Origin of the sequence: Curtobacterium sp. Leaf154 (genome assembly GCF_001424595.1) — a bacterium.
GTDB classification, from domain to species: Bacteria; Actinomycetota; Actinomycetes; order Actinomycetales; family Microbacteriaceae; genus Curtobacterium; species Curtobacterium poinsettiae.
This window is the reverse complement of sequence record NZ_LMOS01000001.1, coordinates 172059-402744: the sequence shown is the minus strand read 5'-3', so window position 1 is coordinate 402744 and position 230686 is coordinate 172059. Positions and strand designations below refer to the sequence as shown.

Below are 230686 nucleotides of genomic sequence, written 5' to 3'. Positions count from 1 at the left end.
AGGCGGCGACGGCATCGCGGACCGAGGCCTGCGAGGCGTAGTCCGGGTCCGGCCGGTACGAGTCGAACGACGCGTCCGTGAACTGCGGCGGGGGCACGAGCGCCGCGGCCATCTGCTGCGGGGTCACCCGTGGATCACGGTCGACGAGGTGAGCGGGCAATCGGGGGACCCTTCCGGGAAGCATGTCGTTGGGTGTCACGTTGCGTCAGGGGCACGGTACGTCCGCGTACCGTTGCCCACAGGCACCGACGCCCGATCCTAGTCCGGCGCAAGCACCACGCTCCCCCGCACCCCCTGGAGGTACCCCCGATGACCGCACCGGTCGACCCGTCCGAGCAGTTCGCCGCCTACGCGCACCCGGAGCGCCTCGTCTCCACCGAGTGGCTGCAGGAGCAACTGGACGCCGGTGCCGGCGCGCCCGACCTGGTGGTCGTCGAGTCCGACGAGGACGTCCTGCTCTACGAGACCGGACACATCCCGGGCGCTGTGAAGGTCGACTGGCACACCGACCTCAACGACCCGGTGCAGCGCGACTACATCGACGGCGCCGCGTTCGCCGAGCTCCTCGGCGGCAAGGGCATCGGCCGCGACACCACCGTCGTGATCTACGGCGACAAGAACAACTGGTGGGCCGCGTACGCCCTCTGGGTGTTCACCCTGTTCGGCCACCAGGACGTGCGCCTGCTCGACGGCGGCCGCGCCAAGTGGATCGCCGAGGACCGTGCACTGACCACCGAGGAGACCCCCGTGACGCCCGTCGACTACCCCGTCGTCGAGCGCCACGACGAGCCCGTCCGTGCCTTCAAGGACGACGTCCTCGCGCACCTCGGCAAGCCGCTCATCGACGTCCGGAGCGCCCCGGAGTACAGCGGGGAGCGCACGACCGCGCCCGACTACCCGGAAGAGGGCGCGCTGCGCGGCGGGCACGTCCCCACCGCGGTGAACATCCCCTGGGCCACGGCGGCGGCGCCCGACGGCACCTTCCGGTCGCGCGCTGAACTCGACGCGATCTACCGCGAGGGCGCCGGCATCGGTGACGGCGACCAGGTCATCGCGTACTGCCGCATCGGTGAGCGTTCGAGCCACACCTGGTTCGTCCTGCAGCACCTGCTCGGCTACGCCGACGTCCGCAACTACGACGGTTCGTGGACCGAGTGGGGCAGCGCCGTCCGCGTCCCCATCGTGCAGGGATCCGAGCCGGGTACTGTTCCGAACCGATGAACGCCAGCACCGACGCCACACTCCCCGCCACCCTCGCCGAGATCCGCGACGACTTCCTCGCCCTGGGCCAGAAGGACCGCCTGCAGCTCCTGCTCGAGTTCTCGAACGAGCTGCCGGCGCTGCCCGAGCGCCTGCAGGGGCACGAGGACGAACTCGAACGCGTCGAGGAGTGCCAGTCCCCCGTCTTCATCACCGTGACGGTGGGCGAGGACGGCGACGACCCGGACGTCGTCCGGATGCACGCCACCGCCCCGCGCGAGGCGCCGACCACCCGCGGCTTCGCCTCGATCCTGGCGCAGGGCCTGTCCGGCCTGACCGTCGAGCAGGTGCTCGCCGTCCCGACGGACTACCCGTTGACCATCGGCCTGTCCGAGGCGGTCAGCCCGCTGCGGATCCGCGGCATGGTGGGCATGCTCGGTCGCGTCCAGCGGCAGGTGCAGGCTGCGGTCGCGTAGACGCGACGCACTGACGGACGGGAGGCCCGTGGCGACACCGCCACGGGCCTCCCGTCCGTCGGTTCAGCCGGTTCTCTGGCATTTCAGTCGCGGGGCGTGACAGGATGAGCCCGTCAGCATCTGGGGGGAATTGACGATGGCGAAGATTCACGGGAACGATCCGACCGGCTACTCGTACAGCGCGGCGGACACGCTCAAATCGGCTTCGACGGCGCTCGCGTCGTCGATCGGCGGCCAGTCCGGGTCGCGGTCGTCGTCGGTGACGACCGCGAGTGCAGAGTTCCGGGGGTACTTCTCCGAGGTCTTCGCGGACAACGCCGACATCGGTGCGCGCAGCGCGACGAAGCTCGTCGAGTCGTTGCAGAGCCTGTCGGGGTTCGTGCAGGAGCTCCGCGACGCCGCGAAGGACGAGGACGACCGGCGGAAGCAGGCGAAGGCGTGGGACGCCCGCAAGCGTGAACGCGAGGAGAACCTCCTCGTCGCTGCCGGGCACGAGGTCTCGACGTGGTTCGGCGGGGGCGACGACCCGAAGCCGCCGGAGCCCGAGCCGGAGCCGCGACTGCAGGCGGAGGAGGTCAGCGTCAAGGGCCGCGAGATCCCCGCGGGTGGTGGGACCAGCGGTGGGACGTCGTCGGCCGTCCCCGAAGACCTCCGCTCCTTCGAGGCGAACACCCGGACGCTCGACTCGGACCTGTCGAGCGCCGTCTCCACGTTCCGCAACGCCCTGAGCGACTACGAGGCCGAGTGCAACCCCTGCTGGGGCACCCTGAACGCCCAGTCGCTGCTGACCGCGGTGAACGACTGGCTCACCGCGAACGGGCAGGACGCCGACTGGGCGGGCACCGTCGCCGCGCAGTTCGAAGCCGCCGGTGGTGGTGCCGGGCCCGCGACGCTGTCGGACGCGGCGATCGCGGCCGCCCTGTCCGCGGCGGGGATCGACGCCGGACGTGACGACTTCACCATCGGACCGTTCTCGGCGATGGGGACGCCTCCGACCAACGGGTTCGCCGACGATCCCGTGAACACCGCCACGGGCAACTTCCTCGAGCCCGAGACCGACCTGTCCTTCGCGGGGCAGGCCGCGTCGCTCCGGCTCACCCGGATGTACAACTCGCTCGACGGCCGTGCCGGGGTGTTCGGGCTCGGGTGGTCCTCGATCCTCGACACCCGGCTGGAGATCACCGACGACGCCGCGTCGGTCGTGCTCGACGACGGCCGGCAGGTCGACTTCCTGCGGCAGGGCGACGGCTGGGACCGCGCGGTCGGCGAGGACCTGTGGCTCCGGGCCGAGGGGGACGCCCTCGTCGTCCAGGACAACGCCGGCGGTCACTGGGCGTTCACGCCGTCCGGACTGTGGTTGCGCAGCGGCCGTGGAGCCGGCACCACCGTGACCGTTCGGCGTGACGAGCAGGACCGCATCACCCGCCTGTCGCACGTGTTCGGACGGTTCATCGACGTCGAGTACGCGGGCGACCGCGTGGCGTCGACGAGCGCCTCCGACGGACGCCGCGTGGAGTACCACTACGACGATGCTCGCCGACTCGTCCGTGCGACGGACGCCGTCGGCAGCCGTCGGTACCGCTGGAACGACGACGGGCTGATCGACCGCGTGACCGCTGCCACGGGTGTGGTCGAGTGCGAGAACACCTACGACGCCCGTGGCCGTGTCGTCGAGCAGCGCACGCCGTTCGGACGGCGCGTGCGGTTCGCGTACCTGCCGGGCCGCGTCACCTCGGTCTCCGACGTCGACGGCGACCACACCAACACGTGGATCGCCGACCGCAAGGGCCGGGTCGTCGGGATCATCGACACCGACGGGCGGCGTCAGTCGATGTCGTACGACCCGCACGGCAACCTCGTCTCGGTGACCGAGCGCGACGGGCAGGTGACCGTCCACGGGTACGACGAGCGGGGACGGCGCGTCCGGACCGTGACACCGGAGGGCGCCGACCTGACCTTCGGGTACGACGAGCAGGACCGCATGACCACGGTGGTCACCGCGAACGGCGGGGTCGTCGAGTACGAGTACGCGGGCGACGACCGGAACCCCTCCGTCGTCATCGACCCTGTCGGCGGTCGCACGCTGCTCGAGTGGCGGGACGGCCTGCTCGTGGGGACGACCGATCCGATGGGCGTCGTCGTCTCCTTTCACCACGATGCGTCCGGTGAGCTCACCGGGGTCGAGAACGCCGTCGGCGACACCGCGCAGTTGGTCCGCGACCCCGGAGGCCGGATCATCGAGGCCGTCACACCGCTCGGCAACCGGACCCGGTACCGCTACGACGCCGCCGGCCTGCTCACCGCGCGTGAGGACCCGGACGGCGGGCTGTGGCGGTTCGAGCACGGCGACGGCGGTCGGGTCACGGCGACGATCGATCCGACCGGTGCGCGCACCGAGGTCGCCTACGGCCAGCACGGCGAGATCGTGTCCACCACGGATCCCCTCGGTCGCGTCGTGACGAAGGACTTCGACGCCTTCGGCAACGTCTCGTCGATGACCCTGCCCGACGGTGCCGAGTGGGCGTTCGTGCACGACGCGCTCTCCCGACTCGAAGCCGTGGTCGACCCGGCCGGTGGCACCTGGACACGCGAGCACGACGTGGTCGGAGCCCTCGGCGCGACGGTCGACCCCACCGGTGTCCGCACCGAGGTGGGGCGCTCGCGCGCGGACGGCGTCTCCACGGTCCGGGACGCCTTCGATGCCGTGTCCGTCACGACCGACGAGTTCGGGCGCCCGACCCGGCTCGAGCACACAGACGCCTCCGCCGAACTCACGACGTACGACGCCTGCGGCCGACCGGTCGAACTCGTCGACGCGGACGGTGGACTCACCCGGATCGAGCGTGACCTGGCCGGACGAGTCGTCGGTGTGACCACTCCGGCTGGCCGAACCACCCGGTACGAGTACGACGCGTGCGGTCGCCCGGTCAACGCGATCGACCCGGCCGGCGCACGCACCACGCTGACCTACGACGCCGATTCGCGGGTCGTCGCGCGCACCCTGCCGACCGGCGAGGTCGCCCGGACCGAGTACGACCGCCAGGGTCGGGTCGTCCACGCCGACGTCCCCGGAGTCGGCACCGTGCGGTACCGGTACGACCGGGTCGGTCGCGTGGTCTCGGCGCGGGACACCCGCTTCGGCCAGCGGAGCTTCCGGTACGACGCCGCCGGACAGCTCGTCGCCGCGGTGAACGGGCTCGGCGGCACCACCCGCTACGAGTACGACCAGCGTGGACGACTCGTCCGCACCGTCGATCCGCTGGGTGGCGTGACCGTCCGGACGTACACGCAGCTCGACAAGGTGGCCTCGTCCACGGATCAGCTCGGGCGCACGACGATCGCGACCTACGACACCGCCGGACGACAGCTCACCCAGACCGACCCGGACGGCGCTGTGCTGCGGTGGGAGTACGACGCAGCTGGTCGGGAATCCGCGCAGTACGCCGGTGACCGGTTGATCGGCCGCATCGACCGCGATTCCCGCACCCGCACGGTGACGATCACCGACGAGACCCGTCCGGACTCCCCCACCGCCCACGTCCTCGAGTTCAGCCGACTCGGGCAGCTCGTCCGCCGCTCAACCGGCGCGCGCGAAACGCGGTGGACCCACGATGCCGACGGGCTCAGCACCTCGGTGCAGTCTCCCGACGGGTCCACGACCCGGTACGAGCACGACGCGGCAGGGCGGGTCGTCCGGGTCGAGCACTCGGTCTTCGGCGAGGCCCGGTACGAGCACGACGCGGCAGGGCGACTCCTGCAGGCCCGCGCCGGCGATCAGCTGCAGACCTGGGAGTACGTGAACGGACACGTGGTCCGGCACGCGCGCATCGACGCGGAGGGCACGCAGGTCAGCACGGTCGCACGCGACGCCGATGGGCGGATCACCCGGGTCGACGGCGCCGGGAAGAGCGTCTCCTACGAGCACGACGATGCCGCACAGCTCGTGGCCGCCGTCCACGAGGGTGGTCGCACGGACTGGGTCTACGACGCGGCGGGGCGTCTGGTCGAGGAACGGACGGACTCCGCGGCCCGACGGTTCACGTACGACGCCGCCGGACAGCTGAGCAGGGTCGACGCTCCGGACGGATTGCCCGAAGTGGAGTACGCCTACGACGGCGCTGGTCGTCGGGTGCAGGCGCTCCGAGCCGACGGCGTGACGACCAGGTACGGCTGGACCCCGCAGGGTCACCTCACCGGAGTGGCGGAGTCCACCGCGGCAGGCAGCACCACAACCGACCTGCAGGTCGACGCCCTCGGTGAACTCGCCGATGTCGACGGCGTCCCGATCGACTGGGACACCGCCGCGTTCGCGCCGACGCTCCTGGCCGTCGGTGACGAGCCGGTGCTCCGCGCTCCCGGCGGCCTGATCGGGGTGGACGACCGCTGGATCACCAGCGGTCGACGCACGACCAGAGCAGCCGACGAAGCCGACCCGTGGCAGACGCTCGTCGACCTCGGCGGCTCCGGTCTGCCGGGCGGGGTCGCCCTCGGCGCCGACGGTTCGCTGCAGGTCGCCGGCCTGGAGTGGATGGGTGCTCGCGCCTACGACTCGTCGTCGCGCGGCTTCCTGTCCGTCGACCCGATCAGCGCGCCCGCCGGAGCAGCCTGGGCCGGCAACCCGTACTCGTTCGCCGGCAACGATCCGCTGCACGCCATCGACCCGCTCGGTCTCGCGCCCGTCACCGACGCGGAGCTGGAGGCCTACGCGGCAGCCGAACAGGGTCCGCTCGCCCGGGCCGCTGCAGCCACCGGTGACTGGTTCGCGGACAACTGGGAGTACGTCGCCGGCGGTGCCATGGTCGTCGCGGGCGGGGTGCTCGTCGCCACCGGCGTCGGCGGTCCGGTCGGCATGATGCTGATCAGCGCCGGTGCCGACACCATCATCCAGAAGGCCACCACCGGCGAGGTCAACTGGGGCCAGGTCGCCGTCAGCGGGGCCTTCGGTGCCGTCGGCGGTGGCGCCGGAGCCCTGATCGGCAAGCAGCTGGTCAAGAACGCAGCAGAAGGTGCGGCGGAGAACGTCGCGAACTACGCGGTGGGTGGCCAGCCGGTGACCCCCGGCGGCCTGCTCCGGAACGCTGCCGAGGGTGCGGCGACGTCGGCGGCCACCGGCGGCACGATGTCGAAGGTCCACCTGCCGACGTCCGTGGCGAAGCTCGGCGACGAGACGCCGGTACCACCGGGCATCATCTACCGGCGCACGGACATCACCGACGGCCTGAAGCCCTACATCGGACAGACCAAGAGTGAAGACCACTTCCTCCTGCGCCAGGCCGCTCACGCACGAGAACACCCGGATGCGGCGTTCAGATTTGAGAGGATCGACAGGGGGCACCCAGGAGTCGACCTGGACCGTCGAGAAGAGTTCCACATTCGCAACGAAGGCGGACCCACGAACAAGGGCAACCCGGATGGCGGCCTGTCCAACAAGCGCCACCAGATGAGCGACAAGCGTTACGACGCGGCAGGAGGAAGCCCGTATTGAGTACGAAACAGCAGGTCTACAGGGTCTCGATCGGCGACATCTTCACAGTGCCCCTCGGCGACGGCAGGGCTGCCCTCGGACAAGTGATCGGCAAGTACAAGAGTTCGTTCTACGTCGTCGTCTTCGATCTGGTCGTTCCTGAAGATGCAGTTCAGAGCCTCGACCTCAGCGAGGTGGCCGCAACTCCGCCACTCCTGGCCCGGATGACGTTCGACGCCCGATTCCGACCGGGGATGTGGCAGATAGTGGGCCACCGCGCTCCGGATCAGGCACGTTTCCTGCCCGCCTACAGCTTCGGATCAGACGACTACGACGGAGTCCGGGTGACGAACTTCGACGGAACGAGAATGCGCCGGGCAACGGGACAGGAGGCTACCCAGGTCCCGCGGCTCACGATCGATTCCCCGATCGTCCTCGAGAAGGCGGTTCGTGCTCACTTCGGTCTGGAACCGTGGCTCCCGGCCTACGACGAAGTTCGATATCGTCCAACTCCTACGTCGTCCGAATTGTTCGGCGACTAGCAGTCCGTGAACGACGATCCTGAATCAACCAGGGAGATCATGATCTGGATGAGGAAGAGGAACGTCGACAGTCTTGAACTTCCGGGGTTCACAGATGCGACGCGGGATGAACTCCGCCGGCCCTCTGTCGTCGGCTCCGCGCAGATTTCGGACGAGTGAACGATCGTGACCCGTGACACGGCAGACTCCACCGGGGGCGCGATGACCCTCGAGCGCGCGGGCACGCTCGACCTCATAGGCGTCGACTTCCGGCTTGAGCTGGGGTTCGGCAACGGCTACCGCGTCCAGCTCGAATCCGAGTGCACCGTCACCGACCGGTCCGGAAGCACCGCGGTCGTCGATCCCGACCGCAAGGACTCACTGCTCCCGGTTCTGCGGCTGTTCGGTGCCGAGCTCGTTCGGAGTTCGACCGAGAACGGCGTACTGACGCTGATCTTCGACGGCGGGGACACCCTCGTCGCCGGTCCCGATGCCGAGTTCGAGTCCTGGCAGGTCTCCGGGCCGAAGAGTCGCCCGGCCCGCACCGAGCCGCCGACCGGAAGCACGAGCACGGGCACCGGCACGGAAGGAGATCGAGGATGGGCGGCGTTCCGCGCCAGCCCTTCGCGCTGGACATCGCCGGCGACACCGTCGACCTCATCAGCATCGGACCAGACGTGACGATCCGCTTCTCGAGCGGTGCTTCGCTCCGGTTCGAGACCGACTTCGCGCTGACCGGCTCTGACGGGGAACACGCGTTCCTCGATCCCGGCGACAAACCGTCCCTGCTCGACCTCCTTGCCCTGCACAACAAGGTCGTCTCGGACGGTGCAGTCACGGGCGCGCGGATCGCCATCCGGTTCGCCTCGGGTGAGTTGCTCGAGGGCTGGTCGAACCGCCGAGGTCCGTCTTGGCACTACAGCGAACCGGGGCGCGCACGAGTGGACATCGACGTTCTGCCCGACGGCGAGGTCCGGTACCGACACAGCCCGTCGTCCGCGGAGATCAGACGGTGACGGACGTGCCCCCGGCCATCTCGATCCACCATCTCCGAGCGGTCACCAACGGAACGACTGTGGACCTGCCAGATCGTGTCGTCGAGGTCCTCGCCGCAGTGGGATCGGACGCGCAAGTGCTCGTCTCCGACGTGTCCGCACGCTCGTTCGCAGCGGTCATCCGGCGGTCCTACTCGAAGCAGGAGCCGAACCTCGTACCGTTCATCGACCCACTCGAAGCTCTCGCGGACGAGCTCGTCCTGATCTGTCAGATCGAGCACGGCGATGAACTCGTGACGGTCGTGTTGCGCGCGACGGACCGAACGCTCGTGGCAGCCACGACGATCGACCGCTCCGTCGGACTCGTCCACATCACCGTCCAGGAACTGCGCACGCGCCTGCGCGCATCAGACGCCCCGGGGGCGGAACTGGCGCTCACGGTGGCATCGCAGTGTCCGGCCGAACAACGGGTCCGCGTCTTCGAACAGGGCGCCCTTTCGACGGCACGGACCTTCCTGACGAAGTACACAATGGCGGCCAAGAGTGGCTCCGACGTCCGCGGGCTCGACGAGTTCGCCAGTGCGCTCGTGCCGCTCGGCGACGAGCAGCCGGGGTTGTGCACCGTGCAGGCTGACACCGCGGTCGCGATCATCGCGTTCACGCCAGGCAGGACCGACGTCCTCGCTGCCATGAGCGTGGGTGGCTTCTCGCCACAGGTCGAGACGACAGAGGAGACCGGATGACCACGACATTGCCGAACGACCTCGAGATGGTCACGTACACGATCCCCGCTGATCACATCGTGCTGCCCGATCTGGTCCAGTTCTCCTCAGAGCTCGATTCACCCGGGCTCGTCTGGGTCCTCACGACGCTGTACGCCATCACGTCCCCTGCTCAACCAGGTCCACCTGCCGACAGCGGTGAACAAGCTCGGCGACGAGCTCCCGACGGCCTTCGAAGCTCAGAAGATCTGCCGTGTCTCCGGCGGAGATGCTCAGGCGACCGGTGCCTCATGGACACCTTCCCACCCTGGTTCTGTTGCCAACCACCGCGACGTCGCAGGGCTACCGTCAGGGAAGACTGAGCCCGGTCACAGCGTGAACTCGGGGCAGTTCCTGCTCGAAGCAACGTTGCGCGACTCCCTCCCCAACGGCAACGGCATCGATCCGGAGAACTGACATGCAAGAAGTCTTCTTTCTCTCGTCCATGGACAGCAAGCGGTTCTCGTCCGTCTTCCGGTGCGAAGTGGAACGACCGATCGAGCTCCCGAACGGTCACCATGCGCTGATGGTCACCTGCGATCCCCCGCTGAACGGTCAGGAGCTCGGCCACCCGCTGGGCGTCGGGGAGCTGTTGCTCTGGGGTCGCTTCGAAGACGAAGACCTCTGGACCTTCCCCGCCTTCCCGCACTTCGTGCAGATCTGTCTCCCTGACGTCGATCTGCCTGTCCATGCCATGCCTCCGAGCATCGCATGGGGCGAGATCTACAAGACCGAGGCAGACGCGCACGCCCACGAGATGAGCGCTCGCCCGCGCTCCTCGACGAAGTGATCGATCTGGTCGGCAAGCTCCGGCAGACTCGCGAACCGCCCGACGAGGCAGCAGGAAGCGCCTCGAACGGAACGAATGCCGGACCACCCGCTTCGTGAGCCGGAATGGTCGGGTGTCGGACGGTGACCCGACCATTCCTGCTCACGAAGCGACCGAACGGGCGCAACGACGGACGGGAGGCGCGGTGCCAGCTGGCACCGCGCCTCCCGTCCGTCGTTCGGTCGTCTCTACCGCGCGCTGGCCGCGCCGCGCCGCTGGACCACCTCGGTGAGCCACGCGAGGATCCGGGCGTCGAACCAGTCGGCGTCGTGGTTCCACAGCTTCGTGTGCCGGGCCGTGGTCTGGATCTCGAGCCGGACCAGGTCGGGCCGCGCGCGGGCCAGGTCGTGCGAGGCCGAGGACGGCACGAAGCCGTCGTCGTCGCTGTGCAGCAGCAGGATCGGCACCGTGAGTTCGTCCGCACGGGTGACCATGTCGAGCTCGCGCAGGTCGACGGGCCGCTGCAGCCCGGCCAACCGGTACAGCACGGGCGTGCGGAGCAGGCGCTGTGCGACCTTGCGGACCGGCCGCGGCAGGCGCAGGAGCTGGCTCTGCGACTTCAGGACGGCGTGCCAGTCGACCACGGGTGACTCGAGCACGACCCCGTCGACCAGCCCGGCGAACCGCGAGCGGAGCAGGGTCTGCAACACGACGGCGCCACCCATCGACCAGCCCATCAGCACGACGCTCTGGGCGTCCTGCGCGGTGAGCCAGCGGAGCACGGAGTCGACGTCCTCCCACTCGGTGCTGCCGAGGCCGTAGCGACCGTCGACACTGGGCGGGGCGACGCCGTCGTTCCGCCACGAGGCGAGGACGACCGAGTAGCCGGCGGCGCGGAAGACCGGGACGGCGCGGATGGTCTCGGCGCGGGTGACACCACGGCCGTGCACCAGCACGGCCCACGGGGCGTCCGGATCGTCGGCGCGGACGACCCATGCCGGGGCAGGGCCGTTCGGGGTGGGGATGTCGACGTCCTCGACGGGCACGTCGAGTTCGCCGGGTGTCAGGTAGAACCAGCCGCCCCAGCGACCGCGACGGGCGGCGGTCGGGTCGCCGGCGTCGATGGCGATGATGCGGCGGGTGACGGTGGTGTCGGTCGTGCCGAGCACTTCGCCGACGCGCATGTGTCCGGTGCCGCCGCCGAACCAGAGCGAGTAGCGGCCCTGCAGTTCCGTGTCCGCGGTGCGCTCGATCGTGACGGTCTTCCGGACCGGGTCGACGGCGTGGATCGGCACGCGCTCGTTGCGCTTGCGGTCAGGCGTGACGACGGCGCGGGCGACGGCGGCGACGAAGCCACCGATGACGGCCGTCCCCACCGCTGCTGCTGCCAGACCGGCGCCGAGTGCGATGAACCCGGCCGATCGAGCGGTCTCCTGGACGACGTCCTCGGCGGGTCGCGCGGATCGGGACATGGCCCGGAGCCTAGTCTGCATGTGTGTCCGAAACCCGAGAGCCCGACGCCTTCGCGCGGCTCCGCGCGTTCGTGTCCGGCGGCAGCGGCCGTGCCGAGACCACCGTCACCGAGATCCCCTCGCCGACCCGGATCGCACCGTTCTCGATCGCCCTGGCGGCGGACGTGTCCGGCACCGCGCACGGCGTCGAGTCGGACCTGGGCACCGGGCGCTTCATCGCCCTGTACGACCCGGAAGAACCCGAGGGCTGGGGTGGCGCGTTCCGCGTCGTCTCGTTCGCCCAGGCGCCGCTCGAACCGGAGATCGGCGTCGACGAGTTCGTCGCGGACGTGACGTGGAGCTGGCTCGTCGACGCGCTCGAGTCGCACGGTGCGACGTACGACCACGCCTCGGGCACGGCCACCAAGATCATCTCGCGCGGGTACGGCGACCTCGCCGCACAGGGCGACGGCGCCCAGCTGGAACTCCGCGCGTCGTGGACACCACGCGGCGACGACCTCACCGCACACGTCCGGGCCTGGCAGGACATCGTCGCCATGCTCGCCGGTCTGCCTCCCGCATCGGACGGCGTGACCCTGCTGGCCCCGAGGAGGCTCGCCAAGTGACCGATCCCGCTCCCCAGGACGCCGCCAGCCCCGCTGCCGGCTCGGCTGCTCCGGCTGCCGCTGCCGGTTCGACTGCTCCGGCCGCCGCTGCCGGCTCGGCTGCTCCGGCCGCCGCTGCCGGCCCCGCCTTCGAGGCGTCGCACGACGCCGTCAAGGTCATCGACACGCACGACGAGTACCTCGACGCGGTCGCCGCCATCGCCGCCGGGCACGGCCCGGTCGCGGTCGACGCCGAACGCGCCAGCGGCTACCGCTACTCGCAGCGCGCGTACCTGATCCAGGTGTTCCGCCGTGGTGCCGGTGCGTTCCTGTTCGACCCGATCCCGATCGGCGACTTCTCCGCCCTGCAGGACGCCATCGTCGACGAGGAGTGGCTGTTCCACGCCGCCTCGCAGGACCTGCCGTGCCTGCAGGAGGTCGGCCTCGTCCCGACCCGCATCTTCGACACCGAACTCGGCGCCCGCATCGCCGGCTTCCCCCGTGTCGGCCTCGGTGCCGTCGTCGAGCAGTTGCTCGGCATCACCCTGGCGAAGGCGCACTCGGCCGCCGACTGGTCCACCCGTCCCCTGCCCCAGTCGTGGCTCGTCTACGCATCGCTCGACGTCGAGCTGTTGCCCGACCTGCGCGACGCCCTCGCCGAGAAGCTCGACGAGGCCGGCAAGTCCCGCATCGCGGCCGAGGAGTTCGACGCGGTGCTGCACCGTGCACCGAAGCCGGCCCGCGCCGAGCCGTGGCGTCGGTTGTCGGGCATGCACGCGCTCCGTGGTGCCCGCGCCCTGGCGATCGCCCGGTCGCTGTGGCTCGCCCGTGACGAGTACGCCCGACAGGCGGACATCGCCCCGGGCCGCACCATCCCCGACGCCGCGATCGTCGCCGCTGCGGCCGCCGCACCCGAGTCGCGCGCCGAGCTGGGGGCGCTGAAGGCCTTCACGGGCCGCGCCAGCCGTTCCGAGCTCGACCGCTGGTGGGCCGCCGTCGACGAGGGCCGCACCACCGAGGACCTCCCCCGCCTGCGTGGTGCCGGCGAGGCGACGCTCCCGCCGCCGCGCGCCTGGGCCGACCGCAACCCCGCGGCCGACCGCCGGTACAAGGCCGCGCGCGCCGCGGTGACGAAGCGTGCCGAGGAGCTCGACATCCCGCTCGAGAACCTGCTCACGCCGGAGACGCTCCGGCTCGTGTCGTGGGCACCGCCGTCGCCGGTGTCGACCGAACTGGTCGGAGCCGCCCTCGCCGAGCACGACGCGCGCCCGTGGCAGGTCGAGGAACTCTCGTCGATCATCGCGTCGGCCTTTGTCGTTGCTGCACAGCGGCCCGCCGCGACGGACGACGACGAGTCGTAGGAACTGCCCAACCGGCATGCGGCCGCCCAGGGTGGGGGCATAGCGTCGGCAGGGTCGCCGGGCGAGGCCCGGCCAGGCCGGAGCGACCTGCGTTCCGGCCCGATCGAAGAGGATCTGGGAGGCCCGGATTGCCAAAGGCATCAGACGTCGTGTTCGTGGACGGCGTTCGCACACCGTTCGGACGAGCCGGCGAGAAGGGGGTGTTCTGGAAGACGCGGTCCGACGACCTCGCGGTGCACGCGATGCGCGGACTGCTCGACCGGAACGACTCCCTCGACACCGCAGCGGTGGACGACGTCGCCGTCGCCGCGACCACGCAGCAGGGTGACCAGGGCCTGACGCTCGGGCGCACGGTCGGCATGCTCGCAGGCCTGCCGAAGTCGGTGCCCGGCTACGCGATCGACCGCATGTGCGCTGGCGCCATGACGAGTGTCACGACGCTCGCGGGTGCCATCGCCTTCGGTGCCGCCGACGTCGCGATCGCCGGTGGGGTCGAGCACATGGGCCGCCACCCGATGGGCTTCAACGCCGACCCCAACCCGCGTTTCGTCGCGGAGCGCATGGTGTCGAGCGACGCCCTCGTCATGGGCGCCACCGCCGAGCGCCTGCACGACCGCTTCCCCGCGATCACGAAGGACCGCACGGACGCCTACGCCGTGCAGTCCCAGCAGCGCTACGCCGCCGCCTGGGCGAACGGCAAGCTGCAGCCCGACGTCATCCCGGTCGAGGTCAACAAGGGCGACGGCTGGGACGTCATCAGCACCGACGAGCCGCCCCGGCCGGGTACCACCCTGGAGGCGCTGGCCGCCTTGAAGACGCCGTTCCGGCCCCACGGACGGGTCACCGCCGGCAACGCAGCCGGACTCAACGACGGCGCGACCATGAGCCTGCTCGCGTCAGAGGACGGTGCGAAGCAGCACGGCCTGTCGACGAAGATGCGCATGGTGTCGTTCGCCTTCGCCGGCGTCGAGCCCGAGGTCATGGGCGTCGGCCCGGTCCCCGCCACCGACAAGGCACTGTCGAAGGCCGGGCTGTCGATCGACGACATCGGCCTGTTCGAGATCAACGAGGCGTTCGCCGTCCAGGTGCTCGCCTTCCTCGACAACTACGGCATCGCCCAGGACTCCCCGAACGTGAACGCGTGGGGCGGCGCCATCGCCGTCGGCCACCCGCTCGCGTCGAGCGGTGTCCGACTCATGAACCAGCTCGCGGCGCAGTTCGCCGAGCGACCGGACGTCAAGTACGGCATCACCACTATGTGCATCGGGCTCGGCCAGGGCGGCACCGTCATCTGGGAGAACCCGAACCACAGCAAGTCGGCCGAGCGTTCCGCTCGGAAGGGGGCGTGACCATGACCATCGTCGACAACGACCGACTGGCCGAACTCAGCGAGGACGAGGTCGTCACCCACTCGTTCGTGAAGCACGTGACCATGCCATCGGGCGGCACGCTGGCACTCATCACGCTCGACAACGGCAAGGACTACAAGCGGCCGAACACCCTCGGACCCCGCACGCTCCGTGAACTGTCCGGGGTGCTCGACACCCTGCGGACCGAGGCCGCCGCCGGCACGATCCAGGGCGTCGCGATCACCGGCAAGGAGTACTGCTTCGCGGCTGGGGCCGACCTGTCCCAGGCCGCAGCGGTCCCGTCGCGCGAGGCCGCGCACGACCTCGCCGCCCTCGGGCACGCCACACTCCGCAAGTTCGCCGACCTCGGAGTGCCGTCGTTCGCGTTCGTGAACACCCTGGCGCTCGGGGGCGGGCTCGAGATCGCCCTGCACTGCACGTACCGGGCCTTCTCGTCCGCCGCGCAGGGCATCGGCCTGCCCGAGGTGTTCCTCGGCATCATCCCCGGCTGGGGTGGCGCGACACTGCTCCCCCGCCTGATCGGCCCGGAGCGCGCGCTCCGCGTCATCGTCGAGAACCCGCTCAAGAACAACCGCCTGATGGACGGTCCGGCCGCGGTCGAGATCGGCATCGGCGACGTCCTGGTGCCGTCCGTCACGTTCCTGCCCTCGTCCGTTGCCTGGGCCGATCGTGTCATCACCGGCGCGACCAAGGTGGTGCGGAAGAACGAGCCGGGCATGCTCGAGAAGGCGGCATGGGGCACCGTCGTCAAGGTCGCGCGTGGCCAGGTGGCGTCGAAGATCGGCACCGTGCCGAAGTCGCCGTTCCGAGCACTCGACCTGGTGGCCGCCGCCAAGTCGGGTTCGCTCGACGAACGGTTCGCCGACGAAGACGACGCCCTCGCCGACCTGCTGTCCGGCGACCAGTTCGCCGCGTCGATGTACGCCTTCGACCTCGTGCAGAAGCGCGCGAAGAAGCCCGTCGGCGCTCCGGAAGGTGTCGAACCGAAGAAGATCACCAAGGTCGGTGTCCTCGGCGCCGGGCTGATGGCCTCCCAGTTCGCACTGCTCTTCGCCCGCCGTCTCGGGGTCCCCGTGGTCATCACCGACGTCGACCAGTCCCGTGTGGACGCCGGTGTCGAGCGGATCCGCGGCGAGGTCACGAAGCTGCTCGACAAGGGCCGGATCTCCCCCGACGACGCCAACCGCATCACCGCACTCGTCAGCGGGTCGGTGTCGTACGACGCCTTCGCCGACGCCGACTGGGTGATCGAGGCCGTCTTCGAGGAGATGACCGTCAAACAAGAGGTCTTCCGGAAGATCGAGCAGGTCATCGCCCCGGACGCCATCCTCGCCACGAACACGTCATCGCTCTCCGTCGACGAGATGGCGTCGGTCCTGACGAACCCGGAGCGGCTCGTCGGCTTCCACTTCTTCAACCCGGTCGCGGTCATGCCGCTGCTCGAGGTGGTGCGCGCGGCGAAGACCTCGGACGAGGCCCTCGTCACCGCCCTCGCCGTCGCGAAGACCCTGAAGAAGACCGCGGTCATCACCGCGGACCAGCCCGGCTTCGTCGTCAACCGGGTGCTCGCCCGGGTGCTCGGCGAGGCGATGCGCGGCGTCGAGGAAGGCACCTCGTTCGACACCGTCGCCCAGGGTGCCGCACCGCTCGGCCTGCCGATGTCGCCGTTCGAGCTGCTCGAGCTCGTCGGGCTGCCGGTCGGTGCGCACGTGCTCGACTCGCACCACGCCGCCTGGCCGGAGCGCTTCTACCCCGGCGACGGCCTGAAGAAGATCGCCGAGCACGGGACGATCCTGACCCGCGACAAGAAGGGCAACGCGACCGGGTACGACCCCGCCGCCGTGAAGCTCGTCGCACCGTCCAAGAAGGACGCGAAGCCCGTCGACGCCGCCGAGATGCAGCGCCGGTTCGAGGACGCCCTGGCCGACGAGCTGCACCGCATGCTCGAGGACAAGGTCGTCGAGCACGTCGAGGAGATCGACCTCGGGCTCATCCTCGGCGCCGGCTACCCGTTCCAGGCCGGTGGGATCAGCCCGTACCTGGACCGCTCCGGTGCCTCCGAGCGTGTCTTCGGCGGTACGTTCCACGAGCCCCGGATCGTCGGCCCCGCTTCCCGCTAGGCCCAGTACGCAAAACACCGGTGTTCGCGCACCGAACACCCGCAAACCGCGGAGTGCAGCGCGAACACCGGTGTTTTGCTGACCGGACCCGGACCCGGACCCTGACCGGACCCGGGCCGAGCGGTCAGCGGTCGGACGCGGCGGACTCGCGAGAGCGCGCGGGCTTCGCCTGCGGCAGCTTCGTCCCGACGACCTGGTCGATGACGTCGCGGGCGATGGCCTGCGCCGTCAGCCCCGCGTCGGCGAGGATCTGGGACCGCGTCGCGTGGTCGATGAACGCGTCGGGCAGCCCGAGCTCGTTCACCCCGGTGTCGACCCCGGCGGCGCGCAGGTCCTGCCGCAGCCGAGTCCCGACGCCGCCGACGCGCACGCCGTCCTCGATCGTGATGACGAGCCGGTGTGAGCGCGACAGTTCGATGAGCGAACCCGGGATCGGGACCACCCAGCGCGGGTCCACGACGGTGACGCCGATGCCCTGCGCCTCGAGCAGCGCCGCGGCCTCGAGTGCCACCGGCACCATGGACCCGACGGCGACGAAGAGGACGTCCTCGACGTCGTCCGCGGCGGCGTGCAGCACGTCCACACCGTCGGGGAGACGACGGACCGCGGGGATGTCCGGCCCGACCTGCCCCTTCGACCACCGCAGCACGGTGGGGGCATCGTCGACGGCGATCGCCTCGCGGAACTCCTCACGCAGTGTCGCGGCGTCGCGTGGTGCGGCGATCCGGATCCCCGGCACGACCTGCAGCAGTGCGAGGTCCCACATGCCGTGGTGCGACGGGCCGTCCGGACCGGTGATGCCGGCACGGTCGAGCACGAACGTCACGCCGGCCCTGTGCAGGGCGACGTCCATCAGCACCTGGTCGAACGCCCGGTTCAGGAACGTCGCGTAGAGCGCCACGACCGGGTGGAGTCCCCCGTACGCCAGGCCCGCGGCGGTCGTCACGGCGTGCTGCTCGGCGATGCCGACGTCGTACACGCGGTCGGGGTGCTGCTCCTGGAACAGGTGCAGCCCGGTCGGCCGGAGCATCGCCGCCGTGATCGCGACGATCCGAGGGTCCGAGGCGCCGGCCTCGGCCAGGGAGGACGCGAACACCGAGGTCCACGAGGGGCCCGACGCGGCGTCGAGCGACTCGCCCGTCTCCGGGTCGATGTGGCCGACGGCGTGGAACTGGTCGGCCTGGTCGCGCAGGGCGGGCTCGAAGCCGTGGCCCTTCTCCGTGATGACGTGCACGATCACGGGAGCGCCGTACTCCTTGGCCTGCCGGAGCGCAGCCTCCATCGCCTGCTGGTCGTGCCCGTTCACCGGGCCGATGTACTTGATGTCGAGGTTCGAGTACAGCGCCTCGTTGTTCGTCAGTCGCGACAGGAAGCCGTGCAGGCCCCCGCGCATGCCGCGGTACACCGCACGACCCGGAGCACCGAACCGCGCCGCCACGGCCTGCGTGCTCTCGTACAGGGCCCGGTACTCGCGGCGAGTGCGCACGGAGCTCAGGAACCGCGCCATGCCACCGATGGTCGGGGCGTACGACCGGCCGTTGTCGTTGACGACGATGACCAGGCGCCGGTCGTTGTCGTCGGAGATGTTGTTGAGCGCCTCCCACGTCATCCCACCGGTGAGCGCGCCGTCCCCCACCACCGCGACGACGGTGCGGTCGGTCTGGCCGGTCTGCCCGAACGCGCGGGAGATGCCGTCCGCCCACGACAACGACGACGACGCGTGCGAGGACTCGACGATGTCGTGCTCGGACTCGCTGCGCTGCGGGTAGCCGGCGATGCCACCGCGTTCGCGCAGCTTGGAGAAGTCCTGCCGCCCGGTGACGAGCTTGTGCACGTACGACTGGTGCCCGGTGTCGAAGACGAAGGGGTCGTTCGGCGAGTCGAACACGCGGTGCATCGCGAGCGTCAGCTCGACGACACCCAGGTTCGGCCCGAGGTGCCCACCGGTCTTCGCGACCTCGGCGACCAGGAAGCGTCGGATCTCGGCGGCGAGGTCGGTCATCTGCGCGTCGGAGAGACGCTTCAGGTCGCGCGGCGACGTGATGCTGGCGAGCAGGCTCACGGGCGCTCCTTTCGTGGGGCTGTCGGCCCACTCTATTCTCGGGACCCGACAACGGACGGGAGGCCCGTGGCGGTGTCGCCACGGGCCTCCCGTCCGTCCTGTGGTCGCGTCAGCGACCCGTGCGCACGTCGCTCCTGTCGTTCAACGGACTCAGACGAGCGAGCGGAGCACGTACTGCAGGATGCCGCCGTTGCGGTAGTAGTCGGCCTCGCCGGGGGTGTCGATGCGGACGACCGCGTCGAACTCGATCGGCTGCTTGCCGGCCGGCGAGTGCTCGCTCGGCGTCGCGGTGACGTGCACCGTCTTCGGGGTGCGGCCCTCGTTCAGCTCGGTCAGCCCGGAGATCGACACGAACTCGGTGCCGTCGAGGCCGAGGGACTCGACCGTCTCGCCCGCCGGGAACTGCAGCGGGACGACGCCCATGCCGATGAGGTTCGAGCGGTGGATCCGCTCGAAGCTCTCGGTGATGACCGCACGGACACCGAGCAGGTTCGTGCCCTTCGCCGCCCAGTCACGGGACGAGCCGGAGCCGTACTCCTTGCCACCGAAGATGACGAGCGGGATGCCCTGCGCCTGGTAGTGCTCCGAGGCGTCGTAGATGAACGACTGCTCGCCGTCCGGCGTCGTGAAGTCACGGGTGTACCCGCCCTCGACGCCGTCCAGCAGCTGGTTGCGCAGACGGATGTTCGCGAAGGTGCCGCGGATCATGACCTCGTGGTTGCCGCGACGCGAGCCGTAGGAGTTGAAGTCCTTGCGGTCGACGCCGTGCTCGGCGAGGTACTGACCGGCGGGGCTGTCGGCCTTGATCGAACCGGCCGGCGAGATGTGGTCGGTCGTGACCGAGTCGCCGAGCTTCGCGAGCACCCGCGCACCGGAGATGTCCGACACCGCGTCGGGCTGCATCGTCATGCCCTCGAAGTACGGGGGCTTCCGGACGTAGGTCGACTCCTGGTCCCACTCGAAGGTGTCGCCCGTCGGGGTCGGCAGGTTCTTCCAGCGGTCGTCACCCTCGAACACGGAGCCGTACTCGTGGGTGAACATCTCGGTGTCGATCGAGGTGTCGATGACCTGCTGCACCTCGGCCGCGTCGGGCCAGATGTCGGTCAGGTAGACGTCGTTGCCGTCCTGGTCGGTACCCAGGGCGTCCTTGTCGAAGTCGAAGTGCATCGACCCGGCGAGGGCGTACGCGATGACCAGCGGCGGGGACGCCAGGTAGTTCATCTTCACGTCGGGGTTGATGCGGCCCTCGAAGTTGCGGTTGCCCGAGAGCACCGCGGTGACGGCGAGGTCGTTGTCCTGCACTGCCTGCGAGATCTCCTCGGGCAGGGGGCCGGAGTTGCCGATGCAGGTCGTGCAGCCGTAGCCGACCGTGTAGAAGCCGAGCTGCTCGAGGTAGGTGGTGAGACCGGCCTTCTCGTAGTAGTCGGTGACGACCTTCGACCCCGGCGCGAGGGTGGTCTTCACCCAGGGCTTCGCGGTGAGGCCCTTCTGCGCGGCGTTCCGGGCGAGGATGCCGGCGGCCATCATGACCGACGGGTTCGACGTGTTCGTGCACGACGTGATCGCGGCGATCGCCACGGCACCGTGGTCGATCGTGAACGGGTCGCCGTCGGCGATGGCGACCGAGGTCGGCTTCGAGACGGTGCCGGGCGCGCTCGAAGCGTGCACGGGGACCTCGGACCCGGGGGCGTCCTGCAGGTCGTCCACGGCGTGCTCGTCACCGGGGGCCGCGGCCACCGGGTCGGACGCCGGGAACGTGTCGGCGACGGCCTTGTCCTCTTCGCTGTGGTCGATGCTCGCGTAGTTGGCGAGGTCGACCTCGAACTGGTCCTTGGCCTTCGACAGCTCGATGCGGTCCTGCGGACGCTTCGGGCCCGAGATGGAGGGCACGACCGTGGACAGGTCGAGCTCCATGTACTCGGAGTAGTTGGGCTCGACCGAGGCGTCGTGCCACAGGCCCTGGGCCTTGGAGTACGCCTCGACCAGGGCGATCTGCGCCTCGTCGCGACCGGTCAGGCGCAGGTAGTCGAGCGTGACGTCGTCGACCGGGAAGATCGCCGCGGTGGAACCGAACTCGGGCGACATGTTGCCGATGGTGGCGCGGTTGGCGAGCGGGACGGCGCTGACGCCCTCGCCGTAGAACTCGACGAACTTGCCGACGACGCCGTGCTTGCGGAGCTCCTGCGTGATGGTGAGCACCACGTCGGTCGCGGTCACGCCGGCGGGGATCTCGCCGGAGAGCTTGAAGCCGACGACCTTCGGGATGAGCATCGACACGGGCTGGCCGAGCATCGCGGCCTCGGCCTCGATGCCGCCGACGCCCCAGCCGAGCACGCCGAGGCCGTTCACCATCGTGGTGTGCGAGTCGGTGCCGACCAGGGTGTCCGGGTACGCGTAGGTCTCACCGTCGAAGTCACGGGTGTAGGTGACCTTCGCCAGGTACTCGATGTTCACCTGGTGCACGATGCCGGTGCCGGGCGGGACGACCTTGAAGTCCTCGAACGCGGTCTGGCCCCAGCGGAGGAACTGGTAGCGCTCACCGTTCCGCTCGTACTCCAGGTCGGTGTTGCGCTGCAGGGCGTCCGTGCTGCCGAACAGGTCGGCGATGACGGAGTGGTCGATGACCATCTCGGCCGGCGACAGCGGGTTGATCTTGTTCGGGTCGCCGCCGATGTCCGCCATGGCCTCGCGCATGGTGGCGAGGTCGACGATGCACGGCACACCCGTGAAGTCCTGCATGACGACGCGCGCCGGCGAGAACTGGATCTCGGTGTCGGGTTCCGCGTCGGGCCGCCAGGAGCCGAGCGCCCGGATCTGCCCCTCGGTGACGTTCTTGCCGTCCTCGGTGCGGAGGAGGTTCTCGAGCAGCACCTTCAGGCTGTAGGGCAACTTCTCGTGCCCGGGAACCGAGTCGATCCGGTGGATCGCGTAGTCGACACCCCCAACCGACAGTGTGTCCTTCGAGCCGAAGCTATTGACTGCAGCCACCGTGCCGCCTCCCTACTGATCGGTTTGCCCTCATCCTCGCGGGCCGTGGACCGTCCCACCAGCAAGGCAAACCTAATCCCGCGGACACGTGCGCGCCCGGCAGGAACTATCTTGATGTCGAGAGAACTCTACACCGCGGCGACGTCGTCGCGCCGGACGAACACGGTGCGGACCAGCAGCCACGTCACCCAGAGCACCGCCGCGTACAGCGGCACGCCGAGGATGAGCTTCAGCCCGGCGAGCAGTTCGACCTGCGCTGTCAGGTAGAGCGGGACCTCCACCGCGAGCCGGACGGCGAACAGGCCGACCCAGATCCAGGTGGCGACCGTCAGGACCCGCCGCTTGACCGGGTCGGCACGCCAGTCGACGTGCGAGCCGTCCTCGTTCGCGGGCAGCAGGAAGCCGACGACGAGCCCGATGAGCGGCCAGCGGATCGCCAGCGTGATCAGCAGCCCGACGAGCCAGACCGCGTTGATGATGATGCCGGGGATGAAGTTGCTCTCCGCGCGGCCGGTGATGAGCGCGAGGCCGGCCGAGACCGCGACGCCGAGGATGCCCGCGAACGACATCGTCACCGACTGCCGCTGCACCAGCCGGAGCACCACGAACACCAGGCCGACGACCACGGGGATCACGACGCTGGGCACGAGCTCCTTCGTGATCGCGTAGACGACCAGGAACGCGAACCCGGGCAGCACCGACTCGGCGAGCCCACGAACCCCGCCGACCGCGCCCAGCAGGGCCCGACCGGACGGTGCCTCGCCGGGCGCGACGCGGGCGATGCCGGCGTTCTGCACCGCGTCACGGAACTGCGCGGAGAACGACGGCGCCACCGACGACTCAGCTGCCGGTGCAGCGGGGTCGGGGCCAGCCGTCTCGGGTCGTGGGGTGTCGTCGTGGTCCGGCACCGTGCCTCCAGGCGGGGTTGCTCGTCAGGCCGTCAGATCGCGGTCTGCGTCGACTTGGGCATGTGCAGCGGGATGAGGTCGCGCGGCGGCATCGGCGTCGTGCCGCGCACGACGACGACGCTGCGGAACAGCTCCTCGATCTCGCTGGCGTCGTCGGGCTGCTCGGCGGCCTTGCCGGCGATCACGCCGCGCAGGAACCAGCGCGGGCCGTCGACGCCGACGAAGCGGGCCGGACGGGAACCGGCGGTGCCGCCGTCACCATCCACGGCGACCGGCACGGACGCCCGGAGCTCGGGGCCGAACGGGCCGTCGACCTCGGTCACGACACCGCCCTGGCGCTCGATCTGCTCGGCGATCTGGGCGCGGATCTCGTGCCACAGGCCGGTGGACCGGGGCGCGGCGAACGGCTGGACCTGCAGCGTGGAGTCGTCGTAGTCGAGCCCGACCGCGACGACGCGCTGCGAGCCCTCCTCGACCTCGAGGCGCAGGTGCAGGCCCTCACGCGGGAGCACCTTCACCCCGCCCAGGTCGACGTAGGGGCGGACCAGGTTCGCCTCGGTCTCGTCGTGGGGGCCGTTCTCGGCCCGGTCGTCCGGAGCGGACTTGTCCGTCGGGGCGACCGCGTCGACCTCGTCGTGGTCCGCGTCTGCATCGGTCGCGATGTCGACCTCGGGGGACGTGTCCGCGACCTCGATGTCGTCGGCGACGGCGTCCGCCACCTCGACCTCGTCCTGCTTGCGTCGGCCGAACTTCATGCGCGCGTCCCTTCCTGAGCGTCTGCGGCGGCACCGTGCACGGCGCCGCTCCGGTCACCGTAGCCCGACGAGCCGAACCCGCCCTGTCCGCGGACGCTGTCCGGCAGCTCGTCGACCCGGGTGTAGGTCACCTGCGGCACCGGCATCACGATCAACTGGGCGATGCGGTCGCCCACGTGGACCTCGTACGGTTCCGTCTGGTCCGTGTTGAGCAGCGCGACCTTGATCTCGCCGCGGTAGCCGGAGTCGACGGTGCCGGGGCTGTTCACGATCGTGATGCCGTGCTTCGCCGCCAGGCCGCTGCGCGGGACCACGAACGCGGCGTACCCCTCGGGCAGCGCGATCCGCAGTCCGGTGGCGGCCAGGTGTCGCTCGCCCGGCTGCAGCACGAAGGCCTCGGTGGAGACGAGATCGGCACCCGCGTCGCCGGGGTGGGCGTGGCCGGGAGCGTGCTCCCCGGTCCAGAGGACGTCGACTGGTTCGGTCACGTGACGAGGGTAGTGCAGCCGTGACCGTTCCGTGACCTCGTCCGCTCGTGATCGAATGGACCCGTGACCCTGTACCGCGAACGACTCTGGGCCCCGCCCGCCCTGTACCTGGCGACGGCGCTCGTGATCCCCGCCACCCTGCTCGTCTTCCTCCCCATCAGCGTCCTGGCCGGCGTCCTCGTGGCGATCGGGATGGAGCTCGGGGTCCTCGTGCTCCTGTGGGTACTCGCACCCACCATCGAGGTCACCGACACCGAGTTCCGCGCGGGCAGGGCACACCTCCCCCGGACGCTCGTGGGCACGACCGAGGCGTTCGAGGGCACGGCGGCCACCGAGCAGCGCGGCCCGGCACTCGACGCCCGCGCCTGGACCCTCTTCCGCGGCTACGTGCGGGGGGTCGTCAAGGTCGAGGTACGCGACGACGCCGACCCGACGCCCTACTGGCTGGTCAGCGTCCGCCACCCGGGCAAGGTCGTCGAGGCGCTGCGGTCCTGACGGACTCCGGGCAACGGCCCTGGAGGCGCGGCTCGGCCCCGCCTCGCAGCCCACGACGAAGGCCCCGCATCCCATCGGGACGCGGGGCCTTCGCTGATCGTTGCGTCGAGGACGACGCGGCTGTGCTCGCTAGAGCGACGCGCACTCCGCGCAGACCGGTCCGAGCTTCGACTCGTGGTCGAGCTGGGAACGGTGCTTCACGAGGAAGCACTCGACGCAGGTGAACTCATCGACCTGCGGGGGCAGCACCACGACGTCGAGGTCGACGTCGCTGAGGTCCTGCCCGGCGAGTTCGAAGCTGCCGGGGTTGTCGGAATCATCGTCGACGACCCCCGACATCTTGTCGGGAACGCGCTCCTTGAGGGCCTCGATCGACTCTGAGTCAGAGTTGTCGTCGGTCTTCCGGGGGGCGTCGTAATCGGTGGCCATGCCCATCCATTCTCGTATCGAGAGGTCGTCGCCGGGTGATCGGCGGCGACAGTTTGCACCACGCCCCGCCGATGCGCAAACCGAGTGCTGCGGCGGGTCGTGCTGGCTGTGCAACCGGTGACCCGAACCGGACATTCCCGACACCCGTTGCCGGGCTCCGGCGCGCTCTCGGATCGGCCTGCGGATGTGCGCGGCACGCCCGTGCGCCTCCCCGGAAACCGTCCGTCCTCCCTGCATACTCACGGGGTACGACAGCAGGACCGTACGCGACGCTGGGAAGGCGGAACCATGCAAGACGTGAGAGTCATCGGAGTCGAGTCCGGCGCACTCCTCCTGGCGACCGACGGCGGCACCGAGTTCCGGTTGCCCGTCTCGTCGTCGCTGGCGGGTCAGGTGCGCCAGGCGAACCCCGACGCCGGTCCGCAGAAGCGGGTCTCCCCCAAGGACGTCCAGGCACGGATCCGCGGTGGCGCCGACGCCGCCGACGTGGCTGCCGCGCTCGACGTCGACGTCGAGTACGTCCGTCGCTTCGAGGGTCCGGTCCTGGCGGAGCGGGCCTTCATCCTCGACGCCTCGCACCGCGTCCCGGTCACCCCGGTCGACGACGAGGCCCCCGACACCTTCGGTCCCGCGATCACCGCGAAGCTCGAGGCCGGCGAGGCCACCGCGATCACCTGGGGCTCCTGGAAGCACCCGGAGAGCGGCTGGCAGGTCCGAGTCCGCTACACCGCGGGCGAGGTCGAGCACGACGCCCAGTGGCGTTTCGACCCGAAGACCTCGACCCTCGCGCCCGACAACGGTGACGCCCACCGGCTGTCGCACACCGACGACGAGGGCATCGCCCCGCGCCTGCGTGCGGTCGAGTTCGAGCAGCAGGACGACGACGGCACCCGCTTCGACTCCGGAGCCTTCCGCGTCGACGAGCCGGAGCAGCCGGCCGCCGAGCCCGAACCGTCCCAGCACGCACCGCTCCGTGCGCCACTGCCCCGCATCGGCCAGGCCACCGTGGAAGAACGTGCTCCCGGCAACGAGACCGCCGACCTGCTCGAGGCGCTGCGCCGTCGCCGTGGTGAGCGTGAGGCCGCGTCCTTCGGCGAACAGCGTGACGAGCCCGCCCGCGGGACCTCGATCAGCGTCGTCGACATCCCGCTGCAGGGATTCGAGGACGGCGGCGCGAACGACACCGCACCGCAGTCGACCGACGGCCGTCCGGCCTCGGCGCCGGAGCCCGAGAGCCGTGGCGAACGCAAGAAGCGCAGCCGCCGCTCGATGCCGAGCTGGGACGAGATCGTCTTCGGCACCCGCCCGGACGACGACCCCGCCTGATCCGGACCACCGCGCGGCCGCGCTGACGTCCCTAGTGGGCGAACGCGCCGGCGAGCCGGAGCGGGACGATCGTCTCCTCGTCGGTCATCGCGCCGTGCTGGCCGATCATGCGCTTCGGTGTCTCGTCCTCGCGCAGGGCTCGGTCGTCGTTGAACGCCCACGAGCCACGTGCCACGACGAGTACGTCACCGATGCGCGGCACCACCTCGTCGGACACCTGCCCGAACCACCCGGCCTCGATCGCCTCGGCACGGCTGGCGACGGACGCCTTCTTGCCGTAGCGCGCGCGGAACGCACCGACGAGGGCGCGGACGTCGGTGCCCGGTGCGACCGTGAGCTGTCGGCAGCGCGGGTCTCCTGCGACACCGACGACGTCGGTGAGCAGCAGCGGGTCGATTGCGATGTTCGCGTGGTCCGGCACGTCGAGCACACCGTGGTCCGCCGTCACCAGGACGCCCACGTCGTCGGCGCTGCGGGCTTCGAGCCGGGCGAGTTCCCCGTCGAGCAACTCGAGCGCGGCCGTCCACCGGTCGGACTGCCAGCCGGACTTGTGGCCGATCGAGTCGAGCTCCGGCACGTACAGGTAGACGAGCGACCGACCGGAGTCGGTCTCGGCCAGGGCGGCGTCGACCCGCTGGGCGATCGAGTCCGCCGAGACGTACCGCGCACCGCCGAGCACGTTCGCGGTCATCCCGGACGATCGGTACCGGTCCGGCCCGACGACGACCGGGTCGAGTCCGAGCTCAGCCGCCCGGGTGAACAGCGTCTGCGTCAGGAACCAGTCGGCGGGCACCTCGGTGTCCCAGCCTCCGAGCAGGTTCATCACGGCACCGGTGTCCGGGTTCCAGCCGCTGTAGCCGATCACCCCGTGGGTGCCGGGCGAACGGCCCGTCGTGAGCGTGCTCAGTGCGGCCGCGGTCGTGGTCGGGAACCCGCTCCGCAGCTTCTTCGCGGTGCCGGTGCCCTTCGCGCCGGTCAGCCAGCGGGCGTGCCCGGCGCGCGCGGACAGCGCGGCGGACCCGAGGCCGTCGACCAGCACGACGATCGCCGAGCGGGCGGGGCGGAGGGTGATCCGGGCCTCCAGGCCGTTGCCACGCAACCACGCATCGTCCGCAGCACCGAGCGCGACGAGGCAACTCGGGAAGACGTCGGCGAGGTTCGCGACGCCGTCGGGGGCCGTCGGTACGCTTGTTCCCATTCCACGAGTCTTCCAGACGACTCTGGTCTTCCAGAAAGGTGCCATGGCACGCACGGATGTAGTCGGCCTGCCCGACGGTGAGCGCATCGAGGACGTCGACGTCTCCGAGGAGATGCAGGGTTCCTTCCTCGAGTACGCGTACTCCGTCATCTACTCGCGGGCACTGCCCGACGCCCGCGACGGCCTGAAGCCGGTGCAGCGCCGGATCCTGTACCAGATGGCCGAGATGGGGCTGCGCCCCGACCGCGGACACGTCAAGAGCGCCCGCGTCACCGGCGAGGTGATGGGCAAGCTGCACCCGCACGGCGACGGCGCGATCTACGACGCCCTGGTCCGGATGGCCCAGCCGTTCACGATGCGCGTGCCGCTCGTCGACGGCCACGGCAACTTCGGCTCACTCGACGACGGTCCCGCTGCAGCCCGCTACACCGAGGCACGGCTCGCCGAACCGTCGATGGCGATGACCGAGGGCCTGGGCGAGGACGTCGTCGACTTCGTCCCGAACTACGACAACCAGATCATGCAGCCCGGCGTGCTGCCGGCGGCGTTCCCGAACCTGCTCGTCAACGGTGCCTCCGGCATCGCGGTGGGCATGGCGACGAACATGGCACCGCACAACCTGGGCGAGGTCGTCGAGGCCGCGAAGCACCTGCTCATGAACCCGCAGGCCACCCTCGAAGAGCTCATGGAGTTCGTGCCCGGGCCTGACCTGCCGTCCGGCGGCACCATCGTCGGGCTCTCCGGGGTCCGCGACGCCTACGCCACCGGCCGCGGTTCGTTCCGCACCCGAGCCAAGGTGAGCGTCGAGAACCTCACCCCGCGCAAGGTCGGCCTCGTCGTCACCGAGCTGCCCTACCTGGTCGGCCCCGAGCGCGTCATCGAGAAGATCAAGGACGGCGTCCAGTCCAAGAAGCTCGTCGGCATCTCGGACGTCAACGACCTGACCGACCGCAACCACGGGCTCCGGCTCGTCATCGGCATCAAGAGCGGCTTCAACCCCACCGCCGTGCTCGAGCAGCTCTACAAGCACACCCCGCTCGAGGACGGCTTCGGCATCAACAACGTCGCCCTGGTCGGCGGGTCACCCCGCACCCTCGGGCTGCGCGAGCTCCTCGACGTCTACGTGCAGCACCGGCTCGACGTCGTCACACGCCGGTCGCAGTACCGCCTGGCACGTCGCAAGGAACGGCTGCACCTGGTCGAGGGTCTGCTCATCGCGATCCTCGACATCGACGAGGTCATCCAGGTCATCCGCACGTCCGACGACTCCGAGGCGGCGCGCAACCGCCTGCGCGACGTCTTCGACCTGTCCGAGGTGCAGGCCGAGTACATCCTCGAGCTGCGCCTGCGTCGCCTGACGAAGTTCTCGCGGATGGAGCTCGAGGCCGAGCGTGACCAGCTGCTCGCCGACATCGCCGCCCTCGAAGAACTGCTGGCGTCCGACGAACGGCTCCGCGCGCAGGTCGCCCTCGAGCTGACCGAGGTCTCCGACAAGTTCGCGACCCCGCGCCGCACCCTGCTCACCGAGGCGGACGCCCCGGTCAAGGGCGGTCGGAAAGCCGCGGTCGACCCGGAGTCCCTGCAGATCGCCGACTCCCCCTGCCGCGTGCTGCTCTCGACCACCGGGCGGCTCATCCGCGTCGACATCCCGACGTCGGAACTCGGCATCGTCCGCGTGCCGAAGCGCTCGAAGCACGACGCCGTCCGCTCCGCCGTGGTGAGCACAGTCCGCGGGCAGCTCGGCGCCCTGACCTCCACCGGGCGGGTCCTGCGGCTCTCCCCCGTCGACGTCCCCGCCGTGCCGCCCGCAGCGGTCCGGCTCGACGCCGGCGTCCGGGTCACCGACTTCCTGGCGCTCACCAAGGGCGAGACGGTCGTCGCGCTCGTCGACCTCGGTGGGGCATCGTCGGACTCGCTGGCGATCGGTACCGCGCACGGCGTCGTGAAGCGCGTCGTCCCAGGCGCCTGGCCGGACAAGCCCGAGTTCGTCGCCATCGGCCTGAAGCCCGGAGACGCGGTGGTCGGTGCCGCCCAGGCCCCGGAGTCCGACGACCTGGTGTTCATCAGCTCGAACGCGCAGCTGCTGCGGTTCCCGGCGTCCGTCGTCCGGGCGCAGGGGCTGCCCGCCGGTGGAGTGGCCGGCATGGCCCTGGCCGACGGCGCCGCCGTGATCTGGTTCGGGTCCGTCGCACGCTCCGACGACGCCGTGGTCGCCACGGTGTCCACGACCTCGACCGCGCTGCCCGGTACCGACGCCGGCCGCGCCAAGGTGTCCGCGCTGTCGGAGTTCCCGGCGAAGGGCCGCGCGACCCAGGGTGTCCGGGCGCACGCGTTCCTGAAGGGCGAGGACGGGCTCACCGTCGGCTGGGCGGGCATCGCGCCGCCGCACGCCGTCGGCACCGACGGCGCCGCCCGCACCCTGCCCGACTGGCTGTCGAAGCGTGACGGGTCGGGTGCACCGCTCGAGGCCGTCATCGGCTCGATCGGCGGCAGCGCCGCGACGCTCGACGGCACCGCCGGCGAGGCGTAGGCGGGCGCCGGCCGGCCGGCCGTCCGCTGCGCGCGCTCGCTCGCTCGCGAGAGCGACAGTGTCCCGCGAACGGTTCGCGGGACACTGTCGCTTCGGCGGCACGGACCGCGCACGGAGGCGGCACGGTGTCGCTCTGGCGGCACCGAGACTCGGCCTGCGCGACATCGTTCGCCGTCCGGCACCCGAGTCCGGTCGCCCACCGCGAGACTCGCTGGCCGGGAGGCGCGGGCCAGTCGCGTCCGGACCGCTCGCGCCGCCGACGCGGAAGCGACAGAAGTCCGCGAACAGTTCGCGGGACACTGTCGCTTCGGCAGCACGGACCGCGCACGGTGGCGGCACGGTGTCGCTCTGGCGGCACCGAGACTCAGGCTGCCGCCGCGCCGCTACGCGTCGATGCGGTCGCGGTCGAGGCCCTCGCCGGCCAGGATGAACTCCTTGCGCGGCGCCACGTCGTTGCCCATCAGGAGCTCGAACACCTTCGCAGCGCCCTCGGCGTGGGTCACGTTCACCCGGCGCAGGGTTCGGTGCGCACGGTCCATCGTGGTCTCCGCCAGCTGGTCCGCGTCCATCTCACCGAGGCCCTTGTACCGCTGGATCGGCTCCTGGTACTTCTTGCCCGTCTTCTCGAGCTTCTTCAACACCGTCTGCAGCTCCTGTTCGGAGTACGTGTACAGCGTGTCGTTCGGCTTGCCGCGGTTCACCACGACGACCCGGTGCAGCGGCGGCACGGCGGCGAAGACCCGGCCCTGCTCGATCATCGGCCGCATGTACCGGAAGAACAGCGTCAGCAGCAGTGTGCGGATGTGGGCGCCGTCGACGTCGGCGTCGGACATGATGATGATCTTGCCGTAGCGGGCCTGGTCGATGTCGAACGTCCGACCCGAACCGGCACCGATGACCTGGATGATCGACGCGCACTCGACGTTCGAGAGCATGTCCGACACGGACGCCTTCTGCACGTTGAGGATCTTGCCGCGGATCGGCAGCAGCGCCTGGTACTCGCTGTTGCGCGCGAGCTTCGCGGTGCCCAGGGCCGAGTCGCCCTCGACGATGAAGAGCTCGGTGCCCTCGGTCTCCTGCGAGCGGCAGTCCGCGAGCTTCGTCGGCAGCGAGGAGTTCTCGAGCGCGTTCTTGCGCCGCTGGGTCTCCTTGTGCGCCCGCGCCGAGATGCGGGTCTTCATCTCCGACACGACCTTCTCGAGCAGGGCGGCCGACTGCGCCTTCTCGGTGCGCTGCGTCGAGGTCAGGATCTCGGTGATGCGCTTCGACACCACCTGGTCGACGATCTTGCGGACCGCCGGGGTGCCGAGGATCTCCTTCGTCTGCCCCTCGAACTGCGGCTCGGGCAACCGCACGGTCAGCACGGCGGTCATGCCGGCGAGGACGTCGTCCTTGTCGAGCTTGTCCTGCCCGACCTTGAGCTTGCGGGCGTTCGCCTCGACCTGGGCGCGGACGGCCTTCACGACACCGGACTCGAACCCAGCCTGGTGGGTGCCGCCCTTCGGCGTCGCGATGATGTTGACGAAGCTGCGGAACACGGTCTCGTAGCCACTGCCCCAGCGGAGTGCCAGGTCGACCTCGCACTCGCGCTCGACCGAGGTGGAGACCATGTGGCCCTTGTCGTCGAGCATCGGCACGGTCTCGGTGAAGGTCCCGGTGCCCTGCACACGCCAGACGTCGGTCAGGGGGCTGTCGACGGCGAGGTGCTCGACGAACTCGCCGATCCCGCCCTCGTACCGGAACCGCTCGACCACCGGGCCGGCAGCCACGGTGGTGCCCGTCGCCTCGGCACGGGCGGCAGCGGCGTCGATCGACGCAGCGCGCTCGTCGGTGATGGTGATGCCGAGCCCGGGCACGAGGAACGCCGTCTGGCGTGCACGGGTGACCAGGTCGTCGGTGCTGAACCGGGCGTCGGCGGTGAAGATCTGGCGGTCCGCCCAGTACCGGATCCGGGAACCGGTGACGCCCTTCTTGACCTTGCCCACCACACGCAGTTCACTGCCCGACGTGAAGGGCGCGAACGGGGCGTCCGGGCCGATGCCCTTGCGGTCGTCGAAGATGCCGGGCTCGCCGCGGTGGAACGATATGGCGTAGGTCTTGCCGCCACGGTCGACCTCGACGTCGAGGCGCTCCGACAGCGCGTTCACGACCGAGGCCCCGACGCCGTGCAGCCCGCCCGAGGCCGCGTACGACCCGGAGCCGAACTTGCCACCGGCGTGCAGCTTGGTGAACACGACCTCGACCCCGGTCAGGCCGGTCTTCGGTTCGACGTCGACGGGGATGCCGCGGGCGGTGTCGCGGACCTCGACCGAGCCGTCGGCGTGCAGCACGACGCCGATCTCATCACCGTGTCCCGCCAGGGCTTCGTCCACCGAGTTGTCGATGATCTCCCACAGGCAGTGCATGAGGCCGCGGGAGTCCGTCGACCCGATGTACATGCCCGGCCGCTTCCGGACCGCCTCGAGCCCTTCGAGGACGGAGAGATGGCGTGCGGAGTAGTCGGAGCTCACCGTCGGAGTTTACCGAGCGGCACCGACAGCACCGTGTGGACACTCGCACTGGGGCCATCCGATCCGCGCTGAGCGAAACAGGCCGCGACAATGCGTCGCTCCCAGGCATCACGTGTTGAAATGGTGCAACCACCCGGCACCACCTGCGATCCGTGAGGAGCACAGCAATGACCCAGACCGTGCAGGACCCCTCCATCGACGAAGTCAGCAACCACCAGCTGACCGCCGCCGACCGTTGCGACAGCTGCGGGGCGCAGGCCTACATCCGAGCCACCATGTCGAGCGGCGAGCTCTACTTCTGCGCCCACCACGGCGCCGAGTTCAAGGACAAGCTCGCGGCGACCGCCATCGAGTGGCACGACGAGAGCAGCCGACTCTACGAGTCGAAGTAGTCGCAACCGACACGCAGACAGGAGGCGCGGTGCCAGCTGGCACCGCGCCTCCTGTCCGTCTGCAGCCCGGCTCAGAACGCGCGGACACGACGAAGGCCGGGTCCCGTCGGGACCCGGCCTTCTGCTTCGTGCGTCAGGCGATGCGCTTGAACGCCTTGTCGACGTAGCGGTCGACCGTGGCGCGCGCTTCCCGTGCGTAGCGGTCGATGGTCGCCGTCTGCTCCGCGTCGGGCGCGTACTCGCGGCCCAGCCGTGCGGCGGCTGCGGCGAGGACACCGTCGGTCAGCTGCGGGTTGAGCGGCAGGACCGGACCCTGGGTGTGCGTGCCGAAGGAGTTCCCGGCGATCGCGCCCTCGACCGGGGAGCCGGCCTGGTTGCCGCCGCCGGAGACGACGTCGGCGAAGGGGGTGACCCCGGCTGCGAGCTCGATGCGGGTGGCGTGGTCCTCGAAGCCGGCGAGACGCTTCGGTGCTCCGGGGAGCAGCGGGTACCGGGTCTCGAGGACGAAGTAGTTCACGCGGCGATCGGCGCCGCGGACTGCTCGCGCGTCGAACACGCCGAAGCCCGCGACCGGCGCGCCCTCGGTCGGTACGACCTCGTTCGTCGCGAGGTCGAACCCACCGCCGACGGCGAGCACCGGCACACCATCGGTCGCGAACGCGCGGAGCGCCCCGCCGATGCGTGTGACGTCGTCGCCCAGGGAACGCATGGCGCTGAGCGGACCGTTGCCGATCACGACGACGTCCGCCGTGGTCGGCAGGTCGTCACCGGGCGCGTACTCGAGGACCTGGGTCTCGATGTCCGCGGCGGCCGCACGTCGGACCAGCGCCGCGACGTTGCCGCGGTCGCCCGAGACACCCATCTGCCGGGGGTAGACGTGCAGGATGGTCAGCCGGTCGGCCGTCATGCGGTCTTCTCCATGTCCGGGTGGCCGAGGGCCTTGCGGGCGATCATCATGATCTCGTAGTTGACGATGAAGTTCTTCGTCCCGCGGGTCGTCGAACCGAGCTGCTCCATGTGCTTGATGGCAGCCTCGACGTCGGGCTCGACCCGGCCGATGCGGACACCGGCATGCTCGAGCGCGATCGCGATTTGCCACGCCTTGTCGCCCGAGACGACGTCCACGTGGTCGAGCTTCGAGAAGTCGATGTCGTAGATCCAGGAGATGTCCGGCGTGCCCTCGTCGATCGCCATGAGGACCTGCTCGGGCTGGTCCGGCAGGGCGTCGAGGTTGAGCTGCAGGCTCGCGGCGTTCTTGAACATCGTGAACTCGGCGGACTCGCCCGCGATGGGGAGCCGCTCGCCACGGCCGTAGGCCGGCTTCATCGTGCCGAAGGCCTTCGTCACGGCGTCGGCGCGGAACTGCGCACCGAGGGCCGCACTCGCCGTCGCGGTGGCCGCGGCGGCGTCGACCGCGTAGTGCAGGCCGCGGGCGGGCAGACGGAGCGGGATCTCGGCACCGTCGAAGCGGATCGTCGCGCCGTCGCCCGTGTGGGCCACGACCTCGGCGTCGGCGGTGTGCTGGGCACGGTCACCGGCGTCGAACGAGTCGGCGTTCTGCAGGCCGTTCGGCGCTGCGGCGATGACCTCGTCGCTCGCACCGAACCGCAGGACGCGCTGCCCCGGGGTGCCGCTGTAGCCGTCGAGGAACTGGTCGTCGTGGTTCGTGATGACGTTCGCCGTCGACAGTGCGGCGGTGTCGAGCATCATCGTCGCCACACGCTCGGTCTCGAAGAACCGGTACAGCTGGTCGACCTGCACGTTGAGCATCGTCACCGTCGAGGGCGACAGGATGCCGGCGAGCTCCACCGCGAAGGCCTCGTCGACCTCGAGGATGCCGATGTCCGCCTTGAGACGGCCGGTCAGCGAGACCTCGGACAGCAGGGCCGACGCGATGCCCTGCGGCAGGTTCGCGCCCGACGGGTTCGTGAAGACACGGAGCCCGTGGGCCCGGACGATGTCGGAGATCATGTGCGTCGTCGTCGACTTGCCGTTCGAACCGAGCACGAAGACGACGCCGTTCGGGAACTGCTTCGTCACGTGCTGCAGGAAGTCCGGCACGAGCTTCAGGACGATGAACCCCGGGTAGGCGGATCCACCGCCCCGCGCACGGGCGAGGGCACGGAGGATCCGCCCGATCAGGATCGGGATGAAGAAGCGCATGCCGGCTTACTCGAGGTAGTCGCGCAGCGACTGCGACCGCGACGGGTGGCGGAGCTTCGCCATCGTCTTGGACTCGATCTGACGGATGCGCTCGCGCGTCACGCCGAACGTGTCACCGATCTGGTCGAGGGTCTTCGGCTGGCCGTCGCCCAGGCCGAAGCGCATGCGGATGACGCCCGCCTCGCGCTCGGACAGGGAGTCGAGCAGGCTCTCGAGCTGCTTCTGCAGCATCGTGAAGCCCACCGCGTCGGCCGGCACGACCGCCTCGGTGTCCTCGATGAGGTCACCGAACTCGGAGTCGCCGTCCTCACCCAGGGGCGTGTGCAGCGAGATCGGCTCGCGACCGTACTTCTGCACCTCGACGACCTTCTCCGGGGTCATGTCGAGCTCGCGTGCGAGCTCTTCCGGAGTGGGTTCGCGACCGAGGTCCTGCAGCATCTGGCGCTGCACGCGGGCGAGCTTGTTGATGACCTCGACCATGTGCACCGGGATGCGGATGGTGCGGGCCTGGTCGGCCATGGCGCGGGTGATGGCCTGACGGATCCACCAGGTCGCGTAGGTCGAGAACTTGAAGCCCTTGGTGTAGTCGAACTTCTCGACCGCACGGATCAGGCCCAGGTTGCCTTCCTGGATGAGGTCCAGGAACTGCATGCCGCGACCGGTGTAGCGCTTGGCCAGCGAGACGACCAGACGGAGGTTCGCGCCGAGCAGGTGCGACTTCGCACGCTGACCGTCACGGGCGACCCAGCGCAGCTCACGCTCGGCGGGCTTCGACAGCCCCGTCGAGTGCTGCAGCTTGTCCTCGGCGAACAGGCCGGCCTCGATGCGCATCGCGAGCTCGACCTCCTGCTCGGCGTTGAGCAGGGCGACCTTGCCGATCTGCTTGAGGTAGTCCTTCACCGGGTCGGCGGTGGCACCCGTGATGGTCGTGGAGTAGACCGGTGCCTCGTCGTCGTCGGTCTGCGAGATGACGAGCGCACCGGCGGCGACCGCGGCAGCGGCGTCCGGCTTGGCCGTCTTGTCGTCGGTGTCGTCGGCCTCGTCGGTCGGCTCCTCGACCGGCTCGTCCGAGGCGATGGCCTCGTCGACGGCGTCGGTCTTCTTCGCCTTGGGTGCTGCCTTCTTGGCAGGCGCCTTCTTGGCAGGGGCCTTCGTGGCGGGGGCCTTCGTGGCGGGGGCCTTCGTGGCGCGCTTCTTCGGCGCTGCGGTGCCCTCGGTGGCGGTGGCGTCCTCTGCCACAGCGCCCTCGGGCTCGGTGTCCTTCGTGGGATCGATCGTCGTGCTCCGGGCAGCCATGCGATCACCTCTCTCGTCGTGCCACGTTCGTGGGGTCGTGGCTTCCCTCGCCGCCCAGGTCCCGCGCCGCAGTCCCCCGCGTCGTACGAGTCCTACCGTTCCGGGCAGCACTAGGACCCATGTCAAGTCCCCCGAGTTCACCGGCGCACCGAAGTGCTCCGACAGACAGGGGTCCCGAACGGGTCCGTGATCATTATTGCACGTGCCGCCTCCGCAGGCGTGCAACGAGTGCAACCCAGAGTGGTCCGACGCGTATTCCCTCTTCCGAGTGCAGCACCCGACGGGTCCGGCGGCGGGCGTGCAGGAGCATCCCGACGCCGAACCCGACCACGACGTACTGCACCGTGAGGGCGATCCGGAAGTTCTCCCAGGCGAACACCGTGGTGCCCGATGCCCGCGCCGCCACGTCGAGGACGACGCCGATCAGGTACATCATCACGAACGCCGCGAGGAACCCGCCGACGTTCACCACACCGTTCGCCGAGCCGAGCGAGCCGACCGGGTTGAAGGTCCGGGCGAAGTCGAAGCCGATGAGCGAACCGGGTCCGCCGATGCCCATCGCGACGACGAGCAGCACGAGCAGCCAGGTCGGCGGGTGCCCGGGCCAGAGCAGGATCGCCGTCCAGAGCACCGCGAGCAGCACGACCACGCCGAGCACCAGGTTCGACCGGCGCATCGGGAACCGTGCGCAGAGCACGCCGAGCACCGGACCGGCGACGAACCCGACCACCACGATGATCGTGAGGAAGCCCGCCGCCTCGCCCGGGGAGTACCCGAGTCCCCGGAGCATCGGGACGCCCCACAGCAGCGAGAACACCGTGCCCGAGGACTGCGTGACGTAGTGCGACCAGAACCCGAGCTGTGTGCCGGGGCGCCGGAGCGCGTGCCCGAAGGTGCTGAACGCGGCACCCCACGAGTGCGGCAGCGGGATCGTGTCGGTCCGCACCGGCACCGGACCGTTCCGGACGAACACGGCGGCGAGCACCAGACCGACCGCGCTGGCCGCGGCAGCGACGCCGAACGCCGGGGTCCACCCCACCGAGTGCAGGAGCACGGCGAACGGGAACGCCGACAGGACCTGGCCGATCTGCCCGAGGTTGCCCGTCCACTGGGAGATCTGCGGCAGGATCCGACCGCTGAACCACATCGGCACCAGGCGGATCACCGAGATGAAGGTCATCGCGTCGCCGGCCCCGACGAGCACCCGCCCCGCGATGGCCGGCCCGATCGAGGGCGACACCGCGACGATCGCCTGTCCGACGACCAGCAGTGCGGCACCGAGGAGCACCAGCCGACGCGGTCCGACGCGGTCGAGCGCGATCCCCACCGGGATCTGCAGCCCCGCGTAGACGGCGATCTGCACCACGGCGAGCGTCGACAGGACGGCCGCCGAGACGGCGAACCGGTCCTGCGCGTCGACGCCGGACACTCCGAGCGAGGACCGTTGCACGACGGCGAGGACGTACGCGAGGACCGCGACGCCCCAGATCAGGAAGGCACGACGGGAGTTCACCGGACCAGGCTACCGACGCGTTCCCACGTCGATACGCGACAGCCGTCGCGAACGCGGGTCACGTCGTGCAGGTGACGACGGAACGGCCTGGAGGCGCGGTGCGGGCCCGCACCGAGCCTCCAGGCCGTCCTGTCGGAGCGTCCTGATCCGACGCGACGGTCAGTCGGTCGCGTCGCCCTGGGTGCGCCGGTCGGCCAGGAAGCGCTCGAGCTCGGCGGCGATCGCGTCGGCGGTCGGCACCTCGCCGTCGACGCCGGTGAGCGGCGACGCGACGGGGTTGCCCTCCATGTAGGTGTCATGCCGTTCCTCGAGCACGGAGACCAGGCGCTGCAGCTCGGCGTTGCCGGCCACCTGTTCCTCGACGCGCGTCAGGAACTCGCGACCCGACTCGCGCAGGGCGTCCGTCGGGAAGATCAGTCCGGTCGCGGCGGCGATGCCGGAGAGCGCTGCGACGGCGGCGTCCGGGAACTCAGTGTCTGACAGGTAGTGCGGCACGAGCAGCACGAGCCCCGTCACCTGCGCACCCGTCTCGGCGAGGCGGTGCTCGACCAGGTGCAGGACGTTCGCCGGTGCCTGGGTCTCGGGCTTCCAGACGCTCATCTGCTCGACGAGGTCGGCCCGGGTGCCCGAGACGGTGAGGCTGATCGGACGGGTGTGCGGGACCGGCATCGGGATCGACTGCACCCAGGTGGTGTCGGCGACCTGCAGGTCGGCGGCGAGCCCGGTGACGGCGCGGACGAAGCGGTTCCACTGGAAGTCCGGCTCGTAGCCCGACAGGAACAGGAACGGCTGGCCGATCTCGTCGCGCACCAGGTGCAGTGCAAGACGGGGCGGTTCGACGGCGCTGATGTGGTCGTGCTCGAAGGTGATGACCGGACGACGGGCACGCCAGTCGAGCAGCACGTCGGGGTCGAACTCGGCGACGAGCTCGGTGTCGAGGTCCTCGAGGATCGAGTTCGTCACCTGTGCGACGGCGGAACCGGCATCGGCGAACCCGGTCAGCCCGGCGACCAGGTGCAACCCCGCCGGGACGGTCGGGGCGTCCGCGTCGAACGTGTAGAGCTCCTCAGGGTGGTTCACCGTCCCCATGCTAGGCGGGGCCCCCGACGTCCCCCGTGCGCGACGACGACGCCGACAGCGAACAGGCCGTCGGTAGGGTTGGGGCATGGTCCGACCGACGCTCTCCACCACCAGTTCACCCCCCGAGACCACCACCGCCGACGTCCTCGTCGTCGGGGTCCGTCCGGGATCCTCCGGCGACGCGGACAGCGCCGCTTCCCTCGCGCCCAGCGCCCTGGGAGCGGTCGACGCCCTCGCCGACCTCGACCTCGCCGCGATCGGGGTCACCGGCGCGAAGGACCAGCTCGTCCGACTCCCCGCCTCCGGTGTCGGGGCGAAGTCGGTCGCGCTGATCGGCCTCGGCTCCGCCACGGGCGCCGCCGCGATCCGTGCAGCCGCAGGCAGCGCGGTCCGACAGCTCCCCCGCGTCGACTCGATCACGCTGGCACTGCCCACCGACTCCGCCGAGCTCGTCGACGCCGCCCTCGAGGGCGCGGCGCTCGGCGCGTACGCCTTCACGCGCCACAAGGGCACCGGCACCAAGGCCCCGGCCCGTGGCGACCAGCGCATCGAGGTCGTCGCCCCCGCCGACGTCGCCGCCGACGCCGCGGTGCGCCCGGCGATCGTCGCCGACGCCGCGTCGCTCGTGCGCGACCTGGTGAACACCGCCGCCGGTGACCTCGGGCCGCAGGACGTCGCCGACGTCGCGACCGGGTTCGCCTCGGACCTGCCGCTCACGGTCGAGGTCCTCGACGAGCAGGCGCTCGAGGAGCAGGGCTTCGGCGGCATCCTCGGCGTCGGCCGCGGTTCCGCCCGGCCTCCGCGTCTGGTCGTCGTCCGGTACGCACCGGAGTCCGCGACGAAGCACCTCGCCCTGGTCGGCAAGGGCATCACCTTCGACTCGGGCGGCCTCTCGCTCAAGCCCGCGGCATCGATGCTCGGGATGAAGACCGACATGACCGGTGCCGCCACGGTGCTCGCCGCGACCGTCGCCGCCGCCCGCCTGGGCCTCGACGTACGGGTGACCGCATGGCTCGCCCTCGCCGAGAACATGCCCTCCGGCACCGCGACCCGCCCGGGCGACGTCCTGACGCTCAAGAACGGCACCACGGTCGAGGTCACCAACACCGACGCCGAGGGGCGCCTGGTGCTCGGCGACGGGATGGCCGCCGCATCGCTCGAGCAGCCCGACGCGCTCGTCGACGTCGCCACGCTGACCGGTGCCCAGGTCGTCGCGCTCGGCGACCGCACGACCGGCCTGATGGGCAGCGACGACCTCGTCGCGAAGGTCCGCGCCGTCGCCGAGGGCGTCGCCGAGCCGATCTGGCCGATGCCGCTGCCCGAGGAGCTCGAGGCCCGGCTGTCCAGCGACGTCGCCGACATCGTCAACGCCACGGTCGGCAACCCCGCCGGCGGCATGCTGCTCGCGGGCAAGTTCCTCGAGCGCTTCGCGGGCGAGGGTGTCCCCTGGGCGCACCTCGACATCGCGGGTCCGTCGGAGAACAAGGGCGGCGGGTACGCCTGGTTGGGCAAGGGTGCGACGGGCGTGATGGTCAGGACGCTCATCGCCCTCGCAGAAGACCTCCAGTCCGAGTAGTAGGTTTGGTACCGGTGGGAACGGCGCACTGACGCGCCTCCCACCGGTACTGCACGGGACGGGACCGGAACCACGCGGTCCGACCGTCGGACGCCGCCCTCCGCGGTGTCCACGTAGGGCCCGATCGGCCCGACACGCACGAGGGAGTTGCACCAGGTGACGGAACAGACTTACGACGTCGTTGTCCTCGGTGGCGGGAGTGGTGGGTACGCCGCTGCGCTCCGGGCCGCCGAACTCGGCATGAGCGTCGCGCTCATCGAGGGCGACAAGCTCGGAGGGACGTGCCTGCACCGCGGCTGCATCCCGACGAAGGCACTGCTGCACGCGGCCGAGGTCGCCGACGCGACGCGCGACGCCGAGAAGTACGGCGTGGTCGCGGAGTTCGCCGGTGTCGACGTGCCCAAGGTCATCGACTACCAGCAGGGCATCATCAACTCCAAGTACAAGGGCCTGCAGGGTCTGATCAAGGCCCGCGGCATCACCGTGGTCGAGGGCTGGGGCCGTCTGACCTCGCAGAACACCGTGCAGGTCGGCGACCAGACCGTCACCGGCAATAACATCGTGCTCGCGACCGGCTCCTACTCGAAGTCCCTGCCGGGGCTCGAGATCGGCGGCCGCGTGATCACCTCCGAGACCGCGCTCCGCATGGACTACGTCCCGAACAAGGTCGTCATCCTCGGCGGCGGCGTCATCGGCGTCGAGTTCGCCAGCGTCTGGAAGTCCTTCGGTGCCGAGGTCACCATCGTCGAGGGCCTGCCGCACCTGGTCCCCGCCGAGGATGAGTCGATGTCGAAGCAGCTCGAGCGTGCGTTCCGCAAGCGCGGCATCGAGTTCTCGCTCGGTGTCCGGTTCCAGGGCGTCGAGCAGCACGAGAACGGCGTCGTCGTCACGCTGGAGGACGGCAAGACCTTCGACGGTGACGTCCTGCTCGTCGCCGTCGGCCGTGGCCCGGTCACGCAGAACGTCGGCTACGACGAGGTCGGCGTGACGATGGACCGCGGGTTCGTCACCACGAACGAGCGTCTCGCCACGAACATCCCCAACGTCTACGCCGTCGGCGACATCGTCCCCGGCCTGCAGCTCGCGCACCGCGGCTTCCAGCAGGGCATCTTCGTCGCCGAGGAGATCGCCGGCCTCAACCCGGTGGTCATCGAGGACAAGAACATCCCGAAGATCACCTACTCCGACCCCGAGGTCGCGTCGGTCGGACTCTCGCAGGCCAAGGCCGAGGAGCAGTACGGCGCCGACAAGGTCGACTCGTACGAGTACAACCTGGCCGGCAACGGCAAGAGCCACATCATCGGGACCTCCGGCTCCGTCAAGGTCGTGCGCGTCGTGGACGGCCCCGTCGTCGGTGTCAGCATGATCGGCGCCCGCGTCGGTGAGCTCATCGGTGAAGCCCAGCTCGCCGTCAACTGGGAGGCCTACCCCGAGGACATCGCTCCCCTGGTGCACGGCCACCCGACCCAGAACGAAGCCCTCGGCGAGGCGTTCCTGCACCTCGCGGGCAAGCCGCTGCACGCGCTGTGACCGGCACCGGCAAGCGCACTGTGACAATGACATCTACAACCACTGCAATCCCCCGCGAAGAGGAGTCCACCCGATGAGCGAATCCGTCAACCTCCCGGCGCTCGGCGAGAGCGTCACCGAGGGCACGGTGACCCGATGGCTGAAGAACGTCGGTGACCGGGTCGAGGTCGACGAGCCGCTGCTCGAGGTCTCGACCGACAAGGTCGACACCGAGATCCCGTCGCCGATCGCCGGCGTCGTCGAGGAGATCCTCGTGCCAGAGGACGAGACCGTCGAGGTCGGCACCGCCCTGGTGAAGATCGGTGACGGCTCCGGTTCGTCCGACGGCGGTTCGGACTCGTCCGACTCCGACGACGCCAACGCCGCCGCTGCCGAAGCCGAGGAGCCCGAGGCCGCTCCGAGCACCGAGCAGGAGGCCGAGACCCCCGCGCCGGAGCCCACCGAGCCCGAGCCCGAGCCCGCCCCCGCCGGTCAGACGCAGCCCGCTGCCCCGCAGGCACCGTCTGCGCCGCCCGCCGCAGCGCCGGTCCCGGCCGCCGCACCCGTCCCGCCGCCCGCGGCCGCTCCGCCGGCAGCCGTTCCGGCCCAGGCCGCTCCGGCAGCAGCTCCGGCGTCCGCGCCGAGCACCACGGCCGCCGCCGCGGTCCCGAACCCCACGCAGGACGGCGCAGCCTCCGGCTACGTCACCCCGCTGGTGCGCAAGCTCGCCAACGAGCAGGGCGTCGACCTGTCCACGGTCACCGGTTCCGGTGTCGGGGGGCGCATCCGCAAGGAGGACGTCCTCGCCGCCGCCGAGAAGGCCCCGGCCGCCCCGGCTGCAGCAGCAACCGCTGCCGCGTCCGGCCCGTTCGTCGCCGAGGTGTCGCCGTTGCGCGGCACCCGCGAGAAGATGACGCGGCTGCGCAAGGTCGTCGCCGAGCGTGCCGTGCAGTCGATGACCTCGACCGCACAGCTCACGAGCGTCGTCGAGGTCGACGTCACGAAGGTGGCGCAGTTCCGCGACGCCCACAAGGCGGAGTTCCTCGAGAAGACCGGCTCGAAGCTCTCCTTCATGCCGTTCTTCGCCCTCGCGGCGTCCGAGGCACTGAAGGCCCACCCGAAGATCAACTCCACGGTCGAGGGCGACGAGATCGTCTACCCGGAGACCGAGAACGTCTCCATCGCGGTGGACACCGAGCGCGGCCTGCTGACCCCGGTCATCAAGGACGCGGCCTCGCTGGACCTGGCGCAGTTCTCGAAGTCCATCGCGGACCTCGCCGAGCGCACCCGGAACAACCAGCTCAAGCCCGACGAGCTCGCCGGCGGCACGTTCACGCTGACCAACACCGGTTCGCGCGGCGCGCTGTTCGACACCCCCGTGGTGTTCCTGCCGCAGTCGGCGATCCTGGGGACCGGCATCGTCACGAAGCGTCCGGCGGTCGTGAAGGTCGACGGCCAGGAGGCCATCGCCATCCGCTCGTTCGTCTACCTGGCGCTGTCGTACGACCACCGGATCATCGACGGTGCGGATGCCTCGCGGTACCTCGTCGCGGTGAAGAACCGTCTCGAAGAGGGCAACTTCGCCCCGAACCTCGGGTACTGATCCCAGCAGCACGGCCGACGGCCCCGGTTCCCCTCGTGGGAGCCGGGGCCGTTCCCGTTCCGGGTGGGTTCGGCGTCACCAGTCGCGTCACCCACCCCCGAGCAGGGTCAGGGCGGCGACCACCGACCCGACGGCGACCACGAGTCCCACGAGCACGCGGCGGAGCGGGAGTCGTCGATCGGTTCCGAGCGGGACGCCGTGTTCGACCACGTCGCGGAGGCGCTCGAGCAGCCCGTCCTGCCGAGTCGCCGTCGGCGACTCGGCGAAGACGAGGTCGCTCGGCACCGGCGTCCACCGGAACGGGCGGGGTGCTGCACTTGCGCGGACCAGCTCGGGAGCCGACCGCGCGGTTCGGTCGTCGCCGTCGAGGGCGTCCTGCAGCGCGTCGAGCACCGGTCGCTGTGCGGGATCGGCCGGGTCGACGCGGTCCCAGACCGTCCGGGCTGCGAGGACGAGGGTCCGGGTGGCGTCCGTCGAGTGCGCGGTGCGCGTCGGGGTCGCGTTCGTCGGGCTCGTCGCGTTCGTCGGGTTCGTCGCGTTCGTCGGGCTCGTCGGGTTCGTCGCGTTCGTCGGGCTCGACGCGTTCGACGCGTTCGTCGGGCGGTCGCAGAGCACGACGGCGCCCGAGTCGTCGACCAGGACGTCGTCGATGCCGGCGGAACCGAGCAGGACGGCGCCGTCGTGCACGGCGACGAGGAGTTCCAGGAGCGGCACCGACAGCGTGACCGCGACGCCGGTGGTCGGCGTGCCGAGCCGATCGAGCGCCGCCACGAGCGGCGTGCCGGTCGGCCGCTCGAGGTCGACCCCGAGACACCCCGTCCGGGTCCTGCCGACTGCGGCCACCGGGACGAGGTGCCGCTCGGCGGCAGCGGAGCGGTCGGCGACCCAGGTGAGCACGTCGGTGTCGTCACCGGTCGCGATCCAGCGATCCGGGCGGTGGTCGGTCCTCGTCTCCATGGTGACCAGCGTGGCGGGGTGTGGTGGGCCTCCAGGCTGTGCGGCACCACCTGTGGACAAGACGTGTTCGCACACAGCCGGACATGCGGCGGTCTCCCCCGGCGCACGGAGGCCGTATCCTGTTCCCATGGCACGCAGCTCTTCCACAGACAAGAAGGCGAAGGAGCCGGGGCGTCTCAAGCAGATGTTCCAGGTCTTCCAGATGACCCGCAAGGCCGACCCGTCGTCGGTCTGGTGGTTCGCCCTCGCCTTCGTCGTTCCGGTCGTCCTCGGTGTCCTGCTGGCACTGCTCCTGCCGGGGCAGAACTGGCTCGCGGTCGTCCTGTGGATCGTCGCCGGTGTGCTGCTCGGTGTGCTGCTCTTCCTGATCGTGCTCACCCGCCTCGCTGAACGTGCCGCCTACTCGCAGATCGAAGGCCAGCCCGGTGCCGTCGGCGCCGTGCTGTCGAACTCGCTCCGTCGGCAGTGGCGCTCGAGCGAGATGCCGGTCGCGGTGCACGGTCGCTCCCAGTCCGCGGTCTACCGCGCGGTCGGTCGCCCGGGTGTCGTGCTGATCACCGAGGGCCAGCGCGGCAACCTCAGCCGTCAGCTCGACGAGGAGCGCCGCAAGGTCCAGCGCATCGTGCCGAACGTCGCCGTGCACGTGCTGCACGTCGGTGATGGCTCCGGCGAGAGCCTGACGCTGCACAAGCTGCCCCGTGCCATGAACAAGCTCAAGAAGTCGCTCAACCGCAACGAGGTCCTGGCGGTCGCGAACCGTCTCGACTCGCTGACGCAGAGCCCCGCGGCCTCGATCCCGAAGGGCATGGACCCGATGCGTGCCCGTGCCGGACGGCCGCGCTGACCCAGCCGCAACACACGAAGACGCCCCCGACCGATCCTGGTCGGGGGCGTCTTCGTGTGGACGTGGGGTGACGGCGGGTGCGGGCTGCGGCGTTCGCACGGATCCGCACGGGTCCGCACGGGTCCGCACGGTGCGACCTTCGCTGAACCGTGCGAGGTTGCCAGCTCGGTGCGGGTCTCCGGCGGCGCACGGAGCAGGGAAGCTCACGTCAGATGAGCAACCTCGCACGGTGCGAGGTCCGGCGGTGGAGGCCCGGCGCGCAACCTCGCACCGTGCGAAGGCCGGCGTACAAACTCGCACCGTGCGAGGGCCTGCGGTGGAGGCCCGGCGCAATCTCGCACCGTGCGCGGTTGCCTACTCGGTGCGAGGGGACGGGAGGCGCACGGAGTACGCAGCCTCGCACCGGACGATCAACCTCGCACCGTGCAGACAGCCACGGCCCGCGCGCCACACGGCCGCGGCAACCCGCGGCACCCGCGATCAGCGTCGGACGAGCACCGTCCCGGCGATGCGGTCGTGCGCTCCGCGGCTGTCACGGTCGATGATGAGCGCCGGCACCACCAGGCAGAGCAGCACGGTCCGGACGACGGGCCGCCACACCCCGACGTAGCCCCCACGCATCGGGACGACCCGCAGGCCGACGCAGATGTGCCCGAACGACCCGGACAGCAGGCAGATGAACAGGATCTGCAGGACGGCGAAGATCGCGAGCTGGATCCAGGTGTGTGCGATGTCGCCGGACCCGTTCACCGGTGACCACACGCCGGTGACGTAGGCGACGAGGTCAGCCAGGGCGCCGTCGATCAGGAGCGCCACGACGCGGCGGCCGATGCGCCCGACGCTGCGGGGCCCCTCCTCCGGCAGCCCGAGGTCCTTGCCCGGCCACCCGTCCGGGTGCTCGGAGGGCGCGGACGGACTGGAGGTGCTGCGGGCCATGGTCCCCAGCGTAGGCGACCACCTGGGCGTAACACGCCCGAAACAAAACAGTCATGTCCGGGAAACCCCGTGTCAATAGCCTCGTCGCAGGGTGCCTTGACCGGTGCCTCCGACATCACCCAACCCATTGGAGATCGGCCCCATGTTCAGCGATTCCTCCGAGGTCCTGGCCTTCATCAAGGACACCGACGTCAAGTTCCTCGACATCCGCTTCACGGACCTGCCCGGTGTGCAGCAGCACTTCAACATCCCGGCATCCACCGTCGACGAGGACTTCTTCTCGGTCGGCCAGCTGTTCGACGGCTCCTCCATCCGCGGCTTCGCGTCGATCCACGAGTCCGACATGCAGCTGATCCCCGATGTCACCACGGCGTACGTCGACCAGTTCCGCGCCGAGCGTACGCTCATCATGATCTTCGACATCTACAACCCGCGGAACGGCGAGATCTACGGCCGCGACCCGCGCCAGGTGGCGAAGAAGGCCGAGAAGTACCTCGCGTCGACCGGCATCGCGGACACCGCGTTCTTCGCCCCCGAGGCCGAGTTCTACATCTTCGACGACGTCCGCTACTCGGTCACGCAGAACGAGTCGTTCTACGCGGTCGACTCCGAAGAGGGCGCCTGGAACACCGGTCGTGACGAAGAGGGCGGCAACCTCGCCAACAAGACCCCCTACAAGGGCGGCTACTTCCCCGTGTCGCCGGTCGACAAGACCGCCGACCTGCGCGACGACATCACCCTCAAGCTGATCGACGCGGGCTTCGAGCTCGAGCGTTCGCACCACGAGGTGGGCACCGGCGGTCAGCAGGAGATCAACTACAAGTTCGACACGATGGTCCACGCCGCGGACGACATCCTGAAGTTCAAGTACATCGTCAAGAACACGGCCGACCAGTGGGGCAAGGTCGCCACCTTCATGCCGAAGCCGCTCTTCGGTGACAACGGTTCGGGCATGCACACCCACCAGTCGCTCTGGTCGGACGGCAAGCCGCTCTTCTACGACGAGAACGGCTACGGCGGTCTGTCGGACCTCGCCCGCTGGTACATCGGCGGCATCCTGAAGCACGCCCCGGCGCTGCTCGCCTTCACGAACCCGTCGATCAACTCGTACCACCGTCTGGTCAAGGGCTTCGAGGCCCCGGTCAACCTGGTCTACTCGGCCGGCAACCGCTCGGCAGCGATCCGCATCCCGATCACGGGCACGAACCCGAAGGCCAAGCGCATCGAGTTCCGTGCGCCCGACGCCTCCGGCAACCCGTACCTCGCCTTCGCCGCGCAGCTGATGGCGGGCCTCGACGGCATCCAGAACCGCATCGAGCCGCACGAGCCGGTCGACAAGGACCTGTACGAGCTCCCGCCGGAAGAGGCAAAGGGCATCCCCCAGGTCCCCGGGTCCCTCGACGAAGCGCTCGACGCGCTCGAGGCCGACCACGAGTTCCTCACGAAGGGCAACGTCTTCACCGAGGACCTCATCCAGACCTGGATCGACTACAAGCGTGAGAACGAGATCCTCCCGCTGGCCCAGCGCCCGCACCCGTTCGAGTACGAGCTGTACTTCGGCGTCTGAGTCCCGCTGACACAGGAAGGGCCCCGCACCATCAGGTGCGGGGCCCTTCCTCTGTGCCGCGACAGCGACGGTGTGCCGCGAACCATCCGCAGGAATGTGTCGCTTCGGCGCGGGGTGCGGACGCGACCGCCTGGAGGCCCGGTGCCGGTCCGGCGGGCGGGCACCGGGCCTCCAGGCTGGTCGCGACGCACGTTCCTTCCCATCCCAGCTGGACTGGGAAGCGGAATCGGGCGTCCCTGGTCAGAACTTCCGACCATGGACGCCCGGACAGACCAGGCGCCCCCGGGCGCACGGGAACGGGGCCCGAGCCGCCCGGCACGGACCCCGTCTCGCGAACGGTGACTAGCGGCTCGTGGCCAACGCGTCGTTCGTCCCCGCTGCGACGCTCACGGGTGCACCCGTGACCGGCGTGGGACGTCCCAGGGAACGGACGGTCCACCCCGCTTTGACCCAGTCGGCGACCGGGAGGCAGTTGCGCGCGTCGATGACGACGCGGCGGCCGACGAGATCACCGAGGGCGACCGGGTCGGCGGTGATGATGTCGTCCCACTCGGTGAGCACGAGGACGACGTCGGCGCCCTCGATCGCGTCCGTCATCGACTCGGCGTAGCTCAGCGTCGGGAACGAGCGCTTCGCGGGCTCCATCGCCTCGGGGTCCCAGAGCGTCACCTGGGCGCCGCGGAGGTGCAGCGCAGCGGCGACGTTGAGCGCCGGGGAGTCACGGACGTCGTCGGTCAGGGGCTTGAACGCGGCGCCGATGACGGCCACGCGACGGTTCAGCACCGATCCCCCGGCCGAGTCGATCGCCATGTCGATGACCCGCTGGCGCTGCCCCATGTTGATCTCGTCGACCTGCTGCATGAGCCCGACGACCTGTCCGGCGCCGATCTCGTTGGCGCGGTACATGAGGGCCCGGATGTCCTTCGGCAGGCAGCCACCGCCGAAGCCGAGACCGGCGTTCAGGAACTTCCGGCCGATGCGGGCGTCGTGGCCCAGGGCGTCGGCGAGCGTGGAGACGTCGGCGCCCGTGATGGCGCACATCTCGGAGATCGCGTTGATGAACGAGATCTTCGTGGCGAGGAACGCGTTCGCGCTGACCTTGACGAGCTCCGCGGTGGCGAGGTCGGTGGTGATGACCGGGGTGCCCTCGTTGATGGGTGCGGCGTAGACCTCGCGGATCACGGCGTCGGCAGCCTCGGACGCGCCGCCCCAGACCAGGCGGTCCGGGTGCAGCGTGTCCTCGACGGCCTTGCCCTCGCGCAGGAACTCGGGGTTCCAGATGAGTTCCGCCTCGATGCCGGCGGGGGTGAACTCGCGGACGATGCCGCGGAGCCGCGATGCCGTGCCGACCGGGACCGTCGACTTGCCGACGATGAGCCCGGGGTGGGTGAGGTTCTCGGCGACACCGCGGGTGGCGCTCTCGACGTAGGCCAGGTTCGCGGCGTGCGATCCGGCCTTCTGCGGGGTGCCGACGCAGACGAAGTGGACGTCCGCGGCGGCGACGGCCGAGGCGATGTCGGCGGTGAAGCGGAGCTTGCCACTGGCGACGTGCTTCGTGATGAGCTCGGGGAGCCCGGGCTCGAAGAACGGGACCTCGCCGGCGGACAGCGCGGCGAGCTTCGACGGGTCGATGTCGACACCGATCGTCTCGAAGCCCATCTCGGCCATGGCGGCTGCGTGGGTGGCACCGAGGTAGCCGGTGCCGATGACGCTGATGACGGGTGCGGGACGGGTGTCGGCCGATGCGGTCGACTTCTTGGACTCGCTCATTGCGTGACCTCCTGCAGGTCGTAGTCGATGTCGTTGCGCTTGATGCCCTCGGCGAAGGCCTTGAGGGAATCGGCGCGGGAGTTGAGACGCCAGTCGTTCGTGGTGCGCTTGCCGTCGATGATCGTGGTCGCCGTCTCGCTGAAGTACGCGAAGCCGACGATGTCCTTGTTGGCAGGGTCTGCCAGCGCGTCGAAGAGCGAGTCGATCCACTGCGTCTTCTGCGGGTTCGCGACGCTGGTGCCGGTCTCGGTCGCCCCGATCTCGTTGAGCATGATGCCCTTGCCCGGCGCGATCTGGCGGAGCTGCGCGAGCGTCGCTCCGAACGTGTTCGCGAAGGACGGCTGCTCGTCGGCGTCGCGGTAGTAGCCGCTCATGCCGACCCAGTCCACGTAGTCCGAGCCCGGGTAGTACTGCCGCATGTAGTCGAGCGTCTGGTACTTCGGGTTGCCGAGCTTGTCGATGCGGCTCGGGGACCAGTCCCAGATGACGTACTTGTTCGCACCGTTCGCCTGGAAGACGTCGTGCACGTGCTGCCACATCTTGACGTAGGAGCCGGCCGGGTTCTTCTGCGCGTCACCCTCGGACCAGTTGTACCAGGAGCCGTTCATCTCGTGGTCGAGACGGATGACCATCGGCTGTCCGTTGGCCTTCAGCGCCTTGGCGTACTTCGTCAGGTAGGCGTCGAACGATCCGCCGGAGATGTCCTCGTTGGTGTACCCGGGGACGTACTTCTGGTCGTTGCTGGTCTGCGCCGGCACCGTCTCCCACGTCATCAGGGGCACGCGGCCGTTGGCCCAGGAGCGCTGCACCGCGGTGGCGTTGAACTCCTGGTCGAAGCCCTGGAAGAAGCCGGTCATGTTCGACGCGGTGCCGACCTGCTGGGAGACCTCGTCGTACTCGGCCCAGTTGAACGGCGACTGCGCGGTGTAGAGGCCGTACCAGCGCGACTGCTGCCCGAGGATCTCGGCCTTCGTCGGCGTCACGACCGGGGTGGCCCCCGGATCGGTCGAGGGGCCGGGGTTCGGCTTGGAACCGCTGCCCGAGCCGGATCCGTTGCCGGATCCGGAACCGCTGCCGGACCCGTTGTCGGACGGACCCGACCCGGACCCGCCGGCGGAACCCGCGCCGGATCCGCCGGAGCCCGACCCGTTGTTGCCGGAACCCGCGGCGTCGACCTTGGACGAGCCTCCCGAGCTCTTCGCGGCACCGAGCTGGGACTGGAGCGACGCGATCTGCGCCTTGAGCTCCGTGATCTGGTCACCGCGCGACCCGGCCTGGGCCGTGCGGGAGTCGAGCTTGCCCTCGAGCGACCAGATGCGCTCCTGGGCGGCGTCGAGCTGCGTCTGCAGCTCGGCGGCGGACACCTTCTTGGCCTTCGGCGCCTCGACGCCGAGCGCCTGGTGCACGGCGGTGGAGACGGGACCGGAGGGCGAGATCCACACCGACCAGGTGATGAGGCCGAGGGCGAGCACGATGGCCGTCGTGCCGATGGCCGTCCGGCGGGCGTGCTTGCTGGACTGCGCCCACCAAGTACTCGAGGAACGGATGAAGTCAGACAATGAGGAACGCCTCCAGGGCGAAGATCGCGATGCCGATCACGTACGGGATCGCTGCGTACGGGTTGTAGCGGCGGGCTCGGGCGGGAGCCGGCGCAGCTGCTCGCTGTGCCTCCTGCTGCGCGACCGCGGCTGCGGCCTCGCGACGGGTGGCGAGCACGGTGGTGGTGGAGTTGGTCGCCGCGTCGGCGCCGAAGAGCTCGTCGAACGCACGGTCGACGGCCACCTGGTCGACGGTCTCGAGCGGGGACGGCGAACCCGAGCCCGAGCCCGAACCGGACGGACCTGCGCCCGCTCCGGCCATCCGGGCACGTTCCGCGTCGATCGGGCTGACCGGCACCTGCGCGGTGGACGACAACGGCTGGGCGGCGTCCGCCGGCTCCTCCTGCATCGGACCACCGGCGTAGGCGCCGGCACGGGTCCCCCAGCCGGACGCGTGCGCCAGGCGGAAGAAGCCGATGAGCCGGATCGGCATGAGGAAGAACGTCGACACGATGATGAACATCGGCAGGCGGAAGAAGTCGCTCGGCTTCTCGGACAGGTGCCGCATCTGGCGGATGGCCATGCTCAGCACGCTCGAGATCACCATGAGCGCCGCCACGTAGACGAAGCCGGTCGAGAAGCCGTACTGCGACAGGATGCCCTGGTACAGGTTCTCGCCCTGGCCGGTGAAGGCGCGGTAGATCCAGCCCGCGATCACGCCGAAGAGCATGAACGGCAGGATGATGTCGGTGATGAAGAACGCCGCCAGGATCGGGGCGTGGCCGAGCATCCACGGCAGCATCCGCAGCGTGTTGTACTGCGAGCCGCGCGCCCAGCGGAGCTGCTGCTTGAACAGCTTCTTCACCTGCAGCGGGGCGTCCGTGTAGACCAGCGACGTGTACTGGTAGACGGTGCGGTACCCCTCCTTGAGGGTGAGGTTCGTCAGCGTGCGGTCGTCGGAGACCTCGAGGAACACGCCCATGAACTTCTCGTGCATGAACCGGTCCATGACCCGCATGAGGATGCTCCGGCGGAACGCGATGGTGCGCCCGGGCAGGCAGCCGATCTGCCCGAGGACACTCTGTGCCGGCATCGAGTAGAGCGCCCGCGAGTTCTCGAGCCAGTCGGCCCAGCGGGTGATCCAGCTGCGCTCCGGCTCAAGGATGCGCTGCCGGGTCGTCACACCGCCGACGGACTCGTCGGCGAACGGCCGGAGGAGTTCCTCGAGCGCGCCGGGCGTCCAGACGGTGTCGGAGTCGACCAGCACGGTGATGTCGCCGTTGGACATCTCGGTGCCGACCTTGACGGCGTTCCGCTTGCCCGGGATGGGCGTGTGGGTCCAGCGGACGAGCGGGGCGAACTCGTCGCAGACCTCTTCGAGCGCCTCGTTGCGGGCTCCGTTGATGACGACGATGATCTCGCCGGGCCGCTGTTCGACCATGCGGCCGATGACGTCACGGAACAGGTCGAGCGGTTCGTCCACGACGGGGACGACGACGCTGGTGGTACCGACGAAGGTGCCGGTGAAGGGGCGGTAGCGGGCGGAGATGACGACCTTGAGCAACCAGAGCAACCAGATCACCGCGGAGTACACGGCGAACAGGTAGAACTCGGGGTGGCCTTCGACCATCTGCCTGATCTGCAGAATGAAGGTGAACACTGATCCCTGCTTCAACGTTCGAGGTGGAGATTCCGCTTCATCGGGGAATCAGGGCGGTTCGGGTGATGCCATTGATGCAGAACCTGGGGGCCGCCGCAACGCGACCCCCGTCCGGGGGCGTTACGGGCGTGTTACGGGGTACACACCGGTCCCCCTCTCGGCCGGTCGGAGCAGTCCCCCGTCGTGCTGACAGCACTCCTGCGGACCACTGTTCCGACGACCGTCGTCCGGATGGGCAACAGGTGCGGCCTGGAGGCACGGGCCGACTCCGACGGAAAGCCCAGGTCAGCAGGAGGTCACCGGGCGTGTCGGGGGACGTCGGAAAAGGTCCCCTGGCGGTCCGGTGGGAGTTCGGTCACGGCCCGGTAACGGCTCCGACAGCACTCCGGGCAGGGGTACGAAGGACGGGTCGTCGGGGGACGCAGCGCGACGCGGAGAATTCACCTTCGACGGGTGCTCAGGTCGGGTCCGTCAGAAGACATCCGGGCGTGTCGCGGGCGGGTCAGGCGCCGTAGAACTCGCGCTCGAACACCTGTCGGGCTCGCCGCGTGATGCCGAGGTAGTCGTCCTCGAGACGGCTCGCGGAGCCCGGCGGGTACTCCATCAGACGAGCGACACCCTCGAGCTGGACGCGGTCGACGGGCAGGACGTCGGTGGTCTTCCCCGACCACAGCACGAGGGCGCTGCGGGTGCGCGACGCGAAACGCCAGGCGGCTCCGAGCCGCTCGCCGTCCTCGGCACCGACCAGTCCGGCGTCGACCGCGGCGTCGAGGGCCTCGAGCGTGGACGTCGTCCGGAGCGAGGGGATCTCGAGCGCGTGCTGCAGCTGCAGGAGTTGCACGAACCACTCCACGTCGCTGAGCGACCCGCGCCCGAGCTTGAGGTGCCTGGCCGGGTCCGCGCCGCGGGGCAGCCGCTCGGACTCCACCCGGGCCTTGATGCGGCGGACCTCGCGCACCTGGTGGTCGTCGATCTGTTCCGGGTACCGGGTGCGGTCGGCGAGGTGCTCGAAGTCGCGGAGGAGCTGCGCGTCGCCGACGGCGCCCCGTGCGCGGAGGAGCGCCTGGGCCTCCCACGTGAGCGACCAGCGGGCGTAGTAGGCGCCGTACGACTCGAGGGTCCGTACGACGGGGCCGTTCTTGCCCTCGGGCCGCAGGTCGATGTCCAGGTCGAGCGGGTGGATCGTGTCCTCGGTGAGCCGGTTGAGCTCGCGCACGATCGTCTGGGCGGTCCGGGACGCGACCTCGGGTGCCAGGTCGGGTGCCCGGTACACGTACAGCACGTCGGCGTCGGACCCGAAGCCGAGCTCCCGTCCGCCGTACCGGCCCATCGCGATGATGCCGAACTCGAAGCCCTCGGGGGCGTCGCGGCGGGCGAGTGCGAGGGCTCCGGCAAGGGTGGCCTCGGTGACGTCGGTCAGGGCCGGGCCGAGACCGTCGACGTCGAGCGAGCCGAGGACGGCGGCCATGCCGAGCCGCAGGGTCTCGCGGCGGCGGGCCGACCGCAGCAGGGCCGCGGCGCCGTCGACGTCGTTGCCGTGCCGGGCGGTGGTCGCGGTCATCTCGGCGAGCAGCGAGTCCATCGGTCGTGGACGCAGCAGCGCCTCGGGTTCGTCGAGCCAGGCCACGGCCTCGGGGAACCGCTCGAGCAGCCCGGACAGGAACGCCGACTCGGATAGCACGGTGGTGAGCGAGTGCGCGGCACCGGAGGAGTCCCGCAGCATCCGGAGGAACCAGCTCGACTCCCCCAGGCCGTCGCTCAGCCGCCGGAAGGCGAGCAGGGCGCGGTCCGGTGCCGGCCCCTCGGCCATCCACCGCAGGAGCACCGGGAGCAGGTTCCGCTGGATCGCCGCACGCCGGCTCGTGCCCTGGGTGAGTGCGCGGATGTGACCGACCGCGCCGGTGGGATCGACGAAACCGACGCCTGCCAGGCGGTCGACGACCTGGTCGTTGGTCAGGACGATCTCGTCCTCGGTCGAAGCCACGGCGGACAGCAGCGGACGGTAGAACAGGCGCTCGTGCAGCCCACGGACCTCGAGCTTCACGGCACGCCAGCGGGCCTCGAGCGCCGGCGCCGATGCCGCGACACCGCTCGACCGGGCGAGCACCCGCAGCTCCTCCTCGTCGGAGGGCATCAGGTGCGTCCGCTGCAGGCGGCGGAGCTGGATCCGGTGTTCGAGCACGCGGAGCAGGGCGTAGTCCGGCCCGAACCGCGCGGCCTCGGCACGGCCGACGTACCCGGCGTCGGTCAGGGCGTCCATGGCCTCGAGCGTCGACCGGACCCGGACGGACGGGTCGTCGCGGCCGTGCACGAGCTGCAGGAGCTGCACCGTGAACTCGACGTCACGCAGGCCGCCGGGGCCGAGCTTGAGCTGCCGGTCGACGTCGGCGTCCGGGATGTGCTCCGTCACACGCTCGCGCATCCGCTGCACCGACTCGACGAACCCCGGCCGGGTCGCGGAGTTCCACACGAACGACGCGACGGCCTCGGCGTAGCGGGCGCCCAGGTCGGCGGAGCCGGCGATCGGACGGGCCTTCAGCAGCGCCTGGAACTCCCATCCCTTCGCCCAGCGCTCGTAGTACGCCACGTGCGAGTCGAGGGTGCGGACGAGTGCTCCGTCCTTGCCCTCGGGGCGCAGGTTCGCGTCGACCTCCCACAGGGCGGGTTCGGCGGCGAGGTCGGTGATCGCGTGCATGGCGGCGATCGCGATGCGCGTGGAGACGAGGACGGCGCGGTCGACGGCGATGTCGTCGGTCGACTCGGTGACGAAGATGACGTCGACGTCGCTGACGTAGTTGAGTTCGCGCGCCCCGGCCTTGCCCATCGCGATCACCGCGAGCGGGGTGGCCGCGACGTCGGCCGCGGGGAACGGCACCTCGCGCCGGGCGATGTCGACGGCGGCGTCGAGGGTGGCGCCGGCCAGGTCGGCGAGGCCCGCCGCCACGGCGGGGAACGCATCGGTCGGCACGTCGTGCAGCACGTCGAACAGCGCGATCTGGGCCAGGTGCCGGCGGTAGCGCACGCGCAGGCGCATCCGGGCGTCCTCACCCGTGGCGCCGTCGACGGCCACGGTCAGCGACGCCGTGTACCGCTCCTGCGACCACGGTTCGGCGACCGGCTCGAGCAGCAGGTCGAGTTCGGCGGGCCGTCGGTGCAGGAACTCCCCGAGGCCGATCGACGCGCCGAGCAGGTGGATCAGGCGCTCGGTCGCCGCGTCGTCCGTCAGGACGGGGCGCAGCTCGTCCGGTGCCCGCTCGAGCAGCCGCTCGAGCATCCGCAGGGCGCCGTCGGGATCAGCGGTACCGCCCCAGAGCGCGGCAGACCCCGCGACCGGCAGGGGCACGTCGGGGCCGAACCGGGCCTCCAGGTCGGCAGCGCGCTCCAGGCTCTCCGACAGCTCGGCGAACCCCAGACGGGCCAGCTCCGAACGTGACGTCGTCGTCCGACCGGTCATGTGGAACGTGCTCCCGAGGGGTCAGGGCGCTCGGTTCTAGAGCGCGCCGAGGTTGGTGTCGAGCTCGAACGGGGTGACCTGGTCGCGGTAGCGCTTCCACTCCTGCCGCTTGTTGAGCAGCACGAAGTTGAACACCTGCTCGCCGAGGGTCTCGGCGACCAGCTCGGAGTCCTCCATCAGGCTCAGGGCGTGGTCGAGGCTCGACGGGAGCTGGCTGTACCCAAGGGCCTTCCGCTCCGAGTCACTGAGGCTCCAGACGTCGTGCTCGGCTTCGGCGGGGAGGTCGTACTCCTCCTCGATGCCCTTGAGGCCGGCGGCGAGCAGCAGCGAGTACGCCAGGTACGGGTTCGCCGCCGAGTCGATGCCGCGGTACTCGATGCGCGCGGACTGGCCCTTGTTCGGCTTGTAGAGCGGCACGCGCACCAGGGCCGAACGGTTGTTGTGTCCCCAGGTCACGAAGGACGGGGCCTCGTCGCCGCCCCAGAGCCGCTTGTACGAGTTGACGAACTGGTTCGTCACCGCGGTGATCTCCGGCGCGTGCTTCAGCACACCGGCGATGAAGTGCTTGGCCGTCTGCGACAGCTGGTACTGGCCGCCCGCCTCGTAGAAGGCGTTCTGGTCGCCCTCGAACAGCGAGACGTGGGTGTGCATGCCGGAGCCGGGCTGGCCGGAGATCGGCTTCGGCATGAACGTCGCGTAGACGCCCTGCTCGATCGCCACTTCCTTCACCACGGTGCGGAACGTCATGATGTTGTCCGCCATCGTCAGTGCGTCGGCGTAGCGGAGGTCGATCTCGTTCTGCCCGGGGCCGGCCTCGTGGTGCGAGAACTCGACCGAGATGCCGAGGTCCTCGAGCATGCGGACGGACCGACGGCGGAAGTCGTGCGCGCTGCCACCGGGGACGTTGTCGAAGTAGCCGGCCTGGTCGACGGGCTGCGGGCCGCCGTCCTTCCACTCGCGGCTCTTCAGCAGGTAGAACTCGATCTCGGGGTGCGTGTAGAACGTGAACCCGCGGTCGCTCGCCCGCGCCAGGGTGCGCTTCAGCACGTTGCGGGGGTCGGCCACGGCGGGCTGCCCGTCCGGCGTCGTGATGTCGCAGAACATCCGCGCGGTGGGGTCGATCTCGCCGCGCCACGGCAGGATCTGGAACGTCGAGGGGTCCGGGTGCGCCAGGACGTCGGCCTCGTACGAACGGGTGAGGCCCTCGATCGCGGAGCCGTCGAACCCGATGCCCTCGGCGAACGCGCCCTCGACCTCAGCCGGGGCGATCGCCACCGACTTCAGCGTCCCGATGACGTCCGTGAACCAGAGTCGGATGAACTTGATCCCGCGCTCCTCGATGGTGCGGAGCACGAAGTCCGTCTGCTTGTCCATGCACGACCTTTCCGTGTATCGGGTGGCCGCTGGCGGGCCTCGTCCCAGGCTAGTGGTCCGGCGGTGTGCGCGGGGCCGTGCGACGCGCCGTCACCAGGGTGCCGACAGGCCGCCGACCGCGGTGCTCAGCGGTCCTCGGCGTCCCACTTCTCGTTGTTCGCGGCGATGCGGTCGAGCGCGTGCTGCGCCTCCTCGCGCGACTCGAACGGGCCGATCCGGTCGCGCTGCGGCGACTGGGGACCCTGCTCGACCTGGCCGGTCTTGTCGTTGAACCACCACTGGGACTCGATGCGTTCGTCGCTCATGCCGCCCACCGTACCCACCTGACCCCCTGGAGGCCCGGTGCCGGTCCGGCGGACCGGCACCGGGCCTCCAGGCGGTCGCGCCCACCCAGCCAGGCCGCACCGTGCAGCCGTTGCGCTCGGCGCGTCGCGCCGCGGCTAGAGTGGTCGCCATGCCCCGGGACGAACACGGACACCTGACCGCCGGCCGGATCTCCCCGCACCGCGCCGTCCCGAAGGACATCGAGCGTCCGGAGTACGTCGGGAAGGTCGAGCCGCACGAGCACGGCCTCGGTGACACCTACACGCCCGACGAGGTCGAGCGCATCCGGGTCGCCGGACGCATCGCGTCGCAGGCCATCGACGCCGTCGGGCAGGCGATCCGCCCCGGCGTGACCACCGACGAGCTCGACCGCATCGGGCACGAGTTCGTCGTCGCGCACGGTGCCTACCCCTCCACGCTCGGGTACCGCGGCTACCCGAAGTCGCTCTGCTCGAGCCTCAACGAGGTCATCTGCCACGGCATCCCCGACGACACCGTCCTGCAGGAGGGCGACCTCGTCAACATCGACATCACCGCCTACAAGGACGGCATGCACGGCGACACGAACCGGACGTTCGTCGTCGGCCAGGCGTCGCAGGAGGTCGAGGACCTCGTGACCCGCACGCGCCTCGCCCTCGAGCGCGGCATCAAGGCCGTCGCCCCCGGTCGCCAGGTCAACGTCATCGGTCGTGCCATCGAGGCGTACGCGAAGCGCTTCGGCTACGGCGTCGTCCGCGACTACACCGGACACGGCGTCGGTCGGGCCTTCCACTCCGGCCTGATCATCCCCCACCACGACGCACCGCAGTACGACACGGTGATCGAACCCGGCATGGTGTTCACCATCGAGCCCATGCTCACACTCGGCGGCATCGAAGCCGACATCTGGTCCGACGACTGGACCGTGTCGACCCGCGACAAGTCGTGGACCGCGCAGTTCGAGCACACCCTCGTCGTCACCGAACGCGGCGCGGAGCTCCTCACCGTCTCCTGACCGGACACCTCCGGCAGGCAACCGAAAGGCACGACAACCTCATGACCTCCCTCGCAGTCGGCGTCGACATCGGTGGTACGGGCATCAAGGGCGCGATCGTCGACGTCGCGTCCGGCGCCCTCACCACGGACCGCATCAAGAAGGCCACGCCCGAGGGCGGGAAGCCCCAGGACATCACGGCGGTGGTCAAGGAGATCATCGGTGAGCTCGCCCCCGGTGACGACGTCCCCGTCGGGGTCTGCTTCCCGGCGATCGTGCGGGACGGCAAGACGATGTCCGCCGCGAACGTGTCGAAGAAGTGGATCGGCTTCGAGGCCGAGGCGCTGTTCGAGAAGGAACTCGGCCGCTCCATCCACTTCGTCAACGACGCCGACGCCGCCGGGTTCGCCGAGCAGCAGTTCGGTGCGGCCAAGGGCAAGGACGGCCTGGTCATCGTGACGACGCTCGGCACCGGCATCGGCACCGCGCTCATCAACGACGGCGTGCTCATCGTCAACTCCGAGTTCGGCCACCTGGAGATCGAGGGGCACGACGCCGAGTCCCGCGCCTCGTTCGCCGCCAAGGAGCGCGACGACCTGTCGTGGAAGCACTGGGCGAAGCGCCTGCAGAAGTACTACTCGACGCTCGAAGCGCTGCTCTCCCCCGAGCTCTTCGTCGTCGGCGGCGGGGTCTCGAAGCAGTACGAGGAGTTCCTCCCGCTGCTCGACCTGCAGGCGGACATCATCCCCGCCACGCTCCGCAACAACGCCGGCATCATCGGCGCCGCGACCCTGGCCGCGCGGAGTCGGTAGCGCTGGGCCCTTCGCGGGCGTACCTGGTCGAAACGGGCCTACCCGGTCGGAACTTCCGACCAGGGACGCCCGTTCTCATCAGGGACGCGCGCAGGTCGCGCGCACGTCCTGCGTCGGGCGGCGTCGGGCACCGCGACGGGCGCCGCGACGGGCGCCGCGGACCCGGGTAGACTCGCACCAGCGAATGGGTCGGTGAGACGGTCGCGTCGCTCCCCCGGGAGCGCCGAGGAACGTCCGGGCTCCACAGAGCAGGGCGGTGGGTAACACCCACCCGGAGCAATCCGCGAGACAGTGCCACAGAAAGCAGACCGCCGGCGGCAACGTCGGTAAGGGTGAAACGGTGGTGTAAGAGACCACCAGGGGTCCGGGTGACCGGATCCGCTCGGTAAACCTCGCCCGGAGCAAGGTCAGACAGAGGACGTTGAGGCTGCTCGCCGAGTCCTCGGGTAGACCGCTGGAGGCCGACGGCAACGTCGGTCCGAGAGAGATGGCCGTCACCGCCGTGCAAGCGGCGGGACAGAACCCGGCGTACGGCCGGCCCATTCGCCCCTTCTCGGTGCCGCGTCGGCCGGCGCGGTCGGCGCGCTCGGCGCGCGCGGTCACGACTCCCCGCTCAGGTTCGCCGCGTGGTCACGAAGTGTCGGCTGGCACCGCCGCAGGCGACAGTTCGTGACCAGTCGGCGCCACGCGAGCGACGCGTTGCGACCAGTCCACGACGGACCGGAGGCGCGGTTCGGCGCCGCCACGGCTCCTGACGAACGGNGTTCAGGTTCGCCGCGTGGTCACGAAGTGTCGGCTGGCACCGCCGCAGGCGACAGTTCGTGACCAGTCGGCGCCACGCGAGCGACGCGTTGCGACCAGTCCACGACGGACCGGAGGCGCGGTTCGGCGCCGCCACGGGCCTCCTGTCGGTCGGCGCGCGCGGTCACGACTCCCCGTTCAGGTTCGCCGCGTGGTCACGAAGTGTCGGCTGGCACCGCCGCAGGCGACAGTTCGTGACCAGTCGGCGCCACGCGAGCGACGCGTTGCGACCAGNGTCACGGGGCGGACAGGAGGCCCGTGGCCGACCACGCCCCGTCGACTCCCCGTTCAGGTTCGCCGCGTGGTCACGAAGTGTCGGCTGGCACCGCCGCAGGCGACAGTTCGTGACCAGTCGGCGCCACGCGAGCGACGCGTTGCGACCAGCCCACGACGGACCGGAGGCGCGGCGCGGCGCCGCCACGGACCTCCCGTCGGGCGGCGCGGGCAGTCACGACTCCCCGCTCAGATGCGCCGCGTGGTCACCAACCGTCGGCCGGCACCGCCGCAGCCGACACTTCCTGACCGACCGGCGCAACGCGAGCGACGCGTTGCGACCAGTCCACGACGGACTGGAGGCGCGGCGCGGTGCCGCCACGGGCCTCCCGCCAGGCAGCGCGCGCGGTCACGACTCCCCGCTCAGGTTCGCCGCGTGGTCACCAACCGTCGGCCGGCACCGCCGCAGCCGACGCGTTGCGACCGGCCCACGACGGAGCGGAGGCGCGGCACCAGCCGGCACCGCGCCTCCGCTCCGGACGTCGCTCGCGTCTACAGCCCGGACTCGGCCGTCCGCACCAGGATCGCGTCGCTGTCGGGGCACAGCACCACGTCGTCGGGCGCAGCCCGGCGGATGGTCTGCAGGTCGGAGTTGTTGAGCGCCACGCCCGAGGCCGTCGACACGCCACCCTGCAGCAGCGAGGCGCCGAAGCCGTAGCGAGCACGCTGCCGGTCGTACAGGGCGAGCAGCTCGGCCGGCACCTTCGCGGCGACGTCGGCGCGGGCCTGCTCGGCGGACTCGCGGTCGGCGGTCAGCCGGGCGATCTCGGCGTCGCGCTCGGCGACCAGACCGCTGCGAGCGGACTCCACCTCGGCGAGCTTGCCCTCGATGTCGCCAACCCGGGCACGGAGCCCGTCGAGGTTCTCCATGATCTCGAGCTCGGCTGTCTCGAGCCCCCCGATGCGCCGCTGCAGCGAGTCGAGCTCGCTCTGCAGTCCGGCGGCGTCCTTCGCGTTCGCGACGTTCTGCAGCATCGTGGTGTCGCGCTCGACACGGGCCTGCGCGACCGCGGTGTCGGACTCCAGACGGGCGAGGTCGCGCTCGGCGTCCTCGACCTCGCCCGTGGCGGCGACGAGTTCGCTGCGGAGGCCCGCGGCCTGCTTGCTCAGCTCGGTCAGCCGGTCGCCCTTCTGCAGCGACGTGATGCGGTGCGCGATGCGGGTGACGTCGTTGTCGAGACGCTGGACGTCGAGGAGGATGACCTGGTCCTCGGGTGCTGCCTTCATGGTCAGGCTCCTTCTGTGGGGGTGGTGGGTTCGGCGGCCGGCAGGACGGCGAAGTCCCACGGGTCGGTACGGAGGTCGCTCACGGTGACGCGGACCCCGGCGTGGGCGCGGAGCTGCTCTGCCGCGACGTCGAGCCAGAGCCACTCGGTGGCCCAGTGTGAGGTGTCGATGAGCGCGGGTCCGCCGCCGAGCAGTGCCTGTTCGCGGAACTCGGACGCCGGGTGGTGCCGGAGGTCGCTCGTGATGTAGACGTCGGCGTCCAGGACCGCCGGATGCCCGAGCAGGGAGTCGCCGGCACCGGCGCAGAGCGCCACGGTGTGGACGGGCTGGTCGAAGTCGCCGGAGACGCGGACCCCGGTCGCGGTGGGCGGCAGCAGGTCGACGAGCTTCCGGGCGAGCGCGCCGAGGGTGGTCCCCGCGGGCAGGACACCGACGCGACCGATGCCGGTGTCAGGGTCGGCTCCGACGTCGAGCGGGCGCTGCGCGGTCAGCCCGAGGCGGTCTGCCAGGACGGCCGAGGTGCCGGTCGTCACGACATCGGCGTTGGTGTGCGCCGCGAGCAGGGCGCTGCCGCCGCGCACGAGGGTCGCGAGGACGCTGCCCTTGTAGGTGGACTCGGCGATCGTCGTCACCCCGCGGAGCAGCAGCGGGTGGTGCGTCAGGAGGAGCCCGGCGCCGAGCTCCACGGCCTCACGGGCGGTGGCGGGGACCGCGTCGACGGCGAGGTGCACGTGCTCGACGGTGGCGTCCGGGTCACCCGCGACGAGCCCGACGGCATCCCACGACTCGGCACCGGCGGCGGGCCACAGGTCCTCGATCACGGCCTGGAGTTCGCGGAGCGTCGGCATCCCGTCAGTCTACCGAGGCGACCGCACCGCCACGGGCAGCCGGACCGTGTGAGGTGATCCGGGCCTCCAGGCGGTGCGACCGGAGAGGGTGCAACCGGAGAGGCAGTGCAGCCGGACCCGGTGCAACCGGAGCCGGTGCGACCGGACGAGGGCCGGACCGAGGACGGTCAGCGACGACCGAGCAGGCCGAGCAGACGCTCGACGAGTCGCGTCCACCAGCCGGCCGGGCCCGGCGTCGTGGTGACCGCCGCGTCGGCGGCGTCCGCGACCGGAGCCGGAGCCGGGACGACGGGTGCGGCGACGGCGTCCGGTAGGACGACCGGCGTGCTCGCGGTGGTGCCCTGGTGCGCCGTGAGGGCGGCGGCGAAGGCCGCGCGGTCGATGACCGTCGGGCCCGTGGCGGGCAGGACGAGCGGGGTGGGTCGCGTGGACGCGGACACCGGCGACACGGCCGGGAGGCCCAGCACCGGTCGGACGGGTTCGTCGCGTTCCGGGACGACGAGTTCCACGACCGGGGCGGGTCCCCGGGTGGGTGTCGAGTCCTGCGCTGTGGTCGCGTCCTGTGGTGCGGTCGCGTCCTGTGCTGCAGTTGCGTCGTGTGCTGCTGTTGCGTCCTGCGCTGCGCGCGCCGGGAGGCGCGCGGGCCGGGTCACGAGCGCCACCGGCGCGGTCGCTGCGCGACGGGCTGCGGCACGGTCGCGGCGGTCCGCCTCGGCGGCGGCGTCGGCGAGCAGGTCGGAGAAGACGGTGTGGGCGAAGGCGCGGGCGGCCGTCACCTCGGGGTCGTCGGAGCCGGCGACGGTGGCCTCCCACGCGGCGAGCCGCGCGAGGTCCTCGTCACGGCGGCGGACCTCGTCCTCGAGCAGGACGATGCGTTCGATGGTGCTGCGGCCCGTGGACCGCGAGACCTCGACGGCCAGGTCCTCGATGCGCAGGGCCAGGCGCTCCGGCGGCTCGGGGAACGACGGGGCGCAGACGGCGGCGTGGCGGGCACGGTCGCGGCGGAAGGCCGGGGCCGCGACGGGAGCCGAGTCGGTCGTCGCGTCGACCGGTGCGGTGACGGCGACGGGAGCCAGCGTCTCGTCGGTGCTGGTCGTGCTGTCCGCGACGAAGCCGGGGCGCTGCACGGGGCCGGTGACCGGCGGGACGACGAGGTCCGGCACGTACGGCGCGCGGGTGGCCGGGGCGTCGCGGAGCCACTCCTCGAGCTCGCGGCCGAACGGGTCCACGAGCGGGGTGCGTGCGCCGGACTGGGTCTCCATGTCCGAAGGATAAATATCGCGCGGGCCGAAATGCGGGACATCCGCGGTGTGTCGCTGCACCGCCTGCCATATCGGCTCGGAAGTGAGCGGCGTGTCGCGGCCCGCCGTCACCGCGTCCGTCGGAGGCCGTCCTCGAAGGCCCGCAGCAGCTCCCGGCCGGCAGGCCAGCCGCCGACACCGCTGGCGACGTTCACGTGCCCCAGGGCACCCACACGGACGACGTCCGCGCGCATCGCGGCGGCGAACTCGAGGGCACGGGACGCACCGCAGTAGGGGTCGTCGTCGCTCACGACCAGGTGCGTCGGGACCTGCTGTTCCGGGGGCACCCGACGCGGCGGCGCGAAGCCCGATGCCTCGGCGGGGAACGCGTCGCCGAGCGGATCGGGCGGTGCGACCAGGAAGGCACCGGCGACCAGGGCGGGTGCGGTCGTCGTGGTGGCGAGCCAGTCGGCCGCGGCCAGGACGCCGAGGCTGTGGGCGACGAGCACCGGGGGTTCGCTGCACGCGGCGACGGCCGTCGAGATCGCGGCGCGCCAGTCGTCCGCGACGGGGGCGCTCCACGAGTCGGGGGCGATGCGGACGGCGCGGCGGGTCTGCTGATCACGCTGGTCGTGCCGCTCGCGCTCGTCGTGCTGCCGGTTGCGCTCCCAGACGGACTGCCAGTGGTCGGGGTCCGAGTTCCAGATGCCCGGGATGACCACCCACGGTCGCGGTCCGCTCATCCGGGCAGCGTAGCGAACCGGCGACGCACCGAGCCGGAGTGTGACGCGGGGCGTCCTGCCCCGGTCAGGCGTGCGGCACCGCTCCCCGCGGCTGCTGCAGCGTGTCACGCGGGTACTGTCCGAAGCGCGAGGCGTACGCCGCCGAGAACCGGCCGAGGTGCGCGAAGCCCCAGCGCAGTGCCACGCTCGCCACCGTCAGGTCACCGGCGGACCCGCGTCGGAGCTCCTCGTGCACGCGGTCCAGGCGGATGCCCCGGAGCATGGCGTTCGGTGCCGTGCCGACCTGCCGCTGGAAGGCCTGCTGCAACCCTCGGACGCTCAGTCCGACGTGCTCGGCGACGTCGGTCGTCGTGATCGGGGTGTGTGCGAAGGCGTGCATGAACTCGACGGCCTCGCGGACGCGCCCGGTTGCACCCTGCGGCAGTGTGACGTCGGGGGCGATGGACTCGTGCGGGAAGGTGTCGAGGAAGGCCAGCGCGGTCTCGCGCACCGTCTCGGCGAGGGCGAGGCCGGTGAGTGGCGCCTGACCGAGCACCACGGCTGCCGCACGCTGCACCTGGGCGTTCCACGCGCGGAGGTCCTGGGGCCGGGGCGCCGCGGTGTGGTCGAACACCAGGGGGCCTGGCCGGGTGCCGTGCACCTCGGCGGCGAGGCCTTCGAGGTACGTGCGGTCGAACTGCACCAGGCTCTGCCGGACGTCCTGCAGGTCGAACACGAAGGGGCGTCGCGACGGGAACACCCGGGGCGTCCCCGGTGCGAAGTCGACCTCCTGCCGACCGACGTCCACGCGGCCGCCACCGTCCGAGGTCCACATCACGACGTACTCGTCGGGGACCTCGACCTCGCCGCGCATCCGCCCGTCGAACCGGGTGGAGCGGAAGGTCATCGCGTCGTCGCCCACGACCTGGAACCGGTACGCGAACGGACGACCGGTCCGGGACGCCGAGAACCCCGAACTCCCGTAGGCCTCTTCGTACAGTTGCACGGCCGCGTCGAGTCCGGCGCCGGACGTCTCGAACCGGATCCGGGGATCAGGGTCGACAGTCATCGGGCGAATCGTGACACGGTGTCCGGGAAACGCGTCAATCGTCTCCGCGTCATTGCGGTTTGCGGCCCGCGCAGTGCGCTGTGCGGATGAGCGGTCCGGCTGCTGGTGCTGGTCCTGGCCCTGGTCAGTGCCGCGACCGCAGGACCGTCCAGCGGTTCCGGTCCGCGACGCGCTCGTACCGCAGGTCGTCGACGACCATGCGGACGAGGGCCAGTCCGCGGCCACCCTCGGCGAAGTCGTCCGGCAGCACGGCGGCATCGGGGTCCACGGTGGCGGCGACCCCGTCGTCGGAGAGCAGCGCCTGGACACGCTCGTTGCCGACCTGGAGCCGGAGTTCGCACGAGACACCGTCCGCACGCGCGCCGTGCTCGATGACGTTCGAGGTGAGTTCGACGAGTGCGAGCTCGAGGGCCATGCGGTCCTCGGCGGAGACGGTCGGCTCGTGCTGCCACACGCCCGCCAGGAACTCGTGCACGGCGGACACGTCGTCCGGCGGGCACGCCAGTGCGAGCATGTGCTCGGCGACGGGGGCGGTCATCACCAGTCGGTCACCGCGGCGTCCCCGTCGGGGTACGTCCGCAGGATCTTGTCGATGTTGGAGAGCTTGAGCACCATCTGCACCTGTTCCGACGGTGCCGCGATGCGGAGGTCGCCGCCGGCCTGTCGCGCGGTCTTCAGGCTGCCGACCAGTGCGCCGAGGCCGGAGGAGTCCATGAACTCGACCCCGGAGAGCTCGACGACGAGCCGCGACCGCCCGTTGCCGACGATCTGGGCGACGGTCTCGCGGAACGTGGGTGCGGAGACCATGTTGAGCCGGCCACTGCACTCCAGCACGGCGGTGTCGGTCTCCGCCTCGTGTACGACGATGTCCATCTCGGTGGGTCTCCTCAGATCGGTGCGCCTTGCAACCAGCAACCTACCGGCTCAGACCCTCAGGTGTGGGACCGGTTTCGCCGCGTCGCCGTCACCTGCACCACGACGGCCGCAGCCATCAGCGCCGCCATGACCCCGCCCATGGCCAGCGCGGTCCCGCCGAGGGCGCCGGCGAGCGGGGTGCCGAGGCCACCGATGCCGAAGGTCAGCCCACCCTGCAGCGCGGCCGCAGTGCCCGGGTGCGCCGAGCCGACGTGCTGCGTCCGGGTCATCGCAGCCGGCAGGACGAAGCCCCACGCGGCCGTCACGACCGCGAGTGCGCACCACACCGGCACCGGCCCGAGGTCGAGGAGCGCCGACACCACCACGGCCGTGGCACCGAGGGTCCCGACGACCAGGCCGAGGGTCAGCAGGGCATCCTCGGTGACCCGCCCGACGAGCCGGCCGAACAGCAGCGTGGTGATGATCATCATCGACGCGTTCGTGGCGAAGACGAGCGTGTACAGCCCTTCGGAGAACCCGTACTCCGACTGGAACACGAACGAACTCGTCGCGATGTACGCGAAGAACCCGACCGTCGACAGCACTCCGCTCAACACGTACGCCCGGAAGCGCGGGATCGCCAGGAGTTCGCGGATGCGCTGCCCGTTCGCCGCGAACCCGACGCCACCGCGACGCTCCGGCGGCAGGGTCTCGCGGAAGCGCAGCACCACAGCCACGAAGAACACGGCACCGAGCACCGCCAGCACGACGAACATGAGCCGCCACGTGCCGATCGTCAGCACCGCTCCCCCGGCCAGCGGGGCGACCACGGGGCCGATCGCGTTGATGGCCGCGAGGGTGCCGAACACCTTCGCCATCCGGGTACCGCTCGTCACGTCGGACACCATCGCCCGCCCCGCGACAGCACCGGCCGCACCGGCGAGTCCCTGCGCCACGCGGGCCACCACCAGCGTCACGACGTCCGGGGCGAGTGCGCAGCCGACCGACGCCAGGGCGAACAGGGCGGTCCCGGCGACGAGCATCGGCCGACGACCGATCCCGTCGCTCACCGGGCCGACCAGCAGCTGACCCACCGCGAACGCGACGAGGAACGCCGTGAGCGACAGCTGCACGGCGCCGGGGGTCGTCCCGAGGTCCCGCGCGATGGCCGGGAGCGCCGGGATGTACATGTCGGTCGCGAAGGGCGAGACCCCGACGATGAGCGCCAGCGGCACGATCGGGGGCAGCACGGTCGTCGTCGGTCTCGGCATGCGCTCCGTCGTCACCTCGGACACGCTACGCGTCCCCGAATCGATTCGACAGGGCACTTCGTGAGCAGCAACTGTCGGGTCGCGGTGCCGGACGCGACCGTTGCTGCTCACGGATCGCGGGCCCGCGACGTGGGCGCGGACGGACGGGAGGCCCGGTGCCGGCCCGCCACGGGCCTCCCGTCCGACGCCGCGAGCGGTCACGACACCCCGCTCACGTCCGCCGAGTGGTCGCGCTCCGTCGCCCGGCGACCGCCCAGCCGACGCTTCGTGACCACTCGGCCGGGTCCACCCGACATGTCGCGACCCCTCGGCGAGGGCAGCGGCGCGAAGCGCGAGCGGTCACGACACCCCGCTCACGTCCGCCGAGCGGTCGCGTTCCGTCGCCCGGCGACCGCGCGGCCGACGCTTCGTGACCACTCGGCCGGGACCACCCGACGTGTCGTGACCCCTCGGCGAGGGCAGCGGCGCGAGACGCCGAGCGGTCGCGTTCCGTCGCGCGGCGACCGCGCGGCCGACACTTCGTGGCCGCTCGGGGGCGCGGCTCGGGACGTGCGCGGAGACGGACAGGAGGCCCGGTGCCAGCTGGCACCGGGCCTCCTGTCCGTGGGGTGGGGGCGTCAGCCCGTGTTCTGCAGGCCGGCGGCGATCCCGTTCACGGTGAGCAGCAGGAGCCGGTGGTCGGCGTCCGTCGGGTCCGTGCTGCCGGACGTGCGGATGGCGCGCAGCGCACGGAGCTGCAGGTGCGACAGGGCGTCGACGTACGGGCTGCGCAGGCGCACGGCGCGGGCCAGGACGGGTCGGTCCTCGAGCACGTCGCTGCCGCCGGAGACGCGGAGCACCCAGTCGCGGGTGCGGACCATCTCGTCGAGCACCTTCGCGGCGAGGTCGTCACGGTCGGCGAGCTCGAGGTACCGGCGGGCGATGTGCTCGTCGGTCTTCGCGAGCGACATCTCGACGTTCTTGATCATCGCGGCGAAGAGCGGCCACTCCGCGTAGGCGGCGCGGAGCACGTCGACGTCGCCGACGGCCTCGAGCGCGGATCCGAGCCCGTACCAGCCGGCGAGGTTGATGCGCGCCTGCGTCCACGAGAACACCCACGGGATGGCGCGGAGGTCCTCCAGCGACTCGACCGACAGCCCGCGACGGGCCGGGCGGGAGCCGAGGGGCAGCAGGCCGATCTCCTCCATCGGGGTGACCCGGGCGAACCACGGCGCGAACCCGTCGGCCTTGACCAGGTCGTAGAAGGCGACGCGCGAGACGTCGTCGAGCTGCTGGGCGAGGTCGGCGAAGCGGGCGGCCGCGGCGGCGGTCCGTGCCTCGTTGGACGGCGAGGACGCGAAGAGCGTCGCCGAGGCCATCTGCTCAAGGTGGCGGGCGGCGATGTCCTGGTCGCCGTACTGGGCGAAGATGACCTCGCCCTGCTCGGTGAGCTTCAGCCGACCGTCGATCGATCCCGGCGGCTGCGCCAGGACTGCTTCGTTCGCGGGACCGCCACCGCGGCCGAGCGAACCGCCGCGGCCGTGGAACAGGGTCAGCTCGATGTCGTTGTCGCGGGCCCAGTCGGCGATGCGGGCCTGGGCGTCGTAGAGCGCCAGGTTCGCGGACACCGGGCCGACGTCCTTCGAGGAGTCCGAGTACCCGAGCATGACCTCGAGCCGACGGCCGGTCGCGGCGAGGCGTCGCTGGAACGCCTCGGTGCGGACAGCCTCGTCGAGGATGTCGACACTGGCGTGCAGGTCGGCGAACGTCTCGAACAGCGGGATCACGTCGAGCACCGGCGCGGCCTCGGCGGACCCGAGCGCGGCGACGGCCAGCTCGTGCACGTTCGCCAGGTCGGCCGGGGACTGCGTGAAGGACACGATGTACCGGTTCGCCGCGCGGACGCCGTAGCGGGACTGCAGCCCGGCGATCGTGCGGAAGACGGCGAGGACCTCTTCCGTGGTCTCGCTCAGTTCACCACCGGCGCGGATCTCGGCCAGGGCCGTGCGGTGCACCTGCGAGTGCTGGCGGACCTCGAGCTCGGCCAGGTGGAACCCGAAGGTCTCGACCTGCCAGAGGAGGTTCTGCAGTTCACCGTTCGCCGGTCGGATCGCACCGGCGGCGATGAGCGAGGCCTGGATGACACGGAGGTCGGCCAGCAGCGCCTCGGGCCCGTCGTAGGCCAGCGTCGTGCTGCCGGTCCGGGTGGCGTCGATGCGCGCGGCGACGAACAGGAGCGCACGTCGGTGCGTCTCGTTCGGTGCGCGGACACCGATGCGCTCCGCGATGCCCGGGTCGAGCGACTCCTGCGCGGCGACGAGGGCGGTGAGCCCGGCGTCGGCGGGGGTGTCGCTCGCGTCGAGGGTCAGGGCGCTGCCGATGCGGGTCGTCGCGCGGGCGAGGCCGAGCAGGATGTGCTCCGCCGCGATCTCGGCGGCCTGACGGGTGACGTCGGCGGTGACGTGCGGGTTGCCGTCGCGGTCGCCGCCGATCCAGGTGCCGAAGCGCACGAACGCGGGGGCGATAACGGGCGCCCGGCCGGCGTCGTCGCCCTGCAGCCGGTCGTCGAGCAGGCGGTACACCTGCGGGACGATCTCGAACAGGGTCTGGTCGAACACGCTCATCGCGGTGCGGACCTCGTCCAGCGGGGTCGGCCGCGTGGTGCGGAGCGGCGAGGTGCGCAGGAGGGTCGTGATCTCCTCGAGCAGGCGGCGCTCGTTCTCGGCGCGGGCCGTGGCGTTGCGGGCACGGTCACGCTCGTCGATGAGGTCCGTGATGCGGCGGACACCCGTCGTGACCGCGCGCCGGCGGGCCTCGGTCGGGTGGGCGGTCAGCACCGGGTGGAACCGCAGGGTGCGGAGCCGCTCGGCCGCCTCGGCCTCGCCCACCTCGGCGACGAGTTCGGCGTACGTGGCGGGGAACGAGTCCCCGGGCACGCCGCCGTCGTCTCCGCGCTGCCGGAGGACGCGCACGCGGTGGTGCTCCTCGGCCAGGTTCGTCAGGTGGAAGTAGGTGGTGAACGCCTGCGCCACTGCCTCGGCGCGTTCGGCCGACATGCCCGAGACGATCGCCTGGGCACGTGCGGCGCCCTCGGCGTGGTCGCCCTCGTAGGCGTCGATCACGGCCGCGCGCAGTGACTCCACGTCGTGGAGCAGTTCGTCGCCCCCGTTCTCGCGCAGCACCCGGCCGAGCAGGTTGCCGAGGTACCGGACGTCGGCGCGCAGGTCGCTGTCGACCGCACCGCTGACGTCGTCCCGCGCGCGCTCGTGGCGTGCAGATCCGTCGATCGCCGTCATGGAGTCCTTTCCGGGTCGTCCGGGAGGCTGGTCCCGGGTCCCAGCAGCGTATCGGCACCCGGGGGCGCATGACGTCGACCGTCCGGACGGACGCGGGGCGGGGTCCGGGCCCGGTGCCGGGCTGCCGCTGCCGCGTCAGGCCGGGACGGAGGCCCCGCCCGGCTCCTGCCGGAACGGCGCACGTCGGGCATCGAGGCCGGCGAGCAGCCCGCGGTTCAGCTCGTAGGCCAGCTCGACCTCGGCGATCACCCGTTCCTGCTCGTCGGCCGACCACGGCGCGGCGTCGAGCTGGGCCCGGTAGGTGTGCTCGAAGTCGCTCGGGTCGGCGACCTGGTCGAAGATGTAGAAGAGGATCCCGTTCGTGTCGAACCCGAACCGCTCCGCCAGCACCTGCCCGATCACGTGCCCGCCGGACACGTCGCCGAGGTACCGCGTGTAGTGGTGTGCCACGAAGCCGCCGGGCCACTCGGCCGCGACCTCGTTCAGCCGTCGCACGTACGCGGTCGTCGCGGGCAGCGGGCACACCAGCTCGGACCAGTCCGGGCCGATCAGGTACTCCAGGTCGGCGCGGATCGCCGGCATCCGGGTGAGCTGCGCGGTGACGAACGGCGCCGCCACGGGGTGGTCAGCCATGCGCTCCGCCGCCCGCTCGAGCGCGTCGTACACGAAGGCGTACTGTCCGAGCAGGTCCGCGTAGTCGGCGACGTCGCAGTCGCCGCCGAGCAGGTCCTGCATGAAGCCGCTCGTGGCCGAGGCACCGTGCGAGCGCCGCGTGCGTCGCCGCAGCAGCTCGGAGAACGGGATGACGGTCGAGTCCATGAGGTAAGGCTAACCTTACTGATGCGCGCGTCAAGCAGGGATCACCCAGGTGACGCCGAACCTCCGAGAGGAAGCTCCCCCACGATGAGCTCGAAACCCAAACGCCAGCAGCACGTCTTCGTCGTCGACCGCACCGAGCGACTCTCGCCCCACATGGTGCGCGTGCACCTGGGCGGCTCGGCGTTCGAGGACTTCGTCGCCCAGGCCGACCCCGACCGCCTCGCCGCCACCGACAAGTACGTGAAGCTCCTGCTCGCGAAGCCGTCGCTGGGGCTCGTGCCGCCGTACGACCTCGAGGCCCTGCGCGAGACCCTGCCGAAGCACGACCGCCCCGCCCGCCGCACCTACACCGTGCGCGCCGTCGACCACACCACGCGGACGATCGCGATCGACTTCGTCGTGCACGGCGACGCGGGCCTCGCCGGTCCCTGGGCAGCGTCCGCGCAGCCCGGCGACCGGATCGCCCTGTCCGGACCCGGCGGCGGCTACGCACCGACCACCGACCCGGCCTTCACGCACGTGCTGCTCGGTGACGACAGCGCCCTGCCCGCGATCGGGGCCGCACTCGAGTCGATGCCCGACACCGCCACCGGGGTCGCCCTGGTCGAGGTGGCCGCGCCCGCGGACGAGCAGGACCTCCGGCACCCGGCCGGGGTCGACCTGCGGTGGCTGCACCGGGACGCCACCGGCGCACAGCCGGGCACGCTCCTGCTGGAGACGGCCCGCGGGCTGCCGCGTGCCTCCCGGCCGGTCCAGGTCTTCGCGCACGGCGAGCGGACCGCGATGAAGGCGATCCGTCGACTGCTGCAGGACGACTGGGGGCTGGAGAAGCGCGAGATGTCGTTGTCGGCGTACTGGGCGCTCGGTCGTGGCGAGGACGAGTTCCAGGAGGAGAAGCGCGAGCCGGTCGGGGTGATCTTCACCGACTGATGGCGGGCCTGCGTGCCCGTTCTTGGTCGGTACGCCCGATACGACCAGGGACGCCCGGCACGCCCGGCGCTCGCAACAGCCGGGAGGGCCGGGGCACGTCGGTGGGTCCGGCTAGCGTTCGGCGCATGGTCACCTCGTCGTGCTGCGTGCCGGGTTGCGCAGGCGTCCTCACGGACGGACTCGCGGGCGTCCCTCTGTGCGGCACGCACGTCGCGTTGGTCGCCGACCTCGCGGCCGAGCACCCCGGCGTCGAGGACGCCCTGCCCGGCCCGTGCCCGGTGTGCGCGTCGCGGATCGGGGTGCGCTACCCCTCCGGTGCGGTGTGCGCCCGGTGCGAGTGGCGGTGGGGCGAGGTACCCGACGGCGATCTGGCTCCCCCACGGGTCGACGTCGTCTACTACCTGCGCATGCGCGACGACTTCGGTGACCGCATCAAGATCGGCACGACGATGAACCCCCGGCAGCGGCTCGCGGCCATCCCGCACCAGGACCTGCTGGCGTTCGAGCTCGGTGACCGGACGCTCGAGCGCCGGCGGCACGCCACGTTCGCGGCCAGCCGGTACCCGGGTACCGAGTGGTTCCGGGTGACGCCGGAACTGCTCGCCCACGTGGACATCGTCGCCGCCGGAGTCGACGACCCGTGGGACCTGCACGCCCGGTGGACGAGCGGGGCGCTCGCGCTGCGAGGCTGAGCCCCGACCGGGCGGTCGGGGCTCCTGCTCAGGCGGCCTGCAGCATGCGGTCGGCGGTGCGGAGCGAGAGCGCCATGATCGTCAGCGCCGGGTTCGCGATGACCGCGCTCGGGAACACCGAGTTGTCAGCGATCCACAGGTTCGGGACGTCCCACGAGCGGCCGTCCTGGTCGACGACGGAGGTCTCGCGGTCCGTGCCCATCCGCGCGGTGCCGATGGTGTGCGCCGTGCGTTCGAGCACCCGGACGTCCTGACCGCCAGCAGCCTCGACGATGGTCGTCATCGTGCGGACCGCGTGGCGGCGGATCGCCTCTTCGTTCGAGCCCGGGGTGAACGAGACCCGCGCACGCGGGACACCGTGCTCGTCGAGTTCGTCGGTCAGCTGGAGGCGGTTTTCGTCGTACGGCAGGCACTCGGCGTTGATGCCGACGCCGGCCGAGAACGGGTAGTCGTGCAGCGCCCGGACGAGTTCTGCGCCGCGGAGTCCGCCGCCTCTGACCAGCGACGTGGCGAAGGTCTGCGGCTGCGCGCCCAGGCTCTGGATGAGGTAGCCGCCGGCGAAGTCGGCGTCCGCCGGCCGCACGAAGTCCTCGGTGATGATCGACGACGGGTACCCGCGGTACGAACGCATCGACTCGTCGAACCGCGCCCACACCTGGGTGGCTCCGTGCGCGGTGAAGTTGCGACCGACCTGCCCGCTGCCGTTCGCGACACCGGTGTGCAGCAGCAGCCGCGGGGTCTCGACACCGCCCGCGGCGAGGACCAGGGACCGGCAGCGCTGGCGGTGCTCGCGCCCACCCGCGGTGTACAGGACCGCCTCGACGCGACCACTCGAGTCGAGCTCGATGCCGTGCACGAAGGACTCCGGTCGGATCTCGGCACCGAAGGCCACGGCCGCCGGCAGGTAGGTCGTGTCCATCGACACCTTCGCACCGTTGCGGCACCCCTGGTGGCACGACCCGCAGGACACGCAGGCCTGGCGCAGCCCGTGGTGCTCCTGGTGGCGGTCCTCGGTGGTCAGCCCGACCGGGGCATCGGTCGCGGTGATCCCTGCGGCAGCGGTGCCGCGCATCATCATGTCCGAAGAAGCGTTCCGGGCCGGCGGGCGCATCCGGTAGCGGCGGGACGGGTCCCACGGGTAGTGCTCGGGACCGGCGACACCGACGTCGTGCTCGACCTGCTCGATCCATCCGGTGAGCTCGGCGTGGCTGATCGCCCAGTCCTGCCCTTCGCCGCTCTCGGTGCGGAGCCGCAGGTCGTGGGCGCTCGGCCGCGGGGTGAACGCGCCCCAGTGCAGCGTCGAACCGCCGACACCCGTCCCGCTGTTGTTCGGACCGAAGGCCGTCGGGGCTCCGCCACCGCTCAGCCGCTCGTCCATCCAGTTGATGTCACCGGGGGCGGCGACCTCGTCCGGCACGTGGTCGCCCGGCTCGGTGTTGCGGCCGGCCTCGAGCGCGACGACCGTCAGGCCACGGCGGGCCAGCGATGCGAGGAGCGGGGCTCCGCCGGCTCCGGTGCCGACCACCACCACGTCGACGACGTCGTCCGTGCCGTACGTGCGTTGTCCGTCGAGTCTCATCGTGCAGCTCCGGTCGTCGGTGCGGTGTCGATCGTGGTGTGGGGTGCGGGGGCTTCGGGCTCCCAGGCCTCGCGCTCCCCCGCCGCGAACAGTCGGAAGCCCTGCTTGCGGACGCCGTCGCCACCGTTCGCGTAGCCGTCGAAGTCGATGGCGGCCATGGTGGCGGGGTGCGCGAGCCAGTGCTTCACCAGGTCGACGCTGGCGTCCTCGAACCACGCACGCAGCTGTTCGGCGTCGAGGCCACCGTCGGCGCGGTACCGACCGACCGCCACGGCCTCGAGCGCCTGGTCGAGCGCACCATCGCGGGCGGGTGCGGCGAGGACGTCGAGCGCGGCACGGTAAGCCTCGGCGTCCACCGGCAGCCCGTCGGGTCGCCAGCCGTCGCCGAGCCCGGCGGCGAGCTGCGCGTCGACCCGCAGCGCCAGGTCGACCTGGTCGGAACCGGGCTGCGGGACGACGATCCTGGCGACCGCGCGGAGGGTGTCCAGCTGCGTCGGGGTGAGGGCCTGCGGTGCGGCCGCCGGGTCATCGGGCAGGGCACGAGCGGCGAGCAGGCCCCGGGTGCGGGCGCTGACCCGCGGCGAGGCGATCACGCGGGCGTGCTCCACGGGGACGACCGGTGACCCAGCGACCCGGCGTTGCCAGAAGTCGCGGATGCGCGCGGCCACGGCCTCGGGCTGCTCCCACGGCAGCAGGTGGGCGGCGCCGTCGACGACGTGGAGCTCGTTGTTCGGCCAGTGCGGCACGGTCAGGCGGCGCTGGGCGTCGGCATCGAGGTCGCCGTCCTCGGCACCGGCGAGCACGAGGGCGGGCACCGGGTTCGGCGCCGCGTCGGACCAGTCTTCACGGCTGCCGCGGGTCAGCCAGTCCCGCCAGGCCTCGGGGTCGGTCCGCTCGACGTCCCGCACCGCCGCTGTGTGCCGCGAGGGCGCGAGGGCCGACGCCGTGTTCGCGGCGACGAACTCCTCGGCGTCGTCGGCGCTGATCGGGCCGTCGGCCGCCCACGACAGCATGGACCGGCGGCGGTCCTCGTCCATCGGCTCCGGGGCGAGCGGGGACGCGGCGAGGAGCACCACGGCACGCAGGCCGAACAGACCGTTCGCACCGGAGATCGTCCGGTCGGCGACCACCGTGGCGACCTTGCCGCCCATCGAGTGCCCGAGGAGTACCCATTCGGTCGAGCCGCTCGCGCCGATCGCGCGCTCCACCAGGACGGCCATCTCCTCGACGGTGGTGCCGGACGACGCCGGGCTGCGGCCGAAGCCGGGCAGGTCGATGCCGATCAGGTCGAGGTCGCCGACGAGTTCGGCGCGCAGCAGCGCGAACTCCTCGGAACTCGCGCCGAGGGCGTGGAGACAGAAGACGGTGGTCACCATGTATGCCTACCCGTCCCTTGCGGCCGCTCCCAGCCGGGCCGTACCCCGCCGGGTCGTGCGTGTACCCCGGTCGACGGCGTCACCGGGCGTACGCGTCGACGAACAGGGCGCCCCGGAGATCACGCAGGGTGTCCGCCAGGCGATCGACGGTGCGGCCGGAGATGCCCGACACCTGCAGGTCGTGCGGGCCGAGCGCCGGCAGCCGTCCGGTGCGGATGCGGACGACCTCCCACCCCACGGCGCGGACGGCGCGGTCCTTCTTCCGGTCGGTCTCCTGCCGCGGGCCGACGTGCTCGAGCCCGTGCCGCCCGGTGGAGTCGTACTCGATGGCGACGCGCAGCTCGGGCAGGATGATGTCCGGCCAGGCCTCGACGTGGTCGAAGAACGGGCGGTCGAGCCGGATCGCGGAGTGGTCGTAGGTGAACGCGAACCGCTCGGACAGCATGCCCCGGAGCTCGGCCTCGACCGCCGAGGCCGTCGCCGGGGCGCAGACGCTCGTGAACGACTCACCCGACGGCAGCCGCGGGGTCTTCGGGCAGATCGTGCGGGGAACGGACTGGGCGCTCCGCCGTGGCGCCCCACCGGCCGACCCGGCGACGGGCCGACGGGACCGGGAACGGCTCGACGCGACGGCGCCGGCCGGGACCCCGCGCACCGGAGCCGCGGGCAGCGTCTGTCGTCCCGCGCTCCGGACGACCCGCTGCGGCACCGGCACGGCCTGCGGCCAGTCCGACGGCAGCACCGGCCACCGCTGCGGCTGCGCCTGCACCGCGCACTCGGGGCACCAGACGGAGCGGCGCCGCTCACGGCCCGGACGGGACCGCTGTTCGGACGGGGTCGCCACGAAGACGTGCCCGACGTCGCACTCCCAGGTGAGCAGGACCTCGGCCGCCGGGGGGACCTGGGTCAGGACGACGCCGTGGTTCCAGTCGGGGTGGTACTGCCGGATGAGCACCGGGTACGGCGCCCAGTCGGCGCGGAACTGTCCGACGGCGTACGGCACCGCTTCGCCGCGCGACCACTGTCGGCGGCGCCACCACGCATCGACGGGTTCGGCCACGCCACCACGCTAGGAACGACCACCGACACCCGCCGCACCACGCGGCAAGCAGCGCGACCGACACCACCGACACCCGCTGGACCACAAGCGAGCGCGCGACCGCTCAGGCGGCCAGCGCCTGCTTCACGAAGGCGACCAGGGCGTTCGCGTGCCCGTGCCCGAGGCCGTGCTCGGCCTTGAGCCACCCGACGACCTCCATGTGCTGGTGGTCGTCGAGCCGGTCGGCGACCAGGTCGAGCCACTCCTGCACCGGGCGCCCGTACGTCGTCTCGATGCTCGGGAAGTACGACGCCGGACCCTTCACCCTGGTGCCGTCCGCCGGGGGCACCGGGGCGGTCACACGATGCGCTGTCATGGCGCAACGGTAGCGCTCCGCCGGCCGTCACGGAACGTCACCGAGGACACCGTTCCGTGACGCCGCGTTGCGCCGGATGGCCGGGTGTTGCGCCGCGTGGCGGGGTGTTGCGCGAGGCGTTGTGGGTGCCGCGCAGCCCTCCTACGGTCGCGACATGACCGACACCACCAGGGCCCCGCAGTGGGACGCGACCAGCGTCGACGACGCGGGCCGGACGACCGGCGCGAGCCGCGCCTCCAGACCGGAGACCGCGACCATCGACGCGGCCGGACACGCCGCACTCGACCGGCGCGTCGTGCCGTTGCGGCACCCCGCGCGGTGGATCGCCGCCGCCCTCGTGCTCGTCGTGCTGCTGAACTTCGGCGAGACGTTGTTCACGAACGAGCAGTGGGGCTGGCCCGCCGTCGGCAAGTGGCTGTTCAGTCCGGCGGTGCTGACGGGTCTGCAGCTGACGCTCACCGCGACGGCGCTGAGCGCCGTGATCAGCTTCGCCGGCGGTGTGGTGGTGGCGATCGCCCGGCTGTCGCACAACCCGGTGCTGTCCGGGCTGGCGTGGGGCTACGTGTGGCTGTTCCGGTCGGTGCCGCTCATCCTGGTGCTCGTCTTCCTGTACAACCTCGGGTCGCTCTACCCGACGATCGGCATCGGGATCCCCTTCGGGCCGCAGTTCGAGGTGCCGACCGCCAACGTGCTCGGGGACCTGGCGATCGGGGTCATCGGGCTGAGCCTCAGTGAGATCGCCTACGCGTCCGAGATCGTCCGCGCCGGGGTGCTCGCCGTCGACCACGGGCAGCACGAGGCCGCACAGGCACTCGGGCTCCCCCGTCGCCGGCAGTTCGTGCGGGTGATCCTGCCGCAGGCGCTGCGGTCGATCGTCCCGGCGTTCGTGAACCAGGTCGTCGGACTGCTGAAGGCCTCGTCACTGCTGTTCTACGTCTCGCTGCTCGACCTGTTCGGCGTGGTGCAGAACCTGTCGAGCACCTACCCGACGGACATCATCCCGCTGCTCGTCGTCGCCACGATCTGGTACCTCGTGCTCACCAGCGCGGTCTCGATCGTCCAGTACTACGTCGAGCGGTGGACCGCCCGAGGTTCGGTCCGGACGTTGCCGCCCACGCCGTTCCAGCGGGTGCGGGCCGCCGTGCGTCGCGGTTCCGGACGCGGGTCGGGACGGCCTGGAGGCCCGGATCGCCCCCGGCAGTCCGCCTCCGCCGCGCGCGTGGTCGCGTCCGGCCCCGCTTCCACCGTCGACGACAGGACCATCTGATGAGCGCAGCGATCAGCATCCACGGAGCCGTCAAGGCGTTCGGCGACACGGTCGTCGTCGACGGCGTCGACCTGTCGCTGCCGTCCGGCAGCGTGACCGTCGTCCTCGGCCCCTCCGGTTCGGGCAAGTCCACGCTGCTCCGGGCGATCAACCACCTCGAACCGCTCGACCGCGGGGTCGTCACGGTCGGCGGCGAGACGATCGGCGTCCGCCTGCGCACCGGCCGCGACGGGGTCCCCCGCTGGAAGGAGCTGCCCGAGCGGCACATCCTGCGGCAGCGTGCCCGGATCGGGTTCGTGTTCCAGCACTTCAACCTGTTCCCGCACCTCACCGCCCTCGAGAACGTCGCCGAGGGGCCGATCGCCGCCGGGGTCCCCCGTGCCGTGGCGCGCGACCGCGCGGCGGCCCTGCTCGAGCGCGTCGGACTCGGCGACCGTGGCGACACCCGGCCGCGGCAGCTCTCCGGCGGGCAGCAGCAGCGTGTGGCCATCGCGCGGGCGCTGGCGCTCGAGCCGTCGGTCGTCCTGCTCGACGAACCGACCTCGGCACTCGACCCGGAGCTCGTCGGGGAGGTGCTCGGGGTCATCCGGGGGTTGGCGGACACGGGCACCACGCTCGTCATCGTCACGCACGAGATCGCCTTCGCCCGCGAGGTCGCCGACCACGTCGTGTTCCTCGACCACGGGCGGGTCGTCGAGCAGGGGCCGCCGACCCAGGTGCTCGACCACCCGCAGCACACCCGCACGCGCGACTTCCTGTCCCGCGTCCGCTGACCCCTGATCCCCGCACGCCCCCAAGGAGAACCATGTCCACGATCACCCCGTCCCGCTGGCGCAACCGCGCCGGCTTCCTCTTCCTCGCTGCCGGCGTCGTCGTCGCCCTCGCCGGGTGCTCCGCGGGCGCTTCCGCCGACACGAGCGGCGCACCCGACGGCTCCGTCACCATCGGCGCCGCCTCGAACGGTGCCGCGAAGGAGACGATCCTCGAGGTCACCGAGGACACGACGCTGCACGACGCGCTCCCTGCCGCCGTCCGGAAGTCCGGCAAGCTGACGATCGGCGTGGGTGCCCTGCCCGCCGGGTTCCCGCCGCTCGCCTTCACCGGTGACGACCAGAAGACGATCACCGGCTCGGAGCCCGACCTCGGACGGCTCGTCGCCGCGAAGCTCGGGCTGCGCGCGGACGTGCAGAACGCCACGTGGGACAACCTGTTCGTCGGCATCGACAGCGGCAAGTACGACGCCGGCTTCTCGAACGTCACGGTCACCGAGCAGCGCAAGGAGAAGTACGACTTCGCCTCGTACCGGCAGGACAACCTGGCGTTCCAGGTGCTGGCCTCGAGCTCGCTGCGGTTCGACGGCGACCCGTCCGTGCTCGCCGGGAAGACCCTGTCCGTCAGTTCCGGCACCAACCAGGAGAACATCCTGCTCGAGTGGCAGAAGGAGCTCCGGTCCGAGGGCAAGGACTTCACGATCAAGTACTACCCGGACGGCAACGCGGTGAGGCTCGCGCTCGACTCGGGCAAGATCGACGCCTACTTCGGTCCGAACCCGACGATCGCCTACCAGAACACGCAGAGCAAGGGCACCGCGAAGGAGACGAAGACCGCGGGCACGTACTCCGGCGCCGGCTCGTCACTGCAGGGGCTCATCGCAGCGACGACGAAGCAGGGCAGCGGCATCGCGAAGCCCGTCGCGGCGGCGATCGACGAACTCATCGAGGACGGTACCTACGCGAAGTGGCTCGCGGCCTACAACCTGTCGAACGAGGCCGTGAAGACGTCCGAGGTGAACCCCGAGGGTCTGCCGCTCGACAACAGCTGACGAGCAAGCGTCGCGTGCGAAGGCTGCACCGTGCCCGGTTCCGCATCCCGTGCCCGGTTGGCCGCACCGTGCGAGCTTGCACGCCCGCACCCAGCGGCCAACACCGCGCCGGCCCGCGAAGGCGGCACGGTGCGGACGGGAGGCACGCGGCGGCCCGGCACCGCGCCTCCAGGCCGCACCGTGCCCGACTACGCATCCCGTGCCCGGTTCCGCACCGTGCGCTGCGCACGAGAACGACTCCGTCGCTGTCGGACGACAGCGACGGAGTCGTTCCGCGTCGGTCAGCGCGCGGCGGCCGCCGGCTCAGGCAGGGCGGCGCGCGCCGCCCACTCCGCGGCGAGCAGCTCGTACGAGCGCACCCGGGCGTCGTGGTCGTGCGTGATCGTGGTGACGAGCAGTTCGTCGGCACCGGTGGCGCGACGGAGCACCTCGAGGCGGTCGGCGACGCGCGCGGCATCGCCCACGAACCGCGTCGCGAGCCGATCGGCAACGGTGGCTGCAGCGTCGGCTGCGAGCGGGCGCTGTCGGGCCTCGGACGGCGTCGGGTACTCGATCGCCCCGACGCCGGAACGGATCGAGTGCACCCACTGGGCGTACCCGAGCCCGAGTTCGTCCGCTTCGGCCGAGGTCGGCGCCACGAGGACGTCGGCCGACACGATGACGTGCGGGGCGTCCAGCACGCCGGGACGGAAGGCATCGCGGTACGCCTGCACGGACGCCAGGACCGTGCCCGGCGACGTGTGGTAGTTCGCGCCGTAGGGCAGGCCGAGCGCGCCGGCGGTCCGGGCGCTCTCGCCGCCGGTGGACCCGTGGATCCACAGCTCGATCTCGGCGCCCGCGGCAGGGGGCGCCTCGACCACCCCGCCGTCCCGCGACCACGTGCCGGCGAACAACCCGCGGATCAGGTCGAGTTCGCCCGCGAACCGGTCGACGTCGCCCGGCACCCGTCCGAGCAGCTCCCCCTGCAGCGCGAACCGGCTGCCGGGCGCGATGCGGAACTCGAACGGGGCCGGGACGAGCAGGCCGTCGACGACCTGGTCGGTCCTCGGGACGAGCGAGGGTGGCTTCGGCGTGCCCGGTGCTGGTGCTCCTGAGCGGCCGAGCCCGAGGTCGATGCGCGGCCCGTACAGCGCGGCGAGCGTGCCGAAGGTCTCGGCGATCTGCAGCCCGCGGACGTTGCCGACCAGGGTCGCGGCGCTGCCGACCCGCATGGTCGAGGTGGCTGCGGCGACCGCACCGATGACGACGGTCGGCGCACTGCCGGCGACACCGGGGTTGAGGTGATGCTCGGCGAGCCAGTAGCGGGCGTACCCGGCACGTTCCGCGGCGACGGCCAGGTCGACCGTGTTCGCCAGGGCCTCGGCGGGGGTCGACCCGCTGCTCACCGGCACGAGGTCGAGGACGGAGAGCGGGACCCGGCTCATGCGAGCACCCGCTGCCGGTCGAGGACCCGTCCGGGCAGGCCCAGGGTCTGGCGGAGCGTCGCGCCCTCGTCGTACGACTGCCGGTAGACGCCGCGCTCCTGCAGCAGCGGGACGACCCGGTCGACGAACTCGTCGAGGCCGTACGGGTTGGTGTGCGGCACGACCACGAAGCCGTCGGTGGCGCGCTCCTGCACGTACCGGTCGATCTCGGCGGCGATGTGTGCGGGCGTCCCGACGAACCCGCCACGGGTGGAGGCGCGGATGACCAGGTCACGGATCGACAGGTGTTCGGCCGCGGCGAGGTCGCGCCACGACTGCACCAGCGCGGGCACATCGCGGCTGTGACGGACACGGCCACGGGTGATGTCGGCCCCCTCCAGGTCCGGCTCGACCGAGGGCAACGGCCCGTCGACGTCGTACGACGACAGGTCACGGTTCCACACCTGCTCGAGGAACGCGATCGCGGTCGCCGGGCTGACATGGGCACGCCGGATCGCACGGGAACGCTCCTCGGCCTCGTCCGCCGTGTCGCCGAGCACGAAGGTCGCGCCGGGCAGGATCAGCAGCTCGTCCTTCGACCGGCCGACACGTTCGAGTCGCTCGGTCACGTCGCGGTGGAACGCCTGCGCGTCGTCGAACTCGGTGTGCAGCGAGAAGATGACCTCGGCGTGCCGGGCGGCGAGGTCGCGGCCCTCGTCGGAGTCACCGGCCTGCACGACCACGGGGTGCCGCTGGGGGCTGCGCGGGACCGGGAACGTGCCGGTCACGTCGAACTGCGGGCCGTGGTGGTCGACGTCGTGGATGCGGGAGCGGTCGGCGAAGACGCCGGCGGCCAGCGCCCCGGCGGCGCCCGACCCGTTTGCCACGATCGCGTCCGACTCCCACGAGTCCCAGAGCTCGCGCGACAGCTCCACGAACTCCGCGGCCCGCGTGTACCGGTCGGCGTGGTCGAGGAACCCGCCCCGGCGGAAGTTCGCGCCGTGGAACGCGTCCGAACTCGTCACGACGTTCCAGCCCGTACGGCCGTCCGTCAGGTGGTCGAGCGTGGCGAGCTGCTTCGCGAGTTCGACGGGCTCGTTGAAGGTGGTCTGCAGCGTGCCGACGAGCCCGATGTGGTCGGTGACGCCGGCCAGCGCGGCGAGGATCGCGAGCGTGTTCGGTCGGCCGACGACGTCGAGGTCGTGGATGCGTCCCTTCTGCTCGCGCAGCCGCAGCCCCTCGGCGAGGAACAGGAAATCGAAGCACCCCCGCTCGGCGTTCCGGGCGAAGTGCTCGAACGACGAGAACGCGATCTGGCTCTCGGCGCGGTCGTCGCTCCAGACGGTGGTGTTGTTGACGCCCGGGAAGTGGGCGGCGAGGTGGACCTGACGCTTGGCGCTCATGCTGAGACCCCCGAGGAGACGGAACCGGCACCGGCACCGGTGACGGCAGGACGCGCGTACCGGCTGACGGCCGGCGCGATGCCGAGCCGCGTGCGCAGGTCGGCGGTGGGACGGGACGCCACGTCGGCACGGAGCCCCGCGGTGACGAGCGCCGGGACGAGCTGCCGCGCGATGGCGGTGCTGTCGACCGGGATGCGCAGTGGCCGGAGCCGCACGCCGGCGTAGCCGAGATCCCGCAGGTCCCCGATGCGTCTCACCAGGTCCGGCACCGTCGTCGCGAGGACGGACGTGTCCGACCCGGAGCCCACGGCGTACCGGGTACCCGCTGCCGCGTCGAGCGCGGCGAGCTCGTCGGCGGCGGCTGCCGGCGACGACCCGATGAGCACCGCGAGGTCCGCGAGGACCGGACGACGGAGGTCGGACCCGGCCGCCTGCTCAGCGGCACGGACGAGTGCCAGCGCAGCACCTTCCTCCAGACCGTCGAAGCCGGGCGTGACCAGCACGACGTCAGCGGCGTCCACGGCGAACGCCGCCGCGTCGGCCCGGTGCGCGAGCGCGAACACCGGCGGCCGCCCCTGCGGCGACCGCGGCACGATCGACGCGCCGTGCACCGACACGAACGAGCCGGAGAACCCCGCGTCGTGGATGCGGTCGCGGTCGATGAAGCGACCGGTCGTGACGTCGCGGATGATCGCGTCGTCGTCCCAGCTGTCCCAGAGGCGGGAGACGACCTCGGCAGCCTCGCGCGCCTCGTCGAACAACGTGGCCGCGTCGTCGCCGCCGGGGCGGCGGCCGAACAGCGCGGCCTCACGGGTCGACGGACTCACCTGGATCCGCCACCCGGCCCGCCCGAGCGAGACGTGGTCGAGGGTCTGGAGGCCCGTGGCGACGTGGAACGGTTCGGTGTGCGTCACCGAGACGGTCGGCACCAGACCGATCGCGCGGGTCGCGGGGGCGACCGCGTTCGCGACCAGGAGCGCGTCGAGGCGGCCGACGACGGTCGACGTGTCGAGGTCGCCGTCGGGGTCGGTGGGGCCGGCGGTGAAGGAGTCCTCGAGGGTGACGGCATCGATGCCGAGCCGGTCCTGCTCGACGACGACGTCGCGCCAGTGGCGGAGGCTCGTGAGGCGCTGTGCTGCCGAGCCGGCGGCGCGCCAGGCGGCGGGGTGCCACCCGGCGCCCTGCAGCGCGGTGACGAGGGTGATGCGGTCGGGCACGGTCATGGGGCGACGCTAGGACGGTTCGGCCGGGCCGCGAAGCGGTGTTGCGGAACGTGACCGACGGTGTCGCCGTGTGACGTGCGGCGGCGCTCGGTGCGGCGCGGCGCGGCGGCGCGGCGGCATCGTTCGGTGCGAGGTTGCCCTCTCGGTGCGGCGGAACAGGGCGGCACGGAGCCGGCAACCTCGCACCAGATGGGGCCAGGGGCGGGCGCGCACCGTGCGAGGATCGCCGGATGGTCTCGTCGTTCCTGACCCACGCTGAAGTGGTCGTCGACCCCGCGGTCCCGATCGAGTCGTGGGGGCTGTCGCACGAGGGCCGCGCACGGGCCACGGCTGCGCACCGGTTCGCGTGGACGCCAGGCTCCCGGCGGATCGTCTCGAGCACCGAGCGCAAGGCCGTCGAGACCGCCGACCTGCTCGCCAGCGCCGTCGGGCTGTCGGTCGAGCACGACCCCCTGCTCGGCGAGATCGACCGGAGCGCGACCGGCTACCTGCCGCCGTCCGAGTTCGAGGCCGTCGTCGACTCGTTCTTCGCCTTGCCCGAGCAGTCGGTCCGCGGCTGGGAGCGGGCGATCGACGCCCAGGAGCGCATCGTCGCGGCCGTCCGCCGGCACTCCGCCACCGGCGACGTCACGATCGTCTCGCACGGTGCGGTCGGCGCGCTGCTCCTGGCCCACCTGCGCGGCGTCCCGATCACGCGCGCCCTCGACCAACCCGGCATGGGCAGCGCCTTCCACTTCGACGCGCCCGCCTGGCAGGCGACCAGCGGCTGGAGACGCGTCCCCGCGACCTGACGGGAGGCGCGGGGCGGGGCCGCCACGGGCCTCCCGTCCGCCGCCTTCGCGGCCCGACCGCCCCGCTTCGTCAGACCACGCGCGTCGCGCCCGTCACGGGGCCGGGAGCGGCGTCCTCGTCGTCGGCGTCGTGCAGGGTCCGCTCGGCCTGTCCGAGCAGGTGGTGCACGGCGAGGCCGATGGAGCGGGCACCGACGACCGCGACGAGCACGCTCAGCAGCGCGAGCAACGCGGTGGTCGGGATCCAGGCGGACGGCAGTGCGAGTGCCCGGAACCACTCGACCGATGCGGTGGCGACCGCGGCGGCCGGGAACACGAACGACCAGAACCCGAGCGAGAACCCCAGTCGGACGTACCGCGGCAGCAGGGCCAGCTGCACGAGGGCCATCAGGACACCGAGCCCGGCGATGGCCTGCACGGGCAGGGTGACCGCACCGTCGGTGAGCGCGAACAGCGACAGGGTGGCGACCGCGGGCGGCGCGACGAGGATCGCCATCGTCGGCACGAGCGGCCCCGGCAGCGCCGGTCGGAACGCCAGCCGGATGAGCAGCAGGCCGGTCATGACGCCCCAGAAGAACACGCCGACGCCGAGGGCCGGCCAGGACAGCCAGCCGACGCCGACCTCGTGCGTGGCGACCGAGGCGACCAGGGCCGCGGCGACGGTCGGCAGCAGGTAGCCGCCGTGCACGGACTCCAGGGCGAGCCGGCCCTCGAACCAGGTGCTCAGCAGCCAGGCGGCGAACCCGGCAGCGGTGGCCACGGCGGCGAGCACGACGACCTGCCCGGCGACGGGGGCGAACCGCGCGAGGTCGACGCCGAGCAGCATCGCGGTCGCGGGGACGAGCGCGGCGATCGGCCCCTGGGCCGGGTGGCGGAGCTGGTCGACGAGCCGTTCGCTGACGCGTGCGCCCCGGACGGCGTGCGCCCCGAGCAGCCACACCCACGCGACGGCCGCGATCGCCCAGAACACCTGCGGCACCACGGTGGGCAGGTGCAGCACGGGGGCGGCGTACGACCACGTCTCGGCGAAGCCGGCGAGGCCGAACGGGACGGCGAGGGTGTTGAGCGGGATGCGGGAAGTGGGTCGTGGCATGGCTCCCCCATTGTCCTGGACGGGTCGGGTGTGCCGGTGCGCGCCCGTGGGCCGTGCGTGCTCCGCGGTCAGGCTGCGGGCAGTTGCTCGCCCGCCTCGATCGCCACGTCGAGCCGGTTCTCGGCGGGCGGCAGCGGGCAGGTCGCGTGCGGGGTGTACGCGCACGGCAGGTTCGTCGACCGGTTGAAGTCGATGCGGGTGGCACCGTCGGCATCCGGTGCGGCGATGTCGAGACTCCGGTTCGCCGCGTACGTCGTGACCCCGCTCGTGCGGTCGGTGAACAGCACGTGCAGGCCGCCGGCGTGCCCGTTGAACGCCAGGAGCGACCGTGGCCCGTCGAGGTCGAACGTCAGGACGCCGGGGGCCTCGTAGACGTGCAGCAGGCCGTCGACGACGCTGCCGACGGTGACCTCGCGCGGGGTGTCGAACGGCTCGAAGTGGGCGTCCACGACGAAGCGTTCGGTGGGTGCGTACGCGGGGGTGCCGCGGTACGCGACGCGCGTCGGGTTCGACGGGTGCCGCGGGCGCAGCAGGTCGCTGCCGCCGCGCCGGGCGACCTCGATCACCACGGTCTCGTCGCCGTCGCGCCACACCACGTTCGTACTCGAGCGCTCCGGCAGCGGGCCGAACCGGTGCGTCCCGCTGACGTGCTGCCCGTCGACCTCGATCGACTCGCCGTCGGCCAGTGCGACCACCGGGCCGTCCTCGTCCGTCGACCAGCTGCCGGGGGCGTCCTCGAACCGTTCCGGCGTGGCGGTGAGCCAGCGGATGCTGGTGATCGCGAGGAACCCGTGTTCGCTCGCCCGGGCCTGTTCGTGGTCGTCGTGCCAGGCGGTCCACGCTCCGGCGAAGGTCGGAGCGGCCGGGGTGGTCGGGTTCGTCGTGCTCATGGGTCGACCGTACGACGGGTGGCCCGGCGGCGCGACGATCGTGTCGCCGTGCGTCGGCGGGCGCGGCGGGGAGGGCGGCGGGGCGGGCGGCGCGATGCGCGGCGGCGCGGGCGGCGCGGGCGGCGCGATGCGGAACGACACCGTGGACGTCGCACGACATCGACCCTGTCGTTCGCACGCGCCTGTAACCGTCCGCGCGCGCAACGAGCGACCGAGTCGGTGTCGGACGACGTCGGCCATGTCGTTCGACGTCCGCACGCATCCACAGTCGCGGAACGTAACGGGCCCGATCCCTCGTGGCAGAGTGGCACTGCAGCGCACCGCGAAGCCTCGCGCGCGGCCCCCGACTCCCGACAGTCCGTCCCCATCGAGAGGAAGGCAGCGCATGCCCTTCGAGAACACCGACCGCATCCAGGCCACCACCGCCGGATCGCTCCCCCGGACCCCCGAGCTCATCGCCGCGAACGCCGCGCGGCCCGTCGCCGCCGACGGCTTCACGCTCGAGACCACCGACGAGGTCCGAGCCCTGACGAGCGCGGCCGTCGACGACGTCGTCGCACGGCAGACCGCGCTCGGCATCACGCAGCCCGGCGACGGCGAGTTCGGCAAGGCGATGTCGAACAGCGTCGACTACGGCGCCTGGTGGGGCTACTCGTTCCAGCGCGTCAGCGGCCTGAGCCTGACCGACGAGAACATCTTCTCGCAGCAGCCGGTCCGGTCCACCCCGGGGAACATCCGGCTGACGAGCTTTCCGGACCGCCGCGACTGGACGATCTTCCACGACGCCTACACGGACCCCGAGTCGGGCATCGGCACCGGCAAGAACGCCACCGCGTTCCCGACCACCACCGGCCCGATCACCTACACCGGACACGAGGCCGCGGCCACCGACGCCGCGAACCTCAAGCACGCGGTCGAGGCCGCCGGCGCGGACAACGGCTTCATCACGGCACTCTCCCCCGGTTCGGCCGCCCGCATCGCGAACGAGTACTACGCGACCGAGGAAGAACACATCTGGGCCTGGGCCGATGCTCTGCGCGAGGAGTACACGACGGTCCTCGACGCCGGCCTCGTGCTGCAGATCGACGACCCCTCGATCGCCGAGAACTGGGACCAGATCAACCCCGAGCCGAGCATCGAGGACTACCGGGCCTTCACCCGCATCCGCGTCGAGGCGCTCAACCACGCGCTCCGCGGCCTCGACACGAGCCGGGTGCGCTTCCACCTGTGCTGGGGGTCCTGGCACGGCCCGCACACCACCGACATCGAGCTCCGCCACATCGTCGACCTGATGCTCGGCATCGACGCCGGCGCGTACTCGTTCGAGGCCGCGAACGCCCGCCACGAGCACGAGTGGGCGCTCTGGCAGGACGTCACCCTGCCCGAGGGCAAGGTCATCGTCCCGGGCGTCGTCAGCCACGCCACGAACGTCGTCGAGCACCCCGACCTGGTCGCGCAGCGCATCGAGCGGTTCGCCTCGGTGGTCGGTCGCGAGCGTGTCATCGCCAGCACCGACTGTGGCCTGGGCGGGCGGGTGCACCCGCAGATCGCCGCGGCGAAGCTCGAGTCGCTCGGCGAGGGTGCCCGGCGCGCGAGCGCGAAGCTCTTCTAGCCGCCCGTTCCTTCCCAGAACGGCTGCGGTACCTGGCGAGACCGGGCGCACGCACGAACTGACGGGAGGCCCGGTGCCAGCTGGCAGCGGGCCTCCCGTCCGTCAGCGGCGTCGGCCCAGGGCGACGGCCGCGATCGCCACGAGCGCTCCGGCCCACAGCACCGGGCGCGTGACGCGCCGTCGCTTCGCGACCCAGCCGCCGTCCGTCGCGTTCGCGGCGTCGGCGGGGGCGTAGAGGTTGCCGTCGGTCGGGGCGCCCTTGCCGCGGAGCGCGAACGTCTCCACCATCGGCTTCGTGATCTTGTGGAACAGGCCCGGGAACACGTACTGCAGCGGCACGAGCGATGCCTGCAGTCGCCCGACGAAGCGGTAGCGCTTGGGGTGCGTGGCGGCGTGCACCACGGCACGGCCGGCACGCTCGACCGAGACGGTGGGCGGCAGCGGGTGCGAGTTCTTGCCGGTGTAGTTGGCGCCGTTCTGGTAGATCGGGGTGTCGATCGTGGACGGCAGCAGGGCGGTGAACCTGATGCCGGTGCCCGCGAACTCGTCGCCGAGCACGTCGACCAGGCCGAGCGCCGCGTGCTTGCTCGTCACGTACGCCGACTGGTACGGGGCGGACAGCAGCGACTGGATCGACCCGACGAGCACGTAGGTGCCCTTCCCGCGCTGCTTCCAGTGCGGCAGCAGGTGCGTGATGGCGTTGAGGTGCCCGTAGAGGTTCGTGTCGACGACGCGCTTGAACGCCTCGGTGGGGGTTTGCTCGAACAGGCCGTAGACGAACAGCGCCGCGTTGCCGACGAAGACGTCGATGCGACCGAAGCGCGTCGTGACGGTGCCGATGAGGTCCTTGACCTGGCGCTCGTCGGCGACGTCCGTCGGGATCGCGATCGCCTCGGCGCCGAGCTTCCGGCACTCGGCGGCAGCGGCCTCGAGCGAGTCGTGCCCGCGCGCGGCGAGCACGAGTGTGGCGCCCTGCCGGGCGAACTCGTGTGCGGCGGTCCTCCCGATGCCGCTCGATGCTCCGGTGATGACGACGATCTTCCCGCGGTACCGATGTCCCATGCGTCCTTGGTACCCGTCGTCGGTCCGTTCCCGCACAGCCGGGCCGTACCCCTGGGCACGGTGCGAAGATGGAGCATGCGCAAGGACGACCTGACCGTCGACGAAGCCGCGGTCATCGCCGAACACGCCCGCTCCGGTGCCCTCGACGTCGACGACCCCGAGGTGCGGAAGGTCGTCGAGCAGGCGAACCGGGTGCTCGTGCGTGCGCAGATGTGGGGCGAGGAGCGGAGCCCGAAGCTGCGGCGCCGCCGACGGTTCATCGCGATCGGCGCCCTCGTGATGGTGCTCGTCTGGGTCGCCGGGTTGCTCGTGCCGCTGGCACTGCGCTTCGGCTGACGGGTCCGTCAGCGCCGACTGCGGTGTGCGCGGTGTGGACCGAACACGGTCAGACCCTGGTCAGACGCGCCCCGATGGTGCATGATCCGACGACCACACCACCGCCGCGCTGCAGGGAGCACGACTTGGACCAGCACATCGATCGACGGCGCTTCGTGTCGCTCGGACTCGCAGGCGCTGCCGCCACCGCGCTCGGCGTCACGGCGATCGGCGCGGACGGGTCGGCGCAGGCGGCGACCGGGGCTGCGGCCCCGACTGCCGAACCCGTCCTGCTCGCCGCCGACGAGTTCGACGGCCCGGCCGGCAGTGCACCGAACCCGGCGGTCTGGCGGTACGACCTGGGTGCCGGCGGCTGGGGAAACGCCGAACTGGAGACCTACACGGACTCGCGGCGGAACGCGGCGCTCGACGGCGCGGGCAACCTCGTCATCACCGCACAGCGCGAAGCCGACGGCTCGTACACCTCGGCCCGGCTGAAGTCCGAAGGCACCTCCACCGCGCAGTACGGCCGCATCGAGGCGCGGATCCGGATCCCTCGGGGGCAGGGCATCTGGCCGGCGTTCTGGATGCTCGGCGCCGACATCGGGCAGGTCGGCTGGCCCGCGTGCGGGGAGATCGACGTCATGGAGAACGTCGGGTACGAGCCGGGGATCGTGCACGGCACGGTGCACGGGCCCGGGTACTCCGGTGCCCAGGGCATCTCGGCGTCGTACACGGCTCCGTCCGGCGCAGCGTTCGCCGACGACTTCCACGTGTACGGGGTCGACTGGCGCCCCGGTTCGATCACCTGGACGGTCGACGGTGTCGCGTACCGGACCCTCACCCGGGCCGACGTGGGATCGAACCCGTGGGTCTTCGACAAGCCGTTCTTCGTCATCCTCAACGTCGCGGTCGGCGGCACGTGGCCCGGGTCGCCCGACGACTCGACGCAGTTCCCGCAGCAGATGACCGTCGACTGGCTGCGGGTCCACCAGAACGCCTAGTCGGGGTCGCGCCGCGGCAGGAGCGTGTCAGGGACGACGGTTCGCCCGGGCGACGAGCCACAGGTAGGTGCTGTGCCCGACCAGGGCGAGTCCGAAGAACACCGCGGCGACCGCGTACACCCGGTCGAGCTTGCCCTGCCCGATCACGAGCATCACGACGCAGAACACGACGGCGATCGCGAGGACACCGACCTGCACGGTCGACCAGATCCGTCGGAAGCGCGGCATGCCCGTCTCGTTCACGCCACCCATTCTGCCCGATGCCGTCAGTGCTTCTCCGGGTCGTGTCCCCAGTTCATGAGCGAGTACCGCCACGGGGTGTCGTGCACGTCGCCGTCGGGGCGCTGCTCCGCGTGCCGGGCGACGTAGCCGACGACCTTCCGCATGTGCGCCAGGTCGTCGTCGGTGCGGTCGGCCTTGTGCTTCTGGAGGATGCGGATGATGTGCCGACCGCTCTCGTGCCCGGTCGACTCGCCGCCGCCGGAGGGCTTCTGCCCGACGGACTTCGACTCGTCGGTGTCGAGCCACTTTCGCAACTCGGTGGCGGTCATGTTCACCGCGTCATCGAAGTCGGCCCGGGTCTGCTCGTCGTCGTGCTCGCTCATGCGGTCGAGACAACCCGTCGGTCCTGGACGACTGCGCAGTGCGGGCCGGGTCAGATGGGAATGGAACGACCCCGCGCGGTGTCGAACTCTCCACTGACCACGAAGGAGCCCACCATGAGCGTCGACCTCCACGAGAGCACCGGCACCCGGATCGTCACCGACGAGCGGACGTGCCTGCAGACGACCGTCCTGCCGAAGCTGCACGACGAGCGCACCCCGTCCTTCGGCCGCTGGCTCGGACAGATCAACCACACCGGCTGAGCCGGCGCCCGGCGACGGCACGCACGGCCCGGCCCAGACACCCGGCCCGCCAGGCCCGCCAGGCACGGCCTGTCGCCGCCGCAGTCGCCGTCGCCGGCACTGCTACCGTGCACCCATGTCCTGGGGCCGGCGGTACTACGCGCTGCAAGCCGTCGGCGGAGCGGCCTGGTGGATCGCCGTCGCCACGCTGCCGTGGGTCCGGACCACCACGCTCGGTTCGCTCGACCCGGTGCTCGTCGCCGTCCTCGACGTCCCGTTGTTCGTCGTGGCCTCGGCCCTCGCCGCCGCCGGTGTCCGGGCCGCCGCGGTCGTCACGACGGGATGGACCGCCGTGGTGCTCTGCGCGCTCGCCGTCTGGGCAACGGCCACCGGCGAGGCCGGCTGGGGCGTGCTGATCATGCTCGCGGCCACGATCGGCTCGGTGCTCGCGCTCGGTCTCGTACTGCTCGGACGGATCCCGACCGAGTGGGTGACGAGCGGCCCGCTGCGGATCCGCACCGCCGACGCCGACGCCCCGCGGTCCCGGCACGTCGCCGCGACCGTGCTGCAGATCGTCGTGTTCTGGGGTCTGTTCCTCGGGGTGTTCCCCCTGGTCATCGCGTTCGCGGAGCACCGATGGGGCCTGCACCCGGACCCGCCCGTTCCCCTGGTGAGCGCCTCGACCGTCCTCGGGGTGGTCGTGCTCCTGCTGGCGAGCGCACTCGGCATCGCGTCGGCGGCGGCCATGTCGACGAAGGGCGGCGGCACCCCGCTGCCCTCGGCGACGGCGAACCGCCTGGTCGTCGCGGGGCCGTACCGTTCGGTGCGGAACCCGATGGCCCTGGCCGGCATCACCCAGGGCGTCGCCGTCGGCCTGCTGCTGTCGTCGTGGCTGGTCGTCGTCTACGCGGTCGCGGGTTCCGTCGTGTGGAACTGCATCGTCCGACCACTCGAGGAAGCCGACCTCGACGAGCGGTTCGGCGACGACTTCCGCCGGTACGCCGAGCAGGTGCGCTGCTGGGTGCCTCGGTGGCCGATCCCCGCTCGGGTGGGCTCGGTGCCGCTCACCTCGTCGCGCCGCTGAGCGGTTTAACGACGCCGGCGTCGTCGTTCGGCGCCGCCGGGTCGTCGAGACGCCTCCGTTTCCGGCGGCGTCTCGACGACGGGGCGGCGTCTCGACGACACGCCGGCGTCTCGACGTGACGCCGGCGTGTCCGGACCGGCACCGACACCGGCCTGGAGGCGCCAGGCGGCGCCGCCACGGGCCTCCTGTCCGTCAGCCGGCCGGGTCCACCACCGGCGGCCGCGCGGACGGGGCGAGCGCACGGATCCGCTTGGCGGGGACGCCGGCGTAGACGCCGTGCGCCGCCAGGCGGCCGACCACCACGGCGCCGGCTGCGACCACCACGTCGTGCTCGATGTGGGCCCCCGGCAGGATCGTTGCCCGACCGCCGATCCAGACGTGCTCCTCGATGAGGACCGGGCGGCCCGTCGGGACGTCGTTCCACCGGCCGTCGGCGTCGATGTCGTGGTGGCTCGTCATGATGAGCACCTGCATGCCGATCGCGGTGTTCGCACCGATCGTCACGGGTGCCACGGCCTCGACGGTGACGTTCCGGTTGCAGAACACGCCCCGGCCGATCGTCAGGTGCCTGGGATCGCCCGTCAGCGAGAACCCGGCGCCCACACCGGACTCCGCGCGGGCCCCGGCGACGAGCAGCAGGAGCCGCCGCACGATCCGCGGCAGCAACGCCGACCCGAGCACGGCGGTGAAGAGCAGGTGCTCCCTGGCGTGTGCGGCATCCTCGACGAGCCGCCGACCGAACGTCGACGGGGCAGCAACCGCCGGAGCGGGTGCCGAGGTCGGGACGGGTGGTGCTGCTGAGCCGGCCATGGGGTCTCCAGTCGTCGTGGCTGCGTGTCCGTGCAGCGCCACCGTAGGACGACGACCGTCGGCGACCGGCCGGACGACGGGCGGTTGCGGGATTCTTGCGGGGCCGCGCCGCTCGGCGGCCACGCGCCGGCTCGGCTACGCGCGTGCGCCGTCGCGGGCGGTGGACGCCGTCTGCCGGGGCAGCTCGCCGAACTCCTCGCGGTAGCTCCCCGCGAACCGGCCCAGGTGGGCGAACCCGGTGGCACGGGCGATCTCGGCGACGCTCCGGCCGTCTCCGGACTCGAGCTGTTCGCGCGCGAGCAGCAGCCGGATCCGACGCAGGTACATCGTCGGGGTGATGCCGTGGTGGCGCTGGAACGCCGCCTGCACGCCGCGCACGCTCAGGCCGGCGGCCTCGGCGACGTCGTCGACGCTGATCGGTTCGGTGGCGTGCTCGAGCAGGAACGTCTCGGCTCGGGCGAACCGGGCCGTGGCGGCCACGACCGGTTCGTGCTGGCCGACGGGCCAGTGCGGGATGGCGGTGAGCAGACCACCGGCCGCGAAGCGGGCGAGCTCTCGCTCACGCTCGACCGGCACGGTCTCCGGCCCGGCCAGGACTTCCTGCGCGACGGACCGGACCATCAGCCACCAGGCCGCCAGCGGTGCGCCCTCGGGGACGTGCCGCGGACGGAACTCGAGCGGGCCCGGGGCCCAGTCCCCACGCTCCGCTGCGACCTGCTCGACGATCGCGCGGTCGATGCGCAGGACGTCCTTGTTGCAGTCGATCCACCGGAAGCGCTGCGGGCCCTGCCGGAACAGCATCGGGCGGCCGATCTGCACCGGCTCGCCGTCGAGCTGCGCGACGCCCGACTTCATCCAGACGATCATCATCTCGCTGCCCGGCTCGATCGCTCCGCGCAGGTCGCCCGTGCAGCGGGTGGACTCGAGCGACAGCAGCGACGTCCCGCGGATCCGTTCCTCGAAGACGAACTCGGCGTCCGTCGGCTCGACCGACAGGTCGTGCGTGGTGTGCGTCCGAGCCAGGGCCTCGGCCGCGACCGACGGCTCGACGGTCTGGATCTCCCGCAGCAGGCGGTGCATCGTCTCGGGCACGTGACGATCCTCCCGAGATCTCGGCGTCCGCGCAACGAGCGACGCGCCGGGTTCCTGTACGGCGACCAGCGAGGGCACTGTTTGCTGTGCTCCAGGAGGTCGCCACATGAAGCAGATCCAGTACGACCGCTCGACGATCCTGACGAGCGACGACGTGGCCGACGCCGTGATCGAGTACGCCGCGGCCCTGGCCGGCGGCAACCGGGCGGACACCGTCGCGATCCCCTCGGTGGCGGCGGACGGCACCATGACGACCACCAAGGTGCTCATCGGCCCGTCGAGCCAGCTCGTCGTCGCCGATGCCGACGAGGACGAGCTCGAGCGCGAGGACGCGGACTTCGTCGAGCGGTTGCGTGCCGCCGCACTGACGTTCGAGCACGACGAGGTGATCCACGCGGACACCCGGTCGGACCTGACCGAGGGGCCCGTGGCCTAGCAGGGCCTGCGGGCGCGGGGAGGTGGACCGCTGGACTAGCGCCCGAAGTCCGGCGGCTCGGCGCTCGTGTCCACGGCGAGCACCGCTTCGGTGCGGCGCGCGACCTCGAGCAGGAACGCTTCGCCCTCGGGTTCGAGGTCGTCGTCGGGTGCGGGCTCCACCGCGACCGGGACACCCGGGGCCAGCAACACCTCGACGGTGCTCGCCACCCCGAAGTCGTCGGCGGTGGGGATCGACACGACGTCGCTCAGTCGGCTCTGGTGCAGCGCGGCCGCGTACCGGATCACCGCTTCGGCGATCGAGTCGCTCGTCAGGACACGGACGGTGCCCGCGTAGTTCACGTACTTCAACGTTGCTCCCTGGTGAAGAGGAGCATCCGCCGCGGTGACGGTTCCCTGATCCGGTGCCACGGTAGGCCGCCGTCGGGCCACGCACACATCTTCGCGGACAGAACGGGGTACGCGGCGCCCGGCCGGTCGGTGCCGGGTGACCGGTGTCGGGGGACGCTCCCCCTGAACCGTCGCCCACCGCGAGCGGCCTACGTTCTGGCCCATGTCCACGCGAGCGAAGACCGTCACGGCGCTGTTCGGCGCCGCCACCGTAGCCCTGCTGCTCACCGCCTGCGACCCCGGCGGAGCGCAGAACATCGACCCCGTCGGCAAGGTGCCCGGCTCCGAGCAGAAGTCCCAGTCGGCGCAGTGCGACGTTGCCGCGAGTGCCACCGTCGACATGATCGACGAGGCGGTCGGGTCGCACGACACCACCGAGTTCGCGAACGTCCAGGAGGGCGACGGCGGCTGGTACCTCGGTGCGGCGATCGTCCCGGCGGACAGCAACGACTCGAACGACGACGAGATCACCGTCTGGGCGACCACCGCCGACCCCACGGCCGACGGCTTCGACGGTCCGCTGTACGCCGTGAACGACGTCGCGAAGCAGGCCGTGGCCGACGAGTCGACCACCACCTCGGACGCGCCGACGCCGTTCGCCGACGACTCCGAGGCCGCCCAGCAGGTCGAGAGCTGCGTCGTCGAGGCGTCCGACCGCTAGCCGCCGGACACCCTGCCGTGGCCGGTCAGCCCTTGGGCTGGTCGGCCACCTCCACGTCCACGTGGTATTCGTCGCCCCCGTCGGTGCTGATGGTGGACACCGAGTCGTAGACCACGTCGTAGCCCGCGGTGTTCACGTCGCAGTGCACCTCGGCGCCGTCCTCGATCGCGATGTCGTCCTCGCCGCAGTCGACCTCGGGCGTCGCGTCCGAGATGTCCGCCAGCGCGTCGACGACGACCTGTTCGAAGGCCTCCGGCGTGACGGTCCGCGAGGACGAAGCGGTCGAAGTCGACGTCGTCACCGTGCACCCGCTGAGCGTCACCGCCAGCGCGATCGTCGCGGTGAGCGTCGCGAGCGTGGTGGTGGTGCGCTGCTGCATGGTGTCCCCCGTCGTCCCCTGGCCGGTAGCTGCCCCGCGATCGGGGCCGGCCGTTCCCGACGGTAGTCGCCGCGACGGTGCGAGGACGCCGTCTGGTCCGAATCCGGTGGCGCACCGGCGGCTGGACGTCCGCCCGGGGTGTCGTGAAGGGGCGCTCAGCAGGTGGGCGAGTTCACTAGACGATCGTCTTCTGAACCCCTACGGTTCCGAACACCCCGTCCTGCCGCGAACCGTGAGAGACCGCATGCGCACCCCTCGTCAGACCACACCCCTGATCGGGACCGGCAGCTGACGTGGCAGCTGCGAAGGTCACCGTCCTGCTCGTGAGCGACTTCCCGCTGTCGGCGATGCGCGGCGAACGAGCCGCCCTGGTCCAGCAGGCGAAGGCGTTCGCCGCGTCCGGACACGTCGTCTGGGTGGCGACTCCCCCGACGAGCGACACCGCCGACCTGCGGAAGTCCGGTGTGCGCCTGCTCGAGGTCGAGCCGTCGATCAGCGTCCCGGGGGCGGACCTGCCGGTGGTCCGCAACTCGGTGCGGGTGCGTCGGCACCTCGGCACGGTGATGCTCGAGGAACGGATCGGTCTCGTCGTCACCCACTCGGACTTCGGTCTCGCCGCCGCAGCCCTGACCACGGCGCGCTCGCTCGGGCTGCCGACGATCCACACCGTGCACGGTTCCGCTCCGATCCGCGGGCGGACCGCCGCGGCGTTCGCGCCCCTGGCACGTCGTGCCCACCGCGTCGTGACCGGGCTCCGGACCGGCCGGCACCGCGTCGGCGGCCACCCCATGGAGGACGCGCGCCGCAGGATGGCCGTCGCTGTCTCCGCGGCCGCCGACGTCGTCGTCACCTCGACCACCCGACAGGCGGGAGTCCTGCGTGCCGCCGGCCTGGACGAGGTGCACGTCGTGCCCAACGCCATCGGGAACCGCACGGTGACACCGCCGCCACCGCCGGAGCTCGGCCCGCTCCGGCTCGTCTGGGCGTCGCGGTTCACGCCGGACAAGCGCCTCGACGTGCTGTTCAACGCGATCCGGCTGGTCGAGATCCGGTTGGGGGCGCACGCGGTCCGGGTCGACGTCGCCGGCGGGACCGTCCCTCCGACGCGCACGCCGGTGTCGGTGCGCGTGCACGGCCGCCTGTCCCTGCAGGGCGTCCACGACCTGCTGCTCTGCGGGCACGCAGCGGTCATCTGCTCGCTCGAGCACGACGGCCAGCCGATGACCGCGCTCGAGGCGTTCCGCGACCACCGTCCGGTCATCGTCTCCGACATCCGTCTGGCGAGCGAGTTCGGATCCGCCGCCGTCCTGACGGACGACGAGACCGCGTTCGGGCTCGCCACGACGATCATCGAACTCGCCTCGGACCGGGACCTGCTGCGACCGCACACCGACGCCGCGATCGAGCACGCCCGACTCGCGACGGCGGAACGCCACACCGAGCAGGTCCTCGGGCTCGTCGCGGATCACTGCGGTCCCTGAACGCACCGTCCCGGAGCGCGCGGTCCCCGCGGCGACGCGCTCGGCCGTGGGGCCGCCACGGGACGGACGGGAGGCACGGTGCGGGCCCGCCCCGAGCCTCCCGCCCGGCGGTGCGTGCCGACCACGGCACAGGGAGAACGCCCCGATGAGGAGGGGGGATCTCATCGGGGCGTTCCGTTCGTGGGGCCGCGTCAGGCGGCGAGGCGCGCAGCGAGCGCCGTGGCGCGGGACCGGAGGTCCGCGTAGGTGGCCTCGTACGCCTCCGGCGTGCCGGTGCGCGAGGGGTTCGGCAGTGACCAGTGCAGGCTGTCACCGTCGTCGATCGACTCGTGCGCACGGTCGCAGACCGTGACGACCAGGTCGCCGTCGGCGAGGACGTCGTGGAAGGACCGCGGGACGTGGTCGCCGAGGTCGAGGCCGTAGCGCGCACCGACGGCGACCGCGCCGGGGGCGATGGCGGGGGCGGGACGCGTCCCGCCGGACAGGGAACCGATCTCGCTGACCTGCGCCCAGACGCCCGCGGCCAGCGGGGAGCGCGCGGAGTTGCCGGTGCAGACGAACAGCACGCGCGACACCGGACCCGGCACCGCCGCCGCCCCGTGCGGGACACCGCTCGGCTCGAGGTGCAGGTAGCTGCGACGGCCGTCGCCGTCGGAGCGGCGCCGCGTGACCAGGCCGGCCTGCTCGAGGACGCGCAGGTGGTGCGCGAGGAGCGGGCCGGACAGGCCGAGGGCGGCCCGGACCTCGCTCGGGCTGGCGTCGGAGGCCGCGAGCAGGTCGACGACCGCCAGGCGTGCGACGTCGCCGAGGGCCGCGTGCTGCGCCGCGCGCTGCTCGAGGTCCTGCTGCCGCATGTTCATCAGTTCAATGTTGACTGAACCATCTGCCGTCGTCAAGATGGGCGGGTGACGACGAGCCCCGAGCCCCTGCGATCGTCCGCTGCCTCGGTGTTCCTGGTGTTCCTGCGGCTCGGGCTGACCTCGTTCGGCGGGCCGGTCGCGCACCTCGGGTACTTCCGAGAAACCTTCGTGGTGCGTCGGCGGTGGCTGGGCGACGACGCCTACGCCGACCTCGTCGCGCTCTGCCAGTTCCTGCCCGGGCCGGCGTCGAGCCAGGTCGGGATGGCACTCGGCCTGCAGCGCGCCGGGCTGCTCGGACTCCTCGCCGCCTGGTGCGGGTTCACGCTGCCGTCCGCGGTGCTGCTCGTCGCGTTCGCCCTGCTCGTGTCCGGCACGCCCGACCTGGCCGGCGCCGGGTGGCTGCTCGGGCTGCAGGCCGCCGCAGCCGCGGTGGTGGCGCAGGCGGTGCTCGGCATGGCGCGCTCGCTCACGCCGGACCGCCGACGGGCGACCGTCGCTGCCGCAGCCGCGATCGTGGTGCTGCTCGTCCCCGGCCCGGGGCCGCAGGTCGCGGTGATCGCGGTGTGCGGTGTGGTCGGCGCCGTGTGGCTCCGCGGCGTCGTCGCCGTGGGCGTGGATGCAGGCGCCACCGACACGGGCGGCGCCGTCCGGCTCCCCCGCTGGGTCGCGGTGTCGGCGCTCGTCGCGTTCGCCGCCCTGCTCGTCGCGGCCCCGATCGCCGCGAACGGCACCGGTGCCGTGCGCCTGTTCGGGGTCTTCGCGCAGGCGGGCTCGCTCGTCTTCGGCGGCGGCCACGTCGTCCTGCCGCTGCTCGAGTCGCAGACCGTGGCCACACACCTGGTGGGGCACGCCGACTTCCTGGCCGGGTACGGCGCCGCACAGGCCGTACCCGGGCCGCTGTTCACCTTCGCCGCGTACCTCGGCGCCGTCGCCCACGGCAGCCCCGGCGGGGTCCTCGGCGCAACCGTCGCACTCGTCGCGATCTTCCTGCCCGCCGCGCTCCTGGTCATCGGCGCACTGCCGTTCTGGCACGTGCTCCGCGCCCTGCCGTGGGCCCGACGCGTGCTCGCCGGCGTGAACGCGGGGGTCGTCGGGCTCCTCGCCGCAGCGCTCTGGGACCCGGTCATCACCGAGGGGGTCCGCTCGGCCCCCGCACTGGCGCTCGCCGTGGCTGCCTTCACCGCCCTCACCCGCTGGTCCGCTCCCCCGTGGGCCGTCGTCATCGGAGCCGGCCTGCTCGGCGCCGTCGTCCTCTGATCGGAGCACCCCGCATGCCCACCGTCCTGTTCGTCTGCGTCCACAACGCCGGCCGTTCCCAGATGGCCGCCGGCTTCCTGCAGCACCTGGCCGGTGACCGCGTCGACGTCCGGAGCGCCGGCTCCGAACCGGCCGACCAGCTCAACCCCGTGGTCGTCGAGGCGATGCTCGAGGAGGGCATCGACATCCGGGGCGAGCAGCCCGCCCTGCTCCGCACCGACGCCGTCCGTGCCGCCGACGTCGTCATCACGATGGGCTGCGGGGACGCCTGCCCGGTGTTCCCGGGCAAACGCTACGAGGACTGGGAGCTCCCGGACCCCGCAGGGCTCGACCTCGACGCCGTCCGGCCGATCCGCGACGACGTGCGTGCGCGGGTGCAGGACCTCATCGCCCGGACCGCTCCCTGACGCGCTCGAGCAGGCGGTCGACGAGCTGCTCGCGCCACGGGACCGACGACCAGACGTGGTCCGCACCCTCGACCGCGGTGAACGTCGCCCCGCTGAGCAGTTCGCCGTAGCGCCGGCCGTACTCGACCGGGACGATCTCGTCGGCGGTACCGTGCAGCACGTCGACCGGCCCGTCGTACCCGCGCGCCTGGGCGTAGACGTCGAGTCCGTCCCGGACCTCGTCGACGAACCCGCGCCCGAGGGCGGTCCCAGCGAAGTCGAACCAGCCGCGGTCGCGGACGGGCGCGAGCGGCTGCCCCTGGATGGTGTCGTGCACGGCGATGTCGTCGACCACGACCCCGGCCGGCGACCACAGGGTCAGGCTCCGCACCAGGTCGGGGACCCTCGCCGCCGCCATCGCCGACTCGACGGCGCCCAGGCTGTGGGCGACGACGTGGATCGGTGCCCCCTGGTCGGCCGAGAACGCCCGGATCATCGTGACGACCTGCTCGACCTCGTCGCCGATCGAGATGTCCGCGAAGCGTCCGTCGCTCGTGCCGTGCCCGAGACGGTCGTAGGAGCGGACCGTCAGACCGGTGTCGGTCAGGGCGGTCGCGGCCTGCACGAAGAGCTGGCGCGGACCGATCGACGAGTCACCGAACCCGTGCACGAACAGCACCGAGCCGCCGGCAGCCGCGGGCGCCGGGTGGTACTCCCACCCCCGGAGCGCCCCGCCCCGGTGCTCGAGCCGGATGCTCGTCAGGGCACGCTCCAGCGGACGTTCCGCAGTCACGCTCAGTTGCTCCGGTCGGCGAACCCGGCCGGCAGGTCGGCGGGCGCGGTGTCGACGACGGTCTCGTCGTCCTGGCCGACGAACTCGAACAGGGTGATGTGGGCGAACTCGGGGACGACGTAGATCGGGTAGGTGGGGCCGGCGTCGCGGTACTCGCGCATCCGGTCCAGGTGGTCGTTCTGGAACAGCACGGTCTTGCTGCCGTCCTCCTCGACCCAGTGCGGGAAGAAGATCGTGCCGTGCAGCACGCGCTCCCCCGGCACCACGGTCACGACGACGCTCGTGCCGGTGGGCTCGTTCCACGACACCTTGTAGACGCCGGCGGTGAGCACCACGAGGTCGACCTGCTGGTCCTTGACCCAGCGCCCGCCGACCATGCCGGAGTGGATGCGGTAGTCGATGGTGGTGGCGTTCTTGACGTACATCTCGTACTGCCAGCCGTTGGCGTACGTGTAGATGAACCGGTGTCCGACGATGCCGGAGAGGTCCTGCGACGGGACGGGCTGTGCGACTGAGGTGGTGATCGTCATGCCCCCATCCTGCGCCGAACATAGTTTTGTTGCAAACCTTTTTCGAGGACCTAAGCTGAGGACATGGGCAGCGAGCACGACACCGCAGGACTCCGGGACATCGCTCGGCGGCTCAGCGACCAGGTCGGCCCGTTCCGCCGCACCCTGCTGAACGCGTCACGCCGTGACGGTGCGCTGCCGGAACTGCCCGACGCCCAGATCGAGGTGCTGCGACGCCTCGACGAGGCCGGGTGGCTCACGCCGACGGCGCTCGGCCGGTCCCTCGGCCTCGCCCGCTCCACGGTCAGCAACCTCGTCACCGCGATGGAGCGCGGCGGGCTCGTCCGCCGGCGGCTCGCCACCGGCGACGGCCGCAGCACCGAGATCGCCCTGACCGAGCTCGCGTCCGAGCGGCTCCGGGTCTACGACGCCTCGGCCGAGCACGTCCTGGTCGGCGCGCTCGAACGCCTGGGCCCGGACGGGGTCGACGCGCTGCGCGCCGCGCTGCCCGTCCTCGCCGAGCTCCGTCTGACCATCGAGGAGCCCGGAGCGTAGGGATCGGCTGACAGTGCGCGTGAGCCGTCGCACAGGTCCGGCTCGTCGATCACCAGCGGGAGCGGGTCACCCTGGCAGGGTGTTCGCAGACCACCCGGGAGGCCCGCACCGCGCCTGAGAAGTCGGTCACGGTCGCAGCACGCGACGGCTCCAGGGCGCGCGGCGGCCCCCAGGGACCGGTTCCATCGTTCTGCCGTGCAGACGACATCACTTCTCCCCATCATCGCCAAGGCGTGTGCGGTGGCAGCTCCGGTCGCCATCGCCGTGTCGCTCGTGGCCGGCCCGGCCGTGGCGGCACCCCTCCACACCTCCACCACCACGACCTCCGCGCACCACACGGTGTCCCGCGCGGCGCGGACCACCGAGGGCGGCACGGCCGTCTCGCGGCTCGACCGTCGCGCCGAGCAGCGCAACGAGGCCACCGTCCGGCACCTGTTCCGGTGCGCCTTCCGCTCCCCCGCCTCGGCGACGGCACGCGCTGCCGCCCGGACCGCCGTGGCATCGGGTGCCGTCGCCCACGGTGCGAAGAGCGCCTCGGGTCCGGCTGCACTGCTCGCCGAGTTCACCGCCGACCGCGCCCGGGTCCCCGGTGCCCACGCCGTGATCAAGCACATCGCCGGTGACGCCGACCTGGTGGCCGTGCACTGGCAGATCACCGCGAAGCCGAAGGACGAACGCACCGGTGACGCCGCCGTCGACCTGTTCCGCATGCGCAACGGGCGGATCAGCGAGTGGTGGGCGCTCCGGCAGACGGTCCCGACGGGCACGCCGGCCAGCGGCAACACGAACAGCATGTTCAGCGACCTGTACCCGGCCGCCAAGCGTGACCACCACCTGACCGAGCGGCAGGAGGAGCACAACCGGGTGCTCGCGGTGACCGCGTACAACCGGCTTTTCCGCGACCACGACGTGTCCGTGCTGGACGAGAAGTTCGACCCGGCGTACCTGCAGCACAACTCGGTCGCCGCGAACGGCACCGCCGCGCTCAAGCAGTTCTTCGCCGGCAGTGCCGCGCAGGGTCTGCCGAAGCAGGAGTCCGTCATCTCGCTGGCCGACGGCGACCTGGTGTGGACGTTCTCGAAGCAGGTCGGGGCGAAGGCCGACGCACCGTTCGGCGCAGCCGACCTGTTCCGGGTGGACGGCAACCTGATCCGCGAGCACTGGGACGTCGTCCCGACGAGCTGAGACCGGGCAGCGGGAACCGGAGCCGCGCGTCTCAGGACGCGCGGCTCCGGCGCGCCCGCTCCTTGATCGCCGTGATGACGGCCGTCTTCGCGTCGGCGTAGGCGTTCATGTCGTCCCAGCTCCGGCCGAGCAGCTCCCGCTTGGTGCGCTCGTACAGCGCGCGGTCGTCGGCGTCGACGCGCAGGTGGTCGCGGAGGAGCAGGTACTCCTCGACCGCCGTCGCGCCCTGCTCGTAGACGTGCACGTGCACGTCGCGAGCCGGTGTCCGGACCAGGCGGTGGCCGGGTTCGCGCACGCGGAGCTCGTACCCGGCCGCGAGGAGCTGGTCGAGGTAGGTCGCCTCGGCGGTGATGTCGGCGACGACGACCACGATGTCGACGATGGGTTTCGCCGCCAGGCCGGGGACGGCCGTGGAGCCGATGTGCTCGACGACCGCAGCGTCCGCGCCGGAGCCGGGCAGGGCCTCCAGGATGCGTCGCCGGTGGTCCGCGAAGACCGCAGCCCACCCGCTGTCGGCGGGGTGCAGGGTCACGGTGACCGGTTCTGGGCCGCCGATGATCTCGACGGTCGTGACGTCCGGTCGGGGGTGGTCCTCGTCATGGTGCACCCGGCCATGATGGCAGCACCCGGAGCGCGGACCAGAGTAGTCCTTGACTTTCCGGCTACGCGTATTAGCCTTTGAGTTACTACCCGTAGCCGAAGGAGCCACGTCATGCTCGAACACCTGGACACCGAGGGCGGCACGATCGCCTACGACCTCTCCGGCTCAGGGCCGCTCGTGGTCCTCGCCCACGGGATGGGCGACAGCCACCACTCCTACCGCTTCGTCGTGCCGGAGCTCGTCGCGGCCGGCTACCGGGTCGCGAACGTCGACCTGCGGGGTTGCGGCGACTCGAGCACCGGATGGTCCGGGTACGAGCGCTCCGACATCGCACGCGACCTGGTCGCCGTCGCCCGGCATCTCGGCGGCCCGGCCGTGGTCGTCGGGCAGTCGATCAGCGGCGGCGCAGCGACGATCGCCGCGGCCACCGCACCCGACCTGGTCGCCGGCATCGTCGAGCTGGCACCGTTCACGCGCAAGCAGTCCGTCGACCTCGGTGGGCTCCTGCGCAACCGTCGACACCGCGCCGGCACCCTCCAGCTCGCACGCGTGATGACGAGCGGCAGCCTGCCCGGCTGGCTCGCGTACCTGGACATCGCGATCCCCGTCAAGCCCGCCGACTGGGCGACCGAGCGCGGCCGCATCGAGACGACCCTGCGGCGACCGGAGCGGATGGCGGTCCTCCGCGCCATGACCCGCACGTCGCCCGCCGACGCCGGCGAGCAGCTGGGTGCCGTCCGGTGCCCCGTGCTCGTCGTCGAGGGCAGCGCCGATCCGGACTGGGACGACCCCCGCGCCGAGGGCGAGCGCGTCCTCGCCGACCTGCCCGACGGCCTCGGGGAGCTCGCCGTCATCGACGGCGCCGGCCACTACCCCCACACCGAGACGCCGACTGCACTCCTCGCCCTGCTGCTGCCGTTCCTCGCCCGCACCTTGCCCGTCGCAGGCCCCGTTGCCTAGGGCGGGGCTCGACCCGGCGACCGTCACCGAGACCGCGGCGACGCTGGCCGACGAGATCGGTCTGGCCCGACTGAGCATGAGCGTCGTCGCCGACCGCCTCGGGGTGAAGGCACCGTCGCTGTACAAGCACGTCGACGGACTCGGTGACCTCACGCGCAGGATCGCGATCCTCGGCGCGAACGAGCTCGGGGACGCACTCCGCGACGCCATGCAGGGGCGCAGCGGCCGGAGTGCGCTCGAGGCGGCGGTGCAGACCGTGCGCCGGAGCGTCCGGGAGCACCCGGCGCGGTACCAGGCAGCCGTCAGCGTCCGGCCGACCGACGCCCAGGACCCGCTGGCCGTCGCGCTCGGCCGCACCCTGGCGTCCTTCGCCGCGGCGCTCCGCGACTACCCGCTCGACCCTGCCGACGAGGTCCACGCACTCCGGGTGCTCCGCAGCGTCCTGCACGGGTTCGCCACGATCGAGACGTCCGGCGGGTTCCAGATGGACACGGACGTCGATGCGAGTGCTGCGTGGATGGTCGACTTCCTGGATCGCGGGTTCCGTGCCGCGACGACACGGTGACCGTCACCACGGCGGCGCGCGCGTCGAGGCCCGTCGGTCACGACCCGCTCCGTGGCGGCCTGCGGTTCACGGCGGAGCTCGTCGCATGGGTGGCCGTGCCCTGGGCGCTCTGGCCCCGTTCGCCGGTGCTCGCGATCGCCGCCGTCCTGCTCCTCGTCGTGCCGCCGGCGGTCTTCGGGACGCCGGGTGACCGCCCCGGCGGCGACCCACCCGTCGCGGCACCGGGAGTGGTGACGATCGCGTCGGTCCTCGCGCACCTGGTCGGAGCCATCGCCGCGTCCTGGGTCGTCTGGCCGGCTGCGGTCGCCGTCACGGTCCTGTGCGTCGCCGTCGTCATCTCGGAACAGCGGCGGTGGCGCGTCCTGGTGGGGCGCGGGCGCGGGCGCGGACGCGGACGAACAGACGATCGTCTGGCCAAGCGGTAGCGTGTGGCGTGGCGACTTCCGCCACACGCCGTCCACGAAGGGGCCGACCATTTCGCGCAGCACCGACCGGGTCCGGGTGTCACCGATCGTCCTCGCCGCGGGGATCGCCGCGCTCGCCGTCGCGCTCGCCCTGCCGGCGCCGCCACCGACCACGACGGGTACCGAGACACTCGGCCTCGGGGCATCGGGAGCGCTCGGTGCCGCACTCGGCGCACCGCCCTCGACGAGCGGCGCGCACCGGTTCGCGATCCGCCCACCACGGACGGTCGGTACCGGCGGAGTCGTGAGCGTGCGCTTCGCCGGGAGGGGCACCCCCGGCGCCGTCGTGGTCATCCACTACGGCGAACCGCGGGACGGCACCGGGGACGATCGCGTCGCGGAGATCGCGCCGGGCAGCAGCGCGGTGGGTCGGACCGGCCGGTTCGCCTTCACCGCGGTCCTGCCGGAGTTGCCCCGCGACGCCGATCAGGCGTCCTGGAGCGCCCGACTGATCGACCCGGAGTCGCTGGACGTCATCGGGCGAGTCGACGGCGTCCACGTGGTCGAGCACACGGACCGCCGCTCCCACGATCCGCGGCCCACCGGATGAGAGGCCGCGCAGGGTGCTGGCCGCCGCTCGGTACTGCGGTTACGTTCGCTAGACGAACGTCTGGCCAGCAGTCAGCGGCGAGACCTGACCACGAGGAGCCCCCGTGTCGACACCCCACCGCACACCGTCATCCCGATCCGTCTCCGTCCTCCTCGGTGCCGCACTGGCCCTGAGCCTCGGACTCGCCGGCTGCTCCACGGCCGGCTCCGCGGCACCGTCGCCCTCGCCGTCCCCCGCCGCACAGGGCGACGCGCCCGCGACGACCGACTCGTCCCCCTCGGTCGACGCGACCGTCGCTTCGACGACACTCGGCAAGGTCGTCGTCGACGGCAAGGGCATGACCGCCTACTACTTCGACGCCGACGTCAAGGACTCCGGCACGAGCACGTGCACCGGTGCGTGCGCGGCGGCGTGGCCGGCGATCGAAGCGTCGACCACGAAGCCGAAGGTGTCGGGCATCACCGGGACGGTCGGCACCATCAAGGGCGTGGACGGCGGGCGGCAGATCACGATCGACGGGCGCCCGATCTACACCTTCGTCGGGGACAAGAAGGCCGGCGACGTGACGGGACAGGGCGACAAGGGCGTCTGGTACGTCGTCAACCCGGACGGCAGCGAGCAGAAGAAGTAGGCCCGGCGCCCCGGTGGACCAGCAGTCCGCCGGGGCCCCTCGGGAGGGGCGAGCCCTGCGGGGTCAGTCCCCCGGGGTGGCCGGGTGTCCGCCGACCCGCACGGGCTCCACCTGTTCGAGCAAGCCGTGCACGCCGGGCAGTCCGAGCCCGGTGAACAGTGCCGCCCACAGGTCCCGGAGCTGCCCCTCGGTGTCACGGGTCAGTCGTGCACTCGTCCGGGCCCACATCACCCCGAAGGTCGACGTCAGCACGAGGTCCGCCGCACGAGCCCACTCGGGATCGGTGGCGGGGCCGACACCCCCGCTCGAAGCCGACAGGTGCCGGCGGACGTAGTCGTCCCACGTGAAGACCCGCGGGATCACCTCTCCCGCACCGCGGAGTTCGTGACTCAGACGGATGGCCCCGGCAGCCACCGGACACCGGATGGCATCGGAACAGGCGGACGTCAGCATGACGAGCAGGTGCTCGAGGCCCTCGGGTTGCGTGATCAGCGAGTCGATCACCGCCCAGCGGGCCTGCTGCCGCTCGATGACCGCGAAGGCGAGCTCGTGCTTGGACGAGAAGACGTGGTAGCCGATCGCCGACTTCGGGCGGTCCATGGCGGCGGCCACCCGGGCGAACGACGTCCCCGCGTAGCCGTGGCTCGCGAACACCGCCGCCGCGGCCTCGATGATCTGCTCGCGGGTCCGGGTCTTCGCCTGCTGCCGCTGGTTCATCGCACTCCTCGTTCGGGTCTCGGGTCATCATACGAACGTCTGACAGCACGAGGGGAGCACGCCGTCCGGACGGTTTGCCTCTGATCCACTCAGCTTCCGGCATTCGCTAGACGATCGTCTGGCCCGTTGTTAGCGTTCACGCACACCGAGTCGACCCGAGCCGAACCGAGGAGTCCCCATGCGTCCCACCCCGTCCACCGCCCGCAAGCCGGGGTCCCGACGGCTGACCGCGCTCATCGCCGGCGTCGCCCTCGGCGGAGCACTCGCCGCCGGCGCCCTGGTCCCCGCGCAGGCCGGGGCCGCCACGATCCCGCACACCACGCACACCGCCCACGCCCCGACCCGGTCTGCAGCCGTGGCGTTCACCGCGAAGACCCACGGCGGACCAGACCGGACGAGCTTCACCGGCACCACCTTCGCCGGCGCCGGCAAGCCCGGCACCCTGGTCATCGTCTACTACGACGCACCGGGCAAGCCCCGCGGCCTGTTCAGCAAGCACATCGCCGAGGTCACGAGCGGGGACGACATGGTCAGCGCCAGCGGGCACTACCGCTTCACCGCGGCGTTCCCCGACCTGCCGCGCGGCACGACGACGCTGCACTGGCACGCCCGCCTCGCCGACCCGGACACCCTGTCCGTGATCGGACGCGTCAACGGCACCCGCCGGCTCGGCTGAACCGTGTTCCGTCACACGCAAGCGGTGCGCGTCCGCACCCTGGCCGTCGCCCTGTCCGTCGCGGCCGCCGTCGGCATCGCCCTCGCCGGCACCGCACCGGCCTCGGCCGCCACGAGCGACCCGGACCGCACCGCGGCACCGATCATCGCCGGCACCCAGGTCGGGGTCCCCGGCAGCACCTGCACGGTCGGGGCGGTCCTGACCGCCAAGGGCTTCCGGAGCCAGGTCACCGCGTACCAGCGGGCGACCAGGTGGGTCGCGCTGGCGAAGCGCTGCGCGCCGCTGCAGGCGCCGGTGCGGCTCGACGGCGCGGCCGTCGGCAGCGTGGTCTGGCAGTCCGCGGACTCCGACGTCGAGCTCGCGGTCATCCCACCCCTGGCGTGCACGCGCGTCCGGGCGGCCGCCGGGTCCTGCGACCCGTCGGTCTCGACGTACACGCCGCGAGCATCCGGTCGTGTCTTCACCCGTGTCGACGGCGACCCGGCACGTGCCGCCGTCACCGGCACCGGCCAGCCCGACGCCGATCCCTTCTGCACCAGCGGGGCGGCGAGCGGGGTGCTCTGCTCCTGGACGGCCACACGGGTGCCGACAGCGAGCCGCGCCGGCGCGCAGCACCTCGCCGCCGCACGCACCGATGCCGGCGGGGGCATCGAGCCGGGTGACGCCGGCGGACCGGTGATCAGCGCCACGAACCGGCTGTACGGGATCATCTCGGGCAGTTCGACGACGGGCACGACGAGCACGACGAGCACGACGGTGCTGCTCTACACGCCCGTGCAGCAGGTGCTCACCGAGCTGTTCCGGTACCGGCTGGCCCCGGCGTCCTGAGCCGGCTGCGACCGGGTGGTGCACCCGGCCGCGGCCGTCTCGGCGACTGAGCGCTGCCTCATGACCCGGACACACCCCGGTCACCTCGCAGCCACTCGGCCGACCACCCACCTCGCGATCCTGCGGGGATCCGGACGTCACCGCGTCCGGATCCCCGCGACCCCCGGGTCCTGATCAGATCGAGGATGCCCCGTGCCCCCGCTCCACCGCTCCCCCCTCACCCACTCCCAGCGCACCGCCCGTGTGGCCGCGACCGCACTCGCCGGCCTTGCCGTCGTCGCCTCCGCCGCGTTCTCCGTCACGGCCGCCCACGCCGACACCGCACTCCAGCCCGCGTTCACCGCCGCGGACCACCCGATCACCGACGTCCCCGGACTGGTCAACGGTCGCGAGCTCGCCGCGGTGCACGGCCGGTCCGGTCAGACCGTGAACGCTCCGCGGCTGATCCGTTCCGAGTCGCTCGACAAGATCACCGCAGCCGGGGCCACGACCCTGGCCGACGAGTACCACGTCGACCTCGTCGTCGACCTGCGGACGTCGTCCCAGATCGCCGCGAAGCCCGATGTCGCGATCCCCGGCGCGCGGCACGTCGACATCTCGATGTTCGGCGCGGACGGCGACTACAGCGACGACACGGCGATGTACCACGACCTGGTCGACAAGGGCCACGTCGACCCGGCGACCCCCGGGTCGATGATCACCGCCTACCGCCGCGTGCTCCGGATCCTCGCCTCGCACACCAGCGGCACGGTGCTCATCCACTGCTCGCACGGCATGGACCGAACCGGCACCGTGGTGGACCTGCTCGACCGGGTCCTCGGCGTGGACAGCGCCGACATCCTGCACGACTACCTGCTCTCGAACACGCAGCTCGGGGTCACCTGGGCCACCCCGCAGCTGCTGCAGGGCACCTTCGAGCAGGACATCGCCACCGACTTCGGTGGGATGGACGCGTACCTGCGCGACACCATCGGCGTGACGGGGCACGAGGCCGCCGCACTGCGCCAGCGGTTCCTCGTGTCGAGCGACGCCACCGTCTCCTCGATCGCGGTCGCGGGCGTGCGCGTCCACCTGCCCGCCGCCGCCTCGTCGCAGGGTGCGACGGTGACGGCGCCGGTCCGGACGCTCCGGGCCGCCGACGTCCACGTGCACACGACGAACCTGAACGCGGTCGCCACCGTGCACGTCTCCGGCCGGACCGCACGCATCACGGTCACCGCGCAGGACGGCACCACGAAGAAGGAGTACCGCCTGACGGTCCGTCGACCGGCGACGCACCGCTGACCCGACACCGCCACCGGCCGCCACCACCGGCCACCCACGCCGACCGCTCGGACTCCCCCGGGCGGTCGGCGTGACCGACTGTTCACCACCACCGTCGCCCGCTCCGGGCGTCCGTCCGGCTACCGTGACACTCGTGCAGTCATCTGAACGACGGTGCCCGCGGTGACCGGACACCCGGCAGTCCCGACCATCCACGACGTCGCAGCACTGGCCGGAGTGTCGAAGTCGGTCGTCTCCCGTGCCCTCGCGGGCTCGTACGGGGTGGCGCCGTCGACGACCGAACGCGTCAAGCGGGCGGCACTCGACCTGGGCTACGTGGCGAACGCGAACGCCCGCGGCATGTCGGCACACCGCACGCACACGCTCGGGGCGTTCGTCCGTGATGCCTCGACCCCGTTCTACGGGCACCTGCTCACCGCGTTCCAGCTGCAGGCCGCCGCACGCGGGTACCGCGTCGTCACCGCCACCGGCGCGGGGTCGTTCCCGGTCAGCGAGGAACGCCGGGCGCTCGAGACCCTGGTGTCCCTGCGCGTCGAGGGGCTCATCGTCTGCAGCGGCGCGTTGCCCATCGACGACGTCCTGCCGTTCGCCCGACGCATCCCGACGGTGGTCTCCGGACGCCCCGAGACGGACCCGGCGGTGAGCAGCGCCTACTGCGACGAGCGCGGCGGCGGTCGCGGCCTCGCCGACCACGTCGCCGACCTGGGGCACCGTCGCGTCGCCGTGCTGACGGTCACACCGTCCGGGTCCCTGACGCAGTCGGCCCGCACCGACGCGATGGTGCGCCGGCTCCGTGCGCGCGGCGCCGAGGTGCTCCGGATCCGCTCCGAGGACCACGGCGCGGACCCCGAGGACCTCGACTCGTTCCTCGAGCAGGTCCTCGGCGCCGGCGGCGTGACGGCGGTCATGGCACCGAGCGACCGCTGGGCCGTCGGTGTGCTCGAGTCGATGCGCCGCCGTGGTCTCCGTGCACCAGACGACCTGTCGGTCACGGGCTACGACGGGGTCGCGCCGCTCGCCACCGAGCTGCTCGGCATCACCTCGTGGCGACAGCCACTCGGCCTGATCGGCCGCCTGTCCGTCGACGACGTGGTCGACCAGATCGACGGCCGTTCGACGGGCGTCGCCCACAACGCCGTCGACGGCACCCTGGTGCCGGGCCGGACCGCCGCACGCGTCTGACCCGGCGTCGCCGACACCGATCGTTCACCGTCCCGTCACGGGCCGACGGGTGAGATCCGGGCCGCTCCGGTCGATCATGGGGAACGTTCCCGACGATCGGGAACGTTCCCCATCGACCGACCCCGGACGGACCCATGCCCCAGAACGTCACCGCCAAACTGCCGCGCGACCCGAGCGACCCCTACCGCCACGGCATCTACCTGCGCCCGGACGCCCGCACCTGCCGCGCCGTCACGGTCGTCACCGACCAGCTCCGCGCGCAGTACGGCTTGGTGTCCGCCGGCGCCTTCCCGCCGCACGCCACGCTCGTCGGCAGCCAGCCGTTCGGCAGCAACGAGGACCAGGTCATCGCGGCCGTCACGGCGCTGCTCGACTCACGCCCGGCGTTCGACGTCCACAACGCCGGCGTCCGCGAGCAGGGCATCGGGTTCGTCTACGACGTCGCGACCCGGCCCGACGGCTCGCACAACGACGACTTCGTCCGACTCGCCGCCGACATCGATGCCGTGGTCGCCCCCTTCCGGCAGCCGATGCAGGTCCCGCCGTCGAACGACTACGACCCGGAGCAGTACCGCGCGCACCTCTCGCTCGCCTCGCACGACCTGTACGTCCGCCCGGACCTGCACGACGAGGTGGGCGCGTACATCCACGAACTCGACGTCGACGTGCCGACCGGGTTCCGCGGCGACACCGTCGTGCTCTACCGCACCGCGAGCCCGGACTGGTCCGGCCGCTGGTGGCAGACGATGACCTGGGAGCACGTCCACACCTGGAAGCTCGCCTGACCGTGTCCGCCACCCTCCGCGACGTCGCCGAGCGCTGCGCCGTCTCGCGATCGCTCGTGTCACTCGCCCTGCGGGGCGACGATGGTGTGTCGCGACCACGTCGGGAACTCGCGGTACGGACGGCGGACGAGCTGGGCCTCCCGGTCGGTACGCTCGCCCGGCGACGCGCGCAGGGCGCGCCGCTCGTGCTCGGCGTGCTGGTCACCGAAGCCGCGAACCCGTTCCACGACGAAGCGCTCCGGAGCGCACGCGCGACCGCCGAGACCCTGGGGTTCGCGCTCCGCGTCGTGGACGGGTTCCGTGACGCCGCCCGGCTGGCCGACGGCCTGGAGGCCCTGCACGCCTCCCGCGGGTCGGCCGACGGCGTCCTCGGGGTCGCGGTCCTGAGCAGCCGGGTCGCCCCGGCACGGCTCGCTGCGGTCGCGCGCGACCTGCCGGTCGCGGTCCTCGGCTCGAGCGGGTCGGGTCTCGCCGGACTCGGACTCGACACCGTGCGCGCCGACGAGGAATCGGGCATGCGCCACCTGGTGCTCCACCTCGCCGCACTCGGGCACCGGCGCACGTGTTTCGTGGCGGAGTCGGACCACCCCTCGACGACCCGTCGTGCCGTCGCGCACGCCACGGTCTCGGCGCAGCTCGGCCGGCCCGGTGACCACCGTGTCGACGACGTCGATGCCCTGGCGGCAGACCCGGCGCGGATCGCCCTGCACCTGGGCGACGGGGTGACGGCGTTCGTCGCGACGAACGACGCGACCGCGGCGCGGCTCGTGGCGATCGCCGACGGCGCGGGACTCGCGCTCCCCCGGATGGCGGCGGTGACCGGGTTCGACGGCACCGGTCTCGGCGACCGGCTCGACCTGACGAGCGTCGACCAGCCGCGGGTCCGGATGGGCGCGCGGGCGGTGGAGCTCGTCGTCGAACGGCTGCGCGGGCGACGCGGTGACCGCCACGAGGTCCTGCCGACGCGCCTGCTGCTGCGGGGGTCGACGGGACGGGCGGTCGCCGGGCACCAGGTCGGCTGAGCACCGCGACGCCGTCGACGGCGCGGCCGGCGGCGGATCGGTCCAGTGGGCGATGCGGTTCAGTGGGCGGTGCCGCTCGGTCGGCGGTGCGGCTCAGCCAGCGGTCGGGTCGGCGGCGGTTCGATCGGCGGCGGCTGCAGCGTCCGTGGAGTTCATCGCCGACAGGTCCTGCACCCGACGGACCAGCTCCGCGTGCGATCCCCCGGCGCCGGCAGCGACGTAGTCGTCGGCCAGGTGCGCACGGTCGACGGGCTCGCCACCGCGGAAGCCCCGGAACCACCCACCGGCCCGCTCGAGCACCAGTGCCCCGGCGGCGACGTCCCAGGGGTGCGTGGCGAAGCCCATCGTGGCGTCCGACCACCCCGCAGCGACGTGCACCAGGTTGAGGGCGCCGCTGCCGAGGCTGTGGTGGTGGCGGTATCGCACCGTCAGGTCACGCAGCAGGTCGAACGCCACGGCCTCGCCGAGCAGGTCGAGGTCCTGCTGCACCGGGAAGCTCGTCAGCACCGTCGCGGCGTCGTCGGGGCCGGACGACGAGTGCATCGGCGCACCGTCGAGCCAGGCTCCGTCGTCGTCCGCCGCGAACACGTGGTCGGCGACCGGGTCGAAGACCACCCCCGCGACGACCACGCCGTCGACCTCGGCCGCGATCGAGATGCACCAGTACGCGAGTCCGCGGGCGAAGTTCGCCGTGCCGTCGATCGGGTCGACGATCCACCGCACCACGGCGTCCCCGGTGGTGTCGGCGCTGCCGGGGCCGCCGGTGGTGTCGGCGCTGCCGGTGGTGTCGGTGCTGCCGGTGGTGCCGGTGGTGTCGGCGCTGCCGGGGCCGCCGGTGGTGCCGCCTTCTTCGCCGAGCACGACGGAACCCGGCACCGCCGCGGTGAGCACCGCGGTGATCGCCTCTTCGGCCGCGCGGTCGTGCAGGGTCACCACGTCGTGCGCATCGCGCTTCGTGCTGATCGTCATCGGGGCGCGGAACACGGCGAGGAGGTCGGGCGCGACGGCACGCGCGGCATCCTCGGCGATCACCCGGAGCGTCTGGGGAGCAGGAACGGTTCGCATGGTCCCCGGTTGTACGACGTCGAGGCCCCTGGACGGCGAACCACGCCGGTCGTCGGCCCGAACCGCAGGTGAACGGGTGGGTGCGAACGGTGAACGGCGGCTCCCCGCCGACGGAGGGGTTGAACGCCGCGTGAACGGGTGACGGCGGGTGATCGACGCGCCTTGACCCGTCTCCGGCACCCGCAGCACAGTGGAGTCGTTCCCGGATAGGGAACGTTCCCTACTCGGAGGTGTCCGCCCCATGACGGTCCCCGTCACGTCCGGCCTGCTCGCCGGTCCCCCGCGTACCGCGGGATCGCCCCGGCCGCCGCAGTCGCGGCGTCCAGCTCGGGCGGCCCGGTCGGCCCGGTCCTCGTTGCGCTCCGACCGACGGCTCGGTCTGGTGCTCCTCGCACCGGCGCTGCTCGCGTTCGCGGTCTTCGTCTTCTACCCGCTCGGCCGCGTCCTGGTCCTGAGCACCCAGGGCACCGACATCTTCGGCCAGCCGGCCGGCTCGGTCGGGCTGCAGAACTACGTCCGCACGTTCACCGACCCCGCGTTCGGACGGACGATGCTGACCACGGCCGTCTTCTGTGTCGGCGTGGTCGCCGGGCGGATCGTGTTCGGGCTGCTCGTCGTCGTGCCGCTCACCGTGAAGCTCCGCGGTCTGCCGGTGTTCCGAGCACTCCTGACCGCGCCGATGGTCGTCTCCGTGTCGGCCGGGTCCGTCGCGTTCGCAGCGATGCTCGCTCCCGGCAACGGGCTGTTGAACACGGTGATCACGCAGTTCGGCGGAGCACCCGTCCCGTTCCTGACGAGCACGCAGTGGGCCCTGGCGAGCGTCATCGTCGTCACGATCTGGGGGTCGCTCGGGTTCACCGTGCTGCTCCTGCTCGGAGCGTTCGGCGCCATCGACCAGGACGTCATCGAGGCCGCGCACCTCGACGGGGCCGGCCCCGTCCGGACCCTGTGGTCGATCTCGTTGCCGCTCGTCACCCCGACGCTCTTCTTCGTGGTCGTGACCGGCACCGTCGAGGCGCTGACGACCTTCGGACAGATCCAGATCCTGACCGGTGGCGGTCCAGCCGACTCGTCGAAGACCCTCGTCTACGCCATCTACCAGCAGGCGTTCGGGTCGGGCAGTGCGAACTTCGGCCTCGCCGCCGCGCTCGGGGTCGTGCTGTTCCTGCTGGTCCTGGGGCTGTCGATCGTGCAGTTCGGCGTGCTCGAGAAGCGGGTGAACTACTGATGCGCCCCGTCACCGTCCGCCGGCTCCGGAGCGCCTTCGTCTACGCCTGGCTCGTCATCGCGGTCGTCGTCGTCTGCTTCCCCCTGTACTACGTGTTCGAGGGCGCACTCACCCCGACCCGGTACCTGGACCAGGGCCTCGCCGGTCTCGTCCCGATCCACCTGACGCTCGACAACATCGTCCGCGCCACGCAGGTCGTCCCGCTCGGAGCGCAGTTCCTGAACAGCGTCGTCGTCACCCTCGCCCAGACGGTGCTGCAGGTCGTCATCGGCATCATGACCGCCTACGCGCTCGTGTTCTGCCGGCTCCGCGGCACCCGTGCCCTGTTCCTCGTCCTGCTCGCCAGCCTGATGATCCCCGGCGAGACGACCCTGATCGCGAACTACCTGACCGTGGCGTCCTGGCACCTCATCGACACGCTCCTGGTCGTCTTCCTGCCGTTCGTGGCCTCGGCGCTGACGATCTTCCTGTTCCGCCAGGCGTTCCTGAGCTTCCCCGACGAGCTGCGGGAAGCCGCGGTCCTCGACGGCGCCGGGCACTTCCGGTTCATCCGGTCCATGCTGCTGCCGCTCACCCGCCCGACGCTCGTCTCGGTCACGCTCGTGAGCGCGACGGCCGCGTGGAACGGGTTCTTCTGGCCGCTCCTCGTCACCAACTCGCCCGAGCACCGCACCGTGCAGGTCGGCATCGCCCAGCTGTCCGACGCCGAGGCCGCCGACATCGGCGTGGTCCTGGCCGGCGCCGCCATGGTGACCCTCCCTGTCCTCGTCCTGGTCCTCGTCGCCCAGCGGTTCCTCGCCGGCGGCCTCACCGCCGGCGCACTCAAGTGACGACGCACACGTTCCCCTCCCCGATCCCCGCCCGCCCCGCACCCGAAGGACGCACCATGCCCACTCGTCGTTCCACCGCCCTCACCGCACTCGCCACCGGCGCCGTCGCGGTCCTCGCCCTGACCGGATGCTCCACGTCGAGCTCGGCGTCGGAGCGCTCCGGCCCCGTCACCGTCGACTTCTGGCACGCCATGTCCGGTCCTGCGGCGACCGAACTCGACGCCCTCGTCGCACGCTTCAACAAGCAGAACGACCAGCACATCACCGTCAAGTCGTCGTTCCAGGGCGACTACGCGGCCGTCCAGACGAAGTACACGGCGGCGGTGCAGTCCGGCTCCACGCCCGACCTGCTCATGATGAACGACGTGTCGACCGGCTTCATGATCGACTCCGGCCAGACGGTGTCCCCCGCGACGGTGAGCGGCTCGACGTCGAGGACCGACACGATGGCACCGGCCGTCTCGACCTACTACAGCGACGGCAAGTCGCTCGCGGCGATGCCGTTCTCGGTCTCGATGCCCGTGCTCTACCTGAACAAGGCACTCGTCGCGAAGGCCGGCCTCGACGCTGCGAAGCCGCCGAAGACGCTGGCCCAGGTCGCCACCTGGGCCGAGAAGATCCACGCCGCGACCGGTGGCTACGGCATGAGCATGAACATGGGCGACTCGTGGATGCTCGAGGAACTGAGTGCCTCGGGCGGCCAGCCGTTCTGCACGCCGGACAACGGCCGGAAGGGCAAGCCCGTCACCGGCGTCTCGCTCACCTCGGACACCCAGGTGCAGTTCATGAGCACGCTGCAGAAGCTCTACCAGGACGGCGCCGCCCTGAACCCCGGCACCGACTCGACCGTGCAGAACTCGGCGTTCTCGAGCGACAAGGTCGGGATGCTGCTGACCTCGTCCGGCGCGTACACGACCGTCGACCCGGACGGCTCCAAGTCGGTCGTCGCCCGGTTCCCCACGACGTCGGACTCCGACGACGCCGGCCAGGTCATCGGCGGCAACGCCCTGTGGATCTCCGGCAAGGGCCACTCGACCGCCGAGCAGAAGGCGTCGTACACGTTCGCCAAGTGGCTCCAGAGCCCCGACGTGCAAGCCGAGTGGGCGAAGGCGACCGGCTACGTCGCGATGAACACCGACTCCGCGAAGACCACCGTCGGCAAGCGCTCCCTGTCCGACCCGAACATCGCCACCATGTACCAGCAGCTCACCGACGACCCCACGAGCGTCGCAGCGGCCGGCTGCATCACCGGCGCGTTCCCGACGGTCCGTGCCACCGTCATCGGAGCCTTCAACCGCATCGTCGAGGGTGCCGACGTCGAGTCGACGATGCAGGACGCCGAACAGCAGGCCGGCAAGCAGATCGCGTCCTACAACGAGGCCGCCGGCAAGTGAGCACGGTCGGCGCGTGAGCGCCCCGCGAGGCTGACCAAGGGTTCATGGAGCACGGCCGCCGTTCGCCATACGGTTGTCTGACGAAGCGGGCAGGCAGCCCGCACGACGATCGGAGCCCTGTGGTGTCTGCTGCGAACGGCCGGCCCGGCTACGGTGCTCCGGAACCCCTGCGCATCGTGTTCTCGTTCCCGCGGGGGCGCGGACACCTCGCACCGATGCTGCCGCTCGCCCGCGCGGCCAGCGCTGCCGGACACCGGACGGCCCTGAGCGGCGCACGCGAGGCGGTCCTCGAACAGACCGGCTTCTCGCACCGGCAACCGCGGGACGTGGAGCTGCCGGCGAGCAGACCGGGCACCGGCACCCTGACCCCGATCGACCCGAGCACGGTGCTCACCCGCGTCCCCCAGGTGTTCCTGGGGGACGCGGCCGCCGGTGCCGTCGTCGACGTCGGACGGCTGGTCACTCGGTGGACGGCTGACCTCGTGGTCTGCGGGGAGTTCGACTTCGGCGCGATGACCGCCGCCGAACGAGCCGGGGTGCCGTGCGTGGTGGTCCTGGCCTTCGCCTCGGCCGGCGGGACCTGGCGCGAAGCGGTGCGAGAGCCGCTCGAGGCGCTCCGTCGACGCGCGGGACTCGGGCCCGACCCGGAGCAGCACATGCTCGGCGGCGCGCTCACCGTCGTCCCGTTCCCGGCGTCGATGCGATCCGGGCGCGAGCTGCGGGGCCCGGTGATCCGGATGCGACCGGACACCTGGTCGTCACCCCCGTCGGACGCCGCGGCGTGGTTGGCCGCCGGCGACGGACCCCGCGTCTACGTCACGCTCGGCACCGAGTTCAACACGAAGTCCGGCGACCTGTTCGCTCGGCTGATCGACGCGCTCGCCACCCTGCCTGCGCGGATCCTCGTGACGACCGGACCCTGGGTCGACCCGACGACCTTCCCGGTGCCGGCGGGTCCGGGGACGATCCGGGTCGAGCAGTACGTGCCGCAGGACTCGGTGCTCGGGCTCGTGGACCTGGTCGTGAACCACGGCGGATCCGGATCGGTGACCGGGGCGCTCGCGCACGGGGTGCCCCTGCTGGTCCTGCCGCTCGGTGCGGACCAGTTGCCGAACGGCGGCTGCGTCGAGGCCCTGGGCGCCGGACTCGTCCTCGACGCCGCGACGGCGACCGCGGAGGACATCCGCACCACCGCGTCGCGGCTCCTGACCGACCCGGCGTTCCGCGTCGCCGCCGGACGGATCCGGACCGAGATCGCTGCCGGCGAGACCCCGGCCGTCGTGCTGGACGCCGTCGAGCGCCTGGTCGGTGGGTGAGCGCGCACCGCGGTGACGAGCGCCGATCAGCCCGATGCTCGGCGCACCAGGCACGTGTGAGGACGGCGTCTCGCCCGTCCTTCGGAAGGATGCACTCCCCTTCCGCTCGGCCCGCTCGTTGCACCGGGCCAACAGGTTGGGTCCGAGAGTCCCCGATTCGACCCTCACACGGCGCGAGGGCAGAACGTGGAGCCCGTCAGCAACCACTACGACGCCTTTGCGATGAGCCCGGTCCCCGCTCCCAGCCCTGACGCCGTCGCTGCCAGCGAGGTCGCCGCTGTGGTGCGTTTGGCGCCCCTTCACCGGGCATTTTTGCGGGACAGGCATGCGGCAACACCCCCGGTCAGGCGGCAGTACACAACAGAGGCTGTCGAAGGCGGCAACTGTCATGGAGCGGTGAACCACCGCCTTACGGGCACGTTCTGCCGCCCGCCAGACACACCACTATTTGTCGTAGACCGGTACGGAAGGAAGACCTCGGTCAGCTCGGGCACGATCAACGATGGACTGGATGACTGCCGTCTTGGCTGCGTTATACGAAGCTCCGCGCTGCTGAGCTCCCTCTGCGGCAGCAACTTTCGCCGCCTCGTAACGCCTCATGTCCTCGGGGTGGTTGAGGAGCCAATCCCGCAAGATGCGCTGGTTGTTGTGCTCCCATTCGTCTGCCGTGAAGAAGTGCGCGATACGAAGTCTTCGCCCGTCGCGCTCGAAGACCATCACGGGATGGGAACGCACGCTGCTTCCAAGTTCCCATCCGCCAGCTTCCAAGCGCTGGCGGTGGGCCTCGAAGTCCGCGCCGTCGCAGACCCGGACTGCAAGATCGATGATTGGCTTCGCGGCCAGACCAGGAACAGAGGTCGAGCCGATGTGCTCGACGAGCCAAACACTGTTCCCCAGCTTCTGGATCTCCTCAGCGGCAGCCTCGAATTGGTGTGGCCAGGACGGATCGTACGGAACGAGCACAGTTCGCACTCTAGATCCCGCTGCCGTCGAGCCGCTGCCCGGCCACCGATCGGTCTGCGGGACGATCAGCGACCGAACTTGCCGGTGGTTCGCTTGGACTCCCATCGATCGAGCTGGTGCAGCTCATTCCGAGAGTGCCCGACCGCGGCCATGGCCTCCTTGATGCGCGCGAGCGACAGGTCTGCGGCGGCCGCTTGTTCCAACAGCCGCGGCATCATCTCGTCGCTCTGGCCGTTGCGATCCCACCCGTTGTTGCCGATGAAGTGCAGCGTCTCGAGAAGGTCGCGCTGCTGGTTGGTGAAACCGATCCAAGAGAGATCAGCAGGAGGGGTCGTCATGACTCGATTCTGCTGGTCCACTCCGGTGTTCGATGACCGATCGTCCACCGGACACTCCGAGATCTGCGCCAGCCCCCCCCCGGAATCCGTCTGTGGGCAGCTTCGCTCCGTGTCGTCGGAATCGCTTCCTTCGGTGTCGGGACGTCACGGGTGCGCGAGACGGCTCGCGTGACGAGGGGTTCGGGTGCATACTGGTGGTGTCTTCGGACCCGGTAGTGGGGCTTGCCGGACCCAACCTCGACAGTTGTCGACAACAGTCCCTATCTCAGCTGGTCGCGTTTCTGCGCGCCTGAGGTAGGGAGTGTCATGACAGCACCAATAGGTACCGGACCGGTCGTCGTCGGTGTCCTACCCGGCCTCGCGCCGGCGGTGATCGAGGTTGCGTCGTCCATCGCGCGGCGCTTCGGTACGACGCTGGTGTGCGTCAGCGTGGATGCGTCGCTCATCGATGCCGGTACGCGCTCGGACGGGTCGGTGATGGCGGAACCGATCGACCCTGACACCGCTGACACGACACCGCAGGGCTTGTCTGACAGTGACGAGGCGGCAGTACGTGCTGCCGCAACGACCTACGGCGTCGACGTCACGTTCGTTGCCGGTGTCGGGGATCCGAGCCGGGCATTGTCGCAGGTGGCCGAAGACCGCGACGCGGCGATGCTGGTCGTCGGGGCCAGGACGGGAGCGGGTCGAATCGCGGAGTTCTTCACGGGGTCGGTCGCGGCACGACTGACCCATCGACAGCACCGTTCAGTGCTCGTGGTGCCCGTTGATCCGGTCGGGTTCGATGCCCCGCTGCCGTGGGACACCCCGTGACCGGCCAGCTTGTTCTGCTCCGCCACGGACAGAGCACTGCGAACGATGCCGGCACCTTCACCGGCTTGCGAGACGTCGCGATGACCGAACAGGGCACCGCTGAAGCGAATCGGGCTGGGTTGCTGCTCCTGCATGCGGGCATCCGACCGGACCTCGTGCTCACGTCGACGCTCGAGCGGGCGCTCCACACGGCGGAGCTCGTCACCGACGTCGTCGGACGTGATGCGCCGATCGAGTCGTCGTGGCGGTTGAACGAGCGGAACTACGGCGCACTCACCGGCATGTCCAAGCAGAGTACGCAAGCGGCGTTGGGGGCGGAGCAGTTCTTCGCTGTTCGCCGGACCCGCACGGGTCGGCCGCCACGCATGTCGATCCGCGCGTGGTTGGCGCTCCGGCGGACGCCGGCGCTTCGTGGACTGCCGTGGGCGGCAGTTCGTCGAACCGAGACACTGTCCGACGTCATCCTCCGGGTCCGACCCGTCCTGTCGGACCGAATCACCCCGGCACTCCGCGACGGGCAGACAGTGCTCGTCGTCGCGCACGGCAACTCATTGCGGGCACTGTGTGCCTGCATGGACGGCCTGACCGACGGTGAGCTCGCGGACCTGAACCTCCCCACGGGCGAACCCCTGGTCTACCGGTTCGACGGCGACGGTGGGTTCTGTCCGCGGGGTGGGGAGTACCTGCATCCGGCAGCACGAGCAGCAGCGGCAGCGGTCGCTGCGGAAGGTGGAACATGACCTCCAGAACGGACACGGACCTGCCCGATGGGCAGCTCCCGCCCGACCCGGACATCGACGCCGATGACCCGGAACGTATCGCCAGGCCAGTGCATCTGCGGTGGCGGTACCTCGGTGTCGTCGCACTCGGCGGCGCCATCGGTACCGCCGCACGTGACGGACTCAGCACCGCGTTCCCCGCTCAGCACGGGGTGTCCTGGGCGATCTTCTGGATCAACATCGCCGGCGCGCTCCTACTCGGTGTGCTGCTGGAACACCTCGCGCATCGCGGACCTGACGAAGGGCGCCGCCGGGCACTGCGCCTGCTTCTGGGAACCGGTGTCCTCGGCGGGTTCACCACCTACAGCACCCTCGCGACCAGCACCGCGGTGTTGTTCCTCGCCGGCCGCGGGTTGTCCGGCACCGGGTACGGGCTCCTGACGGTCCTGGCCGGCGCGATCGCCACCGGGAGCGGCCTCGCGATCGCGGGCTTGGTCCGACCGAACGGAGCCACATCATGAGCGCCCTGGCATTCCTCAGCGTCGCTGTCGCTGGCGGCGTCGGCGCGGCCGCACGGTTCTTCGTGGATGGTGCGATCAACCGGGGTCGGCAGTTCCGGCTCCCGGTCGGGACGCTGACGATCAACATCACCGGCTCGTTCCTGCTGGGCTTGATCACCGGCGCCGCCGGTCACCTCGGCGCTACCCCCGTCGCGCTGCTCGGAACCGGGCTCATGGGTGGCTACACCACGTTCAGCACCGCCAGCTTCGAGACCGTCCGCCTCGCACGCACCGGCCGCACCACCGCGGCTGCCGTGAACGGGCTCGGGATGCTCGTCGTCTCCGTCGCCGCAGCCGCCGGGGGCGTCACCCTCGGCACCCTCACTTGACCATCCGACTGGGAGAAGAACAGCTCATGCACTTCGACATCACGATCGAGATCCCCCGCGGCAGCGGCAACAAGTACGAGGTCGACCACGCCACCGGACGGATCCGCCTGGACCGGGCGGTGTTCACCAGCATGGTGTTCCCGCAGGACTACGGCTCGATCGACGACACGCTCGGCGATGACGGCGACCCCCTCGACGCACTCGTGCTGCTGCCCCGGCCCACGTTCCCCGGCGTCGTCGTCGACGTCCGCCCGGTCGGGATGCTCCGCATGGTCGACGAGAACGGCGGCGATGACAAGATCCTCACCGTCCCCGCCGGAGACGTCCGCTTCGACCACGTCCAGGACATCTCCGACGTCGCCGAGCCGGTCTTGGCGGAGATCGAGCACTTCTTCGCCCACTACAAGGAGATCGAGCACGGCAAGCACGTCACCACCAGCGGGTGGGCGAACCGTGTCGACGCCGAAGCCATCATCCGCTCCGCACAGGAACGGTTCACCCCGCACCCCTGACCGGCACCCGCGCACCATCCAGTGCGCGCCCTGAACCGCCGTGGGGAGGCAACTGGCGCCCAGTGATCGCCAGGAGGTCGTCCCTCCGCCTCCCCGCGGCCCACACCAGCACGACCAACCCGAAAGGCGACAACCGCCATGAACGACTACATCAGCAACGTCCACCACACCACCCACCATCAGGGCGAGTACGTGACCCACACCAGCCGCCCCGTCACCATCAGAAGCCTGCACGGCTCCCGGATCCTCGACTCCCGCGGCTGCCCGACGATCCAGGTGCGTCTCGAGCTCGAGGACGGCACCGTCGTCACCGGTGACGCCCCCGCAGGCGCATCGACCGGCGCGCATGAGGCTGTCGAGCTTCGCGACGGCGGCAGCAGCTACGGCGGCCGCGACGTGAGCCAGGCGCTGCACCTCATCGCGACGGACGTCGCACCGATGATCACCGGTCAGTCGTGGACCTCGATCGGGCAGGTCGACGCCGCCCTCGCTGCCCTCGACGGCACCCCGAACTACCGCCGGCTCGGTGCGAACAGTGTCGTCGCGACCTCGATCGCCCTGGCACGCGCTCTCGCCGCCGCAGCGGAGCTGCCGCTCTGGCGTTGGATCGCAGACGTCACCGGCAGCACGCCCCGCCTGCCCGTCCCGCACTTCAACGTGCTCAACGGCGGAGCGCACGCAGCGAACGCGCTCGACTTCCAGGAGTTCATGATCGCCCCGGTGAACGCCGACACCATGACCGACGCGGTTCGGATCGGGTCGGACGTGTACCACGCACTGGCGGCACTGGTCCGGGAACGGTTCGGCAGTCTCGGTCTCGGGGACGAAGGCGGCTTCGCCCCATCGATCGCCGCGCCCGAGGAGGCCCTCGACCTCCTCGTCGCCGCGATCAGTGCCGCTGGCTACGAGCCCGGCGTCGACACCGTCGCGATCGCACTCGACCCGGCGGCGAACGAGTTCGCGCTCGGCGACGGTAGCTACCGGGTCGTGGATCGCCGTCTCGACCGCGCAGGCATGGTCGACTACTACCGCGACCTCACCAGCCGGTATCCGATCCGGAGCATCGAAGACGGCTTCTCCGAAGATGACCACGGCGGCTGGAAGGCGATGTCGTCCGCGCTCGGCGGCATGCTCCAGATCGTCGGCGACGATCTCTACGTCACCGATCCACAGCGCATCCGCGACGGCGGGAAGGACGGGCTCTCGAACGCAGCGCTCATCAAGCCGAACCAGATCGGCACCGTCTCCCAGACCCTCGACGCGATCGGCGTCGCACGCTCGCTCGGGATGCGGAGCATGGTGTCGCACCGGTCCGGAGAGACCACCGACACGTTCATCGCGGACCTCGTCGTCGGCACCGGAACCGGGCAGATCAAGTCAGGCGCCCCCGCCCGCGGAGAACGCGTCGCGAAGTACAACCGGCTCACCGAGATCGCGGAGAACAATCCGGAGCTGCCCTACGGGCTGCGCTGACCCCGACCGGTCACCTCGTGGGCGACGCGCAGGAAAGCAGAAACAGCTGGCTGGGGCTCTCCCGACCAGATCGCCCGCAACGGCCGGGCAAGTGGCGCTCCAGAGAGCGGGACCCGCACCAGCGACCCGTCGTTGATGTCGGCGGCGACCGTGCGAAGGCTCATCACCGCCGGTGCAATCCCAGCCTGCGCGTTCGCCCGGATGATGCTCGTGGTCTCCAGCACCGCGGCCGGAACCGACATGTTCAAACCGGCCTCCCTGAGCCATGCGGCGAGGGTCGCGCGAGTCCCGGAACCTTCTTCCCGCAGGAGCAGAGCCGTCGCCGCCAGGACCTCCGCACTGATCCCGGTCGACCGAGCCCAGGGATGGCCCGGCGCAACGACGACCGCGAGCTCATCGTCCGCGATCACCAGCGCGGACACACCTGCTGCCGTCACCGGGGTTTCCGTGAACCCGAGGTTCGCGCCACCCGACTGCACGAGGTCCGTCACCGCGGCGGAGTTGCCCGCGATCAAACGCACCCGCACGTCGGGTTCACGGCGTCGGAATTCGAGCAGCCAGCCCGGCAGCAGCAGCTCCGCGATCGTCTGTGACGCTGCGACGACGAGCGAACCCGTGGGAGCCCGCAGCGCAGCCACTCCTGCCTCGAGGTGGCGAGACCCGTCGAGGACCGGTCCGGCCAGCCCGACGACGAGCCGGCCGGTCTCGGTCAGCACCGACCCCGTGGTCGAGCGGTGCACCAACAAGTGGCCGACCATGCGCTCGGCGACCCGGATCCGAGCAGACACTGCCTGTTGCGTGACGCCGAGCGCTCCAGCGGCAGCGGAGAAAGAGCCGGTCTCGGCGACGCATGCGAGCGCGTCGAGTGTGTCGAGGTCGAACGTTCGGTCCGTGAGTCGCCGTAGTGCCACAACCAACGATTGTGCCCCGCCAAGAGGTTCCCGGTACCGCCAGAGGCAGGATTCGCGCAGGCTTGGCCCATGACAACGCTCCGCACCGACCCTGCACCCGCGAACGGTAGCCAGCTGCCCCAACGGCCGCAGACGACGTTGTTCCGTGACCTGGAGCGGCAAGGCCTGATCGTGTCGAATCTCACACCGAACTGGTTCGCATCAATCATGGGCACTGGGATCGTCGCTGTCGCAGCTGCGTCACTCCCACTGCAGTTCCCCGGTCTGCGCATCGCGGCGACGGTCGTGTGGGCGATCGCCGCGGTGCTCCTCGTCGCCCTCACGATCGCGACGGTGCTGCACTGGATCCGCTACCGGAGCACCGCAGCCAGGCACCACCTCAACCCGGTCATCTCCCACTTCTACGGCGCACCACCGATGGCGTTCCTCACCGTCGGCGCCGGGACACTCCTGCTCGGCAAGGACTGGGTCGGCCTGCCCGCCGCCGTCACCATCGACTGGGTCCTGTGGACCATCGGCACCATCGGAGGGCTGCTCACGGCAGTCCTGGTGCCGTACCTGGCGTTCATCCGCCACGAGAACAAGCCCGACTCCGCGTTCGGCGGCTGGCTGATGCCCATCGTCCCGCCGATGGTGTCCGCCTCCACCGGCGCCCTGCTGCTGCCGTACGCTCCCGCCGGACAGGCGCGGGAGACGCTGCTGTGGTCCTGCTACGGCTTCTTCGGGCTCAGTCTCGTGACGTCGCTGGTCGTGATCACGCTGATCTGGAACCGGCTCGCGCACCACAAGGTCGGGGCCGCCGGCATGGTGCCGACCCTGTGGATCGTCCTCGGACCCGTCGGACAATCCATCACGGCGGTGAACCTCCTCGCATCGAACGCACCCACCGTCGTCGACGCATCCACCGCCCACGCGCTCCTCGTCGTGGCGCTGGTGTACGGGTTCGCGATGCTCGGCTTCGCGCTGCTGTGGACCGTCATCGCCCTCGCGGTCACCGTCCGGACCGCCCGCGAACACCTGCCGTTCAGCCTGACCTGGTGGTCGTTCACGTTCCCCGTCGGCACCTGCGTCACCGGACTCAACGGGCTCGCCCTGCACTCAGGCCTGACCGTCGTTGCCGTCCTCGCCGTCATCTACTACGCCGGCCTCGTCGCCGCATGGATCACCGTTGCCCTTCGCACCTTTCACGGATCCGTCATCCGTGGCACCCTGCTGGCACCGCCACAGCCGTCATGAGTACCCCCGAGGAACTCGCTGACGTTCGATCGCTGAACGGTCTTGCGGAGACGTGGCGGACCGCGCCCGACGGCAGCCGACGGTTCGTCCCGAGCTTCGACCCACGATCCGGCGGCAGATCCAGCCGCGTCCTGGTCCTGATGCAGTCGCCCGGCCCCCAGACCATCGCCGCAGCGCACGCAGCCATCTGCAGCGAGGACAACCCGGGCCCGACCGCGGCCGCGTTCCGAGCAGCCCGTATCGAGTCAGGGCTCGCACGCGGCGAGTACGTCCGCTGGAACCTCATCCCATGGGAACTGCCCGACCGCGTGCGACTCGCGGACGTCGACGAGGGGCGGCATGCCCTTGCCACACTGCTCGCGGCGCTGCCCGCTCTCACTGCGATCGTCACGTACGGGGCCGTCGCCCTCGACGGCGTCATGCGACACCTCACCCTGGACGAGCACCCCCGACTCCTCCCGGTCATCGCAGCACCACATCCGTCTCCCGCCAACGGCCGCCATCGCTCGGAACAACACTTCCGTTCCGTGCAAGCACTCCGGCTCGCCGCGCGAGCGCGACCCACGTAACAAACACCTCCGATTCCGCTGCACCGGAGCTTGAGCAGGTCGGAGCGTGGCTCAGACCGGCGTGTCTTGGAGCGAAACCCAGTTCCTGCATCCACGTGCCGCTACCGCGCCGGTCGGTCGAGTTTCGCTCCGTTCTCCTCACGGGTCACCTCCTCGGGTACGCGCGCGTGTCCACCACCGACCAGGACGCGTCGCTGCAGATCGATGTGCTCAACGCCGTCGGCTGCTGCCGCGTGTTCGTCGACACCATCTCCGGCTCGCTCCGACACCCGCCCGAGCTCGACAAGCTCCTCGACCAGCTCCGCGCCGGCGACACCCTCGTCGTCTGGCGGCTCGATCGGCAAGGTCGCTCCATCCGGCACCTCATCGACCACCTGCACGCCCTCGCTGAGCGCGGCAGCGGGCTCCGCTCGCTGCAGGAGACCATCGACACCACCTCGCCCGGCGGGCGGCTCGTGTTCCACGTCTTCGCCGCACTGGCGGAGTTCGAACGGGACCTCAGCAAGGAACGCACGAACGCCGGCCGTGCCGCCGCCCGAGCCCGCGGCCGGACCGGTGGCCGTCCGTCGCGGCTCTCCGTGGACCAGGTGCGCACCGCGCGCCGGCTCGACGAGCAGCAAGCGATGACCGTCGCGCAGATCGGCGACGTCCTCCGCGTCAGCCCCACCACCATCTACCGGGCTCTCGGCCGTCACACTGAACCAGTCACCGCGAGGCGGTCCAGGCCCGCACCCAACCTGTAGCCAGCGCTGGGACGCGCGCGACTGAGCCCGACACCGACCGCCGCGAAAACGACGACACAGAGCGAACCCGCTCACAGCCCGGAGGCCCCACCACGGCATGAGCCCTCAGCGCACCAGGCAGATCGTGCGGAAGTCGACGTCCGGTCCGGGCCGCGTGTACGACGAGGTGCTCTCGAGCCAGTCGGCTGTGGGTGAGATCTGGTCGGGGACCAGGTCCGCCTCGGAGCGGGCACCGATGCCCTCGGACTCCCAGTACGAGCGGACGCGGTCCACGTCGCGGTTCGCACCCTCGATCATCGTGTGGTCCTCGGGCAGGAGCTCCTTGCCGTCGGCGTCGGTGTACTCCCCCGGGGCGTACCAGTACGTCCACCGCACCCCCTGGTGGGCGTTCGACAGCTTGCACTCCTCGCTGTACGCACCACCGGCTCGCTCACCATCGCGGTAGGCGGACTTCCGGTCGCCGCCGAGGATCCGCACGGTGCGGTCCCCGATCCGTTCGAGTGTGGCCCCGGCGTCGCCGTCGGCGAAGTGCCGCTCGGCGGCGGTCGCCGGCTGCGCCCTCTGCCGGGCGTCGGCGGCCATGCTCCGCACCTGTGACGTCAGGACCAGACCGTTCCACGGCACGGCGATGACCAGCACGACGATCGCCGCGACCACGGCGGCCAGCGAGTGCCGCCGTTCGCGCCGGCGAGCCCGGACCTGCACGACGAGCACCACCGCCGGGATCCCCACGGCCAGCGCGGCCCCGATCACCAGCCGGGTCAGCACGCCCCCTGGGCCGAGCCGGTCGTCCATCGACCCGAAGTCACGCTCCAGGTACGCCCCGATCTGGACCACCCAACTCACGACGAGCAGCACCGGCAACACGAGCGCGATGGCGATCGCGTTGCCCCGTCCCGTCGTCGGGCCCGTCCCGTGGTCGCGCCAGTCCTGCTGTTCCGTGCTCATGTCCGCCCCGCCCCCGTGGTGTCGGGGCCATCCTGCCAGCAGAACGCACCACCGGCCCCGCGACCGTCGCCTCCGTTCCACCCCCGAAGCGGTGGTGCCGCAGCGGCACCGGTTGCTGCCAAGATGACCGACGTGACCACGACCACTCCCCACGCCGATCCCGACGCCGCTGCCGGCGACTTCGAAGGCGGATGGTTCCGCATCGACGACGACGTGGAGCACCTGGACTACCTGGTGTGGCGCCCCGCCACGGACACCGACGCCGCTGCTGCAGCCCCGGGCCCGGCCGCCGTCATCGTCGGCGGCGAACCGCGTGAGCACATCGGTTCGACGCTCCCGCTGGCGCAGCTGCCGGAACTCGACGCGGCGCGTCAGCGCACCGTGCGGAAGCTCTGGAGCAGTCTGATCAACCTCGTCGTGGGCGCGATCGTCATCACGGTGCTCGAGCTGTCCGGGCTGCCCTGGCGAACGGATCTCGGCAGACAGCTCCTGATCGGACTCGGGACGATCCTGCCGACCACGTCGCTCTGCACCGCGATCTGGTGGCGCATCACCCGTGACCCCTCGGGCGCAGTCGTGCGCAAGATGGGCGGACACCGGACCCGCCAGCAGTACGACCAGCAGCGCGCCGTCCTCGACCGCTGACCGCGCCGCGGCCCCTCACCGAACCCGCGCCGTCGCCGTCACCGCGGCCGCACCCGCAGCACCCGCACCACCCGCAGCAGACTCCGGCTCCGACGACGGCCGGACCCCGCGCCCGGGCCGCAGCACCGCGTCCACCCGCTCACGGTCGAGCGCACCCTGCCACCGCGCCACCACCAGCGTCGCGACGCAGTTGCCGAGCAGGTTCACGCTCACCCGCATCGCGTCCATGATCCGGTCGGCGCCGAGCAGCAGCGCGACGCCCGCGACCGGGAACAGCCCGAGACTCGTCGCCGTCGCGGACAGCGCCAGGAACGACGACCCCGGCACCCCGGCCATGCCCTTCGACGTCAGCAGCAGCACCCCGAGCGCGGCGACCTGCTGCTCGAGCGTCAACGGCACCCCGAACGCCTGCGTCAGGAACAGCAGCGAGATCGACAGGTAGATCGCTGCCCCGTCCAGGTTGAACGAGTACCCCGTCGGCACGACGAGCCCGGCGACGCTCCGTGAGACGCCGACCTCGGTGAGCCGGGTGATCATCCGCGGCAGCACGGCCTCGGTCGACGCGGTGCCGAGGGCCAGCCCGAACTCGGCCCGGGTGTGCCACACGAACCGCCAGATCGGCACCCCGGACAGCAGCCGCCCACCGACGAGCAACGCCACGATGAACACCGCGGCGGCGCCGTAGCAGGCGGCGATGAGGAGTCCGTACGACCCCAGGGTGTCGACGCCGTACTGCCCCACCACGTACGCCATCGCGCCGAACGCACCGAGCGGCGACAGGCGCATGACCCAGCCCAGGATCCGGTAGACGACCTCGAGGCACAGGTCGAGCCCCCGGACCAGCGGCCGCGCACGCTCGCTCCCGATCGCGGCGATGGCCGCGCCGACGAACACCGCGAAGACGAGCACCTGCAGGATGTCGTTCGTCGCGAACGCGTTCACGACGCTCGACGGGATGAGGTCGAGGATGAAGGTGCCGGCGTCCGGAGCCGTGCCGCCCGCGGTCTTCGCCGCCACGGCCGAGGCGTCGAGCGACGACGGGTCGATCCGCAGGCCGGCGCCGGGGCGCACGAGGTTGCCGACCAGCAGACCGAACACGAGCGCACACGACGACGCGAGCAGGAAGTAGACCATCGCCTTGCCGGCGATCCGTCCCACCGACCGCAGGTCGCCGACGTGCACGATGCCGGTCACCACGACGATGAAGACGAGCGGCGCGATCACCATCTCGATCAGGCGGATGAACCCCTGCCCGACGACGTTGAGCACCGGCGCCGCGGCCGGGAAGCAGACCCCGACCGCGATGCCGAGGGCGACGCCGATCGCGATCTGCACGAACAGCGACTGGTACCAGCGAGCGGGGGCACGATCCGTGGTGGTGACGTCCATGCACCCACCCCACCGTGCGCGTGTTTCGACGACGTTGCGAGCCTGTTCCCACCTGACGCGCCCCGCGCACGCCGAAACGGGCCGGAACAGGGCCCCGCGAACGCCGAAACAGGCCGGAACAAGGCCGCGCACGCCGAAGAACGGCCCCGCACGCCGAAACCGGGCCGTGGTCCGCCTCAGGTGCGCGTGACGACCGTCAGGGTGGGCCGGTGCCGGGCACCCGAGTGGTCCTCGGCCGTCAGCACGCTCCACGACCGGACGACACCGGCCGACGGACCGGCCGACGGACCGACCAGGGTGTGGTCGATCGGCATCGCCAGCCGCGTATCGAGCCACGTCGGCCACGTGCCGAGTGCCGCGGCGTGCACGGCCGACGCGGCGTCCCGGCACGACCCGAGGCGGCCGCCGTCGAAGCTGTCGACCGATCCGTTGACGTCCCCCGACACGATGACGTCCGCGCCGCGGCCGCACTGCTCACCGATCCACCGCAGGTCGGTCCGCCAGCCCGCCAGGCCGCCGGGCAGCACCGGCTGCGGGGCGTGCACCGCGACGATCGTCGGGATCGACGGTCCGGACACCGTCATCGTCTTCACCGGGTCGACACCGGGACGCATCGACGCTCCGGAGGCCAGGTCGGCGCGGACGAGCACCGCCACCTGCGCGCCCTGCCGGCGCATGAACAGCCGCACCGGCCGACCGTGCTCGCCCATCGAACGCGCCACCGCGGCGGCAGCGCGTCGGTCCCCCGCGTCGGGCAGCACGACGACGTCCGCCCGTGCGGACAGCGCCGCCCGGGCGACACCCTGCGGACCGACGAGTCCCCCGTTGGTGTTCCACTCGAACACCCGGAGCGAGTCACCCGCACCGCTGACGGCCCCGACGTCCCACCCCCGCGCGCCGAGGACGGCCGTGTTGGCCACGGCGACGACGAGCACGACCACACCGACCGACGCGGCAACGAGTCGCACGCGACGCACGGCGACGGCGACGAGCAGCAGCGAGAGGCCGACGGCGGCCAGCCCCACGGTCACGAGGGAACGTGCCGGCAGCACGGCGGCGAGCACCGGCGCTCGCCCGATCCCGAGCCACGGAGCGGTGACGAAGGCGACACCGACCAGCAGGGTCGCGACCACCACGGTGGTCCGGACAGCAGCCGCACGACGAGACACCCCTGGATCCTCGCGCACGGACCCCCTCGTCCGCCGGCGAACGGCGACGACGCGCTGAGGATCCTGCTGGGTCCCGGCACCGCAGCGGCGCGCTGCGCCAGCCCACGCCGTGGACCGCGTGACGACGGACGGGAGGCGCGACACCGGCCGGCACCGCGCCTCCCGTCCGCCACCGCGCACGTCGCGGGCCGCACGCGCGACCGCGGGCAGCTAGCTGCCGACCCCCTCGACCACGCCCCACACGAGCACGCCGACCGTCACCAGGGTGCCGAGCACCGAGACGATCGCCGCGACGACGCCGAGCCGTCGCCCGCGACCCGGCCGCACGATCGCGACCACGGCCAGGATCGACGCGATGAACTGGAACGGCCACCCGAGCACGAACACCGACGGCCAGCAGCTGCAGTACAGGCCGGTCAGGGCGAAGAACAGCGCGAGCAGAGCGATGCCGAGCCGGTTCGCACCGGCGTCGTCCGGCTCGCCGCCCACGCTGTCGGCGCCGCCGTCGAGCGGGCCGCCCGGGTACGGGTTGTCGGGCCGGAGCGCCTGCAGTGCCCGGATCCGCTCGGCGTCGAGCGCACCGTCGCGGGCACGGGCGGCATCGGCCAGCGCGAGGACGTCGTTGCCGTGCCCCGCGGCCTCGTGCTGGGCGACGGCCCACGCGAAGAGCGCGCGCTGTCGGGGGTCCGATCGGGTCGCCGCGTCGACCGCCCAGCCGAACGTGGTGAGGAAGAGCAGGCCGCCGAACGCGGTCAGGAGCCCGCGTCCCGGTGCGGACGCTCGAGGACTCTCACCCATTCCCAGTCCGTGCCGCGCCACGCGCGTGCTCGCCGCACCTACGCTCCGAGCGTCCGGTCATCCCCAGCGTCGAAAAGCGGCCCCGTGTCCTCGTACCTGCTCTGTTCACCACCCGTCTACGGCCACCTCGCGCCCCTCGTCGACGTCGGACGTGCCCTCGCGGTGCGCGGCCACGACATCACCGTGCTGACCGGCACCAAGTACCGCGAGCTCGTCGTCGGCGCGGGGCTCCGGTTCGCTGCGCTGCCGGCCGACGTCGACTTCGACGACGCCGACCTGCAGGAGCGGCTCGCCGACGCCAGTGCGGCACGCGGGATCGCGGTCGTCCGCGAGGGCATCATCGCCATGTTCGTCCGGGCGATCCCGTCGCAGTACCGGGAGCTGACGGCGCTGCTGGCAGCGGGGCGCTTCGACGCGGTGCTCGGCGAAGCGTCGTTCACCGGGCTCGCGCCGTACCTGGCCCTGCCGCCCGCGGAGCGTCTGCCCGTGCTCGGGATCGCGACCACCCCGGTGACGCTCACCAGCGTCGACGCGGCACCCTTCGGCACCGCGCTCCCCCCGGGTCGCGGGCCGGTGGCTCGCGCGCGCAACCGACTGCTCACGGCGGCGCTCCACCCCGTCCTCACCCGGCCGCTGCGTCGCGCGGTGGACGCCGTGCTCGCCGAGGTGGGGGCACCGCCGTCGACGATCGACACCTTCGACTTCGCGTACCGCGCGTTCGACACCCTGTTCCAGATGAGCGTCCGGGAGCTCGAGTACCCGCGCCGCGAGCTCCCGGACACGGTCCGGTTCGTCGGTCCGGTCGTGGCCCGTTCCGCGCCGACCTCCGCGGCCGACCTGCCCGCGTGGTGGGACGACCTGGACACCGACACCCCGGTGGTGCTCGTCACCCAGGGGACCATCGACACCGTCGACCTCGGCCGGCTCCTCGCGCCGACCCTGCGCGCCCTGGCGGACGAGGACGTCCTCGTCGTCGCGACCACGGGAGGCCGCCCGGTCGACCAGCTCGAGCGCGCACTCGGCACCGCCCTGCCCGCGAACGCCCGGGTGGCGACCTTCCTGCCCTACGACCAGCTGCTGCCGCGGTGCAGCGTCGTCGTGACGAACGGTGGGTTCGGCGGGGTGCAGCGCACCCTCGCGCACGGCGTCCCGCTCGTGGTGGCCGGGTCGACCGAGGACAAGCCGGAGGTCGCCGCCCGGGTGGCCTGGGCCGGGTGCGGGCGGAATCTGCGTTCCGGGACACCACGGCCTCGGGCGATCCGTCGGGCCGTCCTCGAGGTCCTCAGCACGTCGACCCACCGCGCCCGCAGCCGGCAGGTGGCGGCGTCGATCGCGGCCCTGCCGGACCCCGTCGACGTCATCGAGACCGGGCTGGCGGCGGCCGTCGCCGCGGCCACCGCGGGCGGCACCCAGCGACGCTGACCCCGCCTGCCGGCCCACGTCGTGGGGCTGCACGGAGACGGACAGGAGGCGCGGTGCCGGCTGGCACCGCGCCTCCTGTCCGTCTCATCCCGCGTCGTCGGACCCGGCGCCGACCCGCGGTGCCGCTGCGGACGCCGTCCGGATCCGGAGCGGCACCGTCCCGGCGACGTACCGGTCGTCGCCGGCCTCGAGCGGTCGGCCGTCCTCGGCGGTGCTCGACCGGCGGACCTGCAGGAGCGCCGCCCCGGGCCGCACCCCGAGGAGCGCGGCGTCGGCGTCGTCCGCCAGCAGCGCGTCCACGGTGGTGACGGCGGAGCCGACCCGGATGCCGAACCGGTCCTGCAGGGTCGCGGACACCGACGTCTGCCCGCCTGGGATCGTCCGGATGACCGCGGCGACCCACGGCGCGTAGGCGGTGCGCTCGAGCATGACGTCGACGCCGTCCAGGGAGCGCACCCGCGCGACGTGCAGGACGGGCTCGTCGGGCGCGGCGTGGAACAACCGCCGCTCGCTCATCGTGGCGGGGCGCTCCTCGACCGCCACCACCCGACCACCCGGCTCGTGTCCCCTGGCCCGAGCCAGCTGACCGAACGACTCGAGCGCGCCGGCGTCGTGGCCGAGCGTCGCGGTCCGGACACGCCAACGGGACCCCGGACGCGCCGTCAGCACCTGCCGGTCGCGGAGCAGACCGAGGGCATTCCGCACGGTGCCGCGCGCCACCCCGTAGTCGGCGGCCAGGTCGTGCTCGCCCGGCAGGAGCCCGGTGGCGTCGAACTCACCGCGGAGCACCCGGTCGGCGAGGTCCTCGGCGAGGTCCCGGAACAGTGGTCGCACCCCGTGATCCTCCCCCGCCCCAGCTCCACCTGTCCAGGTGCGTCGGAGTTCTGGTGGCAGCCACCCTGAGATGACAGGGTCCTGCCACGGCGCACCTGGACAGGTCGATCCCGATTCCACCGGACGCGTTCACCCCGCTGCCACGACCGGGCCAGGCACGGTTCAGCGCACCTCGTTGTCATGCTGACGGGTGCTCTTCCCCCGCAGCGCCCGCACTCCCCACCGATCTGGAAGGCCCGCGATGAGCACGAGGAAGCCCGAACACGGCGCACCCGACGTCAGCCTCGACGCCGCACCACCGCTGACCCCGGACGCCGCGTACACCGCAGCGGTCCGCCCCGGTCTGAGCCGCCGCACGGTCCTGGTCGGCGGCGCGGCCGCGATCATGGCCGGCGTCGCCGCAGGCTCCGCGTTCGGACCGGGCGCGGCCGACCGTGCCAGCGCCGCGACCGCCCGTGCCGTCCCCACCGGCACGATCGCCGACGTCAAGCACGTCGTCGTGCTCATGCAGGAGAACCGGTCCTTCGACCACTACTACGGCACGATGCCCGGGGTCCGAGGGTTCTCCGACAAGCAGGCGCTCGAGCTGCCGACCGGACACGACGTCTTCCACCAGCCGGCAGCGGCCCGCACCGACGGCGGCGCCATGCTGCCGTTCCGGCTCGACACCACGCGGTTCAACGCGCAGAACGCCGACGGCCTCGACCACTCCTGGGGTGGCGGGCACACCGCGTGGAACGGCGGGGCCTGGAACCGGTGGGTCGACGCGAAGAGCGCCCAGACGATGGGCTACTTCACGAGCGAGGACATCCCCTACCAGCGCGCACTCGCCGGCGCCTTCACGGTCTGCGACGACTACCACTGCTCGCTCAACGGGCCGACGACGCCGAACCGCCTGTACCAGTGGTCCGGCACGATCGACCCCCGCGGCACCCAGGGCGGACCGGCGACCGACAACCCGGCGGACTACGAACCGGTGTTCGCCTGGACCACCTACGCCGAACGCCTGCAGGCGGCCGGGGTCACCTGGAAGACCTACGCCAACGACGAGGTCGGCGACAGCTCCGCCGACCCCTACGTCGGCGACTACGGCGACAACCCGCTCTGGCTGTTCGAGCAGTACCACCGCGCCCTCGCATCCTCGGACCCCGCCCAGCAGGAGCTCGCCGCGCGTGCCGGGCTGCACGACGGGTGGAAGCCGAACTCCGGCAAGGGGCTCGACGTCACCCACCTGCTCAGCCAGTTCGGGCAGGACTGCGCGACCAACAGCCTGCCCACCGTGTCGTACGTCGTCGCCCCCTACGGCTGGAGCGAGCACCCCGCGGCCAGCCCGGACTACGGCGCCCACTACACGAACGCCGTGGTGCAGGCACTCTTCAGCAACCCGGACACCTGGGCCTCGACCGTCCTGCTCGTCAACTACGACGAGAACGACGGGTACTTCGACCACGTCGTCCCCCCGTTCGCCGAACCGGGCACCCCGGACGAGTACGTCGACGGCCTGCCCATCGGCATGGGTGCCCGCGTGCCGATGACCGTGGTGTCCCCCTGGAGCCGTGGCGGGTGGGTCAACTCGCAGGTGGCGGACCACACCTCCGTGATCCAGTTCCTCGAACACGTCACGGGGGTCCGCGAGCCGAACATCTCCGACTGGCGACGGACCGTCTCCGGCGACCTGACCAGCTGCTTCGACTTCAGTGCCCCCGACCCGAGCATCCCGGGCGCCGACGTCGTCCCCGGCATCGAGCAGACCCGCGCGCTGGTCGCTGCCGCCGACGCCGACCAGGCCAAGCCGCCCATCGAGGAACCCGCGATCGGCGCGCAGACGGTGCCCGTCCAGGAGCCCGGCACAGTCCGCCGTCGGCCCCTGCCCTACCGACAGCACGCGGACGCGACCGTCGACCACCGCACCGGTCGGGTCACCGTGGCGCTCGCGAACGACGGCCGCCAGGGCGTCAACTTCCTGGTGTACCCGAACACCGCGATGCCGTTCGCCGCCCACCCGAAGACCGTCCCCGTGGGAGCGAGCGCCGACTGGGTGTGGGACACCACGACGACCGGCGGCGCGTACGACGTCAGCGTCTACGGACCCGACCGGTTCCTCCGGCGCTTCGCCGGGACCGTCACGGTCGGCGGCCGGGCGACCGGTGGTGTACCGCACGTCTCCGTCGTCCGGGACACCCGCGGCCGGCGAACCCTGCAGCTCCTGCTCGAGAACACCGGCACGGGCGAACTCCGCTTCGAACTCGTGGCCAACGACTTCGTCGAGCACCGCGAGACCGCGCACATCCGTGGGTCCGGGCACAAGACGATGCACTGGCCGCTCGACGAGTGGGGCTACTACGACGTGGTCGTCACCGCGGACGGTGTGCCCGGGTTCCGGTACCGGTTCGCCGGGCGCGCGGAGCGCTGACGCGAGCCGACCCGTGGGGGTCGGCAGGGGCGGTCAGGCCGCGTCGACGACGAGACGGGAGGCCCGGTGCCAGCTGGCACCGGGCCTCCCGTCTCGTCTCGTGACCGTCTCACGTCCATCCCGCGTGCCGTCTCGCTTGCTGTCTCACGCGTCGGCGGCGGTCCCGGCGGGTGCGACCGGAGCGACCGGTGTCGCGGCTTCGGCGTCGGCTTGCGCCGCCTGCCGGGCGAGCACCCGGTCCAGGAAGCGTTCGACGAACGGCAACCCGATGACGACCGCACCGACGACGGCCGCGACGGGGACGATCACCGTCCAGCCGCGCAGGGTCGAGTAGATGGTGGCACCGAGGAAGGCCCACACCACGATCGTGAGCGGCCGGAGCGGGCCGACCGCCGCGTGCAGGTCCATCGCTTCGACGAGGGCAGGCAGGGCACGCCGTCCACGCAGCGTCAGCACGACCCCGATCACCAGGAGAGCAAGACTCCGGACGACACCGACCCACGCAACGTCACTGCCCGGATCCGCCAGCACGCGCTGGACGAACACCACCGACCCCAGGAGCCCGGCGGCGAACACGAAGACGATCACGAGGACGGTCAGCAGACGGAGGGAGCGGCGCACGAGGACTCAGCATAGGGACCCGTCGCGGCGGCCCGTCGCACCGGCTCGTGCTCCGGTTCCGTTCCGGTTCCGGTCCCGTCCTAGGCGACGACCACCTTCGCGTTGATCAGGATGTCGTGCAGGTCCGGGCGGAGCGCCCCCTGCGACGTCGTCCGGACCTTCACGATGAGCGCGGCCCCGGGCTTCGCGAAGGCGCGCGCGACCGTCGCCGACCACGAACCGTCCGTGTTGTGCCCGGCGATCGACAGGAACTGCGCGGTCCCACCGGTCATCGTCGGCAGCAGCTGCTCCTCGAGTCGGTCGGCCGGGAGCCCCGCAGCCGTGAACAGCTGCTCGGTGGCGGCACGGTCCCCGATCGTCGGGTCGAGGTCGGTGAGCCGCTGCTGCGTGATGGTCGCCACGGAGCCGTCGGCGTTCGTGTACTCCCTGGACCCGCTGGTCGGGTCCTCGCCGGTCTGCTCCCAGCCGTCGAGTGCCGAGATCTCGAGCCCGAACGCGGGCAGGGTGCTCGACGAGAGCGCGGCGCCGTCCTCGAACGACAGGTCCTTCGTGGCAGCGTCGACGGTGGGTGCAGCCGACGGTGTCGGCGTCGGTGTCTGCGTGGGCGTCGACGACTGCGAGGCGGCCCGCTGCGTCCCCGGCGCCGTCGTGCCGGTGCCGGCGCAGCCGGAGAGTGCGAGCGCGACGATCGCCGCCGCTGTCCCCGCCGTGGTCATCCTGGATGTGATGGACATGTGGTTCCCCCTCGGATCCCGCCGTGCGCCCCGTGCACCGGTCGGTCCGACTCGGAGCCTACGGGTCCGATCGACGGCGCGCCGCTCGGGCTCGCGTATCAGCCGACCGGACCGGCGGTGTACATCGGTTCGGCGCCGGTCGTCACCGATGCCCGGACCCCGCCGCCGACCAGACGGACCGTCAGCGTCCCGCTGAGCGCCGTCGCCGACAGCGACACCCGTCCGTGCAGCGCCGCCCCGCGCGGCCAGCAGGCGCTCGTGCCCTCGAGTTGGTCGGCCGACGCGACGAGGCAGATCGTCGAACCGTCCCGACCGACCCCGGCCCAGACGTTCCACGGTGTCGCCGCGTCGTCGCCCGACAGCGATCGGTTCGTGAACACCAGACGGGTGCTCGAGCGTTCCATCGGCGTCGCGATCCCCGCTGGCGGCCGGTCGGTGACGGTCTGCGGCTGCTCGAACCGCCGGTCGATCGTCACCGCCCCGGCTGGCGGCGTGACGGTGGTCGTGGGGTCGACGGGGCGCGCCCCCAGCGACAGTCCGACCCCGGTCCCCGCGACGAAACCGATCACGACGGCGGCTGCGCCGACGGTCCAGAGGACGCGGTGGTCGGAGCGTCGGATGCGACCGGCTCGCTGGCGGACACCGGCCAGGAGGCCCCTGCCGCGGTCGTCCGCATCCGTTCCGCGGTCGGCCGTTCGCGTTCCGTGCGCGTCGGCTGCGGGTGCGCGGTCGGCGGTTCGCGTTCCGTGCGCGTCGGCTCCGGGTGCGCGGTCGGCGCTGTGCGGGTCGGCGTTGTGCAGATCGGCGCCGGAGCGAGCGGCGAGGGCACTCCGCGCGTCGGCCGCGTCGGCCGGCGTGGACGCGGCTCCCCAGGCGATGCGTTCCAACCGCGCACGTTCGGCATCGGCGTCGGCGTCCTCGGTCGGGTTCATCGCGCTGGTCGCCCCGGCCCTGGACCGGTCACGAGTCCTTCCCTGCGTCCCGAGCACGCTTGCGGCTGTGCGCACGGGCAACGAGCACCGAGCCGATCTGCACGGCGACGAGGATGCCCCAGAGGACCGCCATCTCGGTGTGGAACCGGGACGGCTCCACGACGGCCAGCACCAGCCAGACCAGGGCGATCACCGCCCACCCCCAGACGAGCCACGGCAGGGGCTTGCCGATCAGCCGTTCGAGCAGAGTGCGTCGCTGCGTCTCGGTCATGGCGCTGACGCTACCGGACGCCGGGGTGATCGCCGAGGACCCGGGGTGCCGATCGGCTGGGTCCTGCCGGATCTGGTGGCTGCCGATCCGGGAAGCGGGTCGAAGCGGTCAACCCGCCGACAGCTCGCGCCGTCAGGGTCAGCTCCGCACCGTGGACGGCCGCGATCATCGCGACGAGCGGCAGGCCGAGCCCGTGCCCGCTCCCGTCCGTCCGCGTGCGGTGGCGTCGTCGGAACGGCTCCGTCAACTCGTGCGCCTCGTCGGTCGGGATCACCTCGCCGTCGTTCTCGACCCGGAGCTCGGAGGACCGAGCGTCGAGCACCACCCGTAGGCTCCCGCCGGAGACGTTGTGGACCACGGCATTGCGGATCAGGTTGCCGACGAGTTGCCCGAGCAACGGTCGGTTGCCCAGCACGACGACGTCGTCGAGCTGCACCGACACGACGATCCGCCGGGCGAGGCGTTCTGCGTCCACCGCCAGCAGCGCGGCCGCGACCTCGTCGCGGAGCGACACCGGGCGTGCGTCGATGGGCTCGTCCCCACGTGCCAGGTCGAGCAGCGCCGTCGTCATGCGGATCATCTGGTCCGTGGTGACGAGCAGCCGTTGGAGGGTCTGCGTCCGGTCCGGCCCGTCGGGTGCGCGGAGGGCGACCTGGAGCATCGTCTTCATCGTGGCGAGCGGCGTCCGGAGTTCGTGCGAGGCGTTCGCCGCGAACCGCGACCGGCTGACGAAGGCGGTCTCCAGGCGGTCGAGCATCCGGTTCAGCGTCGCACCGACGTCGCGGATCTCGTCCGGTGGACCCGAGACGTCCACCCGGGCGTCCAGCGTGCCGGCACCGAGCCGGTCGGCGGTCGTGATGATGTCGCGCAGCGGGCGGAGGAGTCTGCCCGCGACGAGCCAACTGACGACACCACCGATGCCCCCGACCACGAGCAACGCCGGGACCGAGACGATGACGAAGAGGCGCAGGACGTCGTCGCGGCCGGTGATCTCGTACACGTCGTGGGTCGATCCGTAGGGGAACGGGCCCGCCGTGAACGCGTAGCCGGGCACGATGGCGAGGACTGCGAAGACGACCGCGAGCATGACGGCACCGGTCAGCAGGATCAGCGCCGTGTACGTCAGGGTGAGGCGCGCCCGGATCGACAGACGGCGCAGCGCGGCGATCCTCATGCTTCCGGACCCTCGTGCACAGGACCCGGCGCGACCGCGTACCCTACACCGGGCAGCGTCCGGATGGCGTCGGGACTGCCGAGCTTCTTCCGCAGCGTCGAGATGGTCAGCCGGACCGCGTTGGTGAACGGGTCAGCGTGCTCGTCCCACACCTGCTCGAGCAGCTGCTCGGCACTCACGAACCCGCCGTCGGCACGCAGCAGGACCTCGAGGACCGCGAACTCCTTGCGCCCCAGGCGCAGGTAGCGGCCGTCGCGGTAGGCCTCGCGTCGGAAGGGATCGAGCCGGAGACCAGCCGTCTCGAGGACCGGTGCGACCGCGCGACGTGCTCGACGGTTCAGCGCCCGGAGGCGTGCCACGAGCTCCTCGAAGTCGAAGGGCTTCCCGAGGTAGTCGTCGGCCCCGAGCTGGAGGCCGTGGACGCGCTCAGCGAGTGTCGTCGACGCCGTCAACATGAGGACGCTCGGTGCTTCCGGGTCAGCGACGATCCGGGCGCAGACGTCGTCCCCGTGCAGACCGGGGATGTCCCGGTCGAGCACGACCACGTCGTACGTGTGGACGGCCAGCTGATCGAGCGCGGCCAACCCGTCGCCCACCGTGTCGGCGGCGATCGCCTCGAGCCGCAGGCCCGCGCGGATCGCCTCCGCCAGGAACGGCTCGTCCTCCACCACCAGTACCCGCACGTCGCTCCTCGCTTCTCGCTGCTCCGGCTGATCCGGACCCGGTCAGCACAGCAGGTCGGATGTATGCGGAGCGTATGCGCTCGACCAGACGCCCGGCTGACGTGCCGACTGTTCCGATGAGGGCATGTCCAGAACCGACCCCGCGCTCGAGCACCCCGTCCTGCCGTCGTTGACCGGCCTGCGCTGGGTCGCGGCGTTCGGGGTGTTCGCCTACCACGTGCGGAACCTCGGGTACTTCGACGGGAACGCGCAGACGGCCCTGAGTGCCGTGGTCGGTAGCGGCGACACCGGCGTCTCGTTATTCTTCATGCTCTCCGGCTTCGTCCTGGCCTGGTCGGACCGCGCGGAAGACGACACCGCGGGACCGGTGCGAGCCGCACTGCGCTTCTGGGCCCGCCGTGCCGCGCGGATCTGGCCGCTCCACCTGGTCGCCGTCCTCGCCGCGATCATCGTGGCAGCGACACTTCTGCCGGGCATCCGGACGACGTCGCCGGCAGCCCTCGTGGCGAACGTCCTGCTCGTCAACGCCTGGCACGCCCCGTGGTGGCAAGCCGGGAACCCGGTGTCGTGGTCGCTGACCTGCGAAGCGTTCTTCTACCTGACGTTCCCATTCCTCATCCGGCTGCTCCGTTCCGCGCACCCCGCCGTGCTCGCGGCCCTCGCCGCGCTGGCAGCCGTCCTCGTCCTGGTCGCGCCGGTGCTCGTGCCGCACCTGCCCGGTTCTCCGGTCCCGGCGAGCTGGCCACCGGCACGGTTCCCGGAGTTCCTGCTCGGTGTCCTCACCGCTGCCCTGGTGCGCTCGGGCGCCTGGCGCGGACCACGACTCGCGGTCCCCGTCCTGCTGACGGTCGCGGGCCTCCTCGCCGCAGACCTGCACCCCACGTCGCGCTTCGCACTGACCGGCTGCACGGTCGTGGGGTTCTCGCTGCTGCTGCCCGCGCTCGCCAGGGCGGACGTCGAAGGACGCACCACCGGCCTGTCGTCTCCGCTGCTCGTGCACCTGGGAGCCAGGTCGTTCGCGTTCTACCTCGTCCATCTCCTGACGATCGACGCGGTGCTGGCCTTCCGCCCCCTGGGCACGGCCGCCGGAGGAGTGACCAGCGTGCTCCTGACCCTGCTGGCCTTGGTGGTCGCACTCGCCGTCGCGTCCGTCCTGCACGACGCGGTGGAGGTCCCGGTGCGCCGGCTCCTGCTCCGCGGACTGCGGCCCGCTGCTCGAGGTGGGCCGGAGGCCGGGCGAACGGACCAGGGCTTCAGGCAGCTGATCCGCCCGACGGTCGCACGTTCCCGTCGGTGATCGACTGGCGGTACGCGTCGATCTTCCGCTCCAACGCGGCCAGGTGACGGAGCAGTTCCCCCTGTCGCTCCAGCACCACCGCGTGGTGGCGTTCGAGGAGCGCGAGTCGTTCGGCGTCATCGGCACCGGCTCGGTACGCGGCCGCGTACTCACGCATCTCCCGCACGTTCATCCCCGTACCGCGGAGCATCACCGTCCCGGCGAGCCAGCGCAGCGCAGCCGTGTCGTACCGCCGCCATCCATCCGGACCACGCTCGGGCGCGGGCGCGATGCCTTCCTTCTCGTAGTAGCGGATCGTGTCGATGGTGATCCCGAGCACGTCCGCCGCGACGCCGATCGTCACCGGTTCGACGACGTGGACCTCGGGAAGCAGCACAGGGCGCAGTCTCGCACTTGACATGGTGTGCGCACCAGGATGGATCGTCATCCTCGCCCGGGTCCTCCCCGGAGAAGAACGGAGCACTCCCGTGCAGCAACTCTCCCTCGGCTCGCAAGGCCTCGTCACGTCCGCACTCGGGCTCGGGTGCATGGGGATGAGTGCCTTCTACGGCGGTGCCACCGAAGCCGGGTCCGTCGAGACCATCCGCCGCGCACTCGACACGGGGATCACCCTGTTCGACACGGCAGAGGCGTACGGGCCGTTCGCGAACGAGGAGCTGCTCGGCCGGGCCCTCGGCGCCGACCGGGGCCGCGTGGTCGTCGCATCGAAGTTCGCCACCGACTTCGCCGACGACGGCACCCCGATCGGACTCGACGGGTCCCCCGAGCACGCCCGCCGCGCGATCGACCGCTCCCTCAGCCACCTCGGCACCGACCACGTCGACCTCTGGTACCTGCACCGCGCCGACCCGAACGTGCCGATCGAAGACACGATCGGTGCGATGGCTGAAGCCGTCACCGCCGGCAAGGCCCGTGCCATCGGCGTCTCGGAGACCTCCGCCGAGACCCTGCGCCGTGCGCACGCGACGTTCCCGATCACCGCGATCCAGTCGGAGTACAGCCTGTTCGAGCGTGACGCCGAACACAACGGCGTCCTCGACACCGCCAGGGAGCTCGGCATCGGGTTCGTGCCCTTCTCACCGCTCGGGCGGGGGTTCCTGTCCGGGAACATCACCAGGAAGGACGGCCTCCCCGCCGGCGACGCCCGACGGAACCTCCCCCGGTTCTCCGACGAAGCCATCGACGCGAACCTCCGCATCGTCGACGCACTCACGGTCATCGCAGACGAGAAGGGCGTCACCACGGCGCAGCTCGCCCTCGCGTGGCTGATCCGGGCCGGTACCGTGCCGATTCCCGGCACCACGAGGGCATCGCGTGTCGAGGAGAACGTCGCCGCTGCCGACGTGGTGCTCACCGACGGCGACCTGGATCGCATCGAGGCGGCCGCACCGCACGGTGTCGTCGTCGGCGCCCGCAACACCGAGGCCGGGATGGCGCGAGACCGCGGCTGACCGAGGTGCGTGGCGGGAGTGCTCACTGCACCCTGCTGCTCGGAGGTTCGTCGCGGATCAGGTCGACGGGTCGAACCGGTACATCCACGCCGCAGGTCCCCCACGGTCTCGCCGCGCCGTGAACGCTGCGCCGGGCAGGACGAACCGATCGCGGACGATGGATCCCACCCTGCCGAGCGTCTTGCTCGTGTCCAACAACTCCCCTTGGCGCGTGATGGCGCGCACACGCTGGCCGCGTCGCTCGTGCATGTGGACCGCAAGGGTCGTTGCCGGCACGCCACTCGCCACCAGCGAACCGAGGATGACGGCGTCCTCGAGAGCGAGGGAAGCACCCTGCCCCGCCGTCGGAGGAATCGCGTGTGCCGCGTCCCCGACGAGGACCACCCGCCCGCATCCCCACCGCACCGGGCGCGGCGTGGTGCGCGACGCCCACACGTCCACGTCGGCCGAGCCCGCCAGCAGGGCAGGCGTCGGCAGGACGTCCCGTCCGACGAGACGCGGGAGCATCGCGACCCACTCGGCTCCGGTCATCCCGACTGCAGCTGAGGCGCCGCCGTCCACGGCGCTGAGCCGGGGGTTCGCGAACCACATGACGGTGGAAGCGTCGACCCGCAACGTGCAGACGAAGCAATCCCTGCCGAACCGGAACTGCAGGGTGCCTGCGGGACCGGTCTCGGATTCCGTGAGCCCGGTGCCGGAGGAACTGCCACCGATGTTGACGACGGGAGCCAGCACATCCGTCGGGGTTGCGCCACCGTGCTCGGGTCCGTGGCTCCCGAAGGTGCGTCGGACAGCGGAACCGATGCCGTCGGCGCCGACGACGATGTCTGCGGTGAACCGCTCGAGCGTCTCGGTGAGCACGCTCGCCCGGTCACCCTCGTCGACAGCGCTCAGCACCCGGGCGCCCTGGATGATCGTGATGCCCCGCTGTTCCGTGTTGGTCCGGAGGAGCCGGTGGAGATCGGCTCGTTGCAGCGAACGGGTCGCGCCCTCCTCCTGCTGGAGCCCGAGCGGGAGCTCCGCGGTCAGCCGCCCCTTCGGGTCGAAGGTCTGCAACCGCGGCGTCGGGACCCCGATCTTCGAGACGGCGGCGCCGAGACCGAGCGCACGGAGCGCTCCGACCCCGTTGCTGGCCACCTGCAACCAGGATCCGGCGTCGTCTGCAGCGCCGGTGCTCCGCTCGAGCACGATCGGGACGTGCCCTGCTCGGTGCAGCGCGATGGCTGTGGCGAGGCCTGCGACACCGCCCCCGACGACGATTGCGTGCATGCGATGAACCCGTTCGTCTCGTCACGGAAGTCGTCGCACTCGCGTCGGACCTGCCGGGGTTGCGCTCGTGAGACGATCGTATGACCGGACGCGACCAGGTGCGCTGAGAAGCGTTGCAGGCTCACTCGCTGGACAGCGCGCCGTCGGACTCCCGCGCCCTTCGATCGCCATCCGGCAAGGTGGATGCATGACCGACTCCGACCCGTCCACCGTCCACTTCCACCAGAAGCACCACGAAGCGATCATCAGCGGCGAGAAGGTCACCACCGTCCGGTGGAACGAATCCGTGCGGGTCGGCGATGCGACGTTCCTGTTCGACGACCACCCGACTGCCGAACCGCTGGCCGGCACGATCACCGCCGTGCACCAGTACCGGCTCGACACCCTCACCGCAGAACAGGCGCGCCAGCCTCCGGAGACTGACATGCAGCTCTTCGGGCAGCAGCTCCGCGAGAACTACTACCCCGACATGCCGGACGATGCTGTCGTCGAGGTGGCCGAACTCTCGATCAAGCCCGCTCGATAGCCGTTCCGGCTGCGTGTCGTCGCGGTCCGCTGTCCGGGGATCGAGCGCGTGCGGAGCGCTGTGGGCCTCGGGAACCTGGCCAGCACCGCGACAGCACGTCTCGCTCGCCGATCTGCTGGCGGCGTCGTCCCGCGAGCCGATCGACCTTCGGGCGCTGGTCTTGCCGGCGACGGCTGGCCGAGCTCCACACCAACTATCTTGGGGTGAGCAGAAGTTGGAGGGAGCGATGTTGTTGCTGCAGTTCCTCGTGCCGGTCGTACTGATTGTCGTCGTCGTGCTCATCTTCCTCGCCGCTCGCGGAAGCATGGGCCGGAGCCCGCTGCAGGATCAGCAGGACGCCGAGTGGCGAGCACGGCGTGACGAGCGACGGCGAGCCCGAGCAGCGCGTCGTTCCGGCGGCCGGTAGCCGATCCGCTGCCGACACCGCGTCTCGATGTTCGGCGTGCCGGTTCGTCCTACGCTGGCGGTGTGGACGAGTGGTGGGATCTTGTGGACGCGGCCGGGGTGCCGACGGGTGGGACGTTCCGGCGCGGTGACGCGGGTTGGCCGGGTGGGGCGTTCCATCTGGTGGTCACGGTGTGCGTCCACCGAGCCGACGGAACCGTCCTGCTCACGCAGCGGGCGCCGACGAAGGAGTTCGCCTTCGGGTGGGAGTTCCCCGGTGGGAGCGCGTTCGCAGGCGAGACTGGTCGTGCAGCTGCGTGCCGAGAGCTGCTCGAGGAGACCAACGTCACCGTCGAGCCCGAGGCGCTGCGCCGCGTCGGCCGCTTCACCGAGGAGACGGCGCTCGTGGACCTCTTCGTCGTGCAGGAGCCGAGTGGGTCAGCGGTGCGAGCGGATCCTGCCGAGGTGATGGACTGGCGTTGGGTCTCCCTGTCGGAGGTCAGCACGCTTCGCACGAGCGGGGTGATGGCGGCCCCGTGGGGGCCGCGGCTGGATGCGCTGTGGCCAGCGGTGACGGCATCGATCCTGGCCGCCGACGACTCCCGAGAGCGCACGTCTCCGCCGCACGAGAGCTGGTGACACCCCTGCGCGAGGCCGGAGACCCTGATCGATCGACCTCGCCGCCTCACCGCCTCACCGCCTCACCGCCAGCTGACGAGAGACCGATCGACCACAGCTCGCGCACGCGCGATGTGACCGCGCACGGTCGAGTGCGGCAGACCCAGCGCCTCGGCGATCTCGGCGTAGGACCGACGCTCGAGATGGCGCAACTCCCAACACCGTCGCTGCATCGGCGCCATACCGTCGATGACCCGCTGCGCGGCTGCGACCAGCGATGCTCGCTCCGCGACGGATCCCGGGGCGTTGTCGACGGATTCAGGAGCCGTCTCATCGAGTTGCGTCCGGTACCGCGTCGCAGCACTCCGGAGCCGATCGAAGCTCCGGCGTCGGACCGTGGTCACGAGCCACGCCGTGATCGCGTCAGCATCGCGCAGCGCTTCGAGATGGGTCCACGCGGCGATGAAGGTCTCCTGCACGACGTCGTCGGCTTCGCTGGACCCGCGCAGGATCCGCACGGCGATCGTTCGGAGCAGAGCAGCATTCCGCCCGACGATCATCGCGAACGCGCGATCGTCCACGGCGCCGGGAGCCACTCGCATTGGTGCCGCCGGCGGAGCGAATGCGTGCTGCTCCTTCACTGGGTTCCGTCGCCGGACCGGGGACTCGAGCACCCCGGTCGGGGCGGACGCGGTCTGCTGCAGTGTCATCATCGACATACGGGTCCACTCCTCGAATCAATTGCGTGAGGATGTTTCGGACTCGTGGAGCAGGAGGGTGGGTGGGCGAAGGTCCCCAGTGCGAGGGCCAGGACGCCGGAACGACAACCGCTCGCTGCGGAAGCGCGGTCCGGAACCGGACGTTCTACCGAGGCAGAGAACGGGACCGCGGCGATCCGGTCGGCGACGCGGTGGATGCGGCGGCGATCGTCTACGAGCCGACGAGCCCCGTTGCCAAGGCGACGATCACACCGACGCCGGCGAACACTGCAACCAGACCCCCGACGATCGCGGCGAGCTGCTGGTCCTTGTTCATCCCCATGGTCGGAGCACACGAGTTCCGACCGCTCGGTCGTGGCCTTCGGTCTCTGTAACGGACCCTGCAGCAGGGTGGTCCCGAGCCGGACTGCATGCGTTGTGGCGCAGCCCCAGCACGTTCTGGTCCGGCCTCGTGAGTGGGCCCTGCCGGGATCGAACCGACGACATCCACGGTGTAAACGTGGCGCTCTACCAGCTGAGCTAAAGGCCCTCACCACGATCCTAGAGTGTCAGCGCTCGATCGTCGTCGAACCGAGCAGGCACGTCACGACGTCCCGCACCGGGGTCGATCGCACCGGATCACGAGGCCAGGCACGTCCTCGTCCCGGTCGTCCGTCGCACCACCGGACAGCACGATCGGGGTGTCGTCGGCGGTCAGGCCGATCGCCAGGGTGCCGGTGCTCGACCGTGCGTCCTGCAGCGGCGGGAACCGGGCGATCGTCGTCTGCTCGGAACCGGTGCACCGCGCATCACGGCACGACAGGAGTCCCAGGGTGCCGCGTTCCTCGTCACGGACCGCGACGAGTGGCCGCCCCGATCGGTCGATGACGAACGCCGGGAGCAGGTTCGTCGGCCCGTTCGGCGTGATGTCCGTGTGTGACGAAGACGAGCACGACGCATCCGCGCAGAACGTCAGCCGTTGGGTCGCGATCCCGTTCGACCGCGCGAGCACGACCGGGTTCCCGTCGCCGCCGATCGCCACCCGCGCGTCGTACGCCTCGTCCCACGCCCGCACCGGCTTGCCCGGCGGGATCGCGTGCGACAGGTCGCGGACGACGGGCTGGCCGCCGTCCGCGCGGAACGACACCAGCCGCAGGGCGGAGAAGGTCGGTGAACCGGCGTCGGTCTCGGACACCAGCGAGACCACGGCGGTGCCGTCCGGCGCGACGGCGACGTCCACACCCTGGTGGTCCAGCGGCGGGATCCACGGCAGCGCCACCTGCCGAACCGTGTGTTCGGCGCAGGACACGTCCTCGCAGAACACGGCGACCAGGTGCGAGCGTCCTTCCGGTTCACCGCCGCGGGCGATCCCGACCACGACCGGCCGGTCGCCGGAACTCGCGACTGCCACGTCGGTCATCCAGTAGCTGACGCGCCCCTGATCGGTCTCCACGATGTCGACGGCGGCGACCGTGGTGCGGCGCCCTTCCGGGCGGTCCACGGCCGGCGCCTCGTCGGCGGAGTCACGCTTCTCCGCCCGTCTCCCCGCGGGCCAGGCGGCACCGTCCGACTTCGGTGCCACATCGAGTTGGTCCGCGCGTGAGTGCACGACCTCGAGCTCGTACTGCTGCGCGACCTCGTCCTCGAGCCGCACCTTCCACTGGGCGGTGAGCAACCCGCCGTCACCCGCACTGCCGACCGCGGAACCGAGCGTCAGGCCGGGCATCTCTACGGGGGTGCCGCACGACGCGTCCCCACACATCCGCAGACGGCTGGGCGGCGTGTACGGCGCGCTCACGACAGCGGTCTGCCCTGCGACGTCGGCGATGTCTCCGCCGGAGATGGAGCGTGCGTCGACCGACGCGGCGTCGTACTGCACGACGCCGAGCGGATTGCTCGAGACGATCACCGCGAACACCACCGCCGGGACGAGCACCACGCCCGCTCCGACGAGTCCAGGCCGCGCCCGCCGTCCCCCGGCCACCGAGTCCGTCGTCAGCGGTGACCGAAGCCGACCGCCGTCGTTCCGTGTTGCGGCCCCGCGCACCGCGATCGCGACGACGACCAGGACCAGACCGGTCGCGGCGATGCAGCACCAGGCCACGACGACGCTGCTCCGGAGCGCCGACGGCGGCAACAGGCGCAGCAGCAGCAGGACGCCGACCCCGAGCACCGTCACCAGTGCCGCTCCCCCGACGAGCGCACGACGTGGCGTCGCCGTTGCCTCGTGTCCACCACGGACGATGACCCGACCAGATCCCCAGGCGCGACGGTAGGCCGATCGACAGGGCACACCGGCCACGACCAGCGCCCAGCCGAGCAGCAGCGGCGCCACGATGACGGCACCGACCACCAGCAGCACGACGATCACGACGGTGCCCCATCCACCTGCCCGCCACCACACAGCGGTGGCTGCCCCCGCCGCCACTGCCACCAACGCGACGAGAGCGGCCTCGACGACGAGCCGCCAGTGGTGGACCGACCACCGCCAGGCGTCGCGCGGTCCCGCCACCGCATCGTCTGCGGCCGCGAGCACGACCACGGTGGCTGCGGTCACCCCGAAACCGAACCCGAACGCCGCGACGACCGCGCCCACGGCGAACAGGGGCGCAGGCACCCCGGTCCCGTCGAGGGCCGCGAACGCACCGTTCACCAGGGCGACGCGTCCACCCGGTACGCCGAGCAACAGCACCACCCCGGCCAGCAACAGCCCGGCAGCGAACGGCACCCCGAAGGCGAACACCACACGGCCACCGCTCCAGGCGATCAGCGGCACGGGTGGTGGGCCGTACTGCCGCCGCACCGCGGTCCCCGTCGATCCGGCGCCTGCGACACCCGTCCCCGGTCGTGCACCATCCATTTGCTCGTCCCCCTCCGACAGCGTCCGCCCATGCTGTCAGGTTCGACGACACACGTCCAGAAGGTGACATTTCAGCCGCCGGCCAGCCCCGGTGCACGAGCAACCGACCCGACTGGTTTAGCCCGAACCTTACTTTCGACGATATGAAGCTCTACGCTTAACCCATGCAGCCCGAGCCCGTGATCGCCGTGATCGTCGACCTGGTCGACTCCCGCACGCTCGCGGACCGCTCCGCAGCCCAGCACGACGTCGAGCGCGCGTTCGACAGTACCGCTGACGTCACCGCCCTCGATCCCCTGCACGCCACCGTCGGCGACGAGTTCCAGGTCATCTACGGCACGCTCACCGACGCGCTGCTGGCGACCACGGCAGCGACCCTCGCGCTCCCCCAGACGGTGCAGATCCGGCTCGGCATCGGCCGCGGACAGGTCCGGACGATCGGTACCGGCGGCAGCGGACCGCTGCAGGACGGCCCCGGCTGGTGGTCGGCGCGGGACGCCATCAACGAGACCCACCGCCGCGAGGACGGCCGGACGGCGTTCCTCCGGTCCTGGTACCACGACGCGGACGACCGCCACGGAACGACGGAGCGCCTCGTGAACGCCTACTTCCTCGGTCGCGACCACGTCGTCTCGCGGCTCGCACCCCGCGCCCGCCGGATCGCACTCGGGCTCGTGCAGGGCAGGACACAGGCGCAGATCGCCGCGGACGAGGGGATCAGCCCGTCGGCGGTGTCCCAGACCGTGCAGAAGTCGGGCGTGGCCGCCGTGGTCGAGGGCCTCCGCGTCCTCGGGGACGGGGGCCGCTGATGCTCGCGGGTGTCCTCCTCGCCCTCGTCGGGCTGGCCGACGTCGTCCGCGCACGGACCGGGACGGACGCGGCACCACGGCGCGTGCTGACCACCACCGTGATCGTCCTGCTCTGGGCCGCCGTGACGACGACGGCGGTGCTCGGCCTCGGCCTCGCCGTCTGGTCGGCGCTCGTCACGGTCGTCCTCGCAGCCCTGTGGGTCGCGACCACGATCCCGGTGCGCTCCGGCGGAACCCCAGTCGGCCGGGATCGACCACTCCCCTGGCTCCGCCGCTCGGGGTCCTGGCCGGCCGCCCTGCTCGCGGTCGCCGTCGCCGTGCTGCTGCTCTGGGCGCCGGGCCCGGACGCGTCCGGCTTCGTGGTCGACTGGCACCGCGACGCCGGCCCGACGTTCGTCGGAGCCGTCCCGCTCGCAGCGATCGTCGCCGGCGTCGGCTCGGCGCTGTTCCTGGTCGACTCGGCCAACGTGGTCGTCGCCCAGGCGCTGCCACCGGGGCTGTCGTCCGACGCACGGCCCGGCGCGGCACCGGCACCGGCAGCGCCAGCGCCAGCGCCAGCGGCCGAGCAGACCCGCCGCAAGCGCTTCGGCTGGCGCCGCACCGCCAAGGCACCCGCGGCCGCCGCAGCCGCAGCCGCAGCCGCGGACAGCACGGTCACCCTCAAGGGCGGACGCATGATCGGCCCGATCGAGCGGCTGCTGCTGGCCGGGTTCTCGTTGGCCGGCGCCTTCCCCGTCGTCGCCGCCCTGATCGCCGCGAAGGGGATCGTCCGGTTCCCCGAGATCCGCCGCGAGACGACCGGGTACCAGGCCGAGTACTTCCTGATCGGCAGCCTGGTGAGCTGGGCGATGGCCTTCGCCGCCGCCGGTATGTGCTGGTTGCTGGCCCTGGGCTGACGAACGCACCCGGCGCCCGATGTCCGCAGGTACGCTCTCCTGCGTGAACGGTGTCGGAGTCGGTGTGCTCGACGAAGCCGGGCGGCTCCGCCTGCTCGGTGCAGGTGTGACGGGTGCCGCCTTCGCCGTCGTGCTGGTCATGCTGGTCCTGTCCTCGTGGACCGAGGCGACGACCACCGTCCTGGTCTCGGTCGGCATCCCGACCGCGGCGGCCGGAGCCGCGATCGCCGTCGTCCTGCAGCGCCGAGCCTGGCGCGCCGAGGGCGGCTACGAACGGTCGATCGTCGTCCGCGAGTGGATCGCCGACGGCCAGGTGCCCGCCGGGGTGCCGGCAGACCAGTGGATCCCGCTCGTGCAGGCCCAGGCCGACCGCGAAGGCGCCGGCTGGGGCAAGGTCGTCCTCGGCGTGCTGTGGATCGCGATGACGTGGTCGATGCGCGACCAGCACGGCACGCTCATCACGACGATGCTCATCCTGCTCTGGAGCGCGATGGCCCTGTGGGCGGCCGTCTGGGTCATCCCCCGTGCCCGGGCAGCGCGAGCGCTCCTGCGTCGCGGCGTCTCGACGATCGGCTGAACCCCGGTCGGCTGAACCCCGCTCGGCTGAACCCCGCTCGTGCGCGCCTGACTACGCTCGGACCCATGCAGAGTCGCACTCTCGGCCGCACCGGCCGCTCCGTCTCCCCCATCGGTCTCGGCACCTGGCAGTTCGGCGGTGACTGGGGTCCGGTCTCCGAAGCCGACGCGAACGCCGTCATGGACGCATCCGTCGAGTCGGGCGTCACCCTGTTCGACACCGCCGACGTCTACGGTGACGGCCGGAGCGAGCAGCTCATCGGCGCGTGGCGCGCCGCGAACCCCGACGTGCCGCTGACGATCACCACGAAGATGGGCCGTCGCGCCGACCAGGTCCCCGAGAACTACGTCGCCGCGAACTTCCGCGAGTGGGTCGACCGCTCCCGCCGGAACCTCGGTCAGGACACGCTCGACCTCGTGCAGCTGCACTGCCCGCCGACCCCGGTCTACGCGGACGACGCCGTCTACGACGCCCTCGACGCCCTGGTCGCCGACGGCTCGGTCGCCGCCTACGGCGTCAGCGTCGAGACCGCCGACCAGGCGCTCCCCGCGATCGCCCGGCCCGGCGTCGCGAGCGTCCAGATCATCCTCAACGCGTTCCGGCTCAAGCCGCTCGACCGTGTGCTGCCGGCCGCTCTGGAGGCAGGGGTCGGCATCCTCGCGCGCGTCCCGTTGGCCTCGGGGCTGCTCTCCGGCAAGTACACGACCGACACGTCGTTCGCCGAGGGCGACCACCGCAACTACAACCGCCACGGCGAGGCCTTCGACCAGGGCGAGACCTTCAGCGGCGTCGACTACGACGACGGCGTGCGCGCCGCCCAGACCTTCGCGGCGTCCCTGCCGGACGCCGTCTCCGTCCCGCAGGCAGCGCTCGCGTGGATCATCGCGCAGGACGGCGTCACGGCGGCGATCCCGGGTGCACGCAACCCGGAGCAGGCGCGTTCGAACGCCGCTGCCGGCGACCTGCCGCCGATCGAGGGGCTCGACGCCACCGTCCGCGACCTGTACGACACGTGGTTCCGCGCGAGCGTCCACGACCGCTGGTGAACCTGCGGAGCGTCGCGGTCGCAGTGGCCGCACTCCTGCTGCTGTCCGGGTGCGCGGCGCCCGGAGCGGTGACCACCCGTGACGCTCCGCCGTGGCCACGCCCGACGGACCTGACGGCCCGCGCGGAGTCCGCCGGGCTGCACAACGTCTGGGGCGAACGGCTGGCCGAGCACGTGCACTCGCACCTGACGATCCTGGACGGCGACGAACCGGTGACCGTCCCGGCGAACATCGGTCACTCCGACGACCGCGAGTTCGCCGCCGAGATCCACACGCACGACACCTCGGGCATCGTGCACGTCGAGTCCCCGACGAAGCAGACGTTCACGCTCGGGCAGTTCTTCGACGAGTGGGGTGTCTCGCTCGGCCCGGAGCACGTCGGTGGCCTGCGCGGCGAACTGACCGTGTGGGTCGACGGGCACCGACGGATCGGCAACCCGCGATCGATCGAGCTGACGGACCTGCGGCAGATCGTCCTCATCGTCACGACCGTGGGCGAGGTCCCCCGCCTGCCGGCTCCCTTCGACTGGCCGCCGCAGTACGACTAGCGCCGGAACCGGCTCGCTTCAGGCCTCCTTCGCAGCGACCCACGACAGGTCGAGGTCCCACTGCTCGACCGAGCCGGCCGGCAGCTGCCACACGTACTCGTTCTTGAGCTTCTTGCCGTCCTCGCGGAACGGCCCCGTCCGGTACGGGTAGAACGCGACCGTCGGCAGTGTGCCGGGCGGGGCCGTGCGGATCGCGTTCGAGAAGTCCTTGTTCAACCGGCGGAGCTCGGCGATCACGGCGCCGCGAGCGGCATCGGCGTCGAACCCACCGGCGCCCGTGGCGAGCTGGAACGCGATGTGCAGCTGCCGGTCCCCGTGGTCGTCCTCGTAGCTGATCAACCGGTGGTTCTCGACGGCTTCGAGCAGCTCCGGGTCGCCGTACACGACGTCCCGCACCACGTCGGGCGCGACGACGGCCCCGTTGTAGTCGACGGACAGGTCGGACCGGCCGTAGTGGAACAGCAGCGGCAGGTCGAGTTCGGCCTCGGCGGCGAGCGCCGCGTGTCCGGTCGCCCGCAGCACGGACCGCAGTTCCTTCATCCGCACCACGTGTCCGCGGTCGTGGATGTTGTAGCGGATGCGGGGGCTGATGTTCTCGGAGCGGGCGATGGTCACGACGAGTTCGCCGAGGTCGTTCGTCTCGATCAGGTAGCCGAACGGGTTGAACTGGAACACCATCGGGAGCACCCCGTACTCGCCCTGCTTGGTCAGGGCGGCGGAGAGTTCCGGTGACGCGGCGATGGCTCGGCGCAGCTGCACGCTGAAGGGCGTCTCGATGCCGAGGTTGATCTCGAGGTCGCTCGCCCCGTAGGAGCCGAGGACGGCCTGCGCGTACTGCTCGATGTGGGCGCGCATGTTCTCGCTGATGCCCTCGCCACCGAACGCGGCGACGATCGTGTACTGGCTCCAGTCGAGCCGGTCGTCCTCGAACAGGGCCTTCAGGAACGGTGGGTAGCTGCAGATGATGTAGGTGAAGTCGGTGCCGAACTCCCGCATCGTCTGGACGATCTTGTCGCGGTCCGGGCCGATCGACTTGATCATCGACGACTCGGTGAGCGAGGCGGTGACGTTCATGCCGGTCGCCCAGGCGCCGAGCGAGAAGGCGTTGAGCACGAACGGCTGTTTGGACAGGTCCTTCGCGGTGCGCGAGAACCCGAGCTGCAGCAGCTGTCGGGTGGCCTGGCGTTCGTCGGGCCCGCGCACCCAGCTGGTCGGGGTGCCGCTCGATCCGCTGGACTCGTCGACGACGACGCCGCGTCGGGGCAGGCGTCCGTCGATGCAGCGTTCGGGGATGCTCCAGCGCTTGACGTAGGAGTCCTTGTCCATCTCGGGCAGTCCGGAGATCGCCGCGGCGATCCCGCCGCGGGTGTCGAGCCTGGAGGCGCGTCCGGACTCCGCCAGGAACGCGCGGTAGGCGGGGACCCGCTTGGCGGCCCGTTCGGCGGTCCGCCAGGCGCGCCAGCGTCCGAGGGTCCAGCGGAGCGGCTCGATGCCGGGCGTGAGCAGGAGCTTGTGGGTGCCGACGCGCGGCATGAACAGCGCGACGAAGGTCTCGACCACCCACACCACCGTGAACACCGCTGCCCGCTTCACCGGGTCCCCCCGACGGTCATCGCTGCTGCGGGGCGGCGGTGTGCCAGGGGTGGTGGGTCGCTGTGTCCGAAGCGGAACAGCATCCAGGCCATCCGGCCGTCGGACTCGTCGACGCCGGCGCGCTCCACGAACGCGGCGTGTGACCGTGGGTTGGTGATCACGGTGCCGAAGGGGTGCATGGCGATGCCGCGGGCGGAGAACTCGAGCCAGATGCGCATGAACACCCGGCCGGCCTCGACGTACTCGGCCGGGGTGCTGAACGGTCCTTCGAGCCAGGCGAGCTGTCGGACGCCCCGCATGGTGGACAGGTACACCCTGCGGAAGAGACCGCCGATGCCCGGTGCCTGCCAGAGTCCGCGGTGCTCCATGGCGAACCGGAGCACCGGGCCGGGCATGAGCATCGTCTCGGCGGACAGTCCGTCGCCGGTGGCCGCTGCCTGCTGCTTCGAGAACCGCAGCCAGTGCAGGATCTCGTCGTGCACGGCGTCGTGCTGCAGGTCGTCGAACAGGGTCTCCTGGTTGACGCGGACGATCTCGTCGACGGTGGCACGGTCGTCGGTGGTGCGGAAGCGTTGCCCGGCCGCCGAGGCGATGGCGGCTGCGGCCTCGATCGCGGTGGCGTCCACCAGGGTCGAGTCGTAGGGCCTACGTGAGGTGCGCCGGGCGAGGAAGCCGGCCAGGGCCTCCCGGTCGTCGGCGGTGACCACGTGCGGACGCAACGTCACGGTGCCCAGCCGGTGCAGGTGGTCCTCGGCACCAGCGCCGAGCCGACCGAAGTCCATCTCGGCGTGGTCGAGCTGTTCCTGCACGGTGAACCCGTGCGCCCGTGCCACCACGTCGAGCCCGGCCAGGAACACCCCGGCGCAGACGTGCCCGAACGGGATGCCGAACGATTCCGCCGGCAGCCCCCGTCGCAGGTCGTAGAACACGGTCGCGGTGTGGTCGTCCTCGACGCGCACGACGATCGGTTGCGAGTTGTGCGGCGACGGGTAGTGCCGCGCGTCCTCGATGATGCCCGTCCACGGTGATGCCATCGTTCCCCCTCGGTGGTCCCTGGCGACGATCATACGAACCCCTGCCGTCCGCCATGCCCGTCGGGGCATGCACGGTGGAGGACTCCTGCGTACCCTGCTCCTCGTGCAGACCATCCGGACCGGGACCGACCTCGCCGCGGTCGAGGACGTCGTCGACGCCGTCGCGGCCCACGGCGAGCGGTACCTGGACCGCGTGTTCACCGTCCGGGAGCGCGCCGACACCGGTGACGACCCGGAGCGCCTGGCGGCTCGGTTCGCCGGCAAGGAGGCCGTGGTGAAGCTGCTCCGGCCGGCCCCGGACCAGGCGATCCCGCTGCGTGACGTCGCCGTCGTGCTCGACGCCGCCGGCGCCCCCACGGTCGAGCTCTCCGGGGCGGCGGCAGCGCTGGCGGAGTCGATCGGGTGCGGCCCGATCGCGATCTCGCTGGCGCACGAACGGGGGCTTGCGGTGGCGACGGCGGTGGCGCTGTCCGAGCGGTGACCCGGGGCGCGTGACAGGGGTGCGGTTTCCCGCATCCGCACGGCGGTTTCCCGAGGGCTGTTCCTCTTTACGGTTGCAGTCATGGAACAGGACCCGAACCCCTCCAGCGCCACCGCGACGATCGCCGGACCGGCCACCGACCAGGCCGTCCGCCGCGCCCTCGCCGAGCACGGCCGGCTGACGGTCGACGCGTGGGACGTCGCGTCGACCGCCGACCTCTACGTCCTCGGCTTGACCTCGCACGCGACCGTCAACGTGATGCTCGCGGTGGAGTCCGAGCTCGACGTCGAGTTCCCCGACTCCGTGCTCAACCGGTCCACCTTCGCGAGCGTCGAGTCGATCACCGCCGCCGCGGAGCTCGCCGCGGAGCTCGCCTCGTGACGCTGGTCCTGCCGGCACCGTCGGTCGTCGACCGGTTCGCCGAGCGTGCGAGCGCGGTGGCCGAGGTCGCCGCGCAGTTCGCCGACGAGGTCGACCGCGACGCCCGGCCCCCGCGTGAGGCCATCGCCGCGATGCGGGAGTACGGCCTGCTCGCGGCAGCGGTGCCGACCGAGCACGGTGGCGAGGGTGCCTCCGTGGCCGAGCTCTCGGCGATCGCGACCGAACTCGGCCGGGCCTGTGCCGCGACCGGCATGGTGTTCGCGATGCACCAGGGCCAGGTCATGGCGCTCTGGCGGCACGGCGGCGACGGCGCGGGCGTGCTCGAGACCATCGAGGCCGTCCGGGGCGGGGCACTCGTCGCGTCGGCAACGACCGAGCGCGGCGTCGGCGGCGACGCCCGGCGTTCCACCTGCTCCATCGAGCCGACCGACGACGGCCGGATCCGCCTGCGCAAGGACGCGCCGGTGATCTCCTACGCCACCGAGGCCGACGCGGTGTTCGTCACCGCGCGCCGCGACCCGGACGCCCCGGCGTCGGACCAGCGACTGCTCATCTGCCGCACCGACACGATGGTCCTGTCGCAGACGTCGACCTGGGACACCATGGGGCTCCGCGGCACCTGCAGCAACGGGTGGATCCTCGACACCGAGACGACGACCGACCGGGTGTTCCGCGACGACTACGCCGCGATCTCCGCCCAGACCGTCCTGCCGGTGTCGCACGTGCTGTGGGCCTCGGTCTGGCTCGGCATCGCCGTGTCGTCCGCCGAACGTGCCCGCAGCGCCGTCCGCAAGCAGGCCCGGGCATCCGTCGGCACGACCCCGCCCGGTGCCCTCCGGCTCGCCGAGCTCCTGGTCGACCTGCAGGCGCTGGCCGACTCGGTGCGCCACGCCGCCGAACGGTTCGACGCCGCCGCCGACGACCCGGACGTGCTGGCCTCGAGCGCGTACGCCCTCGCCGCGAACGCCCTGAAGATCGGTGCGTCCGAGCGCGTCACCGACATCGTCACGAAGGCGCTGCGCATCGTCGGGATCGCCGGCTACGCCGCCTCGGGTCCGATGAGCATCGCCCGCCACCTCCGAGACGCCCACGGTGCCGCCGTCATGGTGAGCAACGACCGTCTCCTGGGGAACGACGCCGACCTGGCCATCATGACGGGAGTGATCCTGTGACCACCACGGACACCACCACGCACACCACCGACGCCTCCACCGCGGACACCGCGGACACCGCCGGCACGGACACCGCCACGGCGCTCGACGCCGCCCGCGCCGCCCTCCGCGCCCGCCTGCTCACCGACGGCGTGCTCCTCGACCTCGGCACGCCCGGCCTCTACGGCCGCACCGGGGTGTTCGAGCGCGTCTCCGCCGCGGTCGACGCCGCAGCGGTCCGCAGCCAGCAGCACCTCGGCGCCGAGGTCCTGCGTTTCCCGCCGGTCGAGCCGCTCGCGTCCTTCGAGCGCACCGACTACATCGCGTCGTTCCCGGACCTCGCCGCGTCGATCTCCGGGTTCACCGGCGACGACCGCACCCACCGCGCGCTGCTCGCCGCCCGCGAGCGCGGTGAGCGCTGGGAGGGCTTCCTCGAGCCGGCCGACCTCATGCTCACCCCCGCTGTCTGCCACCCCGTCTACGGCCTCATCGGCGACACCGTGCCGCAGCAGGGCCGGTTCCTCGACGTCCTGGGCGACTCCTTCCGCCGGGAGCCCTCGCTCGACCCGATGCGCCTGCAGGCCTTCCACATGCACGAGTTCGTGCACGTCGGCACCCCCGCGTCCGCAGCGGCCCACCGCGACGGCAGCATCCCGGTGATGCGTGCCCTGCTCGAGTCGTTCGGGCTCGAGATCGACGTCGTCCCCGCCAACGACCCCTTCTTCGGCCGCGTCGGGCAGATGCTCGCCCGCAACCAGGTCGAGCAGGCCCTGAAGTTCGAGTTCGTGACGAAGGTCTACGGCGCCGACCACGACGCCACCGCGATCAGCTCCGCGAACCTGCACGAGGACCACTTCGGTACCTCGTTCGGCCTGCGCACCGAGGACGGGCAGGTGGCGCACAGCGCCTGCATCGCGTTCGGCCTGGAACGCATCACCATCGCCCTGTTCGCCGCCCACGGCACGGACCTCGACGCCTGGCCGGCGTCCGCCCGCGCCGCCCTGGCACTGTGACCACGCTGCACGGCTGGACCGGATCGCCGGCGATCCGCGCCGCGGTCCAGCTCCCCGCCGCCGCGCGCGCCGGTGTCGTGATCTGCCCGCCGCTCGGGCAGGAGGGCGTCATCGCGTACCGCACGCTCCGCCTGCTGGCCGACCGCCTGGAGGCCCGTGGCATCGCCTCGGTGCGCTACGACCCGTCCGGACGTGGTGACGGCGCACCCGACACCACACCGGACGCGCAGGTCCGGTCCGCACGTCACGCCGCTGCGCTGCTCCGGTCGGCGGGCATCCGGGACGTCGCGTTCGTCGGGCTGGCGTCCGCCGCACTCGTCGCCGCCGCTGCCGCCCAGGCGACCGACGGCCTGCTCGTCTGGGACGCCCCGGCGTCCGGCAGAGGCTGGCTCCGCCGACAGCGCGCCCTGGCGACGATCACCATCGGGGCCGATCGGGTCGTCGACGGTGTCGAGAGCCTCATCGGCATCGAGGTCGACACCGACGAGGCCGCCGCACTGTCCGCCCTGGCGTTCGCTCCGCGCACCGGACCGACCGTCGCCCTGGTCCGTCCGGGTACCCGTGCGCCGAAGCCCCTCGGTGGCGTCGAGGTGACCGAGGTCACCGGCAGCCCGGAGCTGCTCGACGGCACGAGCATCCACGCCCGGATCCCCGGCACCGCCATCGACACCGCCGTCGCCTGGCTCGGTGCCTGGGCACCCACCGCTGCGGCACCCGTCGCCCCGCCCGAGCTCGACGAGGTCCTCGACGTGGACGGCCGCGTCTCGGAACGGATCGTCCGCCTGGGCCCCGAGCGGCTGTTCGCCGTCGAGACCGTGTCGTCCGCGCAGCACCACGACGCCCCGCTCGTCGTCCTGCACAACGGCGCCGCGGAGCACCGCGTCGGCGCCACCGACTACCAGGTCGGACTCGCTCGGGCCCTGGCACGCGACGGCGCTCGGGTGGTCCGCGTCGACCGCCGCGGCACGGGCGAGAGCAGCGCCGTGCACGAGGACGAGCGCAGCTTCCTGTTCGCCCAGGAGTGGGTCGAGGACCAGTCCGCCGTCGTCACCGCCCTCGGCGAACCCTCGGACCGTCTGGTGCTCGTCGGCATGTGCGCCGGTGCCTGGCTCGCGGGCCGCTCGGCAGAGGAGGCCCCACGCCTCGTGGTCGAGATCAGCCCGAACGACTACCGGCGGCATCCCGCGGCCCCCGGGAGCTACGAGGACGCCGTCCGCGCGATCGACGCCCCCTCACCGACGCGGCTCTGGATCCGGCACCGCTACAACGCCCTGGTGCCGAAGGCCCTCCGCGACCGCATCGCCCGACGCGACCGGGTCGGCGGCGTCGTCGAGCACGTGCGCCCCCTCGTCGAGCACGGCACCGACGTGGTCGTGATCGTGGCCCCGGACGACGCCGCACTGTTCGACCGCCTCGGCGGGCAGAAGGCCGTGCGTCGCTACACCGGCACCGGCCGCCGTGGCGCCCTGTCGGTCGTGCGGGTCGAGGCCGGCGACCACTCGCTGTTCTCGCCCGTGATGCGGCAGGCGGTGCAGGCCGAGGTGCGCTCCCGCGTCGCGGCGACGTTCCCCGTGCCCGCCTGACGGCTGCCGACCGTGCGGCAGGCCGGCGTGCAGGAGCTCAGACGAACCCGAGCTCGTGCGCGACCGCGTCGGGACGCTCGACGTGGGCGAAGTGCCCGCACGCCTCCAGCAGCACCGTGCGGGTCTGCGGCACGAGCGCCCGCAGTGCGGCCAGGTCCGAGACGCGAGCGAACACGTCGTCGCGGCCCGCGATCGCCGTCACCGGGCGGGTGATCGCGCGCCACCGGTCGACGTCGTACGCCGCCGCCGACCGTGCCGCCTCGGTGAACTGCTCCGGCCGGAGCTCGTCCACGAAGGCTGCCAGGACGCTCGGGTCCAGGCGTCGCACGTGCGTGAACACCGGCGCCGCGACGAGTGGCAGCAGGCCGATCCGGGCGATCCCCCGGAGCAGCGGACGAGCGGCGCCACCGGTCACCGTCAGGCCGGCTCGCAGCAGGGTGAACGCCGGCAGGGTGCCGAGCGCCCGGACGGGGTGCCGAGCTGCACCGGCCGTCGCAACCGTCGTGCCGGACACCAGCGCGAGCGACCGGACCCGCTCGGGCGCCACCACGGCCAGGTGCAACCCGACGAACGCGCCCATGGAGTGCCCGACGACGTCGACCGCACCGAGGTCCAGTGCTCCGAGGACCGCGGTCGCGGCAGCCGTGACGGCGTCGAGCCCGAACGGACCGTCGGGGGCCGGCGAGGACCCCCAGCCGGGCAGGTCGACGAGCACCAGTCCGCGGGCACCGATGCCGTCCGCGGCGCGCAGCAGCGGGGTCCACGTCGACCAGGAGCCGGCGATGCCGTGCAGCAGCAGGAGCGGGTCCGGGCCGACGCGGTGGTGCACCACGACGGGGCCGGTCGGGGTGTCGACGACCGTGCGGGTCAGGCCCCAGGCGCCGGGCGTGACGCGCACCGGGTACGGGGCGTAGCCGTCGGAGGCGACCCCGCGACCACGCGGGTCGGTGTCGATGGCGTGCACCGGGCCTCCTGTCCGACCGTCGACGCGGATGCGTCCGTCAGCAGGGATTCGGAACGCTAGCCGACGGGGACGGGTGCCGAGCAGGCGGCGAGCCGGTCGAGGGCCGCCTTGTACTCGGCCACGTCGCGCTGCAGGCCGGGCTCGGTGATGATCGAGGCCTTGATGCGGCCCTGCACGTCGATGACGAAGGTCGCGCGGGTGGCGAAGCCCTTGTGCTCGAGGAACACGCCGTACTCCTTCGAGACCGCGCCGTGCGGCCAGAAGTCGGCGAGCAGCTCGAAGTCGTAGCCGTTCGTCTCGGCGAACGACCGCAGCGTCGCCTTCGAGTCGACCGAGATGCCGAGGAGCTCGATGCGCTGGTCCTGGAACATCGTGATGTTGTCCTGCAGGGTGCAGAGCTCGTTCGTGCACCCGGACGAGAACGCCAGCGGGAAGAAGACGAGTGCGACCGGGCGGTTGCCGCGGAAGTCGCTGAGTCGGACGTGCTCACCGAACTGGTTCGGGAGCTCGAAGTCCGGCGCGAGTGAGCCGATCTCCAGTGCCATCGCTACGTGTGCTTCTTCCTCGGGCGTGGGGTGTGCCCGTCGGGTCCGTGCACCGCGGATCGCGTGTGCACGATCGGCCATGCTACGCCGACGACACGCGAATGCAAGCACCCGTCCACCTGCACGTCACCATCAGCATCAGCGTCGGTCCTGGGGCCTAGAGTGGACGGGGCCCCAGCCGGTCGCGACCCGACCACCGGAGCCACCATGTCCACCACCACGAGAACGAACGAGGTCAAGGGTGACGGTGAACGACCAGGACCCGTACAGCACCGGGGCGAACGACCAGGATCCGCAGGAGACCGCCGAATGGCGTGAGTCCCTGGACGGGCTGGTCCAGACCCACGGACACCAGCGCGGTCGCGAGATCATGCTGAGCCTGCTCAAGCGGTCCAAGGAACTGCACCTCGGTGTGCCGATGGTCCCGACGACGGACTACGTGAACACCATCGCGCCGGAGAACGAGCCGGAGTTCCCCGGCGACGAAGAGCTGGAGCGCCGGTACCGCCGCTGGATCCGCTGGAACGCGGCCATCACGGTGCACCGCGCGCAGCGTCCGGGCATCGCGGTCGGCGGGCACATCTCGACGTACGCGTCGAGCGCCGCGATGTACGAGGTCGGCTACAACCACTTCTTCCGCGCGCAGGACCACCCCTCCGGTGGCGACCAGGTCTTCTTCCAGGGCCACGCCTCCCCCGGCATGTACGCCCGCGCCTACATGGAAGGGCGCCTGTCCGAGGACCAGCTCGACGGGTTCCGGCAGGAGAAGTCGCACGCCGGCGGCGGCCTGTCGTCGTACCCGCACCCGCGCCTCATGCCGCACTTCTGGCAGTTCCCGACCGTGTCGATGGGCATCGGCCCGATCAACGCGATCTACCAGGCGCAGCAGGCCAAGTACCTGTCGAACCGCGGCATCAAGGACGCCATGGACCAGCAGGTCTGGGCGTTCCTGGGTGACGGCGAGATGGACGAGGTCGAGTCCCGCGGCCAGCTCCAGGTCGCTGCGAACGACGGCCTCGACAACCTGAACTTCGTCATCAACTGCAACCTGCAGCGACTCGACGGTCCGGTCCGTGGCAACGGCAAGATCATCCAAGAGCTCGAGGCGTTCTTCCGCGGTGCGGGCTGGAACGTCATCAAGGTCGTCTGGGGCCGCGAGTGGGACGACCTGCTCGCCCGCGACACCGAGGGGGCGCTGCTCAACCTGATGAACCAGACGCCGGACGGCGACTACCAGACGTACAAGGCCGAGAACGGTGCCTACGTGCGCGAGAACTTCTTCGGGCGCGACCCGAAGGCGCTCGAGCTCGTCCAGGACTACACCGACGACCAGATCTGGAACCTCAAGCGCGGTGGCCACGACTACCGCAAGGTCTACGCCGCGTTCAAGGCCGCGACCGAGCACAAGGGCCAGCCGACCGTCATCCTGGCGAAGACGGTCAAGGGCTACGGCCTCGGCCCGAGCTTCGAGGGCCGCAACGCGACCCACCAGATGAAGAAGCTCACGCTCGACAACCTCAAGCAGTTCCGCGACGAGATGCGCATCCCGATCTCCGACGCGCAGCTGGAAGAGAACCCCTACACGCCGCCGTACTACCACCCGGGCAACGACGACGAGGCGATCCAGTACATGCACGAGCGCCGTCGCGCGCTCGGTGGCTACGTGCCGGAACGTCGCACGAAGTACACGCAGTTCACGCTGCCGGACGACTCGAAGTACCAGGTCGTGAAGAAGGGCTCCGGCAAGCAGGAGGTCGCCACCACCATGGCGTTCGCCCGCCTGCTGAAGGACCTGCTGCGCTCGCCCGACTTCGGCGACCGCGTGGTCCCGATCATCCCGGACGAAGCACGCACGTTCGGCATGGACGCCTACTTCCCGTCGGCGAAGATCTACAACCCGAACGGCCAGCACTACACGTCCGTCGACCGCGAACTCCTCCTCGCCTACAAGGAGAGCCCGCAGGGCCAGATCATCCACGTCGGCATCAACGAGGCGGGCGCCCTGGCGGCGTTCACCGCGGTCGGTACCTCGTACTCGACGCAGGGCGAGCCGCTCATCCCGGTCTACGTCTTCTACTCGATGTTCGGGTTCCAGCGCACCGGCGACGCCATCTGGGCCGCCGGCGACCAGATGACCCGTGGCTTCATGATCGGCGCGACCGCCGGCCGCACCACGCTGACGGGCGAAGGCCTGCAGCACGCGGACGGCCACTCGCCGCTCCTCGCCACGACGAACCCGGCCGTCGTCTCGTACGACCCGGCGTACGGGTACGAGATCGGCCACATCGTCAAGGCCGGCCTCGACCGCATGTACGGCACGAACGAGGACGGCTCGCCGAAGCACGCCGACCCGAACGTCATGTACTACCTGACGGTCTACAACGAGCCGCTGGTGCAGCCGGCCGAGCCCGAGGGCGTCGACGTCGAGGGCATCCTCAAGGGCATGTACCTGCTCAAGCCGAGCGAGCACGACGGCCCGAAGGCCCAGCTGCTCGCGTCCGGTGTCGCCGTGCCGTGGATCCTCGAGGCGCAGCAGCTCCTCGCCGAGGACTGGGGCGTGTCGGCCGACGTGTGGAGCGTCACGAGCTGGGGTGAGCTGTACCGCGACGGTGTGGCCGCCGAGCAGCAGGCGTTCCTCAACCCGAACGAGCCGGCCCGCACGCCGTTCGTCACCGAGCGTCTGCTCGGCACCGAAGGACCGGTCGTCGCCGTGAGCGACTTCATGCACCTGGTGCAGGAGCAGATCCGTCCGTTCGTGCCGACCGACTACGCCACCCTCGGTGCCGACGGCTTCGGTTTCTCGGACACCCGTCCGGCCGCTCGCCGCTTCTTCCACATCGACGGCCCCTCGGTCGTCGTGCGGACGCTGCAGCAGCTCGCCCGCCAGGGCAAGGTCGACGGCGCGCTCGTCCAGCAGGCGATCGACAAGTACCGCCTGCACGACGTGACCGCCGGCACCACCGGCAGCGCGGGCGGCGAGAGCTGATCACCCCGTGACGACGGTCCGCCCGGACCACGAGAGCCAGGAGAGCGCGCGTGAGCGTGCGCTCTCCTGGCTCCGTCAGGTGTCCGGAGAACTCTCCACCGCGACCATCAAGCGGCTCGAGGAAACCCTCCCCTGGTACAGCGAGATGCCACCGGGGCGCCGCTCCGCCGTGGGCCTCGTCGCCCAGGCCGGCATCACGTCGTTCATCAGCTGGCTCGAGGGCACTGCGTCGACGCCGTGGATCGCCGCGGCCGACGTCTTCGGGTCCGCCCCACGGGAGCTCCTGCGCTCGGTGAGCCTGCAGCAGACCCTGCAGCTCATCCGCGTCGTCGTCACCGTGGTCGAGGAACGCGCCGCCGACGACGAGATGCTGCAGGAGGCGATCCTCAAGTACTCCCGTGACATCGCGTTCGCGGCCGCCGACGTCTACGCCCGCGCGGCCGAGGCCCGGGGCCTGTGGGACGCCCGGCTCGAAGCCCTCGTGGTCGACTCGATCCTCTCGGGCGAGTACGACGACGAACTGCCGTCCCGCATCGCCGCCCTCGGGTGGCACGGGCACGGCGAGGTCGCGGTGCTCGTCGGCACCGCGCCGAAGCAGCTCGAGGTCGACCAGGTCCGTCGCACCGCACGGCACATGGACGCCGACGTGCTCGTCGGGGTCCAGGGATCGCGGCTCGTCGTGGTCATCGGTCGCGCCACCCCGCGTGACGACGTGCCCGAGGGCGAGGAGCCCGTCTCCTTCACGACCATCGCGCAGGCCCTCGAACCGCTGTTCGGCGACGGCCACCTGGTCCTCGGCAACGAGGTCCCCGGGGTCGTCGACGCCTCGACCAGCGCGAAGGCCGCCTTGGCCGGGTTCGCCGTCGCGCGTGCCTGGCGCGGTGTCCCCCGTCCGGCCCTCGCCGACGACCTGCTCCCTGAGCGCGCCCTGGCCGGTGACCCGCTGGCCCGCTCGGCCCTGGTCCAGCGCATCTACGTCCCGCTCAAGGACCAGTCGACCGAGCTCCTGCAGACGCTGTGGTGCTACCTGGACACCGGCCGCTCGCTCGAGGCCACCGCCAGGGAGCTCTTCGTGCACCCGAACACCGTGCGCTACCGCCTGCGCCGCGTCGCCGACATCATCGGCTGGGACGCCACGAACGCCCGGGACGCCCTGATCGTGCAGTCGGCGCTCATCCTCGGCGCGATGTCGGAGTCCGCGACCGGCCGTCGCCGCATCACACCCCGACGCTGACGCGCCGGGGCGTAGAGAACCGACAATGTCCCACCGGGATTCGTGTGGGAAGTCCACACGTGCCCTGTGGGGCGAGAACGCGAGGATTGTCCGGTGATCGTCGTCGTCGCGCCCGGACAGGGCTCCCAGACCCCCGGCTTCCTCGCCCCCTGGCTCGAGGACGCCACCGTTCGTGAACGCGTCGGGCAATGGTCGGAGTCGATCGGCGTCGACCTCGCCGAGCACGGCACGAACTCCGACGCGGACACCATCAAGGACACCGCGCTCGCACAGCCCCTCATCGTGGCCGCCGGCCTGGTGACCGCCGACGCACTGCTCGCCGAGGGCCGTCGTGCCCTGGTGGGCGGGGTCGCCGGACACTCGGTGGGCGAGTTCACCGCCGCCGCGGTCGCCGGGATCCTCGAGCCGACCGACGCCGTCGCCCTGGTCGCCGAGCGCGGCCGGGCCATGGCCGACGCCGCAGCGCTCGAACCGACCTCGATGGCCGCCGTCCTCGGTGGCGACGCCGATGCGGTCGCCGCCGCCCTCGCCGAGCACGGCCTGGTGCCCGCGAACCACAACGGTGGCGGCCAGACCGTCGTCGCCGGCGCCGCGGACGCCATCGCCGCCCTCGCCGCAGCCCCGCCCGCCAAGGCCCGGGTCATCCCCCTCGCCGTCGCCGGCGCGTTCCACACCCGCTACATGGCGCCCGCCGTCGAGCGGGTCGCACCGGTGGCGGCCTCCGCTGCCGTGCAGGACCCGACCCTGCCGATCTGGACCAACGCCGACGGCTCCCGGGTGGACGACGGCCGACGCTTCGTCGACCTGATGGTCCAGCAGATCGCGAACCCCGTGCACTGGGACGCGGTCATGGAGTCCTTCTCCGCCGCCGGCGTGACCGGCATCATCGAGCTCGCACCCGCCGGTGCCCTCGTCGGCCTGGCGAAGCGCGGCCTCCGCGGCACGCCGACCGTCGCCATCAAGACCCCCGACGACCTGCCTGCAGCGATCGACCTGCTGCAGCGCGCGGGCCAGGAAGCAGACGCAACCGCATGACCGACCCGACCACCCCGACGGACGCCCCCACGGGCCTCCCGACCGGATCCGCGCGCCCGCTGCTCCAGCAGCGCCGCGGCCACGAGTTCACCCGGATCCTGGCGTTCGGCGCCGCCCGCGGCGAGAACGTCGTGCCGAACGACGACCTCGTCGGCCCGATCGACTCGTCCGACGAGTGGATCCGCCAGCGCACCGGCATCATCACCCGCAAGCGTGCCGGCGAGGACGTCGAAGCCGTCGACCTCGCCGAGACCGCCGCACGCGAGGCGATCGAGAAGGCCGGCATCGAGCCGTCCCAGATCGGCGTCGTGCTCGTGAGCACCGTCACGCACACCGTCGCCACCCCGTCGATGGCGTCGCTGCTCGCCGAACGCATCGGTGCCACCCCGGCCGCCGCGTACGACATCAGCGCCGCCTGCGCCGGGTACGCCTACGGCATCGCCCAGGCCGACTCGTTCATCAAGTCCGGGCTCGCCGACCACGTGCTGGTCGTCGGGGCCGAGAAGCTCAGCGACGTCGTCGACCCGACCGACCGCTCGATCTCGTTCCTGCTCGGGGACGGTGCCGGCGCCGCCGTGATCGGCCCGAGCGACTTCCCGGGCATCGCCCCCACCATCTGGGGCTCGGACGGCTCGAAGTGGGACGCCATCGGCATGACCGCGACCTACAACGAGTGGGAGGCCGGTGCACCCCGCCCGACCATGCGCCAAGCCGGCCAGACGGTGTTCCGCTGGGCCGTCTGGGAGATGGTCAAGGTCGCCCGACAGACGCTCGAGACCGCCGGGGTCCGTCCCGAGGACCTCGCCGCCTTCGTGCCGCACCAGGCGAACATCCGCATCATCGACGAGTTCGCCAAGCAGCTCGGCCTGCCCGAGACGGTGACGATCGCCCGCGACATCACCACCACCGGCAACACCTCCGCCGCGAGCATCCCGCTCGCCACGCACCGCCTGCTCGAGGAGCACCCGGACCTGTCGGGCGGCCTCGCCCTGCAGATCGGCTTCGGCGCCGGACTCGTGTTCGGCGCCCAGGTGGTCGTCCTCCCCTGATCCCAGCCCGGTCGCGCACCCGCGCGACCGGTCCCCATCCCGACGAGCCTCCGCGCACCCGGACCCCGCGTGCCCTAGGCTGGTCAACGGTCAAACGACACCCCCCTTCAAGGAGAACACTCATGGCCCTGTCCAACGAAGAAGTCCTCGCCGGCCTGGCCGAGCTGATCAACGACGAGACCGGTATCGCCACCGACACCGTCGCCGCCGACAAGTCCTTCACGGACGACCTCGACATCGACTCCATCTCGATGATGACCATCGTGGTCAACGCCGAGGAGAAGTTCGACGTGAAGATCCCGGACGAAGAGGTCAAGAACCTCAAGACCGTCGGCAACGCGGTCGACTACATCGTCAAGGCCCAGGCCTGACACGAGCTTCCTGAGCGCCGCGGCCCGCGGACCCCTGCGGGCCGCGGCGCTCATCTTGTTCACCCCAACGAAAGAACACGTCGTCCCATGACCAAGAAGACCGTCGTCGTCACCGGGATCGGTGCGATCTCACCCCTCGCCGCGACCGCCCCGGACACCTGGGACGCGCTGCTCGCCGGCAAGTCCGGCATCACCCGCATCGAGGACCCCCGCTACGCCGACCTCGAACTCCCCGTGGAGTTCGCCGGCCAGGCGCGCACCTTCCTCACCGACCAGCTCACCCGCCCCGAGTCGAAGCGCCTCGACCCCTCGTCGCAGCTGTCGCTCGTCGCAGCGCGCGAAGCATGGGCCGACGCCGGCATCGACGACGAGTCGGTCGTCCCCGAGCGCTTGATCGTCGACTGGGCAACGGGCATCGGTGGCGTGAACACGCTGCTCGACGCCTGGGACACCCTGCGCGAGAAGGGCCCGCGTCGCGTCCTGCCGATGACGGTCCCGATGCTCATGGCGAACGGTCCCGCCGCCGCCATCGAGATGGAGTTCGGCGCCCGTGGCGGCGCCCGCACCTACCTGTCGGCGTGTGCCTCGTCGACCGAGTCGCTGGCCGAGGCCTACCGGCACATCGCCGACGGCGACGCCGACATCGTCATCACCGGTGGCGCCGAGGCCGCGCTGCACCCGCTCCCGCTGGCCGCGTTCGCCGCCATGCAGGCCCTGTCGCGCCGCAACGACTCCCCCGAGACCGCGTCGCGCCCCTACGACGTCACGCGTGACGGCTTCGTCCTCGGTGACGGCGCCGCGGCGCTCATCCTCGAGTCGAAGGAGCACGCCGAGGCCCGCGGCGCGACCATCTACGCCGAGGTCGCCGGCTCCGGCATCACCTCGGACGCCTTCCACATCACCGCGCCGGACCCCGAGGGCAGCGCCGCCGCCCGTGCGGTCCTGCAGGCCCTCGAGCACGCCGACGCGAGCATCGAGGACGTCGTGCACGTCAACGCGCACGCCACCTCGACCCCCGTCGGGGACGTCGCCGAGTACCACGCGATGCGTCGGGTCTTCGGCGACCACCTGGACAACGTCGTGGTGTCGGCCACCAAGGCGTCCACGGGCCACCTGCTCGGTGGTGCCGGTGCGATCGAGGCGGTCTTCACCGTCCTCGCGCTGCACAACCGCGTCGCGCCGCCGACGATCAACCTGCACGACCAGGACCCGGAGATCGTCATGGACGTCGCCCGCGAACCGCGCGCGCTGCCCGAAGGCGACCTGCTCGCCGTCAGCAACTCGTTCGGCTTCGGCGGACACAACGCCGTGGTCGCGTTCCGCAGCGTCTAGTCACGGCAGCACCTGCCAGGAGGCCCGTCCCGCGTCGTCGGGGCGGGCTTCCGTCGTTCCGGTGCCCGGGTCAGCCCCCCGTCCACACGCCGTCGTGTTCCTGTGGCGCCCGAGGAACGACGAGACGCCGCCGTTTTCGGCGGCGTCTCGAGTCTGTGGCGGTGTCCGGGCGACACACCGGCGTCTAACGCACCCGGTACACCGGCGTCTGGCGCACCCAACACGCCGGCGTGTGGCGAGTCCGGATCAGCCGACGCGGTGCAGCCAGACGACCGGGTTGCCCTCGGCGGCGTGGCGGAAGGGCTCGAGCTCGTCGTCCCAGGCCTGCCCGAGGGCCAGTCGCAACTCACGGTGCAGTTCGAGGGCGTTGCTGCCCGCGACCTCCATCGCGTAGCGCACCCGGTCCTCGGGGATGACCATGTTGCCCGTGACGTCGGTCTGCGCGTAGAACACCCCGAGGTCGGGCGTGTGCATCCAGCGACCACCGTCCGAGGCGCTCGTCGGCTCCTCGGTGACCTCGTACCGCAGGTGCTCCCACCCGCGCAGGGCAGAGGCGATCGCGGCACCGGCACCGACCGCACCGGTCCACGTGAACTCGGTCCGACGCGCACCGTCCTGCGCGGGCTGGTCGAGCCACGAGAAGTTCACGGCGCGGTTCATCGCGCGACCTGCTGCCCATTCGACGTGCGGGCAGAGCGCGCGGGGTGAGGAGTGCACGTAGAGCACTCCTGTCGTCGTTCCGTTCACGGTTCCTCCGATACGTCAGGTGCGACTTCCCCATCGACCTGGTGCGGAGGATCCTGACCCGAGGGGCCACGGAACCATCGGTATGCGATTGTGATGTCCCGACGGGACACGCCCATTATGCAGCGCCACGCCTGGGAACGGCAAGGACCCGACCGGGTTCAGTGCAGGACGGCACCGCTCGCGTCGACCGGGTGCCGCTCCCCCGCCGTGATCGGCACGGGGACACGGTTCTCCTCCGGAGGGATCGGGCAGGCGTACTGGTACGAGAACGCGCACGGCGGCAGGACCAGCAGGTTCCAGTCGAGCTCGACCGTGGACTCGGCGCCGGGGTCGTCGAGGTACAGGAACCGACCCATCGAGTAGCTGCTGCTCGGGTCGTCCTCGGCCAGGGCACTCGTGGCGTCCTGCACGATGAGCTGCAGTCTCGCGACTCCGCGGAACGCGGCCGACCGGACGGCGACGAACCGCACCGTGGCGCCGTCCACGACGGTCTCGACGTGTCCGGCAACCGGCAGGGCGTCGCCGGCGGCGTCGCGGACGCTGCCACGGGCCTCCTGGCCGTCGTCCACCAGCGGGACGTACGTGCCGGACGTCACCCGGTCGCCGGACCGCTCGAAGCGGGCGATGTGCGCGAAGCGGGCGATCGCCTCGGACGACGGGTCCCAGACACGCAGGGTGTCGCCGGTGACGGTGCCGGCGAAGCCGTCCGGCAGCGCGACAGTGGACGGGACGACGGCGGTGTCCCCCGCGACCAGCACCGTCCCGTTGACCGGCACGCCGTCCACGACGACGCCGTCGGACGCCTCGGCCGTGACGGTGAGTCCGCCGGGCGCCGGAGCCCAGGTGCCGGGGACCGGCCAGACCGGCTGCGGGTGGTCGACGTGTTGCGCGTTCACCAGGGCGAGCGGTCCGCGAGCACTGCGCGCCCAGCGGTCACGTTCGTCGACGTGCTCGGCGAAGGCGGCGACCGCGGCGGTCGCGCCGTCGCCGCGCGTCACGACTGTTCCTGGCGGGGGTAGATGACCTTCTGCACGATGATGATGACCGACGCCGCGACGGGCAGGGCCACGAGCGCGCCGAGCACACCGCCGATGGTGCCGCCCGCGACGGCGGCGATGACCACGAGCGCACCGGGTACCTGGACTGCTCGCGACATGATGCGCGGCGAGATCAGGTAGGCCTCGACCTGCATGTACACCAGGTAGTAGATCGCCGCGGCGAGGGCGGTCGCCGGTGACGCGAAGAAGCAGAGCAACGAGATCACGATCGCGGCGGCCAACGTGCCGACGAGCGGGATGAGCGAACCGAGGAACGCGAACGACGCGAGCAGCACCGGCAGCGGCGCCCCGATGATGAGCAGGAAGAAGAAGCTGAGGATGCCGTTGATGAGCGCCTGGGACACCTGCCCGACGACGTAGCGACCGACCGCCTGCGTGATCTGCTCGCTCACGTCGATGAAGTTCTGACGACGCGACGCCGGGACGAACCGGTACGCCGCACGCTTCATGCCCCGCATCGACGCGAGGAAGTAGAGCATCAGGATGATGACGATGAGCGCCCCGGTGACACCGGACAGGATCCCGCTGCCGACCGCCAGGATCCCGCCGCCGACACTGAGCAGGTTGCCCGGCTTCTCGACGAAGGACTGCAGCGACTGCAGCGCGTGGTCGATGTCGAACGACCCGGCGAACTGCTTCGACAGGTCCTGCACCCACTGCTGCTGCGAGATGTCCTGCACGATCTCAGGGAAGTTCTGGATCAGGTTCGACGCCTGGTCCACCAGGATCGGCACCACCGCGAACACGATGCCGGCGAAGGCCCCGAGCACCCCGACCACGACGATCGTGATGGCCGCCCACCGCGGGATGATCCGCTCGAGGAACGACACGAGCGGGTCGATGCCGAGCGCCAGGAACAGCGCGACCCCGATGTAGACCAGGACCGTGCTCAGCTCGTTGATGATCGACCCGGCGAGCAGGGCGACGAGGACCCCGATGGCGCCCATGAACCCCAGCCGGAACGCGTTCACGCGCACGCCGGTACCGCCACGGGTCACCTCGAAGGTGACGTTCGGTGTCGGTGCGTGGTCGTCCTGCGACGTGTCGCGCTTCCTTGGCATGTGCACGTAGGGCGGGCGGGACTCGAACCCGCGGATCGTTCGGTTATGAGCCGACTGCCTTGACCAGCTTGGCTACCGCCCCTCGCCGGAGGCCCTCAGGCCACCGGCTCACCACGATACAGCGACTCGAACGTCGACAGCGTGCGGTTGATGTCGTGCGCCTCGATCATGGCCAGACTGCGTTCCCGCATCGCCACGTAGTCGGACTCCGGGGCGGTGAGCACCGTCGTGAGCTTCGCCGCCAGGTCGTCGACGTCGCCCGGGGCGAACAGGTACCCGTTGCCGTCGATCAGGTGCGGGAGCGCCATCGAGTCGGCGGCGACCACGGGGAGCCCGGACGCCATCCCCTCGAGCGAGGAGATGCTCTGCAGCTCGGCCGTCGACGGCATCGCGAACACCGTCGCGTTGGTCAGGGCCTCCTGCTTGCGCTCGTCCGAGACGAAGCCCAGGAACCGCACGCGGTCCTCGAGCCCGAGCTCCTTCGCCAGTGCGGTGAGCTTCGGGATCATCTCGCCGTCGCCGACGATGGTCAGGGTCGTGGCCAGCTCGGCCGGCAGCAGCGCCACGGCACGGACCAGGACGTCGAGGTTCTTCTCCGGGGCGACCCGGCCCACGAAGACGATGTCGTTGTTGACCGGGCGCCCCTCGCGCGCGACGTAGCGGGACGCGTCGATGCCGCACGAGATCGCCAGGACCTGCTGGCCGGCGATGGCCTTCCGCAGGTAGTCGGCGGCCAGGTTGGTCGGCGTCGTGATCGTGTCGGCCAGCCGGTAGGTCTTGGCGGCGTCGCTCCACGCGATCTTCAGCGCGAGGGGCAGCGTCCACTTGCCGAACGGCGTGTACTCGAGCAGGTTCTCCGGCATGAAGTGGTTCGTCGCGATGACCCGGATGCCGCGGTCGTTCGCCTCGTGCACGATGCCACGACCGATGACCACGTGCGACTGGATGTGCAGCACGTCGGGCTTGACCGCGTCGAGGATCGGGGCGGTCCACTTCCGGACGCTCCACGGCCACACGAAGCGCAGCCACGGGTGCAGCGGCCACTTGTACGACTTCAGGCGGTGCACGACGAGGGTGACGCCGTGGTGCTCCTCGTCGAAGGTGCCGTAGTGGCGGCTCGACGCCGGGGCCACGATGTGCACCTCGTGCCCGCGCTCGGCCAGTCCGACGGCGAGCTGCTCGGCGAAGGTCGCGGCGCCGTTGACGTCGGGGGCGAAGGTGTCCGCTGCGATCAGCACGCGCAGCGGTCGGTGACCGCCCGTCGCACCCGTCGGTCCGGCGGTGGCGGTGGTGGCGTCTCCTGACACGGCTGAGTTCGTCCTCTCGTGGGCGATGGCTGGTCGGCTGTGACGCTATCGCACCAGGATCGACGGTCGCGTCAGCCGCGCGGATGAGCGCCGCGACCACCGGGCGCCGAGCGCCGAGCGCGCCGCGGCCGTCAGGTCCGGGTCTGGGGGTGGTGCTTGGCGAGCAGGAACACCCCGGTGATGGCGATGCCCGCGGCGACCACGAACCCCGCCACCGCGAACCACGGCGCCCCCGTTGCCTCGCCGAGCACGATCACGCCGATGCCGACCGCGACGATCGGGTCGATGACGGTCAGCCCCGCGATCACCAGGTCGGCCGAGCCGCTGGAGTACGCGTTCTGCACGAAGTACCCCCCGAGCGACGCCGCGACGACCACGCCGACGATGGCGAGCACGGTCAACCAGTCGAAGGTGTGGTTCACGAACCGGTTCAGCACCACCTTGGCCAGCGTCGCCACGAAGCCGTAGAGCACGCCGGCGCCGACGATGTAGTACAGGGCGTTCCGGCGCTTGGCGACCAGGCGGAACGACACGAGCACCAGCACCAGCACGACCGCCAGGATCACCAGCACGGTGACGAGCTGCTGGCGGGTGATCGCGCTCTCGTGCCCGACGAACGCCGCGATCCCGACGAAGATGCCGACACCGATGATGCACGTCCACACGGCACGACGAGCACGACGGCCGAGCGGGATCCCCGACGCACGCGACGAGAACCACGTCGTGATCACCAGCGCCACGGCACCCAGCGGCTGCACGACGATCAGCGGCGCGAACGTGATGCTGATGAGCTGCAGCACCACCGCGATGCCGAGCATGAGCGTGCCGAGCACCCAGTAGCCGCTCGAGACGAGCCCCACCACGTGGCGGACGCTCAGCCCCTTCGACTGCCGACCGAGACGCGCTTCGACCCGCTGCACCCCACGGCTCTGGAACTGCGCCCCGAGCGACAGGAACACCGCACCGACCAGGGCCACCGGGATCATCAGCGCCTGGAACGGCGTGAGGTTGCTCACGGCGTCGGGCAGCTGGAGGTCCGTCGTCACGCGTCGAGGCTACCGTCCCCCGCCGGATAACCTGGGTGAATGGCCGTTCTCCCGATCCGCATCACCGGCGAACCCGTCCTGCACGAGCGTGCAGCCGAGGTCACCGCGTTCGATGACGACCTCCGTTCCCTCGTCGCCGACATGCTCGAGACCATGGACCTGGCACCGGGCGTCGGCCTGGCCGGACCGCAGGTGGGCGTCGGCAAGCGCCTGTTCGTGTACTCCTACACCGACGACGACGACGTGCTGCACCGGGGCGCCGCCGTGAACCCCGTCCTGTGGACCACGCCCCCGGTCCCCGAGTCCGTCGAGGAGCTCGACGAGGACGAGGAGTCCGAGGGCTGCCTGTCGATCCCGGGCGAGCGCTTCCCGCTCCGCCGCTCCGAGGGCGCCCTGCTGCGCGCCTCCGACGAGCACGGCACCCCGTTCGAGGTCGAGGCGCACGGCTGGCTGGCCCGCATCTTCCAGCACGAGTACGACCACCTGGACGGCTGGCTCTACGCCGACCGTCTCGTGCACCCCTACGGCAAGCAGGTCGCCAAGGCGATCCGCAAGAGCAGCTGGGGCGGCCCCGGCCAGTCCTGGCTGCCGGGTCGCGACCACCCCGAGGGCTGACGCCCGTCCCGCGGCCGTCGGTCGGTCGTGGGTCAGGCGGTCGGTCTGGAGGCCCGGGTCAGCCCCGGTACGCCGCCAGCGCGTCCCGCAGGCGGTCGGTCTCCGGGTGCCCCGGGCAGTACCGCAGGAGCCCCTCGGCCACGTGGGCACCGCGCTCGTCGGCGACCGCCGACGTCCACGGCGCCGAGTCGCGCACCGCGCAGGCGCTCGCGAGCTCGACCAGGGTCGCGTCACCGCGCGCCGCCGTCACCGCGGACTGCTGCTGGCTCGACGGCACCGAGCCGGTCAGCCGCTTCGCCGAGCAGTCGGCACGCGCGGCTTCCCACACCGCTGCGTAGGTCGTGTAGCTCGCGCGGTCAGCGCCGTCCCCGCCGCAGACGAACGCGAAGACGACCGGTGACGCGCCTGAACCCAGCCCGGTGTCCGAGCTCGTCGGGTCCTCGGACGCATCGGTGTCAGGGCCGACGCTGCTGCAGCCGGTGAGCACCGCCGTCACCGCCACGACGACGCCCAGCAGGGCGGATCGAGGGGAACGAGAACGGTGCACCTGTGAACGCTAACAGCATCCGCCGGGTACCAGCCGCACGAGCGACGTCGGTCAGGGTGTCGGGCCGGTGACCGTGATCGTCGCGCGCTGGTCGAGCCGACCACCGCGGTCGGCATCGGTGCTCATCCGGCAGCGCACCTGGGTGGTGCCGACCGGAGCCTGCACGTCCTGCCGGACGCAGCTCGTCGACGACACCCCGCGCGGCAGGTCGAGCCGGATGGGCACGGTCACCGGCTTGCCGTCGGGGCTCTGCAGCGTCCGGTCGGCGAGTTCCAGTGGCGTCCCCTTGACGGTCAGACCGGCCAGCTTCGCCTTGCTCAGGTCGATGCCGTCGATCTGCGCCCCGCTGATGTCGGCGACCGTCAGGTCCGCGGTGCCCAGGTCGGCGTCACGCAGGTCCGCCCCCCGCAGGTCCGCGCTGTACAGGTCGACACCACGCAGGTCCGCTCCGCGCAGGTTCGCCCCCTGCAGGTCGGCGCCGTAGAGCACGCTGTCACGCAGGTCCGAACCGCGCAGGTCCGCGCCGTGCAGGTCGGCCAGACGCAGGTCGACGGTGGCGAAGCGCACACCGGCGAGGTCCTGTTCCGGGCAGGTCGTCACGGCACCCGGCTCGGGCGCCGTGCGGACCGTGCACGAACCGATCTGGCGTTCCCCGGCGCTGGTCCCCCCGGTTCGCGCGAAGGCCGCGACGCCGATGACGACGAAGAACAGGATGGTCAGGGCAGCCACGACGACGCCGCGGAACCGTGCGGCGCGGTTCACGAGCGCACCCCCGTGAGCCACTGGGGCAGGACGTCGCGGGCCCAGCTCGAGTACCAGGCCGCCGAGTTGGCGTACGGGAAGAAGGCGCTGATCGGGTTGTAGAAGACGAAGAGCACGACACCCACCACGATCACGACGACCCACGCCACGGTGGCCGCGCGCCCGTGCAGCCGTCGGATCCACGAGGCGAGACCGAGCAGCACCACGGCCGCGATCATCGGCAGCACCGGCAACAGGTAACGGCCCGAGAACGCGAAGTCCTGCCGGAGGTTCACCGCGGTCGCGGCGTTGAAGCACAGCACCGCCACCGTGTAGGCGACGGGGACGGCTGCCAGCCACCACATGGCCGCGTTCCGGAGCACCCGGCGCATCTGGGTCACCGCGATCGCCACGGCACCGACGCTGGCGACGGCGCCGAACAGCACGACGGCGGTGTTCGGGCGCCAGGGCAGCGACGGACCCCAGAAGAAGAAGAGCGACCGGAAGTAGGTGGTGATCCACATCCAGAGGAAGGAGACCGGCCGGAACGGTTCGAGCGTGCCGGCGGCGACCTCGAGGTCGTGGGTCCGGACCGCGTTGTAGTTCCGACGGAAGATGCCGAAGTTCATGCACGCGTCGCGGCTGTGGATCTCGGCGCAGTCGGGGTTGAGTGCCCGGTAGACGAGCAGGTTCACACCGAAGCGCTCGAGCACCAGGGCGAGCAACGCGCCGCCGATCACCACCAGGACGACGGACCGCCACGGCCGTTCGCGGAAGCCCGAGACGGCTCGACGCACGGGGTGCCGGAGCCACGAGAAACCGTCGACGCGGTACCGGAACAGCACGGCGAAGAAGGCTCCGGCCAGCACGAGCGGCGCCTGGGAGTACTTGAACATGAGCGCCAGCATCGCGGTGACGACCAGCCACGCGAGCGTTCGCAGTCCACCGCCACGGGCGACCTTGACCGCGACGGCGGCGAAGAGGAAGAAGGCGGCCATCGACGGCGCGTCGTAACTGATGGTGGCGGCCTGCCAGGCGTAGCGGCCGGTGGAAGCGGTCACCACGGTGGCGAGCAGGCCGATCGCCGTCGGGACCCCGGCGTTCCGGAACATCGCACGGAGGGCGTACAGACCGGCCCCGGCAGCCAGGACGTCGATGCTCCGCAGCACCATCACGGTCTGTTCCAGGTGGAGCCCGAGCGCCTGCGTCCCCTTCGCCGGGAACGACATCAGGTAGTAGTAGAGGTACGCCGGGAAGCGCGTGACCTCGCCGAGCCACAGCTTCGACGCGTCGACGTCCTGCAGGAACGGGCCGGCGTTCCACGGGCGAGCCGCGTAGAGCATGATGTTGCCGATGTGCCGACGCTCGTCCGGGGCCGCCGAAGCAGGGACGTGGATCGTGACGGCGAACAGGAAGCCGACGAGCAGGAACGCCACGAGCACGACCACGAACGCGGTGCGTGAGGAGAGCACGCGGTTGGCCCGGTCCAGCAGACCCGTGGACCGGTCACCGGTCACACGTCCGGTGGCGGACTCGTGGGTCAACGACATCGAACAGTGGCCTTCCGTGGTTCTGGGTGCGCCCGCCCAGGCTAGCAGCGCGCCCCGCTGGGCCCGACGAGGGCATTCGGACCGTCGGGAACACAAAAGGTCCTCACCCCGAGGGGTGAGGACCTGTCGCTCCCCGAGTTGGACTCGAACCAACAACCTGCCGGTTAACAGCCGGCTGCTCTGCCAATTGAGCTATCGAGGATCACTGTCCGCTGGCGAATGACGTGCGAACAACGGGTAACAGCATAGCAGGACCCTGAGGCCCGCCACCGCATCGGACACGCCGCCCGGGCGCGCCGCGCGGTGGGCGCCCGGAGTCAGTACCCGGCGACCGGGTCGACGACGCCGACGAAGCCCTCGCCGGCACCCCCGAGGAAGGCGGTGGTGTTGAGCCGGACGCGCTCGGCGAGCAGGGGCGCGACCATCTCCGGGGTGTCGGCCTGGTGCGGGGTGATGACCGCGCCGGGCTCGGACCAGAGCGGGTGGTCGTCGGGCAGCGGCTCCGGGTCGGTGACGTCGAGTCCCGCCGCAGCGATCTCCCCGGCACGCAACGCGGCGACCAGGGCATCGGTGTCGACGAGTCCGCCGCGCGCGATGTTCACGAGCCGAGCGGACGGCTTCATGATCCGGAACTGCCGCTCGCCGAAGAGCTTCGCGGTGCCCGAGGTCATCGCCGCCGCGATCATCACGACGTCGGCGTCGGGCAGGACCTGGTCGAGTTCGTCGGTGGTGACGGTCCGAGCGGCTCCCGGTACGGGGTCGGGCGAGCGACGCACCACGGTGGCCTCGACGTCGAACGGCGCGAGCAGCCGGAGGTACTCGAGCGCGATCCCGCCGGCACCGATGACGACGACGTTCCGCCCGTACAGCGAGACGCCCTCGGGCTCGGTCGCCCACGACGACGCACGGGCACGCTGCTGCAGGACCCGCAGCGTGCCGAGGGTCAGTGCCAGTGCGTGCTCGGCGACGGGCTCCGCGTAGGCGCCCTTCGCCGAGGTGAACAGCACGCGGTCGCCGTGCTCCTGGATCAGGTGCGCGAAGGCGTCGACGCCGGCGAACGGCAGCTGGACCCAACCGACGCCGGGCACGGACGACAGGGCGTCGGCCAGGCCGGACGGGTCGTGGGGGTCGAGCCAGACGATCCCGCGGGTGTCGGCGTCGAGCGGCGCGACGGTCCCACCGGCCGCGGTGACGGCGTCCACGTGCAGGTCGGTCGGCTCGGGCAGCACGGCGACGGGACCGGCCTGCGGGGCCTCGACCGGCAGCGGCGCACCCGAGGTGGGGACGACGGCACGGTGGCCGCGCGGGCCCTGGGTCGGGGTGCTCATGCGTTCTCCTGACGGTCGGTGCGCGGGCCGGTGCCGGCGGCGAGCGGACGGCGCGGCGCGGACGAGCGGCGGGCCGTCGTCGGCGCCGGACGGCGCTTCACACCACGCGCCGCGGTCGACGCGAGGGTCTTCACGTAGGGGTCGACGGGGTTGTCGAGGACCTCGTCGAAGGTGCCGAGCCCGACGAGCCGGGCATCGGCCATCACGGCGACGCGGTCGGCCAGCGCACGGGCCTCGCGCAGGTCGCTCGACACGACGACGGCGGAGAACTGTCGTCCGCGCTGCAGGGTCGCCAGGGCCTCGAGCACCGACTGCCGCACCAGGACATCGACGCCGCGCGCGGGCTCGTCGGCGACCAGCAGCTGGGGTTCGAGCACGAGCGCCTTCGCCAGCGCCACCCGCTGGCGCTGACCGCTCGAGAGCTCCCACGTGTTCAGGCGCATCGTCCCGAGCGGCAGGTGCACGGCGTCGAGCAGCCGAGCCACGATGAGCCCTGCTTCACGCCGGTCGAACCGGCGGTCGCGTGCGTAGATCGGTTCGGCGACGGCCTCGCCGACGGTGAGGTCCGGGCTGAGCCGGTCTGCGCCGTCCTGCGGCAGGTAGCCGATCCGGCCGCTCAGCCGTTCGAGCTTGCGCGATGAGGGACGCAGGCCCCGGGTCTTCTGCCCGAGCACGGTCAGCTCGCCGCCGACGATGTGTCGGCGCAGCGCACCCTCGCCCTCGCCGTGGGATCCGAGCTGACCGGCGATGGCGGCGGCGAAGGTCGACTTGCCCGACCCCGACTCGCCGAGCAGGGCGAGGATCTCCCCCTGCCGCACCGACAGGCTCACGCCGTCGACGGCCCGGATGGACTCGCCCCCGCGTCCGCCCCGGTACTCGATCGACACGTCGTCCGCGACGACCGCCGGTCCGTTGACCGCGATCATGGGTCCCCTTCCACGCCGCCCCCTGGCGACGGTTCGCGACGGGCCGCCCTGGCAGGCCCGTCGTGCGTACAGCAGTGGAGGTGACCACCCTGGAGGCGCGGCGTGCGTCGACGACGTCGGCCGGGCCTCCGGGGTGGGTCACGTCGGGTCAGGACCCGACGTTCTCCAGTCGCTCCAGCGTACGCCGTCGCTCCGCCTGCTCCGCTGGGTCGGGCACCGGCAGCGACGCGAGGAGTCGCTGCGTGTACGGGTGCTGCGGGGCGCCGAGGACCTCGGCCGTCGTGCCCGTCTCGACCAGGTCGCCGCGGTAGAGCACGGCGATCCGGTCGGACAGCGCGCCCACGACCGCGAGGTCGTGGCTGATGAACAGCGACGCGAAGCCGAGGTCCTGCTGCAGTTCGAGGAAGAGCTCGAGCACCCGAGCCTGCACCGAGACGTCGAGCGCGCTCGTCGGCTCGTCGGCGATGAGCAGCTTCGGCCGGAGCGCCAGCGACCGGGCGAGCGACGCGCGCTGGCGCTGCCCACCGGAAAGCTCGTGCGGGTAGCGGTCGCCGTACGCTGCCGGCAGCTGGACGGCCTCGAGCAGCTCGTCGACCCGCTTGCGCGCGGCGCGGGGGCTCGAGACCTCCTTGTGCACGACCAGCGGCTCGGCGACGCACTCGGCGATCGTCAGCAGCGGGTTGAACGAGGTCGCCGGGTCCTGGAACACGAACCCGATGTCCTTGCGCAGGTGCTTGAAGTCGCGTTCGCGGTACCCGAGCATCTCCGCGCCGAGGACCGTGAGCGAGCCGCCCGTGACCTTCGTCAAACCGGCCATGGCGCGGCCGATGGTGGTCTTGCCCGAGCCGGACTCCCCCACCAGGCCGAGGACCTCACCGGGACGGATCGCCAGGTCGACGCCCTTGACGGCCTTGAACGCCGGCGAGCCGAGCCGGCCGGGGTACTCGATCTCGAGCCCCTTCGCCTCGACCAGGGGCGTGACGTCCTCGGAGATCGCGGCACGCCGGGCCACCCCGGTCGACGCTTCGAGCCGCGGCACCGCTGCGAGCAGCCGCTTGGTGTAGTCGGCCTGCGGCGTCGCGAAGAGCGCCGTCGCCGTCGCCTCCTCCACGATCTCGCCCTGGTACATCACGGCGACGCGGTCGGCCAGGTCGGCGACGACGCCCATGTTGTGCGTGATGACGACGATCGCCGTGCCGAACTCGTCGCGGCACCGGCGCAGCAGGTCGAGGATCTCGGCCTGCACCGTGACGTCGAGCGCGGTCGTGGGCTCGTCGGCGATGATGACGCTCGGCTCCAGGGCCAGGGCGCTCGCGATCACCACGCGCTGCTTCTGCCCACCGGAGAACTGGTGCGGGTAGTGGTCGACGCGGGTCTCGGGGTCGGGGATGCCGACGCGACCGAGGTAGTCGATGGCCTTCGCCCGTGCTTCCTTCCTGGACACGCCGCCGTGGGCGCGGAGCCCCTCGGCGATCTGCCACCCGACGGTGAAGACCGGGTTGAGCGCGGTCGACGGCTCCTGGAACACCATCGCACCGGCGGTCCCACGGAGCTCGCGGAGCTTCTGCGAGCCGACCGACACGACGTCGGTGCCGTCGAGCAGCACCGCGCCGCCGAGTGTCGCCGTCTCCGGCATGAGCCGCAGCATGCTGCGGGCCGTGACGGACTTGCCGGAGCCGGACTCGCCGACCAGGGCGAGGACCTCGCCGGGGCGGACGTCGAGGCTGACGCCCTTGACCGCGTCGACGGCGCCGCCGTCGGTCGCGAAGGTGACGGTCAGGTCGTCGACGACGACGACCGGCTCGGTGGTGGTGTCGCCCGGTTGCAGGCGGGTGGTCGGGGTCATGCGCCCGTCCCTTCCGTGTCGTTCCGCGTGTCGGGCGCTGCGTCGGCGTCGGGCGATGCCTTGCCGTCGGGGGTGTGGCGCGCGTCGCGCGCTGCCTCGGTGCCGCGCGCGTCGCTCGTCGACACCAGCTGCTTCAGCCGTCGGCGTGCACGCAGGCGGGGGTCGGAGATGTCGTTCAGGCTCTCGCCGATGAAGGTCACGCCGAGTACGAGCACCACGATCGCGACACCCGGGTACACCCCGGTCCACCAGACGCCGCTCGCGACGTCGGAGAGCGCGCGGCTGAGGTCGTAGCCCCACTCGGCACCGGACGTCGGGCCGATGCCGAACCCCAGGAAGCCGAGGCCGGCCAGGGTCAGGATCGCGTCGCTCGCGTTGAGCGTCAGGATGAGCGGCAGGGAACGCGTCGAGTTCCGCAGGACGTGGCGCGTCATGATGCGCCACGGGTTCGTGCCCATCACGCGCGCCGACTCGACGAAGGCGTCGTTCTTCAGCCGGACGGCCTCGGCACGGACCACGCGGAAGTACTGCGGCACGTAGACGACGGTGATCGAGATCGCCGCGGCGATGATGCCGCCCGAGTAGCTCGAGTTGCCGCCGGAGATCACGATGGACACGATGATCGCGAGCAGCAGCGACGGGAACGCGTAGATGGCGTCGGCCACGACCACCAGGACGCGGTCGAGCCAGCCGCCCAGGTACCCGGAGACCATGCCGAGCAGGACGCCGACGATGATCGAGACGATCACGGCGACGATGACGACGAGTACGGCCGTGCGGGCGCCGTAGAGCACGCGGCTGAACACGTCGAAGCCGCCGACCGTGGTGCCCCAGATGTGCTCGGCGCTCGGTTCGCCAGTGCGGGGGAAGCTCTCGCCGTCCGCGCCCTGCAGCTGGCCGAAGCCGTACGGGGCGAGGAGCGGGGCGAACACCGCGACGAGCAGGTACAGGGCGCAGATGACGACGCCGACGATGAGCATCGCGCGCTGCCAGCCGGTGCTCTTGCGGAGCTGGACCACCACCGGGAGCCGCTTCCAGAGCGGCTCGTGGCGGTCGACGAGGGTGGTGTCGGCCATCGTCAGAACCTCACTCTCGGGTCGATCAGGGCGGCGACGACGTCGACGATGAAGTTGGTCACCGCGACGATCACCGCCAGCATCGCGACGATGCCCTGCACCGCGACGAAGTCACGGGCCGACAGGTACTGGTTGAGTTCGAAGCCCAGGCCGCGCCACCCGAAGGTCGTCTCGGTGAGCACCGAGCCGCCCAGGAGCATCGCGATCTGCAGCCCCATCACGGTGATGATCGGCACGAGCGCCGGACGGAACGCGTGGGTGCGCACCAAGCGCGACTCGCGCACACCGCGGGACCGGGCGGCGTCGACGTACTCGGAGCCGAGCGACCCGATCATGTTCGCGCGCACCAGGCGCAGGAAGATGCCGGCGGTGAGCAGGCCGAGCGTCAGCGCGGGCAGGACGGCGTGCTGGAGCACGTCACCGATGACCTCGGCGTTGCCGGTGCGGAGCGCGTCGACGATGTAGATCCCGCTCGCGCCGGGGATGCCGTCGAGGATGAGCGACACCCGGGTCGACGCGCGGTCGCCCAGGGGCAACCAGTCGAGCCACACCGAGAAGACGAGCTTGAGCAGCAGGCCGCCGAAGAACACCGGGGTGGCGTAGGTCAGGATCGCCAGCGCACGGAGCAGCACGTCCGGCCACTTGTCGCGGGTGTACGCGGCGAGCATGCCGAGCGGGATGCCGAGCACCAGCGCGACGATGAGCGCGTAGAACACGAGCTCCGCGGTCGCGCCGCCGTACGTGACGATGATGTCGGTGATCGGACGGTTGTCCGTCGACGAGGTGCCGAAGTCACCGCGCAGGATGTTGCCGAGGTACTCGAAGTACTGCACGAGCACCGGTCGGTCGTACCCGGCGGCGTGCAGGCGTTCCTGCAGCTGGCTCGGCGTGAGCCGGCCGCCGACCGACGCGGTGATCGGGTTCCCGATGACGCGCATCAGGAAGAACACGAGCGTCACCAGGATGAAGACGGTCGGGATGATGAGGAGGAACCTGACGAGGATGTACCGGCCGAGTCCGCCGCCACTGTTCTTGGCACTGCGTTGTGCCTGTGGCTTGGTGGGATCGGTGCCGTTCACGTCCTGCGTTGCCTCGGGAGTGCTGAGGGTCACGGGGTGGGTGCCTTTCGTCGCCGTTGCACAGGCACGCGGGCGTCCCTCGTGGGAACGCCCGCGGCCTGCACGTGGGGCTTGGTGCTACTTGCTCAGGGTGGCGTACCGGAACTTGAACGAGGCGTCGAGGGTCAGGCCCTTGACGTCCTTGCCGGCGACCGCGACGGACTTGCCCTGCAGCAGCGGCAGCGTCGAGATCTGGGTGGCCTCGCGTTCCTGGGCCTGCTCGATCAGGTCAGCACGCTTGTCCGGGTCGGACTCGGCCTGCTCCTTCGCGATGAGGTCCTGGATCTCCGGGTCGTCGTAGTGGTTCTGGACGAAGTTCTCCTTGGTGAAGAACGGCGACAGGTAGTTGTCGGCGTCGGAGAAGTCCGGGAACCAGCCGAGCTGGTAGACGGGGTAGGCGTCCTTGGTGCGCTCCTGGGCGTAGGTCGTGTACACCGTCGACTGGATGTTGACGGTGAACAGGCCGGAGTCCTCGAGCTGCTGCTTGAGCAGCGCGTACTCGTCGTCCGACGCCGAACCGTAGTGGTCGGGCGCGTACTGGATGTCGAGCTGCACCTTGCCCGTGACGCCGGCGTCCGACAGCGTCTTCTTCGCCTTGGACACGTCCGCGCCGCCGTCGCCGTCGCCGTACATCTCCTTGAACGGCTGGACCGCGCCGGTCAGGCCGTCCGGGACCATCGAGTACAGCGGGGTGAAGGTGTCGTTGTAGACCTCCTTCGCGAGCTGGGCACGGTCGACGACGTCGGCAGCGGCCTGACGCACGGCCAGGGCCTTCGCCTCGTCGGCGTCGTCCTGCCCGGTGCCGAACGGCTGCGTCTTGAAGTTGAAGACCACGTAGCGGATCTCGCCGCCGGGGCCGTCGGTGACCTTGAGGGAGTCGTCTCCCCGCAGGTCAGAGATGTCGGTCGGCGTCAGGGAGCGGTACGCCACGTCGACGTCGCCCTTCTGCACGGCGAGCTTGAGGTCGGTCTCCTTGGTGTAGTAGCTGGCGGTGACCTCGTCGGTCTTCGCCTTGCCGAGCAGGCCGTCGTACTTCGGGTTCGTCTTGTACTGGATCGTGTCGTTCTCCTTGTAGGAGCTGATCTGGTACTGCCCGGCGAAGGCCTTGCCCTTGACGATGTCGTCGGCACTGGTGAGCTTCGTCGCGCTGAAGACGTCCTCGTCGACGATCGGACCCGCGGGGCTCGAGAGCACCTGCGGCCAGGTCTGGTCGGCGTGGTCGAGGTTGAACACCACGGTGGTGTCGTCCGGGGTGTCGATGCTCTTGAGGTTGGCCAGCAGCGACTGCGGACCGTTCTCGTTGTTGATCTTCAGTTCGCGGTCGAACGAGAACTTCACGTCGCTCGACGTGAGCTTGTTGCCGTTGGCGAACTCGAGCCCGTCCTTGAGGGTGACCTCGTAGGTGGTCGGGTTCGTGAACTCCGCCTTCGTGGCGATGTCCGGCTCGACGTCCGGGCTCCCCACGGGTGTGTTCATCAGGAACGGGAACACCTGGTTCTGCACGGCGAAGGAGCCGTTGTCGTAGGAACCGGCCGGGTCGAGGGACGTGATCTTGTCCGTCGTCCCGATGCTCAGGCCGTTCAGTTCGGTGTCACTCACGCTGCTGCTCGCGCAGCCGGTCAGCACCAGCGCCGTCGCTGCTGCACCGGCGCCGAGCGCGATGCCGCGCTTGCCCCACTTGGTCACGGATGCCATGTCCGCTGCCTCTCTGGTCATGATTGCAAGAGTCCTGTGCCGGAGGGTGGAACGTCTGTGTGCCCGGCCAGGAACGCTCATTGGTATCACCCTGTCACGGAACAGAACGAACCGGGGGCGATTTGTTTACACCGCTGTAATGCACGGGCTGATCGCGTGATGCATGATTCCGCCGGAGTCGAGCGGCGCGTCACGCACGAAAGTTGCGCGGTGCAACCTGGGTGTTCGGGCGGTCGAGGTCGCACGGACTGCCGGTTGCTGGTCCGTCGTGCACCGGTTCGCACGACCTCGTCGAAGTGCACGCCCGGCCCGGAGGCTCGTCCCCCTCCCGCCACGCCCCGCAYCCCCGCCGACCGGTCACGACTCSCYGCCCGCCCCACCCCGCGCGGTCACRTCCCGTCGGCCGGACCCCGCCCAGCCGACGGTCTGCGACCACTCGACGCMYCACGMRCGGCACGTCCTGACCACGCGCGGACCCCCCGGGGCCGCACGGACCGCCGCCCGCGGGCCCGCCGCACGACAGTTCACGCGCCCCCGGCGACGCACGCGCGGCGTGTCGTGCGCCGGACGCGGGCACGCCCGCTCACCCCGGCCACAAGCGGCACGACGAGCGGCTAGGACGCCTCGGCGTCGGCGCGCAACCGCATCCGCTGCCCGTCGATGTCGACGAGCTGCCGCTGGATCTCGGCGCGACGCTCGGCCTGCTCGTGCGGGTCGGCCCGCTGCAGCTGCCCCAGCAACGAGGCCTTGCGGGCGAGCAGGTCGCGCTCGACCAGGGCCACGACGATGCTCCGGCAGTACGCCGCCAGGTCCTCCGCGTTGCGCGCCGGGATCGGCGCGAGGGCGAGCTCGTGGGTCAGGGTGCGCAGCGGCGCCGGCACGTCGGCGAGCAGCCGGTCGAGCCAGTCCCCCGCACCGATGACGTCGACGTTCGCGACGACGGCGTCCCGCACCGCGGCGAGCATCGGGGTCGAGAACGTGGCCGACGCAGCGAGTCCGAGCATCGGTGCCCCGACGGACGTGGGCTGCTGCACCATCGCCATCACGGCGTCGCGCTCCATGCGGCTGATGGGGTCGTTCGGCAGCGAGCGGATCCCGGCGACAGGCTCGTCGGGGGTGTCGGCTGCGTCGGTGCCGGTTCCGGCACGGCCGTCGCGCCCCGAGCCTGCGGACCGATCGTCCTGCCCGGACCCCGCACGGCGTCGGGCGGTCTCGACCGACCGGCGGACCTCGGGGATCTCCATGCCGAGCCACCCGGCGAGTTCGCGCACGTAGCCCTGCGTCAGCGAGCGGTCACGGATACCGGCGAGCACGGGCGCGGCCGCACGCAGGGCACCGACGCGCCCCTCGACGGTCTCGAGGTCGTGGCCGTCCAGGGTGCGGCGGATCATGAACTCGAACATCGGGCGCTTGTTCGTGACCAGTCGGCGGATGGCGTCGTCACCGCGCGCCAACCGGAGGTCGCACGGGTCGAGTCCGCCGGGCGCGACGGCGACGTAGGTCTGCGCCGCGAAGCGCTGTTCTTCCGCGAAGGCACGCGAGGCGGCACGCTGCCCGGCTTCGTCCGGGTCGAACGTGAACACGACCTCGCCGTTGGCGTTCGGGTCGGCGCCCGCCAGGTCACCGAGCATCGGCCGCAGCACCTTGATGTGGTCGACCCCGAACGACGTGCCGCAGGTGGCGACCGCGGTCGTGACGCCCGCGACGTGGCAGGCCATCACGTCGGTGTAGCCCTCGACGATGACGACCTGCTTCTGCTTCGAGATGTCACGGCGGGCGAGGTCGAGCCCGTAGAGGACCTGGCTCTTGTGGTAGATCGGGGTCTCGGGCGTGTTGAGGTACTTGGGGCCCTTGTCGTCCTCGAGCAGGCGGCGCGCGCCGAACCCGATGGTGGCTCCGGTGACGTCGCGGATCGGCCACATCAGGCGCCCGCGGAACCGGTCGTACGGCGAGCGGTCGCCCTGGCTGACGAGACCGCCGGAGACGAGTTCTTCCATCGTGAAGCCGCGCCCGCGCAGGTGGTCCTTGAGCATGTCGTAGGACTTCGGGGCGAAGCCGACGCCGAAGTGCTGGGCGGCCGAGGGGTCGAACCCGCGCTCCCCCAGGAACCGGCGGGCGGGGTCGGCGGCAGCCGTGGTGAGCTGCCCCGTGAAGTACTCGAGCGCGGCTTCGTTCGCGGCGATCAGCCGTGCGCGGGTGTTGTAGTCGGTGCGCGGCCCGTCGCCCTCTTCGTAGTGCAGGGTGTAGCCGATCTTCGCGGCCATGCGCTCGACGGCCTCGGCGAAGGTGGTGTGGTCCTGCGCCATGATGAAGCTGAAGACGTCGCCGTCCTCGCCACAGCCGAAGCAGTGGTAGCGGCCGACCTGGGGCCGGACGTGGAACGACGGGGAGCGTTCGTCGTGGAAAGGGCAGAGGCCCTTCATCGACCCGACGCCCGCGTGCTTCAGCGTGACGTAGTCGCCCACGACGTCGGCGATGTTGACACGCGAGCGGACCTCGTCGATGTCGTTCCGCGCGATCCTGCCAGCCACCCCTCGATCCTAGTTCGTGGGACCGACGTCGGCGGACCGGTCAGACGGCGATGTGGACCGGTTCACGGTCACCCACCACCAGACGTCGGTGCCAGGCGAAGGCGCCCTGGTCGGTCAGGCTCGCGACCTGGTCGACGACGGCGCGCAGTCGGCCGGCGTCGTCGTCCGCGGCGTGCCAGTCGGCGGCAAACCCCGGCTCCAGGTCGGACGCACCGGTGGCCGCCAGTGCGTCGAGCAGTTCGGTGAGCACGCGGCGCTGGTCCTCGTACACGGGCTGACGGTCGCCCTGGGTCATCACGAAGGCCGCGACGATGCCCTTGAGCACCGCGATCTCCCCGATGATCTCGGGTGGGGTGACGACCGACGCGGCGAAGCGCACGAGCGACCCCGAGGCGTAGGACTCGCGGGTGGCGGCCGTCGCGGTGCGCGCGAAGCGTCCGATCAGCTGCGACGTCAGGTTCTTCAGGCGTGCGGCGTCACGGCGGGAGCCGTCGTACGCGGTCATCCACAGGGGCAACGCACGCAGGCGGTCGAACGCCTCGAGCAGCTCGTCGCGGCTCAGGTCGTCGCCGACCCACGCGTGCATGGCGGTCACGATGTCGTTCTCGCCGACGCGGTCCCCCAGGGCCGCGACGTCGATGAACCCGGCGACGACGGCGTCCTCGAAGTCGTGCACGGAGTACGCGATGTCGTCGGCGAGGTCCATGACCTGCGCCTCGATGCACCGCTGACGACGCGGAGCACCGGCGCGGAGCCACTCGAAGGCGTCGTGGTCGTCGTCGTAGAAGCCGAACTTGGTGCGCCCGGACGACGACTCCGACACCCCCTGCGCAGCGGGCCACGGGTACTTGCAGCTGGCGTCCAACGATGCGCGGGTCAGGTTGAGCCCGAACGGACGGTCGACGTCCGCGCCGGGCCGGACGCCGTAGACCTTCGGCTCGAGCCGCGTGAGCAACCGGAGCGTCTGCGCGTTGCCCTCGAACCCACCGATGCCGCTCGCCCAGGCGTTCACCGCGGTCTCGCCGTTGTGCCCGAAGGGCGGGTGTCCGATGTCGTGCGCCAGGCAGGCGGTGTCGACCACGTCGGGGTCGAGCCCGAGCGAGTCGGCGAGCTCGCGACCGACCTGCGCGACCTCGAGCGAGTGGGTCAGCCGGTTGCGGGCGAAGTCGAGCCCCGCGGTCGGGCTGAGCACCTGGGTCTTGGCGGCCAGACGCCGGAGCGCGCTGGAGTGCAGCAGTCGGGCGCGGTCACGGGCGAAGTCCGAGCGGCGGTTGCCGTGCTCCTCGGGGAGCCAGCGCTCCGCGTCGGCCGGGCCGTACGAGGCGGTGGCGCTCATCCGCCGCTGTGGTGCAGTTCGGCGGCGGCCAGGACCTTGCGGAACTCGGAGTCGACGTCGCGGCTCTCGAGCCAGCGGTCGGGCAGGGCGGTGCGCTTGGGGTGACCGGCACGACCGCGCGGCCCCTCGGCGTCGGCACCCGGGTACGGCGCGTCGTGGTCGAGCTGGCCGAGGAAGTCGTCGATCTCCTGCAGGCTCGACGCCATCGCCAGGCCGGACCGGACGTCGCTGCCGATCGGGTACCCCTTGAAGTACCAGGCCACGTGCTTGCGGATGTCGCGGCAGGCGTGTTCTTCGTCGCCGAAGAACTCGACGAGCAGCTCGGCGTGCCGGCGGAACCCGTCGGCGACCTCGCCCAGGGACGGCATGTAGCGCAGGCCCTCGCCACGGAACGCCGCGGCCAGGTCGCCGAACAGCCACGGGCGGCCGAGGCAGCCACGCCCGACGACCACGCCGTCGGCGCCGGTCTCGTCGATCATCCGGAGGGCGTCGGCGGCCGACCAGATGTCCCCGTTGCCGAGGATCGGGATGTCGGTCACCGTCTCCTTCAGCGTGGCGATCGCCGACCAGTCGGCGTGCCCGGAGTAGTGCTCGTTCGCGGTGCGGGCGTGCAGCGAGACCGCGGCGACCCCGGCGTCACGCGCGATGCGGGCGGCGTCGAGGTAGGTCAGGTGGTCCTCGTCGATGCCCTTGCGCATCTTGACGGTGACGGGGACGTCGCCCGCGGCGCGCACGGTCTTGGTGACGAGTTCGCGGAACAGGTCGAGCTTCCAGGGCAGGGCCGCGCCGCCGCCCTTGCGGGTGACCTTGGGCACCGGGCACCCGAAGTTCAGGTCGATGTGGTCGGCACGGTCCTCGCCCACCAGGATCGACGCCGCTTCGGCCACGGTGTTCGGCTCGACGCCGTACAGCTGGATCGACCGCGGGGTCTCGGACTCGTGGTGCTGGATGAGCTGCATCGACACGGGGGTGCGTTCGACGAGCGCCCGCGAGGTGATCATCTCGCACACGTAGAGCCCGGCGCCGTACTCGCGGCACAGCCGGCGGTACGCCATGTTCGTGATCCCGGCCATCGGCGCGAGCACGACCGGCACGTCGACCTCGATCGGGCCGATGCGCAGGGGGCCGCCGACTCGCGAGGCGGGTGCTTGTGTGATCGTCATACCTGACCCATCTTCCCACGTCGGTGCACGCCGGTAGCGTTCTCCACATGACGACCGACGCCAGCACCCGGTTCGACGCCGACGCCCAGGCCCGCGGCCTGCCGGTCGAGGTGGTCGAGCGACCGGCCGCGGACTCCCTGCACCAGGCCGCCGAACTGCTCGGCATCGAACCCGGTGACATCGTCAAGACCCTGGTGGTGAAGCGCCACGACGGCGGGTTCCTGCTCGCCCTGGTGCCGGGCGGGCGCAGCATCGCCTGGAAGAAGCTGCGCACCGTCGTCGGGGTCAACAAGCTCTCGATGCCCGACGCTGCCACCGCGCTCGGCGCGTCCGGCTACGAACGCGGGACCATCACGCCGATCGGCGCCACGGGTGACCTGCCGGTGTACGCCGACGAGCGCATCGTCGGACGCAGGGTCGCCCTGGGCGCCGGACGCCACGGCGCGAGCGCCTTCGTGGACGCGGACGCACTCGTCGCCGCCTACGGCGCGACCGTCGCGGACATCACCGACGAAGAACCGCAGCGCGACTGATCGGCCTGGCGACCGACGGATCGCGCCCCCGCACAGCCGTCGCGCCCCGCAGGGTCGGGGCGCAACGACCGCACGGGGGCGCGGGACCACCAGCGCGCGACGCGCGACCGACGGAAGCGTCAGTCCGGCACCTCGGTCCAGTCGCCCTCGGCACCGGCGAACGATCCGGCGTCGATCAGGCACGAATCACCGTCGCAGACCGGCGCACCGCCGGCCGTGACCAGCGTGAGCAGGCCGGGGCGCGCCTCCAGACCGGAGATCGCACCCGGGACCGACGGGGCGGACGGGAGGCCCGCCCCACCCCCGACGGTGGCCGTCGCGTCCGTCATCGGGTCGCCGCCACGTCCGCGCTCGCGTCGTCCGCAGCGCGCTCGGCCGCCGAGGCGACCTCGTCCGGCGTGGTCTCGCGGAGCGCGACCACCTGGCGGAGCACCTGCTCGAACGCCGAGGGGTCCTGGGCACCGGAGACGCCGTACTTACCGTCGATCACGAAGAACGGCACGCCGTTGATCCCGTAGGCCTGCGCCTGGGCCTGGTCGGCACGGACGGCGGCGAGCTGGGCGTCGTCGCGCAGGGTGCTGAGGACCTCGTCGCGGTCCAGGCCGATCTCCGCCGCCAGGTCGGCCAGCGAGGACTCCTGGCCGACGTGCTCGCCGCGCTCGAAGTAGGCGGTGAACAGGCGCTCGACCATCTCGAGCTGCTTGCCGTACTGCTTGGCGAGGTGGATGACCTGGTGGGCCTTCACGGTGTTGGTGTGGTGCATCGCCTCGAAGTCGTAGTCGAGCCCCACGCCTGCGGCGATCGCCGTGACCTGGTCGAGCATCTGCTGCGCCTGGTCGACGGGCATGCCCTTGTGGCCGGACAGGAACTCGGCCTCGGTCCCCTCGAAGTCGACGGGGGTGTCCGGACTCAGCTCGAAGGAGTGGTACTCGACCTCGACGGGACGGCCCTCGGTCGAGGCGCCGAACGCGGCCACACCGGCCTCGAACTTGCGCTTGCCGATGTAGCACCAGGGGCAGGCGATGTCCGACCAGACATCGACCTTCACGGAGTCGTTCATGCTGACCCCAACGCGCTCGTGCGCCGCGCATTCCCGTCGCCGGCAGCAGAACACCGGTGTTCGCAGGTCGAACACCCGATTGCGGGTGTGCAACGCACGAACACCGGTGTCTTGCGGAACAGGAACCCCTCCGCGCGGAACCGGAACCCCTACGCGCCGAGCAACCGCTGCGCGAGGTACCCCTGCAGCTGGTCGAGCGAGACGCGCTCCTGGCCCATGGTGTCGCGCTCGCGCACCGTGACGGCCTTGTCCTCGAGCGTGTCGAAGTCGACCGTGATGCAGAACGGCGTGCCGATCTCGTCGTGGCGACGGTAGCGACGGCCGATCGCGCCGGCGTCGTCGAAGTCCACGTTCCAGTTCTTGCGCAGGTCGTCGGCCAGGCCGCGGGCGACGGGCGAGAGCTGCTCGTTGCGCGACAGCGGCAGGACGGCGGCCTTCACCGGGGCCAGGCGCGGGTCGAGGCGCAGGACGGTGCGCTTGTCGACGCCGCCCTTCGCGTTGGGCGCTTCGTCCTCGTGGTAGGAGTCGAGCAGGAACGCCATGAGCGCACGGGTCAGGCCGAACGACGGCTCGATGACGTAGGGCACGTACTTCTCGTTGGCGGCCTGGTCGAAGAACCGGAGGTCCTGGCCGGACGACTCGATGTGGTTGTTGAGGTCGAAGTCGGTGCGGTTCGCGACGCCCATCAGCTCGCCCCACTCCGAGCCGGTGAAGCCGAAGCGGTACTCGATGTCGGCGGTGGCGTCGGAGTAGTGCGCCCGCTCGCCGTCCGGCACGTCGAAGCGACGCAGGTTCTCGGGGTCGATGCCGAGGTCGGTGTAGAACGCGACCGAGTCGGCGATCCACTGCTCGTAGTGCTCCCCCGCCTCGGCCGGCGGCACGAAGTACTCGATCTCCATCTGCTCGAACTCCCGCGTGCGGAAGATGAAGTTGCCGGGCGTGATCTCGTTGCGGAACGCCTTGCCGACCTGGCCGATGCCGAACGGGGGCTTCATACGGCTGGTCGTGACGACCTGCGCGAAGTCGACGAAGATGCCCTGGGCGGTCTCGGGGCGCAGGAAGTTCAGGCCCTCTTCGGACTCGACCGGGCCGAGGTAGGTCTTGAGCATCCCGGAGAACTCGCGGGGCTCGGTCCACTCGCCGCGGGTGCCGCAGTTCGGGCAGGCGATCTCGGCCATGCGGCCCTCGGGGTCGCGGCCCTTCTTGGCGACGAACGCCTCGATCAGGTGGTCCTCGCGGAACCGGTGGTGGCAGTGCAGGCACTCCACCAGCGGGTCGGTGAAGGTCGCGACGTGGCCGGAGGCCTCCCACACCTTGCGGGGCAGGATCACCGCGGAGTCGAGGCCGACCATGTCCCCGCGGCCGCGGACGAACCGCTGCCACCACTGGCGCTTGATGTTCTCCTTGAGCTCCACACCGAGGGGCCCGTAGTCCCACGCGGAGCGGGAGCCTCCGTAGATCTCACCCGACTGGAAGACGAAGCCGCGGCGCTTGGCCAGGGCGATGACGCTGTCGAGACGGGAGGGCTGTGCCAAAGGGTGCTCCAGAGGTCGCCGAGCTGGGTGCTCGGTGCGGAAACGGTCCGGGCAAGACTACCGGCGATCGTCGGCCGGGAGGCCCGCCCCGCGTCCGCCCGCCGCGCTCACCTGGCCGACGTGGTCGGCCCCACCCCGCCGAGCGCGGCCGCGACGTCGGTCACGTCCGACTCGTCGTTCCACAGGTGGAACGCGATGCGCAGCCGACCGGCACGCCCCGAGGCGGTGAGCCCGGCGGCGGTGAGGGCCCGCAGGGCCGAACCGTCGGCGTCCGCGAACGTCACGATCGCCTGCCCGTCGCCCTGCCCGTCGCCCTGCCGAGGCGACCCGAGGGCGTCGCACAGCCGATCCGCGAGACCGGTGGCGTGCCTCCAGACCGCATGCTGGTCGAGCGCGACCGCGTGCTCGAGCGCGGCCACGGCGCCGGGCCACGCCTGCCAGGCCGGGGAGACGTCGAAGCGGCGGGCGTCGTCGGCCAGGTGCATGGCGGGGCCGTAGCAGGAGGACCAGACGTCCGCTCCCGCGTACCAGCCGGCCTGCACCGGGCGGAGCCGACCGAGGGCGGTGTCGGAGAGCGTCATGAAGGCGACGCCGCGCGGTGCGCAGAGCCACTTGTAGGTGTGCGTGAGCGTCACGTCGAACGGTGCGGCGTCGACGGGCAGGACGCCGGCGGCCTGCGTGAGGTCGCAGAGGGTCAGGGCACCGACGCGTCGCGCGGAGGCGACGACCGGGTCGGGGTCCGTGACCACACCGGTGGCGGACTGCACCGCGGACCACGCGACCAGGGCCGTGTCGGGTCCGACCGAGGCGGCGAGCCGGTCCAGCGGGACGCTCCGGACCCGGATGCCGCGGTGCGCCTGCGCGAGGAACGGGAAGACGACCGAGCTGAAGTCGCCGTCGGGGACGACCACCTCGGCACCGTCCGGCAGCGCGTCGGCGACGACGGCGGCCATCACCGAGGTCTGCGAACCGGTCGCGACGCGCTCCGCGGGGACGCCGACCAGCGCGGCGAAGAGCGTGCGGCCTTCCTCGACCAGGGCCCCGTACCGGGCCGGTGAGGTCTCCGCACGGGACCACGCGTCGAGGTCGGCTCGCTGGGCGGCGAGGGTGCCGCGGGTCGGCAGGCCAGCGGTGCACGCCGCCAGGTAGCCACGGCCGGCCGGGAAGGAGTCCATGCGGACAGCGTCCCGGTTCCCGCCCCATCACACCAGGGCCGGCTCGTTGTGCCACCGATAACATTGCGTGATGGACGAGATCGATCCCCAGCTGCTCCGGGTCCTGCGCGCCGTGGCCGACGGCGGGTCGATCACCCGCGCCGCCGCCGCGATCGGGTCGAGTCAGCCCGCCGTCAGCCAGCTGGTGGCCCGGGCCGAGCAACGCCTCGGGCACGCGCTGGTGCTGCGGGGCGGACGCGGGGCGACACTCACCCACGCCGGCCAGGTGCTCGCGGACCACGCCCTGCACGTCCAGGCCGCACTCACCGCCGCGCGCGAGGACCTGGACGCCGTCGGCGGGCTCAGCCGCGGTCGGGTGCGCCTCGCCGGGTTCCCGAGCGCGTCCTCGGCGCTCGTGCCCGCCGTGCTCGCCCGGCTGGCGGCGACGGCACCGGGCGTGACGACCTCGTACGTCGAGGTCGAACCGCCCGAGGCGCTCGACCTGCTGCGCGGCGGTGCGGTCGACGTCGCCCTCACGTTCACCTACGTCGGGGACGAGATCGGGTCGGCGCCGGACCCCGGGCTCGTCACCCGGGCGCTCGGGCGCGATCCGCTCGCCCTGGTGACGCCGGTCGAGCCGGGAGGCGCGGAACGACGCCGCCCCGTCGGCTCCACCGTCGTGGACCTCGCGTCCCACCACGACGCCCGGTGGATCGGGGGCTGCCCGCGCTGCCGAGGCCACCTGCTCGCCTCGTGTGCGAGCGCGGGGTTCACGCCGGACATCGTGCTCGAGACGGACAACGCGGCCGCGGTGGTGGGACTCGTCGCCGCGGGGCTCGGGGTGGCGCTGCTCCCCCGGCTGGCACTCGCGACGACGGTCATCCCCGCGGGTGTCGCGATCGATCCGGTGGACGACGACCTGGCCCGACGCGTCGAGGTCGTCGTGGCGCGCGGGGCCGAGCGGGTCCCCAGCGTGCTGGCCGCGCTGGACGCCGTGCGGTCGGCGGCGCACCTGCTCGACGGGGCGCTGCCGGGCTGAGGTGTGGCGCGCAGCCGAGTCTCGGCTGCGCGGACATTCCGCGCCGCTCAGACGGCGCAGCCTGTCCGCGGATCCGAGACTCGGCCCCGGCCCGGCGTCCGCCTCGGCTCGGACTACGCCGTCGGCGCGTCGACCGCACCGCCGTAGCGACGGTCGCGGCTGGCGTACTCCTCGATCGCACCCCACAGGTCGGTGCGGCGGAAGTCCGGCCAGAGCCGGTCGAGGAACACCATCTCGGCGTAGGCGGACTGCCAGAGCAGGAAGTTGCTCGTGCGCTGCTCGCCGGAGCTCCGGAGGAACAGGTCGACGTCGGGCATCTCCGGCACGTAGAGCCGCTTCGCCAGGGCCTTCTCGGTGACCTGGCTCGGCTTCAGGCGACCGGCGGCGACGTCCTCGGCCATGCCCCGCACCGCGTCGACGATCTCGTTCCGGCCGCCGTAGTTCACGCACATCGTCAGCGTCAGGACGTCGTTGCCCGCGGTCATCCGCTCGGCGGTCTCGAGCTCGTCGATGACGCTCCGCCACAGTCGCGGACGCCGACCGGCCCACCGCACCTTGACGCCCCACTGGTGCAGTTGGTCGCGGCGCCGACGGATGACGTCGCGGTTGAAGCCCATCAAGAACCGGACCTCTTCCGGGGAGCGCTTCCAGTTCTCCGTCGAGAACGCGTACGCCGACACGTGCCCGACGCCGATCTGGATGGCGCCCGCGACGACGTCGAGCAACGACGCCTCGCCCGCCTTGTGCCCCTCGATCCGCGTCAGACCGCGGCCGTTCGCCCACCGGCCGTTGCCGTCCATGACGATGGCCACGTGCTCCGGCACGAACCGGGCCGGGATCGCCGGGGGCGTCTCGCCGGTCCAGTCGATCGGGCGGAACGGTTCGACGTCGTCGGGGCGGCGTGGGCTCATGCGGTGGGGGCTCCTTCGACAGCGGGATCGGGGTCGGGCACGGCGGGTGCCGGGGTCGAGGCCACCGCGCGCGCTGTCGCCTCGGGTCCGCCGTGGGTCTGGGGCACGGGCATCGGGTGCTCGGAGCGGTCGACGTGCGGCAGGGACCGGAGCGATCGTTCCAGGTGCCACTGGGCGTAGGCCGCGACCACGCCGGAGGCCCGCGAACGCGTCCGCTCGTCGGTGGCGTCCACCGTCGCCCAGTCACCCGCCAGCAGGGAGCCGAGCACACCGAGCGTCGCCGGGTCGAGCCGGGGAGTCCCCGGGGGCGCCGCACGGTCGGCGACGACACCACCGAGCTGCACCACGAAGGCCGAGTGCGGGCCGGGCTCCCCCGTCACCGCACAGTCGCTGAACGAGGGCGCCCACCCTGCGATGCTCATCGCGCGGAGCAGGTACGAGTCGAGGGTCGCGCTGGACTGGTGTTCGCCGCGGGACAACGAGCGGAGCGCCCCGACGAGCAACAGGTACTGCTGCAGCCCGGCGTCGGCCTCGCTCAGTCGGTCGGCGGTCTCGACCATGGCGCTGGCCGCCGTGTACGCGCCGTAGTCGGCGACGATCTGGGCCCCGTACGCACCGAGGGACTCCGCCTGGGTGACGATGTCGAGCGACCGGCCCTCGTAGAACTGGGCGTCCACGACCATGAACGGCTCGAGCCGGCTGCCGAACTTCGACGCCGTCCGCCGCACGCCCTTGGCCACCGCGCGGATCTTGCCGTGCTGCCGCGAGAGCATCGTGACGATGCGGTCGGCTTCACCGAGCTTGTGGGTGCGCAACACGACGCACTCGTCCCGGTACAGCGGCATGTCCCCAGTATCCCCCGCCCCGCCGACAGCCGCGTGCGGTGCCGGGCGGGGGCACTGCGACAAGACGCCGACGTCTTCGCCGGACGCCGCGCACTCGTCGAGACGCCGCGACTTCCGGAGGCGCCTCGGCAACACGACGGCGTCTTGCGTGAGGCAGTGAACGTGCGCACAGACAGGAGGCGCGGTGCGGGACGGACCCACACCTGGGCCCACACCGGCCGGTACCTGGTCGACGCGCCAGCGGCGATCAGGCCGTGCCCGGTGGGGAGCCTCCTGTCTGGTTGCGTCTCAGGCGGAGACGAGCTCCGGCGCGTCTGCTCCGGCCGCGGCACCCGCGCGCACCGCGCGGTTCACCGCGGACACGATCGCCTTGAGCGACGCCGTCGAGATGTCGGCGTCGATGCCGACGCCCCACAGGCGCACGCCGTCGACGTCGAGCTCGACGTAGGACGCGGCCTTGGCGTCACCGGAGGCGCTCATCGTGTGCTCGGAGTAGTCGTACAGGGTGACCTGGACGCCCTGCTCGGCGAGCACCTTCAGGAACGCGTCGATGGGACCGGTGCCGACGGCCTCGGCCATGACCGCGCCCTCGTCGACCCGGAGAGCCACGGACAGCGAGGTCGTGCCCTCGAAGTCGCTCGACGTCGCCGTCTTGGTGAGCTCGTAGCGGCCCCACTTCTCGTCGTCGATCGACGCGGGCAGGTACTCGTCCTGGAACACGTCCCAGATGCGCTGCGACGAGAACTCGCCACCCTCGGTGTCGGTGTGCCGCTGGACGACGCCGGAGAACTCGATCTGCAGCTTGCGGGGCAGGTCGAGGGCGTGGTCGGTCTTGAGCAGGTACGCCACACCGCCCTTGCCGGACTGCGAGTTGACGCGGATGACGGCCTCGTACGACCGGCCGATGTCCTTCGGGTCGACGGGCAGGTACGGCACCGCCCACGCGATCTCGTCGATGTCCTTGCCCGCGGCGGCGGCCTTCGCCTTCATCGCCTCGAAGCCCTTGTTGATGGCGTCCTGGTGCGAGCCGCTGAACGCCGTGTACACCAGGTCACCCGCCCACGGCTGGCGCTCGGGCACCGGCAGCTGGTTGCAGTACTCGACGGTGCGCTTCACCTGGTCGATGTCGGCGAACGAGATCTCCGGGTCGATGCCCTGCGTGAACAGGTTCATCCCGAGGGCGACCAGGTCCACGTTGCCGGTGCGCTCACCGTTGCCGAACAGGCAGCCCTCGATCCGGTCGGCGCCGGCCAGGTAGCCGAGCTCGGCGGCGGCGACCGCGGTGCCGCGGTCGTTGTGCGGGTGCAGCGACAGGATGACGTCCTGGCGGTGGGCGAGGCGGCGCGACATCCACTCGATCGAGTCGGCGTAGACGTTCGGCGTGGCCATCTCGACGGTGGCGGGCAGGTTGATGATGACCTTGCGCTCGGGCGTCGGCTCGAAGACCTCGAGCACGGCGTTGCAGATCTCCAGCGCGACCTCGAGCTCGGTGCCCGTGTAGGACTCCGGCGAGTACTCGTAGTAGATCGTCGTGTCGTGCTGCAGCGTCGCCTCGGCAGCCTTGCACAGCTTCGCGCCGGCGACCGCGATGTCCACCACGCCCTGCACGTCGGTGCGGAAGACGACCTCGCGCTGGACGATGCTCGTGGAGTTGTACAAGTGGACGATGGCCTGCTTGGCGCCGTCGATCGCTTCGTAGGTGCGCTGGATGAGGTGCTCACGCGCCTGGGTCAGCACCTGGATCGTGACGTCGTCGGGGATCGCGCCCTCGTCGATCAGCGACCGGACGAAGTCGAAGTCGGTCTGCGAGGCGCTCGGGAACCCGACCTCGATCTCCTTGTAGCCCATCCGGACGAGGAGGTCGAACATCGCGCGCTTCCGCTCGGCGTCCATCGGGTCGATGAGGGCCTGGTTGCCGTCACGCAGGTCGACGGCACACCAGCGCGGGGCCTTGTCGATGCGCTTCGTGGGCCACGTGCGGTCCGGCAGCTCGACGGCGATCTGCTCGTGGAAGGGGACGTACTTGTGGATCGGCATCCCGGAGGGCTGCTGCGTGTTCTGCATCGTTCTTCACTTTCGTCGCGTGTTCGTGAGCCGGTGTTCGTGGGCTCTGGTCAGTGCGGCCACGACGGACTCCGCGACGAGGTGGGCCGGAGTGTCAGGCCTCGTCGCGGCAGCGAAGGAGGAGCAGTGCGGAGTACATCGGGACCCACGGTAGCACCGGAGCAGCGGGCAGGCGCAAGCGTGTGACGCAGGACCTCGGCGCGCTCGAGCGGGGATGCAGGCTGGCGTGCCGAGCGGGGTGCCGAGTGGGGTGCCGAGCGGCTCCGAGCGGTCACGACATGCCGCGGGTCGGTCGCCGAGTGGTCACGTTCTGTCGCCCGGACCGCGTCCAGACGACAGTTCGAGACCACTCGGCGGACGTGAGCGGCGTGGCCGCGCCGTGCAGAGGACGTCGGCGCGACGCCACGACGACACAGGAGGCCCGGTGCCAGCTGGCATCGGGCCTCCCGTCTCGTCGTGTGGTGCGCCCAGGGCGCCGGGTCAGTCGACCGCGAGCGCCTCGGTCGGCGGGACGCGCATCGCGCGGCGCACCGGGGCGATGGTCGCGACGACCGCCAGGACCAGCGCGCCGAACACCACGATGCCGATCGTCAGCGGCGGGAGCACCGGCGACACGGGGGTCCCGAGCGACCCGAGGAGCGTCTGCCCGCCGACCCAGCCGTACAGGGTGCCGAGCGCGAGACCCGAGACGACGGCCGCGACGACCATCTGTACGGCCTCGGTGACGATCATCCGGCGCACCTGGGCACCGGTCAGGCCGAGCACGCGGAGCAGCCCGAGTTCGCGTCGACGCTGGAGCACCCCGAGTGCCAGGGCGTTCACGACCCCGACGGCGGCGATCACGGCGGAGAACCCGACGATCACGCTGACGACGGCGTTGATCTGCACGAACAGGTCACGCTGCGCCTCGATCATCGCCGGTGTGGCACTCCCCTCGCTCAACGCGCGCATCTGGGTCTCGAGCACGTGCTGCATGATCCCGAGCGCCACCGCGAAGGTGACGAGCAGGGTGACACCGATGACGAGCCCGATGGTCGCCCGCGAGGACCGCCCCGGCGCCCGCATCGCGTTGCGCCCGGCGAGCAGGACCACCGGGTCGTGCGAGCCGATGCGCCCGATGAGCTGCAGCACGGGCGGCATCACGATCGTCGCCCCGACCGCGACCCCGGCGAAGGAGACGAACCCGCCCAGCGCCGCCGGCAGGACCGCGACCGGGGACACCGAGCTGACGGCGAGCCCGAGCGCCATCAGCAGCGCACCGCCGGCCATGAGCACGATCGCCCAGACCTTGCGGGCGGTACCGGACCGGACGTCGTCGTGGCTGGGCTCGACGGACGACGAGAGCGCTTCGAGCGGGGTGACGGTGAGCACGCGACGCGACCCGGAGGCGAAGGCGCCCCAGGTGGCGAGGACGACGGCAACGACCGGCAGGACGAGCTCCCACGGCACGTACGTGTACTCGGTGTCGGGCAGGACACCGTTGCCCCGCAGGACGACGACGAAGAGTGCCGAGAGTGCGGTCCCGACGACGGCACCGATGACCCCGCCGAGCACGCCGACGACCAGACCGGTCCGGGTGATCCGCGCACGGAGCGTGGCTCCGGTCGCCCCGATGAGCCGCTGCAGCGCGATGATCCGGGTCTGCCCGGCGATCAGGGTGGCGCAGGTGTTCGCGGTGACGATCGCGCCGACGTAGAGCGCGATGCCGAGGAACAACCACCCGACCACGGACAGGATCGCCTTGATCGGCCCGAGGTCGGCGACGCCGGCTGCTCGGAGCGCTTCGGTGACGATGCCCGGTGCGATGACCAGGGCGGAACCGAACGTGGTGCCGAGGGCGGCGACCAGGACGGTGGGGGCGAAGGAGCGGACGCCGTTCACGCTGCCGCCTCCATCCCGAGCATCGTGGTGGAGATCGCGCCGGCGTCCATCGCCGGGCGGTCGGCGACGATCCGGCCGTCGGCCAGGAACAGGATGCGGTCGGCGTTCGCGGCGGCCACCGGGTCGTGCGTGACCATGACGACGCTCTGGCCCCATTCCTGCACGGCACCGCGCAGGATCGACAGGACGTCGCGACCCGTGCGGGAGTCGAGGGCACCGGTCGGCTCGTCGGCGACGACCACCGCCGGTCGCGAGGCGAGGGCCCGCGCGATGGCGACGCGCTGCTGCTGCCCGCCGGAGAGCTGGTGCGGCCGGTGGGTCAGCCGGTTGCCGAGTCCGAGCATCTCGACCAGACGGTCGATCCAGGCGGTCTCCTCGCGCGAGGGCTTGTGCCCACCGAGCAGGAACGGCAGCCGGATGTTCTCGCTGACGTCGAGCGTCGGGACGAGGTTGAACGACTGGAAGACGAAGCCCAGTCGGCGACGGCGCAGCTCGGTGAGGTCCTTGTCGCCCAGGGCCGTGATGTCGACGCCGTCGATGTGGATCCGGCCGGTGGTCACGGCGTCGAGGCCGGCCGCGACGTGCATGAGCGTCGACTTGCCGGACCCGGACGGCCCCATCACCGCGGTGAACTCCCCCGCGCCGATGTCGACGCTGACGTCGTCGAGCGCGGTGACGCGTCGGGCGGCGTCGCCGTAGTGCTTGGACACGTGGTCGAGGCGGATGATCGGAGCGTGGCTGGTGGTCATGCATCCACGATGGCCGCCGCCGGCCCCGTCACGCGTCGCTCGGACGGCTCCTGTGGATCGTCCGCTCGGCTCGGTTGCCTGTGGAGGGGTCATCCGTCGGGATGACCCGGCGTCAGTCGGCCTTGGTGACGAGCCCGTGTTCGTGGGCGAAGACGACGAGACGGACCCGGTCGCGGAGCTCGAGCTTCGTCAGGACCCGCGAGATGTGCGTCTTCACGGTCGCCTCGCTGACGTACTCGTGCTGGGCGATCTCGCTGTTGCTGAAGCCGCGGGCGGCCAGGTCGAAGATCTCGCGCTCACGCGGGGTGAGGTCGGAGAAGGCCGCGGGCACCGCAGCGGCGCGTCCGACCGAGTCGTCGTACCGTCGCAGGAGCTCACGGGTCGCCGAGGCGGCGAACACCGCGGTGCCGGCGTGCACGGTGCGGACCGCGGCGAGCAGGAACTCGGGGTCGGCGTCCTTGAGCACGAACCCGCTCGCTCCGGCACGGATGGCCTTGGCGGCGGCCTCGTCGAAGTCGAACGTCGTCAGCACGAGGACCTTCGCGCCGTCGGTGCCGGACTGCTCGACGATGTGGCCGGTCGCCGTGATGCCGTCCATCACGGGCATCCGGACGTCCATCAGCACCACGTCGGGGCGGGTCCGGCGGACGAGCTCGACCCCCTCGGCCCCGTCGCCGGCCTCGCCGACGAACCGCAGGTCGGGCTGCGAGTCGATGAGCATCCGGATGCCGGTACGGAAGAGCGCTTGGTCGTCGACGAGGGCGACGCGGATTGCATGATCGTCGGTCGGGGTCGTGGTCATCGGGCGCTGCGCTCCTGCTCGGTGGGGGTGATGCGACCGCGGGGCATCTGCCCACTGGCCGGGACGGTCGGCATCCGGACGGCGACCGCGAAGTCGTCGCCCCGGGCTCCTGCGGTCATCGTGCCACCGGTCATCACGGCGCGCTCGCGCATGCCGACCAGTCCGTGGCCCGTGCCCGGGCCACGGACGCCGTCGTCGGCTCGGCGGTTCACGACGGCGATCTCGACCGTGTCCGGTCGGTAGGTCAGGGCGGCGTGCACCGGACAGCCCGGCTCGCCGTGCTTGTACGCGTTCGTCAGGCTCTCCTGCACGATCCGGTACACCGCGAGCTGCGTGGTGGTCGGCAGCCCGCCGGGGTCGCCCTCGCGCTCCACCCGGACGTCGAGCCCGAGTTGACGCATCTCGTCGACGAGCCGGTCGATGTCGTCGATCTCGGGCGTCGGCGCGGTCCCCTGCTCGTGCCGGAGCGCGCCGAGGAGTTCACGGACATCACCGAGCGCCCGCCGGGCGGTGGTCGAGATGGTGCTGAGCGCTTGATCGGCGACGGCGGGGTCGGCCTTCAGCGCGTACCGGGCGCCGTCGGACTGCGCGATGACGACCGCGAGCGAGTGGGCGACGATGTCGTGCATGTCGCGGGCGATCCGGACACGCTCCTGCTCGACGGCCACGGCCCGGTCGGCCCGCGCGGCGTCACGCTCGGCGAGCAGCTGGGCTTCGCGGCTCATGCTCGCCGACCGACGGGTCCGGACCACGAGCCCGGCAAGCCAGGGCAAGAGGAGCAGGAGCAGGACGACGGCGAAGAACGAGAACGTGACCTGCAGCGACTCCTGCAGCGGGGTCGAGGCGGTCTCGTACGTGAGCCGGTTCTGGTAGTCGTCGAAGCCCAGGTAGGCCGCCGCGGTCACCGAACCGACGATCGCCGACACGAGTCCGGCCAGCCGCACACGACGGCTGCCGTACGCACTCGTCGTGTACATCACGCCGGCGATGAACGCGTTCGAGACGTCCGGCACCTGCAGGGTGACCATCTCGAAGACCGCGAACACCCACGCCACGGCCAGTGCCAGCCCCGGTGACAACCGACGGAGCGCCAGAGCGGCGGTCATGCCGACGACCGTGATCACCGACAGCGGACCGTCGATCCCGCGCCCGCTGGCGATCAGCACCAGGCCGCCGAGCAGCACGGCGATCACCAGGTCGGTGATGACCTGCGCACGGAGCATCGGACGGAACACCCGTCCACGGTACGGCGGACCGCTCACCAGCGCGTCCCTCGCCCGGATGACCCGGGCTGCAGGGGTCCGACGATCAGAAGCCGAGGCGTCCGAGCTGCTTCGGGTCACGCTGCCACTCCTTGGCCACCTTCACGCGGATGTTCAGGTAGACGTGCCGGCCGCCGAGCAGCGACTCGATCTCGACGCGGGCCCGCGAGCCGACGTCCTTGAGACGCTCGCCCTTGTGCCCGATGACGATCGCCTTCTGGCTGTCGCGCTCGACGAACAGGTTCGCGAAGATGCGCAGTGGCCCGTCGGCGTCGTCGTCCTCGTCGGGTTCGACGATGTCCTCGATGACGACGGCCAGCGAGTGCGGCAGCTCGTCACGGACACCTTCGAGCGCCGCCTCACGGATGAGTTCGCCGATGCGCTCCTCGTCGGTCTCCTCGGTCACCGCGCTCGAGTCGTACAGCTGCGGAGACTCGGGCAACAGGCTCGTGACGACGCCCAGCAGGTCTTCGAGCTGCATGCCCCGTGTGCCCGAGGTCGGCACCACGGCGTCCCAGTCGCGGAGCTTCGAGACGGCCAGCAGCTGCTCGCCGACGCGGTCCTTCGAGGTGCTGTCGATCTTGGTGACGATCGCGATCTTCTTGGCGCGCGGGTACTGGTCGAGCGTGTCGTTGATGAACCGGTCGCCGGGACCGACGGGTTCGTTCGCCGGCACGCAGAACCCGATCACGTCGACGTCGCCCAGCGTGGACTGGACGAGGTCGTTCAGCCGTTCGCCGAGCAGCGTGCGCGGACGGTGCACGCCCGGCGTGTCCACGATGATGACCTGCCCGTCGGGCCGGTGCACGATCCCGCGGATGGCACGCCTGGTGGTCTGCGGCTTCGACGACGTGATCGCGACCTTCTCGCCCACCAGGGCGTTGGTCAGCGTCGACTTGCCGACGTTCGGACGGCCGACGAACGAGACGAAGCCCGCGCGGTAGGGCTTGTCCGAGCCGGCTGGGGTGGTGTCGGGGTCGGTCATGCGTGCGTGGTTCCCGTCGTGGTGGTTTCGGCGTCGTCGAAGGCGTCCTCGACGTCGGCCAGGGCATGGGTGCGCTCGGCGAGCACGGTGATCAGGTGGCGGCGCTTGCCCTCGACACGGTCGGCGGTCAGGACGACGCCGGACACGGTGACGGTCTCGCCAGAGACGGCCAGGTGTCCGAGCTCCTTGGTGAGCAGCCCACCGGCGGTGTCGACGTCGTCGTCGTCGAGCTCGATGCCGAACAGGTCGCCGAGCTCGTCGACCGGCAGTCGGGCGGAGATCCGCCACACACCCGGTTCGACCTCGGTGCGGTCGACGACGGCGCGGTCGTACTCGTCGGAGATGTCGCCGACGAGCTCCTCGATGAGGTCCTCCATGGTCACGAGTCCGGCGACTCCGCCGTACTCGTCGACCACCAGCACCAAGTGGTTCTTGGCGAGCTGCATGTGCCGCAGGGTGTCGTCGGCGTGCTTCGACTCCGGCACGAACTCGGCGGGGCGGAGCAGCCGGCTGACCCGCTCGCCACGGGACGCGGGCCGCTCGTACAGCGACCGCGCGACGTCGCGGAGGTACAGGACACCGCGCACGTCGTCGCTGTCCTTGCCCGTGACCGGCATGCGGGAGACACCGGCGGCGAGGAACTGCTCCATGGCCACACCGAGGGTGTCCGCGCCGTCGACGGTGAGCATGTCCGTCCGCGGCACCATGACCTCACGCACCAGGGTGTCGCTGAACTCGAACACCGAGTGGATGAGCTCGCGGTCCTCGTCCTCGAGCACGTTGCTCTCGGTGGCCTCGTCGACCAGGGAGAGCAGCTGTTCCTCGCTCGACACCGTGGACGCGCTCCGGCCGCGGCCGGGGGTGACCCGGTCGCCGATGTGGACGAGCAGCCCGGCGAGCGGTCCGAGCACGATGCGCACCCCGCGGACGATGCCGCCGGTGGCACCGATGAGTCGCTCGGCGTGGGCCCGCCCGACACTCCGCGGGCTCGACCCGACCAGCACGAACGACACCGCGGTCATGATCGCGGCGGAGACGACGAGCGCCACCCACCAGCTGTCGAAGGCACGCACCAGGGCGATCGTGACGAGCACAGCGGCGGCCGTCTCGGCCAGCACCCGGAAGAAGTTCAGCGCGTTCACGTGCGCGCCGACGTCGTCCGCGATCGCCTCGATCGACCGACGGCGCTTGTTGCCCCTGGCGATCTCCTCGAGGTCGGCACGGGACACCACGGAGAGCGCGGCGTCGCTCGCGGCGAGGAGCCCGCCGAGCACGACGAGCCCCAGCGCCACCGCGAGGAGTCCGGCGACGACGACCATCGGCTACCGCCCTCGGTGCTGGGCGGCGAACGCGGTCAGGATCTCGCCCTGGATGCCGAACATCTCGGCCTTCTCGTCGGGTTCGGCGTGGTCGAAGCCGAGCAGGTGCAGGATGCCGTGGCAGGTGAGCAGGAGCATCTCGTCGGTGCTCGAGTGCCCGGCGGTCTTCGCCTGCTCCTCGGCCACCTGCGGGCAGAGCACGATGTCGCCGAGCAGTCCGGCCGGCGTCGGGTCGTCCTCGGTGCCGGGCCGCAGTTCGTCCATCGGGAAGCTCAGGACGTCCGTCGGGCCGGGCTCGTCCATCCACCGCACGTGCAACTGCTCCATCGCGCCCTCGTCGACCAGCACGATCGCGAGCTCCGCGTCGGCGTGGACGTGCATGGCGTCCAGGGCGAACGCGGCGAGCCGCTGGATCGCGGCCTCGTCCACCTCGACGCCGGACTCGTTGTTGAGCTCGATGCTCACCGGTTGCCTCCTCGGGCGTCGTTCTGGGGGTACGGGGGCCGTGCACGGTCCTGCGGCGGGCGCCCACGACGCTCGGCGCGGTTGGCGCCGTCGGGGTTGCCGACCGGAGCGGTTCCGCGGCCGCCGGGGCGCTGGCCGGCCTGCTCGGCGAGCCGCTCTTCGTCGTAGACCGTGTAGGCGTCGACGATCCGACCGACGAGGGTGTGGCGGACCACGTCCTCGCTGCCGAGACGGGCGAAGTGGATGTCCTCGACCTGGTCGAGGATGCGGGTCACGAGCCGGAGACCGGACACGTTGCCCGGCAGGTCGACCTGGGTGATGTCACCCGTGATGACCATCTTCGAACCGAACCCGAGACGGGTCAGGAACATCTTCATCTGCTCGGGCGTGGTGTTCTGCGCCTCGTCGAGCACGACGAACGAGTCGTTCAGGGTCCGACCACGCATGTACGCCAGCGGGGCGACCTCGACGGTGCCGGCCGCCAGGAGCTTCGGGACGAGCTCCGGGTCCATCATCTCGTTCAGGGCATCGTAGAGCGGCCGCAGGTAGGGGTCGATCTTGTCGGTGAGCGTGCCCGGCAGGAAGCCGAGCCGCTCGCCGGCCTCGACCGCGGGACGCGTCAGGATGATCCTGTTGACCTCGCGCCGCTGCAGCGCCTGCACGGCCTTCGCCATCGCCAGGTAGGTCTTGCCGGTCCCGGCCGGGCCGATGCCGAACGTGATCGTGTGCTCGTCGATGGCGTCGACGTAGGCACGCTGCCCGTCGGTCTTCGGCCGGACGGACTTGCCGCGGCTCGAGACGATCGGGGTGCCGAAGGTGTCGGACGGCTTGCGGTCGTCGTCGAGGATCCGTGCGGACATCGGGATGTCGGACGGGCCGATCTCCTGCCCGCGCTTGACCATGCCGACGAGCTCGTCGACGAGCGCCTTCGCGCGGGCGACGTCGCGTTCGGGGCCGGTCAGCGTGACCTCGTTGCCACGGACGACCACCCGGACACCCGGGTACTGGCGCTCGACGGTCTTGAGCAGTCGGTCCTGGGGGCCGAGCAGCAGCACCATGGCGATGCCGTCGACCTGGAGCGAGACGGAGACGGGCTGTTCGTCGGCGGCGGTGGGCTGTGCTGGTTCGTTATCCGGCAAGGGTGCCTTCCTGCAGTTCACCTGCGAGTACGTGCGCGTGCACGTGGAACACGGTCTGACCGGCGGCTTCGCCGGTGTTGAAGACGAGTCGGAACTGGCCGTCGGCGCGCTCGTCGGCGATGCGCTGCGCCGTGGCGACCACGTGGGCCAGGAGGTCGGGGTCCCCCGCGGCGAGCTCCGCGACGTTCGCGTACTGCTCCGTCTTGGGCACGACGAGCACGTGGACGGGGGCCTTGGGGGCGATGTCCTCGATCGCGATGACACGGTCGTCCTCGGCGACGATGGTCGCCGGGATCTCGCGCGCGATGATCTTGGAGAAGACGCTGGGCGTGCTGGTGCTCATGGCTCCATCGTAGGACGCGTCCGACGGCGGGGTCCGGCTCACCAGCGGCCCAGTCGCGCCTGCAGGACAGCGAGTGCCGCCGGTCCTGCGGTGGAGGTGCGGAGCACGCTGTCGCCGAGTCGGACACGCACCGCACCGGCGGCCTCGAGCCGGTCGAGCTCGGCACCGTCGATGCCGCCTTCGGGTCCGACGACGAGCGCGATGTCCTCGGCGTCCGTCGGTGGTTCCCAGGTGGCGAGCCGCACGGTCGCGGTGGGGTCGAGCACGACGAGTGCGGTCCCTGCTCCGAGAGCCGACACGAGCTGGCCCGTCGTCGCGAGCGGTGCCACCGCAGGGACGCGCGGACGGATCGCCTGCTTCGCCGCCTCGTGCGCGATGGCGGCCCACCGCGCACGACCCTTCTCGACCTTCGCGCCGTCCCACCGGGAGACACTGCGCGCAGCCGACCACGGCACCACCCGGTCGACACCGATCTCGGTCGCCGCCTGCACGGCCATCTCGTCGCGGCCGCCCTTCGCCAGTGCCTGCACCAGCGTCAGCGACGGACGCGGTGCGTCGTGGTGCTCGAGGGTCTCGACCGCGAGCTCCAGCGTGTCCTTGCCGAGTGCCGTGACCGGCCCGGACACCACGGTGCCCCGACCGTCGGCGATCCGCAGGACCTCGCCGACCCGGACCCGCGCGACGGAGACCGCGTGCCGGCCCTCGGCGCCGTCGAGCGACACCGTGTCGCCGACGACGACGTCGAGCGAGTCGACGAGGTACAGCGACGCCATCAGTGGTTGAAGAACCGGTCGCGGAGCTTGCCGAACATGCCCTGCTGGAACCGGGCGAGCTGCGGAGCCGTCGTCTTGTGCGACTTCGCCAGCTGCTCGACCAGCTGCCGTTCCTTGTGGGACAGCTTGGTCGGGGTGACGACCTGCACGCCGACCCGCAGGTCGCCGCGCCCGTTCCCGCGCAGCTTCGTGATGCCGCGGTCCTTGATGACGAGGACGTCGGCGCTCTGCACACCGGGTCGGATCTCGAGCTCGACCGGACCGTCGAGGCCGTCGATAGTGGTGGTCGTGCCGAGGACGGCGTCGGTCATGCCGACCTCGAGCGTGGCCAGCAGGTCGTCACCGTCGCGGCTGAAGACGTCGTCGTGGCGCACGCGGATCTCGAGGTACAGGTCACCGGAGGGGCCACCGGCCGGACCGACCTCGCCCTGGCCCGGCATCTGCAGCCGCAGTCCGGAGTCGACGCCGGCGGGGACGTCCACCGGAACGGTGCGACGGGCGCGGACGCGGCCCTGGCCCTGGCAGGTCGGGCAGGGGCTCGGGATGACGGTGCCGTACCCGCGGCAGGTGCCGCACGGGGCGCTCGTCACGACGTTGCCGAGGAGCGACCGGACCTGGCGCTGGATGTGCCCGGACCCGCCGCAGATGTCGCACGTGCGCGGGCTGGTGCCCGGTGCGCAGCAGGAGCCGTGGCACGTCTCGCACAGCACGGCCGTGTCGACCTCGACGTCCTTGTGGGTGCCGAAGACGACCTCGTCGAGGTCGACCTCGATGCGGAGCAGGGCGTCCTGCCCCCGTTCGGCACGGCTGCGTGGGCCGGAGCCACGTCCGCCGCCACCGCCACCACCGAAGAAGGCGTCGAAGATGTCGCTGAAGCCGCCAGCACCGCCTCCGAAGGGGCTGTCGGCCTGCGGTCCGGCGTCGTACCGGCGTCGCTGCTCGGGGTCGCTCAGCACGTCGTACGCGTGCGTCACGTCCTTGAAGCGCTCGGCGGCGTCGGGTGCCGGGTTCACGTCCGGGTGGAGCTCACGCGCCAGGCGGCGGTAGGCCTTCTTGATGTCGGCATCGGAGGCGTCTCGCTGGACGCCGAGGACGTCGTAGTGGTCTGCCACGTATCCCTCAGTCGGTTGGGTTCGGTCGGTTGGTCAATGTTCGCCCAGGAGTTTGGACAGGTACCGGGCGACGGCCCGGACGGCCGCCATGTTCGTGCCGTAGTCCATCCGGGTCGGTCCGAGGACGCCCAGTCGGGCCACCTCGCCACCGGCCAGGTAGCCACCGGCGACGATGCTCGTGGCGTCGAGCCCGTACTCGGCGTTCTCGACGCCGATGCTGGCCGCCACCGCGATGTCGTCCACCTGCATCTCCCCGAACAAGCGGAGCAGGGTGACTTGTTCCTCGATCGCTTCGAGCACGGGGAAGAGGCCGCCGGAGAAGTCCTGCTCGCTCTTCGCCAGGTTCGCCGCACCGGCCATCAGCAGGCGGTCCTGCCGGTTCGCAGCGACCTGCTCGATGAGCGTGGCGACGACGACCCCGCCGAGCGTCTGGGCGTCGGGGCGGAGCTGCTGCGGCACGGCCCGGAGTGCGGTCGGGACGTCCTGCAGCAGGAGCCCCACCGTCGCGCCGTTCACCACGGTGCGGAGTTCGCCCAGCGAGTCCTCGTCGAGCGCGACGTCGGTCTCGACCACGCGCTGCTCGATCCGGGCGGTGTCGGTGATGAGCACCACCATCAGCCGGGCGTCACCGAGCCGCACCAGCTCGACGTGCTGCACCCGGGCGCGCACCATCGACGGGTACTGCACCAGGGCGACCTGGTTCGTGAGCTGGCTGAGCAACCGGACGGTGCGCCCGAGGACTTCGTCGAGGTCGTTCGGGGCGCCGAGGAAGGTCTCGATGGCGTGCCGCTGCGCGCTGGAGAGCGGACGGGCACCGGCGAGGTGGTCCACGAAGAGGCGGTAGCCCTTGTCGGTCGGCACGCGACCGGACGAGGTGTGCGGGGCCGCGATGAGCTGTTCGTCCTCGAGCAGGGCCATGTCGTTGCGGATCGTCGCGGCGCTGACCCCGAAGGCGTGCCGCTCGACGATGGTCTTCGACCCGACGGGTTCACGCGACGCCACGTAGTCGCGCACGATGGCCTTGAGGACCTCGAGGCTGCGTTCACTGACCACGAGCGTCTCCTTCCCGATCGACCTGGCACTCGGACGTGTCGACTGCTGATCCTACGCCCGACCGCTGACGGCCCGGGACTTCCGGGCGGTCGGCCGATACGCTTCCGCCATGACCTACGGACAGCAGCCCGGCGGCCCTTCCGACCAGCAGCCCAGTGGCCCCCAGCAGCCCCGGGGCCAGTACGGCCCCGGCCCCGGCGGGCCGCAGCAGCCCGGCGGCCCCCAGTACCCCGGCGGGCCCCAGTACCCTTCCGGGTACACCCCGCCCCAGCCGATGAGCCCCGAGGACCAGCGCCTCTGGGCGACGCTGACGCACATCGGCGGCATCTTCTTCACCGTGGTCGCACCGCTGGTGGCCTACCTGGTCCTGCGCGATCGCGGCGGCTTCATCCGCGAGCACACCCGGGTCGCCCTGAACTTCCACATCACGATGGCGATCGCCTACGTGGTCGGTTCCCTCACCTCGGTGTTCGGGGTCGGGCTCCTGATCATCTTCGCCGCGGGCATCGTGTCGCTGATCTTCAGCATCATGGCCGCGATCGCCGCGAACCAGGGCCAGTTCTACCGCTACCCGCTCTCGATCGAGTTCATCAAGCAGTAAGCGGCACGCACTCGGCAGCAAGCAGTGCGCACGCCGCTCAGTCGAGCAGCTCCCGCACCACCGCGTCGGCGAGCAGCCGACCCTGCAGGGTCAGGTCGATGCGTCCCCGCACCGCGGCCGACCCGTCCACGAGCCCGCGTGCGATGAGGCCGGCGACCCGGCCACGGGCCTCCTGGCGGATCTCGCTCGTGGCGAGCTCCCCGCGGACCCGCGCGGCGAGCAGCAGGCGCTCGACGTACCGCGTCTCGTCGTCGATGGTCTCGCGGCCGGCGGCCGGCGACTCCCCCGACAGCACCCGGTTCGCGTAGGCGGCCGGGTGCTTGACGTTCCACCAGCGGGTACCGGCGACGGCGGAGTGCGCACCGGGGCCGACGCCCCACCAGTCGTGGCCCTTCCAGTAGGACAGGTTGTGGCGACTCGCGTGCCCGTCGCCGCGCGCCCAGTTCGAGACCTCGTACCAGGAGTAGCCGGCGTCGCCGAGCACCTGGTCGGCGAGCTCGTACATGTCGGCGGCCAGGTCGTCGTCGGGGGCGGGGAGCTCACCGCGGGCGACCATGCGGCCCATCGCGGTGCCGTCCTCGACGATGAGCGAGTAGGCCGACACGTGGTCGGGCTCGCACGCGATCGCGGCGTCGAGCGAGGTCCGCCAGTCGGCGAGCGACTCCCCCGGCGTGGAGTAGATCAGGTCGAGCGAGACGTCGAGCCCCTGCTGCTTCGCGAGGTCGACGACGACGGGGACCCGCAGGGGGTCGTGCGTTCGGTCGAGCGTGGCGAGCACGTGCGGCACCGCGGACTGCATCCCGTAGCTGATCCGGTTGAACCCGCCAGCCCGCAGGGTCTCGAGCGACGCCGCGTCGACGGAGTCGGGGTTCGCCTCGGTGGTGACCTCGGCCCCGGGCAGGATGCCCCACGTGTCGTCGATCGCCCGCAGGATCATCGCCAGGTCGGACGCCGGCAGCATGGTCGGGGTCCCGCCGCCGAAGAACACGGTCGACACCGGGCGCCGCGGCACGCCGGAACGGTCGAGCACGGTCGCGGCCCACTCGATCTCGCGCACGGCGTGGCCGGCGTAGTCGTCGCGACGGACGCCGCGGAGCTCGGAGGCCGTGTAGGTGTTGAAGTCGCAGTAGCCACAGCGCACACGGCAGAACGGGACGTGCACGTAGACGCCGAACGGGACGTCACCGGCGGCGGGAGCAGCGCCGGGGCCGGTGGCGGGGCCCGCTGCCGCCCACGGCGTGATCAGGCCGTCCGCGGGTGCTGGATCGGCGATCGGGAGAGCACTCGGCATGGAGTCCATTGTCCGTCATGATGGGAGCCATGGAGCACCATCCCGTCCCCACCACGGTCCTGTGGGACATCGACGGCACCCTCGTGATGAACGCGTCGTCCCCGGGCAACCTCTACCACCTGGCCCTCGAGCGGGCGGTGGGCCGCGACCTCACCCTGCGGGTGGGGCACCAGCACGGCCGGACCGACGCCGGACTCATCGCCGAGCACGTGCGCGCCCACGCGTTCGAGGACACCCTGATCCCCACGGTCAGTCGGCACCTGCACGACCTGACCGCCGAACGGCACGCCTCCGGCGACCACCGCAGCCCCGTCCCCGGAGCGAAGGCGCTCCTGACCCGGTTCGCCGAGCTCGGGTGGCGCAACGGGCTGCTCACCGGCAACTCGGAGTACCGCGCCCGGGTGAAGCTCACCGGCGCCGGGTTCGACCCCGACGGCTTCGACTGGGAGCACTCGTACTTCGGCGACACCGAGGTCGAGCGGGCGGGGGTCACCCACCGTGCCGCCGCCGACCTGGTCGGCACCCGGGCGGTGATCGTCGGCGACACCCCGCGTGACGGCGAGGCAGCCGACGCCGCCGGCATCCCGTTCCTCGCCGTGGCGACCGGCATCTACGACGTCGACGCGCTCCGGCACACGAACGCCGTGACGGTCGCGCGCGACTGCCAGCAGGACGCGGCGCTCATCGAGGACGCGATCGCCGCGCTCCCGCCGCTGCGCTGAGCAGTGGCCGGACGCGCCCGGCGCGACGGCCGCGACCCCCGCGCGACAGGCGCGGCCCCGGCGCGACAGGCGCGCCCCGGCGCCTAGTCGCCCCGCAGTGCCGCCAGGTACTTCTCCGCCATGACCTTCTGCTGCCGGCGTACGAACGGCGCGACGAAACGCCACTTCGCGCTCGACGGCTGCGAGAACTGCCGGATCTGCAGCCACACCGAGCCGTCCTGGGTGCGCTCGACGACGAACGACTCCTCGCCGGAGAGCGGATGCCCCTCGAGCGTGCCGTACGCGAAGCCCTTGCGGTCGTGCTCGTCGATGATCGACACGACCCGCACCGGTGCCAGCACGGTCTGCCCGAAGGCGTGGATCGTCAGGGTCGCGCTCGTGCCCGCCGTCAGCAGCGGTGTGCCGTCCGGTGCGAACTTCTCGACCCGGGGCGTCCCGATGGACGCCGGAGCGATCGGCACGCCGTCGTCGTCGAAGGTCACCGGGTTGTACCGGACCTCGTCGTCGTCGGGCTGCTCCTCGACGCGGACCCGCACGCCGCTGCGCTCCTGGATCTGCCACGTCAGTGCCTGCACCACGGCGGTCTCGAACCGCTGGTCGCCGTGTCCGATCCGCGCGCGCGACTCGGCCGGGGTGAAGCCCTCGGGCGGGTAGGTCATGAGGTCCGACGCCTGGGTCGCCCCCACCGCGCCGTACGTCAGGGCGGTCCGGTAGCTCCCGCGGATGCTCATGCCGCCATGCTACTTGGGCGGGCCGCCCCGGATCGAACCGATCCCCTCTCAGCTCCGCCCGACCGGCGCGGCACCGGTGCGCCCCGAACTGGAGGCCCGACAAGCGCCCGCCACGCGGCTATCGTCAGCAGGTGCCCCACACCACCCCCACCCGCCCGCGGTCCGTCGACCGCCGGACCGCTGCCCTCGCCGTGCTCACGCTCGTCGCGTTCGGCCTGGCGGCCGCCGCCCGGGTGCTGGTGGACGTGACGACCTCGGCTGCGGCGTCCCCCGCCCGGTACGCCGCCGTCGCACTCGCCCCCGAGGCGTGGACCGGCTTCGACACCGCGAACGTCATCGCCGCCGTCGGGGCCAGCTGTGCCGGCGCCGGGGTGCTGCTGTTCGGTGCCGCGCTGGTGTCCGCGGTGCGTCGTCACCCGGGCCGACGGCTCCCGCTCGCCCTCGCGGTGGTGACCCTCGCGATGGTGGTCGGCGCCGTGGCCGCCGGGGTCACCTCGGGCCGACAGAGCGACTTCGACGCGGCTGCCCACTGGGCCATCCTGCGGACCGCACTGGCGGGACTGGCTGCGGCGAGCCTCCCGGCCCTCGGCCTGGCCGCCCTGCGGGCCCGCGCCCGCCGCACCGGCTGAACCGGCGCTACTTCTTCTTCTCTTCGACGTCGCCGGAGAGCGCCGCGATGAAGGCTTCCTGCGGGACCTCGACCCGACCGATGGTCTTCATGCGCTTCTTGCCCTCCTTCTGCTTCTCGAGGAGCTTGCGCTTGCGGGTGATGTCACCGCCGTAGCACTTGGCCAGGACGTCCTTGCGCATGGCGCGGATGCTCTCGCGGGCGATGATGCGGGCGCCGATGGCGGCCTGGATCGGCACCTCGAACTGCTGGCGCGGGATGAGCTTGCGCAGCCGCTCGGTCATGAGCGTGCCGTAGGCGTACGCCTTGTCGCGGTGCACGATCGCACTGAACGCGTCGACCTGGTCGCCCTGCAGCAGGATGTCGACCTTGACGAGGTCGGCGGCCTGGTCGCCGGTGGGCTCGTAGTCGAGCGACGCGTACCCCTGGGTCTTGCTCTTCAGCTGGTCGAAGAAGTCGAAGACGATCTCGCCGAGGGGCATCTCGTAGCGGATCTCGACGCGGTCCTCGCCGAGGTACTCCATGCCGAGCAGGGAGCCACGGCGCTGCTGGCAGAGCTCCATGATCGCGCCGACGTAGTCCTTCGGCGCCAGGATCGCGGCGCGGACCATCGGCTCGCGGACCTCGACGATGCGCCCGGTCGGGAACTCCGAGGGGTTCGTGACCTCGGTCACGGCGTTGTCCTCGGTCGTGACCTCGTAGATCACGCTCGGGGCGGTGGTGATGAGGTCGAGGCCGAACTCGCGGGACAGCCGCTCGGTGATGATCTCGAGGTGCAGCAGCCCGAGGAACCCGCAGCGGAACCCGAAGCCGAGCGCTACCGAGGTCTCCGGCTCGTAGACCAGTGCGGCGTCGGAGAGCTTGAGCTTGTCGAGCGCTTCACGGAGCACCGGGTAGTCGCTGCCGTCGATCGGGTACAGGCCCGAGAAGACCATCGGCTTCGGGTCTGTGTAGCCGGGCAGTGCCTGGGTCGCGGGCTTCTGCGCGCTGGTGACGGTGTCGCCGACCTTCGACTGGCGGACGTCCTTCACGCCGGTGATCAGGTAGCCGACCTCGCCGACCGACAGGCCCTTGGTGGGCTTCGGCTCCGGGCTCGAGACCCCGATCTCCAGGATCTCGTGCGTCGACTTGGTCGACATCATCTGGACCTTCTCGCGGGGCGAGATGGTGCCGTCGATCATGCGGACGTAGGTGACGACGCCGCGGTAGCTGTCGTAGACCGAGTCGAAGATCATCGCGCGGGGCGCGGCCTCGGCGTCGCCGACGGGGGCCGGCACGCGGCGGACCACCAGGTCGAGGAGCTCGGACACGCCGACGCCCGTCTTGCCGGAGACCCGGAGGACGTCCTCGGGCTTGCCACCGATGAGCTGCGCGAGCTCGGCGGCGTACTTGTCCGGCTCGGCCGCGGGCAGGTCGATCTTGTTGAGGACCGGGATGATCTCGAGGTCGTTCTCGAGCGCCAGGTACAGGTTCGCGAGCGTCTGCGCCTCGATGCCCTGCGCGGCGTCGACGAGCAGGATCGCGCCCTCGCACGCCGCCAGGGACCGCGAGACCTCGTACGAGAAGTCGACGTGCCCGGGGGTGTCGATCATGTTCAACGCGAAGGTCTCACCGTCGAGTTCCCACGGCATGCGGACGGCCTGCGACTTGATCGTGATGCCGCGCTCGCGCTCGATGTCCATGCGGTCGAGGTACTGCGCACGCATCGCGCGGTCCTCGACGATGCCGGTGATCGACAGCATGCGGTCGGCCAGCGTCGACTTGCCGTGGTCGATGTGCGCGATGATGCAGAAGTTGCGGATCGCGTCGGCCGGGGTCGCTGCGGGCTCCAGCGGAGCGGATGCTTGTGGGCTCACGGTTCCTCAGGTGGGTCGGACGGTCGCAACAGTCTCCCACGCTTCACCCGCCCTGGAGGCACGGCGCGCGTCCGCAACGCACGGTGCGCGGTTGATCCGCTTCCGGTGCGCTCTCGCGTCGGCGTGCCGGACCCCGCACGGTGCGAGGTCGGGGGGTCCGTGCGCCGTTGACCGCCCGGTGACCGGATGCTGCGCGGCACGGGGCGAGCATCCTCGCACCAGGTGGAGGACCGCGCACCGTGCGCCGACCTGCCGACCGGCACCGGGCCTCCCCGCCGTGTGGACCGCGTCAGACGGCCGCGTGCGCCGGAGCCGGCAGGGCGCCCAGGCCGCGCCGCAGGTCGTCCGCGGTGGCGGCGAGGCAGACGCGGATCCACCCCTCGCCGGAGCGTCCGAAGGCGCTGCCCGGCGCGACGGCGACCCGTGCACGCTGCAGGAACCCGAGCGCCCACTCCGCGATGTCGCCGTCGGAAGCGTGCGACATGTCGATCCACAGGTAGAACGCCCCGCGCGGGTCGAGGTACCGGATGCCCGCGGCGTCGAGCGTCTCCTTCGCGACCTCGAGGTTCGCGCGGTAGTGCTCCCGGGCGTCGCGCACCGCGGAGTGGTCCCCCACGATCGCCGCGAGGGCCGCGTACTGGTCGGGTTCGGCGACGCAGCTGATCATCGCTTCCTGCGTGGTCCGCATCGTCGCGCCGAGGCCCTTCGGGGTGACGAGGTACCCGACACGGACACCGGTCATCGCGTACGTCTTGCTCAGCGAGAACGCCGAGAACACGCGGTCGTCCTCGTCGAGCGCGGCCAGGCTGACGTGGCGGGTGCCGTAGGTGAAGTACTCGTAGACCTCGTCGCTGATCACCCAGAGGTCGTGCCGCTTCGCGAAGGCGAGGAGCGCACGGAGGGTCTCCTCGCCGAACACCGAACCGAGCGGGTTCGACGGCGAGTTCACGACGAGCACCCGGGTGCGTTCGGTGACGCTGGCCTCGAGGGCCGGCAGGTCGGGCTCGAACCCGTGCTGCGGCTCCAGCCGGTACGGCACCGGCGTCGCCCCGATGATGTGGGCGTTCATCGTGAACGTCGTGTAGCCGGGGTCCGGCACGAGCACCTCGTCACCCGGGCTCAGGGTCAGCGTCATCGCCTGGAACAGCGCCTGCGTCGCGCCGATCGTCATCCAGATCTGCTCGAGGTCGGCCTCGATCCGGTTCTCACGGCGGAGCTTGTCGCGGACGGCCTCGCGGAGCGGCGCGATCCCGCCGTTCGGGGTGTACCCGGTGCGGTCCTCGGTCCACGCACGACGGGCCGCCTCGCCGATGTGCGGCGCCACCGGGACGTCCGGCTCGCCGATCACGAGCATCGTGACGTCGGTGCCGCTCGACTGCAGCAGGGCCGCCTGCTCGAAGACCCTCCGGATGCCGGAGGCGGGCACGGTGTCGATGCGCGGTGCGAGGGAGGGCATGTCCGTCACGCTATCCGCTGCGTGTTGCCACGGCGTTTCGGCGCGGTCGGCCGCGGGCTTCCGCCGATCGGGCGGTGTTTCGTGCTTTGGTGGCGGCCCCGCGGCCTGGTAGTGTTGGTGGCTGGCTTCCGCGTTCCCCGCCCACGGGTGGAACGCGATGCGACCAAGGGCCCCTCTACCCTGCGGTCGCGCCCACCCGTACGAGACGAGCAGGAGCAATTCATGGCGAACATCAAGTCGCAGATCAAGCGCATCAAGACCAACCTCAAGGCCACCGAGCGCAACAAGGCGTACAAGTCGGAGCTCAAGACGCACATCCGTCGTGCCAACGACGCCGTCGCCGCCGGTGACAAGGACAAGGCCGTCGCGGCCCTGGCCCTGGCGTCGAAGAAGCTCGACAAGGCCGTGAGCAAGGGTGTCATCCACAAGAACCAGGCCGCGAACCGCAAGTCGGCCATCGCGAAGAAGGTCTCGTCGCTCTGACGCCCTGACCCTTCTGGTCCGAAGGCCCCGCACCGTTGGTGCGGGGCCTTCGTCGTGCGTGGGGCGCTGTGCGTTGGGTGCGTGCGCGGTGTGGGGTGCGTTGGGTTCGTTTCGTGAGCAGAAAGGGTCGGGTCGCGATGACGGACCCGACCCTTTCTGCTCACGAAACGCCGGCCGATCGGCGCGGGAAATCCGGGAGGCGCGACTCGCCTCAGCGGGGCTCGCCGCGTCGGGCGATGGTGCGGACCATGACCTCGAGCGCGTAGTGCGCGTCGCGCGAGCCGCCCTTCACCGCGGTGTCCGCCTCCGCGATGCTGATGATCGCGTTCGCCAACCCGGACTCGCTCCAGCCGGCGACGTCGCGCTGCGCGCGCTGCACCTGCCACGGCGCCATGCCGAGCGCCGAGGCCGCCTGCCCGCTCGGGCCCCGGAACGCGCTGACCTTCGCCATCGTGCGGATCTTGCTCGCGAACGCGGCGACGATCGGCACGGGGGCTTCGCCGGTGGCCAGGGCGTGGCGCAGCTCGACGATCGCCGGTGCCGACCGACCCGCGAGCGCGATGTCGGCGACCTTGAACGCGTTCGTCTCGACGCGGCCGCCGTAGTACTTGTCGACGACCTTGTCGGTGATCTCCTCGGCCTCGTCCGCCAGGAGCTGCCGGCACGCCGCGGCCAGTTCGGCGAGGTCGTCGGCGAACGCGGTCACCAGGGTGCGGACGGCGGACGGGGCGATCCGGCGTCGTGCGGCCCGGAACTCGGCGTTCACGAAGTCGATGCGGTCGGTCTCGCGCTTGAGCTCGTCGCAGAGCACCTCGACCCCGCCGCCAACGCCGCTGCGGATCGTGTCGAGGAGCTTCTTGCCGCGCATGCCGCCGCCGTGCCGGAGCACCAGGGTGACGTCGTCGGCGGGGGCCTGCAGGTACGAGATCGTCTCGGTGATGAAGGCGTCGGTGCACTTCTCGACGTTGGTCACCTGCACCAGGCGCGGCTCGCCGAACAGCGACGGGCTGGCGAGGGTGGCGAGCAGCCCGGGGGCGTACTGGTCGGCTTCGAGGTCGTGCACCTCGAGCGCGGGGTCCTCGCCCTGCAGCAGGTCCTTCAGCACACCGCGGGCGCGGTCGGCGAGGAACGCTTCGGGCCCGGTGATGAGCACGACGGGCGCCGGACGGATCCCCGACCAGGGCACCTGGTCGATCTTCGCTGCGGCGCGCGCGGGCTTCTTGGCGGCCATGTGGTCCTTCCGGTGGTGCCGGCCCGGACGGTGCCGGGTCGAGTGGTGCACCGTCGATCCTACGGGCGGCCGCCGACGGCGAGCGTTCCGTCCACACCCGCACCTCGTCGGTGCCGGACCGAGCGAGCACGACGGTTCCGCGCTGATCGGTGCGGAGCGGCAGCGTGCCGGCGGCATCGAGCACGCCGAGGGCCGACGCGGTCGGGTGCCCGTACGTGTTGTCCGCACCGACCCCGATCAGCCCGACGCGCGCGGCGAGCCCCCGGTAGAGCTGCGGGTCCTGGTCCGCCGAGCCGTGGTGCGCCACCTTCACGACGTCGATCGGCCCCGCCGGCAGTCCCCCGGAGCTCCGGAGCCGGCGTTGCGACGACTCCCCCAGGTCACCGAGGAAGACCCCGGTCAGACACACGGCGCAGGCACTGCCGTCCGCCGGCCCGGTGACCAGCACGATGCTCGCGTCGTTGCCGGCGTCACGGCTGCCGGCAAGGGGCCAGGCGACCCGCCAGACGAGCGGCCCGAGGGTGCCGGAGACCCGGTCGTCGGCGGTCCGGACGTCCACACCCGCGCGCCGCAGGTCGTCGACCACCCGGCCGTCCGACGCGCGTCCGACGGGTCCGACCAGGGCGGTCTCGACCGTGTCCGCCACGGCTCCCACCGCGCCGACGTGGTCGCGGTCGAAGTGCGTCAGGACGAGCAGGTCGATCCGGCTGATCCCGAGCAGGTCCAGGCACGCCAGGAGCCGTTCCTCGTCGTCGCCGGTGTCCACGAGGGCGACGGCGTCGTCGCCGCGGAGCAGCACGGCGTCGCCCTGCCCGACGTCGCACGCGGCCACCGACCAGTCGCCGGGGACGGAGCCGCGCACCACGAGCACCGGGACGGTGACCGCTGCGACACCGACCACGAGCACGGACCCTGCGGCGAGCAGCAACCGGGAGCCGATCCGGCCCCGGACCAGCACGGCCGTCGCGATGCAGCCGCACACCAGCACGGCGGCGGCCACGCCGAGCACTCCGGCCGGCCACGGCGCCGAGGCGTGCGGCAGGGCGGCCGCCCCGTGCGCGATGCCCCCGACGGCAGCAGCGGGCACCCACGCGACGGCCGCGAGCACCTGGGCACCCGCCGGCCACACCGGTGCGACGGTGCACGCGGCGAGTCCGATCACCGTGACGACCGGCGCGAACGGCTCCGCCAGCAGGTTCGCCGGCACCGCGTAGGTCGGGAGCGCCGCCGACAGTGGGATCGTCACGGGCCAGCACGCCACCTGGGCCGCCACGGGGATCGCCAGTGCGGCGGCGACCGGCGGCCACACACGACGCGCCAGCAGCTCGGTGAGCGGTGGGCCGAGCACCACGATGCCGCTCGTGGCGAGCACGGACAGGGCGAACGCGAACGACCGCGCGAACCAAGGGTCCGCCACGAGCATGCCGATCGCGGCGAGTGCGATGAGCGGCACGCCCCGCACGGGTCTGCCGGCGAGGTGCACGACCAGCACCACGATCGCCATCACCGTCGCCCGGACGATCGAGGGGTCGGGCCGCACCAGGACGACGAACGCCAGGAGCACCACGACGGCCACCGCGGCCCGGAGCCCGCGCGGCAGCCCGCAGGCGCGGCCGAGGACGACCACCAGCCCGACCACCACGGCGCAGTTCGCCCCGGACACCGCCGTCAGGTGCGTCAGCGCCGAGGTCTCCATCGCCGCCTCGGTCCCCGGGTCGAGGCCGGAGCGGTCGCCGATCGCCAGCCCCCGCAGCAGTGCCGCCCCCGGCTGCGGCAGGTCGGCCGTGGCCCGGACGAACGCCTGTCGGGCGGTGTCGGTGGCGCCGAGCAGCCCGGTGGGGGGCTCCGATGACGGTGTCCCGCGCAGGAACGCCACGAAGGCGGTCGCCGATCCCGGTTGGTCGGGCTGCACGGCGGCGGTCCCGGTGACCCGAGCCCCGGCCGCCAGCACGGCACCGGGTGCGTCACCGTGCAGGTCGGGCACGAGCCGGACCGGCGCGCGGAGCCCGTCGAGCCCGTCGGCACGCACGAGCGTGGCGGTGACGGAGCGGTCCCCCGGCACGAGGTCGCGGGACAGCACTGCCTCGATCTCGACGCGCCCGGCGTCCGGAGCGGCGACGAGGGCACGCAGTCCCTCCGGGGCCCGTCGGGAATCCCCCACGGTGACCGACACCGCGAGCAGCGTGGCCAGCGCCCCGGCGACGAGGACCAGCCCGGCGACGCCCCGCACGGCCCCGCCGCAGCGTCGCGTGCGGAGCGCGATGCCGCTCACACCGGTCACGAGCACGGCGACCCCGGCGACCACCGGGGCGACGTGGGGCGCTCCGATGAGCAGGGCGGTCAGGATCCACACGACGGCGACGGGCGCCGCGACCCGCAGGTCGATCGCGCTCGGTGCGAGCTGCACGCGCGCCTCAGACCCGCACGCGGTCGCGCAGCTCGGCGAACCGCACGTCACCGATCCCGCTGACGTCGAGCAGGTCCTCGACCGAGCCGAACCGACCGTGCTCGTCCCGCCAGGCGATGATCCGTCCGGCCAGCCCGGGGCCGATGCCGGGCAGGGTCTCGAGGGCGGCCTGGTCGGCGGTGTTCAGATCGACGACCGACCCCTCGGCCCCGGTCTCGCCAGCCCCGGTGGCGGCGTCGGTGTCGCCTGCTGACCCGGCGGTGCCACCTCCCGTCACCGGTCCGAGCGCCTCGGGCACCTCCTGCTGGCCGACCCGCGGCACGTACAACCGCTCGCCGTCCGTCAGCACCCGGGCCAGGTTCAGGCGGTCGAGGTCGGCGTCGTCCGTCGCCCCACCGGCACGTCGGACGGCGTCACCAACACGACTCGCTGCCGGCAGCTCGACCACACCGCTCCGCCGCACCGCACCGAGCACGTGCACCACGACGTGCCCGGCACCCGGAGCGGACGGAGCAGCACCGGCAGACGCACCTGCAGACGGTGACGGCGCGGCTGACGCCCCACCCGCGCTGGCCGTCGGCGCCCCACGCACGACGACCCCACCGGTTCCCCCGGTCCCCTCGCCGCCACCCGACACCAGCGCCCCGACGAGCACCACGACGACGGCGACCACCACCACGACCGCCGCCAACACCACGGCTGCCCGTGGTGACAGCGCAAGGCGGGACCACCAGGGTCCGGAGGGCGACGGGGACGACATGCCCCGAACGCTACGGAACCCGGCCGGTCGGCCGGGCTCCGGAGGTCACACCCGTGGACGGGTGCCGCGAACGCCCCCGCTGTGAGGGACGATGCCAGCGACGGTCGCTACCCCTTGATGGCGATGTTCACGAGCTTCGGAGCCCGGACGATCACCTTCACGATCTCGCGGTCACCGATGTACCGCTGCACGTTCGCCGAGGACCGCGCCAGCTGCTCGAGCTCGTCCGCCTCGATCGACTTCGACACCTCGAACGAGTCACGCACCTTGCCGTTGACCTGCACGACGGCCGTCAGGGTCTCCTGCACGAGCAGCGTCGGGTCGGCCTTCCGCCAGCCGTACGTGGCGACGGTGGCCTCGTAGCCCAGCCGCTCCCACATCTCTTCGCCGGTGTACGGCGCGAAGACGCTCAACGCGAGGGCGATGGTCTCGACGGCCTCACGCACGGCGGGGTCGCCGGCGCCGGGGCCGCTGTCGATCGCCTTGCGGGTGACGTTCACCAGGTCCATCAGTCGTGCGATCACGACGTTGAACTTGAACGCCTCCATCATGCCGGGGGCGTCGGCGAGGAACCGGTGGGTGACCTGGCGGAGTGCCCGGTCCCCGTCGGCCCACACGGCGTCGCGCGACGACGTGACGTCGAGCGCCAGCCGGTACGCGCGCGCCAGGAACCGTGCCGACGCGGACGGGGAGACGTCCTCCCAGTTGATGTCGTCCTCGGGCGGACCGGCGAAGCCCATCACCAGGCGGATCGCGTCGACGCCGTTCGCGTCGAGCTCGTCACCGAGCGAGACGCCACCCTTCGACTTCGACATCTTCGAGCCGCCGGACAGCACCATGCCCTGGTTGAGGAGCGCCGAGAACGGCTCGGTGAAGTCGAGGTACCCGAGGTCGAACAGGACCTTCGTGACGAAGCGGGCGTAGAGCAGGTGCAGGATCGCGTGCTCGATGCCGCCGATGTACTGGTCGACCGGGGCCCAGCGCCGCGCGGCAGCCGGGTCGAACGCCTGGGTGTCGTCCTGCGCCGACAGGAACCGCAGGAAGTACCACGACGAGTCGACGAAGGTGTCCATCGTGTCGGTGTCGCGGAGGGCCGGGGTGCCGTCGACGGGGTTCGGGACGTTCACCCAGTCGGTCGCGCCGCCGAGGGGCGAGGTGCCCTTCGGCTTGAGGTCGAGGCCCTCGGTGTCGGGCAACACGATCGGCAGCTGGTCCTCGGGCACCGGGTGCTCCGTGCCGTCGGCGCCGTGGATGATCGGGATCGGGGTGCCCCAGAAACGCTGGCGCGAGATGAGCCAGTCGCGCAGGCGGTAGGTCTTGGCGGCACGGCCGGTGCCGCGCTCCTCGAGCAGGGCGATGGCCGCGGTGATGGCGTGCTGCTTCGACATGCCGTCGAGCGGCCCGGAGTTGATCATCCGGCCCTGGCCGGTCAGCGCTTCGCCGGTGGCGACCGGGTCGAGGGTCGGCACGTCGAAGTCGTCGAGCGTCGCACCCTCGGGGATGACCGGGATCGCGCCGGTGACGGCGGCGTTGGTGTCGACGACGACCTTGACGGGCAGGTCGAACGCCCGCGCGAAGTCGAGGTCGCGCTGGTCGTGTGCGGGAACGGCCATCACGGCGCCGTGCCCGTAGTCGGCGAGCACGTAGTCGGCGG

Annotated in this window: 215 protein-coding genes, 3 tRNA genes, 1 other RNA gene and 1 pseudogene (2 of these 220 only partly in view); 96 read left to right on the top strand and 124 right to left on the bottom strand. The window is 71.5% G+C overall.

Features of this window, described 5'->3' with window-relative positions:
* Positions 1-184, bottom strand: the 5' end (the start) of a protein-coding gene (zapE, locus tag ASF75_RS01865) for a cell division protein ZapE (RefSeq protein WP_056068492.1). 839 nt of this gene lie to the left of the window's left edge; the window shows 184 of its 1023 coding nt (coding positions 1-184); it begins with the start codon at positions 182-184; the stop codon falls past the left edge of the window.
* Between the two features lie 125 nt (positions 185-309).
* Between zapE and ASF75_RS01860 the strand changes: the two genes are divergently transcribed.
* From ASF75_RS01860 to ASF75_RS01825, 8 genes are all read left to right on the top strand, one after another.
* Positions 310-1221 carry a sulfurtransferase gene (locus ASF75_RS01860; RefSeq protein ID WP_056068491.1) on the top strand — a complete coding sequence of 304 codons (912 nt, stop codon included), beginning with the start codon at positions 310-312 and terminating at the stop codon, positions 1219-1221.
* A complete protein-coding gene (locus ASF75_RS01855) occupies positions 1218-1676 on the top strand; it encodes a SufE family protein (protein WP_056068489.1) in 459 nt (152 codons plus the stop codon). The genes ASF75_RS01860 and ASF75_RS01855 overlap by 4 nt, the downstream gene beginning before the upstream one ends.
* 136 nt (positions 1677-1812) lie before the next feature.
* The gene (locus ASF75_RS01850; RefSeq protein WP_056068488.1) at positions 1813-7161 is read left to right on the top strand and encodes a DUF6531 domain-containing protein; all 5349 of its coding nucleotides are present in this window, start codon (positions 1813-1815) and stop codon (positions 7159-7161) included.
* Complete coding sequence (locus tag ASF75_RS01845; RefSeq protein WP_017886115.1) at positions 7158-7682, top strand: Imm26 family immunity protein; 525 nt, start codon at positions 7158-7160, stop codon at positions 7680-7682. Before ASF75_RS01850 ends, ASF75_RS01845 begins: the two co-directional genes overlap by 4 nt.
* Positions 7683-7847: 165 nt before the next feature.
* Positions 7848-8342 (top strand): DUF6188 family protein, encoded by a 495-nt coding sequence (locus ASF75_RS01840; RefSeq protein ID WP_056068486.1) that lies wholly within the window; start codon positions 7848-7850, stop codon positions 8340-8342.
* A complete protein-coding gene (locus tag ASF75_RS01835) occupies positions 8339-8677 on the top strand; it encodes a DUF6188 family protein (RefSeq protein ID WP_056068484.1) in 339 nt (112 codons plus the stop codon). Before ASF75_RS01840 ends, ASF75_RS01835 begins: the two co-directional genes overlap by 4 nt.
* Positions 8678-8736: 59 nt before the next feature.
* Entirely contained in the window at positions 8737-9399 is a 663-nt protein-coding gene (locus ASF75_RS01830; protein WP_056068483.1) for a hypothetical protein, read from the top strand.
* Between the two features lie 436 nt (positions 9400-9835).
* Complete coding sequence (locus ASF75_RS01825; protein WP_056068480.1) at positions 9836-10207, top strand: hypothetical protein; 372 nt, start codon at positions 9836-9838, stop codon at positions 10205-10207.
* A gap of 227 nt (positions 10208-10434) precedes the next feature.
* Here ASF75_RS01825 and ASF75_RS01820 read toward each other — a convergent pair whose 3' ends face one another.
* On the bottom strand, positions 10435-11658 hold the full coding sequence (locus ASF75_RS01820; protein WP_017886109.1) for an alpha/beta fold hydrolase: 1224 nt from the start codon (positions 11656-11658) through the stop codon (positions 10435-10437).
* 23 nt (positions 11659-11681) lie between these two features.
* Here ASF75_RS01820 and ASF75_RS01815 point away from each other — a divergent pair, with 23 nt between their 5' ends.
* The 4 genes from ASF75_RS01815 to ASF75_RS01800 all read left to right on the top strand — a co-directional run bounded on the left by ASF75_RS01815 (position 11682) and on the right by ASF75_RS01800 (position 17093).
* Positions 11682-12263, top strand: coding sequence for a DUF3000 domain-containing protein (locus ASF75_RS01815; protein WP_017886108.1), 582 nt, complete (start codon positions 11682-11684; stop codon positions 12261-12263).
* Positions 12260-13603 carry an HRDC domain-containing protein gene (locus ASF75_RS01810; RefSeq protein ID WP_371830317.1) on the top strand — a complete coding sequence of 448 codons (1344 nt, stop codon included), beginning with the start codon at positions 12260-12262 and terminating at the stop codon, positions 13601-13603. The genes ASF75_RS01815 and ASF75_RS01810 overlap by 4 nt, the downstream gene beginning before the upstream one ends.
* Positions 13604-13752: 149 nt before the next feature.
* Positions 13753-14952, top strand: coding sequence for a thiolase family protein (locus ASF75_RS01805; RefSeq protein WP_017886106.1), 1200 nt, complete (start codon positions 13753-13755; stop codon positions 14950-14952).
* Positions 14953-14954: 2 nt separating this feature from the next.
* A complete protein-coding gene (locus ASF75_RS01800; RefSeq protein WP_056068478.1) occupies positions 14955-17093 on the top strand; it encodes a 3-hydroxyacyl-CoA dehydrogenase NAD-binding domain-containing protein in 2139 nt (712 codons plus the stop codon).
* A 124-nt stretch (positions 17094-17217) separates the two neighbouring features.
* Here the strand turns inward: ASF75_RS01800 and dxs are convergent, their stop codons facing one another.
* From dxs to dut, 5 genes are all read right to left on the bottom strand, one after another.
* A complete protein-coding gene (gene dxs, locus ASF75_RS01795) occupies positions 17218-19155 on the bottom strand; it encodes a 1-deoxy-D-xylulose-5-phosphate synthase (protein WP_056068476.1) in 1938 nt (645 codons plus the stop codon).
* Between the two features lie 150 nt (positions 19156-19305).
* The gene (locus tag ASF75_RS01790) at positions 19306-22143 is read right to left on the bottom strand and encodes an aconitate hydratase (protein WP_056068473.1); all 2838 of its coding nucleotides are present in this window, start codon (positions 22141-22143) and stop codon (positions 19306-19308) included.
* 128 nt (positions 22144-22271) lie between these two features.
* Positions 22272-23051 (bottom strand): DUF3159 domain-containing protein, encoded by a 780-nt coding sequence (locus tag ASF75_RS01785; protein ID WP_017886102.1) that lies wholly within the window; start codon positions 23049-23051, stop codon positions 22272-22274.
* A gap of 32 nt (positions 23052-23083) precedes the next feature.
* Entirely contained in the window at positions 23084-23806 is a 723-nt protein-coding gene (locus ASF75_RS01780; protein WP_017886101.1) for a DUF3710 domain-containing protein, read from the bottom strand.
* A complete protein-coding gene (gene dut / locus ASF75_RS01775; protein ID WP_017886100.1) occupies positions 23803-24294 on the bottom strand; it encodes a dUTP diphosphatase in 492 nt (163 codons plus the stop codon). Before dut ends, ASF75_RS01780 begins: the two co-directional genes overlap by 4 nt.
* 63 nt (positions 24295-24357) lie before the next feature.
* Here dut and ASF75_RS01770 point away from each other — a divergent pair, with 63 nt between their 5' ends.
* A complete protein-coding gene (locus ASF75_RS01770; RefSeq protein WP_042537043.1) occupies positions 24358-24789 on the top strand; it encodes a DUF3093 domain-containing protein in 432 nt (143 codons plus the stop codon).
* Between the two features lie 129 nt (positions 24790-24918).
* Here the strand turns inward: ASF75_RS01770 and ASF75_RS01765 are convergent, their stop codons facing one another.
* Positions 24919-25218: a DUF4193 domain-containing protein gene (locus tag ASF75_RS01765; protein ID WP_017886098.1), complete on the bottom strand. Its 300-nt coding sequence runs from the start codon at positions 25216-25218 to the stop codon at positions 24919-24921.
* Between the two features lie 297 nt (positions 25219-25515).
* Here ASF75_RS01765 and sepH point away from each other — a divergent pair, with 297 nt between their 5' ends.
* The gene (gene sepH, locus ASF75_RS01760) at positions 25516-26544 is read left to right on the top strand and encodes a septation protein SepH (RefSeq protein WP_159556382.1); all 1029 of its coding nucleotides are present in this window, start codon (positions 25516-25518) and stop codon (positions 26542-26544) included.
* Positions 26545-26575: 31 nt separating this feature from the next.
* Here sepH and ASF75_RS01755 read toward each other — a convergent pair whose 3' ends face one another.
* Positions 26576-27742 carry an alkaline phosphatase family protein gene (locus tag ASF75_RS01755; protein ID WP_056068471.1) on the bottom strand — a complete coding sequence of 389 codons (1167 nt, stop codon included), beginning with the start codon at positions 27740-27742 and terminating at the stop codon, positions 26576-26578.
* Between the two features lie 43 nt (positions 27743-27785).
* On the opposite strand from ASF75_RS01755, the gene ASF75_RS01750 reads away from it, so the two are divergent.
* A complete protein-coding gene (locus tag ASF75_RS01750) occupies positions 27786-30272 on the top strand; it encodes a DNA topoisomerase (ATP-hydrolyzing) subunit A (protein WP_056068470.1) in 2487 nt (828 codons plus the stop codon).
* Between the two features lie 383 nt (positions 30273-30655).
* On the opposite strand, the gene ASF75_RS01745 is transcribed toward ASF75_RS01750, so the two are convergent.
* Positions 30656-32782 carry a DNA gyrase/topoisomerase IV subunit B gene (locus ASF75_RS01745; protein WP_056068469.1) on the bottom strand — a complete coding sequence of 709 codons (2127 nt, stop codon included), beginning with the start codon at positions 32780-32782 and terminating at the stop codon, positions 30656-30658.
* Between the two features lie 167 nt (positions 32783-32949).
* On the opposite strand from ASF75_RS01745, the gene ASF75_RS01740 reads away from it, so the two are divergent.
* Complete coding sequence (locus ASF75_RS01740; RefSeq protein ID WP_017886093.1) at positions 32950-33174, top strand: hypothetical protein; 225 nt, start codon at positions 32950-32952, stop codon at positions 33172-33174.
* Positions 33175-33307: 133 nt separating this feature from the next.
* Here the strand turns inward: ASF75_RS01740 and ASF75_RS01735 are convergent, their stop codons facing one another.
* From ASF75_RS01735 to ASF75_RS01715, 5 genes are all read right to left on the bottom strand, one after another.
* Positions 33308-34081, bottom strand: a complete 774-nt coding sequence (locus ASF75_RS01735) for a type 1 glutamine amidotransferase (RefSeq protein ID WP_056068467.1) — start codon at positions 34079-34081, stop codon at positions 33308-33310.
* A complete protein-coding gene (locus ASF75_RS01730) occupies positions 34078-35337 on the bottom strand; it encodes a MurT ligase domain-containing protein (RefSeq protein ID WP_056068465.1) in 1260 nt (419 codons plus the stop codon). Before ASF75_RS01730 ends, ASF75_RS01735 begins: the two co-directional genes overlap by 4 nt.
* A 6-nt stretch (positions 35338-35343) precedes the next feature.
* Entirely contained in the window at positions 35344-36705 is a 1362-nt protein-coding gene (locus ASF75_RS01725) for an RNA polymerase sigma factor (protein ID WP_414835787.1), read from the bottom strand.
* Positions 36706-36826: 121 nt separating this feature from the next.
* Positions 36827-38146 (bottom strand): MFS transporter, encoded by a 1320-nt coding sequence (locus ASF75_RS01720; protein WP_042537033.1) that lies wholly within the window; start codon positions 38144-38146, stop codon positions 36827-36829.
* A gap of 159 nt (positions 38147-38305) precedes the next feature.
* On the bottom strand, positions 38306-39235 hold the full coding sequence (locus ASF75_RS01715; protein WP_042537031.1) for a proteasome assembly chaperone family protein: 930 nt from the start codon (positions 39233-39235) through the stop codon (positions 38306-38308).
* Between the two features lie 76 nt (positions 39236-39311).
* On the opposite strand from ASF75_RS01715, the gene ASF75_RS01710 reads away from it, so the two are divergent.
* The 3 genes from ASF75_RS01710 (at position 39312) to sucB (ending at position 43914) form a co-directional block, all read left to right on the top strand.
* Positions 39312-40802 carry a leucyl aminopeptidase gene (locus tag ASF75_RS01710; protein ID WP_056068463.1) on the top strand — a complete coding sequence of 497 codons (1491 nt, stop codon included), beginning with the start codon at positions 39312-39314 and terminating at the stop codon, positions 40800-40802.
* 156 nt (positions 40803-40958) lie between these two features.
* Positions 40959-42332, top strand: a complete 1374-nt coding sequence (lpdA, locus tag ASF75_RS01705; RefSeq protein ID WP_056068461.1) for a dihydrolipoyl dehydrogenase — start codon at positions 40959-40961, stop codon at positions 42330-42332.
* 73 nt (positions 42333-42405) lie between these two features.
* On the top strand, positions 42406-43914 hold the full coding sequence (gene sucB / locus ASF75_RS01700; protein WP_056068459.1) for a 2-oxoglutarate dehydrogenase, E2 component, dihydrolipoamide succinyltransferase: 1509 nt from the start codon (positions 42406-42408) through the stop codon (positions 43912-43914).
* Between the two features lie 87 nt (positions 43915-44001).
* Here sucB and ASF75_RS17935 read toward each other — a convergent pair whose 3' ends face one another.
* Positions 44002-44871 carry a hypothetical protein gene (locus ASF75_RS17935; protein WP_056068457.1) on the bottom strand — a complete coding sequence of 290 codons (870 nt, stop codon included), beginning with the start codon at positions 44869-44871 and terminating at the stop codon, positions 44002-44004.
* A 127-nt stretch (positions 44872-44998) separates the two neighbouring features.
* Between ASF75_RS17935 and ASF75_RS01690 the strand changes: the two genes are divergently transcribed.
* Positions 44999-45715, top strand: a complete 717-nt coding sequence (locus tag ASF75_RS01690; protein WP_031259256.1) for a DUF4191 domain-containing protein — start codon at positions 44999-45001, stop codon at positions 45713-45715.
* A 480-nt stretch (positions 45716-46195) separates the two neighbouring features.
* On the opposite strand, the gene ASF75_RS01685 is transcribed toward ASF75_RS01690, so the two are convergent.
* Positions 46196-46651 (bottom strand): RDD family protein, encoded by a 456-nt coding sequence (locus tag ASF75_RS01685; RefSeq protein WP_017886083.1) that lies wholly within the window; start codon positions 46649-46651, stop codon positions 46196-46198.
* 142 nt (positions 46652-46793) lie between these two features.
* Here ASF75_RS01685 and glnA (ASF75_RS01680) point away from each other — a divergent pair, with 142 nt between their 5' ends.
* Complete coding sequence (glnA, locus tag ASF75_RS01680) at positions 46794-48218, top strand: type I glutamate--ammonia ligase (RefSeq protein ID WP_017886082.1); 1425 nt, start codon at positions 46794-46796, stop codon at positions 48216-48218.
* A 342-nt stretch (positions 48219-48560) separates the two neighbouring features.
* Here glnA (ASF75_RS01680) and ASF75_RS01675 read toward each other — a convergent pair whose 3' ends face one another.
* The 6 genes from ASF75_RS01675 to ASF75_RS01650 all read right to left on the bottom strand — a co-directional run bounded on the left by ASF75_RS01675 (position 48561) and on the right by ASF75_RS01650 (position 58319).
* Entirely contained in the window at positions 48561-49988 is a 1428-nt protein-coding gene (locus ASF75_RS01675) for a UDP-glucose dehydrogenase family protein (protein ID WP_056068455.1), read from the bottom strand.
* Positions 49985-51547, bottom strand: coding sequence for a glycosyl hydrolase (locus ASF75_RS01670; protein ID WP_156463743.1), 1563 nt, complete (start codon positions 51545-51547; stop codon positions 49985-49987). Before ASF75_RS01670 ends, ASF75_RS01675 begins: the two co-directional genes overlap by 4 nt.
* Positions 51540-53186: a glycosyltransferase family 2 protein gene (locus tag ASF75_RS01665; protein ID WP_017886079.1), complete on the bottom strand. Its 1647-nt coding sequence runs from the start codon at positions 53184-53186 to the stop codon at positions 51540-51542. Before ASF75_RS01665 ends, ASF75_RS01670 begins: the two co-directional genes overlap by 8 nt.
* 502 nt (positions 53187-53688) lie before the next feature.
* Positions 53689-56640: a bifunctional [glutamine synthetase] adenylyltransferase/[glutamine synthetase]-adenylyl-L-tyrosine phosphorylase gene (locus ASF75_RS01660; protein WP_056068448.1), complete on the bottom strand. Its 2952-nt coding sequence runs from the start codon at positions 56638-56640 to the stop codon at positions 53689-53691.
* A gap of 36 nt (positions 56641-56676) precedes the next feature.
* The gene (glnA, locus tag ASF75_RS01655; protein ID WP_017886077.1) at positions 56677-58014 is read right to left on the bottom strand and encodes a type I glutamate--ammonia ligase; all 1338 of its coding nucleotides are present in this window, start codon (positions 58012-58014) and stop codon (positions 56677-56679) included.
* 125 nt (positions 58015-58139) lie between these two features.
* The gene (locus ASF75_RS01650) at positions 58140-58319 is read right to left on the bottom strand and encodes an SPOR domain-containing protein (RefSeq protein ID WP_017886076.1); all 180 of its coding nucleotides are present in this window, start codon (positions 58317-58319) and stop codon (positions 58140-58142) included.
* 149 nt (positions 58320-58468) lie between these two features.
* Between ASF75_RS01650 and map the strand changes: the two genes are divergently transcribed.
* The 3 genes from map (at position 58469) to rnpB (ending at position 60669) form a co-directional block, all read left to right on the top strand.
* Positions 58469-59332: a type I methionyl aminopeptidase gene (map, locus tag ASF75_RS01645; RefSeq protein WP_031259254.1), complete on the top strand. Its 864-nt coding sequence runs from the start codon at positions 58469-58471 to the stop codon at positions 59330-59332.
* 41 nt (positions 59333-59373) lie between these two features.
* A complete protein-coding gene (gene ppgK / locus ASF75_RS01640) occupies positions 59374-60123 on the top strand; it encodes a polyphosphate--glucose phosphotransferase (RefSeq protein WP_042537019.1) in 750 nt (249 codons plus the stop codon).
* 185 nt (positions 60124-60308) lie between these two features.
* Positions 60309-60669, top strand: an RNA gene (rnpB, locus tag ASF75_RS04625) — RNase P RNA component class A.
* 1020 nt (positions 60670-61689) lie between these two features.
* Here the strand turns inward: rnpB and ASF75_RS01635 are convergent.
* The 10 genes from ASF75_RS01635 to ASF75_RS01590 form a co-directional block, all read right to left on the bottom strand.
* Positions 61690-62424: a zinc ribbon domain-containing protein gene (locus ASF75_RS01635; protein WP_017886073.1), complete on the bottom strand. Its 735-nt coding sequence runs from the start codon at positions 62422-62424 to the stop codon at positions 61690-61692.
* 2 nt (positions 62425-62426) lie between these two features.
* A complete protein-coding gene (locus ASF75_RS01630) occupies positions 62427-63272 on the bottom strand; it encodes a Nif3-like dinuclear metal center hexameric protein (RefSeq protein WP_056068446.1) in 846 nt (281 codons plus the stop codon).
* A gap of 167 nt (positions 63273-63439) precedes the next feature.
* Positions 63440-64534 carry a hypothetical protein gene (locus ASF75_RS01625; protein WP_056068442.1) on the bottom strand — a complete coding sequence of 365 codons (1095 nt, stop codon included), beginning with the start codon at positions 64532-64534 and terminating at the stop codon, positions 63440-63442.
* Between the two features lie 107 nt (positions 64535-64641).
* Positions 64642-65256: an RBBP9/YdeN family alpha/beta hydrolase gene (locus tag ASF75_RS01620; protein WP_071251077.1), complete on the bottom strand. Its 615-nt coding sequence runs from the start codon at positions 65254-65256 to the stop codon at positions 64642-64644.
* A gap of 64 nt (positions 65257-65320) precedes the next feature.
* Positions 65321-66304 (bottom strand): helix-turn-helix transcriptional regulator, encoded by a 984-nt coding sequence (locus tag ASF75_RS01615; protein ID WP_056068438.1) that lies wholly within the window; start codon positions 66302-66304, stop codon positions 65321-65323.
* Positions 66305-66428: 124 nt separating this feature from the next.
* Complete coding sequence (locus ASF75_RS01610) at positions 66429-66842, bottom strand: ATP-binding protein (RefSeq protein WP_017886069.1); 414 nt, start codon at positions 66840-66842, stop codon at positions 66429-66431.
* Entirely contained in the window at positions 66842-67177 is a 336-nt protein-coding gene (locus ASF75_RS01605) for an STAS domain-containing protein (RefSeq protein WP_017886068.1), read from the bottom strand. The genes ASF75_RS01610 and ASF75_RS01605 overlap by 1 nt, the downstream gene beginning before the upstream one ends.
* Positions 67178-67236: 59 nt before the next feature.
* A complete protein-coding gene (locus ASF75_RS01600; protein ID WP_235517477.1) occupies positions 67237-68445 on the bottom strand; it encodes a multidrug effflux MFS transporter in 1209 nt (402 codons plus the stop codon).
* Positions 68446-69047: 602 nt separating this feature from the next.
* A complete protein-coding gene (locus ASF75_RS01595) occupies positions 69048-71705 on the bottom strand; it encodes a phosphoenolpyruvate carboxylase (protein WP_042537011.1) in 2658 nt (885 codons plus the stop codon).
* A gap of 135 nt (positions 71706-71840) precedes the next feature.
* Positions 71841-72524 carry a heme oxygenase (biliverdin-producing) gene (locus ASF75_RS01590; protein ID WP_017885635.1) on the bottom strand — a complete coding sequence of 228 codons (684 nt, stop codon included), beginning with the start codon at positions 72522-72524 and terminating at the stop codon, positions 71841-71843.
* A gap of 84 nt (positions 72525-72608) precedes the next feature.
* Here ASF75_RS01590 and ASF75_RS01585 point away from each other — a divergent pair, with 84 nt between their 5' ends.
* On the top strand, positions 72609-73454 hold the full coding sequence (locus ASF75_RS01585) for a siderophore-interacting protein (RefSeq protein WP_042537009.1): 846 nt from the start codon (positions 72609-72611) through the stop codon (positions 73452-73454).
* A 125-nt stretch (positions 73455-73579) separates the two neighbouring features.
* The gene (locus ASF75_RS01580) at positions 73580-74146 is read left to right on the top strand and encodes a GIY-YIG nuclease family protein (protein WP_056068430.1); all 567 of its coding nucleotides are present in this window, start codon (positions 73580-73582) and stop codon (positions 74144-74146) included.
* A 28-nt stretch (positions 74147-74174) separates the two neighbouring features.
* Here the strand turns inward: ASF75_RS01580 and ASF75_RS01575 are convergent, their stop codons facing one another.
* From ASF75_RS01575 to ASF75_RS01560, 4 genes are all read right to left on the bottom strand, one after another.
* A complete protein-coding gene (locus ASF75_RS01575; protein WP_056068429.1) occupies positions 74175-75725 on the bottom strand; it encodes a GMC family oxidoreductase in 1551 nt (516 codons plus the stop codon).
* Complete coding sequence (locus ASF75_RS01570) at positions 75722-77098, bottom strand: alpha/beta fold hydrolase (RefSeq protein ID WP_162242999.1); 1377 nt, start codon at positions 77096-77098, stop codon at positions 75722-75724. The genes ASF75_RS01575 and ASF75_RS01570 overlap by 4 nt, the downstream gene beginning before the upstream one ends.
* An 82-nt stretch (positions 77099-77180) precedes the next feature.
* Complete coding sequence (locus tag ASF75_RS01565; protein WP_017885640.1) at positions 77181-78161, bottom strand: hypothetical protein; 981 nt, start codon at positions 78159-78161, stop codon at positions 77181-77183.
* A gap of 103 nt (positions 78162-78264) precedes the next feature.
* Positions 78265-78516: a DUF4287 domain-containing protein gene (locus ASF75_RS01560; protein ID WP_056068425.1), complete on the bottom strand. Its 252-nt coding sequence runs from the start codon at positions 78514-78516 to the stop codon at positions 78265-78267.
* Between the two features lie 154 nt (positions 78517-78670).
* Between ASF75_RS01560 and ASF75_RS01555 the strand changes: the two genes are divergently transcribed.
* From ASF75_RS01555 to ASF75_RS01545, 3 genes are read left to right on the top strand one after another with little or no spacing between them, the layout of a single operon-like run.
* On the top strand, positions 78671-79783 hold the full coding sequence (locus ASF75_RS01555; RefSeq protein WP_056069071.1) for an amino acid ABC transporter permease: 1113 nt from the start codon (positions 78671-78673) through the stop codon (positions 79781-79783).
* Positions 79783-80556, top strand: coding sequence for an amino acid ABC transporter ATP-binding protein (locus ASF75_RS01550; RefSeq protein WP_056068423.1), 774 nt, complete (start codon positions 79783-79785; stop codon positions 80554-80556). The genes ASF75_RS01555 and ASF75_RS01550 overlap by 1 nt, the downstream gene beginning before the upstream one ends.
* Before the next feature lie 32 nt (positions 80557-80588).
* A complete protein-coding gene (locus tag ASF75_RS01545) occupies positions 80589-81605 on the top strand; it encodes a transporter substrate-binding domain-containing protein (RefSeq protein WP_056068419.1) in 1017 nt (338 codons plus the stop codon).
* Positions 81606-81886: 281 nt separating this feature from the next.
* On the opposite strand, the gene ASF75_RS01540 is transcribed toward ASF75_RS01545, so the two are convergent.
* Genes ASF75_RS01540 through ASF75_RS01530 form a run of 3 tightly spaced genes read right to left on the bottom strand, consistent with a single transcriptional unit; the run spans position 81887 to position 85634 of the window.
* Complete coding sequence (locus tag ASF75_RS01540) at positions 81887-83029, bottom strand: LLM class flavin-dependent oxidoreductase (RefSeq protein ID WP_017885644.1); 1143 nt, start codon at positions 83027-83029, stop codon at positions 81887-81889.
* Entirely contained in the window at positions 83026-84411 is a 1386-nt protein-coding gene (locus ASF75_RS01535) for an NtaA/DmoA family FMN-dependent monooxygenase (protein ID WP_056068417.1), read from the bottom strand. The genes ASF75_RS01540 and ASF75_RS01535 overlap by 4 nt, the downstream gene beginning before the upstream one ends.
* Positions 84408-85634 (bottom strand): LLM class flavin-dependent oxidoreductase, encoded by a 1227-nt coding sequence (locus tag ASF75_RS01530; protein WP_056068415.1) that lies wholly within the window; start codon positions 85632-85634, stop codon positions 84408-84410. Before ASF75_RS01530 ends, ASF75_RS01535 begins: the two co-directional genes overlap by 4 nt.
* A 230-nt stretch (positions 85635-85864) precedes the next feature.
* On the opposite strand from ASF75_RS01530, the gene ASF75_RS01525 reads away from it, so the two are divergent.
* Positions 85865-86425, top strand: coding sequence for a histidine phosphatase family protein (locus ASF75_RS01525; protein ID WP_056068414.1), 561 nt, complete (start codon positions 85865-85867; stop codon positions 86423-86425).
* A gap of 70 nt (positions 86426-86495) precedes the next feature.
* Here ASF75_RS01525 and ASF75_RS01520 read toward each other — a convergent pair whose 3' ends face one another.
* Complete coding sequence (locus tag ASF75_RS01520) at positions 86496-87518, bottom strand: transporter (protein WP_056068412.1); 1023 nt, start codon at positions 87516-87518, stop codon at positions 86496-86498.
* 68 nt (positions 87519-87586) lie between these two features.
* The gene (locus tag ASF75_RS01515) at positions 87587-88408 is read right to left on the bottom strand and encodes a DUF1684 domain-containing protein (protein ID WP_056069068.1); all 822 of its coding nucleotides are present in this window, start codon (positions 88406-88408) and stop codon (positions 87587-87589) included.
* Between the two features lie 385 nt (positions 88409-88793).
* Here ASF75_RS01515 and ASF75_RS01510 point away from each other — a divergent pair, with 385 nt between their 5' ends.
* Positions 88794-90020 (top strand): cobalamin-independent methionine synthase II family protein, encoded by a 1227-nt coding sequence (locus ASF75_RS01510; RefSeq protein ID WP_056068410.1) that lies wholly within the window; start codon positions 88794-88796, stop codon positions 90018-90020.
* A gap of 102 nt (positions 90021-90122) precedes the next feature.
* On the opposite strand, the gene ASF75_RS01505 is transcribed toward ASF75_RS01510, so the two are convergent.
* The gene (locus ASF75_RS01505) at positions 90123-91082 is read right to left on the bottom strand and encodes an SDR family NAD(P)-dependent oxidoreductase (RefSeq protein ID WP_056068408.1); all 960 of its coding nucleotides are present in this window, start codon (positions 91080-91082) and stop codon (positions 90123-90125) included.
* 75 nt (positions 91083-91157) lie between these two features.
* Between ASF75_RS01505 and ASF75_RS01500 the strand changes: the two genes are divergently transcribed.
* A complete protein-coding gene (locus ASF75_RS01500) occupies positions 91158-91418 on the top strand; it encodes a hypothetical protein (RefSeq protein WP_017885652.1) in 261 nt (86 codons plus the stop codon).
* A gap of 125 nt (positions 91419-91543) precedes the next feature.
* Positions 91544-92401, top strand: coding sequence for a family 16 glycosylhydrolase (locus ASF75_RS01495; RefSeq protein ID WP_056068406.1), 858 nt, complete (start codon positions 91544-91546; stop codon positions 92399-92401).
* A gap of 27 nt (positions 92402-92428) precedes the next feature.
* Here ASF75_RS01495 and ASF75_RS01490 read toward each other — a convergent pair whose 3' ends face one another.
* Both ASF75_RS01490 and ASF75_RS01485 read right to left on the bottom strand, forming a co-directional pair.
* On the bottom strand, positions 92429-92644 hold the full coding sequence (locus ASF75_RS01490) for a hypothetical protein (RefSeq protein ID WP_139179681.1): 216 nt from the start codon (positions 92642-92644) through the stop codon (positions 92429-92431).
* Positions 92645-92667: 23 nt separating this feature from the next.
* A complete protein-coding gene (locus ASF75_RS01485; protein ID WP_056068404.1) occupies positions 92668-93006 on the bottom strand; it encodes a DUF3140 domain-containing protein in 339 nt (112 codons plus the stop codon).
* Between the two features lie 114 nt (positions 93007-93120).
* Between ASF75_RS01485 and ASF75_RS01480 the strand changes: the two genes are divergently transcribed.
* Together ASF75_RS01480 and ASF75_RS01475 are read left to right on the top strand one after the other, a co-directional pair.
* Positions 93121-93267 (top strand): hypothetical protein, encoded by a 147-nt coding sequence (locus tag ASF75_RS01480; protein WP_156155412.1) that lies wholly within the window; start codon positions 93121-93123, stop codon positions 93265-93267.
* A gap of 115 nt (positions 93268-93382) precedes the next feature.
* The gene (locus ASF75_RS01475) at positions 93383-94330 is read left to right on the top strand and encodes a methyltransferase family protein (protein WP_056068402.1); all 948 of its coding nucleotides are present in this window, start codon (positions 93383-93385) and stop codon (positions 94328-94330) included.
* Between the two features lie 192 nt (positions 94331-94522).
* On the opposite strand, the gene ASF75_RS18070 is transcribed toward ASF75_RS01475, so the two are convergent.
* On the bottom strand, positions 94523-95140 hold the full coding sequence (locus tag ASF75_RS18070; protein ID WP_052481956.1) for an acyltransferase: 618 nt from the start codon (positions 95138-95140) through the stop codon (positions 94523-94525).
* A gap of 135 nt (positions 95141-95275) precedes the next feature.
* Positions 95276-96232 carry an AraC family transcriptional regulator gene (locus tag ASF75_RS01465; RefSeq protein ID WP_017885659.1) on the bottom strand — a complete coding sequence of 319 codons (957 nt, stop codon included), beginning with the start codon at positions 96230-96232 and terminating at the stop codon, positions 95276-95278.
* Positions 96233-96338: 106 nt separating this feature from the next.
* On the opposite strand from ASF75_RS01465, the gene ASF75_RS01460 reads away from it, so the two are divergent.
* A complete protein-coding gene (locus ASF75_RS01460) occupies positions 96339-96668 on the top strand; it encodes a hypothetical protein (RefSeq protein WP_017885660.1) in 330 nt (109 codons plus the stop codon).
* 35 nt (positions 96669-96703) lie between these two features.
* Here the strand turns inward: ASF75_RS01460 and ASF75_RS01455 are convergent, their stop codons facing one another.
* Positions 96704-97018, bottom strand: coding sequence for a hypothetical protein (locus ASF75_RS01455; RefSeq protein WP_152427129.1), 315 nt, complete (start codon positions 97016-97018; stop codon positions 96704-96706).
* A 202-nt stretch (positions 97019-97220) separates the two neighbouring features.
* On the opposite strand from ASF75_RS01455, the gene ASF75_RS01450 reads away from it, so the two are divergent.
* On the top strand, positions 97221-97718 hold the full coding sequence (locus ASF75_RS01450; protein ID WP_017885662.1) for a hypothetical protein: 498 nt from the start codon (positions 97221-97223) through the stop codon (positions 97716-97718).
* Positions 97719-97743: 25 nt separating this feature from the next.
* On the opposite strand, the gene ASF75_RS01445 is transcribed toward ASF75_RS01450, so the two are convergent.
* Positions 97744-98097, bottom strand: coding sequence for a hypothetical protein (locus ASF75_RS01445; protein ID WP_017885663.1), 354 nt, complete (start codon positions 98095-98097; stop codon positions 97744-97746).
* Between the two features lie 293 nt (positions 98098-98390).
* On the opposite strand from ASF75_RS01445, the gene ASF75_RS01440 reads away from it, so the two are divergent.
* Positions 98391-99578: a glycosyltransferase gene (locus ASF75_RS01440; protein ID WP_017885664.1), complete on the top strand. Its 1188-nt coding sequence runs from the start codon at positions 98391-98393 to the stop codon at positions 99576-99578.
* A 191-nt stretch (positions 99579-99769) separates the two neighbouring features.
* Here ASF75_RS01440 and ASF75_RS01435 read toward each other — a convergent pair whose 3' ends face one another.
* Entirely contained in the window at positions 99770-100438 is a 669-nt protein-coding gene (locus tag ASF75_RS01435; protein ID WP_056068399.1) for a MarR family transcriptional regulator, read from the bottom strand.
* Between the two features lie 45 nt (positions 100439-100483).
* Here ASF75_RS01435 and chrA point away from each other — a divergent pair, with 45 nt between their 5' ends.
* On the top strand, positions 100484-101695 hold the full coding sequence (gene chrA, locus ASF75_RS01430; protein WP_056068397.1) for a chromate efflux transporter: 1212 nt from the start codon (positions 100484-100486) through the stop codon (positions 101693-101695).
* A 14-nt stretch (positions 101696-101709) separates the two neighbouring features.
* Positions 101710-102102 carry an arsenate reductase ArsC gene (locus ASF75_RS01425; RefSeq protein ID WP_017885667.1) on the top strand — a complete coding sequence of 131 codons (393 nt, stop codon included), beginning with the start codon at positions 101710-101712 and terminating at the stop codon, positions 102100-102102.
* On the opposite strand, the gene ASF75_RS01420 is transcribed toward ASF75_RS01425, so the two are convergent.
* Both ASF75_RS01420 and ASF75_RS01415 read right to left on the bottom strand, forming a co-directional pair.
* A complete protein-coding gene (locus ASF75_RS01420; RefSeq protein ID WP_056068395.1) occupies positions 102080-102874 on the bottom strand; it encodes an alpha/beta hydrolase in 795 nt (264 codons plus the stop codon). The two genes, ASF75_RS01425 and ASF75_RS01420, sit on opposite strands and share 23 nt — an antisense overlap.
* 2 nt (positions 102875-102876) lie before the next feature.
* On the bottom strand, positions 102877-103404 hold the full coding sequence (locus ASF75_RS01415) for a phenolic acid decarboxylase (protein WP_017885669.1): 528 nt from the start codon (positions 103402-103404) through the stop codon (positions 102877-102879).
* A gap of 63 nt (positions 103405-103467) precedes the next feature.
* Here ASF75_RS01415 and ASF75_RS01410 point away from each other — a divergent pair, with 63 nt between their 5' ends.
* Together ASF75_RS01410 and ASF75_RS01405 are read left to right on the top strand one after the other, a co-directional pair.
* A complete protein-coding gene (locus tag ASF75_RS01410; RefSeq protein WP_056068393.1) occupies positions 103468-103938 on the top strand; it encodes a MarR family winged helix-turn-helix transcriptional regulator in 471 nt (156 codons plus the stop codon).
* Positions 103939-104133: 195 nt separating this feature from the next.
* Positions 104134-105123 (top strand): nuclear transport factor 2 family protein, encoded by a 990-nt coding sequence (locus ASF75_RS01405; protein WP_235517476.1) that lies wholly within the window; start codon positions 104134-104136, stop codon positions 105121-105123.
* 31 nt (positions 105124-105154) lie between these two features.
* Here the strand turns inward: ASF75_RS01405 and ASF75_RS01400 are convergent, their stop codons facing one another.
* Positions 105155-105730 carry a GrpB family protein gene (locus tag ASF75_RS01400; protein WP_017885672.1) on the bottom strand — a complete coding sequence of 192 codons (576 nt, stop codon included), beginning with the start codon at positions 105728-105730 and terminating at the stop codon, positions 105155-105157.
* Between the two features lie 105 nt (positions 105731-105835).
* Here ASF75_RS01400 and ASF75_RS01395 point away from each other — a divergent pair, with 105 nt between their 5' ends.
* The 5 genes from ASF75_RS01395 to ASF75_RS01375 all read left to right on the top strand — a co-directional run bounded on the left by ASF75_RS01395 (position 105836) and on the right by ASF75_RS01375 (position 108894).
* Positions 105836-106684 (top strand): alpha/beta fold hydrolase, encoded by an 849-nt coding sequence (locus tag ASF75_RS01395; protein ID WP_056068391.1) that lies wholly within the window; start codon positions 105836-105838, stop codon positions 106682-106684.
* Positions 106677-107249, top strand: a complete 573-nt coding sequence (locus tag ASF75_RS01390) for a TetR/AcrR family transcriptional regulator (RefSeq protein WP_056068389.1) — start codon at positions 106677-106679, stop codon at positions 107247-107249. Before ASF75_RS01395 ends, ASF75_RS01390 begins: the two co-directional genes overlap by 8 nt.
* Positions 107246-107674 carry a hypothetical protein gene (locus ASF75_RS01385; RefSeq protein ID WP_056068387.1) on the top strand — a complete coding sequence of 143 codons (429 nt, stop codon included), beginning with the start codon at positions 107246-107248 and terminating at the stop codon, positions 107672-107674. The genes ASF75_RS01390 and ASF75_RS01385 overlap by 4 nt, the downstream gene beginning before the upstream one ends.
* Positions 107675-107750: 76 nt before the next feature.
* Positions 107751-108263 carry a hypothetical protein gene (locus tag ASF75_RS01380; protein ID WP_156463742.1) on the top strand — a complete coding sequence of 171 codons (513 nt, stop codon included), beginning with the start codon at positions 107751-107753 and terminating at the stop codon, positions 108261-108263.
* Positions 108264-108366: 103 nt separating this feature from the next.
* Complete coding sequence (locus ASF75_RS01375) at positions 108367-108894, top strand: hypothetical protein (protein WP_017885677.1); 528 nt, start codon at positions 108367-108369, stop codon at positions 108892-108894.
* A 63-nt stretch (positions 108895-108957) separates the two neighbouring features.
* On the opposite strand, the gene ASF75_RS01370 is transcribed toward ASF75_RS01375, so the two are convergent.
* The gene (locus tag ASF75_RS01370) at positions 108958-109611 is read right to left on the bottom strand and encodes a helix-turn-helix domain-containing protein (RefSeq protein ID WP_017885678.1); all 654 of its coding nucleotides are present in this window, start codon (positions 109609-109611) and stop codon (positions 108958-108960) included.
* Positions 109612-109789: 178 nt separating this feature from the next.
* On the opposite strand from ASF75_RS01370, the gene ASF75_RS01365 reads away from it, so the two are divergent.
* The 6 genes from ASF75_RS01365 to ASF75_RS01340 all read left to right on the top strand — a co-directional run bounded on the left by ASF75_RS01365 (position 109790) and on the right by ASF75_RS01340 (position 115388).
* On the top strand, positions 109790-110287 hold the full coding sequence (locus tag ASF75_RS01365) for a hypothetical protein (protein WP_056068384.1): 498 nt from the start codon (positions 109790-109792) through the stop codon (positions 110285-110287).
* 24 nt (positions 110288-110311) lie between these two features.
* Positions 110312-111115 (top strand): trypsin-like serine protease, encoded by an 804-nt coding sequence (locus ASF75_RS01360; RefSeq protein ID WP_056068382.1) that lies wholly within the window; start codon positions 110312-110314, stop codon positions 111113-111115.
* Between the two features lie 192 nt (positions 111116-111307).
* Complete coding sequence (locus tag ASF75_RS01355) at positions 111308-112399, top strand: tyrosine-protein phosphatase (RefSeq protein ID WP_056068380.1); 1092 nt, start codon at positions 111308-111310, stop codon at positions 112397-112399.
* Positions 112400-112561: 162 nt separating this feature from the next.
* Complete coding sequence (locus tag ASF75_RS01350; protein WP_017885682.1) at positions 112562-113581, top strand: LacI family DNA-binding transcriptional regulator; 1020 nt, start codon at positions 112562-112564, stop codon at positions 113579-113581.
* 134 nt (positions 113582-113715) lie between these two features.
* Complete coding sequence (locus ASF75_RS01345; protein ID WP_017885683.1) at positions 113716-114366, top strand: 2'-5' RNA ligase family protein; 651 nt, start codon at positions 113716-113718, stop codon at positions 114364-114366.
* 2 nt (positions 114367-114368) lie between these two features.
* Complete coding sequence (locus tag ASF75_RS01340) at positions 114369-115388, top strand: LacI family DNA-binding transcriptional regulator (RefSeq protein WP_056068378.1); 1020 nt, start codon at positions 114369-114371, stop codon at positions 115386-115388.
* 93 nt (positions 115389-115481) lie between these two features.
* On the opposite strand, the gene ASF75_RS01335 is transcribed toward ASF75_RS01340, so the two are convergent.
* A complete protein-coding gene (locus ASF75_RS01335) occupies positions 115482-116453 on the bottom strand; it encodes an inositol monophosphatase family protein (protein WP_235517473.1) in 972 nt (323 codons plus the stop codon).
* Positions 116454-116694: 241 nt separating this feature from the next.
* Between ASF75_RS01335 and ASF75_RS01330 the strand changes: the two genes are divergently transcribed.
* The 4 genes from ASF75_RS01330 to ASF75_RS01315 all read left to right on the top strand — a co-directional run bounded on the left by ASF75_RS01330 (position 116695) and on the right by ASF75_RS01315 (position 121221).
* The gene (locus ASF75_RS01330) at positions 116695-117681 is read left to right on the top strand and encodes a carbohydrate ABC transporter permease (RefSeq protein WP_017885686.1); all 987 of its coding nucleotides are present in this window, start codon (positions 116695-116697) and stop codon (positions 117679-117681) included.
* Positions 117681-118511, top strand: coding sequence for a carbohydrate ABC transporter permease (locus tag ASF75_RS01325; RefSeq protein WP_017885687.1), 831 nt, complete (start codon positions 117681-117683; stop codon positions 118509-118511). The genes ASF75_RS01330 and ASF75_RS01325 overlap by 1 nt, the downstream gene beginning before the upstream one ends.
* A 56-nt stretch (positions 118512-118567) precedes the next feature.
* Complete coding sequence (locus ASF75_RS01320) at positions 118568-119905, top strand: ABC transporter substrate-binding protein (protein WP_017885688.1); 1338 nt, start codon at positions 118568-118570, stop codon at positions 119903-119905.
* A gap of 122 nt (positions 119906-120027) precedes the next feature.
* Positions 120028-121221 (top strand): glycosyltransferase, encoded by a 1194-nt coding sequence (locus tag ASF75_RS01315; protein ID WP_056069065.1) that lies wholly within the window; start codon positions 120028-120030, stop codon positions 121219-121221.
* A 444-nt stretch (positions 121222-121665) separates the two neighbouring features.
* On the opposite strand, the gene ASF75_RS17220 is transcribed toward ASF75_RS01315, so the two are convergent.
* Entirely contained in the window at positions 121666-122184 is a 519-nt protein-coding gene (locus ASF75_RS17220; RefSeq protein ID WP_161598062.1) for a GrpB family protein, read from the bottom strand.
* A 65-nt stretch (positions 122185-122249) separates the two neighbouring features.
* Positions 122250-122522 (bottom strand): hypothetical protein, encoded by a 273-nt coding sequence (locus ASF75_RS01310; RefSeq protein ID WP_139179685.1) that lies wholly within the window; start codon positions 122520-122522, stop codon positions 122250-122252.
* Between the two features lie 306 nt (positions 122523-122828).
* On the opposite strand from ASF75_RS01310, the gene ASF75_RS01305 reads away from it, so the two are divergent.
* The 6 genes from ASF75_RS01305 (at position 122829) to eno (ending at position 126928) form a co-directional block, all read left to right on the top strand.
* Complete coding sequence (locus tag ASF75_RS01305) at positions 122829-123335, top strand: universal stress protein (RefSeq protein WP_031259090.1); 507 nt, start codon at positions 122829-122831, stop codon at positions 123333-123335.
* Positions 123320-124075: a 2,3-bisphosphoglycerate-dependent phosphoglycerate mutase gene (locus ASF75_RS01300; protein ID WP_200942659.1), complete on the top strand. Its 756-nt coding sequence runs from the start codon at positions 123320-123322 to the stop codon at positions 124073-124075. Before ASF75_RS01305 ends, ASF75_RS01300 begins: the two co-directional genes overlap by 16 nt.
* A complete protein-coding gene (locus ASF75_RS01295; protein ID WP_175470743.1) occupies positions 124072-124575 on the top strand; it encodes a FluC/FEX family fluoride channel in 504 nt (167 codons plus the stop codon). The genes ASF75_RS01300 and ASF75_RS01295 overlap by 4 nt, the downstream gene beginning before the upstream one ends.
* Positions 124572-124943, top strand: a complete 372-nt coding sequence (locus ASF75_RS01290) for a fluoride efflux transporter FluC (protein WP_017885694.1) — start codon at positions 124572-124574, stop codon at positions 124941-124943. Before ASF75_RS01295 ends, ASF75_RS01290 begins: the two co-directional genes overlap by 4 nt.
* A gap of 26 nt (positions 124944-124969) precedes the next feature.
* Positions 124970-125455, top strand: a complete 486-nt coding sequence (locus ASF75_RS01285) for an inorganic diphosphatase (RefSeq protein ID WP_017885695.1) — start codon at positions 124970-124972, stop codon at positions 125453-125455.
* A 138-nt stretch (positions 125456-125593) separates the two neighbouring features.
* Complete coding sequence (eno, locus tag ASF75_RS01280; RefSeq protein ID WP_017885696.1) at positions 125594-126928, top strand: phosphopyruvate hydratase; 1335 nt, start codon at positions 125594-125596, stop codon at positions 126926-126928.
* Here the strand turns inward: eno and ASF75_RS01275 are convergent.
* Positions 126913-127839 (bottom strand): LysR substrate-binding domain-containing protein, encoded by a 927-nt coding sequence (locus ASF75_RS01275; protein WP_056068372.1) that lies wholly within the window; start codon positions 127837-127839, stop codon positions 126913-126915. The genes eno and ASF75_RS01275 overlap by 16 nt on opposite strands.
* Before the next feature lie 207 nt (positions 127840-128046).
* Between ASF75_RS01275 and ASF75_RS01270 the strand changes: the two genes are divergently transcribed.
* The 3 genes from ASF75_RS01270 (at position 128047) to ASF75_RS01260 (ending at position 130387) form a co-directional block, all read left to right on the top strand.
* Positions 128047-129075 carry a TDT family transporter gene (locus ASF75_RS01270; protein ID WP_017885698.1) on the top strand — a complete coding sequence of 343 codons (1029 nt, stop codon included), beginning with the start codon at positions 128047-128049 and terminating at the stop codon, positions 129073-129075.
* Complete coding sequence (locus ASF75_RS01265) at positions 129072-129644, top strand: uracil-DNA glycosylase (RefSeq protein WP_042538953.1); 573 nt, start codon at positions 129072-129074, stop codon at positions 129642-129644. Before ASF75_RS01270 ends, ASF75_RS01265 begins: the two co-directional genes overlap by 4 nt.
* Positions 129645-129739: 95 nt before the next feature.
* Positions 129740-130387, top strand: coding sequence for a recombinase family protein (locus ASF75_RS01260; RefSeq protein ID WP_056068369.1), 648 nt, complete (start codon positions 129740-129742; stop codon positions 130385-130387).
* A 105-nt stretch (positions 130388-130492) separates the two neighbouring features.
* On the opposite strand, the gene ASF75_RS01255 is transcribed toward ASF75_RS01260, so the two are convergent.
* Complete coding sequence (locus tag ASF75_RS01255; protein ID WP_017885701.1) at positions 130493-131335, bottom strand: hypothetical protein; 843 nt, start codon at positions 131333-131335, stop codon at positions 130493-130495.
* 132 nt (positions 131336-131467) lie between these two features.
* On the opposite strand from ASF75_RS01255, the gene ASF75_RS01250 reads away from it, so the two are divergent.
* Positions 131468-131980 carry a hypothetical protein gene (locus ASF75_RS01250; RefSeq protein WP_139179712.1) on the top strand — a complete coding sequence of 171 codons (513 nt, stop codon included), beginning with the start codon at positions 131468-131470 and terminating at the stop codon, positions 131978-131980.
* A gap of 15 nt (positions 131981-131995) precedes the next feature.
* Here ASF75_RS01250 and ASF75_RS01245 read toward each other — a convergent pair whose 3' ends face one another.
* The 3 genes from ASF75_RS01245 to ASF75_RS01235 all read right to left on the bottom strand — a co-directional run bounded on the left by ASF75_RS01245 (position 131996) and on the right by ASF75_RS01235 (position 135336).
* Positions 131996-133369 carry a C4-dicarboxylate transporter DctA gene (locus ASF75_RS01245; RefSeq protein ID WP_017885703.1) on the bottom strand — a complete coding sequence of 458 codons (1374 nt, stop codon included), beginning with the start codon at positions 133367-133369 and terminating at the stop codon, positions 131996-131998.
* Positions 133370-133545: 176 nt separating this feature from the next.
* The gene (locus tag ASF75_RS01240) at positions 133546-134538 is read right to left on the bottom strand and encodes an endonuclease/exonuclease/phosphatase family protein (protein ID WP_156155326.1); all 993 of its coding nucleotides are present in this window, start codon (positions 134536-134538) and stop codon (positions 133546-133548) included.
* A 210-nt stretch (positions 134539-134748) separates the two neighbouring features.
* Positions 134749-135336, bottom strand: coding sequence for a hypothetical protein (locus tag ASF75_RS01235; RefSeq protein WP_056068366.1), 588 nt, complete (start codon positions 135334-135336; stop codon positions 134749-134751).
* A gap of 84 nt (positions 135337-135420) precedes the next feature.
* Between ASF75_RS01235 and ASF75_RS01230 the strand changes: the two genes are divergently transcribed.
* Complete coding sequence (locus tag ASF75_RS01230; protein ID WP_042538965.1) at positions 135421-136758, top strand: nucleotide disphospho-sugar-binding domain-containing protein; 1338 nt, start codon at positions 135421-135423, stop codon at positions 136756-136758.
* Positions 136759-136842: 84 nt separating this feature from the next.
* Here ASF75_RS01230 and ASF75_RS01225 read toward each other — a convergent pair whose 3' ends face one another.
* Positions 136843-137592: a GntR family transcriptional regulator gene (locus ASF75_RS01225; protein WP_042538966.1), complete on the bottom strand. Its 750-nt coding sequence runs from the start codon at positions 137590-137592 to the stop codon at positions 136843-136845.
* A 241-nt stretch (positions 137593-137833) separates the two neighbouring features.
* On the opposite strand from ASF75_RS01225, the gene ASF75_RS01220 reads away from it, so the two are divergent.
* Positions 137834-140005, top strand: a complete 2172-nt coding sequence (locus ASF75_RS01220) for a phosphocholine-specific phospholipase C (protein ID WP_056068364.1) — start codon at positions 137834-137836, stop codon at positions 140003-140005.
* Between the two features lie 144 nt (positions 140006-140149).
* On the opposite strand, the gene ASF75_RS01215 is transcribed toward ASF75_RS01220, so the two are convergent.
* The 6 genes from ASF75_RS01215 to ASF75_RS01190 all read right to left on the bottom strand — a co-directional run bounded on the left by ASF75_RS01215 (position 140150) and on the right by ASF75_RS01190 (position 144420).
* Positions 140150-140626, bottom strand: a complete 477-nt coding sequence (locus ASF75_RS01215) for a hypothetical protein (protein WP_056068362.1) — start codon at positions 140624-140626, stop codon at positions 140150-140152.
* Positions 140627-140706: 80 nt separating this feature from the next.
* On the bottom strand, positions 140707-141360 hold the full coding sequence (locus ASF75_RS01210; protein ID WP_156463740.1) for a hypothetical protein: 654 nt from the start codon (positions 141358-141360) through the stop codon (positions 140707-140709).
* A 98-nt stretch (positions 141361-141458) separates the two neighbouring features.
* A complete protein-coding gene (locus tag ASF75_RS01205) occupies positions 141459-142292 on the bottom strand; it encodes a hypothetical protein (protein WP_056068358.1) in 834 nt (277 codons plus the stop codon).
* Positions 142293-142320: 28 nt separating this feature from the next.
* On the bottom strand, positions 142321-142563 hold the full coding sequence (locus ASF75_RS01200; RefSeq protein WP_056068356.1) for a hypothetical protein: 243 nt from the start codon (positions 142561-142563) through the stop codon (positions 142321-142323).
* Positions 142564-142573: 10 nt separating this feature from the next.
* On the bottom strand, positions 142574-143737 hold the full coding sequence (locus ASF75_RS01195) for a sensor histidine kinase (RefSeq protein ID WP_056068355.1): 1164 nt from the start codon (positions 143735-143737) through the stop codon (positions 142574-142576).
* Complete coding sequence (locus ASF75_RS01190) at positions 143734-144420, bottom strand: response regulator transcription factor (RefSeq protein ID WP_040418670.1); 687 nt, start codon at positions 144418-144420, stop codon at positions 143734-143736. The genes ASF75_RS01195 and ASF75_RS01190 overlap by 4 nt, the downstream gene beginning before the upstream one ends.
* Before the next feature lie 124 nt (positions 144421-144544).
* Here ASF75_RS01190 and ASF75_RS01185 point away from each other — a divergent pair, with 124 nt between their 5' ends.
* On the top strand, positions 144545-145717 hold the full coding sequence (locus ASF75_RS01185) for an acyltransferase family protein (RefSeq protein WP_056068353.1): 1173 nt from the start codon (positions 144545-144547) through the stop codon (positions 145715-145717).
* Here the strand turns inward: ASF75_RS01185 and ASF75_RS01180 are convergent.
* On the bottom strand, positions 145674-146093 hold the full coding sequence (locus tag ASF75_RS01180; RefSeq protein WP_056068351.1) for a MerR family transcriptional regulator: 420 nt from the start codon (positions 146091-146093) through the stop codon (positions 145674-145676). The two genes, ASF75_RS01185 and ASF75_RS01180, sit on opposite strands and share 44 nt — an antisense overlap.
* Before the next feature lie 91 nt (positions 146094-146184).
* Here ASF75_RS01180 and ASF75_RS01175 point away from each other — a divergent pair, with 91 nt between their 5' ends.
* Positions 146185-147168 (top strand): aldo/keto reductase, encoded by a 984-nt coding sequence (locus tag ASF75_RS01175; protein ID WP_056068349.1) that lies wholly within the window; start codon positions 146185-146187, stop codon positions 147166-147168.
* Positions 147169-147225: 57 nt separating this feature from the next.
* Here the strand turns inward: ASF75_RS01175 and ASF75_RS01170 are convergent, their stop codons facing one another.
* A complete protein-coding gene (locus ASF75_RS01170; protein WP_056068347.1) occupies positions 147226-148437 on the bottom strand; it encodes an FAD-dependent oxidoreductase in 1212 nt (403 codons plus the stop codon).
* Between the two features lie 187 nt (positions 148438-148624).
* Between ASF75_RS01170 and ASF75_RS01165 the strand changes: the two genes are divergently transcribed.
* Together ASF75_RS01165 and ASF75_RS01160 are read left to right on the top strand one after the other, a co-directional pair.
* Positions 148625-148963 (top strand): ASCH domain-containing protein, encoded by a 339-nt coding sequence (locus ASF75_RS01165; protein WP_056068344.1) that lies wholly within the window; start codon positions 148625-148627, stop codon positions 148961-148963.
* A 468-nt stretch (positions 148964-149431) separates the two neighbouring features.
* Positions 149432-149986, top strand: a complete 555-nt coding sequence (locus tag ASF75_RS01160) for an NUDIX domain-containing protein (RefSeq protein WP_056068343.1) — start codon at positions 149432-149434, stop codon at positions 149984-149986.
* A 62-nt stretch (positions 149987-150048) separates the two neighbouring features.
* On the opposite strand, the gene ASF75_RS01155 is transcribed toward ASF75_RS01160, so the two are convergent.
* From ASF75_RS01155 to ASF75_RS01145, 3 genes are all read right to left on the bottom strand, one after another.
* Complete coding sequence (locus ASF75_RS01155) at positions 150049-150546, bottom strand: RNA polymerase sigma factor (protein ID WP_162242998.1); 498 nt, start codon at positions 150544-150546, stop codon at positions 150049-150051.
* 594 nt (positions 150547-151140) lie between these two features.
* Positions 151141-151213: transfer RNA gene (locus tag ASF75_RS01150), tRNA-Val, on the bottom strand.
* A 54-nt stretch (positions 151214-151267) separates the two neighbouring features.
* Complete coding sequence (locus tag ASF75_RS01145) at positions 151268-153523, bottom strand: hypothetical protein (RefSeq protein WP_235517469.1); 2256 nt, start codon at positions 153521-153523, stop codon at positions 151268-151270.
* Positions 153524-153687: 164 nt separating this feature from the next.
* Here ASF75_RS01145 and ASF75_RS01140 point away from each other — a divergent pair, with 164 nt between their 5' ends.
* The 5 genes from ASF75_RS01140 to ASF75_RS01120 all read left to right on the top strand — a co-directional run bounded on the left by ASF75_RS01140 (position 153688) and on the right by ASF75_RS01120 (position 157399).
* A complete protein-coding gene (locus tag ASF75_RS01140; RefSeq protein ID WP_017885724.1) occupies positions 153688-154332 on the top strand; it encodes a SatD family protein in 645 nt (214 codons plus the stop codon).
* On the top strand, positions 154332-155228 hold the full coding sequence (locus ASF75_RS01135; RefSeq protein WP_056068337.1) for a hypothetical protein: 897 nt from the start codon (positions 154332-154334) through the stop codon (positions 155226-155228). The genes ASF75_RS01140 and ASF75_RS01135 overlap by 1 nt, the downstream gene beginning before the upstream one ends.
* Before the next feature lie 43 nt (positions 155229-155271).
* Entirely contained in the window at positions 155272-155805 is a 534-nt protein-coding gene (locus ASF75_RS01130; protein ID WP_056068335.1) for a hypothetical protein, read from the top strand.
* Positions 155806-155870: 65 nt separating this feature from the next.
* Positions 155871-156851, top strand: a complete 981-nt coding sequence (locus tag ASF75_RS01125; RefSeq protein ID WP_056068333.1) for an aldo/keto reductase — start codon at positions 155871-155873, stop codon at positions 156849-156851.
* On the top strand, positions 156848-157399 hold the full coding sequence (locus ASF75_RS01120; RefSeq protein ID WP_056068331.1) for a hypothetical protein: 552 nt from the start codon (positions 156848-156850) through the stop codon (positions 157397-157399). The genes ASF75_RS01125 and ASF75_RS01120 overlap by 4 nt, the downstream gene beginning before the upstream one ends.
* An 18-nt stretch (positions 157400-157417) precedes the next feature.
* Here ASF75_RS01120 and ASF75_RS01115 read toward each other — a convergent pair whose 3' ends face one another.
* Positions 157418-158992 (bottom strand): phenylacetate--CoA ligase family protein, encoded by a 1575-nt coding sequence (locus tag ASF75_RS01115; RefSeq protein ID WP_235517466.1) that lies wholly within the window; start codon positions 158990-158992, stop codon positions 157418-157420.
* A complete protein-coding gene (locus ASF75_RS01110; protein WP_056068329.1) occupies positions 158989-160026 on the bottom strand; it encodes a hypothetical protein in 1038 nt (345 codons plus the stop codon). The genes ASF75_RS01115 and ASF75_RS01110 overlap by 4 nt, the downstream gene beginning before the upstream one ends.
* Before the next feature lie 103 nt (positions 160027-160129).
* Here ASF75_RS01110 and ASF75_RS01105 point away from each other — a divergent pair, with 103 nt between their 5' ends.
* The 5 genes from ASF75_RS01105 to ASF75_RS01085 all read left to right on the top strand — a co-directional run bounded on the left by ASF75_RS01105 (position 160130) and on the right by ASF75_RS01085 (position 164635).
* A complete protein-coding gene (locus ASF75_RS01105) occupies positions 160130-160507 on the top strand; it encodes a holo-ACP synthase (protein WP_161598060.1) in 378 nt (125 codons plus the stop codon).
* Positions 160508-160588: 81 nt separating this feature from the next.
* Positions 160589-160888, top strand: coding sequence for an acyl carrier protein (locus ASF75_RS01100; RefSeq protein WP_056068325.1), 300 nt, complete (start codon positions 160589-160591; stop codon positions 160886-160888).
* Positions 160885-162060, top strand: coding sequence for an acyl-CoA dehydrogenase family protein (locus ASF75_RS01095; protein WP_056068324.1), 1176 nt, complete (start codon positions 160885-160887; stop codon positions 162058-162060). The genes ASF75_RS01100 and ASF75_RS01095 overlap by 4 nt, the downstream gene beginning before the upstream one ends.
* On the top strand, positions 162057-163052 hold the full coding sequence (locus ASF75_RS01090) for an amino acid--[acyl-carrier-protein] ligase (RefSeq protein WP_082046911.1): 996 nt from the start codon (positions 162057-162059) through the stop codon (positions 163050-163052). Before ASF75_RS01095 ends, ASF75_RS01090 begins: the two co-directional genes overlap by 4 nt.
* Complete coding sequence (locus tag ASF75_RS01085) at positions 163049-164635, top strand: alpha/beta fold hydrolase (protein ID WP_056068322.1); 1587 nt, start codon at positions 163049-163051, stop codon at positions 164633-164635. The genes ASF75_RS01090 and ASF75_RS01085 overlap by 4 nt, the downstream gene beginning before the upstream one ends.
* Before the next feature lie 37 nt (positions 164636-164672).
* On the opposite strand, the gene ASF75_RS01080 is transcribed toward ASF75_RS01085, so the two are convergent.
* Both ASF75_RS01080 and ASF75_RS01075 read right to left on the bottom strand, forming a co-directional pair.
* Positions 164673-165599: an alpha/beta fold hydrolase gene (locus tag ASF75_RS01080; protein WP_056068320.1), complete on the bottom strand. Its 927-nt coding sequence runs from the start codon at positions 165597-165599 to the stop codon at positions 164673-164675.
* A gap of 56 nt (positions 165600-165655) precedes the next feature.
* Positions 165656-166144 (bottom strand): peroxiredoxin, encoded by a 489-nt coding sequence (locus ASF75_RS01075; protein WP_017886715.1) that lies wholly within the window; start codon positions 166142-166144, stop codon positions 165656-165658.
* Between the two features lie 241 nt (positions 166145-166385).
* Between ASF75_RS01075 and aceE the strand changes: the two genes are divergently transcribed.
* The 6 genes from aceE (at position 166386) to ASF75_RS01045 (ending at position 174151) form a co-directional block, all read left to right on the top strand.
* Complete coding sequence (gene aceE / locus ASF75_RS01070) at positions 166386-169130, top strand: pyruvate dehydrogenase (acetyl-transferring), homodimeric type (RefSeq protein ID WP_017886714.1); 2745 nt, start codon at positions 166386-166388, stop codon at positions 169128-169130.
* A gap of 7 nt (positions 169131-169137) precedes the next feature.
* Positions 169138-170364: a PucR family transcriptional regulator gene (locus ASF75_RS01065; protein ID WP_056068318.1), complete on the top strand. Its 1227-nt coding sequence runs from the start codon at positions 169138-169140 to the stop codon at positions 170362-170364.
* 93 nt (positions 170365-170457) lie between these two features.
* Positions 170458-171399, top strand: a complete 942-nt coding sequence (locus ASF75_RS01060) for an ACP S-malonyltransferase (RefSeq protein WP_056068316.1) — start codon at positions 170458-170460, stop codon at positions 171397-171399.
* On the top strand, positions 171396-172448 hold the full coding sequence (locus ASF75_RS01055; protein ID WP_056068315.1) for a beta-ketoacyl-ACP synthase III: 1053 nt from the start codon (positions 171396-171398) through the stop codon (positions 172446-172448). The genes ASF75_RS01060 and ASF75_RS01055 overlap by 4 nt, the downstream gene beginning before the upstream one ends.
* Before the next feature lie 122 nt (positions 172449-172570).
* The gene (locus tag ASF75_RS01050) at positions 172571-172819 is read left to right on the top strand and encodes an acyl carrier protein (RefSeq protein ID WP_017886710.1); all 249 of its coding nucleotides are present in this window, start codon (positions 172571-172573) and stop codon (positions 172817-172819) included.
* A gap of 87 nt (positions 172820-172906) precedes the next feature.
* Positions 172907-174151 carry a beta-ketoacyl-[acyl-carrier-protein] synthase family protein gene (locus ASF75_RS01045; RefSeq protein WP_017886709.1) on the top strand — a complete coding sequence of 415 codons (1245 nt, stop codon included), beginning with the start codon at positions 172907-172909 and terminating at the stop codon, positions 174149-174151.
* A 246-nt stretch (positions 174152-174397) separates the two neighbouring features.
* Here the strand turns inward: ASF75_RS01045 and ASF75_RS01040 are convergent, their stop codons facing one another.
* The 6 genes from ASF75_RS01040 to ASF75_RS01015 all read right to left on the bottom strand — a co-directional run bounded on the left by ASF75_RS01040 (position 174398) and on the right by ASF75_RS01015 (position 179370).
* A complete protein-coding gene (locus ASF75_RS01040) occupies positions 174398-174898 on the bottom strand; it encodes a DUF3145 domain-containing protein (protein ID WP_031259468.1) in 501 nt (166 codons plus the stop codon).
* A gap of 158 nt (positions 174899-175056) precedes the next feature.
* Positions 175057-175896, bottom strand: a complete 840-nt coding sequence (locus tag ASF75_RS01035) for a DUF1684 domain-containing protein (protein ID WP_056068313.1) — start codon at positions 175894-175896, stop codon at positions 175057-175059.
* A complete protein-coding gene (locus ASF75_RS01030; RefSeq protein WP_017886706.1) occupies positions 175893-177017 on the bottom strand; it encodes an AI-2E family transporter in 1125 nt (374 codons plus the stop codon). The genes ASF75_RS01035 and ASF75_RS01030 overlap by 4 nt, the downstream gene beginning before the upstream one ends.
* A gap of 7 nt (positions 177018-177024) precedes the next feature.
* Positions 177025-177099: transfer RNA gene (locus ASF75_RS01025), tRNA-Ile, on the bottom strand.
* Positions 177100-177112: 13 nt separating this feature from the next.
* Entirely contained in the window at positions 177113-178324 is a 1212-nt protein-coding gene (locus tag ASF75_RS01020) for a glycosyltransferase (protein ID WP_056068311.1), read from the bottom strand.
* Positions 178325-178455: 131 nt separating this feature from the next.
* On the bottom strand, positions 178456-179370 hold the full coding sequence (locus tag ASF75_RS01015; protein ID WP_017886704.1) for a hypothetical protein: 915 nt from the start codon (positions 179368-179370) through the stop codon (positions 178456-178458).
* A gap of 39 nt (positions 179371-179409) precedes the next feature.
* Between ASF75_RS01015 and def the strand changes: the two genes are divergently transcribed.
* Positions 179410-179985 (top strand): peptide deformylase, encoded by a 576-nt coding sequence (def, locus tag ASF75_RS01010; protein WP_017886703.1) that lies wholly within the window; start codon positions 179410-179412, stop codon positions 179983-179985.
* Positions 179986-180043: 58 nt separating this feature from the next.
* On the opposite strand, the gene ASF75_RS01005 is transcribed toward def, so the two are convergent.
* From ASF75_RS01005 to dusB, 13 genes are all read right to left on the bottom strand, one after another.
* Positions 180044-180532: a hypothetical protein gene (locus ASF75_RS01005; protein ID WP_140447958.1), complete on the bottom strand. Its 489-nt coding sequence runs from the start codon at positions 180530-180532 to the stop codon at positions 180044-180046.
* Between the two features lie 51 nt (positions 180533-180583).
* Positions 180584-181294 carry a pentapeptide repeat-containing protein gene (locus ASF75_RS01000; protein ID WP_235517463.1) on the bottom strand — a complete coding sequence of 237 codons (711 nt, stop codon included), beginning with the start codon at positions 181292-181294 and terminating at the stop codon, positions 180584-180586.
* Positions 181291-182823 carry a hypothetical protein gene (locus ASF75_RS18065; RefSeq protein ID WP_017886700.1) on the bottom strand — a complete coding sequence of 511 codons (1533 nt, stop codon included), beginning with the start codon at positions 182821-182823 and terminating at the stop codon, positions 181291-181293. Before ASF75_RS18065 ends, ASF75_RS01000 begins: the two co-directional genes overlap by 4 nt.
* A gap of 129 nt (positions 182824-182952) precedes the next feature.
* Positions 182953-183025, bottom strand: a tRNA-Asn gene (locus ASF75_RS00990).
* A 115-nt stretch (positions 183026-183140) separates the two neighbouring features.
* On the bottom strand, positions 183141-184151 hold the full coding sequence (locus tag ASF75_RS00985; RefSeq protein ID WP_235517462.1) for a D-isomer specific 2-hydroxyacid dehydrogenase family protein: 1011 nt from the start codon (positions 184149-184151) through the stop codon (positions 183141-183143).
* Complete coding sequence (locus ASF75_RS00980; protein ID WP_017886698.1) at positions 184148-185077, bottom strand: ATP-binding cassette domain-containing protein; 930 nt, start codon at positions 185075-185077, stop codon at positions 184148-184150. Before ASF75_RS00980 ends, ASF75_RS00985 begins: the two co-directional genes overlap by 4 nt.
* 148 nt (positions 185078-185225) lie before the next feature.
* On the bottom strand, positions 185226-186923 hold the full coding sequence (locus ASF75_RS00975) for an ABC transporter ATP-binding protein (protein ID WP_056068308.1): 1698 nt from the start codon (positions 186921-186923) through the stop codon (positions 185226-185228).
* Positions 186920-187999: an ABC transporter permease gene (locus ASF75_RS00970; RefSeq protein ID WP_042539014.1), complete on the bottom strand. Its 1080-nt coding sequence runs from the start codon at positions 187997-187999 to the stop codon at positions 186920-186922. Before ASF75_RS00970 ends, ASF75_RS00975 begins: the two co-directional genes overlap by 4 nt.
* A gap of 2 nt (positions 188000-188001) precedes the next feature.
* Positions 188002-189078 carry an ABC transporter permease gene (locus ASF75_RS00965; RefSeq protein WP_082046916.1) on the bottom strand — a complete coding sequence of 359 codons (1077 nt, stop codon included), beginning with the start codon at positions 189076-189078 and terminating at the stop codon, positions 188002-188004.
* A gap of 117 nt (positions 189079-189195) precedes the next feature.
* Positions 189196-190812 (bottom strand): ABC transporter substrate-binding protein, encoded by a 1617-nt coding sequence (locus ASF75_RS00960; protein ID WP_017886694.1) that lies wholly within the window; start codon positions 190810-190812, stop codon positions 189196-189198.
* Positions 190813-191426: 614 nt separating this feature from the next.
* Positions 191427-193343, bottom strand: coding sequence for a DNA primase (dnaG, locus tag ASF75_RS00955; RefSeq protein ID WP_017886693.1), 1917 nt, complete (start codon positions 193341-193343; stop codon positions 191427-191429).
* A gap of 40 nt (positions 193344-193383) precedes the next feature.
* Positions 193384-194679 carry a deoxyguanosinetriphosphate triphosphohydrolase gene (locus ASF75_RS00950; protein ID WP_017886692.1) on the bottom strand — a complete coding sequence of 432 codons (1296 nt, stop codon included), beginning with the start codon at positions 194677-194679 and terminating at the stop codon, positions 193384-193386.
* Positions 194676-195842 (bottom strand): tRNA dihydrouridine synthase DusB, encoded by a 1167-nt coding sequence (dusB, locus tag ASF75_RS00945; protein WP_017886691.1) that lies wholly within the window; start codon positions 195840-195842, stop codon positions 194676-194678. The genes ASF75_RS00950 and dusB overlap by 4 nt, the downstream gene beginning before the upstream one ends.
* A 47-nt stretch (positions 195843-195889) precedes the next feature.
* Here dusB and ASF75_RS00940 point away from each other — a divergent pair, with 47 nt between their 5' ends.
* Positions 195890-196375: an aminoacyl-tRNA deacylase gene (locus tag ASF75_RS00940; protein ID WP_017886690.1), complete on the top strand. Its 486-nt coding sequence runs from the start codon at positions 195890-195892 to the stop codon at positions 196373-196375.
* A 119-nt stretch (positions 196376-196494) separates the two neighbouring features.
* On the opposite strand, the gene ASF75_RS00935 is transcribed toward ASF75_RS00940, so the two are convergent.
* From ASF75_RS00935 to ASF75_RS00920, 4 genes are all read right to left on the bottom strand, one after another.
* Positions 196495-196704: a hypothetical protein gene (locus ASF75_RS00935; protein ID WP_017886689.1), complete on the bottom strand. Its 210-nt coding sequence runs from the start codon at positions 196702-196704 to the stop codon at positions 196495-196497.
* Positions 196701-197435: a DsbA family protein gene (locus ASF75_RS00930; RefSeq protein WP_056068306.1), complete on the bottom strand. Its 735-nt coding sequence runs from the start codon at positions 197433-197435 to the stop codon at positions 196701-196703. The genes ASF75_RS00935 and ASF75_RS00930 overlap by 4 nt, the downstream gene beginning before the upstream one ends.
* 149 nt (positions 197436-197584) lie before the next feature.
* A complete protein-coding gene (locus ASF75_RS00925) occupies positions 197585-198970 on the bottom strand; it encodes a glycine--tRNA ligase (protein WP_017886687.1) in 1386 nt (461 codons plus the stop codon).
* A gap of 107 nt (positions 198971-199077) precedes the next feature.
* Positions 199078-200145 carry an aminotransferase class V-fold PLP-dependent enzyme gene (locus tag ASF75_RS00920; protein ID WP_056068304.1) on the bottom strand — a complete coding sequence of 356 codons (1068 nt, stop codon included), beginning with the start codon at positions 200143-200145 and terminating at the stop codon, positions 199078-199080.
* 70 nt (positions 200146-200215) lie between these two features.
* On the opposite strand from ASF75_RS00920, the gene ASF75_RS00915 reads away from it, so the two are divergent.
* Positions 200216-201163 carry a LysR family transcriptional regulator gene (locus ASF75_RS00915; RefSeq protein ID WP_056068302.1) on the top strand — a complete coding sequence of 316 codons (948 nt, stop codon included), beginning with the start codon at positions 200216-200218 and terminating at the stop codon, positions 201161-201163.
* A 113-nt stretch (positions 201164-201276) separates the two neighbouring features.
* Here ASF75_RS00915 and ASF75_RS00910 read toward each other — a convergent pair whose 3' ends face one another.
* From ASF75_RS00910 to hrcA, 15 genes are all read right to left on the bottom strand, one after another.
* The gene (locus ASF75_RS00910) at positions 201277-202074 is read right to left on the bottom strand and encodes an isoprenyl transferase (protein WP_017886684.1); all 798 of its coding nucleotides are present in this window, start codon (positions 202072-202074) and stop codon (positions 201277-201279) included.
* Positions 202071-202919 carry a DNA repair protein RecO gene (recO, locus tag ASF75_RS00905; RefSeq protein ID WP_042540155.1) on the bottom strand — a complete coding sequence of 283 codons (849 nt, stop codon included), beginning with the start codon at positions 202917-202919 and terminating at the stop codon, positions 202071-202073. Before recO ends, ASF75_RS00910 begins: the two co-directional genes overlap by 4 nt.
* A 288-nt stretch (positions 202920-203207) precedes the next feature.
* Positions 203208-204983 carry a 2-isopropylmalate synthase gene (leuA, locus tag ASF75_RS00900; RefSeq protein ID WP_056068300.1) on the bottom strand — a complete coding sequence of 592 codons (1776 nt, stop codon included), beginning with the start codon at positions 204981-204983 and terminating at the stop codon, positions 203208-203210.
* A 480-nt stretch (positions 204984-205463) separates the two neighbouring features.
* The gene (locus ASF75_RS00895) at positions 205464-206864 is read right to left on the bottom strand and encodes an ABC transporter permease (protein ID WP_056068298.1); all 1401 of its coding nucleotides are present in this window, start codon (positions 206862-206864) and stop codon (positions 205464-205466) included.
* Positions 206861-207613 (bottom strand): ABC transporter ATP-binding protein, encoded by a 753-nt coding sequence (locus tag ASF75_RS00890; protein WP_017886680.1) that lies wholly within the window; start codon positions 207611-207613, stop codon positions 206861-206863. Before ASF75_RS00890 ends, ASF75_RS00895 begins: the two co-directional genes overlap by 4 nt.
* A 112-nt stretch (positions 207614-207725) precedes the next feature.
* Positions 207726-208415 carry a response regulator gene (locus ASF75_RS00885; protein WP_056068296.1) on the bottom strand — a complete coding sequence of 230 codons (690 nt, stop codon included), beginning with the start codon at positions 208413-208415 and terminating at the stop codon, positions 207726-207728.
* Entirely contained in the window at positions 208412-209650 is a 1239-nt protein-coding gene (locus ASF75_RS00880) for a sensor histidine kinase (RefSeq protein WP_056068293.1), read from the bottom strand. The genes ASF75_RS00885 and ASF75_RS00880 overlap by 4 nt, the downstream gene beginning before the upstream one ends.
* A gap of 73 nt (positions 209651-209723) precedes the next feature.
* Complete coding sequence (gene era, locus ASF75_RS00875) at positions 209724-210662, bottom strand: GTPase Era (protein ID WP_042540163.1); 939 nt, start codon at positions 210660-210662, stop codon at positions 209724-209726.
* Positions 210659-211981, bottom strand: coding sequence for a hemolysin family protein (locus tag ASF75_RS00870; RefSeq protein WP_017886676.1), 1323 nt, complete (start codon positions 211979-211981; stop codon positions 210659-210661). Before ASF75_RS00870 ends, era begins: the two co-directional genes overlap by 4 nt.
* Positions 211982-211984: 3 nt before the next feature.
* Positions 211985-212446, bottom strand: coding sequence for an rRNA maturation RNase YbeY (gene ybeY, locus ASF75_RS00865; protein ID WP_017886675.1), 462 nt, complete (start codon positions 212444-212446; stop codon positions 211985-211987).
* Positions 212443-213585 (bottom strand): PhoH family protein, encoded by a 1143-nt coding sequence (locus ASF75_RS00860; RefSeq protein ID WP_056068292.1) that lies wholly within the window; start codon positions 213583-213585, stop codon positions 212443-212445. Before ASF75_RS00860 ends, ybeY begins: the two co-directional genes overlap by 4 nt.
* Positions 213575-213928: a histidine triad nucleotide-binding protein gene (locus ASF75_RS00855; RefSeq protein ID WP_017886673.1), complete on the bottom strand. Its 354-nt coding sequence runs from the start codon at positions 213926-213928 to the stop codon at positions 213575-213577. Before ASF75_RS00855 ends, ASF75_RS00860 begins: the two co-directional genes overlap by 11 nt.
* Before the next feature lie 38 nt (positions 213929-213966).
* Entirely contained in the window at positions 213967-214701 is a 735-nt protein-coding gene (locus tag ASF75_RS00850; protein ID WP_056068289.1) for a 16S rRNA (uracil(1498)-N(3))-methyltransferase, read from the bottom strand.
* Positions 214701-215813 (bottom strand): molecular chaperone DnaJ, encoded by a 1113-nt coding sequence (gene dnaJ / locus ASF75_RS00845; RefSeq protein ID WP_017886671.1) that lies wholly within the window; start codon positions 215811-215813, stop codon positions 214701-214703. The genes ASF75_RS00850 and dnaJ overlap by 1 nt, the downstream gene beginning before the upstream one ends.
* Before the next feature lie 33 nt (positions 215814-215846).
* Positions 215847-216866, bottom strand: coding sequence for a heat-inducible transcriptional repressor HrcA (gene hrcA / locus ASF75_RS00840; RefSeq protein ID WP_056068287.1), 1020 nt, complete (start codon positions 216864-216866; stop codon positions 215847-215849).
* A 109-nt stretch (positions 216867-216975) separates the two neighbouring features.
* Between hrcA and ASF75_RS00835 the strand changes: the two genes are divergently transcribed.
* On the top strand, positions 216976-217467 hold the full coding sequence (locus tag ASF75_RS00835; RefSeq protein ID WP_321164512.1) for a DUF4870 domain-containing protein: 492 nt from the start codon (positions 216976-216978) through the stop codon (positions 217465-217467).
* A gap of 37 nt (positions 217468-217504) precedes the next feature.
* Here the strand turns inward: ASF75_RS00835 and hemW are convergent, their stop codons facing one another.
* Positions 217505-218758 (bottom strand): radical SAM family heme chaperone HemW, encoded by a 1254-nt coding sequence (gene hemW / locus ASF75_RS00830; RefSeq protein WP_031259452.1) that lies wholly within the window; start codon positions 218756-218758, stop codon positions 217505-217507.
* A 29-nt stretch (positions 218759-218787) separates the two neighbouring features.
* On the opposite strand from hemW, the gene ASF75_RS00825 reads away from it, so the two are divergent.
* Positions 218788-219480 carry an HAD family hydrolase gene (locus ASF75_RS00825; RefSeq protein WP_052481883.1) on the top strand — a complete coding sequence of 231 codons (693 nt, stop codon included), beginning with the start codon at positions 218788-218790 and terminating at the stop codon, positions 219478-219480.
* A gap of 83 nt (positions 219481-219563) precedes the next feature.
* Here ASF75_RS00825 and ASF75_RS00820 read toward each other — a convergent pair whose 3' ends face one another.
* A complete protein-coding gene (locus ASF75_RS00820) occupies positions 219564-220211 on the bottom strand; it encodes a DUF1990 family protein (RefSeq protein ID WP_017886666.1) in 648 nt (215 codons plus the stop codon).
* A gap of 131 nt (positions 220212-220342) precedes the next feature.
* On the opposite strand from ASF75_RS00820, the gene ASF75_RS00815 reads away from it, so the two are divergent.
* On the top strand, positions 220343-220840 hold the full coding sequence (locus ASF75_RS00815; protein WP_056068285.1) for a hypothetical protein: 498 nt from the start codon (positions 220343-220345) through the stop codon (positions 220838-220840).
* A gap of 7 nt (positions 220841-220847) precedes the next feature.
* On the opposite strand, the gene lepA is transcribed toward ASF75_RS00815, so the two are convergent.
* Positions 220848-222695 carry a translation elongation factor 4 gene (gene lepA / locus ASF75_RS00810; RefSeq protein WP_056068283.1) on the bottom strand — a complete coding sequence of 616 codons (1848 nt, stop codon included), beginning with the start codon at positions 222693-222695 and terminating at the stop codon, positions 220848-220850.
* A gap of 289 nt (positions 222696-222984) precedes the next feature.
* A complete protein-coding gene (locus tag ASF75_RS00805; protein ID WP_042540181.1) occupies positions 222985-224151 on the bottom strand; it encodes a pyridoxal phosphate-dependent aminotransferase in 1167 nt (388 codons plus the stop codon).
* A 222-nt stretch (positions 224152-224373) separates the two neighbouring features.
* Between ASF75_RS00805 and rpsT the strand changes: the two genes are divergently transcribed.
* On the top strand, positions 224374-224634 hold the full coding sequence (gene rpsT / locus ASF75_RS00800) for a 30S ribosomal protein S20 (RefSeq protein WP_017886662.1): 261 nt from the start codon (positions 224374-224376) through the stop codon (positions 224632-224634).
* Between the two features lie 211 nt (positions 224635-224845).
* Here the strand turns inward: rpsT and holA are convergent, their stop codons facing one another.
* The 4 genes and pseudogenes from holA to leuS all read right to left on the bottom strand — a co-directional run.
* Entirely contained in the window at positions 224846-225865 is a 1020-nt protein-coding gene (gene holA, locus ASF75_RS00795; RefSeq protein ID WP_017886661.1) for a DNA polymerase III subunit delta, read from the bottom strand.
* Positions 225866-226163: 298 nt separating this feature from the next.
* Positions 226164-227561 (bottom strand): annotated as a pseudogene (locus ASF75_RS18305) (ComEC/Rec2 family competence protein); the annotation flags it as partial.
* A gap of 718 nt (positions 227562-228279) precedes the next feature.
* The gene (locus ASF75_RS17210) at positions 228280-229032 is read right to left on the bottom strand and encodes a ComEA family DNA-binding protein (RefSeq protein WP_082509344.1); all 753 of its coding nucleotides are present in this window, start codon (positions 229030-229032) and stop codon (positions 228280-228282) included.
* A 107-nt stretch (positions 229033-229139) separates the two neighbouring features.
* On the bottom strand, positions 229140-230686 hold the 3' portion of the coding sequence (leuS, locus tag ASF75_RS00775) for a leucine--tRNA ligase (RefSeq protein ID WP_139179704.1). It continues 1015 nt past the right edge of the window; the window shows 1547 of its 2562 coding nt (coding positions 1016-2562); its start codon lies off the right edge, out of view; the stop codon is at positions 229140-229142.

Excerpts from the sequence above, each read along its gene's own strand:
- ASF75_RS01485 (WP_056068404.1), bottom strand. The coding sequence starts at position 93,006 with ATGAGCGAGCACGACGACGAGCAGACCCGGGCCGACTTCGATGACGCG.
- ppgK (WP_042537019.1), top strand. The coding sequence starts at position 59,374 with ATGACCTCCCTCGCAGTCGGCGTCGACATCGGTGGTACGGGCATCAAG.
- ASF75_RS01735 (WP_056068467.1), bottom strand. The coding sequence starts at position 34,081 with ATGACGGCCGACCGGCTGACCATCCTGCACGTCTACCCCCGGCAGATG.
- ASF75_RS01750 (WP_056068470.1), top strand. The coding sequence starts at position 27,786 with ATGGCACGCACGGATGTAGTCGGCCTGCCCGACGGTGAGCGCATCGAG.
- map (WP_031259254.1), top strand. The coding sequence starts at position 58,469 with ATGCCCCGGGACGAACACGGACACCTGACCGCCGGCCGGATCTCCCCG.
- ASF75_RS01205 (WP_056068358.1), bottom strand. The coding sequence starts at position 142,292 with ATGAACCCGACCGAGGACGCCGACGCCGATGCCGAACGTGCGCGGTTG.
- ASF75_RS01220 (WP_056068364.1), top strand. The coding sequence starts at position 137,834 with ATGAGCACGAGGAAGCCCGAACACGGCGCACCCGACGTCAGCCTCGAC.
- ASF75_RS01800 (WP_056068478.1), top strand. The coding sequence starts at position 14,955 with ATGACCATCGTCGACAACGACCGACTGGCCGAACTCAGCGAGGACGAG.
- def (WP_017886703.1), top strand. The coding sequence starts at position 179,410 with ATGGCCGTTCTCCCGATCCGCATCACCGGCGAACCCGTCCTGCACGAG.
- ASF75_RS00835 (WP_321164512.1), top strand. The coding sequence starts at position 216,976 with ATGACCTACGGACAGCAGCCCGGCGGCCCTTCCGACCAGCAGCCCAGT.
- ASF75_RS01145 (WP_235517469.1), bottom strand. The coding sequence starts at position 153,523 with ATGGATGGTGCACGACCGGGGACGGGTGTCGCAGGCGCCGGATCGACG.
- ASF75_RS01345 (WP_017885683.1), top strand. The coding sequence starts at position 113,716 with ATGCCCCAGAACGTCACCGCCAAACTGCCGCGCGACCCGAGCGACCCC.
- ASF75_RS01500 (WP_017885652.1), top strand. The coding sequence starts at position 91,158 with ATGCGCAAGGACGACCTGACCGTCGACGAAGCCGCGGTCATCGCCGAA.
- ASF75_RS01310 (WP_139179685.1), bottom strand. The coding sequence starts at position 122,522 with ATGACGACCCCTCCTGCTGATCTCTCTTGGATCGGTTTCACCAACCAG.
- ASF75_RS01445 (WP_017885663.1), bottom strand. The coding sequence starts at position 98,097 with ATGCAGCAGCGCACCACCACCACGCTCGCGACGCTCACCGCGACGATC.
- ASF75_RS01605 (WP_017886068.1), bottom strand. The coding sequence starts at position 67,177 with ATGGACATCGTCGTACACGAGGCGGAGACCGACACCGCCGTGCTGGAG.
- ASF75_RS01755 (WP_056068471.1), bottom strand. The coding sequence starts at position 27,742 with ATGGGAACAAGCGTACCGACGGCCCCCGACGGCGTCGCGAACCTCGCC.
- ASF75_RS01560 (WP_056068425.1), bottom strand. The coding sequence starts at position 78,516 with ATGACAGCGCATCGTGTGACCGCCCCGGTGCCCCCGGCGGACGGCACC.
- ASF75_RS01415 (WP_017885669.1), bottom strand. The coding sequence starts at position 103,404 with ATGACGATCACCACCTCAGTCGCACAGCCCGTCCCGTCGCAGGACCTC.
- ASF75_RS01290 (WP_017885694.1), top strand. The coding sequence starts at position 124,572 with ATGAGCGCCCTGGCATTCCTCAGCGTCGCTGTCGCTGGCGGCGTCGGC.
- ASF75_RS01285 (WP_017885695.1), top strand. The coding sequence starts at position 124,970 with ATGCACTTCGACATCACGATCGAGATCCCCCGCGGCAGCGGCAACAAG.
- era (WP_042540163.1), bottom strand. The coding sequence starts at position 210,662 with ATGACCGACCCCGACACCACCCCAGCCGGCTCGGACAAGCCCTACCGC.
- ASF75_RS01825 (WP_056068480.1), top strand. The coding sequence starts at position 9,836 with ATGCAAGAAGTCTTCTTTCTCTCGTCCATGGACAGCAAGCGGTTCTCG.
- ASF75_RS01330 (WP_017885686.1), top strand. The coding sequence starts at position 116,695 with ATGACGGTCCCCGTCACGTCCGGCCTGCTCGCCGGTCCCCCGCGTACC.
- ASF75_RS01365 (WP_056068384.1), top strand. The coding sequence starts at position 109,790 with ATGCGTCCCACCCCGTCCACCGCCCGCAAGCCGGGGTCCCGACGGCTG.
- ASF75_RS01610 (WP_017886069.1), bottom strand. The coding sequence starts at position 66,842 with ATGACCGCCCCCGTCGCCGAGCACATGCTCGCACTGGCGTGCCCGCCG.
- ASF75_RS01850 (WP_056068488.1), top strand. The coding sequence starts at position 1,813 with ATGGCGAAGATTCACGGGAACGATCCGACCGGCTACTCGTACAGCGCG.
- ASF75_RS01685 (WP_017886083.1), bottom strand. The coding sequence starts at position 46,651 with ATGGCCCGCAGCACCTCCAGTCCGTCCGCGCCCTCCGAGCACCCGGAC.
- ASF75_RS17935 (WP_056068457.1), bottom strand. The coding sequence starts at position 44,871 with ATGGAGACGAGGACCGACCACCGCCCGGATCGCTGGATCGCGACCGGT.
- ASF75_RS01100 (WP_056068325.1), top strand. The coding sequence starts at position 160,589 with ATGGAACAGGACCCGAACCCCTCCAGCGCCACCGCGACGATCGCCGGA.
- ASF75_RS01660 (WP_056068448.1), bottom strand. The coding sequence starts at position 56,640 with ATGACCGGTCGGACGACGACGTCACGTTCGGAGCTGGCCCGTCTGGGG.
- ASF75_RS00885 (WP_056068296.1), bottom strand. The coding sequence starts at position 208,415 with ATGACCACGACCCCGACCGACGATCATGCAATCCGCGTCGCCCTCGTC.
- ASF75_RS01820 (WP_017886109.1), bottom strand. The coding sequence starts at position 11,658 with ATGTCCCGATCCGCGCGACCCGCCGAGGACGTCGTCCAGGAGACCGCT.
- ASF75_RS01715 (WP_042537031.1), bottom strand. The coding sequence starts at position 39,235 with ATGGGGACGGTGAACCACCCTGAGGAGCTCTACACGTTCGACGCGGAC.
- ASF75_RS00970 (WP_042539014.1), bottom strand. The coding sequence starts at position 187,999 with ATGGCCGACACCACCCTCGTCGACCGCCACGAGCCGCTCTGGAAGCGG.
- ASF75_RS01170 (WP_056068347.1), bottom strand. The coding sequence starts at position 148,437 with ATGCACGCAATCGTCGTCGGGGGCGGTGTCGCAGGCCTCGCCACAGCC.
- ASF75_RS01245 (WP_017885703.1), bottom strand. The coding sequence starts at position 133,369 with ATGGACGTCACCACCACGGATCGTGCCCCCGCTCGCTGGTACCAGTCG.
- ASF75_RS01580 (WP_056068430.1), top strand. The coding sequence starts at position 73,580 with ATGGTCACCTCGTCGTGCTGCGTGCCGGGTTGCGCAGGCGTCCTCACG.
- ASF75_RS01525 (WP_056068414.1), top strand. The coding sequence starts at position 85,865 with ATGGTCTCGTCGTTCCTGACCCACGCTGAAGTGGTCGTCGACCCCGCG.
- ASF75_RS01510 (WP_056068410.1), top strand. The coding sequence starts at position 88,794 with ATGCCCTTCGAGAACACCGACCGCATCCAGGCCACCACCGCCGGATCG.
- ASF75_RS00980 (WP_017886698.1), bottom strand. The coding sequence starts at position 185,077 with ATGATCGCGGTCAACGGACCGGCGGTCGTCGCGGACGACGTGTCGATC.
- ASF75_RS01675 (WP_056068455.1), bottom strand. The coding sequence starts at position 49,988 with ATGAGCGAGTCCAAGAAGTCGACCGCATCGGCCGACACCCGTCCCGCA.
- ASF75_RS18070 (WP_052481956.1), bottom strand. The coding sequence starts at position 95,140 with ATGGCCGGCTCAGCAGCACCACCCGTCCCGACCTCGGCACCCGCTCCG.
- ASF75_RS01690 (WP_031259256.1), top strand. The coding sequence starts at position 44,999 with ATGGCACGCAGCTCTTCCACAGACAAGAAGGCGAAGGAGCCGGGGCGT.
- ASF75_RS01780 (WP_017886101.1), bottom strand. The coding sequence starts at position 23,806 with ATGAAGTTCGGCCGACGCAAGCAGGACGAGGTCGAGGTGGCGGACGCC.
- ASF75_RS01410 (WP_056068393.1), top strand. The coding sequence starts at position 103,468 with ATGGGCAGCGAGCACGACACCGCAGGACTCCGGGACATCGCTCGGCGG.
- ASF75_RS01505 (WP_056068408.1), bottom strand. The coding sequence starts at position 91,082 with ATGGGACATCGGTACCGCGGGAAGATCGTCGTCATCACCGGAGCATCG.
- ASF75_RS01320 (WP_017885688.1), top strand. The coding sequence starts at position 118,568 with ATGCCCACTCGTCGTTCCACCGCCCTCACCGCACTCGCCACCGGCGCC.
- ASF75_RS01530 (WP_056068415.1), bottom strand. The coding sequence starts at position 85,634 with ATGACCGTGCCCGACCGCATCACCCTCGTCACCGCGCTGCAGGGCGCC.
- ASF75_RS01030 (WP_017886706.1), bottom strand. The coding sequence starts at position 177,017 with ATGCCAAGGAAGCGCGACACGTCGCAGGACGACCACGCACCGACACCG.
- ASF75_RS01520 (WP_056068412.1), bottom strand. The coding sequence starts at position 87,518 with ATGCCACGACCCACTTCCCGCATCCCGCTCAACACCCTCGCCGTCCCG.
- ASF75_RS01210 (WP_156463740.1), bottom strand. The coding sequence starts at position 141,360 with ATGTCCATCACATCCAGGATGACCACGGCGGGGACAGCGGCGGCGATC.
- ASF75_RS00940 (WP_017886690.1), top strand. The coding sequence starts at position 195,890 with ATGACGACCGACGCCAGCACCCGGTTCGACGCCGACGCCCAGGCCCGC.
- ASF75_RS01075 (WP_017886715.1), bottom strand. The coding sequence starts at position 166,144 with ATGGCACTGGAGATCGGCTCACTCGCGCCGGACTTCGAGCTCCCGAAC.
- ASF75_RS00910 (WP_017886684.1), bottom strand. The coding sequence starts at position 202,074 with ATGAGCCCACGCCGCCCCGACGACGTCGAACCGTTCCGCCCGATCGAC.
- ASF75_RS01335 (WP_235517473.1), bottom strand. The coding sequence starts at position 116,453 with ATGCGAACCGTTCCTGCTCCCCAGACGCTCCGGGTGATCGCCGAGGAT.
- ASF75_RS01235 (WP_056068366.1), bottom strand. The coding sequence starts at position 135,336 with ATGGGTGAGAGTCCTCGAGCGTCCGCACCGGGACGCGGGCTCCTGACC.
- ASF75_RS17210 (WP_082509344.1), bottom strand. The coding sequence starts at position 229,032 with ATGTCGTCCCCGTCGCCCTCCGGACCCTGGTGGTCCCGCCTTGCGCTG.
- glnA (WP_017886082.1), top strand. The coding sequence starts at position 46,794 with ATGTTCAGCGATTCCTCCGAGGTCCTGGCCTTCATCAAGGACACCGAC.
- ASF75_RS00820 (WP_017886666.1), bottom strand. The coding sequence starts at position 220,211 with ATGAGCATCCGCGGGAGCTACCGGACCGCCCTGACGTACGGCGCGGTG.
- ASF75_RS01475 (WP_056068402.1), top strand. The coding sequence starts at position 93,383 with ATGTCCTGGGGCCGGCGGTACTACGCGCTGCAAGCCGTCGGCGGAGCG.
- ASF75_RS01765 (WP_017886098.1), bottom strand. The coding sequence starts at position 25,218 with ATGGCCACCGATTACGACGCCCCCCGGAAGACCGACGACAACTCTGAC.
- ASF75_RS01545 (WP_056068419.1), top strand. The coding sequence starts at position 80,589 with ATGTCCACGATCACCCCGTCCCGCTGGCGCAACCGCGCCGGCTTCCTC.
- ASF75_RS01515 (WP_056069068.1), bottom strand. The coding sequence starts at position 88,408 with ATGAGCACGACGAACCCGACCACCCCGGCCGCTCCGACCTTCGCCGGA.
- ASF75_RS01595 (WP_042537011.1), bottom strand. The coding sequence starts at position 71,705 with ATGACGGCGATCGACGGATCTGCACGCCACGAGCGCGCGCGGGACGAC.
- hemW (WP_031259452.1), bottom strand. The coding sequence starts at position 218,758 with ATGCCGAGTGCTCTCCCGATCGCCGATCCAGCACCCGCGGACGGCCTG.
- ASF75_RS00890 (WP_017886680.1), bottom strand. The coding sequence starts at position 207,613 with ATGACCACCAGCCACGCTCCGATCATCCGCCTCGACCACGTGTCCAAG.
- ASF75_RS01535 (WP_056068417.1), bottom strand. The coding sequence starts at position 84,411 with ATGAGCGCCAAGCGTCAGGTCCACCTCGCCGCCCACTTCCCGGGCGTC.
- ASF75_RS01590 (WP_017885635.1), bottom strand. The coding sequence starts at position 72,524 with ATGGACTCGACCGTCATCCCGTTCTCCGAGCTGCTGCGGCGACGCACG.
- ASF75_RS01125 (WP_056068333.1), top strand. The coding sequence starts at position 155,871 with ATGCAGAGTCGCACTCTCGGCCGCACCGGCCGCTCCGTCTCCCCCATC.
- ASF75_RS00920 (WP_056068304.1), bottom strand. The coding sequence starts at position 200,145 with ATGGACTCCTTCCCGGCCGGCCGTGGCTACCTGGCGGCGTGCACCGCT.
- ASF75_RS00985 (WP_235517462.1), bottom strand. The coding sequence starts at position 184,151 with ATGAGCACCCCGACCCAGGGCCCGCGCGGCCACCGTGCCGTCGTCCCC.
- ASF75_RS00805 (WP_042540181.1), bottom strand. The coding sequence starts at position 224,151 with ATGCCCTCCCTCGCACCGCGCATCGACACCGTGCCCGCCTCCGGCATC.
- holA (WP_017886661.1), bottom strand. The coding sequence starts at position 225,865 with ATGGCCGCCAAGAAGCCCGCGCGCGCCGCAGCGAAGATCGACCAGGTG.
- ASF75_RS01325 (WP_017885687.1), top strand. The coding sequence starts at position 117,681 with ATGCGCCCCGTCACCGTCCGCCGGCTCCGGAGCGCCTTCGTCTACGCC.
- ASF75_RS01195 (WP_056068355.1), bottom strand. The coding sequence starts at position 143,737 with ATGAGGATCGCCGCGCTGCGCCGTCTGTCGATCCGGGCGCGCCTCACC.
- ASF75_RS01450 (WP_017885662.1), top strand. The coding sequence starts at position 97,221 with ATGTCCACGCGAGCGAAGACCGTCACGGCGCTGTTCGGCGCCGCCACC.
- ASF75_RS01265 (WP_042538953.1), top strand. The coding sequence starts at position 129,072 with ATGAGTACCCCCGAGGAACTCGCTGACGTTCGATCGCTGAACGGTCTT.
- ASF75_RS01575 (WP_056068429.1), bottom strand. The coding sequence starts at position 75,725 with ATGAGACTCGACGGACAACGCACGTACGGCACGGACGACGTCGTCGAC.
- ASF75_RS01460 (WP_017885660.1), top strand. The coding sequence starts at position 96,339 with ATGAAGCAGATCCAGTACGACCGCTCGACGATCCTGACGAGCGACGAC.
- ASF75_RS01185 (WP_056068353.1), top strand. The coding sequence starts at position 144,545 with ATGTCCAGAACCGACCCCGCGCTCGAGCACCCCGTCCTGCCGTCGTTG.
- eno (WP_017885696.1), top strand. The coding sequence starts at position 125,594 with ATGAACGACTACATCAGCAACGTCCACCACACCACCCACCATCAGGGC.
- sucB (WP_056068459.1), top strand. The coding sequence starts at position 42,406 with ATGAGCGAATCCGTCAACCTCCCGGCGCTCGGCGAGAGCGTCACCGAG.
- ASF75_RS01860 (WP_056068491.1), top strand. The coding sequence starts at position 310 with ATGACCGCACCGGTCGACCCGTCCGAGCAGTTCGCCGCCTACGCGCAC.
- leuA (WP_056068300.1), bottom strand. The coding sequence starts at position 204,983 with ATGCAGAACACGCAGCAGCCCTCCGGGATGCCGATCCACAAGTACGTC.
- ASF75_RS01270 (WP_017885698.1), top strand. The coding sequence starts at position 128,047 with ATGGGCACTGGGATCGTCGCTGTCGCAGCTGCGTCACTCCCACTGCAG.
- ASF75_RS01740 (WP_017886093.1), top strand. The coding sequence starts at position 32,950 with ATGACCCAGACCGTGCAGGACCCCTCCATCGACGAAGTCAGCAACCAC.
- ASF75_RS00870 (WP_017886676.1), bottom strand. The coding sequence starts at position 211,981 with ATGGTCGTCGTCGCCGGACTCCTCGCGGTGGCGCTGGGGCTCGTCGTG.
- ASF75_RS01585 (WP_042537009.1), top strand. The coding sequence starts at position 72,609 with ATGAGCTCGAAACCCAAACGCCAGCAGCACGTCTTCGTCGTCGACCGC.
- glnA (WP_017886077.1), bottom strand. The coding sequence starts at position 58,014 with ATGGACAAGCAGACGGACTTCGTGCTCCGCACCATCGAGGAGCGCGGG.
- ASF75_RS01140 (WP_017885724.1), top strand. The coding sequence starts at position 153,688 with ATGCAGCCCGAGCCCGTGATCGCCGTGATCGTCGACCTGGTCGACTCC.
- ASF75_RS00855 (WP_017886673.1), bottom strand. The coding sequence starts at position 213,928 with ATGAGCACCAGCACGCCCAGCGTCTTCTCCAAGATCATCGCGCGCGAG.
- ASF75_RS00850 (WP_056068289.1), bottom strand. The coding sequence starts at position 214,701 with ATGGCGTCGCTGTACCTCGTCGACTCGCTCGACGTCGTCGTCGGCGAC.
- ASF75_RS01650 (WP_017886076.1), bottom strand. The coding sequence starts at position 58,319 with ATGAGCGACGAACGCATCGAGTCCCAGTGGTGGTTCAACGACAAGACC.
- ASF75_RS01050 (WP_017886710.1), top strand. The coding sequence starts at position 172,571 with ATGGCCCTGTCCAACGAAGAAGTCCTCGCCGGCCTGGCCGAGCTGATC.
- ASF75_RS01625 (WP_056068442.1), bottom strand. The coding sequence starts at position 64,534 with ATGGAGACCCAGTCCGGCGCACGCACCCCGCTCGTGGACCCGTTCGGC.
- ASF75_RS00915 (WP_056068302.1), top strand. The coding sequence starts at position 200,216 with ATGGACGAGATCGATCCCCAGCTGCTCCGGGTCCTGCGCGCCGTGGCC.
- ASF75_RS00930 (WP_056068306.1), bottom strand. The coding sequence starts at position 197,435 with ATGAACGACTCCGTGAAGGTCGATGTCTGGTCGGACATCGCCTGCCCC.
- ASF75_RS01165 (WP_056068344.1), top strand. The coding sequence starts at position 148,625 with ATGACCGACTCCGACCCGTCCACCGTCCACTTCCACCAGAAGCACCAC.
- ASF75_RS01435 (WP_056068399.1), bottom strand. The coding sequence starts at position 100,438 with ATGAACATGCGGCAGCAGGACCTCGAGCAGCGCGCGGCGCAGCACGCG.
- ASF75_RS01295 (WP_175470743.1), top strand. The coding sequence starts at position 124,072 with ATGACCTCCAGAACGGACACGGACCTGCCCGATGGGCAGCTCCCGCCC.
- ASF75_RS01425 (WP_017885667.1), top strand. The coding sequence starts at position 101,710 with ATGCCCACCGTCCTGTTCGTCTGCGTCCACAACGCCGGCCGTTCCCAG.
- ASF75_RS00935 (WP_017886689.1), bottom strand. The coding sequence starts at position 196,704 with ATGACGGACGCGACGGCCACCGTCGGGGGTGGGGCGGGCCTCCCGTCC.
- ASF75_RS00975 (WP_056068308.1), bottom strand. The coding sequence starts at position 186,923 with ATGACCCCGACCACCCGCCTGCAACCGGGCGACACCACCACCGAGCCG.
- ASF75_RS01710 (WP_056068463.1), top strand. The coding sequence starts at position 39,312 with ATGGTCCGACCGACGCTCTCCACCACCAGTTCACCCCCCGAGACCACC.
- ASF75_RS01110 (WP_056068329.1), bottom strand. The coding sequence starts at position 160,026 with ATGGCATCACCGTGGACGGGCATCATCGAGGACGCGCGGCACTACCCG.
- ASF75_RS01635 (WP_017886073.1), bottom strand. The coding sequence starts at position 62,424 with ATGAAGGCAGCACCCGAGGACCAGGTCATCCTCCTCGACGTCCAGCGT.
- ASF75_RS01630 (WP_056068446.1), bottom strand. The coding sequence starts at position 63,272 with ATGCCGACGCTCCGCGAACTCCAGGCCGTGATCGAGGACCTGTGGCCC.
- ASF75_RS00825 (WP_052481883.1), top strand. The coding sequence starts at position 218,788 with ATGGAGCACCATCCCGTCCCCACCACGGTCCTGTGGGACATCGACGGC.
- rpsT (WP_017886662.1), top strand. The coding sequence starts at position 224,374 with ATGGCGAACATCAAGTCGCAGATCAAGCGCATCAAGACCAACCTCAAG.
- ASF75_RS01855 (WP_056068489.1), top strand. The coding sequence starts at position 1,218 with ATGAACGCCAGCACCGACGCCACACTCCCCGCCACCCTCGCCGAGATC.
- ASF75_RS01540 (WP_017885644.1), bottom strand. The coding sequence starts at position 83,029 with ATGAGCCGGGTCCCGCTCTCCGTCCTCGACCTCGTGCCGGTGAGCAGC.
- ASF75_RS18065 (WP_017886700.1), bottom strand. The coding sequence starts at position 182,823 with ATGTCGTTGACCCACGAGTCCGCCACCGGACGTGTGACCGGTGACCGG.
- ASF75_RS01620 (WP_071251077.1), bottom strand. The coding sequence starts at position 65,256 with ATGAGCGGACCGCGACCGTGGGTGGTCATCCCGGGCATCTGGAACTCG.
- ASF75_RS01305 (WP_031259090.1), top strand. The coding sequence starts at position 122,829 with ATGACAGCACCAATAGGTACCGGACCGGTCGTCGTCGGTGTCCTACCC.
- ASF75_RS01370 (WP_017885678.1), bottom strand. The coding sequence starts at position 109,611 with ATGAACCAGCGGCAGCAGGCGAAGACCCGGACCCGCGAGCAGATCATC.
- ASF75_RS01135 (WP_056068337.1), top strand. The coding sequence starts at position 154,332 with ATGCTCGCGGGTGTCCTCCTCGCCCTCGTCGGGCTGGCCGACGTCGTC.
- ASF75_RS00950 (WP_017886692.1), bottom strand. The coding sequence starts at position 194,679 with ATGAGCGCCACCGCCTCGTACGGCCCGGCCGACGCGGAGCGCTGGCTC.
- ASF75_RS01480 (WP_156155412.1), top strand. The coding sequence starts at position 93,121 with ATGAGCGTCGACCTCCACGAGAGCACCGGCACCCGGATCGTCACCGAC.
- recO (WP_042540155.1), bottom strand. The coding sequence starts at position 202,919 with ATGCCGCTGTACCGGGACGAGTGCGTCGTGTTGCGCACCCACAAGCTC.
- dusB (WP_017886691.1), bottom strand. The coding sequence starts at position 195,842 with ATGACGATCACACAAGCACCCGCCTCGCGAGTCGGCGGCCCCCTGCGC.
- ASF75_RS01055 (WP_056068315.1), top strand. The coding sequence starts at position 171,396 with ATGACCGACCCGACCACCCCGACGGACGCCCCCACGGGCCTCCCGACC.
- ASF75_RS01255 (WP_017885701.1), bottom strand. The coding sequence starts at position 131,335 with ATGAGCACGGAACAGCAGGACTGGCGCGACCACGGGACGGGCCCGACG.
- ASF75_RS01550 (WP_056068423.1), top strand. The coding sequence starts at position 79,783 with ATGAGCGCAGCGATCAGCATCCACGGAGCCGTCAAGGCGTTCGGCGAC.
- ASF75_RS01200 (WP_056068356.1), bottom strand. The coding sequence starts at position 142,563 with ATGACCGAGACGCAGCGACGCACTCTGCTCGAACGGCTGATCGGCAAG.
- ASF75_RS01730 (WP_056068465.1), bottom strand. The coding sequence starts at position 35,337 with ATGCGCTTCTTCATCCCGATCCTGATCGGGCGGATCCTCCGTGCCCTC.
- ASF75_RS00960 (WP_017886694.1), bottom strand. The coding sequence starts at position 190,812 with ATGGCATCCGTGACCAAGTGGGGCAAGCGCGGCATCGCGCTCGGCGCC.
- ASF75_RS01395 (WP_056068391.1), top strand. The coding sequence starts at position 105,836 with ATGCTCGAACACCTGGACACCGAGGGCGGCACGATCGCCTACGACCTC.
- ASF75_RS01615 (WP_056068438.1), bottom strand. The coding sequence starts at position 66,304 with ATGACTGTCGACCCTGATCCCCGGATCCGGTTCGAGACGTCCGGCGCC.
- ASF75_RS01555 (WP_056069071.1), top strand. The coding sequence starts at position 78,671 with ATGACCGACACCACCAGGGCCCCGCAGTGGGACGCGACCAGCGTCGAC.
- ASF75_RS01045 (WP_017886709.1), top strand. The coding sequence starts at position 172,907 with ATGACCAAGAAGACCGTCGTCGTCACCGGGATCGGTGCGATCTCACCC.